General features: G+C 40.3%; 220 protein-coding genes and 1 other annotated feature (2 of these 221 cut by a window edge). Of the genes, 30 read left to right on the top strand and 190 right to left on the bottom strand.

The window, feature by feature from the left end:
* The 14 genes from MHH33_RS11305 to MHH33_RS11370 all read right to left on the bottom strand — a co-directional run.
* Window positions 1-294, bottom strand: partial view of a 2-oxoacid:ferredoxin oxidoreductase subunit beta gene (locus MHH33_RS11305; RefSeq protein ID WP_016427563.1) — the start only. Its footprint begins 573 nt before the window's first position; 294 of the gene's 867 nt are visible here — the first part of the coding sequence; it begins with the start codon at window positions 292-294; its stop codon lies beyond the left edge, outside the window.
* Complete coding sequence (locus tag MHH33_RS11310; protein ID WP_342541797.1) at window positions 281-2035, bottom strand: 2-oxoacid:acceptor oxidoreductase subunit alpha; 1755 nt, start codon at window positions 2033-2035, stop codon at window positions 281-283. The genes MHH33_RS11305 and MHH33_RS11310 overlap by 14 nt, the downstream gene beginning before the upstream one ends.
* A gap of 220 nt (window positions 2036-2255) precedes the next feature.
* Complete coding sequence (locus MHH33_RS11315; protein WP_016427565.1) at window positions 2256-2528, bottom strand: stage V sporulation protein S; 273 nt, start codon at window positions 2526-2528, stop codon at window positions 2256-2258.
* Window positions 2529-2615: 87 nt separating this feature from the next.
* On the bottom strand, window positions 2616-3413 hold the full coding sequence (locus MHH33_RS11320) for a TIGR00282 family metallophosphoesterase (protein WP_016427566.1): 798 nt from the start codon (window positions 3411-3413) through the stop codon (window positions 2616-2618).
* A 163-nt stretch (window positions 3414-3576) separates the two neighbouring features.
* Window positions 3577-5136: a ribonuclease Y gene (gene rny, locus MHH33_RS11325; protein ID WP_016427567.1), complete on the bottom strand. Its 1560-nt coding sequence runs from the start codon at window positions 5134-5136 to the stop codon at window positions 3577-3579.
* A gap of 199 nt (window positions 5137-5335) precedes the next feature.
* Window positions 5336-6394: a recombinase RecA gene (gene recA / locus MHH33_RS11330; RefSeq protein ID WP_016427568.1), complete on the bottom strand. Its 1059-nt coding sequence runs from the start codon at window positions 6392-6394 to the stop codon at window positions 5336-5338.
* A gap of 459 nt (window positions 6395-6853) precedes the next feature.
* On the bottom strand, window positions 6854-8104 hold the full coding sequence (locus tag MHH33_RS11335; protein ID WP_342541798.1) for a competence/damage-inducible protein A: 1251 nt from the start codon (window positions 8102-8104) through the stop codon (window positions 6854-6856).
* 14 nt (window positions 8105-8118) lie between these two features.
* On the bottom strand, window positions 8119-8697 hold the full coding sequence (gene pgsA / locus MHH33_RS11340; protein ID WP_016427570.1) for a CDP-diacylglycerol--glycerol-3-phosphate 3-phosphatidyltransferase: 579 nt from the start codon (window positions 8695-8697) through the stop codon (window positions 8119-8121).
* Window positions 8698-8745: 48 nt separating this feature from the next.
* Window positions 8746-9609 carry a RodZ domain-containing protein gene (locus MHH33_RS11345; RefSeq protein WP_342541799.1) on the bottom strand — a complete coding sequence of 288 codons (864 nt, stop codon included), beginning with the start codon at window positions 9607-9609 and terminating at the stop codon, window positions 8746-8748.
* Window positions 9610-9625: 16 nt separating this feature from the next.
* Window positions 9626-10423 carry a DUF3388 domain-containing protein gene (locus MHH33_RS11350; RefSeq protein WP_016427572.1) on the bottom strand — a complete coding sequence of 266 codons (798 nt, stop codon included), beginning with the start codon at window positions 10421-10423 and terminating at the stop codon, window positions 9626-9628.
* Between the two features lie 189 nt (window positions 10424-10612).
* On the bottom strand, window positions 10613-10870 hold the full coding sequence (locus tag MHH33_RS11355) for a DUF3243 domain-containing protein (RefSeq protein WP_016427573.1): 258 nt from the start codon (window positions 10868-10870) through the stop codon (window positions 10613-10615).
* Window positions 10871-10913: 43 nt separating this feature from the next.
* A complete protein-coding gene (locus MHH33_RS11360) occupies window positions 10914-11642 on the bottom strand; it encodes an SDR family oxidoreductase (protein WP_342541800.1) in 729 nt (242 codons plus the stop codon).
* Complete coding sequence (locus tag MHH33_RS11365) at window positions 11639-12943, bottom strand: pitrilysin family protein (protein ID WP_016427575.1); 1305 nt, start codon at window positions 12941-12943, stop codon at window positions 11639-11641. Before MHH33_RS11365 ends, MHH33_RS11360 begins: the two co-directional genes overlap by 4 nt.
* Window positions 12924-14216: a pitrilysin family protein gene (locus MHH33_RS11370; protein ID WP_036659389.1), complete on the bottom strand. Its 1293-nt coding sequence runs from the start codon at window positions 14214-14216 to the stop codon at window positions 12924-12926. Before MHH33_RS11370 ends, MHH33_RS11365 begins: the two co-directional genes overlap by 20 nt.
* A 260-nt stretch (window positions 14217-14476) precedes the next feature.
* Here MHH33_RS11370 and MHH33_RS11375 point away from each other — a divergent pair, with 260 nt between their 5' ends.
* Window positions 14477-14926: a PH domain-containing protein gene (locus MHH33_RS11375; RefSeq protein WP_016427577.1), complete on the top strand. Its 450-nt coding sequence runs from the start codon at window positions 14477-14479 to the stop codon at window positions 14924-14926.
* Window positions 14927-14999: 73 nt separating this feature from the next.
* Here the strand turns inward: MHH33_RS11375 and MHH33_RS11380 are convergent, their stop codons facing one another.
* From MHH33_RS11380 to fapR, 64 genes are all read right to left on the bottom strand, one after another.
* Window positions 15000-15959, bottom strand: a complete 960-nt coding sequence (locus MHH33_RS11380; RefSeq protein ID WP_016427578.1) for an ABC transporter permease — start codon at window positions 15957-15959, stop codon at window positions 15000-15002.
* Between the two features lies 1 nt (window position 15960).
* Window positions 15961-17007 carry an ABC transporter permease gene (locus MHH33_RS11385; RefSeq protein WP_016427579.1) on the bottom strand — a complete coding sequence of 349 codons (1047 nt, stop codon included), beginning with the start codon at window positions 17005-17007 and terminating at the stop codon, window positions 15961-15963.
* Window positions 17000-18556, bottom strand: a complete 1557-nt coding sequence (locus tag MHH33_RS11390; protein ID WP_016427580.1) for an ABC transporter ATP-binding protein — start codon at window positions 18554-18556, stop codon at window positions 17000-17002. The genes MHH33_RS11385 and MHH33_RS11390 overlap by 8 nt, the downstream gene beginning before the upstream one ends.
* Before the next feature lie 156 nt (window positions 18557-18712).
* Entirely contained in the window at window positions 18713-19780 is a 1068-nt protein-coding gene (locus MHH33_RS11395; RefSeq protein WP_016427581.1) for a BMP family protein, read from the bottom strand.
* 51 nt (window positions 19781-19831) lie between these two features.
* Window positions 19832-20560, bottom strand: a complete 729-nt coding sequence (locus MHH33_RS11400; RefSeq protein ID WP_016427582.1) for a GntR family transcriptional regulator — start codon at window positions 20558-20560, stop codon at window positions 19832-19834.
* Window positions 20561-20727: 167 nt separating this feature from the next.
* Window positions 20728-22971, bottom strand: a complete 2244-nt coding sequence (locus MHH33_RS11405; RefSeq protein ID WP_342543767.1) for a DNA translocase FtsK — start codon at window positions 22969-22971, stop codon at window positions 20728-20730.
* Between the two features lie 232 nt (window positions 22972-23203).
* On the bottom strand, window positions 23204-24871 hold the full coding sequence (locus MHH33_RS11410; protein WP_016427584.1) for a ribonuclease J: 1668 nt from the start codon (window positions 24869-24871) through the stop codon (window positions 23204-23206).
* Between the two features lie 111 nt (window positions 24872-24982).
* A complete protein-coding gene (gene dapA, locus MHH33_RS11415) occupies window positions 24983-25876 on the bottom strand; it encodes a 4-hydroxy-tetrahydrodipicolinate synthase (RefSeq protein WP_342541802.1) in 894 nt (297 codons plus the stop codon).
* Between the two features lie 14 nt (window positions 25877-25890).
* Window positions 25891-26931, bottom strand: coding sequence for an aspartate-semialdehyde dehydrogenase (locus tag MHH33_RS11420; RefSeq protein ID WP_342541803.1), 1041 nt, complete (start codon window positions 26929-26931; stop codon window positions 25891-25893).
* Window positions 26932-27009: 78 nt separating this feature from the next.
* Window positions 27010-27603, bottom strand: a complete 594-nt coding sequence (locus MHH33_RS11425; protein ID WP_342541804.1) for a dipicolinate synthase subunit B — start codon at window positions 27601-27603, stop codon at window positions 27010-27012.
* Window positions 27604-27614: 11 nt separating this feature from the next.
* A complete protein-coding gene (locus MHH33_RS11430; protein ID WP_016427588.1) occupies window positions 27615-28415 on the bottom strand; it encodes a hypothetical protein in 801 nt (266 codons plus the stop codon).
* Window positions 28412-28681 (bottom strand): YlmC/YmxH family sporulation protein, encoded by a 270-nt coding sequence (locus MHH33_RS11435; RefSeq protein WP_016427589.1) that lies wholly within the window; start codon window positions 28679-28681, stop codon window positions 28412-28414. The genes MHH33_RS11430 and MHH33_RS11435 overlap by 4 nt, the downstream gene beginning before the upstream one ends.
* 869 nt (window positions 28682-29550) lie before the next feature.
* Entirely contained in the window at window positions 29551-30102 is a 552-nt protein-coding gene (locus tag MHH33_RS11440; RefSeq protein WP_036659390.1) for a DUF402 domain-containing protein, read from the bottom strand.
* 413 nt (window positions 30103-30515) lie between these two features.
* Complete coding sequence (locus tag MHH33_RS11445) at window positions 30516-31742, bottom strand: pitrilysin family protein (RefSeq protein ID WP_016427591.1); 1227 nt, start codon at window positions 31740-31742, stop codon at window positions 30516-30518.
* A 178-nt stretch (window positions 31743-31920) separates the two neighbouring features.
* On the bottom strand, window positions 31921-34038 hold the full coding sequence (pnp, locus tag MHH33_RS11450) for a polyribonucleotide nucleotidyltransferase (protein WP_342541805.1): 2118 nt from the start codon (window positions 34036-34038) through the stop codon (window positions 31921-31923).
* 186 nt (window positions 34039-34224) lie between these two features.
* On the bottom strand, window positions 34225-34494 hold the full coding sequence (rpsO, locus tag MHH33_RS11455; protein ID WP_016427593.1) for a 30S ribosomal protein S15: 270 nt from the start codon (window positions 34492-34494) through the stop codon (window positions 34225-34227).
* Window positions 34495-34628: 134 nt separating this feature from the next.
* Window positions 34629-35579, bottom strand: coding sequence for a riboflavin biosynthesis protein RibF (gene ribF, locus MHH33_RS11460; protein ID WP_016427594.1), 951 nt, complete (start codon window positions 35577-35579; stop codon window positions 34629-34631).
* Entirely contained in the window at window positions 35576-36502 is a 927-nt protein-coding gene (gene truB, locus MHH33_RS11465; protein ID WP_016427595.1) for a tRNA pseudouridine(55) synthase TruB, read from the bottom strand. The genes ribF and truB overlap by 4 nt, the downstream gene beginning before the upstream one ends.
* A gap of 66 nt (window positions 36503-36568) precedes the next feature.
* Window positions 36569-36925, bottom strand: a complete 357-nt coding sequence (gene rbfA / locus MHH33_RS11470; protein ID WP_016427596.1) for a 30S ribosome-binding factor RbfA — start codon at window positions 36923-36925, stop codon at window positions 36569-36571.
* Between the two features lie 22 nt (window positions 36926-36947).
* The gene (locus MHH33_RS11475; protein ID WP_016427597.1) at window positions 36948-37226 is read right to left on the bottom strand and encodes a DUF503 domain-containing protein; all 279 of its coding nucleotides are present in this window, start codon (window positions 37224-37226) and stop codon (window positions 36948-36950) included.
* A complete protein-coding gene (infB, locus tag MHH33_RS11480; RefSeq protein ID WP_342541806.1) occupies window positions 37223-39736 on the bottom strand; it encodes a translation initiation factor IF-2 in 2514 nt (837 codons plus the stop codon). Before infB ends, MHH33_RS11475 begins: the two co-directional genes overlap by 4 nt.
* Before the next feature lie 4 nt (window positions 39737-39740).
* Complete coding sequence (locus MHH33_RS11485) at window positions 39741-40061, bottom strand: YlxQ family RNA-binding protein (protein WP_016427599.1); 321 nt, start codon at window positions 40059-40061, stop codon at window positions 39741-39743.
* On the bottom strand, window positions 40058-40336 hold the full coding sequence (locus tag MHH33_RS11490; RefSeq protein ID WP_016427600.1) for a YlxR family protein: 279 nt from the start codon (window positions 40334-40336) through the stop codon (window positions 40058-40060). Before MHH33_RS11490 ends, MHH33_RS11485 begins: the two co-directional genes overlap by 4 nt.
* A 19-nt stretch (window positions 40337-40355) precedes the next feature.
* Window positions 40356-41501, bottom strand: coding sequence for a transcription termination factor NusA (nusA, locus tag MHH33_RS11495; RefSeq protein WP_342541807.1), 1146 nt, complete (start codon window positions 41499-41501; stop codon window positions 40356-40358).
* A gap of 23 nt (window positions 41502-41524) precedes the next feature.
* Complete coding sequence (gene rimP / locus MHH33_RS11500; protein ID WP_342541808.1) at window positions 41525-42007, bottom strand: ribosome maturation factor RimP; 483 nt, start codon at window positions 42005-42007, stop codon at window positions 41525-41527.
* Between the two features lie 134 nt (window positions 42008-42141).
* Window positions 42142-46470 (bottom strand): PolC-type DNA polymerase III, encoded by a 4329-nt coding sequence (locus tag MHH33_RS11505; protein ID WP_016427603.1) that lies wholly within the window; start codon window positions 46468-46470, stop codon window positions 42142-42144.
* Window positions 46471-46536: 66 nt separating this feature from the next.
* Complete coding sequence (locus tag MHH33_RS11510; protein WP_342541810.1) at window positions 46537-48249, bottom strand: proline--tRNA ligase; 1713 nt, start codon at window positions 48247-48249, stop codon at window positions 46537-46539.
* A gap of 37 nt (window positions 48250-48286) precedes the next feature.
* Window positions 48287-49546, bottom strand: a complete 1260-nt coding sequence (rseP, locus tag MHH33_RS11515) for an RIP metalloprotease RseP (RefSeq protein ID WP_016427605.1) — start codon at window positions 49544-49546, stop codon at window positions 48287-48289.
* Between the two features lie 45 nt (window positions 49547-49591).
* A complete protein-coding gene (gene dxr / locus MHH33_RS11520) occupies window positions 49592-50740 on the bottom strand; it encodes a 1-deoxy-D-xylulose-5-phosphate reductoisomerase (protein ID WP_016427606.1) in 1149 nt (382 codons plus the stop codon).
* Between the two features lie 15 nt (window positions 50741-50755).
* Window positions 50756-51550, bottom strand: coding sequence for a phosphatidate cytidylyltransferase (locus MHH33_RS11525; RefSeq protein ID WP_342541811.1), 795 nt, complete (start codon window positions 51548-51550; stop codon window positions 50756-50758).
* Window positions 51547-52341 (bottom strand): isoprenyl transferase, encoded by a 795-nt coding sequence (locus MHH33_RS11530; RefSeq protein WP_016427608.1) that lies wholly within the window; start codon window positions 52339-52341, stop codon window positions 51547-51549. The genes MHH33_RS11525 and MHH33_RS11530 overlap by 4 nt, the downstream gene beginning before the upstream one ends.
* 138 nt (window positions 52342-52479) lie before the next feature.
* Window positions 52480-53037 (bottom strand): ribosome recycling factor, encoded by a 558-nt coding sequence (gene frr, locus MHH33_RS11535; RefSeq protein ID WP_016427609.1) that lies wholly within the window; start codon window positions 53035-53037, stop codon window positions 52480-52482.
* Entirely contained in the window at window positions 53037-53762 is a 726-nt protein-coding gene (gene pyrH, locus MHH33_RS11540) for a UMP kinase (protein WP_016427610.1), read from the bottom strand. Before pyrH ends, frr begins: the two co-directional genes overlap by 1 nt.
* 83 nt (window positions 53763-53845) lie before the next feature.
* On the bottom strand, window positions 53846-54730 hold the full coding sequence (gene tsf, locus MHH33_RS11545) for a translation elongation factor Ts (RefSeq protein ID WP_016427611.1): 885 nt from the start codon (window positions 54728-54730) through the stop codon (window positions 53846-53848).
* A 96-nt stretch (window positions 54731-54826) separates the two neighbouring features.
* Window positions 54827-55540, bottom strand: coding sequence for a 30S ribosomal protein S2 (gene rpsB / locus MHH33_RS11550; RefSeq protein WP_016427612.1), 714 nt, complete (start codon window positions 55538-55540; stop codon window positions 54827-54829).
* A 391-nt stretch (window positions 55541-55931) separates the two neighbouring features.
* Window positions 55932-56711: a GTP-sensing pleiotropic transcriptional regulator CodY gene (codY, locus tag MHH33_RS11555; protein WP_016427613.1), complete on the bottom strand. Its 780-nt coding sequence runs from the start codon at window positions 56709-56711 to the stop codon at window positions 55932-55934.
* An 84-nt stretch (window positions 56712-56795) separates the two neighbouring features.
* Entirely contained in the window at window positions 56796-58190 is a 1395-nt protein-coding gene (gene hslU, locus MHH33_RS11560; RefSeq protein ID WP_016427614.1) for an HslU--HslV peptidase ATPase subunit, read from the bottom strand.
* Window positions 58187-58735: an ATP-dependent protease subunit HslV gene (hslV, locus tag MHH33_RS11565; protein WP_016427615.1), complete on the bottom strand. Its 549-nt coding sequence runs from the start codon at window positions 58733-58735 to the stop codon at window positions 58187-58189. The genes hslU and hslV overlap by 4 nt, the downstream gene beginning before the upstream one ends.
* 31 nt (window positions 58736-58766) lie before the next feature.
* On the bottom strand, window positions 58767-59660 hold the full coding sequence (gene xerC / locus MHH33_RS11570) for a tyrosine recombinase XerC (protein ID WP_016427616.1): 894 nt from the start codon (window positions 59658-59660) through the stop codon (window positions 58767-58769).
* A gap of 166 nt (window positions 59661-59826) precedes the next feature.
* Complete coding sequence (gene trmFO / locus MHH33_RS11575) at window positions 59827-61134, bottom strand: FADH(2)-oxidizing methylenetetrahydrofolate--tRNA-(uracil(54)-C(5))-methyltransferase TrmFO (RefSeq protein ID WP_016427617.1); 1308 nt, start codon at window positions 61132-61134, stop codon at window positions 59827-59829.
* A 145-nt stretch (window positions 61135-61279) separates the two neighbouring features.
* The gene (gene topA / locus MHH33_RS11580; protein ID WP_342541816.1) at window positions 61280-63355 is read right to left on the bottom strand and encodes a type I DNA topoisomerase; all 2076 of its coding nucleotides are present in this window, start codon (window positions 63353-63355) and stop codon (window positions 61280-61282) included.
* A 105-nt stretch (window positions 63356-63460) separates the two neighbouring features.
* Complete coding sequence (gene dprA, locus MHH33_RS11585) at window positions 63461-64357, bottom strand: DNA-processing protein DprA (protein WP_016427696.1); 897 nt, start codon at window positions 64355-64357, stop codon at window positions 63461-63463.
* Between the two features lie 239 nt (window positions 64358-64596).
* Complete coding sequence (gene sucD / locus MHH33_RS11590; protein ID WP_016427697.1) at window positions 64597-65499, bottom strand: succinate--CoA ligase subunit alpha; 903 nt, start codon at window positions 65497-65499, stop codon at window positions 64597-64599.
* Between the two features lie 18 nt (window positions 65500-65517).
* Entirely contained in the window at window positions 65518-66678 is a 1161-nt protein-coding gene (gene sucC, locus MHH33_RS11595; RefSeq protein WP_016427698.1) for an ADP-forming succinate--CoA ligase subunit beta, read from the bottom strand.
* Between the two features lie 142 nt (window positions 66679-66820).
* The gene (locus MHH33_RS11600; protein WP_016427699.1) at window positions 66821-67105 is read right to left on the bottom strand and encodes an EscU/YscU/HrcU family type III secretion system export apparatus switch protein; all 285 of its coding nucleotides are present in this window, start codon (window positions 67103-67105) and stop codon (window positions 66821-66823) included.
* On the bottom strand, window positions 67102-68976 hold the full coding sequence (locus MHH33_RS11605) for a hypothetical protein (protein WP_342541818.1): 1875 nt from the start codon (window positions 68974-68976) through the stop codon (window positions 67102-67104). Before MHH33_RS11605 ends, MHH33_RS11600 begins: the two co-directional genes overlap by 4 nt.
* A gap of 13 nt (window positions 68977-68989) precedes the next feature.
* A complete protein-coding gene (locus MHH33_RS11610) occupies window positions 68990-69754 on the bottom strand; it encodes a ribonuclease HII (protein WP_342541819.1) in 765 nt (254 codons plus the stop codon).
* A 185-nt stretch (window positions 69755-69939) separates the two neighbouring features.
* Complete coding sequence (gene ylqF / locus MHH33_RS11615) at window positions 69940-70809, bottom strand: ribosome biogenesis GTPase YlqF (protein WP_016427702.1); 870 nt, start codon at window positions 70807-70809, stop codon at window positions 69940-69942.
* Between the two features lie 19 nt (window positions 70810-70828).
* Entirely contained in the window at window positions 70829-71389 is a 561-nt protein-coding gene (gene lepB / locus MHH33_RS11620) for a signal peptidase I (protein WP_016427703.1), read from the bottom strand.
* Between the two features lie 103 nt (window positions 71390-71492).
* Window positions 71493-71837: a 50S ribosomal protein L19 gene (rplS, locus tag MHH33_RS11625; protein ID WP_016427704.1), complete on the bottom strand. Its 345-nt coding sequence runs from the start codon at window positions 71835-71837 to the stop codon at window positions 71493-71495.
* Between the two features lie 126 nt (window positions 71838-71963).
* Window positions 71964-72701 (bottom strand): tRNA (guanosine(37)-N1)-methyltransferase TrmD, encoded by a 738-nt coding sequence (trmD, locus tag MHH33_RS11630; RefSeq protein WP_342543768.1) that lies wholly within the window; start codon window positions 72699-72701, stop codon window positions 71964-71966.
* Window positions 72701-73213, bottom strand: coding sequence for a ribosome maturation factor RimM (gene rimM, locus MHH33_RS11635; protein ID WP_342541820.1), 513 nt, complete (start codon window positions 73211-73213; stop codon window positions 72701-72703). The genes trmD and rimM overlap by 1 nt, the downstream gene beginning before the upstream one ends.
* A gap of 62 nt (window positions 73214-73275) precedes the next feature.
* Window positions 73276-73509, bottom strand: coding sequence for a KH domain-containing protein (locus MHH33_RS11640; RefSeq protein ID WP_016427707.1), 234 nt, complete (start codon window positions 73507-73509; stop codon window positions 73276-73278).
* A gap of 14 nt (window positions 73510-73523) precedes the next feature.
* A complete protein-coding gene (rpsP, locus tag MHH33_RS11645; protein WP_016427708.1) occupies window positions 73524-73796 on the bottom strand; it encodes a 30S ribosomal protein S16 in 273 nt (90 codons plus the stop codon).
* A 104-nt stretch (window positions 73797-73900) separates the two neighbouring features.
* Window positions 73901-75259 (bottom strand): signal recognition particle protein, encoded by a 1359-nt coding sequence (gene ffh / locus MHH33_RS11650; RefSeq protein ID WP_016427709.1) that lies wholly within the window; start codon window positions 75257-75259, stop codon window positions 73901-73903.
* Between the two features lie 12 nt (window positions 75260-75271).
* Window positions 75272-75607, bottom strand: a complete 336-nt coding sequence (locus MHH33_RS11655; protein ID WP_016427710.1) for a putative DNA-binding protein — start codon at window positions 75605-75607, stop codon at window positions 75272-75274.
* 76 nt (window positions 75608-75683) lie between these two features.
* Window positions 75684-76673 carry a signal recognition particle-docking protein FtsY gene (gene ftsY / locus MHH33_RS11660; RefSeq protein WP_342541821.1) on the bottom strand — a complete coding sequence of 330 codons (990 nt, stop codon included), beginning with the start codon at window positions 76671-76673 and terminating at the stop codon, window positions 75684-75686.
* 14 nt (window positions 76674-76687) lie between these two features.
* Window positions 76688-80272, bottom strand: coding sequence for a chromosome segregation protein SMC (gene smc / locus MHH33_RS11665; protein ID WP_342541822.1), 3585 nt, complete (start codon window positions 80270-80272; stop codon window positions 76688-76690).
* A 2-nt stretch (window positions 80273-80274) separates the two neighbouring features.
* Window positions 80275-81042: a ribonuclease III gene (gene rnc, locus MHH33_RS11670; RefSeq protein ID WP_016427713.1), complete on the bottom strand. Its 768-nt coding sequence runs from the start codon at window positions 81040-81042 to the stop codon at window positions 80275-80277.
* Between the two features lie 131 nt (window positions 81043-81173).
* Entirely contained in the window at window positions 81174-81410 is a 237-nt protein-coding gene (acpP, locus tag MHH33_RS11675) for an acyl carrier protein (RefSeq protein ID WP_016427714.1), read from the bottom strand.
* A gap of 58 nt (window positions 81411-81468) precedes the next feature.
* Window positions 81469-82215, bottom strand: a complete 747-nt coding sequence (gene fabG / locus MHH33_RS11680) for a 3-oxoacyl-[acyl-carrier-protein] reductase (RefSeq protein ID WP_016427715.1) — start codon at window positions 82213-82215, stop codon at window positions 81469-81471.
* Window positions 82215-83159 (bottom strand): ACP S-malonyltransferase, encoded by a 945-nt coding sequence (gene fabD, locus MHH33_RS11685; protein WP_016427716.1) that lies wholly within the window; start codon window positions 83157-83159, stop codon window positions 82215-82217. The genes fabG and fabD overlap by 1 nt, the downstream gene beginning before the upstream one ends.
* On the bottom strand, window positions 83156-84148 hold the full coding sequence (gene plsX / locus MHH33_RS11690; protein ID WP_016427717.1) for a phosphate acyltransferase PlsX: 993 nt from the start codon (window positions 84146-84148) through the stop codon (window positions 83156-83158). Before plsX ends, fabD begins: the two co-directional genes overlap by 4 nt.
* A complete protein-coding gene (fapR, locus tag MHH33_RS11695) occupies window positions 84145-84729 on the bottom strand; it encodes a transcription factor FapR (protein WP_016427718.1) in 585 nt (194 codons plus the stop codon). Before fapR ends, plsX begins: the two co-directional genes overlap by 4 nt.
* A gap of 320 nt (window positions 84730-85049) precedes the next feature.
* Here fapR and MHH33_RS11700 point away from each other — a divergent pair, with 320 nt between their 5' ends.
* Entirely contained in the window at window positions 85050-86489 is a 1440-nt protein-coding gene (locus MHH33_RS11700) for a PLP-dependent aminotransferase family protein (protein ID WP_016427719.1), read from the top strand.
* Window positions 86490-87414: 925 nt separating this feature from the next.
* Here MHH33_RS11700 and recG read toward each other — a convergent pair.
* The 5 genes from recG to MHH33_RS11725 all read right to left on the bottom strand — a co-directional run bounded on the left by recG (window position 87415) and on the right by MHH33_RS11725 (window position 93700).
* A complete protein-coding gene (gene recG / locus MHH33_RS11705) occupies window positions 87415-89463 on the bottom strand; it encodes an ATP-dependent DNA helicase RecG (RefSeq protein ID WP_342541823.1) in 2049 nt (682 codons plus the stop codon).
* On the bottom strand, window positions 89456-90352 hold the full coding sequence (gene sdaAA, locus MHH33_RS11710) for an L-serine ammonia-lyase, iron-sulfur-dependent, subunit alpha (RefSeq protein ID WP_016427722.1): 897 nt from the start codon (window positions 90350-90352) through the stop codon (window positions 89456-89458). The genes recG and sdaAA overlap by 8 nt, the downstream gene beginning before the upstream one ends.
* A gap of 13 nt (window positions 90353-90365) precedes the next feature.
* A complete protein-coding gene (sdaAB, locus tag MHH33_RS11715) occupies window positions 90366-91028 on the bottom strand; it encodes an L-serine ammonia-lyase, iron-sulfur-dependent subunit beta (protein WP_016427723.1) in 663 nt (220 codons plus the stop codon).
* A 625-nt stretch (window positions 91029-91653) separates the two neighbouring features.
* Complete coding sequence (locus MHH33_RS11720; RefSeq protein WP_342541824.1) at window positions 91654-93321, bottom strand: DAK2 domain-containing protein; 1668 nt, start codon at window positions 93319-93321, stop codon at window positions 91654-91656.
* A gap of 16 nt (window positions 93322-93337) precedes the next feature.
* Window positions 93338-93700, bottom strand: a complete 363-nt coding sequence (locus MHH33_RS11725) for an Asp23/Gls24 family envelope stress response protein (protein WP_016427725.1) — start codon at window positions 93698-93700, stop codon at window positions 93338-93340.
* 229 nt (window positions 93701-93929) lie between these two features.
* On the opposite strand from MHH33_RS11725, the gene rpmB reads away from it, so the two are divergent.
* A complete protein-coding gene (rpmB, locus tag MHH33_RS11730) occupies window positions 93930-94118 on the top strand; it encodes a 50S ribosomal protein L28 (RefSeq protein ID WP_016427726.1) in 189 nt (62 codons plus the stop codon).
* 36 nt (window positions 94119-94154) lie between these two features.
* Here rpmB and spoVM read toward each other — a convergent pair whose 3' ends face one another.
* The 14 genes from spoVM to MHH33_RS11800 all read right to left on the bottom strand — a co-directional run bounded on the left by spoVM (window position 94155) and on the right by MHH33_RS11800 (window position 106999).
* Complete coding sequence (gene spoVM / locus MHH33_RS11735) at window positions 94155-94271, bottom strand: stage V sporulation protein SpoVM (RefSeq protein ID WP_016427727.1); 117 nt, start codon at window positions 94269-94271, stop codon at window positions 94155-94157.
* A 14-nt stretch (window positions 94272-94285) separates the two neighbouring features.
* The gene (locus tag MHH33_RS11740; RefSeq protein ID WP_016427728.1) at window positions 94286-94942 is read right to left on the bottom strand and encodes a thiamine diphosphokinase; all 657 of its coding nucleotides are present in this window, start codon (window positions 94940-94942) and stop codon (window positions 94286-94288) included.
* Window positions 94939-95607: a ribulose-phosphate 3-epimerase gene (gene rpe / locus MHH33_RS11745; RefSeq protein WP_016427729.1), complete on the bottom strand. Its 669-nt coding sequence runs from the start codon at window positions 95605-95607 to the stop codon at window positions 94939-94941. Before rpe ends, MHH33_RS11740 begins: the two co-directional genes overlap by 4 nt.
* A 1-nt stretch (window position 95608) precedes the next feature.
* Window positions 95609-96490, bottom strand: a complete 882-nt coding sequence (rsgA, locus tag MHH33_RS11750; protein ID WP_016427730.1) for a ribosome small subunit-dependent GTPase A — start codon at window positions 96488-96490, stop codon at window positions 95609-95611.
* 11 nt (window positions 96491-96501) lie between these two features.
* Window positions 96502-98454, bottom strand: coding sequence for a Stk1 family PASTA domain-containing Ser/Thr kinase (gene pknB, locus MHH33_RS11755; protein WP_342541825.1), 1953 nt, complete (start codon window positions 98452-98454; stop codon window positions 96502-96504).
* 2 nt (window positions 98455-98456) lie between these two features.
* Entirely contained in the window at window positions 98457-99206 is a 750-nt protein-coding gene (locus MHH33_RS11760) for a Stp1/IreP family PP2C-type Ser/Thr phosphatase (RefSeq protein WP_016427732.1), read from the bottom strand.
* Between the two features lie 156 nt (window positions 99207-99362).
* Window positions 99363-100736: a 16S rRNA (cytosine(967)-C(5))-methyltransferase RsmB gene (gene rsmB, locus MHH33_RS11765; protein WP_342541826.1), complete on the bottom strand. Its 1374-nt coding sequence runs from the start codon at window positions 100734-100736 to the stop codon at window positions 99363-99365.
* On the bottom strand, window positions 100733-101674 hold the full coding sequence (fmt, locus tag MHH33_RS11770; protein ID WP_016427734.1) for a methionyl-tRNA formyltransferase: 942 nt from the start codon (window positions 101672-101674) through the stop codon (window positions 100733-100735). Before fmt ends, rsmB begins: the two co-directional genes overlap by 4 nt.
* Window positions 101671-102162 carry a peptide deformylase gene (def, locus tag MHH33_RS11775; RefSeq protein WP_016427735.1) on the bottom strand — a complete coding sequence of 164 codons (492 nt, stop codon included), beginning with the start codon at window positions 102160-102162 and terminating at the stop codon, window positions 101671-101673. The genes fmt and def (MHH33_RS11775) overlap by 4 nt, the downstream gene beginning before the upstream one ends.
* A gap of 25 nt (window positions 102163-102187) precedes the next feature.
* Window positions 102188-104602: a primosomal protein N' gene (priA, locus tag MHH33_RS11780; RefSeq protein WP_016427736.1), complete on the bottom strand. Its 2415-nt coding sequence runs from the start codon at window positions 104600-104602 to the stop codon at window positions 102188-102190.
* On the bottom strand, window positions 104592-105806 hold the full coding sequence (gene coaBC, locus MHH33_RS11785; RefSeq protein ID WP_016427737.1) for a bifunctional phosphopantothenoylcysteine decarboxylase/phosphopantothenate--cysteine ligase CoaBC: 1215 nt from the start codon (window positions 105804-105806) through the stop codon (window positions 104592-104594). The genes priA and coaBC overlap by 11 nt, the downstream gene beginning before the upstream one ends.
* Before the next feature lie 79 nt (window positions 105807-105885).
* Window positions 105886-106110 carry a DNA-directed RNA polymerase subunit omega gene (gene rpoZ / locus MHH33_RS11790; RefSeq protein ID WP_016427738.1) on the bottom strand — a complete coding sequence of 75 codons (225 nt, stop codon included), beginning with the start codon at window positions 106108-106110 and terminating at the stop codon, window positions 105886-105888.
* Window positions 106110-106730: a guanylate kinase gene (gene gmk / locus MHH33_RS11795; RefSeq protein WP_016427739.1), complete on the bottom strand. Its 621-nt coding sequence runs from the start codon at window positions 106728-106730 to the stop codon at window positions 106110-106112. Before gmk ends, rpoZ begins: the two co-directional genes overlap by 1 nt.
* 17 nt (window positions 106731-106747) lie before the next feature.
* Window positions 106748-106999 (bottom strand): DUF370 domain-containing protein, encoded by a 252-nt coding sequence (locus tag MHH33_RS11800; RefSeq protein ID WP_016427740.1) that lies wholly within the window; start codon window positions 106997-106999, stop codon window positions 106748-106750.
* 113 nt (window positions 107000-107112) lie between these two features.
* Here MHH33_RS11800 and MHH33_RS11805 point away from each other — a divergent pair, with 113 nt between their 5' ends.
* Together MHH33_RS11805 and MHH33_RS11810 are read left to right on the top strand one after the other, a co-directional pair.
* The gene (locus tag MHH33_RS11805; RefSeq protein WP_342541827.1) at window positions 107113-108804 is read left to right on the top strand and encodes an NFACT RNA binding domain-containing protein; all 1692 of its coding nucleotides are present in this window, start codon (window positions 107113-107115) and stop codon (window positions 108802-108804) included.
* A gap of 126 nt (window positions 108805-108930) precedes the next feature.
* A complete protein-coding gene (locus tag MHH33_RS11810) occupies window positions 108931-109263 on the top strand; it encodes a hypothetical protein (RefSeq protein ID WP_342541828.1) in 333 nt (110 codons plus the stop codon).
* Between the two features lie 92 nt (window positions 109264-109355).
* Here the strand turns inward: MHH33_RS11810 and pyrE are convergent, their stop codons facing one another.
* The 46 genes from pyrE to MHH33_RS12040 all read right to left on the bottom strand — a co-directional run bounded on the left by pyrE (window position 109356) and on the right by MHH33_RS12040 (window position 156626).
* Window positions 109356-109988, bottom strand: coding sequence for an orotate phosphoribosyltransferase (gene pyrE / locus MHH33_RS11815; RefSeq protein WP_342541829.1), 633 nt, complete (start codon window positions 109986-109988; stop codon window positions 109356-109358).
* Window positions 109985-110698: an orotidine-5'-phosphate decarboxylase gene (pyrF, locus tag MHH33_RS11820; RefSeq protein WP_016427744.1), complete on the bottom strand. Its 714-nt coding sequence runs from the start codon at window positions 110696-110698 to the stop codon at window positions 109985-109987. Before pyrF ends, pyrE begins: the two co-directional genes overlap by 4 nt.
* Window positions 110695-111606 carry a dihydroorotate dehydrogenase gene (locus tag MHH33_RS11825; RefSeq protein WP_016427745.1) on the bottom strand — a complete coding sequence of 304 codons (912 nt, stop codon included), beginning with the start codon at window positions 111604-111606 and terminating at the stop codon, window positions 110695-110697. The genes pyrF and MHH33_RS11825 overlap by 4 nt, the downstream gene beginning before the upstream one ends.
* Window positions 111603-112379 carry a dihydroorotate dehydrogenase electron transfer subunit gene (locus tag MHH33_RS11830; RefSeq protein ID WP_016427746.1) on the bottom strand — a complete coding sequence of 259 codons (777 nt, stop codon included), beginning with the start codon at window positions 112377-112379 and terminating at the stop codon, window positions 111603-111605. The genes MHH33_RS11825 and MHH33_RS11830 overlap by 4 nt, the downstream gene beginning before the upstream one ends.
* Window positions 112376-115573 carry a carbamoyl-phosphate synthase large subunit gene (carB, locus tag MHH33_RS11835; RefSeq protein WP_342541830.1) on the bottom strand — a complete coding sequence of 1066 codons (3198 nt, stop codon included), beginning with the start codon at window positions 115571-115573 and terminating at the stop codon, window positions 112376-112378. Before carB ends, MHH33_RS11830 begins: the two co-directional genes overlap by 4 nt.
* Window positions 115566-116666: a carbamoyl phosphate synthase small subunit gene (locus MHH33_RS11840; RefSeq protein ID WP_342541831.1), complete on the bottom strand. Its 1101-nt coding sequence runs from the start codon at window positions 116664-116666 to the stop codon at window positions 115566-115568. Before MHH33_RS11840 ends, carB begins: the two co-directional genes overlap by 8 nt.
* The gene (locus MHH33_RS11845) at window positions 116666-117943 is read right to left on the bottom strand and encodes a dihydroorotase (protein ID WP_342543769.1); all 1278 of its coding nucleotides are present in this window, start codon (window positions 117941-117943) and stop codon (window positions 116666-116668) included. Before MHH33_RS11845 ends, MHH33_RS11840 begins: the two co-directional genes overlap by 1 nt.
* On the bottom strand, window positions 117943-118821 hold the full coding sequence (locus MHH33_RS11850) for an aspartate carbamoyltransferase catalytic subunit (RefSeq protein WP_342541832.1): 879 nt from the start codon (window positions 118819-118821) through the stop codon (window positions 117943-117945). The genes MHH33_RS11845 and MHH33_RS11850 overlap by 1 nt, the downstream gene beginning before the upstream one ends.
* 139 nt (window positions 118822-118960) lie before the next feature.
* Window positions 118961-120280: a solute carrier family 23 protein gene (locus MHH33_RS11855; protein ID WP_342541833.1), complete on the bottom strand. Its 1320-nt coding sequence runs from the start codon at window positions 120278-120280 to the stop codon at window positions 118961-118963.
* A 19-nt stretch (window positions 120281-120299) separates the two neighbouring features.
* Window positions 120300-120839, bottom strand: a complete 540-nt coding sequence (gene pyrR, locus MHH33_RS11860) for a bifunctional pyr operon transcriptional regulator/uracil phosphoribosyltransferase PyrR (protein WP_016427752.1) — start codon at window positions 120837-120839, stop codon at window positions 120300-120302.
* Between the two features lie 288 nt (window positions 120840-121127).
* Complete coding sequence (locus tag MHH33_RS11865) at window positions 121128-122054, bottom strand: RluA family pseudouridine synthase (protein ID WP_342541834.1); 927 nt, start codon at window positions 122052-122054, stop codon at window positions 121128-121130.
* Window positions 122055-122540, bottom strand: a complete 486-nt coding sequence (gene lspA / locus MHH33_RS11870; RefSeq protein ID WP_342541835.1) for a signal peptidase II — start codon at window positions 122538-122540, stop codon at window positions 122055-122057.
* 663 nt (window positions 122541-123203) lie between these two features.
* On the bottom strand, window positions 123204-125966 hold the full coding sequence (gene ileS / locus MHH33_RS11875; RefSeq protein ID WP_342541836.1) for an isoleucine--tRNA ligase: 2763 nt from the start codon (window positions 125964-125966) through the stop codon (window positions 123204-123206).
* Between the two features lie 84 nt (window positions 125967-126050).
* Window positions 126051-126274 (bottom strand) — a binding site (T-box leader).
* A gap of 121 nt (window positions 126275-126395) precedes the next feature.
* Window positions 126396-126905, bottom strand: coding sequence for a DivIVA domain-containing protein (locus MHH33_RS11880; RefSeq protein ID WP_016427756.1), 510 nt, complete (start codon window positions 126903-126905; stop codon window positions 126396-126398).
* 97 nt (window positions 126906-127002) lie between these two features.
* Complete coding sequence (locus MHH33_RS11885) at window positions 127003-127791, bottom strand: RNA-binding protein (protein ID WP_016427757.1); 789 nt, start codon at window positions 127789-127791, stop codon at window positions 127003-127005.
* Window positions 127792-127845: 54 nt separating this feature from the next.
* On the bottom strand, window positions 127846-128106 hold the full coding sequence (locus MHH33_RS11890) for a YggT family protein (RefSeq protein WP_016427758.1): 261 nt from the start codon (window positions 128104-128106) through the stop codon (window positions 127846-127848).
* A gap of 20 nt (window positions 128107-128126) precedes the next feature.
* Entirely contained in the window at window positions 128127-128588 is a 462-nt protein-coding gene (locus MHH33_RS11895) for a cell division protein SepF (RefSeq protein ID WP_016427759.1), read from the bottom strand.
* Complete coding sequence (locus tag MHH33_RS11900) at window positions 128585-129274, bottom strand: YggS family pyridoxal phosphate-dependent enzyme (protein WP_342541837.1); 690 nt, start codon at window positions 129272-129274, stop codon at window positions 128585-128587. Before MHH33_RS11900 ends, MHH33_RS11895 begins: the two co-directional genes overlap by 4 nt.
* Window positions 129275-129348: 74 nt before the next feature.
* Window positions 129349-129597 carry a YlmC/YmxH family sporulation protein gene (locus MHH33_RS11905; protein WP_016427761.1) on the bottom strand — a complete coding sequence of 83 codons (249 nt, stop codon included), beginning with the start codon at window positions 129595-129597 and terminating at the stop codon, window positions 129349-129351.
* 84 nt (window positions 129598-129681) lie between these two features.
* Entirely contained in the window at window positions 129682-130470 is a 789-nt protein-coding gene (sigG, locus tag MHH33_RS11910; protein WP_036659758.1) for an RNA polymerase sporulation sigma factor SigG, read from the bottom strand.
* 95 nt (window positions 130471-130565) lie between these two features.
* Complete coding sequence (sigE, locus tag MHH33_RS11915) at window positions 130566-131273, bottom strand: RNA polymerase sporulation sigma factor SigE (RefSeq protein WP_016427763.1); 708 nt, start codon at window positions 131271-131273, stop codon at window positions 130566-130568.
* A gap of 19 nt (window positions 131274-131292) precedes the next feature.
* Window positions 131293-132123, bottom strand: a complete 831-nt coding sequence (locus tag MHH33_RS11920; protein ID WP_342541838.1) for a sigma-E processing peptidase SpoIIGA — start codon at window positions 132121-132123, stop codon at window positions 131293-131295.
* 321 nt (window positions 132124-132444) lie between these two features.
* Complete coding sequence (ftsZ, locus tag MHH33_RS11925; protein WP_016427765.1) at window positions 132445-133620, bottom strand: cell division protein FtsZ; 1176 nt, start codon at window positions 133618-133620, stop codon at window positions 132445-132447.
* Between the two features lie 39 nt (window positions 133621-133659).
* A complete protein-coding gene (gene ftsA / locus MHH33_RS11930) occupies window positions 133660-134952 on the bottom strand; it encodes a cell division protein FtsA (RefSeq protein WP_016427766.1) in 1293 nt (430 codons plus the stop codon).
* A gap of 111 nt (window positions 134953-135063) precedes the next feature.
* Window positions 135064-135420: a small basic family protein gene (locus MHH33_RS11935; RefSeq protein ID WP_016427767.1), complete on the bottom strand. Its 357-nt coding sequence runs from the start codon at window positions 135418-135420 to the stop codon at window positions 135064-135066.
* 3 nt (window positions 135421-135423) lie between these two features.
* A complete protein-coding gene (locus MHH33_RS11940) occupies window positions 135424-136143 on the bottom strand; it encodes a DUF881 domain-containing protein (RefSeq protein WP_342541839.1) in 720 nt (239 codons plus the stop codon).
* Between the two features lie 219 nt (window positions 136144-136362).
* Window positions 136363-137079, bottom strand: coding sequence for a DUF881 domain-containing protein (locus tag MHH33_RS11945; protein ID WP_342541840.1), 717 nt, complete (start codon window positions 137077-137079; stop codon window positions 136363-136365).
* The gene (locus MHH33_RS11950) at window positions 137060-137851 is read right to left on the bottom strand and encodes a cell division protein FtsQ/DivIB (RefSeq protein WP_342541841.1); all 792 of its coding nucleotides are present in this window, start codon (window positions 137849-137851) and stop codon (window positions 137060-137062) included. Before MHH33_RS11950 ends, MHH33_RS11945 begins: the two co-directional genes overlap by 20 nt.
* 22 nt (window positions 137852-137873) lie before the next feature.
* Window positions 137874-138956 carry a putative lipid II flippase FtsW gene (gene ftsW, locus MHH33_RS11955; protein ID WP_016427771.1) on the bottom strand — a complete coding sequence of 361 codons (1083 nt, stop codon included), beginning with the start codon at window positions 138954-138956 and terminating at the stop codon, window positions 137874-137876.
* A 20-nt stretch (window positions 138957-138976) separates the two neighbouring features.
* On the bottom strand, window positions 138977-140329 hold the full coding sequence (murD, locus tag MHH33_RS11960; RefSeq protein WP_342541842.1) for a UDP-N-acetylmuramoyl-L-alanine--D-glutamate ligase: 1353 nt from the start codon (window positions 140327-140329) through the stop codon (window positions 138977-138979).
* Window positions 140330-141301 (bottom strand): phospho-N-acetylmuramoyl-pentapeptide-transferase, encoded by a 972-nt coding sequence (gene mraY, locus MHH33_RS11965; protein ID WP_016427773.1) that lies wholly within the window; start codon window positions 141299-141301, stop codon window positions 140330-140332. It lies immediately after the preceding gene.
* A gap of 42 nt (window positions 141302-141343) precedes the next feature.
* Entirely contained in the window at window positions 141344-143266 is a 1923-nt protein-coding gene (locus MHH33_RS11970) for a penicillin-binding transpeptidase domain-containing protein (RefSeq protein WP_342541843.1), read from the bottom strand.
* Window positions 143267-143324: 58 nt separating this feature from the next.
* Entirely contained in the window at window positions 143325-145487 is a 2163-nt protein-coding gene (locus tag MHH33_RS11975) for a penicillin-binding transpeptidase domain-containing protein (protein WP_342543770.1), read from the bottom strand.
* Between the two features lie 35 nt (window positions 145488-145522).
* Window positions 145523-145891: a cell division protein FtsL gene (gene ftsL / locus MHH33_RS11980; protein ID WP_016427776.1), complete on the bottom strand. Its 369-nt coding sequence runs from the start codon at window positions 145889-145891 to the stop codon at window positions 145523-145525.
* The gene (gene rsmH, locus MHH33_RS11985) at window positions 145892-146842 is read right to left on the bottom strand and encodes a 16S rRNA (cytosine(1402)-N(4))-methyltransferase RsmH (protein ID WP_016427777.1); all 951 of its coding nucleotides are present in this window, start codon (window positions 146840-146842) and stop codon (window positions 145892-145894) included.
* 140 nt (window positions 146843-146982) lie between these two features.
* Complete coding sequence (gene mraZ / locus MHH33_RS11990; protein ID WP_036659407.1) at window positions 146983-147414, bottom strand: division/cell wall cluster transcriptional repressor MraZ; 432 nt, start codon at window positions 147412-147414, stop codon at window positions 146983-146985.
* 493 nt (window positions 147415-147907) lie between these two features.
* Window positions 147908-149530, bottom strand: a complete 1623-nt coding sequence (gene bshC, locus MHH33_RS11995) for a bacillithiol biosynthesis cysteine-adding enzyme BshC (RefSeq protein WP_342541844.1) — start codon at window positions 149528-149530, stop codon at window positions 147908-147910.
* A gap of 82 nt (window positions 149531-149612) precedes the next feature.
* Entirely contained in the window at window positions 149613-150002 is a 390-nt protein-coding gene (locus tag MHH33_RS12000; RefSeq protein ID WP_016427780.1) for a DUF3397 domain-containing protein, read from the bottom strand.
* The gene (locus tag MHH33_RS12005) at window positions 149995-150915 is read right to left on the bottom strand and encodes a 2-dehydropantoate 2-reductase (protein WP_342541845.1); all 921 of its coding nucleotides are present in this window, start codon (window positions 150913-150915) and stop codon (window positions 149995-149997) included. Before MHH33_RS12005 ends, MHH33_RS12000 begins: the two co-directional genes overlap by 8 nt.
* A 95-nt stretch (window positions 150916-151010) precedes the next feature.
* Window positions 151011-152552: an acyl-CoA carboxylase subunit beta gene (locus tag MHH33_RS12010; RefSeq protein WP_016427782.1), complete on the bottom strand. Its 1542-nt coding sequence runs from the start codon at window positions 152550-152552 to the stop codon at window positions 151011-151013.
* A 45-nt stretch (window positions 152553-152597) separates the two neighbouring features.
* A complete protein-coding gene (locus MHH33_RS12015) occupies window positions 152598-152810 on the bottom strand; it encodes an acetyl-CoA carboxylase biotin carboxyl carrier protein subunit (RefSeq protein WP_016427783.1) in 213 nt (70 codons plus the stop codon).
* 1 nt (window position 152811) lies between these two features.
* Window positions 152812-154167 carry a biotin carboxylase N-terminal domain-containing protein gene (locus MHH33_RS12020; protein WP_016427784.1) on the bottom strand — a complete coding sequence of 452 codons (1356 nt, stop codon included), beginning with the start codon at window positions 154165-154167 and terminating at the stop codon, window positions 152812-152814.
* 171 nt (window positions 154168-154338) lie between these two features.
* Window positions 154339-154719 carry an RsfA family transcription factor gene (locus MHH33_RS12025; RefSeq protein WP_016427785.1) on the bottom strand — a complete coding sequence of 127 codons (381 nt, stop codon included), beginning with the start codon at window positions 154717-154719 and terminating at the stop codon, window positions 154339-154341.
* A 335-nt stretch (window positions 154720-155054) separates the two neighbouring features.
* A complete protein-coding gene (locus MHH33_RS12030; protein ID WP_016427786.1) occupies window positions 155055-155816 on the bottom strand; it encodes an enoyl-CoA hydratase/isomerase family protein in 762 nt (253 codons plus the stop codon).
* A gap of 81 nt (window positions 155817-155897) precedes the next feature.
* Complete coding sequence (gene rpmF, locus MHH33_RS12035; protein ID WP_016427787.1) at window positions 155898-156071, bottom strand: 50S ribosomal protein L32; 174 nt, start codon at window positions 156069-156071, stop codon at window positions 155898-155900.
* A 24-nt stretch (window positions 156072-156095) separates the two neighbouring features.
* The gene (locus MHH33_RS12040; protein WP_016427788.1) at window positions 156096-156626 is read right to left on the bottom strand and encodes a YceD family protein; all 531 of its coding nucleotides are present in this window, start codon (window positions 156624-156626) and stop codon (window positions 156096-156098) included.
* A 127-nt stretch (window positions 156627-156753) separates the two neighbouring features.
* Here MHH33_RS12040 and MHH33_RS12045 point away from each other — a divergent pair, with 127 nt between their 5' ends.
* Window positions 156754-157965, top strand: a complete 1212-nt coding sequence (locus MHH33_RS12045; RefSeq protein ID WP_342541846.1) for a nucleotidyltransferase — start codon at window positions 156754-156756, stop codon at window positions 157963-157965.
* A gap of 199 nt (window positions 157966-158164) precedes the next feature.
* Here MHH33_RS12045 and MHH33_RS12050 read toward each other — a convergent pair whose 3' ends face one another.
* Window positions 158165-159214, bottom strand: a complete 1050-nt coding sequence (locus tag MHH33_RS12050) for a SepM family pheromone-processing serine protease (RefSeq protein ID WP_342541847.1) — start codon at window positions 159212-159214, stop codon at window positions 158165-158167.
* 100 nt (window positions 159215-159314) lie between these two features.
* Here MHH33_RS12050 and MHH33_RS12055 point away from each other — a divergent pair, with 100 nt between their 5' ends.
* The gene (locus MHH33_RS12055; RefSeq protein WP_016427791.1) at window positions 159315-160205 is read left to right on the top strand and encodes a hypothetical protein; all 891 of its coding nucleotides are present in this window, start codon (window positions 159315-159317) and stop codon (window positions 160203-160205) included.
* Window positions 160206-160320: 115 nt separating this feature from the next.
* Here the strand turns inward: MHH33_RS12055 and coaD are convergent, their stop codons facing one another.
* Both coaD and rsmD read right to left on the bottom strand, forming a co-directional pair.
* On the bottom strand, window positions 160321-160806 hold the full coding sequence (gene coaD / locus MHH33_RS12060) for a pantetheine-phosphate adenylyltransferase (protein ID WP_016427792.1): 486 nt from the start codon (window positions 160804-160806) through the stop codon (window positions 160321-160323).
* Complete coding sequence (gene rsmD / locus MHH33_RS12065; RefSeq protein ID WP_342541848.1) at window positions 160799-161368, bottom strand: 16S rRNA (guanine(966)-N(2))-methyltransferase RsmD; 570 nt, start codon at window positions 161366-161368, stop codon at window positions 160799-160801. Before rsmD ends, coaD begins: the two co-directional genes overlap by 8 nt.
* 117 nt (window positions 161369-161485) lie before the next feature.
* Here rsmD and MHH33_RS12070 point away from each other — a divergent pair, with 117 nt between their 5' ends.
* Window positions 161486-161875, top strand: coding sequence for a hypothetical protein (locus MHH33_RS12070; protein ID WP_016427794.1), 390 nt, complete (start codon window positions 161486-161488; stop codon window positions 161873-161875).
* A gap of 1 nt (window position 161876) precedes the next feature.
* Here the strand turns inward: MHH33_RS12070 and MHH33_RS12075 are convergent, their stop codons facing one another.
* Complete coding sequence (locus tag MHH33_RS12075) at window positions 161877-162149, bottom strand: YlbG family protein (RefSeq protein WP_016427795.1); 273 nt, start codon at window positions 162147-162149, stop codon at window positions 161877-161879.
* A 130-nt stretch (window positions 162150-162279) separates the two neighbouring features.
* Here MHH33_RS12075 and MHH33_RS12080 point away from each other — a divergent pair, with 130 nt between their 5' ends.
* The gene (locus tag MHH33_RS12080) at window positions 162280-163188 is read left to right on the top strand and encodes a glycerophosphodiester phosphodiesterase (protein ID WP_016427796.1); all 909 of its coding nucleotides are present in this window, start codon (window positions 162280-162282) and stop codon (window positions 163186-163188) included.
* 121 nt (window positions 163189-163309) lie between these two features.
* On the opposite strand, the gene MHH33_RS12085 is transcribed toward MHH33_RS12080, so the two are convergent.
* Window positions 163310-163762, bottom strand: a complete 453-nt coding sequence (locus MHH33_RS12085; protein WP_016427797.1) for a YlbF family regulator — start codon at window positions 163760-163762, stop codon at window positions 163310-163312.
* A gap of 87 nt (window positions 163763-163849) precedes the next feature.
* Here MHH33_RS12085 and MHH33_RS12090 point away from each other — a divergent pair, with 87 nt between their 5' ends.
* Entirely contained in the window at window positions 163850-164338 is a 489-nt protein-coding gene (locus MHH33_RS12090) for a PaaI family thioesterase (protein WP_016427798.1), read from the top strand.
* Here MHH33_RS12090 and MHH33_RS12095 read toward each other — a convergent pair.
* Entirely contained in the window at window positions 164309-165784 is a 1476-nt protein-coding gene (locus tag MHH33_RS12095) for a UDP-N-acetylmuramoyl-L-alanyl-D-glutamate--2,6-diaminopimelate ligase (protein ID WP_342541849.1), read from the bottom strand. The genes MHH33_RS12090 and MHH33_RS12095 overlap by 30 nt on opposite strands.
* 112 nt (window positions 165785-165896) lie before the next feature.
* Between MHH33_RS12095 and MHH33_RS12100 the strand changes: the two genes are divergently transcribed.
* Complete coding sequence (locus tag MHH33_RS12100; RefSeq protein WP_016427800.1) at window positions 165897-166640, top strand: aspartate kinase; 744 nt, start codon at window positions 165897-165899, stop codon at window positions 166638-166640.
* On the opposite strand, the gene MHH33_RS12105 is transcribed toward MHH33_RS12100, so the two are convergent.
* Window positions 166634-167710, bottom strand: coding sequence for a CAP domain-containing protein (locus MHH33_RS12105; RefSeq protein ID WP_016427801.1), 1077 nt, complete (start codon window positions 167708-167710; stop codon window positions 166634-166636). The two genes, MHH33_RS12100 and MHH33_RS12105, sit on opposite strands and share 7 nt — an antisense overlap.
* Before the next feature lie 151 nt (window positions 167711-167861).
* Here MHH33_RS12105 and MHH33_RS12110 point away from each other — a divergent pair, with 151 nt between their 5' ends.
* Together MHH33_RS12110 and ytvI are read left to right on the top strand one after the other, a co-directional pair.
* Complete coding sequence (locus MHH33_RS12110; RefSeq protein ID WP_016427802.1) at window positions 167862-168227, top strand: YugN family protein; 366 nt, start codon at window positions 167862-167864, stop codon at window positions 168225-168227.
* A 104-nt stretch (window positions 168228-168331) separates the two neighbouring features.
* A complete protein-coding gene (gene ytvI / locus MHH33_RS12115) occupies window positions 168332-169390 on the top strand; it encodes a sporulation integral membrane protein YtvI (protein ID WP_342541850.1) in 1059 nt (352 codons plus the stop codon).
* Between the two features lie 118 nt (window positions 169391-169508).
* Here ytvI and MHH33_RS12120 read toward each other — a convergent pair whose 3' ends face one another.
* The 7 genes from MHH33_RS12120 to cyoE all read right to left on the bottom strand — a co-directional run bounded on the left by MHH33_RS12120 (window position 169509) and on the right by cyoE (window position 176196).
* Complete coding sequence (locus MHH33_RS12120) at window positions 169509-169970, bottom strand: DUF420 domain-containing protein (RefSeq protein WP_016427804.1); 462 nt, start codon at window positions 169968-169970, stop codon at window positions 169509-169511.
* 39 nt (window positions 169971-170009) lie between these two features.
* The gene (ctaG, locus tag MHH33_RS12125) at window positions 170010-170924 is read right to left on the bottom strand and encodes a cytochrome c oxidase assembly factor CtaG (protein WP_342541851.1); all 915 of its coding nucleotides are present in this window, start codon (window positions 170922-170924) and stop codon (window positions 170010-170012) included.
* Between the two features lie 297 nt (window positions 170925-171221).
* Window positions 171222-171557 carry a cytochrome c oxidase subunit IVB gene (ctaF, locus tag MHH33_RS12130; RefSeq protein ID WP_016427806.1) on the bottom strand — a complete coding sequence of 112 codons (336 nt, stop codon included), beginning with the start codon at window positions 171555-171557 and terminating at the stop codon, window positions 171222-171224.
* A 1-nt stretch (window position 171558) separates the two neighbouring features.
* The gene (locus MHH33_RS12135) at window positions 171559-172185 is read right to left on the bottom strand and encodes a cytochrome (ubi)quinol oxidase subunit III (protein ID WP_342541852.1); all 627 of its coding nucleotides are present in this window, start codon (window positions 172183-172185) and stop codon (window positions 171559-171561) included.
* Window positions 172185-174050: a cytochrome c oxidase subunit I gene (gene ctaD, locus MHH33_RS12140; RefSeq protein ID WP_016427808.1), complete on the bottom strand. Its 1866-nt coding sequence runs from the start codon at window positions 174048-174050 to the stop codon at window positions 172185-172187. Before ctaD ends, MHH33_RS12135 begins: the two co-directional genes overlap by 1 nt.
* A 34-nt stretch (window positions 174051-174084) precedes the next feature.
* Window positions 174085-175179: a cytochrome c oxidase subunit II gene (coxB, locus tag MHH33_RS12145; RefSeq protein WP_342541853.1), complete on the bottom strand. Its 1095-nt coding sequence runs from the start codon at window positions 175177-175179 to the stop codon at window positions 174085-174087.
* Window positions 175180-175278: 99 nt separating this feature from the next.
* The gene (cyoE, locus tag MHH33_RS12150) at window positions 175279-176196 is read right to left on the bottom strand and encodes a heme o synthase (RefSeq protein ID WP_342541854.1); all 918 of its coding nucleotides are present in this window, start codon (window positions 176194-176196) and stop codon (window positions 175279-175281) included.
* Between the two features lie 322 nt (window positions 176197-176518).
* Here cyoE and MHH33_RS12155 point away from each other — a divergent pair, with 322 nt between their 5' ends.
* Complete coding sequence (locus MHH33_RS12155; RefSeq protein ID WP_342541855.1) at window positions 176519-177439, top strand: heme A synthase; 921 nt, start codon at window positions 176519-176521, stop codon at window positions 177437-177439.
* A gap of 175 nt (window positions 177440-177614) precedes the next feature.
* On the opposite strand, the gene pyc is transcribed toward MHH33_RS12155, so the two are convergent.
* The 3 genes from pyc to MHH33_RS12170 all read right to left on the bottom strand — a co-directional run bounded on the left by pyc (window position 177615) and on the right by MHH33_RS12170 (window position 182584).
* A complete protein-coding gene (gene pyc, locus MHH33_RS12160) occupies window positions 177615-181055 on the bottom strand; it encodes a pyruvate carboxylase (RefSeq protein WP_342541856.1) in 3441 nt (1146 codons plus the stop codon).
* Between the two features lie 16 nt (window positions 181056-181071).
* Complete coding sequence (locus MHH33_RS12165; RefSeq protein WP_016427813.1) at window positions 181072-182235, bottom strand: FtsW/RodA/SpoVE family cell cycle protein; 1164 nt, start codon at window positions 182233-182235, stop codon at window positions 181072-181074.
* A 67-nt stretch (window positions 182236-182302) separates the two neighbouring features.
* A complete protein-coding gene (locus MHH33_RS12170; RefSeq protein WP_016427814.1) occupies window positions 182303-182584 on the bottom strand; it encodes a YlaN family protein in 282 nt (93 codons plus the stop codon).
* Between the two features lie 168 nt (window positions 182585-182752).
* On the opposite strand from MHH33_RS12170, the gene MHH33_RS12175 reads away from it, so the two are divergent.
* Genes MHH33_RS12175 through MHH33_RS12185 form a run of 3 tightly spaced genes read left to right on the top strand, consistent with a single transcriptional unit; the run spans window position 182753 to window position 183929 of the window.
* Window positions 182753-183253 carry a peptidyl-prolyl cis-trans isomerase gene (locus MHH33_RS12175; protein ID WP_342541857.1) on the top strand — a complete coding sequence of 167 codons (501 nt, stop codon included), beginning with the start codon at window positions 182753-182755 and terminating at the stop codon, window positions 183251-183253.
* A gap of 12 nt (window positions 183254-183265) precedes the next feature.
* Window positions 183266-183469 (top strand): YlaI family protein, encoded by a 204-nt coding sequence (locus MHH33_RS12180; protein WP_016427816.1) that lies wholly within the window; start codon window positions 183266-183268, stop codon window positions 183467-183469.
* Window positions 183453-183929, top strand: a complete 477-nt coding sequence (locus MHH33_RS12185; RefSeq protein ID WP_342541858.1) for a hypothetical protein — start codon at window positions 183453-183455, stop codon at window positions 183927-183929. The genes MHH33_RS12180 and MHH33_RS12185 overlap by 17 nt, the downstream gene beginning before the upstream one ends.
* Here the strand turns inward: MHH33_RS12185 and MHH33_RS12190 are convergent.
* Entirely contained in the window at window positions 183916-184245 is a 330-nt protein-coding gene (locus MHH33_RS12190) for a YlaH-like family protein (RefSeq protein WP_016427818.1), read from the bottom strand. The two genes, MHH33_RS12185 and MHH33_RS12190, sit on opposite strands and share 14 nt — an antisense overlap.
* Window positions 184246-184270: 25 nt before the next feature.
* Entirely contained in the window at window positions 184271-186118 is a 1848-nt protein-coding gene (typA, locus tag MHH33_RS12195) for a translational GTPase TypA (RefSeq protein ID WP_016427819.1), read from the bottom strand.
* Window positions 186119-186233: 115 nt separating this feature from the next.
* Between typA and MHH33_RS12200 the strand changes: the two genes are divergently transcribed.
* Window positions 186234-186419, top strand: coding sequence for a YlaF family protein (locus MHH33_RS12200; protein WP_016427820.1), 186 nt, complete (start codon window positions 186234-186236; stop codon window positions 186417-186419).
* A gap of 115 nt (window positions 186420-186534) precedes the next feature.
* Here the strand turns inward: MHH33_RS12200 and MHH33_RS12205 are convergent, their stop codons facing one another.
* Window positions 186535-187326, bottom strand: coding sequence for an inositol monophosphatase family protein (locus tag MHH33_RS12205; RefSeq protein WP_016427821.1), 792 nt, complete (start codon window positions 187324-187326; stop codon window positions 186535-186537).
* A gap of 108 nt (window positions 187327-187434) precedes the next feature.
* Window positions 187435-187632: a hypothetical protein gene (locus tag MHH33_RS12210; RefSeq protein WP_342541859.1), complete on the bottom strand. Its 198-nt coding sequence runs from the start codon at window positions 187630-187632 to the stop codon at window positions 187435-187437.
* A 156-nt stretch (window positions 187633-187788) separates the two neighbouring features.
* Between MHH33_RS12210 and MHH33_RS12215 the strand changes: the two genes are divergently transcribed.
* Window positions 187789-188412: a DUF1054 domain-containing protein gene (locus MHH33_RS12215; protein WP_016427823.1), complete on the top strand. Its 624-nt coding sequence runs from the start codon at window positions 187789-187791 to the stop codon at window positions 188410-188412.
* 211 nt (window positions 188413-188623) lie between these two features.
* Here MHH33_RS12215 and MHH33_RS12220 read toward each other — a convergent pair whose 3' ends face one another.
* Window positions 188624-188902: a UPF0223 family protein gene (locus MHH33_RS12220; RefSeq protein WP_016427824.1), complete on the bottom strand. Its 279-nt coding sequence runs from the start codon at window positions 188900-188902 to the stop codon at window positions 188624-188626.
* Between the two features lie 18 nt (window positions 188903-188920).
* The gene (locus tag MHH33_RS12225) at window positions 188921-189877 is read right to left on the bottom strand and encodes a nitronate monooxygenase family protein (RefSeq protein WP_342541860.1); all 957 of its coding nucleotides are present in this window, start codon (window positions 189875-189877) and stop codon (window positions 188921-188923) included.
* Between the two features lie 175 nt (window positions 189878-190052).
* Here MHH33_RS12225 and MHH33_RS12230 point away from each other — a divergent pair, with 175 nt between their 5' ends.
* Complete coding sequence (locus MHH33_RS12230) at window positions 190053-191522, top strand: aminotransferase class I/II-fold pyridoxal phosphate-dependent enzyme (RefSeq protein WP_036659763.1); 1470 nt, start codon at window positions 190053-190055, stop codon at window positions 191520-191522.
* A 60-nt stretch (window positions 191523-191582) separates the two neighbouring features.
* Here MHH33_RS12230 and MHH33_RS12235 read toward each other — a convergent pair whose 3' ends face one another.
* From MHH33_RS12235 to MHH33_RS12260, 6 genes are all read right to left on the bottom strand, one after another.
* Window positions 191583-192419 carry a polysaccharide deacetylase family protein gene (locus MHH33_RS12235; protein WP_342541861.1) on the bottom strand — a complete coding sequence of 279 codons (837 nt, stop codon included), beginning with the start codon at window positions 192417-192419 and terminating at the stop codon, window positions 191583-191585.
* A 110-nt stretch (window positions 192420-192529) separates the two neighbouring features.
* Window positions 192530-193942, bottom strand: coding sequence for a dihydrolipoyl dehydrogenase (lpdA, locus tag MHH33_RS12240; protein ID WP_016427828.1), 1413 nt, complete (start codon window positions 193940-193942; stop codon window positions 192530-192532).
* Window positions 193943-193946: 4 nt separating this feature from the next.
* Window positions 193947-195317 carry a dihydrolipoamide acetyltransferase family protein gene (locus tag MHH33_RS12245; RefSeq protein WP_342541862.1) on the bottom strand — a complete coding sequence of 457 codons (1371 nt, stop codon included), beginning with the start codon at window positions 195315-195317 and terminating at the stop codon, window positions 193947-193949.
* A 99-nt stretch (window positions 195318-195416) separates the two neighbouring features.
* Window positions 195417-196394, bottom strand: coding sequence for an alpha-ketoacid dehydrogenase subunit beta (locus MHH33_RS12250; RefSeq protein ID WP_016427830.1), 978 nt, complete (start codon window positions 196392-196394; stop codon window positions 195417-195419).
* A 3-nt stretch (window positions 196395-196397) separates the two neighbouring features.
* A complete protein-coding gene (gene pdhA, locus MHH33_RS12255) occupies window positions 196398-197519 on the bottom strand; it encodes a pyruvate dehydrogenase (acetyl-transferring) E1 component subunit alpha (protein WP_342541863.1) in 1122 nt (373 codons plus the stop codon).
* 256 nt (window positions 197520-197775) lie between these two features.
* Window positions 197776-198420, bottom strand: coding sequence for a YkyA family protein (locus tag MHH33_RS12260; RefSeq protein ID WP_342541864.1), 645 nt, complete (start codon window positions 198418-198420; stop codon window positions 197776-197778).
* A gap of 140 nt (window positions 198421-198560) precedes the next feature.
* On the opposite strand from MHH33_RS12260, the gene def (MHH33_RS12265) reads away from it, so the two are divergent.
* Window positions 198561-199109 (top strand): peptide deformylase, encoded by a 549-nt coding sequence (def, locus tag MHH33_RS12265; protein ID WP_342541865.1) that lies wholly within the window; start codon window positions 198561-198563, stop codon window positions 199107-199109.
* A gap of 46 nt (window positions 199110-199155) precedes the next feature.
* Here def (MHH33_RS12265) and MHH33_RS12270 read toward each other — a convergent pair whose 3' ends face one another.
* A complete protein-coding gene (locus MHH33_RS12270; RefSeq protein ID WP_342543771.1) occupies window positions 199156-199926 on the bottom strand; it encodes a Cof-type HAD-IIB family hydrolase in 771 nt (256 codons plus the stop codon).
* 277 nt (window positions 199927-200203) lie between these two features.
* Here MHH33_RS12270 and MHH33_RS12275 point away from each other — a divergent pair, with 277 nt between their 5' ends.
* Together MHH33_RS12275 and rnjA are read left to right on the top strand one after the other, a co-directional pair.
* Window positions 200204-200413, top strand: coding sequence for a DNA-directed RNA polymerase subunit epsilon (locus MHH33_RS12275; protein WP_016427835.1), 210 nt, complete (start codon window positions 200204-200206; stop codon window positions 200411-200413).
* A 5-nt stretch (window positions 200414-200418) separates the two neighbouring features.
* Window positions 200419-202086, top strand: coding sequence for a ribonuclease J1 (rnjA, locus tag MHH33_RS12280; protein ID WP_016427836.1), 1668 nt, complete (start codon window positions 200419-200421; stop codon window positions 202084-202086).
* Between the two features lie 214 nt (window positions 202087-202300).
* On the opposite strand, the gene MHH33_RS12285 is transcribed toward rnjA, so the two are convergent.
* From MHH33_RS12285 to MHH33_RS12310, 6 genes are all read right to left on the bottom strand, one after another.
* Window positions 202301-202960, bottom strand: coding sequence for a TrkA family potassium uptake protein (locus MHH33_RS12285; protein ID WP_016427837.1), 660 nt, complete (start codon window positions 202958-202960; stop codon window positions 202301-202303).
* A 68-nt stretch (window positions 202961-203028) separates the two neighbouring features.
* Window positions 203029-204837, bottom strand: coding sequence for an ABC transporter ATP-binding protein (locus MHH33_RS12290; RefSeq protein ID WP_342541866.1), 1809 nt, complete (start codon window positions 204835-204837; stop codon window positions 203029-203031).
* Window positions 204838-204852: 15 nt separating this feature from the next.
* Window positions 204853-206598, bottom strand: a complete 1746-nt coding sequence (locus tag MHH33_RS12295; RefSeq protein ID WP_342541867.1) for an ABC transporter ATP-binding protein — start codon at window positions 206596-206598, stop codon at window positions 204853-204855.
* 249 nt (window positions 206599-206847) lie between these two features.
* Window positions 206848-207300: a TlpA disulfide reductase family protein gene (locus MHH33_RS12300; RefSeq protein WP_342541868.1), complete on the bottom strand. Its 453-nt coding sequence runs from the start codon at window positions 207298-207300 to the stop codon at window positions 206848-206850.
* Window positions 207301-207425: 125 nt separating this feature from the next.
* A complete protein-coding gene (locus MHH33_RS12305) occupies window positions 207426-207968 on the bottom strand; it encodes a peroxiredoxin (RefSeq protein WP_016427841.1) in 543 nt (180 codons plus the stop codon).
* A gap of 348 nt (window positions 207969-208316) precedes the next feature.
* A complete protein-coding gene (locus tag MHH33_RS12310; protein ID WP_016427842.1) occupies window positions 208317-208589 on the bottom strand; it encodes a hypothetical protein in 273 nt (90 codons plus the stop codon).
* Between the two features lie 69 nt (window positions 208590-208658).
* Between MHH33_RS12310 and MHH33_RS12315 the strand changes: the two genes are divergently transcribed.
* The 7 genes from MHH33_RS12315 to MHH33_RS12345 all read left to right on the top strand — a co-directional run bounded on the left by MHH33_RS12315 (window position 208659) and on the right by MHH33_RS12345 (window position 215948).
* Window positions 208659-210110 carry a hypothetical protein gene (locus tag MHH33_RS12315; RefSeq protein ID WP_342541869.1) on the top strand — a complete coding sequence of 484 codons (1452 nt, stop codon included), beginning with the start codon at window positions 208659-208661 and terminating at the stop codon, window positions 210108-210110.
* A gap of 171 nt (window positions 210111-210281) precedes the next feature.
* Window positions 210282-210821 (top strand): XRE family transcriptional regulator, encoded by a 540-nt coding sequence (locus tag MHH33_RS12320; RefSeq protein WP_342541870.1) that lies wholly within the window; start codon window positions 210282-210284, stop codon window positions 210819-210821.
* A gap of 15 nt (window positions 210822-210836) precedes the next feature.
* A complete protein-coding gene (locus MHH33_RS12325) occupies window positions 210837-211943 on the top strand; it encodes an ABC transporter ATP-binding protein (RefSeq protein ID WP_016427845.1) in 1107 nt (368 codons plus the stop codon).
* The gene (locus MHH33_RS12330) at window positions 211933-212757 is read left to right on the top strand and encodes an ABC transporter permease (protein WP_016427846.1); all 825 of its coding nucleotides are present in this window, start codon (window positions 211933-211935) and stop codon (window positions 212755-212757) included. The genes MHH33_RS12325 and MHH33_RS12330 overlap by 11 nt, the downstream gene beginning before the upstream one ends.
* Window positions 212741-213544: an ABC transporter permease gene (locus MHH33_RS12335; RefSeq protein WP_016427847.1), complete on the top strand. Its 804-nt coding sequence runs from the start codon at window positions 212741-212743 to the stop codon at window positions 213542-213544. The genes MHH33_RS12330 and MHH33_RS12335 overlap by 17 nt, the downstream gene beginning before the upstream one ends.
* The gene (locus MHH33_RS12340; RefSeq protein ID WP_342541871.1) at window positions 213541-214614 is read left to right on the top strand and encodes an ABC transporter substrate-binding protein; all 1074 of its coding nucleotides are present in this window, start codon (window positions 213541-213543) and stop codon (window positions 214612-214614) included. Before MHH33_RS12335 ends, MHH33_RS12340 begins: the two co-directional genes overlap by 4 nt.
* A gap of 155 nt (window positions 214615-214769) precedes the next feature.
* Window positions 214770-215948: an MFS transporter gene (locus tag MHH33_RS12345; protein WP_342541872.1), complete on the top strand. Its 1179-nt coding sequence runs from the start codon at window positions 214770-214772 to the stop codon at window positions 215946-215948.
* Window positions 215949-216452: 504 nt separating this feature from the next.
* Here the strand turns inward: MHH33_RS12345 and MHH33_RS12350 are convergent.
* The 11 genes from MHH33_RS12350 to dapD all read right to left on the bottom strand — a co-directional run.
* Window positions 216453-216968 (bottom strand): GNAT family N-acetyltransferase, encoded by a 516-nt coding sequence (locus MHH33_RS12350; RefSeq protein WP_342541873.1) that lies wholly within the window; start codon window positions 216966-216968, stop codon window positions 216453-216455.
* A gap of 21 nt (window positions 216969-216989) precedes the next feature.
* Entirely contained in the window at window positions 216990-219593 is a 2604-nt protein-coding gene (locus MHH33_RS12355; RefSeq protein ID WP_342541874.1) for a VWA domain-containing protein, read from the bottom strand.
* Entirely contained in the window at window positions 219577-221346 is a 1770-nt protein-coding gene (locus tag MHH33_RS12360; RefSeq protein ID WP_342541875.1) for a BatA and WFA domain-containing protein, read from the bottom strand. The genes MHH33_RS12355 and MHH33_RS12360 overlap by 17 nt, the downstream gene beginning before the upstream one ends.
* A gap of 12 nt (window positions 221347-221358) precedes the next feature.
* On the bottom strand, window positions 221359-222234 hold the full coding sequence (locus MHH33_RS12365; RefSeq protein ID WP_342541876.1) for a DUF58 domain-containing protein: 876 nt from the start codon (window positions 222232-222234) through the stop codon (window positions 221359-221361).
* Window positions 222231-223223, bottom strand: a complete 993-nt coding sequence (locus MHH33_RS12370; protein ID WP_342541877.1) for a MoxR family ATPase — start codon at window positions 223221-223223, stop codon at window positions 222231-222233. Before MHH33_RS12370 ends, MHH33_RS12365 begins: the two co-directional genes overlap by 4 nt.
* A 12-nt stretch (window positions 223224-223235) precedes the next feature.
* Window positions 223236-224687 (bottom strand): hypothetical protein, encoded by a 1452-nt coding sequence (locus tag MHH33_RS12375; protein WP_342541878.1) that lies wholly within the window; start codon window positions 224685-224687, stop codon window positions 223236-223238.
* A gap of 13 nt (window positions 224688-224700) precedes the next feature.
* Entirely contained in the window at window positions 224701-225546 is an 846-nt protein-coding gene (locus MHH33_RS12380; RefSeq protein WP_016427856.1) for an ABC transporter permease, read from the bottom strand.
* A complete protein-coding gene (locus MHH33_RS12385) occupies window positions 225543-226478 on the bottom strand; it encodes an ABC transporter ATP-binding protein (protein ID WP_016427857.1) in 936 nt (311 codons plus the stop codon). Before MHH33_RS12385 ends, MHH33_RS12380 begins: the two co-directional genes overlap by 4 nt.
* Window positions 226475-228886 carry a hypothetical protein gene (locus MHH33_RS12390; RefSeq protein WP_016427858.1) on the bottom strand — a complete coding sequence of 804 codons (2412 nt, stop codon included), beginning with the start codon at window positions 228884-228886 and terminating at the stop codon, window positions 226475-226477. The genes MHH33_RS12385 and MHH33_RS12390 overlap by 4 nt, the downstream gene beginning before the upstream one ends.
* Window positions 228887-229029: 143 nt before the next feature.
* Entirely contained in the window at window positions 229030-230166 is a 1137-nt protein-coding gene (locus MHH33_RS12395; RefSeq protein ID WP_342543772.1) for an N-acetyldiaminopimelate deacetylase, read from the bottom strand.
* A 9-nt stretch (window positions 230167-230175) separates the two neighbouring features.
* Window positions 230176-230686, bottom strand: partial view of a 2,3,4,5-tetrahydropyridine-2,6-dicarboxylate N-acetyltransferase gene (dapD, locus tag MHH33_RS12400; protein ID WP_016427860.1) — the 3' portion only. 203 nt of this gene lie beyond the right edge of the window; only the last 511 of its 714 coding nucleotides appear in the window; its start codon lies beyond the right edge, outside the window — the gene reads right to left on this strand; its stop codon occupies window positions 230176-230178.

Here is a 230686-nt window from a genome sequence, read left to right on the forward strand (position 1 = left end):
GATCGCAAAACCATCTCCATCTCCACCTGAAGCAATTACGTTCAAATCACGATTAGCCATTTTCAAACCTTGAGCAATCGGAAGTGCACGACCGTGAATCCCGTGGAATCCGTATGAATGTATATATCCAGAAATTCGACCTGAGCAACCAATTCCGGAAATAACCGCTAAATCTGTTGGTTCGATCCCTACATTAGCTGCTGCACGTTGAATAGCTGCCTGTACGGAAAAGTCGCCACAGCCTGGACACCAGTTGGGTTTTACATTATTGCGAAAATCTTTAAATGTTACCATCTGAGAGCAACTCCTTTACGCGATTCGTTAATTCTCTTGGCAAGAAAGGTGTTCCATCATATTTTAATACGTTCACGATTTTGTCATGAGCGCCAACATTCATTTTAATAATATTTGCCAGTTGACCAGTTGCATTATTTTCAACGACCAGTACTTTTTTCGCAGCCACAATAAGTGGTGAAACATGTGCAGTCGGGAAAGGCTGGATTAAACGGATATGTGCATGATTAGCACGAATACCTTGTGCATTTAAATTCGCCTGAACTTCTTCTAGTACCCCTCGAGTCGAATTGAAGCCCACTAACAGGACATCCGCTTCTTCATGAGGTGCATATACATGAACAGGGTTCGGGAAATTGACATGCTCCATTTTTCTCATACGCTTGTCCATTTGCAGTTGACGATTTGCAGCCGATTCAGAAGGCTTGCCAGTTTCGTCGTGTTCAACACCAGTAACGTGGTGAATTCCATTTTTCATTCCAGGAATGACACGAGGAGACACACCATCTTCCGTCACTTCGTAGCGTTTAAAGTATGATTTATCTTCGGCAGCTACTAATTCTTCTTCCACTTTTAGACGGCCTCTGCGAAGTGCCACTTTGCTGTAATCAAATGGTTCCACCGTTTGTTTACCTAACGATAGCTGTAAATCGGATAAAATAATAACAGGCAGTTGTAATTCTTCCGCAATATTAAACGCTTCAATTGTATCGAAAAATGCTTCTTTGCCCGTACTTGGAGCGATGACCACTTTTGGGATCTCCCCGTGTGTACCATAAATCATCTGCATTAAATCGGATTGTTCTTGTTTCGTCGGCAAACCTGTTGATGGGCCACCACGTTGTGTATCAACAATGACGAGCGGTTGCTCGGTCATACCTGACAAACCGATTGCTTCCATCATTAAAGATAAACCAGGACCCGCAGAAGCAGTAAATGAACGAACCCCACCGTAGTTTGCGCCAATCGCCATGGTTGCAGCGGCAATTTCATCCTCAGTTTGAATTACAGCCCCACCAAATTTCGGCAATTTCTTAATCAAGTATTCCATTATTTCAGATGCAGGAGTAATAGGATAGGCTGCCATAAATCTAACACCAGCTGCAAGTGCACCTAAAGCGATAGCATCGTTTCCAATCATAAACAAACGATGTTTCCCATCTGCAGGCTCAAGTTCCCACTCACCAATCCGATCGCCCAAATGTTGCGCCATCACTTCATAACCTTGTTGGATCGCTTGCATGTTTTTTTCAACAATTGTCTCGCCTTTGCGGCCGAAAATTTCATCGACTACGCTTTGGAAAACAGTTTTATCCAAATTTAACAAAGCGGATGTAGCACCAATTGCCACCATGTTTTTCATTAAAGACGTGCCGAGTTCAGATGCAATTTCCGTAAACGGAACGCTGTACATGGTCGCAACACAATCTTCTGGGTGTTCGGGATTAAATTTCGTATCAGCCAAAATGACGCTTGAAGCTGTCAGTTCTTTATAGTTTACATCAATTGTTTCTTGGTCAAATGCAACTAAAATATCTAAATCATCTGGTATTGTGCGAACTTCTGTCGTTCGTACACAGATTTTATTATTCGTGTGTCCACCTTTAATACGTGAAGAAAAGTGACGATAGCCGTACAAGAAATACCCTAAGCGATTCATCGCCATTGAGAAAATTTCTCCGGTACTTTCGATTCCTTCCCCTTGTTGCCCACCGACTTTCCATGAAAGCTGATGTAACATATGCAAACAACTCCTTAACAGATCAGGTAATAACCTCTATTTTCCTACATAAGTTTATCACTTAATTGCTTCATTCACTATAAAATAGCGGTAGTTTTTTGAAATTCAGACCTTTGGAGGAAGCCAAATTAGTAATTTGTGCTGAAAATACGTAAAAACCCAACCTCTTTTGAGATTGGGTTAGTTTACAATTAAGTAAGAATAGCGCTTTACGCTTTTCTTATTGTGCTCTTGTACGTTTTTCAACTAAAAGCTTAATAGCTGTCCGGTCTTCCCCAGAGATCACAATATCTGTAAATGCCGGAGAACAAATTAAATCGGTGCCACTCGGCGCGACAAAGCCACGTGCAATTGCAACTGCTTTTACCGCTTGATTAAGTGCTCCTGCTCCAACTGCTTGCATTTCTGCATACCCTTTTTCACGGATGACTGCAACTAATGCACCTGCAACTGAGTTTGGATTAGATCTTGAAGATACTTTTAATGATTCCACTACGATTCCTCCTTGTCCTTGCTGACCGTTGGACGATTAAGATGTCCTTAAGTCACTGTATGCAAGATAAGAGAAAGATAGAAGAAATTATCCTCTGAAAGGATAATCTTCGTTGATATAAATACGTTCAAACGAAGTGGCTTTTCCTGTTTGGTTATCCAACTCTACGAAAAATGCGCTGAGTACAGATCTTCCTGACTTTGGTACCTCAAAACGAGCGGGCATATTCGTCTGGAAACGATACAGTACATCTTCTTTCTTCATCCCAAGTACGCCGTCGTAAGGACCTGTCATCCCGACGTCCGTGATGTACGCTGTTCCATTTGGATAAATGCGGGCATCTGCTGTCTGGACATGTGTATGCGTACCAACAACGGCGGATACTTCCCCATCTAAATGCCAACCCATCGCTATTTTTTCACTCGTTGCTTCTGCATGAAAATCAACAAAAATCAGTGGAGATATTTGCTTTGCTTCATTTACAAGCTCAGTCGCTTTTTTGAATGGATCATCATGTGGCGGTAAAAATGTACGGCCATGCAAATTAATCACGGATAACGTATGACCGTTTTTTGTAATAGTCGTCATGCCCTTACCCGGTGCTTCATCTGAAAAGTTTGCCGGACGAATTAAATAATCAGTATCATCAATGAAATCAAAAATTTCTTTTTGATCCCATGTATGGTTCCCCATCGTCACAACGTCGACTCCCATATAAAGCAAATCTTGAAATATCTTTTGAGTTATGCCTCGACCTGCTGCAGCATTTTCGCCATTTGCAATGACCACGTCTGGTTGATATTTTCTTTTCAATCTTGGTAAATAATCTTCTACTGCATCGCGACCAATCGATCCAACGATGTCTCCAATAAATAATACTTTCATTTTCATTCCTTCTTTCATTTCCGTTGGCTCTGCTGTTGGTTGTTGATATTCCGCAAAACGGCTATCACCTTATTGGTGAATATTTCTTTAATGTAAGAATATCCTAAAAAACTTTTACTATCATAAAAAGTAAAAAAAGGCCTCAGATCGAAGCCCTTTTTACTTATTTAGCGTATTCAACGGCGCGAGTTTCTCGAATGACCGTTACTTTAATATGACCAGGGTAATCCAGTTCTTCTTCAATTCGTTTACGGATATCACGTGCCAAACGATGTGCTGTAATATCATCAATTTGTTCCGGACGAACCATAATGCGAATTTCGCGACCTGCTTGAATGGCAAATGATTTCTCAACACCATCATATGACTCTGAAATTTCTTCCAGCTTCTCAAGACGACGAATGTAATTTTCTAACGTTTCACTACGTGCACCAGGACGTGCTGCTGACAATGCATCGGCTGCGGCTACTAACACTGCAATAACAGATGTTGCTTCTGTATCCCCATGATGGGAAGCGATACTGTTAATGACGACTGGATGCTCTTTATACTTCGTAGCAAGTTCCACACCAATTTCAACGTGGCTACCTTCCACTTCGTGGTCGATTGCTTTCCCGATATCGTGTAGAAGTCCTGCACGACGTGCAAGTGTTACATCCTCGCCAAGTTCAGCTGCAAGCAATCCAGCTAAAAATGCCACTTCTTTTGAGTGCTTCAGGACGTTTTGACCATAACTCGTGCGGTAACGCATCCGACCCATGATTTTAATTAAATCTGGATGTAAATTATGAATGCCAATATCAAATGTCGTTTGTTCACCGATTTCACGAATTTGTTCATCAACTTCTCGTCTTGATTTTTCGACCATTTCTTCAATACGTGCCGGGTGAATACGTCCATCTTGCACTAATTTTTCAAGTGCGAGACGTGCTGTTTCACGACGAATCGGATCAAAACCAGAAAGAATAACTGCTTCAGGTGTGTCATCGATTATTAAATCGATACCTGTCAATGTTTCGAGAGTTCGAATATTTCGACCTTCTCGTCCAATGATGCGGCCTTTCATTTCATCATTTGGCAAGTTTACTACTGATACAGTCGTTTCTGCTACATGGTCTGCCGCGAAGCGTTGTAGAGCTATTGACAAGATTTCACGTGCTTTCTTGTCTGACTCTTCTTTCGCACGCGTTTCGGATTCTTTCGTCATAACTGCGATGTCCGTTGCTAATTCATTTTCTACTTGCTGTAGAATGATGCCTTTCGCTTCTTCACGTGTTAATGCAGAAATGCGTTCAAGTTCTGTTTGTTGTTTGGCAACTAATTCTGCCACTCTGCTTTCCATCTGCTCGATATGCTGTTGTCTCTCAGTCAGAGCGTCATCTTTACGCTCTAGACCCGCTTCTCTTTTGTTAAGAGCATCATCCTTACGGTCAAGGTTTTCTTCTCTTTGCAAGTACCGATTTTCCTGTTTTTGCAGTTCAGATCGGCGTTCACGGATGTCAGATTCTGCTTCAGATCTCAATTTGTGAGTTTCATCTTTTGCTTCTAGTAATGCTTCTTTTTTAAGAGCTTCCGCTTCTCGCTTCGCTTCGTCTACGATAAGCACCGCAGACTGCTTCGCACCAGTCACTTTTGAATCGTTCACATTTTTAATTAAAATATAGCTAACAACGGCACCGACGATAAGACCAAGCAAAGCGGAGATGAGTACTGTTTCAATCATTTGAACACCTCCTCTTGCTATTTCATTTTCATGTTCAGTCGGCTCATATATGGAGTCATCCACAATACTGCCAAATGGTTTCATTTAAGAGATTATACAAGTTTAATTGTATAGATGTAAAAATACTCTGTCAAGGATTCACGAGTGTCCTTAAAGGAAAATAGCCTGCCGATTTTTACGGCAGGCTACTACTTAAATCTTATTTTTCATCTAGTAATAACTCAAACTCTTCATCTTCTTCTTCCTCATGAGCTGCAATTGTGTAAGCTGTGGCCATCATGCCATAAGCTGCACGGATTTTTTGAGCAATCTCATTACGTGTTGAAGGATTATCTTTAAGGAATTGTTTTGCATTTTCGCGTCCTTGGCCTAAACGATCATCGTTATATGCATACCAAGAACCGCTCTTGTTCACGATGTCCATTTCGACTCCTAAATCAACGATTTCACCTTCACGTGAAATCCCTTGTCCATACATAACATCGACTTCCGCAGTACGGAATGGAGGTGCTACTTTGTTTTTAACGACTTTAATTTTCGTTTTGTTCCCCATGAAATCGTTACCCGACTTGATGGCTTCTGCACGACGGACTTCTAGACGCACTGAACTATAGAATTTAAGTGCGCGCCCACCAGGTGTTACCTCCGGGTTACCGAACATAACGCCGACTTTTTCACGAATTTGGTTGATGAAGATTGCCGTAGTTTTTGACTTGCTGATTGCACCAGACAATTTACGTAAAGCTTGTGACATCAAGCGCGCTTGAAGACCTACGTGAGAGTCACCCATATCGCCTTCAATTTCAGCTTTAGGTACAAGTGCAGCAACTGAGTCAATAACAACGATATCAACTGCACCACTACGTACAAGTGCTTCACAAATTTCTAATGCCTGTTCACCTGTATCTGGTTGTGATAATAATAATTCATCTATGTTTACGCCTAAATTTTGTGCATAAATTGGATCAAGCGCATGTTCAGCATCGATGAAAGCTGCTTGTCCACCAGCTGCTTGTGCTTCTGCAATCGCATGAAGTGCCACAGTTGTTTTACCTGAGCTTTCAGGTCCATAAATTTCAATAATACGTCCTCTTGGATATCCGCCCACACCAAGTGCCACGTCAAGTGCAAGAGATCCGCTGGAAGTAGTCAATACTTCACGATCAGTTTTTTCGCCAAGTTTCATAATAGAACCTTTACCGAATTGTTTCTCAATTTGTTTTAACGCCATGTCTAACGCTGCTTTACGATCGCTCAAGAATGGTTCCTCCTTTGATTTAAACACTAATTTAACTTCTGTCTCTACTATACTTGGTTTATGAGAAATATACAAGAAAAAAGCGAACGTTTATTCGGTTTATTTTTTTATCATATTTAATGACAAGCTCATCATTATTCAAAAGGCTCTATAAAACTATTATTGTAGATTATTAAAAAATATAGAAGGAATCGGTTCCCTTTCCGTGTACGAGCAGATTGGTTAGTTGCTCCCAAATCGCGAAAGTTGATTTCAAATTTGAAAAAGTTGCTCCAAAACCAGTGAGAGTTAATCCCCTTTTCGAAAAGTAGAACAGTCCACAATGCCGCAATCGCATGAAGCTGGAGACCCACAAGTATGTGGTGTTCATTCTTGTTGGCTAGTGAGGAACATTCTTTTTACAGTGCCTATCAAAAAAGGAGCAATCTTTATGAGAATGATTGCTCCTTTACAAATCTATTATTGTGCTTGATTGTTTGATAGCAATTGAATCAAATAATGGAACGTCCTCATCACTGCTCTCAGACGATTGGTATTACGCATATCGCTTAAATGCAGTTCGTGAGTCACCACATCATCATTAGGAAGGCTGATTGCGATCCACACAGTGCCTGCTGGCTTATTATCATGAGAGTTAGGACCAGCTGCACCTGTCAGTCCGACGCCTATATCCGTTTGGAACATTGCTTTCACCCTACTGGCCATGGCAGTCGCACATTCAGCACTCACAACTCCATATTGGTCGATGATGTCTTTTGAGACTCCGAGCTGATTCATTTTCGACTCCGCTGTGTATGTAACCACACCACCAACCAATGTTTGACTTACACCAGGGATGGCAGCCAGTTCTGATTGGAATAATCCAGCAGTCAAACTTTCAGCTGCCGATATCGTCAATCCTTGCTCTATTAATAATTTGCTTGCACTTGATGCAAGCGAGTCATCGTTGTAACCGTATAAATAATCTCCTACGCGTGAAAGTAATACTTGTTCAGTTTCTTGAATCAATTTTAGGGCTTCTTCTTCTGTAGAAGTTTTGGCGGTAATCCGCAAAGTGACTTCCCCATCGGAAGCTAGTGGCGCAATAGTTGGATTAGTTTGGGCATCCAGTAAATCCATAATCCGTGTTTCAAGCTCCGCTTCACCGATTCCATAAAAACGAAGGACGTGTGAAATAATCACTTCTCCTTGATTCAGCCATTTCGCCAAAACGGGCTTTGCTTCTAATTGAAACATTGGTTCCATTTCTTTAGGAGGTCCAGGCAGAAGGATATACACATGGTTTCCTTTTGAATAGAACATCCCCGGAGCCATACCGTTATGATTAGCCAACACTTCACAGCCATCAAGTACAAGAGCCTGCTTCTTGTTATTTTCAGTCATCGGACGGTTTATACGGTTAAAGAATGCTTCAATGGAAATCAGTGCGGTCTCGTCCATAACAAGGTCCGTTCCTACGTGCCTTGCAATAGTTTCTTTCGTCAAGTCGTCCTTGGTTGGACCAAGTCCACCAGAGAATACAATTAGATCCGCTCGTGTTTCAGCCAATTCAATCGCTTGTTTTAAACGCTCCGCGTTATCACCAACTACCGTATGATAATAGACATTGACACCCAGTTCAGCCAGTTGACTCGAAATATAGCGTGCATTTGTATTTGTGATTTGTCCAAGCAACAGTTCAGATCCTACTGCAATAATTTCAGCATTCATCTACATTCACGCCCCTATTTTGAGTCGAGTAACACACGGCGGTTTGCATAGAAGTAATCCCATCCAGACCAAACCGTAAAGAACAATGACACATACAACATGATTGAAGCGAATGGAATAGAGAACATTTCAAAAATAATATTGTGAAGTAGCAATGCGGAAATCGCGACAATTTGAGTCCACATCTTGATTTTCCCCAATTGTTTCGCTGCCACAACTTCACCTTCTTCTGCAAGAATTAAACGAAGTCCCGTAACAGCAAATTCGCGGCTGATTATTATGATAACAATCCAAGCAGGTGCGAATCCAAGTTCTACAAGGATGATCAAGGCTGCTGAAACCAATAATTTATCAGCTAGTGGATCCAGAAACTTACCCATATTCGTTACCAGGTTATGTTTACGCGCATAATATCCATCAATAAAGTCCGTTACTGATGCAAAAATAAAAATGATTGCGCCAATTAAATGTTCAACTGGTATAGTTGATCCTAAAAATGTAACATCACCCCAGCCAAAATCAACTAACATGAAAACAACAAATATAGGGATCATGATGATTCTTGAAACCGTAATTTGATTTGGTATATTCATTTTTGTCTCCTCTCGATTCAAAGAAAATAGCCATCTTGTTAGAGATGACTATTGCTGTTTTGAAAATTGAATCATCATATTTTGAACAACTTTTTCTGCTGGTGAAATTCCATACTCCACTTTTTCGTCATTGACAAAGACATCTATTTGCGATGCTGATCCAACTCGAATACGCGCCGAAGGTAAATCACTTAGATCTAGGTTAACCGTTTCTCCCACGGCTAATTCACGACCCAGCATTTCTACACCGGATGGATTTTTAACACCAACCCATGTTCTGCCTCGTGCAACAATTTTCACTGAAAATGTTTCGGCTCCTGTAACCGTATAATTAGTTGTTTCACCATCTATTGCACCCATTTCAATTTTCTGAGTCGGTACTGGCTCCACATCTTCTGGTACTTCCGGCTCTTCTTCAACCGGAGGTTCATCTTCGGTCGGAGTTTCATCTCCGGTCGGAGGTTCAATAGACACTTCGTCCTCGACAGCGTCCTCAGATGGGTCATCATTTTTCGCTAAATTTTGATAGGAAAACCAAAAAATCACGATACCAATAATAATGAATAGTGCCACTACGATCATCGGGATCATCTCGTTCATACTATTCGATGATCTTCCAATCGGTCGGCGTCTAGAAGGCGCAGACGTCATCGTTTGACGCACTTCTTCACTCGTGGAAGAAGGTACTTCCTGCTTATACGACTCTAGCAATTCATCAGAATTCAATCCAACTGCATCAGCATATTGCTTAATAAATGCTCGAACATAAAACGGACCCGGCATCATGCTGTAGTTGCCTTCTTCGATACCGGCAAGATAACGTTTTTGTATTTTCGTCATTTCCTGCAAGTCATCCAAACTATATCCTTTTGCCGTTCTCGCCTCTTTAAGACGAGTTCCTAATTCAGTCAACTAAAACACCTGCCTGTTAAAAGTTAAAACCACCGAAGCCGTCCAAGTTACCTCTTTCAGACATCATCTGGTTTTTTTCCATCATTTCGTATGTTATTTCTTCATCTGGTTCGTGTCGCAATTCAATAATGTAATCAAAGTCTTCAATCGTGTAATCTGATTGTTGAACGAACATATCAGGATGTTCAACTACTTTAATTGACGGGAGGCGCATCATTTCACGCACCAACTGTAAATGACGTTCATCTGTAGATTGTCTCGTCACGATTCCGTCCAGGATAAAAATATTGTTATCACTGAATTCGTCTCCTGCCAATTGGCTACGGACGGTTTGTTTAATCATGGTTGAAGATAAAAATACCCATTTTTTATTTGCACTGACGCTAGCAGCAACAACTGATTCGGTTTTTCCTACTCGAGGCATTCCACGAATCCCGATTAATTTATGTCCTTCTTGCTTAAACAATTCTGCCATAAAATCGACGAGTAGACCTAATTCATCCCGAACAAAACGAAATGTTTTTCGATCATCCGCATCTCGTTGTATGTATCGACCGTGTCTGACTGCTAAAATGTCACGTAGTTTCGGTTCCCGGAACTTTGTAACTTTTATCGTTTCCATCGTTGAAACAATCAATTCAAAACGTTCAATTTGCTCATCATTCTCTGCACGAAGCAACAACCCTCGTCTGCCCTGGTCTACACCGTTAATTGTCACAATGTTAACACGAAGCATACCGAGTAAAGAGGCAATATCCCCGAGCAATCCTGGACGGTTTATTTGTATTTCATATTCAAAATACCATTCGCGCATAATGTAACGACCTTTCCGCCTAACTTATTGAAGGAGCAAGTATTTTTTAACAAAAATCCTCCTAATGCGACACCTTTCAAGTCTTTCTCAATAGATGACGTTTCCAAACTACTCTAGGTTCTATCATAGCTGATTTATGTACGTAAGAAAAGGAAAAAAGAAAAGAAGGAACAATGTCCTTCTTTTCTTTTACTGTACAGTTTTTTGTTGAACTAATTTGACGACCATGTTCGCCAATGCATGTTGTTCATCTTCAGTAGCAACTGACCATAAATCCGACAAAACACGCTCTTGTTCGTTCTTAGGATCCACATTTTTGGCTAAGTAATCGCCGATTTCATAAGCTGTTGATTGGATGGCTTTTTTAGTCATCCCAGTTGATTCGGCGTTCATTACATTTACACCCAGAAAGTGTGTCCATTTTTGCCAGTTTTCAAGTAAGGCCATGTCCATTCCTCCTTTTCACAAACAGTATGTGCAAAAAAAGAAATTATATGTACCAACCGCCATTTACCCGGAGCACTTGACCCGTTATATAATCCGCATTTCCACTGGTTAAAAAAGTTACAAGATTGGCTACGTCCTGCGGTTTACCGAAAGTTTGAAGAGGAATCTCATCTTCTAGCGCTATTCTTTCTCCCGCATCGAATGCTTCATTCATTTTCGTATCAATGATTCCTGGGGCAATGACATTGACTCGAACTCCAGACGACCCTGATTCCTTTGCATAAGCTTTTACGAAAGCATGCTGCGCACCTTTGACGGCTGAATAAACAGTTTCTCCAGCCGCTCCAGTTTCTCCCCATATCGATCCGATAAAGTTGATATAAGACCGGTCGTGCCGTCTTAATTTAGGAGCTAGCTGACCGATGATTGTCATAGGTGCTTGCACATGCGTTCGCCACACCATTTCCATTTCTTGAGGTGTGGTCTCTTCAAGTAATTTATACAAAGCCTGACCAGATGCAAAGACAATCGTTTGAACTTCAAAAAGTTGTGTACAAATTAAATGGATTACTTTATTGTCAGCAAGGTCTCCTTGAATGACATGAAATTCTTGGTTCGGATAAAGATCCTGTAAATGTGATATTAATTGATCAATGGACTGTTTGTTTTCATTGAAATGTAAATACAAACTCCAGCCATGTTTGGACATGTCATATGCAATGGCTTGCCCTATTTCACCCGATGCCCCAAAAATGCAGGCAAATTTCTTCATGATGCCGATTGCTCTTTCTTCGGAAGAACAGAAAATACAGTCTGTTGTTCTTCACCTTGTATGGATTTGAAAGCTTGTTGCAAGTCCTCAACAGTCATCTTCTCAAGAGAAGGAACAGCATCAAATAAATCCATATCATTAAATGCGTAACGAGTAAATTGGTTCGCAATAAATTCCACTGAATTTAAGGCACGAAGGAAGTATCCAATTTTTTTCTTGCGGACACGGTCTAAATCGCTTTGTCCAAATGGCCATTTCTCTTCAACTTTTTTCAGTTCTTTTTTAATTGCTTCAATTAATTCTTTCGGCATTGAAGTGTCAGAACCAATCAAAGCAAAGCCATAGCCTTTTTCCAATGTGAAATCAAAAGCATACGATTCATCGATCCAGCCTTTTTCATAGGCTTCCACATAGAAGTCCGAAGATCGGCCAAAAATCAATTCCAATGCAAGTTGAATTCCCAGCTCGTGTTTCATCATGGCATCGCCTTGCAGAGAAGTTTCTTTCGCTTTTAGTCCAATATATACTTTTGGTTTCTGAACATCCATTAACAATTTATTTTCATGTTTTGCAACTTCCAATGGTTCTTCAGGAAAAGCGCGTTGGATCGGTTGTGGTTCGGCAAATTCTTTTTTAGACTGATTTTCTCGGATATAAGTCATCATTTTTTCCGGATCTACTGCGCCAACAACGAACAATAACATATTTGACGGATGGTAGAACGTTTCATAACAAGTATATAAATGCTCAGCAGTAATTTTATCAATCGAATCGATTGTTCCTGCAATATCGATTTTCACGGGATGATCTCTGTACATATTTTCAATAGTGCCAAAATACAATCGCCAGTCAGGTTGATCATCATACATCGTGATTTCTTGACCGATAATCCCTTTTTCTTTTTCAACAGTTGCTTGTGTGAAGTAAGGCTCCTGCACAAAATTCAAGAGCGTTTCCGTGTTTTCATACAAGTGATCCGTTGAGGAAAATAAATACGCTGTACGGGTAAAGGAAGTAAATGCATTGGCAGATGCCCCATATCCACTAAATTTCTGAAATACGTCGCCGTCTTCTTTTTCAAACATTTTATGTTCCAGGAAATGAGCAATTCCATCCGGGACAGTAATTTGCTCTGACTCACCTAACGGCACGAAAGTACGATCAATTGCCCCATACTTTGTTGTAAAGGTCACAAATGTTTTCGAGAAGCCTTTTTTAGGCAAGATATATACTTCCAGACCATTATTCATTTTTTCATGGTACATTTTTTCATCCAATTGTTTAAAGTGAAGCTCCTTCATGCGACAGCTCCTCCTTTCCAGACAAGAAATAAACAAGTTCTTTATTAATTGATTTTGCCATTTCCTGAATATCTTCTTTCGTGACTGATGTCCACTTTTCAACCCATGAATCAACTGAGAATTTTTCATCAAGGTCTTTGTATTGATCATAAATCTCGATTTGTCCTCGAGCAGAATCAAGCGCTTCTTTTAATTGATTCTTCAACATGGCAACAGTTTGATCGATTTCATTTTTTGAAATCTCCCCATTTTTCATTGCCTCCAATTGTTCATCAATTAAACGCACTGCTTTTTCTTGTTTACTCGCATCAATTCCAGCAAGAACAAATACTAATCCATATGCTGAAGAGAATGAACTTGACACATAATAAGCCATGCTTTCTTTTTCACGAACGTTCAGGAACAACTTCGCATGAGGATATCCACCGAAAATGCCATTCGTAATTTGCATTTTTGGAAAATCAGGATGCGTAAACGTAACGGGTGTATTGTACCCAATATGCAATTTCCCTTGCTTCATTTCTTGTTGTTCGTTAACTTTATTTTTCTCAGCGGTTTTATGCTCAATATTTTCATGAACATTTTTTTGCTTTTTCGATCGTGCTTTGAAAGGAAATGCTTGTTTCAGCTTGGCAGTCATTTCTTCTACATCCACGTCACCCACAACATAAATATCCAACTCATCTTCTTCTAGCATTTTCTTGTAGGCTTTAAATAAGGATTCCTTGGTAATCGCATTAACATCTTTGATGGTCCCGTTTGCACCAATAGAAGCTGGGTTATTTGGTCGCATTAATTCAACCAGTCGCTGTTGTGCATATCGGGTTTTATCATCGTATATTGACTCAATACGTTGAATGACTGTATCTTTTTCACGTTTTACAATCGATTCTTTGAATGTTCCCTGCTCCAGATTTGGGCTGAAAAGAACCGTTTGCATAAGATTAATTACTTGATCCAACACTCCACCAGTAGACAAATATTGATCATTGACAGACTCAGCAAGCAAAGTGACAGAATGATCACTCCCCTTTTTGCTTGAGTCTAAATACATAATCGTCCCGTAAAGCTCATCTAAATGGCTCCGGAAAGCTGAATTGGATGGGAAAAGCTCATTACTATGCAACAATACATTTGAAAGTACTGAACGTTCTGAAGCAGATTGATTAGTCAATAATTGTTTGAATTTAAATGAAAAGTTTACAGTTTTAAATTGATCTGTAGGCCTAATATGTAGATGGATGCCTGGTTGTAACTCGATTGTTTGAAACATCGAAATCCCTCCTATTTCATTAATATGCCATACCATATCTTTCACTATACATTGTGCTGGTAAATGATTGCAAATAGCTCGTGAAAAAATATAAGTCTTACGTCCCATAAATACCTCTTGCTAGGGATCCAAATATCTGTTGTCAATTAATTCCTGAATCTTAATCACCGGTGAACAAAAGAATTGTTCATTGAAAAAAATGTAAATCCAGTGAAACTTTCCTATTAGCTATTCGTAGTTAAATTAGGAGGTGATATTTTTTGGAGTTTAGTTCAAAAATAGATAAATTTTTCGTTGGAATCATATCAATCACAGTATTTATTATCCTTGGCGTATTTTTGTTTCCTCTGCTTTTAGATTATGATAGAACGAGTATTGATACCATTACTGTACTTTCCTTATGTGTGTTATCAATTGGGGTACTATTGTGGTCTGCTTTTTCTATTAAATACGTCCTATATAATGACCACTTGTTTGTAAAAGGTGGGTTATTTAAAAGTCGAATCCCATATGAAGATATAACAAGGATTTCTCCCACAACTGAAATCTTTACTGGTTACCGCTTGTTATCATCAAAACAAGGTATTGAATTATTTTATAAATCAGCAACTTTAGGAAGTGTGAAGATTTCACCTAAAGACATTGACCTTTTCATTTTCGAATTAGAGAAACGTGCGCCAAATGTACAAATTGATAAAACAACTCAGTAAATTACCATTAACTAAATGTGTAAACAAAAAATGAAAGGACCAGGCAAAATGCCCGGTCCTTTTAAGATCGATTTTATCGTTTCCCTTTTATATAAGGTGTTCCTATAGCCTTTGGTGCATTTGCTTTACCAATGAATCCTGCTAAGGCAAGGATTGTTAAGACATAAGGTAAAATCAGTAAGAAAACACTTGGAATTTCGCTGATTATCGGCAATGATCCACCGACAATACTTAACGCTTGAGCAAACCCAAAGAACAAAGCTGCCCCCATCGCACCCAGGGGATGCCACTTACCAAAGATCATTGCAGCAAGTGCCATAAATCCTTGTCCATTGATTGTTGAATGACTGAAGTCCAATGAAATCGACTGTGAATAAATCGCGCCACCGATACCGGCTAAACCACCTGAAATCATGACAGCAATATAACGCATACGTGTTACATTTATTCCCATTGTATCAGCGGCCATTGGATGTTCGCCTACAGCACGAAGACGCAGACCGAATGGAGTGTAATACAGGACAACCCATGCTAGAATAGCAATCCCAATTGCTAAAACAGAAGTCCAATAGACGTTCTGGAAAAACATCGGGCCTAAAATTGGAATATCTTTTAAGAACGGAATATCGTCACGCAAGAATCGTTCTTGAACAAAGTCTGTTTGTCCTTTTCCGTAAATCATTTTTACTAGGAACAAACAAAGCGCCACTGCCAATAAGTTAATTGCTACACCAGAAACGACTTGATCCGCACGGAATGATACAGAAGCCACGGCATGCAGTAATGAAAATAATGAAGCGACAACCATAGCAGCAAGAAGAGCCATCCACTCTGTACCTTGTCCAAATATATGAACGAAAGATAAGTTAAATAGAATACCAATGAAAGCACCCATGACCATGAGTCCTTCCAATCCAATGTTTACTACACCAGAACGCTCAGAGAAAACCCCACCGATAGCGGTTAAAATTAGAGGCGCTGCATAAGCAATGGCTGCAGGGATTAGAAAATATAATACTTCCAAGAAACTCATGTTACTTCGCCTCCTTTTTCTTGCTGAAGCGTTCAACAAATAATCGAATGACGTAGCCTGAAGCTACGAAGAAAATGATAATCGCAATGACAATAGATACGATTTCGGTAGGAATACCCGCTTCATTTGGCATATTTAAAGCTCCATATTTTAATGAACCAAATAATGCTGCCCCGAAAATAACACCAAGTGGCGTGTTAGCACCAAGTAGTGCAACCGCAATACCATCAAAACCAATACCTGTAAAGCCGCCTTTAACAGAAGCATATTCAAACGTACCCAATGCTTCCATCGCTCCACCTAGACCAGCAAAGGCACCAGAAATGACCATTGCTAGAATGATATTTTTATTGACGTTCATTCCCGCATATTCTGAAGCATTTTGGTTTAAACCAACTGCTTTCAATTCAAATCCGCGAGTTGTTTTCTCTAAAATTAACCACATTACTAAAACCATGGCAAGTGCTATTAGAATTCCGTAATGAAGACGTGAGAAATCTGTCATGTTTTCAAGGAATTCTGAACGAAGTGACGCCGTTGGGTGAATTGCCCCCGTATTGTCTCCTCCATTAGAAAACGTTTTCACTAATGCGTTTGTTGTGTGAAGTGCTATATAGTTCATCATGATTGTGACAATTACTTCATGGACTTTAAAGCGAGCTTTAAGAAGTCCAGGAATGAAGCCCCATAACGCTCCCGCTCCAGCTGCCGCAATTAACGCAAGTGGCAAGTGAATGTATTTTGGAAAATCAAAGGCAACTCCTACATACGCCGCTGCAAACCAGCCAACGATTAATTGTCCTTCAACACCAATGTTAAATAGTCCTGTACGGAATGCAAATGCAACCGCTAAACCAGCAAGAATGTATGGTGTAATTTGTCGGACGGTTTCACCCATCGTATAAACATCACCAAAAATTCCGTTCCATAATGCTGCATAGCCAGCGACTGGATCGTATCCACTAACTAACATAACAATTGCCCCTACAAGTAATCCCAGAATAACGGAAATGACAGGAACAAGAATATTAACTAAACGATTAGACATGGGAGCTGCCCTCCTCTTTCACTTGATTTGTCATAGCGCCTTTTTTCGATTGACCCGCCATTAACAATCCAAGTTCTTGTTCGTTTGTTTGAAGAGGATCCAAAGTATCCACGATTTGCCCATCATATATGACCGCAATACGATCAGATACGTTCATGACTTCATCTAATTCAAATGAAATTAACAAGACAGCTTTTCCTTTATCGCGTTGTTCGATTAAACGCTGATGAATAAATTCAATCGCACCGACGTCCAATCCGCGGGTAGGCAGAGCGGCAATCAGTAAATCCGGATCCCTATCAATTTCACGGCCGATAATGGCTTTTTGTTGATTACCACCTGATAATGCACGTGCAGGTTCATGATCTCCCTGAGTACGCACATCGTATTTTTGAATGATTTCATTCGCTTTTTTCGAAATGGTCGAATAATTCATAAAGCCATTTTTTGAATTTGGGCTTGTATAATACGTTTGTAAAGCAATGTTATGACCTATTGGGAAATCAAGGACAAGACCATGTTTATGACGATCTTGAGGAATATGACCAACACCAGATTCCGTAATCTTGCGTGGTCGTTTACCTGTAATATCTTGACCATTCATGAAAACTTGTCCGCTTTTCACTTTACGCAGACCAGTAATTGCTTCAATCAATTCCGATTGACCATTTCCGTCAATACCGGCAATTCCGACAATTTCACCTTTACGAACATTTAGGTTAAGGCCTCTTACTTTTTCAATCCCCCGGTAATCAGTAACCACTAAATCTTTCACGTCCAGAACATCTGTCGTAGGGTTAGCAGGACCTTTGACTGTTTTAAATTCCACTTGACGTCCAACCATCAAGGAAGCAAGTTCATTGGGGTTTGTCTCAGCAGTCACCACTGTACCGATGCCTTGCCCTTTTCGAATAACCGTCACACGGTCCGAAACATCCATAATCTCTTTTAATTTATGAGTAATTAAGATAATAGATTTTCCTTCTTCAATTAAGCGACGCATAATCTGAATTAATTCCGTAATTTCTTGTGGAGTCAGAGATGCAGTCGGTTCATCAAAAATTAATATTTCAGCGCCACGATACAATGTTTTCAAAATCTCAACACGTTGTTGCATACCAACTGAAATGTCTTCAATTTTTGCATACGGGTCGACGTCTAATCCATAAAGTTCAGACAGCTCTTGTACTTTTTTAGCAGCAGTTTTCACAGAAATCATACCAAACTTAGTTGGCTCACTACCTAAAATGATGTTTTCTGTAACAGAAAAATCTTCAACTAACATGAAATGTTGGTGAACCATCCCGATTCCGAGGTTATTCGCAACATTTGGATCCGTAATCTTAACTTCTTGACCACGAACACGGATTTCTCCGCCTTCTGGCTGGTAAAGGCCGAAGAGTACGTTCATCAACGTCGATTTCCCTGCACCATTCTCACCGAGAAGGGCATGAATTTCGCCTTGTTTAAGTTGAAGGGTAATGTTGTCATTTGCAACGAAATTTCCGAACTCTTTTCGGATATTCAGCATTTCAATAACGTGTTCCAATATATTCACTCCCTTAGGCACTTTTTAAATGAAAATTAAATTAACACAGGAAAGGCTTTATCTATAAAACCTTTCATCTATTAATTTATTAAGGGCAATAAAAACATCATAAAGACCGGAAATCCGGTCTTTATGATGACTTATTCAAGTGTTAAATTACTCTACAGTTTCAGGAACTGTTACTTCGCCATCAGCGATTTTCTTAGCATACTCATCGATTTGAGCTAAAACATCATCTGGAATTGCTCCACGAGAATCCGCTAAGCCAACGCCATCTTCAGCTAAACCGTAAACTGTTGTTTCGCCACCTGGGAATTTATCTTCTGCAGCCAATTTAGAAATGTTTTGTACAGCTACGTCAACGCGTTTTAACATTGAAGTTAATGTTATGTTATCGTCGCCAACAGCACCTTCGTCATATTGGTCAGAGTCAACACCAATTACCCAAACGTAAGCATCTGGATCTTTAGTTTTCAATTCTTTAGCTTCCGCGAATACACCGTTACCAGTACCACCTGCAGCGTGGAAAATAATATCTACGCCTGAAGAATACATGCGGTTAGCAGTTGTTTTACCAAGTTCAGCTTTGTCAAATGCACCTGTGTACTGAACATCAACTTCGATGCTTGGATCGACAGCTTTTACGCCTTCAAGGAATCCAGCTTCAAAACGTTCGATTACAGGGATATCCATACCACCAACGAAACCGATTTTTTTCGATTTAGTCATTAATGCTGCAGCAACACCTGCAAGGTAAGAACCTTCTTGCTCTTTGAATAATACTGAAGCAACATTTGGTTGATCTACTACTGCATCAATAATAGCAAGATGATTATCAGGTTTTTGAGTTGCGATTTCATTTACTGATTTCTCCATTAAGAAACCAATTCCGAATACTAAATCAAAGTTACGACGTACTAAGAGATTTAAGTTTGTGTTGTAGTCAGCGTCCGATTGTGATTGTAAGTAATCAATTCCACCATCGCCTTTTTCAAGACCATTGTCTGCACCAAATGCTTCTAAACCTTCCCAAGCAGATTGGTTGAATGATTTATCGTCTACTCCACCAACGTCAGTTACCATTGCTACTGAGAAATCAATTGCTTCTTTTTCTCCAGCAGAACCGTTACCTTCATTCTTATCTTTGTCAGTACCACATGCTCCTAGAATTGTACTAGCAGCTAATACCATCGATAAAGCTAAACCAAATTTACGCTTTGTCAATTTGAGACCCCCCAAAAAATGTTTTTTCTTATTAGCAGGAAGTTTGATGTTTTACACCCTTTTACGGACTACATGGAAACTGAATTTGTCAGCTCTAAAATAGTTTTTTGAATATAATACTACTTGATCTTTGTCATTATAATGTAATTGCTTCAGAACTAGTAACGCCGTTTCAGGTTCACACTCTAAAATCGGAGATGCCACTTCGTGGTAGCCTGTTGGGTCGATAAAAGTAACAGCATAAGTTACCCGGATTTCCCCGGATTCTTCAATTGCTGTGAAAATCGATCCTTCTTGCCTACTTAAAAAATCAGAAGGCAAATACTTTGCGGGAACTTTGTCCACACAATACACAACTGGTTCACCATTTGCTGTCCTTACACGTTCAATTGTAATGACTGATTCGTCAATTTCGCAATGAAAGCGTTTTATATCATCTTCAGACGGAAGCGCTTCCATAGAACTCAAATAAATAGTACCTGGTTCCATGCCCACTTTCCGTATCATAGAGGAGATACTTGTTAAATGTTCGATACCAGAAGTGAAAACTGGTTTCGAATTAACAAATGTACCTACACCATGACGTCTTACGATAACATTTTCTTCTTCCAACAGTCTAAGTGCTTCACGAAGTGTCGCACGACTGATTCCAAGTGATTTGGCCAGTTCAAATTCTGAAGGCAATTTTTCCTTCTCTTCGAATACACCGTTTGCAATATCGTCTTTAAGACGATCGATCACTTGAAGATACAAATGACGATGATCTGTTTTTATTGACATACATATCACCACCAACAGCAGAGATCAGACATCTGATGTAAAACTTTCCTACTAATCAGACATACTATACCACTTTTATTTGTGTAAATAAATAGATTTTTGGGTATTTACGAAAAGTTTCGTAAAAAACTTAATTTTTTTGTAATGCTTTTGTCATATAAAAGATCTTATGTTATGTCATCTTGCTTGGATTGAAGAACTTGTCTTGGCTTGCTACCTTCATAAGGTCCAATCACTCCGCGCATTTCCATCTGATCGATAATTCGTGCCGCTCTTGAATAGCCGACTCGGAATCTTCGTTGCAATAAAGAAACCGATGCTGTTTGCATATCCGTAACGAGTTGCACAGCTTCATCATATAAATCATCCGTCTGTTCATCCACTGATACTTCTTCAATTTCGGTTGGAATCATTTCTTCTTGATATTGTGCTTTTTGCTGAGCAATTGCAAAATCAACTACTTTTTCTACTTCCTGATCCGATAAGAAAGCTCCCTGTACGCGGACTGGTTTCGATGCACCGGCTGCTAAAAATAACATATCTCCACGGCCAAGTAGTTTCTCTGCTCCCCCCATATCCAAAATCGTACGGGAATCAATGGAAGAAGAAACAGCAAACGCAATTCGTGAAGGAATATTCGCTTTAATTACCCCTGTAATAACATCCACACTTGGACGTTGCGTCGCAATAATTAAATGTATCCCTGCCGCCCGAGCCATTTGTGCAAGTCTTGTAATTGAATCTTCCACGTCATTGGATGCGACCATCATCAAATCTGCCAATTCGTCGACAATGACAACAATATAAGGTAACTGGGGATGTTTTTCATCGTTCTCTTCATTCCACTTACGAATGTGATCGTTATATCCTTCTATATTGCGTGTACCTGTATGAGAAAATAGATCATATCGACGTTCCATTTCTGACACCACTTTTTTAAGTGCCTGAGATGCTTTTCGAGGATCTGTTACGACAGGTGCCAACAAATGAGGAATTCCGTTATAAACATTCAACTCGACCATTTTCGGATCAATCATCATCATTTTCACTTCGTGAGGTTTCGCACGCATAATGATACTAACAATAATGCCGTTAATACATACACTTTTCCCGCTTCCGGTCGAACCGGCAACAAGTAGATGAGGCATTTTATTTAATTCCGCAAGAACAGCTTGTCCGGTAATATCACGACCAAGTCCGATCATCAATTTCGCATCTGGTTTATTGTTTTCTTTTGCTTCCAGCACTTCACGTAAACTTACGATGGCTACTTCCTGATTCGGTACTTCTATTCCGATTGCGGATTTCCCAGGAATCGGGGCCTCAATTCGGATATCCCGAGCTGCAAGAGCTAATGCCAGGTCATCACTGAGACTGACAATCTTACTTACTTTCACACCAGTGTCAGGCAAAACTTCATATTTTGTAACTGCAGGACCTAAATGCACTTGCGTCACACGAGCTTTGACACCAAAGCTGTTAAACGTCTTCTCCAGTTTTTTTGCATTGGCTTGAATGATTGAATATTCACCGCTTTGATCACTATGTGGTGGTGCATTTAAAAGAGAAGCAGCAGGAAGTTGGTAATCTTTATTTTCCATCACTGCTTCTGATACGGAATCGAATACTTTTTCATTTAATTCTTCATTTTTCTCTATTTCTGGCTCCGGCTTTATTTCAACAACTTTCTCTGCACGTTCGGAAAAGGCAGATATAATTGGCGAAGTATGAACGGGTTCAGGTTCTCTGAGGGTTGTAGCGACTTCTAGATCTTGTGCAACTGGAGGCGAACTCTCGGATTTTTTCCGTTTGTCACTTCTTCGTTGCACTTTTGGAGCAGCAGCTTTTGTTTTTCTCTTTTGTGTCATCATGGCCGACCAATTCTTTTTCCAAATCGGTGCCTGGCTGGCTAAATAAGGAACGAGTGCTTTACCAGACAGCAGAATAAAGCCAATCATAACTAGCAGCCATGCGGCAATAGTCGCCCCGCCAGAATCAAACAGGACATGGAATGTGGCAAAAAGAAATGCCCCCAATATCCCGCCCCCCAACGATTGGTCACGGTTAACAATTCCTTCGCTTTCAATCAATATTCGCCATGTTTCACGAAGAACAGAATCGCTTATAAGTGCGCCACCTTGAAACAATTGTTCAAATAATGCTAAGTGGCTGAAAAGTGTCAAGCTGCCTAAGATACTGAATAGTCCTAAAACAATTCGATTTCTCATTCCTGGTACGGCTCGATTAATCATCATCATGAGTGCAATGACAATACATAATAATGGGACTGCAAAATGCCAATTTCCAAAGAGAAACCTGGCGATTGACGAAAAAATGAAGCCAACAGCTCCTAATTCAAAAAAAGTAATGATGCCGAGTCCGATTATCAGTAAGCCAGCAATTTCATACATGAGTGGATGTATAGAAGTGGGCTTTTTCTTTTTAACAACCTTTTTCTTTCTTCTTGTCACTTCGATCACCTTCTTTGGTTAGTTAATTAGTGAAAAGCATTTAAAGCGATATACATATGAAGACTACTCCACTGTTCAAAGCTCGGTCGTCTTTAGTGCTTTCATCTTTATGTGAAAGAAAAAGGATTTCCTGCCGCTACAAATAGCGAGGAAATCCTTCCGTTTTTTCACCTTAATATTCCATAATAATCGGGATGATCATCGGACGTCTTTTCGTTTTTTGGTATAAGTACGAATTTAAGGTATCACGTATTTCTTGTTTTATGTTTGTCCATTCGAACGTTTCTTTGCTGACATATTTCTCAACGATTTTCTTCACTAACTCAGCTGATTCATCCATAAGCTGTTCAGACTCACGCACGTAGACAAATCCACGGGATAAGATTTCTGGACCAGATGCAATTTTCTTTTGTGCGCGGTTTAAGGTAACGACTACGATAAAGATACCGTCTTGTGACAGAAGTTTTCGGTCACGTAGAACAATGTTCCCAACGTCTCCTATACCAATACCATCGATTAACACGTTACCTGCCTGAACGCGGCCGCTCATACGCATTTTACCAGCTTTATATTCGACAATATCCCCTTTATCTGCAATAAAGATTTGTGACTTGGCCAAACCAGTAGCCTGGGCAAGTTTTGAGTGAGCCATCAACATGCGGTATTCACCTTGAATCGGGATAAAGAATTTAGGTTTCATCAAGTTCAGCATCATTTTTAAATCTTCTTGGCTGCCATGTCCGGAAACATGCACTTTTTTACTGGCGGTTAAAACTTTTGCACCAGTTTTTGCTAAGTGATTCATTGTTTTAAACATCGCAACTTCCATACCTGGTGACGGAGTGAATGTAATTAACACTGTGTCTGTATCTTTGATTTTCACATCTTTATGATGTTTTCTAACCATTTTTTCAAGCGCTTCAAGGGGTTCCCCTTGGTTACCCGAAACGATAATAACTACTTCATCATCTGCATAATTGCCGATTTCTTTGATTGAAATTAATGTTTCTTCATCAATTTTCAAGTATTCGAGACGTTTTCCAACATCAAAGACGTTTTCCAATGTTTTACCTACAACCGCTACTTTGCGTTTTGACTCAATTGCTGTGTCAAACACTTGTTGGATACGAATGAAGTTAGAAGAATACAAGGAAACTAGAATACGGCCTTTTGCACCGTGGAAAGTTTCCGAAAGTTGTTCTTCAATCACTGATTCAGGAGTTGTGTATCCAGGTCGCTCCGCTTCAGTAGAATCAGACATTAAAATAAATACCCCTTCTTCACCAAGACCAGCCATTTTAGCGATGTCTGGACGGTAACTCCCTTTAGCAGATTGGTCGAATTTAAATTCTCCCGTATGCACAATCGCGCCCTCAGATGTATGGAAGACAATCCCTAAAGAATCGGGAATACTATGTGTTGTATGGAAAAATGTAACATGAGTCGATTTGAAGTTCATGCGGCTTTTGTTAGTCACTTCAAAGAATTTTACAGGCTGTGCAGCCGGCAATTCTTTCAGATGCTCTTTTGCTAAGGCAATCGTCAAACGAGAACCGTAGACTGGTGCATGGATCTTGTTTAACAAATACGAAATTGAGCCGATTGCATCTTCATGCCCGTGTGTTAAAAAGATTCCTTTTACGCGCGCTTTATTTTCTTCTAAGTATGTTACGTCCGGAATGACAATATCAATTCCAAGCATTTCGTCTTCAGGGAACATGAGTCCACTGTCTACGACAAAGATTTCTTCATCTATTTCTACTACGTACATTGCTTTTCCGATTTCCCCAACTCCACCGAGGGGGATAATACGGATGGTTTCATTTATTGTTTTAGTCACTTGCTTTCCTCCTAAAAATTACCCGATCAACATCCACTAGTAATCATTATACGGGACGTATGACAACAGTACAAACAAAAAAAGGTCAGCTGAACACTGACCTTTCAAAATTTATTTAAAACTTTTTCTTTTTGCCTCATATTTCGCCCAAGCTTGATCGAAATCTTGCTTCTCATCACTCGTCATATCAACAAGCGGAAGTCGAACTGATCCAACATCTAAACCCAGTTTAGATAATGCATATTTCACTGGCACGGGATTCGGTTTTGCAAAGAGTGCACGAATGAGTGGTAACATCGCATGGTGTATTTCCGCTGCATCAGTGTGTCTACCTTCTTCAAAAGCACGAATTAACTTTTGCATATCTTCGCCTACAATATGAGAAGCTACAGACACTACACCTGCACCTCCGATTGAAAGCAATGGCAATGTTAATCCATCATCCCCACTATAAACTGCGAAATCTGCCTGGCATTCTGAAATAATATCAGACATTTGCTCCAAATTCCCGCCAGCCTCTTTGATTGCTTGGATGTTTGAAATCTTACTTAATGCCAGAACCGTCTCTGGCAACATATTAACTACTGAACGACCCGGTATATTATAAAGAAGTACAGGCAATTTCGTTTCATTCGCGATCGTTTTAAAATGCTCATACATCCCTCGTTGATCCGGCTTATTGTAATACGGAGTAACGAGCATAATGCCATCCACTCCAGCTTCTTCAGCTATTTTGGTCAGTTCGATTGATGCTCTCGTGCTATTGCTACCAGTACCTGCATAGACTGGGATTCGTTTGTTAACTGATTCTACAGTAAAACGGATTAAGTCTGCTTTTTCTTGATTCGTTAATGTAGGAGATTCTCCCGTTGTTCCACAGACCACAATCGAGTCTGTGCCAGTTGCGATTAAATGTTCGATAAGTTTTGCGACCATTTCAAAATGTATGGAGCCATCTGGTAAGAATGGTGTGACCATCGCAGTAGATACGCGACCGATATTCATTAGAATCTCCCCTTTTAAATAATTCCGTCTTCAATCATTGCTTCAGCTATTTGGATTGAGTTCAATGCTGCACCTTTTAATAAATTATCTGCAACAATCCACATGTGGAACCCTTTGTCATTTGACAGATCTTTTCGTATGCGACCAACAAAAACTGCATCTTGACCTTCTGCAAACAAAGGCATAGGGTATTGTTGTTTCGCAGGATTATCAAGTACTTCAATCCCTTTTGCCGCTTCTAAAATGGACCTTATTTCAGCAACGCTTACGCCCTCTTTATCGACTTCAATAAAGACAGACTCAGAGTGGCCAGATACAACCGGCAATCGTACACATGTAGCTGCAACTGATAAATCCGGAGCATGCATGATTTTCTTCGTTTCATTAATCATTTTCATTTCTTCCAGCGTAAAGCCATTATCATCAAATGTATCAATTTGAGGAATAGCATTGAACGCGATTGGATAATGTGTCTCAGCACTTTTAACTGGCAATACTTGAGCCACTGCATTTTTAGTTTCCCCAAATGTAGCACTTTGGGCTTCGAGCTCATTAATTGCAACAGCTCCAGCACCTGAAACTGCTTGATACGTGGAGACGATCACATTATTCAAACCAAACGCTTCTTTAATTGGTTGCAATGCACAAACCATTTGAATCGTCGAACAGTTTGGGTTGGCTATGATGCCATTGTGCAATTTAAGATCTTGACGATTTACTTCAGGCACGACGAGTGGAATATCTTTATCCATTCGGAATGCACTTGTGTTGTCGATAACGACTGCCCCACGTTTAGCCGCTTCTGGCGCAAGGACTTTCGAAACTGATCCTCCTGCGCTGAATAATGCAATATCAACACCCTCAAACGCCTCAGGTGTCGCTTCTTCAATCGTATAAGATTTCCCTTTGAATTCAATGTTTTTTCCGGCTGAACGTTTTGAAGCCAGGAACTTTATATGTTGAATCGGAAAATTTCGTTTTACGAGTTGTTCCATCATTTTCTCTCCAACTGCACCGGTTGCACCGACAACAGCTACTGTGTAGCTTTTAGCCATGACACTCACTCCCTCTAGCCAACTAATTGGTCATAATGACGGTATTGTATCATAAACTTGCGTGATTGTGCATGAAAATTAATCCGATTGCCCGTGTTGGATTAATAAGGGTTGAAGTTGTTGATGTTCTAGAGCTTTGACAATCGTTGGTAGAATCTGATTGAAGTCGGAGATGAGGGAGTTTGGTTTATTATATGGATCATCCTGACCGAATGGAATGAAGTAAATGTGTTTGGCATTTATTAATCTCATGACGTTTACGCCATTTAATCCAAGTGCATCATTAGTTGAAATGCCAAGGACGACAGGTCGACCGATTCGCATGGTTGCTTTGGCAGCCATCAAAACAGGTGAATCCGTTATTGCATTAGCTAAGCGACTGATTGAATTGCCCGTTATTGGTGCAATGACCATGCAATCAAGTGGCGCTTTTGGTCCGAGTGGTTCTGCATCGGCAATAGTGGAAATTACTTTTGCCCCAGCAGCATCCTCTATTTTTCTTACCCATTCATCCCCTGTGCCAAAGCGAGTGGCAGCTACTAGCACGGAATGTGAAACGACTGGTACAACCACTGCACCCTGTTCTCTCAAAATAGTGATTTTCGGAACTACTTCTTCATACGTACAATGTGATGCTGTTATACCGAACCCTATTCGTTTACCTGTTAGCACACCGTTCCTCCTTAGATATCTTTAGCTGATTCTGTCAAACATTTAAACAATATTTTTGATGCATCTTCTTTCAAAAATTGCCCTGGCAAAGAAGTACAGAGGCGATAGCATTCAGCATAATCGCCCTCCAATTCTAAGCAGCCAGGAGCGGAAGCAATATCATAAAACCGTTTGCTGGTTTTTAGTAACGATTGATAATCTTCTGTTAACCATTTCGCAGGAATTGTGTTGATGAATATTGCCTGATCACACGAAATTCCTTTTTCTAATTTTTTCACTTCGTAGCCCATCGCCTGAGCTTCAGCCAATTGGACTGGTGAGCGTACGACTATCAGTGGATGTGCATCCATCCGTTTAAGCTGTGTCGCCAGCAATTTTGCTACTCGCCCGAAACCGGATATCATAAATTGTTTGCCTGCAACGGTTTCATGTTCTTCTAGATAATAGGCAGCAATAAATCCTTCTGCCGTTAACTTTGCATTCAACCAAATAAATTGTTCATCTTCAAGGTAGGCTACTGTATTCAGTTCACTTGCTTCAAAAAAGCGTGTCCACTCTGGAGATAATTTTCCGATGAAACATTTTTTTACATTTTGAAAAAATTCCATTCCAATTGTATCGGTTACAATTTCAAGTGGCTGAATAGGTAAGACCATGATTTCTGGTTGAAAAGACAACAAATCCCGTTCCACTTGATAACTCCATGCTTTGGATGGGATATATAATACTTGCTCGTCAATGTTTTTCAACAAAGTAGCAAGCTTTTCCATGCGAGGATCCGTACCTATGACACACCATTTTCGGTTCGTCATATGGATTGATCCGCATGTAGATGAGACGTCTTAGTGAAGAGTATCCGATGTTCACCGATAAGGACGATATCTTCCCAAGCAATGTAGACATTTTGACTGGTTGATTTCGATTTAAAGGGCCGATTGCCTTGTTCTTTTAATACGAGAAATCCAATGATTTTTCCACTCGTTGGCTCAAATAGTAATTCAGTATCAGCAAGCAATCCAAATCGTTTGCCGTCTTCAACTTGGATTAATTCTTTTACCGCCAATTCTGATAGCAACATATGACTCCTCCTCCATGTTCATCTCCTTAAATATATGCAAAAAAAGACCACATGTTCACACGAAAAGCAGAAAGCGCTACTTTAGCTCGACTCCGACGGTGGAAGAAACGAATCGGAAACCCGTTTCCGAATGAGGTTCTGAAGCGGAGGTGCGAGCTGGCGCTTGGAGCTAGACATCACGAAATGTGAAGATGGCCAATTTAGACCGACGCCGGCGCTGGAAGGGCCGATTCGAAAGCTTGCTTTCGAAAGAGGGCCTGAAGCTTAGGTGCGGTCTGGCCTTCGGAACTAGACATCAAGAATAAGTACGAAGGCTAAATTCCCGACATCGTGTCGGAACGCCTTCATGATCCACATCCTGTGGACCCAAGCGCTACTTTAGCTCGACTCCGACGGTGGAAGCAAGGTTTCCTTTGCGACGAGTAACCGCAGGAGCAATCGAATCGGAAATCCGTTTCCGAATGAGGTTTAGGAAGGAAGGCGAAAGCGCGACATCGTGTCGCTACGCCTTCATGACCCACATCCTGTGGACCCAAGCGGAGGTGAGAGCTGGCGCTTGGAGCTAAACATCACGAAATGTGAAGATGGCCTATTTAGACCGACTCCGACTTTGAAACTAGCGAATCGAAAACTTGTTTTCGAATGAGGGAGTGAAACGGAGGTGCGGTCTGGCCTTCGGAGCTAGACATCACGAAATGTGAAGAAGGTCATGTTAAACCAACTTCTACCGTGGAAGGTGTTAAGGACAAAGAGGGGTGGACTGTGACTAAGTCACTTCGTCCACCCCTCAACAATTGTTGATATTTCAGTCTTAAATAGAGCCTAAATTTTAATGTCAGTTTTTTGATACGCACCCTTAGTTTTTTAAGTCAAACTGGTTTGCTACTTTTCTCAAGAAGTAATGCTCTATGTTCTTTTGCCAGGGTCATCAACACAAATTTATTGGACTTAATCAAATTATTAATTCTATCTGCTTCGTAACATGCACTATTGTATAAAGTGTTATCAATTATTCCGACAGCTAACGCATCTTCGAGTTCATCAGCATCTAACTGAATAATTTCTCCTGATGGTAGTACAACAATATCTAGAAATAAGTCGTCCAACCAAGGTATATCATTTTCACAACCATTGCTTTGACAGATATCAATATACCACTGAACAACCTCGCCTTTAGAATCGAACATCGTTGTTAATGAATGGCTTTTTCCACTTGGGAAATGTTGTAGCCAACTATAACCGTCATTAACAATACAAACATTTCTTTCACCGTATTTAACAAATAACGGCTCTGAAACACGATGAACTTTTAGTAAAGTAACATATCCTTGAAACTCTTCGGTATCAAGAAAAGATTGTATATATTCTCTTTTTGTTACTCTCTTCCATCCTGAACGGTCACCATATTTCCTTTTTAACAAGTTCTCAACCCCTAAAAGAAAATACACTCTCATATTCCTTGTTAAACTAACTGGTTTTAGTAATTTAAGAAGGTAGTGTAAATATGGATACGTACTTAATGAATGATAAGTTTCAATGATTGGCAATCAGTCAATTGTATCAGCATCTCTAAAGGGAATTGTGACACTCCCGCCGAAAAACTGACTTTCGAGACCCTGGAGAGCTTAAGCTCGAAGCGGCTCGGGAGTTAGTCTGCAGGAAAGATTAGGACCAAAGGTTGATTGGGTCTAATCTTTCCTACGAAGCAGTGCAGCAATGTAGAGCACGGGTTTTAGTAAATTCCCTACATATTTCATATCTAAATCAAATTAAAAAGACTGCAAACAAACTCAAAAATAAGAGTTTGTCTACAGTCTGAGACAATTACAAAGGATTAGTCTTTTGGTGTAATGATTGAGATGGCTGGTTGAATGGTAAAAATATCCGTTACGAGTTTCTGTACTTGATGGATATGCACTTCATCAATCGACTCCAATACTTCATCATACGTTTTATGTTCATTGAAAATTAATTCATTTTTCCCATTGCGATTCATTCGAGCGTTCGTGCTCTCTAAACCGAGCATTAAATTTCCTTTTAATTGCTCTTTTGCATTGTTCACTTCTGTATCGGTAACCCCTTCATCCACCACTTTTTGAATGGTTTCATAAATGGTTTCTTGGAGTTTCTGCAATTGATTGCTGGAAGTGCCTCCATAAATAGCAACGGATCCTGCATCTTCATATGAAGAATGATACGAATAGATGGAGTAGGCCAACGCTTTTTCTTCACGGACTTCCTGGAACAATCGAGAAGACATATTTCCACCCAAAATATTATTCAATACAACAAGATCATAAATATGCTTATCTTTCACGCTTAGTCCAGGATAGCCAAGACATATATGCCCTTGTTCCGTTTCGCGTGATTTACGTGATTCACCCGGTTGGAAAACTGGTGTGTCAAACGATGGACGAGCAGACATTGCAGTACTTGATCTGAATTGGCCGAATAAGGAATCAGTGTAATCGATCAAGCCATCCGGAATATTCCCCGCGATAGAAATCACAATATGTTCAGGTCGATAATGATGATCCATAAATTGATGGATGGAATCTTTGTTGAACGTTTCGAGTGATTCTTTAGTTCCCAAAATCGATGCACCTAGCGTCTGGTTCGGATACATCACATTCCATAATTGTTCATGGACATCATCATCAGGTGTATCTTCTACCATCAGTATTTCTTCCAATACCACTTGGCGTTCTTTCTCTAATTCCTGTTCATCAAACTGAGAATGGAAAAACATATCTGCCAATACCGAGATGGCATGCTTCGCATGATGGTCTAATACTTTTGCATAATAGCAGGTTTGTTCTTTTGATGTAAATGCATTGACATGACCACCAATACGATCGAACTCTTCAGCAATCTGACGAGCAGACCGAGTAGCAGTTCCTTTAAAAAGCATATGTTCGATAAAATGAGTTAAGCCATTTTCTTCAGGTTTTTCATGTCTAGATCCAACATCAACCCATACTCCGACAGCAACTGATCGGACATGTGGGATGTGTTCATAGACAATACGCACACCGTTTTGACTTGTTCTTTTTTGTAACACACTAAAAGCCCCCAAACTTTAGAAAAAAGGTTGCCATACACTGATTGGCAACCTTTTTTCTTTGTTTACTATTAAGAAAGAATAAACTTTTTTTCAGTTGTTTTCTTTTTTCAAGTTTAGCTATATCTAAGCTCCAAACGCCTGTCAGGATTACGTGACGTTTCTCGCTTTTCTTATATTATGCTTGCTCTTTTTCTGCCGCTTCTTTTTCTTCTTTTACGACAATTTTACGCGACAAGTTCACGCGACCTTGGTTATCAATTTCAATAACTTTGACGAACATTTCATCACCAAGTTTTAAAACATCTTCAACTGCTTTCGTACGTTCTTCCTGGATTTCTGAAATATGAAGTAGTCCATCTTTACCAGGGAAGATTTCTAGGAATGCACCGAATTTTTCAATACGTTTCACTTTAGCCATATAGTATTCACCAACAGCTGCTTCGCGCACGATATTTTCAATGATTTCTTTTGCACGTGCATTCATTTCTTGGTCAATTGAAGAAATGTAAATCGTACCATCTTGCTCTGTATCGATTTTCACGCCAGTTTCATCGATGATTTTGTTGATTTGCTTACCACCCGGTCCAATAACGTCACGGATCTTATCAGGATTGATTTTAATCATGATAATTTTCGGAGCATATTGAGACAAATTCGTGCGTGGTTCAGAAATTGTTGCCATCATGCTATCTAAAATATGCATACGGCCGATTTTTGCTTGTGTCAAAGCCTCTTCTAAAATGCTGCGAGACAAGCCATCAATCTTAATATCCATTTGAAGTGCCGTAACACCTTTAGCAGTACCGGCTACTTTGAAGTCCATATCACCTAAGTGATCTTCCATTCCTTGAATATCCGAAAGAACAGAATAATGCTCACCGCGCTTGATCAGACCCATAGCAATACCTGCAACTGGTGCTTTAATTGGAACACCCGCATCCATCATGGCAAGAGTTGATGCACAAATACTTGCTTGAGAAGTAGAACCGTTTGATTCCAATACCTCAGAAACTAAACGAATTGTGTATGGGAAATCTTTTTCATCAGGAATAACAGCAACAAGTGCACGCTCACCTAAAGCACCATGACCGATTTCGCGACGACCTGGTCCACGGATAGGTCCTGTTTCCCCAACACTGAATTGTGGGAAATTATAATGATGCATGAAACGTTTCGATTCTTCGATTCCTAAACCGTCGATGATTTGAACATCGCCTAATGCACCTAAAGTAGCAATACTAAGTGCTTGCGTTTGCCCACGAGTAAACAATCCAGAACCATGAGTACGAGGCAAAATCCCTGTCTCAGATGATAATGGACGGATCTCATCTAATTTACGGCCATCAGGACGAACTTTATCTTCTGTAATTAAACGGCGAACTTCTTCTTTCACCATTTTATCTAAAATTTGGCGAACTTGTTTTAGTGTTGCTTCATCAGCTTCACGTTCAACGTAGATCGCTACAACTTCTTCTTTAACTTCAGTGATTGCTAATTCGCGAGCATGTTTTTCATACACTTGAATGGCACTGTTTAATTTTGTTTCGCACATTTCACTAATTTCGGCAGAAAGTTCAGCATCAAGCTCGTAAAGTTTGATGTCTGTTTTCTCTTTACCCATAACCGCGACTACTTCTTCTTGGAACGCGATTAATTTTTTGATTTCTTCATGACCGAACATAATCGCTTCCAACATTACTTCCTCAGGAACTTCAAGTGCCCCTGCCTCAACCATGTTGATTGCCTCTTTTGTACCAGCAACAATTAAATCAATTGTACTAACTGCCAATTGTGCTTGATTAGGGTTAATGATAAATTGACCCTCAATCAATCCTACTTGTACGCCTGCAATCGGGCCATCGAAAGGAATATCAGAAACAGATAATGCTAAAGAAGATCCTAACATCGCAGCCATTTCAGTCGTGCAATCTTGATCTTTAGACATAACGATTGAAATAACTTGAACTTCATTACGGAATCCATCAGGGAATAACGGACGGATTGGACGGTCAATTAGGCGACTCGTCAATACTGCGTTTTCTGATGGGCGTCCTTCACGTTTAATGAAACCACCTGGAATTTTCCCTGCTGCGTAAAGACGCTCTTCATAGTTACATGTAAGTGGGAAGAAATCTAATGGCTTAGGATGTTTTGAAGCAGTAGCTGTTGAAAGAACTGTAGAATCTCCGTAACGGACCATAACAGCACCGTTAGCTTGTTTTGCATATTTGCCTACTTCTACTTGCAATGGACGACCTGCCCATTCGAAATTAAAAATTTGTTTTTCTGTCATTGAATGAACTCCTCTCGTACTAAAAATCCTATTAAATTTAGTTGTATGTATCATTAGTAGTGTATCAAAAAAGCGTTTATCATGCGATAAATTATAAAATTGTCATTGAGAGTTGGTTCTATACAAAGAAATCTTTTTGAACATAAAGAAAAAGCGGGACGAATCCCGCTTTCACTAAAATGCATCTTATCGACGTAAACCAAGTTTAGCGATCAAGTCACGGTAACGTGATACTTCGTTTTCACGTAAGTATTTTAACAAGTTACGACGACGTCCTACCATTTTGAATAGGCCACGACGTGAGTGGTGATCTTTCTTGTGTGTACGCAAATGCTCGTTCAAGTTATTAATCTCTTCTGTTAACACAGCGATTTGAATGTCTGCAGAACCAGTGTCGCTTTCATGAGTACGATACTCAGCGATAAGTTCATTTTTACGTTCTTGTGTAATTGCCATCCGGTTCACCTCCAATACTCTCATAATATCCCCAATTACCGAGCAAGCGTTGGTGAATCGCCTTGCCAAGCAACGGTTAAGCATATCTCTATGCACTTAAAAATAGTAGCACAGTTTAGATGGATATGCAACTGTTACTTCAACTCTTGAAAAAACGAAATGGCCGTTTGTTTATCCTTTTCAATTTGTTGTTTCAAGGAGTCGATACCATCAAATTTGCGTTCATCCCGGATATGATGATACCAATCCAAGGATACTTCTTCTCCATAGATGTTCTTATCAAAATTAAACAAATGGACTTCAATCGTTAATTTTTTTTCATCCGGGTTTTTAAAAGTCGGTTTATATCCTACATTACAAACGCCATCCACCCATTCGTCTTGAATGAACATGCGCACGGCGTAAACACCCGTTGCTGGAATGTACGACCCTTCTTTTGCCTGTATATTCGCTGTTGGAAAACCGATTGTACGACCTCGTTTATCCCCATGAACAACGACACCTGGAATTTGGAATGGTCTGCCAAGTAATTCATGGACTTTTTCCATATCTCCCTCGGTCAAGGCTTGGCGAATTCGTGTGGAACTGATTTTTTCCTGTTCATCCGATTTTTTCTCCACAACCGAAACGTCAAAATCATCATTCGCCAATTGAGTCATCACATTCATATCACCTTTTCCGAATGCACCGAATGTAAAATCAAAACCTGCGGTGACGTGTTTTATATGCAATTGACGAATGAACGTTTGAACGAATTTTTCTGGAGTCAGCTGAGCGAAATCTGAAGTGAAACGAACAACGAATGCTGTATCGACCCCCATGGATTCAAGCAATTCCATTTTTTGATCCAAGGGCGTTATATAAAATACTTTCTCATTACGCTTACCTAGAACAATGGAAGGATGCGGGTCGAACGTCATGACCGCTAATTTAAGTCCCCGTTCAGTTGCGATTTTCTGAGCATGTCCAATCACTTCTCGATGACCTAAATGAACGCCATCAAAAAAGCCAATCGCTAAAGAAAAAGGACCAGATATTACTGAATCATTGAGGTGATGTGGATATGATAAGTGCACAATGTTCATTCTGTATCTCCTCCTAATCGATTAAACATTTTTTCTGGTTTCATCTTGCCTTCTTTGGTCGGATGGTTGACATAAACAGCAACAGCCTTTTCCTCCACGGTAAAGACAATACGGTCATGATTCTTCAGTGCATCAATGGCATCCAATACCTGACCATTCTGAACCGATTTCATCAAAAACGGTGGTACTTCAAATTTCGGCATATCTTGAAGTGCATAATCCAAGTCATACAATTTCTCAGTCAATATGTTATTTTCGACCAGTTCCTGTACTTGATTCAGCGTCAGACAATCTTCAGCGGTGAATGTACCAGAAGCCGTGCGAACTAGTTTTGACATATGTGCTGGATAGCCTAGTTTTTCACCGATTTGTACAGCCAGCGTTCGTATATACGTACCTTTGCTGCATGATACGCGAATATTGAAGGTAACAAGTTCTCCAGAAAAAATATCCTCTTCACTAAGCAGAGATAGTTCATAAATCTTTACTTGTCTGCTAGGTCGTTCAACGGATTGGCCGGCTCTAGCATATTCATATAGTTTCTTTCCATTCACTTTTACTGCCGAGTACATCGGTGGCGTTTGCTCAATCGTACCAGTCAAGGAAAGTAAAGAATCAAGGATTTGCTGTCGTGAGAAATGCTTGTTGGATTCATCCGCCTCTACCACTTCACCGTCTGCATCCTCTGTGGTTGTTGCAGTACCAATTGTCACTTCTGCTTCGTATATTTTCCCTGCATTTGTTAGATACTCCGCTACTTTGGTTGATTCCCCTAAACAAATGGGCAAGACTCCTTCCACACTTGGATCGAGAGTTCCTGTATGACCGATGCGTTTCATTTTTAAAATTTTTCGTAACTTAAAGACGCAATCGTGTGACGTCATCCCTTGTTCTTTCCATAGCGGAAGAATGCCGTTTTGCATTCGTTCCCACTCCTTTAATTATGTAATTTAGAAAAAGCCTGCTTATAAAAAGCAGACTTCTTTTTGTTACTCAGTTTCTTCAGTTGTATCATTAATCTGTTTAAGTAAAGTGTCAATTTTGTTTCCGTAAGCAGATGACTCGTCAAATTCAAACATAAGTTCAGGTGTCTTACGTAATCGAATTCGTTGGCCAATTTCAGTACGGATAAATCCTTTAGCTTTAGCTAAACCTTTTAATGTTTCTTGACGTTTTCTATCGTCACCTAGAACAGTAATATAGACCGTCGCTTGTTGTAAATCACCAGTAACTTCTACATCAGTTACAGTGACAAACCCAATGCGGGGATCCTTAAGTCTACGAGCAATAATTTCGCCTAATTCTTTCTTCATTTGTTCTGCTACTCGATTTGAGCGATTCGCCATGATGGCTTCACCTCTGTTCTATCTATAAATGTTCACGGATGGTTTCCGTTCGTTCCCATTCTGGATTTGACTCCAAGTAATGTATGGCGTGGGTCAACTCACGGTCGCTTGCATCAATTGATGAAGCTACACAAACAATCGCAATACGCGTTCTTTGCCATTTATCTTGATGATCTACTTCAGAAATAGATACGTTAAACTTTTGCTTCGTTCGAGTAAGCATGCGCTGTAGAACAGCGCGCTTCTCTTTTAACGAGTGCGACGTCGGAATGATGAACTCGCATTCCGCGTAGGCAATCATTTGCGTTTAATTTCTTCCATTACGAATGCTTCAATAATGTCGCCTTCTTTAACATCATTGTAGTTTTTCACAGTGATCCCACATTCATACCCACGAGCGACTTCTTTTACATCATCTTTGAAGCGTTTTAGTGACTCTAACTCACCTTCAAATACAACGATGCTGTCACGAATGACACGAACGCCACTATCTCGGCTGATTTTACCTTCTGTTACATAACTTCCGGCAATCGTACCGATTTTCGTAACTTTGAACGTTTCACGAACTTCAGCCTGACCGATAATTTTTTCTTGGAATTCAGGATCAAGTAAGCCAGTCATTGCTGCTTCAATTTCCTCAATTACTTTATAAATTACACGGTGCAGACGAATGTCTACGCCTTCAGCCTCAGCTGCACGTTTTGCATTGGTATCAGGTCGTACGTTGAAACCAATAACAATTGCATTGGAAGCTGCAGCAAGTGAAATATCTGATTCAGTAATTGCACCAGCACCAGTATGGATGATGCGAACATTAACGCCTTCAACGTCAAGCTTCATCAGAGATGCGGCCATTGCTTCAACAGATCCTTGTACGTCTGCTTTCACAATCAGATTTAATTCTTTCATTTCACCTTGTTTCATTTGGTCAAATAAGTTATCAAGCGTCACACGTGTTTTTTCAGAGCGTTGAGCTTGAAGCGCAGTGGATGCACGTGATTCCCCTACTTGACGTGCTGTTTTCTCATCTTCGAATACTACAAAACGGTCACCAGCTTGAGGCACATCATTCAATCCTGTAATTTCAACAGGTGTACTTGGACCTGCTTCTTTCACACGACGACCTAAATCATTGACCATTGCACGTACGCGACCGAAAGTATGACCGACTACGATTGGGTCTCCAACTTTAAGCGTTCCATCTTGCACTAGAAGTGTAGCAACTGAACCGCGACCTTTATCAAGTTGAGCTTCAATTACTGTTCCAATTGCACGACGTTTAGAATCCGCTTTTAGTTCTGCAACTTCTGAAACTAATAAAACCATTTCAAGCAAGTTGTCAATTCCCTCACCTTTTAGTGCTGAGATTGGTGCGAAAATTGTATCGCCGCCCCATTCTTCAGATACTAAACCATGTTCAGTCAATTCTTGCATTACACGTTCAGGATTAGCAGATGGTTTATCCATTTTATTCACAGCAACGATAATTGGCACTTCAGCCGCCTTGGCATGATTGATTGCTTCAATCGTTTGAGGCATTACACCGTCATCTGCTGCAACTACTAAAATGGTAATATCGGTTACTTTGGCACCACGAGCACGCATTGTTGTGAAAGCCGCGTGACCAGGAGTATCCAGGAAAGTGATTTTCTTGCCGTTTTCAACAACTTGGTATGCACCAATATGTTGTGTAATCCCGCCAGCTTCGCCAGCTGTAACTTTTGTATTACGGATAGAATCTAGAAGTGTTGTTTTACCATGGTCAACGTGACCCATAATTGTTACAACTGGTGGACGTTCTTTTTGAACGCCTTGTTCTTCTGCTTCACCTTCGAAATAGCCTTCTAAATCCGAAATATCAACGCGGATTTCTTCTTCTACTTCAACACCATAATCGGTACAGATCAATTCAATTGCATCTTTATCCAATTCTTGGTTGATTGTTGCCATCACGCCAAGCAAGAATAATTTTTTGATAATTTCAGATGGCTCTCTGCCTAATTTTTTTGCCAGTTCAGCCACTGTCAATGATTCATAGAATGTGATTTTTTCAGGTAATTCTTTTTCTTTTCTTGGTACTGGAGGAGCAACAGGTTGACGGTTTTGTTTCCCTTTGTTTCTTCCAGCGCGATTACCAGTGCCTGGACGGTGATTTCCGCCGCCACCTGGACGTCCACCAAATCCTGAACCTGCAGGACGGTTTTGTCCGAAGACTTTCTTTTCTTTTGATTGTGCACCTTGATCTTGTTTACGGCTGTCCCCTGTAGCAGTTGCTGCAGGTTTTTGCTTGTCACGAGAAGGTGTATTCGTCATCCCACGGCTTTGACCAGATGATGGTTTAGCTGGTGTACTTGGTTTATTTCCTTGATAACCACTTCCTGCAGGACGATCCCCTTGTGGACGATTTCCTTGATATCCACTACCTTGTGGGCGGCTGCCTTGTGAACCAGACCCTTGTGGACGATTGCCTTGAGGACGGTCACTTTGTGGACGGTTGCCTTGAGAACCTGAACCCTGTGGACGGCTACCTTGTGAACCTGAACCCTGTGGGCGATTTCCTTGATAACCAGAACTTTGGGGACGGCTGTTTTGAGAACCTGACCCCTGTGGACGATTGTTGCTTTGTGGTGCAGTTTTGGTAGCAGGAGCAGACGGTTTCTTGTAGACAGAGTCCAACTTCGAAACTGCGTCGCCTTCTAATGTCGACATATGATTCGTCACTTGTACGTTCAACTTACTTAATTGCTCAATAACTTCTTTACTCGTTTTATTTATTTGCTTTGCATATTCATGGACGCGTAATTTGGTCATTTGGTCACCCCCGGTTAAATTCGTTGAGAAGTCCGGACAGTTTTTTAGCGAAACCGTCGTCAGTAATTGCGAGTACCACGCGGGCCTCTTTTCCTGTAGCATGTCCGAGATCAGAACGATCACCGAAAACATGTAACTCAACGTTGTATGTGTTGCATTTATCTTGAATTTTTTTCATCGTATTGTCTGATGCATCTGAAGAGATGATAACGAGTTTCGCACGGTTAGTACGAATATCTTTGACTACAAGCTCTTCTCCAGATATCAACATTCTTGCACGCACTGCCAGACCAATCAATTGTAAGATTCGTTGCTGTGTATTCATATAATTTGCTCTCTTTCAATCACAGTTAACAATTCTTCAAAAATGCTTTCTGGTATTTTTGCTTCCAATTGACTATCCAGCACTTTGCGTTTTTTAGCGATTTCTACTGCCTGCTTGGTTTTGGAGACATACGCTCCACGACCAGACTTTTTGCCAGTTAGATCGACTGAAACTTCGCCTTCTTTTGATCGTACAACTCGAATCATTTCTTTTTTAGGAAACATTTCGCCTGTTGCCACGCATTTTCGTAAAGGTATTTTCTTTTGACTAGACATCAAAATTCACCCTCTTCGCTTATTCTTCGTCATCTTTATATAAATCAAAATTGTCATCGATATTTTCTTCATACTCTTCATCTTCAAGGTCGAGGTTTTCAGAAGCATGGGCAGATGGGTAAATACCTAATTCGCGAGCATCTGTTTCACTCTTGATATCGATTTTCCATCCTGTCAATTTAGCTGCTAGACGTGCATTTTGTCCACGTTTACCAATGGCTAAAGATAATTGATAGTCAGGTACTACCACTGTTGTAGATTTCTCTTCTTCATGGACTTGAACATCTAATACTTTAGATGGGCTAAGTGCATTGGCAACAAATACCACTGGATCTTCAGACCATTCCACAATATCAATCTTCTCACCATTCAACTCATTAACAATTGTTTGAACGCGAGAACCTTTTGCACCTACGCAAGAACCTACTGGATCAACATCATCATTATGGGCAACAACTGATATTTTCGATCGATCGCCAGCTTCACGAGCGATTGATTTTATTTCTACGATGCCATCGTATATTTCAGGAACTTCCATTTCAAATAGACGACGAAGTAATCCAGGGTGTGTACGAGATACAAATACTTGTGGTCCACGAGTTGTACGTTCTACTTTCGTGATATACACTTTAATGCGCTCATGCGGACGGTATGTTTCAGTTTGAATTTGTTCATTCACCGGTAATACCGCTTCAACTTTACCAAGTCCTACATAAATATTACGAGCATCCAGACGCTCAACAACACCATTTACGATATCTTCTTCGCGATCAACATACTCTTCATAAATCAATCCACGTTCTGCTTCACGAACACGTTGTGTAACCACTTGTTTAGCAGTCTGTGCCGCGATACGTCCGAAGTTTCTAGGTGTTACTTCTTGTTCCACAATATCTCCCAGTTCAAACGCAGGATTTACTTGTTTCGCGTCTTCTAATGAAATATGTAGACGGTCATCCAACACTTCTTCCATTACATCCTTGCGTGAGTAAACCTTCATCGAACCATTATCCAGATTCAAATCAACACGTACGTTTTGTGCTTGATTAAAATTGCGTTTATACGCTGTAACAAGCGCCGCTTCAATCGCTTCAATTAGTACATCTCGTGAAATTCCTTTTTGTTTTTCAAGAGCTATTAAAGCATCCAGCAACTCATTTGCCATTATTTTTCACTCCTACATTCACATTATGCAGAGAAATTAATCGCTAAACGCGCGAATGCAATTTTCTCTTTTGTAAGTTGAACTTTAATTTTTCTAGTTTTAATTCGAACTTCCATTTCTAAGCCTTGTTCGCTATAAGCAGTCAAAAAGCCTTCAAACTCTTTTTCTTTCAGGCCATTCACCAGTTCATATGTTTTCACATGAATGAATTGACCAACTGCACGTTCGAAGTCACTCTCTTTTTTCAATGGACGTTCTGCCCCAGGTGAAGAAACTTCTAAAAAGTAGTTTTGCTCAATTGGATCCTTTGCATCCAACACTTCGCTGATACGCTCGCTTACAAGCGCACAATGCTCAATGTCAATGCCACCTTGAGGAGTATCTACATAAATACGTAAAAACCAATTACGACCTTCTTTTACGAACTCCGTATCAACGAGCTCCAAATTCAACTCTTCAACAATGGGCGTCACAAGCTTTTCTACTTCGGTTAATATTTTGCTCATATATGCCTCCCGCTGCAACTTATTTTCGACATAACAAACAGAAAAGAGCGGGAAATCCCACTCTTTTGCCGTAAATCTATCAACAACTTGTTATACAAATGATACCATACGAATGCTCGCAGTGCAAATCAGGCCTAGAATAGCGACAATTGATTCGCATCTGGCATGCCTTCGAGACAACCAAGTTGATCCATGTATTCAATCAATGTTTTGGAAACACGTCCACGTTGTCCTAAATCTTCTTTCGATAGGAACTCGCCATTTTTCCGTGCTTCCACAATCGTTTTGGCTACGTTTGTTCCGAGTCCAGGAATCGCATCGAAAGGTGGAATCAATCCTTTGCCATCAATGACAAATTCAGCCGCCTTTGATTCGTAGAGATCCACTTTTTTAAAGTGGTAACCACGTTCACACATCTCCAAGGCAATTTCCAGAACCGTCAACAAGCTTTTTTCTTTCGGAGCGGCATCCAATCCTTTGGCATTAATCTCATCAATTTTTGCACGGATCGATGCAGAACCTTTCGTCATAGCGTGCAAGTCAAAATCTGCTGCGCGTACTGTGAAATATGCTGCGTAGTAAAGGATCGGGAAATGTACTTTGAAATATGCAATTCGAACAGCCATTAATACATAAGCGGCTGCATGGGCTTTCGGGAACATGTACTTAATCTTTTTACACGCTTCGATATACCATGCAGGAACGCCATTTGCCTTCATGTCTTCTTCAAATTCCGGAGTTAACCCTTTCCCTTTACGCACAGATTCCATAATTTTAAATGCCAGAGACGGTTCAAGACCCTGGTAAATTAAATACACCATGATATCATCCCGGCAACCAATTACATCCGAAAGCTGACAAGTCCCATTTTGAATAAGTTCCTGTGCATTTCCAAGCCACACGTCAGTACCATGAGATAGTCCTGAGATTTGAACAAGTTCAGAGAAAGTGGATGGTTTCGTTTCTTCCAACATTTGACGAACAAAACGTGTACCAAACTCAGGAATCCCGAGTGTACCCGTCTTACAGCCAATTTGTTCCTGTGTTACTCCAAGTGACTCCGTTCCACTGAAAATCTTCATTACTTCAGGGTCATCCGTTGGAATCGTTTTTGGATCGATGCCAGACAAGTCCTGTAACATCCGGATAGCTGTCGGATCATCGTGTCCCAGGATATCAAGTTTCAATAAGTTATCATGGATGGAATGGAAGTCAAAGTGAGTTGTTTTCCACTCGGAGTCCTGTGCATCAGCAGGGAACTGAATCGGTGAAAAATCGAAAATATCCATGTAATCCGGGACAACAATGATTCCCCCTGGATGTTGTCCTGTCGAACGTTTAACTCCAGTACACCCTTGAACAAGTCGGTCGATTTCAGCGCCACGTATTGTTAAGTTGTGATCATTCGCATAACCACGTACGTAGCCGTATGCTGTTTTCTCAGCAACCGTTCCAATCGTACCTGCACGATAAACATTGTCTTCACCAAAAAGTACTTTCGTGTAGTTATGTGCAATCGGCTGATATTCTCCACTAAAGTTCAAATCGATATCGGGTACTTTATCCCCTTTAAATCCAAGAAACGTTTCGAAAGGAATATCTTGACCATCTTTTTTGTAAGGTATTTCACAATGCGGGCAGACTTTGTTTGGCAAATCAAAGCCTGAACTGACGGAACCATCATCAAAGAATTCAGCATGCTGGCATGAAGGACATACATAATGTGGCGGCAATGGATTCACTTCCGTAATTTCCATTAACGTCGCTACAAGAGAAGATCCAACGGAACCACGGGAACCTACTAAGTAGCCGTCATCCAAAGATTTCTTTACTAGCTTATGAGAAATCAAATAAATAACTGCAAATCCGTGTCCAATAATGGAAGTAAGTTCTTTTTCAATACGGGCTTCCACAATTTCCGGCAATGAATCTCCGTAAATCTGTCTTGCCATCGCATAGCTCAATTCTCGAACTTCTTCATCAGAACCTTCGATTTTCGGCGTATACAAATCATCTTTAATCGGTTTGATGTCTCCGATTCTCTCCGAAATTTTATGGCTGTTCTCCACAACAATTTGTTTCGCGGTTTCTTCACCCAGGAAGGCGAAAGCGTCCAACATTTCATTTGTAGTACGGAAATGAACTTTCGGTAACTTGTGGCGGTTCAGTGGATTGGCTCCACCTTGCCCTCCAATTAGAATCTGTCTAAAAATCGCATCGTTCTCGTTTACATAATGGACATTTCCAGTTGCGACTACCGGACGTGCAATTTTTTTGCCCAGTTTAATCATTTTTCGAATGATGTCTTCAAGATTCCATTCATCTCTCACAAGCTCGAGTTCAATTAAATGTGCGTAAACTTCTTTCGGATGGACTTCCAAGTAATCATAGAATTTTGCAATTCCCTCGACTTCTTCAGGAGATTTCTGCATTAACCCTTCGAATACTTCCCCTTTATCACACCCGGAACCAATCAACAGCCCTTTACGATGCTTGACTAGAACGGAACGCGGGATCCTCGGAACCCGGAAAAATGTGTTCATATGGGAATACGAGACTAGTTTAAACAAGTTTTTCAATCCGTCTTCATCCGTGGCAAGAAGCGTGCAGTGAGATGGACGCGCTCTCTTGTACGACTCTCCATTACCTGTTTGATGGTTGAACTCGTCGTGATAGTGAATCCCTTTTTGTTCAGCTTCTTTCAACAAGTTCAACAGTAAGTAGCCCGTGGCTTCCGTATCATAGATTGCCCGATGATGCTGGGTGAGCTCGATATTGAACTTTTTGGCCATCGTGTTTAATCGATGGTTTTTCATTTCCGGATGAAGGAAACGTGATAATTCCAACGTATCGATGACAGGATGGACCGTTTGTTCCAGACCGACTTTCTTATAGCCTACGTACAGGAAACCCATATCGAATGACGCATTATGTGCAACCATGATGCTATCGCCGATCCAATCGTGGAAGCGCTTGATGACGTCTTCAATATCCGGTGCATCACGCACCATATCATCGGTGATACCCGTCAAATCGATGGTAGTAGCAGACAATGGATGATGCGGATTTGCAAAGCTTTCGAATTTGTCGATGACTTGACCATCTTTGATTTTCACAGCTGCAAGCTCAATAATGGTATCGTATACCGCAGAAAGGCCTGTCGTTTCAACGTCGAATACGACATAGGTTGCATCCGCTAGTGCTCGATGCTCCTCTTCATAGGCAATGTTTACTCCGTCATTGACCATGTAGATTTCCAATCCATAAATGATTTTAATACCATGTTTTTTTCCGGCTGCATAAGCATCCGGGAAGGATTGAACAACAGCATGATCCGTAATTGCGACAGCGGGGTGTCCCCATTTGGCTGCCTGACTTACCAAGGCATCTACAGAAGAGACCGCGTCCATCTGACTCATTGGTGTGTGTAAATGAAGTTCAATCCTTTTTTCATCTTCTGGAGCAGTATCTTTTCTGGAATCCACTTTAATTTCCATAATATCCTGTGCCATTATGATCAAGTCTCGAACGAATGTATCGTTCTGTACTGAACCACGGACTTTTAGCCATGTCCCTTTTTTCAGCAGACCCATAAGCTCTGCATCTTCTTTGTCCCGGGAAAACATTTTAACAAGAATCGAGTCTGTGTAATCTGTAACTTTGACTGTTAATAATGAGCGGCCGCTTCGAAGTTCTTTTACCTCAACATCAAAAACAAAGCCTTCAATCGTGATGCGTCTTTCTTCATCCTGAATTTGCTTGATTTCCATAATTGGCTCGTCCGCTTTAATCGGGGTACCCAGTTGGAAGGGGCCATTCAAGGTTACCCCAGGATTTGATGCACGATCTTTTTCACGTTTCTGCATATCAGCCAATGCTTTCTTGCCCAGCTCTTCTTCTTCGATTCTTCGTTGCTCCATAAACGCTTGCTGTGCTTCTGCCAGTTCTGCCTCTTGTTCGATAAATTTAAAATCAATCGGTAAGATTGGGAAACCATACGAAGCATAGACATCAGCTATTTTAGACGCATATTTGCCTTTCAGTGTACGGAATTCAATTTCCTGTGCACACGTAAAATGGACGGTCTGACCATTGAAAGATGGAATTTGTGCATGTAGAAGATTTCGTAGAGGAGGCGACATATCATCAATTTCCTGCAATACAAACGGCCAGTAAGAAGCGATTAACTCAGCATCGACATGAGGTGATTCACAAGTAAGTGATAATTTTATATCCGCAATGCCAGCAAACTTTTCACGTAACCGCATATTGAATAGTTGAAACATGTTATAAGGCAATAGTTTCTCAACTTCTATAGTAAAACGCCATACACGCTCTTTTTTATGTACCGTCATACGACTTAGGGAAGCCGATTCAAAATGAGTCATGTATTCATCAGCGGTAAGTTCCAATTGTTGTAATAATAGTTGTAACCTTTTTTTGGCATCTTGTTCGTTACTCATACTCTATGCCTCCTTTCTTTCATAAGAAAAAGAAAGGAAGACCCGATTTCAAGGTCTTCCTTTTGATTAATCGTTTAATGACGAAAAGAAAGCTTGAAGATGGTCAACTACCTCTTCTTTTTTCCATTCAAATGCTTCGCCAGTTTTTCTTATTTTCACTTCGACTAAACCTTCGGCTGCTTTTTTACCGACTGTTATTCGGATCGGTAAACCGATTAAATCTGAATCGGCAAATTTCACACCCGCACGTTCAGCACGGTCATCATATAACACATCGTAGCGATATGATTTCATTAAATTATATAATTCATCAGAAAGAGCAACTTGTGCTTCGTCCTTTGTATTTACAGGCACTAAATGTACATTATATGGCGCGATTGCACTTGGCCAGATAAATCCTTTATCATCTTGGAACTGTTCCGCAACAGCAGCCATGACACGGGAAACCCCAATACCGTAACACCCCATAATATAAGGCTGTGAACGGCCATTATCATCAAGGAAAGTTCCGTTCATCGGTTCAGAGTAGGTTGTACCAAGTTTAAAGACGTGTCCTACTTCAATTCCTTTAGCGAAAACGATTGTTCCATTGCCGTCAGGAGAAGCGTCGCCTTCCATGATGAAACGTAAATCTTCATACTGGTCTACTGCAAAATCACGTTCTGGATTAACATTCGTTAAATGGAATCCAGCAACATTTGCTCCACATACGCCATTACGAATCGACGCTACAGCATGATCAGCAATGACTTTTACACCTAATGGAATTTTTACAGGACCTAGAGACCCAACTTCACATTGAAGCAAGTTTTGCACCTCTTCTTCAGATGCAAACTCTACCACTTTTGCCTGCAATGCATTTTTAACTTTTATATCATTGATTTCGTGATCTCCGCGAGCGAGAACCAATACTAATTCCCCATCCACGTTAAACACCAACGTTTTGATACATTGTTGAGCATCTAGATTCAGGAAGCTCGCTACTTGCTCAATCGTTTTTTGGTCAGGAGTAGCTACTTTCTCGACCTCTTTTAGCTCTTCTGTTGATGCTTCATATGAAACTTTAACTTCAGCCATTTCAATATTAGCAGCAAAGTCAGATGCGTCAGAATATGCAATCGTATCTTCCCCGATTTCAGAAAGGACCATGAATTCATGCGTATCTTTTCCACCGATTGCTCCTGAATCCGCAATAACCGCACGGAAATTCAATCCTAATCTAGAGAAAATATTTGAATAAGCTTTGACCATGTCTTCATAAGTCTGATCTAAACTCTCACGTGTAGCATGGAAAGAGTAAGCATCTTTCATAAGAAACTCACGGCCACGAAGCAAGCCAAAACGAGGGCGTTTTTCGTCACGGAATTTCGTTTGAATCTGGTAAAGAGTTAAAGGTAATTTTTTATATGACTTGATTTCGTCACGAAGCAAAGAAGTAATGACTTCTTCATGTGTTGCCCCCAAAGCGAAATCACGATTGTGTCGATCTTTTAAACGCATTAATTCCGGACCATATGAATACCAACGTCCAGTTTCTTGCCATAGTTCAGCTTGTTGCATCGCAGGCATTAATACTTCAACACCATTGATAGCATCCATTTCTTCCCGAACAATGCTCTCTACTTTTTGAAGAACACGTTTTCCAAGAGGTAAGAAAGAATAAATGCCACTTGTATTTTGACGAATAAACCCTGCACGAAGTAGCAGCTGATGCGACTTAACGTCGGCATCAGCTGGAGTTTCACGAAGTGTAGGGATGAATGTAAGACTTTGTTTCATAAGTTAAAAGCTCCTCATACCATCCGTAGATTAAATTTTAAAAGAAAAATCTTTGTATATCATTCCATGTAACAACAACCATCAGCACCATCAATAACATTATGCCGACAAAATGGATCATTCCTTCTTTTTGTCGGTCCAATGGTTTCCCTCGAATCGCTTCAAATAAGAAGAATAATAATCGTCCACCATCCAATGCCGGAAGTGGTAGTAAATTCATGATACCTAAGTTAATGCTTAGAATAGCTGCCCAATTCATTAGATTGAAAACACCATATTGTGCCACTGCTTCGGTTGCTTTATAAATTCCTACTGGTCCTGACAAAGCATCAATTGTAAACTGTCCAGTTACCAACATGCCAAGGAGTTCAAAAATTTTCGCAATCCAAGTGATGGTTTGATCAGCACCGAAAGCTAATGCTTTCAAAGGATTTTTTTCAACTGGACTTTCATATATAACTCCAATTTGTCCATACTTTTCGCCGTCTTTTTCTACGGTTTTTGGTGTGATAGTTGAAGAAATGGTTTCACCATCTCGTACGTATTCAAACGTTAATTCTTCTCCTGCACTAGCTTGTACCTTTGCAGCGAGATCTTGCCATTTATTAATGGGCTGACCATCAATTTTAGTAACTAAATCTCCGTCCTGCATACCGGCTGCAAGGGCAGGGCTATCATCAGAGACTCCCGAAATAACAGGCTCGTAAGTCGGAACCCCTTGCAACAAGCCAATTGCCAAGAAGATGAAGAAAGATAAAATAAAGTTAAATAAAGGACCAGCAAAAATGGTCATAGCACGCTTGCCAAGTGATTTCGAACCAAATTGGCGATCATAAGGTGCTATTAATGTTTCTTTGCCATTCTCTACGATTACGGCTTTGCGTGAAACATTATATCGTACTAAACGTTCATCTTCATCGTATCCTTCAATCCAGAGTTCTTTTTCCAAATCGGAACGTTCAGTTTCCAAAAACAACATGTCTTGTTGTTGTTTATTATGATTGAGGACGATTTTACGAACTTCTTCTTTTGAGTTTAACATGAGTCCGACACGGAATCCTGGCTGTAATTCAACCGAATCCATATCTTCTCCAGCCATTCGCACATATCCACCAAGAGGCAGAAGACGAATGGTATAAAGAGTTTCCCCTTTTGTGATTCCAAGTATTTTTGGACCAAAGCCAATTGCAAATTCACGTACCATGATTCCGGCACGTTTGGCAAAAATAAAGTGACCTAGTTCATGAAAAAATACTAGTGAACCAAATATCAGGATAAAAGCAATGGTTGTCTCCATAAAGTCCCACCTTTTTTACAGCATTTCGCCGTCATCATTCTTTCATCATTTTATCATGTTTCGAACATCTTTTCTCGTAATTGCATCCACATGCAATATCGTTTCCAAATCCGGAGTACTAATAAGCGTATGTTTGTCCATAACTCGTTCAATGCATTCTTCTATTTGGAGGAATCGAATCTCTCCATTTAAAAACAAGGCAACGGCTGCTTCATTTGCAGCATTCAAAACTGTGGTCATTGTACCACCCGCCCGACCTGCATCGTATGCAAGTTTTAATGCATGAAAACGTTCCATATTCATTTCTTCAAAATGAAGTTTGCCTATTTCAACAAGATTTAAACGTTTTGCACTTTTTCTTGGAAGCCTGTCCGGATAAGAAAGAGCATATTGAATGGGAACACGCATATCTGGTGTCCCAAGTTGTGCCATTACACTTGTGTCATGGAATTCCACCATTGAATGAATGATACTCTCCCTATGCAAGACAACTTCAATATCATCATAAGGCATGTCGAAAAGCACTTGTGCTTCAATCACTTCTAAACCTTTGTTCATCATTGTTGCAGAATCAATCGTAATTTTTGCGCCCATGGACCAGTTAGGATGACTCAACGCATCCTGTACTGTTACGTTCTCCAATTCTTTCCGCGTACGGTCACGGAAGCTACCTCCGGATGCCGTTAAAATCAACCTGCTTACTTGGCTTCTCTTTTCACCATTCATCGATTGGAAAAGAGCTGAATGCTCGCTATCAACCGGTAAAATAGTTGCTTTGTATTTCTCTGCCGCAGTCATCACCAAATGCCCCGCTGTAACCAGCGTTTCTTTGTTTGCGAGAGCAATTGTCTTTCGTTGTTTTATTGCCTCTAACGTCGCTTCAAGACCAACACTACCCAAAACAGCATTTACTAAAATGGACGCATCTGGGTGAGTCGCAACGTCGATCAATCCATTGCTACCATATGCAAGTTCAATGCTCGGAAATTCCTTCTTAAGTGAAATTGCATCAACTTCTTCTTGAACAGATACAAGTGTAGGATTAAATTCACGAATTATTTCTCTAGTCTTTTCAAGATTGCGTCCAGCAGAAAAAGCCACTAGTTTAAATTGATGTGGATGTTCTCTTATGATGTCAATCGTTTGAATACCGATAGAGCCTGTTGCTCCCAATAAACTAATCAGCTTTGTCATAAACGTCAAATCCCCTTAACCAGCAAAATGCAAGAAATGTAAAAGTGGTAACACAAATAATAAGCTATCGAATCTGTCTAAAATTCCTCCGTGTCCAGGTAAGATATCACCTGAATCCTTAACGTTGTAGTGGCGCTTAAGTGCCGATTCAACCAAATCGCCCATTTGACCAAAAATGGAAGCTAGTATCGTCACAATGACCAGAATCGTATAGGACGAACTGATTGGGTAAATCCATTGGAAAAGTAAAGCAAAAATAATAGCCGTCAAGATTCCTCCGATAAATCCTTCAATGGTTTTATTAGGAGAAATATCAGGCCACAATTTCTTTTTACCAAATTTTTTCCCAGTAAAATAAGCTCCTGAATCGGTTGTCCAAATAACCAGCAAGGCATAAATGACATATTCAATGCCATCCATACGCGTTTCAATGAAATAGAAAAATCCGATTCCAATATATAATACGCCCATAATAGAAAATGCAGCATCTTCAAATGTGTAGCGATTCTTCACGACAACGGTGTAGATAAGTAATAAAAGTACAGCAATAAGTGCTAAATCTATTTTGGTATACCCCGTTGTTTCCATTAATGGTATCGACCATTGATTAGGCATTAGAAAAACAAATAATGCAAGAAGAGCGATTGCTCCATGAACTGAAAAAATGGTATGACCTTTCATACGTAATAATTCAAATAATCCGATTGCCGCCATAGCGTAAACGAGAAGTGTAAAAGGAAGACCTCCTAGCCAAACAATCGGAATGAATAATGCAGCTCCAATTACTGCAGTGATGATGCGTTGTTTCAATTTGTTTCTTCTCCCTTCAATCCTCCATAACGGCGATTTCGGTTTTGGTAACTATCCACTGCGTCGAGCAAGCAGCTTTCGTCAAAATCTGGCCACAGCGTATCCGTAAACCAGAACTCTGTATAGGCCAATTGCCAAAGCATAAAGTTGCTGAGACGAACTTCTCCGCTTGTGCGGATAAGTAAATCAGGTTCGGGTAACTCACAGGTCATTAAATGCTGTGAAATTAAATCTTCCGTTACGTCGCTATAGCTAAGCGAACCCTCTTCAACAAGTTGTGCAATTTTTTGCATCGCTTGTGCAATCTCTGCACGACTTCCATAATTCAATGCAAAATTCAATATTAGTCCCGTATTATCTTTAGTTGCTTCCATTGCTTTGCGAACAGCATTATGTGTATGTCGAGGTAATGTTTCACTTTCACCCATCATGACCACACGCACATTTTGTTCGATCAGCTCGGGTAGATAAGTACCTAAAAACTCTTCGGGTAATCGCATAATAAAATCAACTTCAAGTTTTGGTCGTTTCCAATTCTCGGTCGAAAATGCATATACGGTTAAAACGCCTACACCTAAATCATTGGCAAGTCGAGTAATTTTCCGAACCGTTTTCATACCTTCATGATGACCGGCTACTCGTGGAAGAGCCCGTTTCTTCGCCCATCTCCCATTGCCATCCATAATAATCGCAATGTGTTCAGGTATTTGTTCTTTTTTAGAATGCGAAATACGCTCCGCCAGCGATTGATTTTGTCGTTCGGGTTTTCTCCGAATGAGTTTATGTAACATGCTGAATCCTCCACTTTACTCGCTTATCGGAATGTCGTCTTTCCTATCATATCAAAAATCGATGGAATTTACTTCTTTCCCATAAAAAAAGACGTCCTATGAAATAGGAACGTCTTAATTGAAAAAAAGTTCAAAAGCTTAAACTTCCAAAATTTCTTTCTCTTTATCTTTGGCAACTTGATCAATTTGAACAATATAATCATCAGTTAGTTTTTGAACATTTTCAGAAAATCCGCGTAAATCGTCTTCTGTGATTTCGCTTTTCTTCTCTAATTTTTTCAATTCATCATTCGCATCACGGCGGATGTTACGAATGCCGACTTTTGCTTCTTCTGCTTCTTTTTTGACTAATTTCACTAAGTCTTTACGACGTTCTTCTGTCAAAGCTGGTATAGCAATACGGATTAATGTACCATCATTTGATGGGGAAATCCCTAAATCTGATTTTTGAATTGCTTTTTCGATGTCACCAAGAGCAGTCTTGTCATAAGGTTGAATTGTCAGTAAACGTGCTTCAGGTGTCGCGATTCCGGCAATCTGGTTGATTGGCGTCGGTGCACCATAATAATCAACAAAGATTTTATCCAATAAAGAAGCACTCGCACGACCCGCACGAATTGTTGAAAGTTCACGACTTAAAGCTTGAATCGCTTTTGTCATTCTTTCTTTTGTTTGATCAATCACTTGTTTTGACATTACGTATTCCTCCTAACGATCGTACCAATTGTTTCACCTAAAACGGCACGTTTAATATTTCCATTCTCCATAATTGAGAATACTATGAGAGGGATATCATTGTCCATACATAGTGTTGAAGCAGTCGAATCCATTACTTGCAAGCCTTGTTGAATGACATCGAGGAATGAAAGAGTGTCATACTTAATGGCATCGCTATTTGTTTTTGGATCAGCTGAGTAGACGCCATCCACATTGTTTTTGCCCATTAAAATAACATCTGCCTCAATTTCTGCAGCACGCAGCGCAGCTGTCGTATCAGTAGAGAAGTAAGGATTCCCTGTTCCAGCAGCAAAAATAACGACTCTTTTCTTCTCTAAATGGCGGATTGCTTTTCTACGAATATAAGGTTCAGCTACTTGACGCATTTCAATTGATGATTGAACGCGTGTTTCAATGCCTGATTTTTCAAGTGAATCTTGCAGTGCTAAAGAATTCATAACAGTAGCTAACATGCCCATATAGTCCGCAGTTGCACGGTCCATACCCATTTCACTACCTACTTTACCGCGCCAGATATTTCCGCCGCCAACTACAACAGCAACTTCAACACCTAACTCTACAACTTCTTTCACTTGATCAGCTACGGATTTAATGATTTGAGGAGAAAGTCCAAAACCTTGTTCTCCTGCTAAAGCTTCTCCGCTTAATTTTAACACGACTCGATTGTATTTAGTCTCGCTCATGGGTAGCCTCCATTACACTTTTTTCTCGAAAAATAGGGAACACAAAATCGTGCTCCCCGGAGTAATAATATATTCGTTTAGTATTAACCTTTGTTAACTTGGCTCATTACTTCTTCAGCAAAGTTATCTTGGCGTTTTTCGATTCCTTCACCAACAGCGTAACGTACGAATTCAGTAACAGTACCGCCCGTAGATTTCACGAACTCACGAACTTTTTGATCTGAATTTTTAACGAATGATTGGTCAAGCAAACAAACGTCTTCGAAATATTTACCAAGGCGGCCTTCAACCATTTTAGCTACGATGTTTTCTGGTTTGCCTTCGTTTAGAGCTTGCTCAGTCAAGATTTTACGCTCGCGGTCAACTTCTTCTTCAGACACTTCGTCACGAGAAATATAAGTTGGGTTTAAAGCTGCAACGTGCATTGCAACATCTTTAGCTGCTTGAGCATCAGTAGATCCTTCAAGAGTTACAAGTACGCCAATGCGGCCACCCATGTGTAGGTAAGGACCAAAAGCATCGTTGTCTGTTTTTGTGCGAACAACAAAACGACGTAATGTAATTTTTTCACCGATTTTTGCAATCGCATTTGAAATGTGATCTGCAACAGTTAAACCGTTAGACATTGTAGAAGCATTTGCTACTTCAACTGTTTCTGGTTTAGTAGCAAGCAAGTGCTCAGCCAATTCTTTAACTAATGTTTGGAAACCTTCGTTTTTAGCAACGAAATCTGTTTCAGCATTAACTTCAAGAAGAACAGCGTCATTACCTTGCTCTAAAATGTAAGTAGTACCTTCTGCAGCGATACGATCAGCTTTTTTAGCTGCGCTAGAAAGACCTTTTTCACGTAAAAAGTCTACTGCTGCATCGATATCTCCGTTTACTTCTACTAACGCTTTTTTACAGTCCATCATACCTGCGCCTGTTTTTTCGCGTAATTCTTTAACCATTTGTGCTGTAACTGCCATTGTTGTTTCCTCCTATTCAAGTATCAACTCTGTGTTATTTCTCAAAAAAAGGTGATAAGGGGTTTAGCCGCTTATCACCTGTAACATACGTGGGGATTACTCAGCAGCTTCAGCTGGAGTTAGATCTTCACCTTGTTTTGACTCAAGTAACGCATCAGCCATTTTACCAGTTAATAATTTAACGGCACGAATAGCATCGTCGTTTGCAGGAATTACATAGTCGATTTCATCTGGGTCACAGTTTGTATCAACGATTCCAACTAGAGGGATGTTTAATTTAATAGCTTCTGCAACAGCAATACGCTCTTTACGAGGGTCTACTACGAACATTACGTCCGGTACACCTTTCATGTCGCGAATACCGCCTAAGAATTTAACAAGACGTTCGTGTTCTTTTTTAAGTTGAACAACTTCTTTTTTAGGAAGCACAGTGAAAGTACCGTCTTCTTCCATTTTTTCGATCGCTTTCAAACGGTTTACACGTTTTTGGATCGTACCGAAGTTTGTTAATGTACCACCTAACCAACGTTGGTTAACATAGTACATACCTGAGCGTTCTGCTTCTTCTTTGATAGCTTCTTGTGCTTGTTTTTTCGTACCAACGAAAAGAACTTTACCACCGTCTGCTCCAACTTGGCGCATGAAGTCATATGCTTCTTCTAACTTCTTAACCGTTTTTTGTAGATCGATGATGTAGATTCCGTTACGTTCCACAAAAATGTATTTCTTCATTTTCGGGTTCCAACGGCGAGTTTGGTGACCAAAGTGTACACCAGCTTCAAGTAATTGTTTCATAGAAATTACTGACATGTTTTGTTTCCTCCTGATATGGTTTTTTTCCTCCGCATTCTTCAACTAGAGCTCAAGACCTTAACTTTGTTAAGGACCACTTGTCACTATCCAAATGCGTGTGTGATAACACCATTTGATAATATACCATATCTAGACTAACCTCGCAAGTGTTTCTAACAAAAATCTACAAACAATAATAGTTCGGCTTACTAATCGCAGTTTTTTTGAATACAGTTAGAGTCTGACGTAGGCTCGATTTTATCGTTTTCCAACTAAGGTTGCTATTTTCCCAATTAAACTTTCATATTTTCCATCTAAGCCTTCAATTATTCCAACTAAACTTCTACTCACCTTTAAAGCTAGAAAAAACGACCACAAAGGCTGAGCCTTTGTGGTCGTTTGGTTTTACTTATTTTAATTTTAATTGAGCTAATTCGTTCAAGAATTTATCGTTCAATACTTTGATGTATGTTCCTTTCATTCCTAAAGAACGAGATTCGATAACACCAGCACTTTCCAATTTACGTAAAGCATTAACGATTACAGAACGAGTAATACCGACGCGGTCAGCAATTTTTGATGCTACAAGCAAACCTTCATTTCCGTCAAGTTCTTCGAAAATATGTTCAATAGCTTCTAATTCACTGTATGACAAAGAGTTAATCGCCATTTGTACGACTGCTTTGCTGCGAGCTTCTACTTCAATTTGTTCTGATTTTTCACGTAGGATTTCCATCCCAACAACAGTTGCACCGTATTCACCAAGAATTAAATCATCATCATGGAATTCAGCTTTCAAACGTCCAAGAATTAATGTTCCAAGACGTTCCCCACCACCGATGATTGGAACGATTGTAGTTAAACCTTCTTTGAATAACTCACGATTCTCAACAGGGAAAACTGTATGTTCGCTGTACACATCCAAGTTAGAAGATGTTTCATTTACGTTAAAAAGGTTTTTCGTATATTCTTCAGGGAATTGACGCTCTTCCATCATTTTGATCATGCGCTCGTTCTCAATTTGTTGATTGATGTCGAATCCTAGGAGCTTTCCTTTACGGCTAACGATAAACACGTTACATTCGATTACATTGCTAAGAGTTGTTGCCATTTCTTTAAAGTTTACTGGCTTCCCAGCAGACGCTTGAAGCATCGAGTTAATTTTTCTTGTTTTTCCTAATAAATTCATTAATGTGGCCTCCTATATTGGGTACTGCTATTTATTAAATATTCTAAAGGTTTTTAATTGTTTTGGGAATAGATATAACTTACATTACAAAATAAATTGTGACAAATCTTTGTTTTTTACGATATTTCCAAGTTTTTGGTCGACATATGCAGGAGTTATGTCGATATGCGCGGGAGCAATGTCAGAAGCCTCATAAGAAAGCTCTTCAAGTAACTTCTCCAAAATCGTATGCAATCGACGTGCACCTATATTATCGGACTCTTGATTCACTTCTGTTGCAATTTCAGCAATTCGCTCAATTGCACTGTCAGTAAATTCAAGCGTTACCCCTTCAGTTTCCAGCAAAGATTTGTACTGGCGTATCAATGAATGATCTGGTTCTTTCAAAATACGAACAAAATCATCTTTTGATAATTTTTCAAGTTCCACACGGACGGGGAAGCGTCCTTGTAGTTCCGGTATTAAATCCGAAGGCTTTGCTGTGTGAAATGCTCCAGCAGCTACGAAAAGCATGTAGTCAGTTTTGACTGCACCATACTTCGTCTGAACGGTCGATCCTTCTACAATCGGTAATATATCACGTTGTACACCTTCACGCGAAACATCCGCAGATGAACCGTTGCCCCCCTTGCTCGCAATCTTATCGATTTCATCAATAAAAATGATTCCCGTTTGCTCGGCACGTTCGATGGATTTTTGAGCTACTTCCTCTGAGTCGATAAGCTTGTGAGCTTCTTCTAGAGTTAAGACTCGTCGTGCATCTTTCACTTGCAAGCGGCGCTTTTTCTTTTTCTTCGGCATCAGGTTAGATAATGCATCTTGCATATTCTGCCCCATACTTTCCATCCCAGAGCCTTGGAAGGCATCAAACATGGAAGGAGCCTGTTCTGTAACTTCTACGTTTACCCATTCATCTTCCAATTTCCCGTCTCTTAAGTCTTCGGCAATTTGGGAGCGTTTTAAACGAATGTCTGTATCGTCATTTGCAGGTTCTTCCTGTTCTGCTTTTTGACCAAATAACATTTCAAATGGATTTTGCGTATTATGTTTCTTTTTCAAGGATGGTACGAGAAGACGGACGATGGCATCATTCGCCAATCGCTCAGCTTGTGCTTTTACGCCTTCAGTCATTTCTTCTTTGACTATACGTACAGCCGCTTCTGTTAAATCACGAACCATTGATTCCACGTCACGGCCAACATAGCCAACTTCTGTAAACTTGGTGGCTTCTACTTTGATAAACGGTGCGTTCGTAAGTTTAGCTATTCTTCTCGCAATTTCCGTTTTACCGACACCAGTAGGACCAATCATCAGTATATTTTTCGGTATAACTTCATTTTTCATCTCATCAGACAACAAACTTCTACGATAGCGATTTCGCAACGCTACAGCTACTGATTTTTTAGCTTCTTTTTGTCCGACAATAAAACGGTCTAAGTGCTCGGTTATTTGTTTTGGTGTTAACTGTTGTTTAATCATTCACTTAACGCCTCCACAATAATTTGATGATTGGTAAATACACAAATATCAGCTGCAGTTGTAAGTGCTGCTTTGGCAATTTCGGTGGCATTCAATGTTTCACCAGCATATTGTTTCAGTGCACGTCCTGCTGCCAATGCAAAATTCCCACCAGAACCGATTGCTAAAATGCCATCATCGGGTTCAATTACTTCACCAGTACCTGAAACCAATAAAAGTGTTTCTTTATTCATCACGAGCAACATCGCTTCAAGTCTTCGTAACATTTTGTCGCCTCTCCATTGTTGGGCAAGTTCGACTGCAGCTCTTTGTAAGTTGCCATCGTATTCCATCAATTTCGCTTCAAACATTTCAAATAACGTAAAAGCGTCTGCCACTGATCCAGCAAAACCTGCAAGCACTCGACCGTTGTATAAGCGTCTTACTTTTTTTGCTGTATGCTTCATGACAACTTGATTTCCTAAAGTAACTTGACCATCGCCAGACATTGCAGATTTTCCTTTATGCTGAATCGCAAAAATCGTGGTTGCATGTATTTCTCCCATGAAGTTCACCTCTCGTTTAGCTCATCCTTCATTATGCTCTAGGATGTGCATTCATATAAGTTCTTCGCAAATGTTCTTTCGTTACGTGTGTATAAACTTGTGTCGAAGACAAATGACTATGCCCAAGTAATTCTTGGACAGTACGCAAGTCGGCTCCATTGTTCAGTAAATGTGTTGCAAATGTATGCCGCAACATATGCGGATAGATTTTAGTATGCAATGCTGCTTTTTCCACTAAGTCGCTCAGTATATATCTAACACCACGCGGAGTCAAAGGCTGACCACGCATATTTGTAAATACAAAATTGTGTTTAGCTTGTTTCATTAATTTAGGACGCGCTTCGTCCATATAGAGTTCCAACGCATCTTGAGCAAACTGACCAAACGGTACATATCTCTCTTTTCTGCCTTTACCCATTACTCTCATGATGCCGAGACGCTTATCAATATCGCGTTCTTCCAAAGATGTTAACTCGCTTACCCGAATTCCGGTTGCATACAACATTTCAAGGATTGCCCGATTACGAAGCACCATGGGTTCTTCGCCTTCAGTTGCCTGGAATAGTTGTTGTAACTCTTCTTCATAAAAAAAATGAGGAAGTCGTTCCTCTTTTTTGGGATGATATAACGAGCGAAATGCATCTTCTTTTAAACCGAATTCCCGGTTGCCAAACTTGAAGAAAGAACGGATCGCAGATATTTTTCTGGAAATCGAAGTACGTGAAAGTGATTCATCGTACAGTTTTGTCACATACAGTCTAGCGTGAATATATTCGACATCATGTAAGCTTGTAATACCTTCTGATTGTAAAAAATCAAAAAAGTACAGTAAGTCTGATTCGTATTCTCGAACAGTGTGTTCTGAATAGTTCTTTTCAAGCTGGATATAGCTTTTAAATTGAGACAAAGCTTCTAACGGAGTCATAGGTGTCTGCACCTCCAAATAGTTAAAGCGCCAGGAACCGTCCCGTCTTGAAACAGCCGGAGCAGCTGGATGGCAAAACACGTGAAAAATGAATTGTATACGAATTTATAAATATGACAAAGTAAAAAGCCTCTAAATTATAACAATAATTAGAGGCTTTCAGCAATTAAATCGAATATGAATTCATAAAATTTTGAATTGTGCCGAGTGCACGTTCAGCTTGCTTCTCTCCACGCTTTTCTTTCGTTTTGTACCGTTGCGGCAAAGCAGGGAATAAACCAAAGTTGACGTTCATCGGTTGGAAGTTTTTCGGATCAGCTTCTGTAATATAGCGAGCCATACTGCCTAGTGCGGTAGCTTCAGGGAACACAAGCAATTCTTCCCCCAAAGCTAATCTTGCAGCGTTTATCCCTGCTATCAAGCCACTTCCGGCTGATTCAACATATCCTTCAACACCTGTCATTTGTCCCGCAAAGAACAATTGATCATTTGTCTTTAGTTGATATGTAGGTTTCAAAACTCTTGGTGAATTGATGAACGTATTACGGTGCATCACGCCGTAGCGGACGATTTCCACATCTTCCAAACCTGGAATTAACTGCAAAACTTGTTTTTGTGGACCCCATTTTAAATGTGTCTGAAATCCGACAATGTTGTACAAAGTGCCTGCTGCATCATCTTGTCTCAACTGTACAACGGCAAAAGGAACCTTACCAGTTTTCGGATCTTCCAGTCCAACTGGCTTCATTGGACCGAATAATAAAGTCTTTTTCCCACGTTCAGCCATCACTTCGAACGGCATACAACCTTCGAAATAAATTTCTTTTTCGAATTCTTTCAAAGGCACTACTTCAGCAGAAATCAGAGCTTCATAAAAACGGTCAAACTCTTCTTCCGTCATCGGACAATTGATGTATGCTGCTTCCCCTTTATCATAACGGGATTTCACATAAACCTTGTCCATGTTAATACTGTCTTTTTCAACTATTGGGGCAGCTGCATCATAAAAGTATAAATAATCCTGACCAGTCAGTTGTTGTATCTTTTCAGCCAAAGCCTGAGAAGTTAATGGTCCTGTAGCAATAATGGTAATGCCTTCAGGAATTTCAGTTACTTCCTCATTGATGACTTCAACAAGAGGATGATTTTTCACTTTTTCTGTTACATACCCCGCAAATTCATGACGATCTACCGCAAGAGCGCCGCCCGCAGGGACAGCACATTGATCTGCAGCACCCATTATAACGGAGTCCAGCATTCTCATTTCTTCTTTAATGACGCCGACAGCATTAGTTAATGTGTTCGCACGTAAAGAATTTGAACATACTAACTCTGCGAATTTATCCGTGTGATGAGCAGCTGTTTGTTTAACCGGGCGCATTTCGTACAATCGAACCCGTACACCTCTTTTGGCGATTTGCCACGCAGCTTCACTTCCTGCAAGACCTGCTCCAATTACATTGACGATTGTCAATTCCTACACCAACCTTTTCTATACAATCTGAGAAAAATAGAAACTTTCACAGATTTTTATTTCTTTTTTTCTATGTACAGCTCCAAACATCAGTCCAGTTAGCCCACTAAGGACCAACTGGACTGACACTTGTTGCTTATCTTTTTTATGCTTGTGTATCTTCCTTGTAATCACAAGAAGTACACTGGATTTGAATACCTTTTTTCAGTTTTTTCTCTACTAGCAATTCGCTACATTTCGGACATGGGCGGCTGATTGGCTTGTCCCATGAAACGAATTCACAAGTTGGATAGCGATCGCATCCATAAAAAATACGTTTCGATTTACTTTTACGTTCAACGACTTCGCCTTCCTTACAGCTTGGACACGTCACTCCGATATTTTTAACGATTGCTTTTGTATTACGGCAATCCGGGAAGTTGCTACATGCCATGAATTTTCCATATCTGCCTAATTTAAAGACCATTGGAGATTCACATTTTTCGCAATCTTCTCCTGCCGGCTCATCCTTGATTACGACTTTCTCCATCTCTTTGTCTGCGTGTGTTACATGCTTTTCAAAGTCTCTGTAGAACTTATCAATGATGTGAACCCATTTTTCCTGTCCTTCTTCGACACTGTCCAAATCTTTTTCCATCTGGGCAGTAAACTCGATGTCAATAATGTCCGGGAAAAACTCCAACACGAGCTGATGGACAATGCCACCAAGTTCAGTTGGCACAAAACGCTTTGCATCGAGTGATACATATCCGCGCTTTTGTATTGTATCAAGCGTAGGTGCATATGTCGAAGGACGGCCTATCCCAAGCTCTTCAAGCGTTTTAACAAGTCGGGCCTCCGAATAACGTGGTGGTGGTTGTGTGAAATGTTGCTTCGGCTCAATTTCAAGCTTCTTCACAAAATCGCCTTTTTCCATTTCCGGTAATATACGATCTTTTTCTTCTACTTGATCATCGTTGCCTTCTACATATAATTTCATGAAACCAGGGAATTTCACTTGTGAACCATTCGCACGGAATACAACATTTTCATTTGTTAAATCAACCGTCACAGTATCTAATACTGCTGAAGACATCTGGCTCGCCAAGAAACGTTCCCAAATCAACTTGTAGAGACGGAATAAATCTTTTGAAAGAATTGATTTCAGCTGATCAGGAGATCTCAATACGCTCGTAGGACGAATCGCTTCATGGGCATCCTGAGATTTGCTCGATTGTTTAGTCGGTCCTGTTGAAGTGGTGACATATTCCTTGCCATATTCCCCTTCTATAAAACTGTGTGCATCTTTCTTCGCTGTATCGGAAATTCGGGTAGAATCTGTACGCATATACGTAATCAAACCGACAGTACCTTCTTTTCCAACATTCAAACCTTCATATAGCTGTTGAGCAAGCATCATTGTTTTTCGTGCTCGGAAGTTTAACTTGCGTGCCGCTTCCTGTTGAAGGGATGATGTAGTAAACGATGGCGCTGGGTTACGTTTACGTTCTTTTTTAACAACGCTCGTGACTTCGAACTTGTCGCCTTTAAGTTGTTTCAAGATTTCTTTTACTTGGCCTTCGTTTGTCAACTTGACCTTTTCATTTCCATTGCCGAAGTACATCGCGTCAAATGATTTTTTGCCTTTTTCAAAGCTACCTTCGATTGACCAGTATTCTTCAGGCTGGAAATTCTTAATCTCATTCTCACGGTCAATGATTAGTCTTAACGCAACGGATTGCACGCGACCTGCAGATAGACCTTTTTTGACTTTCTTCCATAGAATCGGACTGATGTTATAACCAACCAACCTATCCAAAATACGACGGGCTTGTTGTGCATCTACCAAGTCCATATCAATGGGACGGGGGTTTTTAAACGATTCTTTAATTGCGTCTTTTGTAATTTCATTAAAAACGACGCGACAATCTGATTCAATATCAATGTTCAATGAATTCGCTAGATGCCAAGCAATTGCTTCGCCTTCGCGATCGGGGTCAGCCGCGAGATAAATTTTCTTCGCTTTTTTGGCTGCTGATTTCAGATCCTGCATAACTGGGCCTTTACCACGAATCGTGATGTACTTTGGTGTGTATTCATTTTCTACGTCTACACCCATTTGACTACGTGGCAAATCACGAACATGACCAAGTGATGCTTTTACTTTGTACTTTTTGCCAAGATAACGTTCAATCGTTTTCGCTTTGGCTGGCGATTCCACAATCACTAAAAAATCCGACATGTATGTGCCTCCTCATAGAGGTTCCTAATAAATCAATAAAAGAAATACCTGTTGCAAAATGTATAACAGATTTTACTATAATGCAACCATTTTTCATTACATTGTTCAATTTTGAATAGACAATCCTTGAAAATCTTCTACAATTTGATAGCCATTCCAGATTGGTTTAGCCCCATCTAATAGCGACCGGTTGGGTCCGAGTGACAGCATTGAGGTGATGGGACCAGGGACACAATAGACATCTTTTCCATTGTCCAAAGCATGTTGGAGGGTACTGACTGTTCCACTTTTTTCTTTTGCCTCTGTTACAACCAGTGCTTGAGAAATACCGCTGATTAGCCGGTTTCGCATAGGAAAATACCATTTTTGCGGGGTGACGTACGGTGGATACTCCGTCAAAGTTAAATGATGCTTTTCCATGATCGTATATAACTGGTCATTCTCTTTGGGATAGCGGGTGAAGTGACCATGACCAAGGATTCCGATGGTTTTTCCACCAAGATTATGAGTTGCCTGATGAGCCATTGCATCAGCACCTTTCGCCATGCCACTGACAATGACCATATCATACTCAATAAGTGGAGGAAGAATCAATGACATCGAAGCTCTCGAATAGTCCGTTGCGTCTCTCGCACCAACGACGGACACGTAATATTTCATCGTTAAATAATCAATATTGCCTTTCGCGTAAAGAATTGTTGGCGGGTCATAAAGTGTTCTTAATTGTTTGGGATAATTAGGATGGTTAAATGGGATTGGGGTAATGTTATTCGAGTTATATGCTTGTATAAGGGGGGTTTCAAGCACTTTTGCATATGCATCTTTAAATTTCCTGGCACGTTCAGGAGTCAGTCTCAATAATTTCGAAAGCTGATTGATATCCATTGCCTCGCATGATGCTAATTCAGAATCTACTTGAAGTAGGGGCTCCAAGCGATTTAGAGGGATTGGCAAAACGTAGTGAAGCGCCAATAAACGATGATGAAATGATAGATTGATCATGCATTTCCTCCTTTTTTATAGATAAAGAAGCGAAACATCCGACGATGCGTCGCTTTCTTTTATATTAATCTGTTATTTATAAATTGACCAGTTTTCGACTACTTTCGACTTCTACTTTTCTGAGTTTCTTCTATATAAATTAGATGTTAGAACCGCTTGTTATAAAGAATTATATTATTAGACAAAATCAAAAAAGCCCGAAACGTTGATTTAACAACGTTTCGAGCATTTATTTTAGATTAATGTGTTTTACATTGATCGTACAAGCCTTTTTCTTTAATCACTTTGATTAAAGTTTCACCAATAACAGATGGAGTAGCTGCAACTTCCATGCCAGCTTCATTCATCGCTTTGATTTTGTCAGCAGCTGTACCTTTACCACCAGAGATAATCGCACCGGCATGGCCCATACGTTTACCTTCAGGAGCTGTTTGTCCACCAATGAATCCTACTACAGGTTTAGTCATGTTAGTTTTGATCCACTCAGCAGCTTCTTCTTCAGCTGTTCCGCCGATCTCACCAATCATTACTACTGCATACGTATCTGGATCTTCATTGAATGCAGATAATGCATCGATGAAGTCAGTTCCGTTTACTGGGTCTCCACCAATACCTACAGCTGTACTTTGTCCAATACCTTCTTGAGAAAGTTGGTGTACTGCTTCATAAGTTAGTGTACCAGAACGAGAAACTACGCCTACATGGCCTTTTTTGTGAATGTATCCTGGCATAATACCAATTTTACATTCTTCAGGTGTAATAACACCTGGGCAGTTCGGTCCGACTAAACGAGTTTTCTTGCCTTCCATATAGCGTTTAACTTTTACCATATCAAGAACAGGAATGTGTTCAGTAATACAAATCGCCATATCCAAGTCAGCATCTACTGCTTCAAGAATAGCATCTGCAGCGAATGGAGCTGGAACATAAATAACGGACACGTTAGCGCCAGTTGCTTTCACAGCTTCTTCTACTGTATTGAAAACGGGTACGCCTTCAGCTTCAGTTCCGCCTTTACCTGGAGTTACACCAGCGACGATTTTTGTACCATATTCAAGCATTTGCTTTGTATGGAAAAGAGCTGTTGATCCCGTAATACCTTGCACGAGTACTTTCGTATCTTTGTTAATATAAACGCTCATCTTTTGTCCCTGCCTTTCTTAGCCTACAAGTTCAACAATTTTTTGCGCGCCATCAGCCATAGAGCCAGCCGCAATAATGTTTAAGCCAGATTCATTCAATAATTTCTTCCCAAGTTCTACGTTTGTACCTTCCAAACGAACAACTAAAGGTACTTGCAATCCAACTTCTTTCGCAGCTGTGATTACGCCTTCAGCGATAACGTCACACTTCATGATTCCGCCAAAGATGTTAACGAAGATCCCTTTAACATTTTTGTCTGAAAGAATGATTTTGAATGCTTCCGTTACTTTCTCAGCTGTCGCACCGCCCCCAACGTCAAGGAAGTTAGCGGGTGATCCGCCGTAGTAGCTGATTGTATCCATTGTTGCCATAGCTAGTCCAGCACCGTTAACCATACATCCGATGTTGCCATCCAATGAGATATAGCTTAAGTCATATTTAGAAGCTTCGATTTCTTTTGCATCTTCTTCGTCATAGTCGCGTAATTCCAAAATGTCTTTATGACGGTATAAAGCATTAGCGTCGAAGTTAAACTTCGCGTCAAGTGCCATAACGTCTCCACCACCTGTTACAACTAGTGGATTGATTTCAACGATTGCCGCATCTTTTTCAACAAACACTTGGTAAAGACCAAGCATGAATTTCACAGCTTTGTTTACTAGCTTAGCTGGAATGTTCATGTTGAAAGCCATACGACGAGCTTGGAAGCCTGTTAATCCAATAACTGGATCGATTACTTCTTTGAAGATTTTTTCAGGAGTTGCTTCAGCAACTTCTTCAATGTCCATTCCGCCCTCTTCAGAACCCATAAGAGTTACACGTGAAGTTGCACGGTCAAGTACTAAACCTAAGTAGTACTCTTTCTTAATGTCGCAGCCTTCTTCAACTAGAAGACGCTTGATTTCTTTTCCTTCAGGACCTGTCTGATGAGTGACAAGGACTTTACCAAGAAGTTCCTTCGCGTATGTACGAACTTCATCCAAGTTCTTCGCGATTTTAACACCGCCAGCTTTACCACGACCACCTGCGTGGATTTGAGCTTTCACCACGACAACTTCAGTGCCTAGTTCTTTTGCAGCTTTTACTGCTTCTTCAGGAGAAAAAGCAACTAAACCGTTCGACACTGCGACACCATATTGTCTGAGGAGTTGTTTACCTTGATATTCATGGATATTCATTTTACATCCTCCAATCAAACTTCTGTCAAGTAATTTACTACCTTAACCATTGTATAAAACCTGTCATACAATGTCCACACTTGTCCTTAATATTACTGAAACATCGAATATTCTGTACTTTTTTGTCGAAAAAAGAGTTTTTCTATTTATTCATGCCATGCGACTTGTCAATCCGGTAAATAAATGCAAACACTTCTGCAACCGCTTGATACAACTCTTCAGGAATCGATTCATTAATATCCAATTGGCCAAGCAGCGACACTAAACTAGGATCTTCTTGTATGGGAATTTTATGTTCATGTGCTTTTTTTATTAGATTTTCAGCAATTACACCTTTGCCTTTAGCTATGACTGTCGGGGCATTTTCTACATTCTGTTTATATGTCAATGCGACAGCTTCTTTGATGGTCTTGTTTTCTTCCCTCATATTAGAACATCCACTCCCCACTTGCTTACTTGCGCCTCTGTCAATATTGGATGGGGCTCCGGTTGCTTTATATAACTTTTCATAAATACGCCTGATAATTGATAATTTAACGAGCTAAGACCTGTTTTAAGCGCTTCTCTGAACTGTTCTGCATAAGGCATTAATGCATCACTTTCGTTAAAAATATTAATTGTGATAACACGATTTTGTATTTGCATATCAATTACAGTCTCTTTCAAAGAAGCTAAGTCCAGATAAAACATGACACGGGCATAATTGGAATCGATTTTCCCATCCTCTTTCATTTGACCATTCCATTGCAGTGAGGCATCCATGCGTTTTCCGAGAAAATCCAGTGGAACTTGCATAAGAAACTGATGTTGAGGACCATTTTCACCCGATAATATTTGCATCCCATTCAACCGGGAAACAATCATTTCTGCTGTTTCTTTCAACGTGGTTGCAATCGCTTGATTTTGTAGTAATGCCAGCAATTGGGGTTTAAGCGAATCACTTAATTGGCTCAGATTCGCTCCTTTCGCTAATTTTGCTTCGTAAGCAAATCCGATATTGCCAAGTATTTGTTTCATTGCTTGTTCGATCGCTATGCTGTTTATTCCAGATTGAATTGTAGCTTCTGCTGTAATAAAAGCTTGCTGAACGGGTAGTTGATTGGATTTACTAGATAGCAGTGTTAATTGTTCAAATACCTTTGCGTCCAACTCTTTACCGTTCAAGGAAGTTAATATGGACAACACATAATCCTTTGGTGTAAACAATTTCTGGTCAGTGTGAAATGGTTGGGATTGACTTGCTTCGGCAAATGCCTTTAATACTTCATTTATTAAAGACTTTATAGCCGTATTCCATTCTCGCGTTTGAGGTGCTATCTGCACTACTTTTTGAATCAGTTGTTGGATTTCATCTTTTCCTTCAGCTGATAGAAGTTGATTCTGTTGAATCATGTTTTGAAGAAATTTCAATAGTTCCTGAGCTCGAACTGGGTTTTGCAATTGAAGAAGTAGTTGTCCAACTTGCAAACCTTGCCCATCAGCTGGTGATTCAATGGATGTTACTTGTGAACTTAACCAGTTGGCAAGTGTTGCTTGTTTTGGGACAAGTCCAACGTCTTTCAACAAATTCAACAATGCCAGCTTGTCACTTTCGCTTGTTTTCTGTGATTGTAATCGTTCAATCACTTGTCCGAGTATTGCCCCGCCAAGTTCATTTGAGAAAGGCTGAGATATTTGCGCTAATGCTTTATCAAGGTTTCCCTTTTGGCTGGATGGAATGGACGTATCATTTTGTAACGCTATATTAAATGCATCCAATAGCTGATGTAAGCCATTCTTATCTTGTCCGCTGATTAACGTGCGAAAGTTTTCATTCGTAAATAATAAATTGAGCTCACTCAGTTTCTGAATCGCCAACAAACCTTCTTCCATTTTAACCTGTGGTGGGATTTCTTTCAGCCATTGTTCTGCCAATAGTAACTGTTCTTTAGATAGAGGTATTTTCTCTTTGACCATCTGTTGCACAATACTCTGCATTTCGGTTGTTTTCGGCAACTGAAGAGAGTCCATTAACTGCTTCGTTTGACTGGATGTGGCTTTGGAAGAGTTTAGAGCGTCTGTCACTACCTTTAATTGCAAAGTTGCTTTATCACCTACTATTTGAAAGTAATGAGCATCTCCGGCTTTTAAAGGAACTTCTAATATCGCCATCATTTTTTGATTTCCCACTTGAACTTCGGCTCTTTGGTCAGGAAATAATTTTTTCACACTCCCATGAACCACTTGACCGTGTTTTAACAAGAAAACCTGTTCACTTGTGACTGCGGTTCGAATGGATTGCTGTATTGTGGATGACATGCTCAAACCGCCTTTATGAAATCATGGATTTTATAGGTTCAAATGATTTTCTATGAATGGGCGTTGGACCAAACTCACTCAAAGCTTCCAAATGTAAAGCTGTCCCGTATCCGGCATTTTTCGAAAAATGATATTCTGGATAGATTTTATCAAACTCATCCATTATTTCATCACGCGTTGTTTTTGCTAATATCGATGCTGCAGCGATGGCCAGACTCTTGGCATCCCCTTTGATGATCGAGTGTTGTGATGTTGTTGTAGGCAGCTTCATGGCGTCAACCAGTAAGACATGCGGTTCTATCGACAAGTTGTCAACTGCTTTCATCATGGATAACCGTGTCGCTTCGTAGATATTTAAGGTATCAATTTGTTCAACTTCTTGAATATGTATGGAATAACAATGTGCATGTTTTTTAATGACTTCTGCGAAACTCTGCCTTTTACTGCGTGACAGCTGTTTGGAGTCATTTATCCCAAAAAGTTCGCTCGGGTAATCCTTGAAAATGACAGCCGCAGTTACGACAGGACCAGCAAGAGGGCCTCTCCCTGCTTCATCTATGCCAGCTACCAAATCATTCATCGTAAGCTTGTGACTATTGTCAAAATGAATCTTTTCTTCATGTTCAAGTTGAACTTTTTTCTGCATTTCCAGTCTCTTTAGCCAGGACGCAACCAGCTTTTGAACACCCGTCCGTTGATCGTTCATGAGTTCATTCGTCCAGTCATTAGGTTTTGATGTGTTCCTAAGTTGTTCTGAAATTGCCTTTATTGTTAGCATTCCGCTTCACCTCTTTGTCTGTGTTTTGCTATATATGTATGAATGTTGATGATATTGAATATAAAACGAGAGCGTGCATTTACACCTTGCTCTAATAAGAACCCAATTTGAAGGTTGCCGTTGATATTCCACAAAAAACGTCTTGTGTTTATAAAAAAACCTTTCTTACCCGAAGGTAAAAAAGGTTACTGTTCAGGTTCTGATACCAATTCATCCACAATATCAAACGTCAATTTACCGAGATGTTGCCCACGGATATCACGTACAATAAGTTGCGCAACTTGATCATAATCGATTTCCCCACCACCTGCGTAGGCACGTCTAAGTTTCCCGATATGGTCAAATGTGACAACTAAGTCCTCATCTACTTCAGATAATTTGTAGCGTTCTTCCATACGTTTTGGATAATGTGCAGCTAAGAACTTCAGACCATATACAGCCAAGTCTTCCATATTGGTTATGGTGTCTTTGATTGCACCTGTCAATGCCAGTTTGTAACCTACAGCCTGGTCTTCAAACTTCGGCCACAGGATACCTGGTGTATCCAAAAGCTCTAGTTCTTTCCCAACTTTTATCCACTGTTGGGCTTTTGTGATACCAGGCGTATTGCCCGTTTTAGCTAGATTCTTCTTCGCCAGACGGTTGATTAACGTTGATTTACCAACGTTAGGAATCCCGACGATCATCGCACGAATAGCTCGTGGTTTGATTCCACGAAGGCGCATACGCTCCCACTTTTCGAACAACAGCTCACTTGCTGCTTTGGTCACAACTTGTAACCCTTTGCCTTCAAGCGAATTGATGGCAACAGCACGGTGCCCACGTTCTTCAAAATATTGAATCCACTTTTTCGTTTGAAAATCATCAGCCATGTCCATTTTATTTAAAATCAAAAGACGTGTCTTCTGCCCGATCACTTCATCAATCATCGGATTTCGTGAAGACAGCGGCAATCTTGCATCAATCAATTCAAATATAATATCGACTAATTTTAATTTTTCCGTAACTTCACGACGAGCTTTCGCCATATGACCCGGAAACCATTGAATGGTCATTTTCTAATCTCCTCCTGTGTTACTCAACAAGTCCCATTTCAGTTGGTGGCCAGAAAATAACTTTCGTACTGCCTATTATTTCTTCCATTGGCACCACACCGATAATTCGGCTGTCTTTACTGTATCTTCGGTTGTCCCCCATGACAAATACATGCCCTTCAGGAACAACTTCCATTTGAATCAGTTCTTCAAGTGTAAAATCTTCTGTTAATGTACCTTCAATAATATCTTTTTTATATGCGTCCAAGTATGGTTCCGGTTGAGGTTTCCCATTGATATAAAGCTGATCATTTTTATAAGCGATATGATCTCCTGGTACACCGATGACACGTTTAATGTAATCCTTCTTCTCAGGTGCATGGAACACGACGATATCGAAACGGTCTGGTTCCCCCACTTCATAGCCGATTTTGTTGACAATCATCCGATCTCCGTCTTCAAGAGTCGGCATCATCGATTCCCCATCAACTACGATTGGTGTAAATAAAAAATATCGAATAAGCCAGGCTAGTCCAAATGCGATAAGCAAAGCTTTTGACCATTCCCATAACTCATTTTTCTCTTTTTTCGTCTGTTCCATTTTGTTGCCCCCTTGCGTCAATTACTTATATTGTACAAGTATTTATAAAGACAAGCAAAAAGAAAGAGAGCTTGTTAGCCAAGCTCCCTTTCTGATTTGATAATTATCGAATTTCTTTAATACGAGCTGCTTTACCACGTAATTCACGTAGGTAGTACAATTTCGCACGACGTACTTTACCACGACGAAGAACTTCTAAACGAGCAATTTTTGGTGTGTGTACAGGGAATGTACGTTCAACACCTACACCGTAAGAAATTTTACGAACTGTGAAAGTCGAGCTTACACCGCCACCGCGACGTTTAATAACAATACCTTCATACATTTGAATACGTTCGCGAGTTCCCTCAACGACCTTAACGTGTACACGTACAGTGTCACCAGGACGGAATTCAGGAAGATCCGTACGAAGTTGTTCTTTAGTGATTTCAGTAATAATGTTTTGCATGGTTTTCTCTCCTTAGACAGATGCTCATGCCAGCGACAATGGCTGCAGCGGAACACCGTAATTCAGCACTTCACATAGAAGTACAGAATAGATGATACCACAATTCATCGAAGCTAGCAAGGCAAATTAGTTGGTTTTTTCATTCTCCCACCGTGCGATGAGCTTTTTCTCAGCTGCTGTCAATTCATGATTGGACAACAAATCTGGTCGTCTGCTCCACGTACGATATAAAGACTGTTCACTGCGCCATTGATCAATGTGTGCATGATTTCCTGAAAGTAATACGTCTGGCACTTTCAGCCCTCTGAAATCGGCAGGACGTGTATATTGTGGATGTTCAAGCAATCCAGTTGAAAATGAATCCTGTACGGGTGACTCTCCATTTCCAAGTACGCCAGGTAACAATCGTACGACACTATCGATGACAGTCATTGCACCAAGTTCTCCACCAGTCAATACAAAATCCCCAATCGAGATTTCATCCGTCACCAAGTGTTCGCGGATTCGTTCATCATAACCCTCATAATGTCCACACAAAAACACTAACTCTTCTTCAAGCGCCAATTCTTCAGCTTTCGCTTGAGTAAAGCGCTCCCCTTGAGGACACATCAAAATGATGCGAGGTTTCTTGGAGCTAGCGGTAATTGCCTCCACGGCTTGAAATAAAGGCTCTGGCTTTAACACCATGCCTGCACCGCCACCATATGGATAATCGTCCACCTGGTTATGTTTATTGCCCGAATACGTACGGAAATCGGTTACTGCCAGTGAGACTGCCTGCTTTTCCTGTGCTTTTTTTAAAATCGAAGATCCGAAGACACCATTAAACATGTCTGGGAATAACGACAACACATGAATACGCATCATGACAATAAGCCGTCCAATACATCAATGACGATTTTCTTTTCATCGACATCAATTTCTTTTACTACATCTTCAATATAAGGAATGTAATGAGCTTTCCCTTTTGCAGGCGTTACGGTCCAAACATCATTTGCTCCCGTTTGCAAAATATCCGTCACCACTCCAATTTCCTGTCCATCCTGGCCAAACACAGTACAACCTAGGATTTCATGGAAATAGTACTCGTCCCCTTCTAAATCGGACAACTGATTTTCAGACACTTTTAAAATGCCGTCGCGGAACTCTTGCACCATTTCAATCGTCAAATAGCCTTCGAATGTCAATAAATCAAAGTTCTTATGTTGACGGTGACTTGCAACAGTTAACACTAGAGGCGATTTTCCATCTTTGAACAAAGACAGCTTATTACCTACTGCATAACGCTCTTCAGGAAAATCTGTACTTGAAATGACGCGCACTTCTCCACGAATTCCATGTGTATTAACAATTTTACCTACGTTATACCAATTCATTAAAATCACTCCCGATTTAAAGTGCAAAAAAGGAAGGAACCATAAGCTCCCTCCTTTGCGTCTTAATCTAAAATGTCGACATACGTCTTCTTTTTGTGGTGACTGCTTGCTGCTGAATAAACAATGGTACGGATTGCTTTCGCAACACGACCTTGCTTACCAATAACTTTCCCCATATCTTCAGCATGGACAGAAAGTTTGTAGACAATACGGTTTGCATTTTCGTCTAATTCAACACGAACTTCTTCCGGATAATCAACTAATGGTTTAACAATTGTTTCAATCAGCTGCTTCATTATGCTGCCCCCGATTATTTAGCGTTTTTTGCGTTATGGAATTTCTCCATGATGCCTTGTTCAGAGAACAAGTTACGTACTGTATCAGATGGTTTAGCACCAGTTGATAACCATTTCAACGCTAATTCTTCGTTGATTTTAACTTCAGCTGGTTTTGTTAATGGGTTGTAAGTACCAACTGTTTCGATTTGACGGCCGTCACGTGGAGCGCGAGCGTCAGCAACAACAATACGATAGAAAGGAGATTTTTTAGCTCCCATACGTTTTAAGCGAATTTTAACTGCCATGTTTAATAGCACCTCCGAATAGTTTCACACAAGATAGTATATTATCAAGGATTTATTTGTTTGTAAAGTGTTTTTTCTTAACACCTAATATTTTGCCTGAAAAATCACTTGAAAAGGGAATCCAAGCCAGGCATTTTCATCTTTTTCTTACCTTTTTGTTGTTGCATGTTCGACATTTGCTTCATCATTTTCTTCATGTCTTCGAATTGCTTAAGCAAACGGTTCACGTCTTGAATAGACGTTCCAGATCCTTTTGCAATTCGTTTTTTCCGACTGGAGTTAATGATATCCGGTGTCGTTTTTTCTTGAGGTGTCATAGCGTAAATAATCGCTTCTACACGCCCCATTTGTTTTTCATCAACTTTGGCATTTTCTAGCCCTTTGATTTTACCTGCCCCAGGAAGCATTTTAATGATGTCCTCAAGAGGACCCATTTTCTTCACTTGGTTCAGTTGTTCAACAAAATCATCTAACGTAAAGCTTTGAGTTCTGAATTTCTCTTCCAACTCTTTCGCTTTTTCTTCATCTACGTTAGCTTGAGCTTTTTCAATCAACGACAACATGTCACCCATCCCTAAAATACGGGAAGCCATACGCTCAGGGTGGAAAGGTTCAAGGGCATCCATTTTTTCACCCATCCCGACAAATTTAATCGGTTTTTGAGCTACTGAACGAATGGAAAGTGCTGCACCACCACGTGTGTCCCCATCAAGTTTCGTTAGGACAACACCTGTAATGCCGATGCTTTCGTTGAAGCTTTGAGCAACGTTGACAGCATCTTGACCTGTCATTGAATCTACCACTAGGAACACTTCATCCGGTTCCTTCAATGCACGAATGTCTTTCAATTCTTGCATAAGGTCCTCGTCGATGTGTAAACGTCCCGCAGTATCAATGATAATGACATCGTTGTGATCTTCTTTTGATTTCTCAAGAGCTTGACGGACGATTTCAACAGGAGAAACTTCTGTCCCTAATGAAAATACAGGCAACGATAACTGCTTACCAATTGTTTGCAATTGTTGGATGGCTGCTGGACGATAAATATCCGCTGCTACCAATAAAGGATTACGGTTATATTTTTTACGCAAAATATTCGCCAATTTCCCGGTAGTGGTTGTTTTACCAGCACCTTGCAAACCGACCATCATTATAACGGTTGGTGGTTTTTTCGCAAACTGAATCGGACTTTGTTCCCCACCCATCAATTCAGTCAATTCATCTTTTACGATTTTGATGACTTGTTGACCTGGAGTCAAACTCTTCATGACATCCACGCCAACTGCACGCTCACTTACTTTTTTGACGAATTCTTTGACTACTTTTAAGTTTACGTCTGCTTCGATTAAAGCAAAACGGACTTCTCTCATCATTTCTTTGACGTCTGCTTCGGAAACTTTACCTTTACCTTTAATACGTTGGATGGTTCCTTGCAGCCGCTCGGCTAATCCTTCAAATGCCATGCATGCCGCCTCCTAATCCGATTCTTTTAGCATCTCAATCAATTCAGAAGCTAGTTCTTTATTGACTGATTCCGCTTGAATTACTTGTTGTAATTGATTCATTACAAGTTGGCGTTGCTGAAATTTTTCCAGTAATTTAAGTTTTTCTTCGTATTCTTCTAACATCGCTTCTGTGCGACGAATATTATCATAGACAGCTTGTCTTGAGATTTCGTATTCGTCAGCTATTTCACCCAGTGAGTGATCATCCAGATAATAAAGATGCATATAGCTTCGTTGTTTATCGGTCAGCAAAGACTGATAAAAATCATATAGAAAGTTCATACGTGTCGTTTTTTCAAGTAGCATTGTGATCTCTCCCACCTACAACTTCCTACATGTATCATATCGAGCATTACTTTGAGCGTCAAGTATTTTTACTTGTCTACTTAGTATCTTCCGCTTCTTCCTGCTCCAGACCTTCTGCAAATAAACCGTATACATATTTCTCCGTATCGAAAGGCTGTAAATCGTCCATTTTTTCTCCGAGCCCTACAAATTTAACCGGGATGTGCAATTTGTTACGGATTGCCAGAACAATTCCGCCTTTTGCTGTTCCATCTAATTTTGTCAGAACAATTCCTGTTACATTTGTTGCATCTTTGAATGCTTGTGCTTGGACTAATGCATTTTGACCTGTTGTCGCATCAAGTGCAAGCAACACTTCGTGTGGAGCACCTGGTACTTCACGTTCGATTACGCGATGAACTTTTTGCAATTCATTCATCAAGTTCACTTTGTTTTGCAATCGACCAGCCGTATCACAAATCAATACGTCAATCCCTTTGCTTTTCGCTGAACGTACCGCATCGTACATAACCGCTGCAGGATCTGACCCTTCGGATTGTTTAATTACTTCAACTCCTACGCGGTCTCCCCAAACTTGCAGTTGATCAATTGCACCCGCACGGAAAGTATCTCCAGCTGCCAGCATGACAGTTTTTCCTTGTTGTTTCAGGCGATGTGCAAGTTTACCAATGGTTGTTGTTTTTCCAACGCCGTTTACCCCTACAAACAAAATAACCGTTAAGCCATCTTCCTGAATAAGGAGTTCGTTTGATTCTTCTTCACCAGATTCGTATATTTCTACTAACTTCTCAGAAATCACAGATTGAATACCAGCAGTGTCTTTCATGTTTTTACGTTGAACCTCAAATCTCAACGCATCCATCAATTCCATTACCGTTTCAACCCCAACATCGGCTTGAAGCAATAAATCTTCCAGTTCCTCAAAGAAATCCTCATCCACTTTACGGTACTTCGCCACTAAATCATTCACTTTGGAAGTAAATTGATTGCGTGTTTTAGATAATCCATCCTTGAATTTTTCGGATATAGAAACCGATTCACTGGTTCCTGTTAATTTTTCTTTCATTTTTTTAAAGAAACTCAAGCTCTTTCGCTCCCTTGTGCGACAAGTGTCGGTTGATCTTCTTGCATTTTGACAGATACCAATTTAGAAATACCTGATTCCTGCATGGTAATTCCATATAGAACATCTGCACCTTCCATCGTACCTTTGCGATGGGTGATAACGATAAACTGTGTATCTTGACTAAATTTTTTCAAGTATTGACTGTAACGAATTACATTTGATTCATCCAGTGCCGCTTCTACTTCATCCAGAATACAGAACGGTACAGGACGAATGTTTAGAATGGCAAACAATAAGGCAATGGCTGTGAGCGCACGCTCTCCACCTGAAAGCAAACTTAAATTTTGTCGCTTTTTCCCAGGAGGCTGGGCAACGATTTCGATGCCAGTTTCCAGCATATCTGAAGGATCGGTCAATACTAAATCCGCTTGGCCACCACCAAACAATTCTCGGAAGACGCGGCCGAATTGCGCCCGAATGGCGTAGAATGTATCACTGAAACGCAACGTCATTTCTTCATCCATTTCTTTAATAGCTTCATGCAATGTTTCTTTTGCATCCAATAAATCCTGACGTTGATCGGTCAGGAAAGCATGACGCTCAGAAACTCGTTCGAATTCTTCAATGGAGGCTACATTCACAGGACCCAACTCTTCAATGGATTGCTTCAGCAGTTTCACTTTTTTTCGTGAAACGTCTTCTTCAAATGTATCCATATCTGGCAGTTCCAATTCATCCAATGTCAGATGATAGTTTTCTTCCAGCTGGGTATGCAGCGTATGCTGTTCAACGTCAAAACGATTCAGCTTCACTTCAGCGGCTCTCAAAGCGTCCAACTGTTGTTTATGCAAATGTTGATTTTTCTTCAGTTGCAGTTCAACCTGTTGTAGTTGGACATGAATTTGTCCACGTTTTTCTTTGCCTACGGTAATACGATCAACAAGTGTTTGCTTTTTCTCTTTCCACTCAATCAGTTGCTGGTCAATTTCTTCCGGAGTTGGACCCATTTGATTGTCACCAGATTCATACCATTGCATTTCCTGTTTGGCGTGATCAAGCTTTTGCGAAACTTTTTGTTGTTTTTCCTGCAAATCGACAACTACATCGTTGGAAACATTCAATTGCTCGGTTAAAACCGCCTGTTTCGAACGAAGTTCAGCCATTTGTTCTGTTAATTGATCCCGTTCATTCAGCGTCTGTGATTTGAGATTGGTTAACCGATTGATTGTATCATTCAGTGTTTCCAGTTCATTCTTTAATTCATGAAGACGTTGCTGAGCTTGATTTTTCTTTTCTTTTGCTTGTTCATGTCGACTTGAAACATCTTTTGTTTCCGAATTGGAAATAAATGCTCGTTCATTAAGACGCTTGAAAGCGGTTTCGAGTTCACGAAGATTAGAACTTAGTTCCAATTCCTGCGCTCTGCGTTGTTCCCCTTCGGTACGCATACTTTCAAGTAACTCAACTTGTTGGTCAATAGACTTTTTCAGTGTGGCCACTTGAGATTCAGCTATAAGAATGGACTGATCCATCGCTTTTAATTTCATTGAAAGTTCATCCAGCTCGGCTTTCCTTGAGAAGACAGAGGACTGTTGCTTAGTGAATCCTCCGGTCAATGAACCGCCTGCATTGACGATATCTCCATCCAGTGTAACAACTCGGTAGCGATATTGAATGGATTTGGCAATTTGGGAAGCCCCTTGCAAATCTTTGACCACAATGACATTTCCAAGTAAATTTTCGACAATGGATTTTGACGATGGATCAAAGGAAACGAGTTCATCCGCTGTTTGAACGAAAGAAGGATGACCTCCAATGCTTCTCAATGTATCCGCTTGTATTTTTCTCGACTTCATGACCGTCTTCGGAAGGAATGTAGCACGGCCAGAGCGTTTGTTTTTCAAAAACGCAATAGCTTTTCGCGCATCTTGATCCGACTCGGTAACAATATGTTGCATAGCTCCACCAAGCGCTGTCTCGAGCGCTTTTGTATATTCAGGCTTTACTTGAATAAGCTCTGCTACCGCACCTGTAATGCCGGACAGTTCGCCCTTTTCACGCGCAACCAATACTTCTTTGACCCCTTGGAAGAAACCAGAGAAATCCGCTTCCAGTGCTTCTAACGATTCTTTTCTTGCTTTCAACTGTTGTTGGTGTTGATAAGCTTGATATAGCATCGATTGCTTGGAATCAAGTTTCTCTTTTTCTTTTGAGAAAGCCTCTTGACGTTTTTTGTAATCAGTCAGGTTTTTGTCCAGTTCACTTCGAATTTGTGATAACTGCTTATCCACTTGCTTCTTTTGTATCTCGACAGTTGATAAGTCTGAAGTAATCTGTTCATATTCATTCGTCATTTTATCTTTGAATTCATGTTGTTGAAGAAGCTGTTGCTCCAAATGTTTCAGTTCATTTTTGACAGTCGCTTCTTCATTTAACAAATCAATATATGTTGACTTATGATCTTCGATTTCCACTTCAATCTCTGCACTGGATTGTTTCAATAAATGATCCAACTGTTTGACTTCCTGTTGGACATTTCGCAATTCCGTTCTTGCTTTCGAGGTAGCGGCTTGCTTTAGTTCCAACTGGGTCGTTAACTGGTTTTTCTCTTCTTCAAGTTCATCAATGGTTAAGCGAAGTTTATCGATTTGCTGATCCATATTTTGACGCTTTTCAGCCATCAATTGTTTACGCCCATCCCAGCGCTCAAGCTCAGAACTGGCTTCAACAAGTGATTCCTGTGAATCATCAATTAATCGGTCCTGCTCTGTCAATTGCTCACGAACCGTATGTAACTCAGTTTCCATTTTAGCTATGAGGTCTTCCAGTTCCTTTTCTTGCTTTTCGAAGACTTCTACTTCCTGCTTAACTTCACCTAAGCGTTTTTCGACTCGTACCAAATCAAAAGCAATTAACCCTAAGTCAACGCCCTTTAATTCTTCGGACATGCGTAAATAATCGGTGGCTGCTGACGCTTGCATTTGAAGCGGCTCCATCCGACTATCCAGTTCGTGTAAAATATCCAGCACTCTGTGTAAATTGTCATCGGTTTCAAACAATTTGTTCTCGGCTTTCTTTTTACGCAATTTATATTTTAGAACACCCGCAGCTTCTTCAAAAATAGAACGGCGGTCTTCTGGACGACTGTTGAGAATTTCATCCACTCGTCCTTGTGAAATAATCGAAAAGGCTTCTTTACCTAGCCCGGAATCCATAAATAAATCATTAATATCTTTTAATCTACAAGTTTGTTTATTTAATAAGTATTCACTATCGCCCGAACGAAACACGCGTCTCGTGACACTGATCTCGTTGTAATCCAATGGCAAGCGCTCATCTGAGTTATCAAGTATAAGAGTAACTTCTGCAAAATTAAGCGCTTTTCGTGAGTCGCTTCCTGCAAAAATGACATCTTCCATTTTGGCGCCGCGAAGTGATTTTGCGGACTGTTCTCCCAAAACCCATCGAATAGCATCCGTTACATTACTTTTCCCACTTCCATTTGGACCGACCACTGCGGTCACGCCTGGTACAAAATCAATGCCAATTCGATCCGCAAACGATTTAAATCCAATGACTTCAAGTCGCTTTAGGAACAAATTTAGCCCTCCTGTCTGCTTGCAACTTGGCCTTGTATGCGAATAATCGCTACTTGGGCCGCTTTTTGTTCAGCTTCTTTTTTAGACTTGCCTTTACCTTCACCCAACTCGGTGTTGCCTAATCTCACACTGGAGACAAACGTTCGATTGTGGGCAGGTCCCTTTTCTTCTACAATTTCATAGTTCAATGCACCATTGTTCATTTGTTGAACCATTTCTTGTAACTGACTCTTGTAATCCATCACATGCGAAAAAGCACCGATTTCGACTTTTGGAAACACAACTTGTTCCAAAAACTTCACAACAGGTTGTAAGCCTTGATCTAAATATAGTGCGCCGACAAATGACTCAAACACATCTGCAAGAAGTGCTGGTCTTTCGCGTCCACCTGTAATCTCTTCTCCCTTACCTAAAAGCACATACTTCCCAAAGTTTAATTCATTCGCAAATAAAACGAGTGACGGTTCGCAAACGATCGCCGCACGTAATTTGGTCAATTCACCTTCGCTCATGGCAGTAAACTTTTGAAATAAGTATTGAGAGACAGAGAGTTCAAGAACAGCGTCACCTAGAAATTCAAGTCGCTCATTGTCCGTGTAAAATTTCCGTCGATGCTCATTCACATAGGATGAATGGGTAAATGATTGATAAAGAAGTTCAGGGTTTTGAAATTGAACTCCTAATTCTTGCTGTAATACCGCAAATGATTGCTTGACTGTTTCGGAAAATGTTCCGTTTTTTTGAGGAGTTCCTCTACGTTTACCCGTCATCTATATAATCTGCCTTCCTTTAGTTTCTACGGTCTAGTTTACCCGTTTGTCCTGTAATGTGCAAAAAGAAATAGAGACGCGATAGACCATTCTTAAAGAATGTCTATCGCGTCTCGCAAGTGAATAATTGCTTATCCTTGTTTGCTTTCGATATAAGTAACTGCATTTCCTACAGTACTGATCTGTTCAGCATCTTCATCTGAAATCTCCATGTCGAACTCATCTTCCAATTCCATTACAAGTTCAACTACATCTAGAGAATCAGCACCTAAATCATCACGGAAAGAAGCTTCCATTTTCACTTCGCTCTCGTCTACACCTAAACGATCTACGATTACTTTTGTTACGCGCTCTACTACTGTTGCCACTAAAGTCACCTCCCCTCAATGATTATACAAAAAACCACGCTTACTTCATAGAGGATAATTACATTATCATTCCGCCATCGACATGAAGCGTTTGACCTGTAATGTAGTTCGAATCATCGGAAGCCAAAAATACAACCGCTTTTGCTACATCTTCAGGATTGCCTAGCTTCGCCAACGGAATTTGAGTCAGCATTTGCGATTTCATTTCTTCGGACAGTTCGTCTGTCATATCAGTAGTGATGAATCCTGGTGCAATAGCGTTGACATTAATGTTACGACTAGCCAATTCTTTCGCAGTTGTTTTCGTCAATCCAATAACACCCGCTTTAGCTGCTACATAGTTAGCTTGACCCGCATTACCTGAAACGCCGACAATCGATGCAATATTGACGATTCTGCCAGCACGTTGCTTCATCATTTGGCGAGTAACGGCTTTCGTACACAAAAATACACCTTTTAGATTTGTGTTGATCACGTCGTCCCACTCATTTTCTTTCATACGCATTAAGAGATTGTCGCGTGTAATCCCAGCATTGTTGACTAAAATATCGATACTGCCGTAACGGCTCATTGTTTCAGCAATCATTGCAGATACACTTTCTGCATCGCTGACACTTGCCTGAATGGCGAAAGCTTCTCCACCATTTGCAAGTATGTCATTCACAACTTCTTCAGCTTTTGCTTGGCTGCCGCTGTAGTTCACAGCAATGCGTGCCCCTTCTTTAGCTAAATACTTTGCGATTTCAGCACCAATTCCTCGTGAAGCTCCAGTGACGATTGCCGTTTTCCCCATTAATTTCCCCATTACGCCCACTCCTTTGCTGCCTCAATTACTTGCTCAACAGTTTCGTTATCATAAGCTGCATAAACGACTGCCGATCGATCAATTTTTTTCACTAATCCACTCAGAACTTTACCAGGTCCACATTCAATGAATGTGTTTACGCCTAAGTCCAATAATGCACGGATTGATTCTTCGAAACGCACAGGTGAATAAAGTTGTTCAACCAGTAGCTGTTTCATTTCCTCAGCCGATGTTACAGGTCCGGCAGTAACATTTGAAATGACAGGAACATCTGTATTATGCATGTCCAGTTCATTTAATGCATTCTCCAGTTTCGATGCTGCAGGTCTCATAAGCTCAGAGTGGAACGGTCCGCTGACAACCAGTGGGATCGCTCGTTTAGCTCCAGCTTCTTTTGCTTGCAGACAGGCTTTTTCAACGCCGGCTTTTGTTCCTGATATGACGATTTGGCCAGGACAATTCAAGTTTGCGAGTTGGACAACTTCACCCTCAGCTGTCACTTGATCCGTTACCATTTTTAGAGCATCAGCTTCCATACCGAGAATGGCAGCCATAGCCCCTAGTCCAGCAGGTACCGCTTCATTCATAAATAACCCACGTTGATGGACAATTTTCACACCGTCTTCAAAAGACATAACGCCTGATGCAACAAGTGCTGAATATTCTCCAAGACTGTGACCTATTGTATAATCTGGTTTTAAACCAGCAGCTTGCAGAAGTTCAGATACCATTGTGCTTGTTGTCAAAAGTGCGGGCTGTGCATTATAAGTGTACGTCAATTCTTCAACCGGTCCTTCCAACATCAGCGTTGAAAGGGAGAATCCCAATTGCTCATCGGCTTTATCATAAAACGCCTTGTTACCTGTATTGCTCTGAACCAATTCATTCCCCATGCCAATCGCTTGAGATCCTTGTCCTGGAAAAATAAATGCAATTTTTGTCATTTAGTTTTACCTCCTTCAATAGTTGAATGGATTGTGCCACACACATCAAATTCAACCATTGTACGTGCCTGGCGGATTGCGTTCATTACGGCATTGGCATTGGAAGACCCATGTGCTTTGATGACAGGTGCTTTCAGACCAAATAATGCAGCGCCTCCGTATTCGGTATAATCCATTTTGTTTTTTAGACCACGTAAATCATCTTTGACTAGATAAGCGGATATTTTTGATTTCGTAGAAGCGCCAAATACTCCTTTTAACATACTGAAAAAGCTAGCTGCAGTTCCTTCTATTGACTTCAATACCATGTTGCCTGTAAAACCATCCGTCACAACAACATCAGCGACATTCATCAGTAAATCTCGTGATTCCACGTTCCCAACGAAGTTAATCGGTGCTTGTTGTAATTGACTAAAAGCAGCCTTCGTTAATTCATTTCCTTTTGTTTCTTCCGTCCCGATGTTCAGCAATCCAACTCGTGGTGATTCGATCCCACGTACTTTTGCCGCATAAATACTCCCCATAATACCGAACTGAACCAAATGCTCAGGCTTCGCATCAGAATTTGCTCCCAAATCGAGCATAACAAATCCTTGTCCATCGATTGTCGGCAATGTTGGAGCAAGTGCAGGGCGCTCAATTCCTTCAATTCGACCTACGATGAAAAGTCCAGCAGCCATTAATGCTCCCGTGTTACCAGCAGATACACACGCATTGGCTTCTCCGTTTTTCACGGCTTCCGCCATGCGAACCATCGAAGCATCTTTTTTCCGACGAATCGCTCTTACAGGTTCATCGTCTGCTTCTATTTTTTCTTCTGTATGTATAAGTGTTAACCGTTCATGAGTTGAAAGAAACGGTTTCACCTTTTCTTCATGACCGTATAAAAGAATATGGATATCTTCGAATTGCTCCAGTGCTTTTAAAACACCTTCCACGATTTCTTTAGGTGCGTGGTCTCCACCCATTGCGTCTACTGCGATTCTCATGATACATCACCTTTACCATGCTCATTTGTGCGATACATTTCAAAATGTCCTTCAAAAACAATTTCATTTTCGACAGTTGAAGTGACTTCGACAAATGTGCGATTTTTATCTTGATCTTTTTTTGTCACTGCTGCTTTTGCAATAACGCGATCTCCAAGTTTGACTGGTTTAACAAAAGACAAATTCGATTTCACAGTCAACGCTAACTCATCATTAATGACAGCCACTGCCAACGAATTGGCCTGAGCGAATAAATGATGCCCACGTGCGATTCGATTTCGTTTGAATACATGTTCCGTTTTAACGTCAAACAATGAAATTGCTCGGACATCCAACTCAATGTCTACCATTTCACCGATTACTTCATTTAACGGCAATGAACGTACCTCATCTTCAAAAGATTTCGAAGCGACATGTTTTATGCGCTCGCGTAACTCGGGAATTGATAATTCCAATCGATCCAATCGTATTGTCTGGACACTTACGCTAAACTGGCCTGCCAGCTCTTCATCCGTGATGAAGGGATTATTTTTTATCGTATCTATTAACAGTTGTTGACGTTCTTTTTTTGAGCGTTTCATATGGTCACCATCCGATATTAGCACTTGGTACTAATATCAGTATATTAATACAACAAAAAGAATGCAAGGATTCTATGAAAGTTCATACTTCAAATGGAGCATCAAAAGAGTGCATTTTTCAAAGGCGAGCAATTTTTTCGGGCCATCTAAGAAAAGAAGAAGTTAAAGAATATTTCATACAGACTAATTGATGCATAGCGTTTAATTTTTCTCTTGGTGGCATTGGTGCCATAATAGAGACAAGCAAAAGAAATCGTAACTAAACCAATAAAACACACGATCAACTGCATTGATAAACGTACTAAAGGGGAATGTGAAAAATGAACTGGATGCCGGATAGAAATGCCAAAAAAGCAATCTATAAACAGCTTGCGGAATATATCGAAGCCGGAATTGCGGATGGAACTTTTCCGCATGATGAACCACTTCCGTCGGAAAGGTTCTTGGCTAAGGAATATAACATTAACCGCAGTACAGTTGTGTCTGCATACGACGAATTGGAATCCAATGGGCTTATCCAAAGAAAAAGAGGAAGCGGTACAACAATAAATAAAGACATATGGGGGATTACGAAGAAACGGATTCCGAGTTGGAATCGATATATTGAGGCTGGCTCTATATTGCCTAATTTAGCCGTAACCCAAAAAATCCGAAAAGAAGTGGCTGATCATAAATTGATCAATTTAGCGAGTGGAGAATTGTCGGAAGACCTCTTCCCACAGGCCACACTGAGAAGCATTGCATCAAACAGATCATTTTTCGGAAGCTTGGGCTATGATCACCCTCAAGGGAATGTGATATTAAGAAATACAATTGCAAAACATGTGATTCATCAAAGGAAAATGGAGGGAACAGATCCGTCCTCAATCCTTATTACCTCTGGTGCACAGCAAGCTTTGCATTTAGTCATCCAATGCCTGTTAAAGCCAGGTGATGCAGTAGCTATAGAGAATCCATCGTATTCTTACAGTCTCCCTATATTCAAATCTGCAGGTATCAGGACCTATTATTTACCCATGGACACGGAAGGAATTAATCCGGATGACTTAGTATCCTTATATAAAAAGCATAAAATCAGAATGATTTTCTTGAATCCCGCTTTCCAAAATCCAACTGGAACATTTCTATCCCAGAGTAGAAGAAAAGCTGTTTTGGACATATCATCTAAGTACGGAATTCCTATTGTGGAAGATGATCCATACAGTTTATCTTCCTTTAGGGGTGATGAAGTCACCACCTTAAAGTCGATGGACACCCAAGGGAATGTCCTGTATATAAGTTCATTATCAAAAATCGTGGCTTCCGGATTGAGGATTGGCTGGATCATAGGTCCAAAAGCGGTGATTGAACGATTAACAGATGCGAAGCAGCAGATTGATTTTGGACATTCGAGTTTCACTCAATGGATTGCAAATGATTTCCTGGAATCAGAAGACTTTCCTGCACATATAAAAAGGTTAAACATGCAGTTGAAAAAGCGAAGAGATCAAATAGCCAAAAGCCTTGAATTTTTTCTTGGGAAACAAGTCGATTTTCATGCTCCCGAAGGAGGCATTCATATCTGGTGCAAGCTGAATATAGAATTTAATGAAATGAAACTGCTGGAAGAATCCATAAAAAGAGGGATTATATTTGTTCCTGGAACAACAATGGGTTCAGAAAAAGGATATGTCCGTTTTACATTTGCTAGAGAAAATGAAGGAAATATACATGAAGGAATAAAACGATTTGCAGAAGCCTTGCAAGTGGTTCAAGAGTAATTTATTTTTGAAAATAGCACAAAAGTGGATGGTATAATTAATACCGAAATGGATGGTCATAAATTTAGTAAATCCTTTATAATTATATGCGATAGGGCAGTAGGAAAAGTAGAAATACATTTTTTATCTCATATGTAATCATTTCAATGTTTGAATGTAAGGATATATTCTAAACAAGGTTTACGATAAAGATGACATTCAAGGAGGAAATATGAACATTCTCATTTTATTAATTATCGTTTCCATAATTTTGGTGATCGCTCTGGTAAGTACACTTTTAGTTACAAAAGAAAGAGACGCTGTTTATAGTAGTGAAAAAAGTATAACTAAACTTGGATTGATGTATAGCGCCTTACTTCCACTAATAATTATTGTAGCGTTGATTTTTTGGTTTTAAAATAAATACCATTTGAATGGTTCGACTATTCAACATGGAGAAATCGCACAGGAAAATGCTCCTGTGCGATTTTTTGCGTACAATGAAGTTCGCCTCGAGTCACCACGCTAATAATTAATGGCTTTTGCGCATAGCAAGCCGCAAGAATGAAAATGGTCAAAGGTAGTTTGACCTGCAGCTTGTTGACAAAAGAATAATAATTAATCTAAAAGTATAAAAATTGAGTTCTTATTTTTTGCACTCTATCGAAATAGATTGTGGTCGGCTATATCTTTCGCTTTCCGCGGACGAAACGCTAGCCTCCTCGGTTCAACTGTCTATGACAGCTGAGCCTGTGGGGTCTAACTTGTTTCGTTTTTCCGCAGGAGTCTTCAGAAATAGCCAACCACCTTCCAACTTATATATTTTACAGAGACACGATTACAGAAGCAATTTCTTTTGATTGGAGTGGAGGCGACTTGTTGGCATGCGGTACGTGCGGCATGCGCAAATGGACGATAAACAACCATACCATTTAACAGAGCTTAATTAATCAATCCGTTCTCCATCCATGGCACCAGATTTTTCCAAGTAGTTCCGCAAACACTTTGTCTCATCACTTGTCCAAAATTCATCTGAGGAAATAAATCTTTCAGCGTCTTGTCTTGCAGTTTCTAGTGCACGGTAGTCATGGACGAGGTCTGCCATCTTGAACTCTGGCATCCCGCTTTGTTTCCGACCGAAAAAATCACCTGCTCCACGAAGTTCCAGATCTTTTTCAGCAAGTTTGAATCCATCATTGGTTTCTGTCATTGACGTCATTCGTTCTTTACCTTCCTCGGATTTCGGATCAGCCAATAAAATACAATAGGACTGTTCAGAGCCACGCCCTACACGACCGCGAAGCTGATGAAGTTGGGCCAAACCAAAACGTTCTGCATCATAAATAACCATAAACGTGGCATTCGGAACATTCACCCCTACTTCTACTACTGTAGTGGATACGAGAACTTGAACTTCCCCATCACTGAATGCCCTCATCACTTCATCTTTTTCACTCGAATGCAAACGGCCATGCATCAGACCTACCTTATATTTCTGATGGAAAATGGAAGACAATTGTTCGTAAACTTCCACTGCATTCTGCACATCCAGTTTATCCGATTCTTCAATGAGTGGACAAATGACGTAGGCTTGTCTACCAGCTTGAAGTTCTACCACCATGCGTTTAATGATTTGATCAAAAAGCTCCTTTTTAACCCAATGCGTTTCAATCTCTTTTCGCCCAGCTGGCATTTCATCAATAATGGATACATCCATTTCACCAAAAGCTGTAATCGCCAGTGTGCGGGGAATCGGTGTTGCCGTCATGAATAATACATCCGGGTTCATTCCTTTGTCCCGCAGCACCCTACGCTGTTCCACACCGAATCTATGTTGTTCATCGGTAATGACGAGACCAAGTTTCTTAAATTCTACGTCCGGCTGAATAAGTGCGTGTGTTCCTATGAGCAAGTCAATCTCCCCATTTTGAAGTTGCTCCAGTAAAATTCTTCTTGCTTTTGTTTTGGTGGAACCGGTTAATAGTGCCATACGTATCCCCAGAGGTGACAACCAATCATGGAGTGACGCGGCATGTTGCTCTGCCAAAATTTCCGTTGGAGCCATCATGGCGCCCTGGTAGCCTGCGGTAATCACTGCATACAAACCAATCGCAGCAACAACCGTTTTACCCGAACCAACATCACCTTGAAGCAAGCGGTTCATACGGTGTGGCTCTTTTAAATCTTTACATATTTCATTGACTACCCGCTTTTGAGCATTCGTCAGTTCGTATGGAAGTGTAGCAATTAAGTCTTTTAATTTCTGGACATCATAGGCAATGGAGAGCCCTTTATTTTGTTCTTTACGCGCTTTTTTTATCGCTTGCATTTTCAATTGGAACTGCAATAATTCTTCATAAACAAATCGTCTGCGTGCCTGTTTCACATGTTCGGCAGATTTCGGGAAGTGTATCCCTTCCAGCGCTTCATGCACTGGTAAAAGTTTATAAGTTTCTCTTAAGCTATGTGGCAGACATTCTTCTAAATCGTTTGCCACTTCCTGCAAAGCCTGATGCATAAATTTACGGAAAGTTTTTTGATGAAGAGATCCTTTCAGGCTATACATGGGCTCAAAATCCACATTGTCCGTTTTGGGTCCTGGCGAAAAATTGGATACGCTGATCGCCTGACGACCTCGATCCCATTTACCTGTTACCGTTATGATTTGACCGCTGGTTATTTTATTCTTCAAGTATGCCTGATTAAAAAAGACCACTTTAATTAAATGTGGTCCTACGAGAAGTCTAATTTGCATACGAGATTTGTTTTTCCCTAAAAAAAGAACGGAAGGTTCACTTTCGACCCTTCCCTCCACTGTTATCCGTTCATTATGTGGTGTTTCTGAGATGTTTTTTAAACGAAAATCTTCATGACGATATGGAAATGTCATGACTAAATCCAGTAAAGTAACAATGCCCATGTCATTCAGTGTTTTTTCTGTTTCGCCACCAATACCTTTTAAACTACTGACTGCCTGAAGTGCTTTATCAGACACCTTTTACAAATTCAGCACCAAAGATTCTTTCTGCTAGTGCTCTTCCTGTAGGTGTCGCAGCTAAACCGCCCTGCGCAGTTTCTTTTAATGCAGTTGGCATTGTTTGACCAATTTTAAACATGGCATCAATAACTTCATCACAAGGTATACGGCTAGTCACGCCTGCTAGAGCCATATCTGCAGCAACCAATGCGTTTGCAGCTCCCATCGCATTGCGTTTAACACATGGAACTTCTACTAATCCCGCAACAGGATCACAGACTAGACCCAGCATATTCTTCATCGTTATCGCAAAAGCTTCCGAACATTGCTGTGGAGTACCGCCGGACATTTCAACAATCGCTGCCGCTGCCATCGCCGCTGCTGATCCTACTTCCGCCTGACATCCTCCAGCAGCTCCTGAAATGGATGCATTGTTAGCTACCACGAATCCAAAAGCTCCTGAAGTGAACAAGTAACGTATCATTTCTTCACGTGTAGGATTCAATTGATTTTGCACAGCGAATAAAGTACCAGGCACTACGCCTGCTGAACCTGCAGTCGGTGTTGCACAAATCGTCCCCATAGCCGCATTTACTTCGTTAGTTGCTACAGCTTTACTAACTGCATCAATCAACAATGTGCCAGAAAGCGTTTTGCCTTTTTTCATGTAATTTTGAAGTAGCACTGCGTCTCCTCCAGTTAAACCTGAAGTGGATTGAACGCCTTTCAATCCTTTTTCAACTGCTTCTTCCATGACCGTCAAGTTGCGGTCCATTTGATTCATGATGTCTTCACGGCTTCTTCGTGTAACCAACATTTCCTGCTCAATCATCAACTCAGAAATCAATTTATTTTCACTGTTAGCCAAAGCGACCAATTCTTTTACATTACGAAATAGAACATTCATTTATATAACTCCTTTAATCTGCAATTTTCGTTACTTGTGTGATATAAGGCAATTGTGAGATTTGCAATAACACATGATCTTCGATTGGCTCATCCACTTCAATAACCATTAACGCCCTCTGACCTTGCTCTTTTCTAGACACTTCCATATGTCCAATATTGATATTTTGTTCCGCCAGACAGCTTGCTACTTTTGCAATACTCCCTGGTTTATCATCATGTACAACTAAAATTGCAGAATGATTTCCTGATAAGCGAAGCGGGAAACCATTTAATTCACTGATTTCGATTTTTCCGCCACCAATGGAAATGCCGATTAGTTCCATTTCGCCTGAATCGTCGCCAATGACAATACGTGCTGTATTGGGATGCTCAGTGTGACCGCTTTCTGGGATGAATTCAAATGTCATGCCAATATCTTTTGCCAGCTCAAACGAAGTTTTGATGCGTTCATCAAACGTGTCAAAACCAAGTAATCCCCCAACAATGGCAATGTCTGTCCCGTGCCCTTTGTATGTTTCGGCAAAAGAGCCATATAAATAAATTTTTGCCCACTTTGGCTGTCTGCCAAATAATTCGCGGGTCACCAGACCAATTCTTGCTGCACCTGCTGTATGTGAAGATGAAGGGCCAATCATGACTGGACCAATAATATCAAAGACTGATTTAAACTTCATTTTAATAACCCCTTTGTTTCGAATTTCTACTAACAGTTTACAATATAAGTGCACATTAAACAAAAGTAATAGAATCCGCTTACATTTATGTGTCAAGCCATGTTAAATATTGCTGTTGAGATTCCGCAAAATAGCTACGCTTTCTTAGGGCGAGCGTCAAGACTCCTCAGGCCAACAGGATGTTGGTCACGAAGGCGTTGCCACACGAAGTGCGTACTTAGTCTTCGTTCTTATGTTCGCTTCTGCGGGGTCTCGACTGTTTCGCTATCCCTCAGGAGTCTTCGCTGTTTTGGATCCTGTAGTTACTCGTCGGAAAGATATTGGCCATTCGTCCAATATCTTTCCTGCGGGTTAAGCATGTCCAAGTGAGAATCCACAGAGAACGAATTGTGCAAAATTGCTTTTGTACAATTCGTTTGCGACGAAGATAGCGTACCTATGCAACGCACTTTCATGTTTCGAAGCTAGTAGAGCGATGTAGAAACAGGAGCACAGATTTTTTCGCGTGAGGAGGCTCACGAACTGCACGCAGAATGCGTCCGCTCGTAACGGAAATCAATAGTCTAGTTTAACAGAGCTTTGTATAAAAAAGCAGTGAACCGAATTGATTCACTGCTTTTGTGTATTATTCTACTGAGATGATGTATGGATATAACGGTTGTTTCCCATTATAAACTTCCACATCTGCATGAGAGAATTTCTCTTCTACAAATGCAGCCAACTCGTTGGCATCGACTTCCGTAACGTCTTCGCCGTAAATGATGGTAATGATTTCTGCATCTTCATCAACCATATCCTTGAGAAGTGTTTGAGAAACTTCTTCGAGTGAAGGTGTGGCAAGAATAATCTTCCCTTCTGAAATCGCCATGAAGTCATCCTTCTGGATTTCAACACCATCGATGGAAGTATCACGAACCGCAAACGTTACTTGGCCAGTTTTGACGTGTGCAAAAGCTTCAGTCATTGTTGCTTTGTTGTCTTCAACAGAAGCTTCCGGATTGAATGCTAACAATGCCGCCATTCCTTGAGGAACAGATTTTGTTGGTACTACTGCCGCTTCAATACCCATCACTTCTGCAGCTTGCTCAGCTGCCATGATTATATTTTTGTTGTTCGGCAAAATAAGAACTCTTTCAGCGCCAACCGCTTCAATCGCTTTGACGATATCTTCCGTAGAAGGGTTCATTGTTTGACCGCCCTCAATGACTGCACTTGCACCTACACTTTTCAGAAGTTCGGAAATTCCTTCACCCATCGCAACGGTAACCACTGCATACGGATGTTTTTTTGCAGGAGCGGCAGTCGGTTGATCTTTTTTGTAATCATCTCCAACAATTTCAGCATGCTGCTGACGCATGTTTTCAATCTTGATTTTGATAAGATCGCCATATTTCTGACCATAGCTTAAACAATTACCAGGTTGTTCAGAGTGGATATGTACCTTTGCAATCTCGTCATCCGAAATAACCAGCAATGAATCACCGAATTGACTCAAACCTTCGCGGAAGTCATTTTCATTGAAAGGATGTTCTGCTACTTTTTCTGGCATGAATTTCACCATGAACTCCGTACAGTATCCAAATTCAATGTCCGATGTATCCATGAAGCCCTGAACATTTTTATGATGTTCCGCACTTACAAGATCATCCATTGAATAAGCAGAGGTCTTCTCAGGTAATTTCTCGCCTTTCATCGAAGCAATGAAACCTTCATAAACGAACACAAGACCTTGTCCACCAGAATCAACTACACCAACTTCCTTTAATACCGGAAGTAAATCAGGCGTACGTGCCAAAGACGCTTTTGCTTCTTTAAGCAACTCATCCATCACAACAATGACATCGTCTTCATGTTCTGCAACTTCAACCGCTTTTTTAGCAGAATCTTTTGCTACGGTCAAAATAGTTCCTTCCACTGGTTTCATGACTGCTTTATAAGCCATATCCACACCATGTTGGAATGCGTGGGCAAACTCTTTTGCCGTCAAAGATGATTTAGTTTCAACATCTTTTCCGAATCCACGGAAAAGTTGGGATAAAATAACGCCCGAGTTCCCACGGGCACCCATCAACAATCCTTTTGATAGTGCTTGTGCTGTTTTTCCAATATGAGCAACTGCATGTGCTTCTGTTTCTTTTGCTCCAGAAGACATGGATAAGTTCATGTTCGTTCCCGTGTCACCATCGGGAACAGGAAAGACGTTTAGCGCATCCACATAATCTGCATTCTGAAATAGATGATGGGCACCCATTTTCACCATTTCTGCAAATTGAATTCCGTCTAAAGACTTCATATCCTACTTCCTCCTCTTATGGGTTCGTAACACGAACTCCTTGAACGTAAATATTTACTGATTTCACTGCTAGTCCTAATGTCTTATTTAATGTGTATTTAACTTTCGATTGAACTTGATAAGCTACTTCTGACACTTTAGTGCCGTAGCTGATGATGATGTACATATCTATGTGAAGATCCTCGCCATTTTGGCGTACAAGTACACCCTTAGCAAAATTTTCTTTACGTAAAATATCCGTTAAACCATCTCGAATTTGGTGTTTAGTAGCCATTCCTACAATTCCATAACACTCAATAGCTGCTCCACCTGCAATTTGGGCAACGACGTCATTTGAAATATCAATTTGACCGAATTCGTTTTTTAACTCAATTGACATAGAGTATGCCTCCTTATAAGTCCTTTTTGACTACCCATTATTGTACTACACAAAGTCCTTTAATAAAAGAAAACGTTAACATCTCCTGCATTTGTCTGTAAAGGCTTTTTTCTTGAAAGAGGGGTTAAAACTTGTTGCAAAGAAATTTACTATATGTTAAATTATTAAAGTATGTGAAATATCGAACTGAAAAAAATCTTTCAGCTTCTTTTTTGAGGAGGAAAATAGTATGCCAAAAGTATGTGTAATTTCAGGGCGCAAAGCTCGTGCTGGTAACGCTCGTTCTCACGCAATGAACTCAACAAAACGTACTTGGGGAGCTAACCTACAAAAAGTTCGTATTCTTGTAGACGGCAAACCAAAACGTGTATGGGTTTCTGCGAGAGCATTGAAATCTGGAAAAGTTGAGCGCGTTTAATCTTCGCGCCCATAAGTAATGCCAGACTGACATAAGTCAGTCTGGCATTTTTTCGTTCCTCTTCTTCGGTTTATCCTCGGTATTCATCCAACCTAAACACATTCTTACAAACCCACTTACAAATTTCGGTAATCTAAACGTATAAACACGCATGCTTTCACTCCTTCTTATTGATCTGAGCTACGTATTAATAAACATATGCCAGATGTAAAGGAGATAGACCCTTGTTCGTCCAATACTTCATTACTTGTAAACCGGGAAATGCCCATTTCAATCGTCTCATCGCTGACATTATATTTCATACCTGCTAATGTCACGTGTTCCACGCTTCCTTGAAAGGCAAAAAAAGATACAAATGGAAACTGTTGATCCTTCGTTAACTTGGTTACACCAGGAGTCAGCAGCTTCATTTCATTCCATTTGTTGCGTATTGTAAATTGAATGGAGGCATTGTCCGTTTGAAAACGATAAACACTGTTAAGTACAGCCATAAAGTGATCTAATCGACCACCCGTCACACCTGTCAGTACAATATGATCAGGTTCGAAAGTCAATGACTCGTCGATTGCTAAATCGGTATCCGTTTCATTCTTTTCTGCAGGTGCAACTTTCACTGACGCTACTTGGTTTTTCAATTTCGAAAATTCTTCCGGTGACAATGAATCAAAATCACCTATAGCCACGTCCGGAAGAATTCCACTTTCGATTAAATAAATAGCACCTTTGTCTGCACCGATAAAAATAATTTCATCGTTATTTTTTAGGGTCGCAAAATCAGCTAATTCATCAGCTGGTCCACCTGCGCAAATTACGGCCGTCTTCATCCGCGGATTGCTCGTTCGCCTGCTTCTTTAATTTCCTGTAATGCAGCAGTACGATCCGTTTTACTGTAAATTGCTGAACCGGCTACAAAAATGGTCGCGCCTGCCTCTGCACAAGGAATAATGGTCTCAGCATTAATACCACCATCAATTTCAATTTCAATATTCAATCCTTTTTCTTTAATTATGTCAGAAAGTTGTTGAACTTTCGGAACGACCGAATGAATGAACTTCTGTCCACCGAAACCTGGATTGACCGTCATGAACAACACCATATCGATGTCGTCAAGAATATGTTGGATGCTTTCAACCGGCGTATGTGGATTTAATACCACACCTGGTTTCACTCCAAACGAACGGATTAATTGAATGGTACGGTGAAGGTGAGTACACGCTTCAACATGAACCGTAATGTAATCGGCACCAGCTTTTGCAAATGACTCAATATACAAATCCGGATTTTCAATCATTAAATGAACGTCTAAAGGAAGATCCGTTACAGGTCTTAAAGCTTCCACCACAATTGGACCCATCGTAATGTTAGGCACGAAATGTCCGTCCATTACATCGATATGGATTAATTCCGCACCAGCTTTTTCGACTTCTATTACTTCTTCAGCCAATTTCGAAAAATTAGCAGCAAGGATAGATGGAGCAATTTTTATCATATTAATACCTCGGCTTTCGATCGTTTATTTCATCTAAAAACTTCATGTAATGTTTGTATCGATAATCTTTGATTTCTCCGGTTTCCAGTGCAGCAAGAACTGCACATTTCGGTTCACTTATGTGTAGGCACCCTCTGAATTTACATCGTTCTGACGCCTCGCGGAATTCAGGAAAACAATCGGATAACTGCTCTTTTTCAATCTCATCGAAATCAAAGGAACTGAATCCCGGAGTATCCGCTAGTAACCCCTCACATACTTCTAAAAGTTCTACATGGCGAGTCGTATGTTTCCCCCGTCCAAGGGCTTCCGAAATAATACCTGTCTTTAAATTCAACGATGGCAGCACTGTATTTAACAGTGTAGATTTTCCTACACCGGATTGTCCTGCCAAAACGCTGATTTTTCCTTTCAGGATCGGAGCGATATTGGACACCAGATCATCATCATCCTTATAGGTTTCAAGCATTTCATATCCAATCGCACGATAATCATCCAAATAAGGCTGGATTTTACTCATCTCTTCTTCAGAAAGTAAATCTGTTTTTGTCAGACAAATAATTGGCTCTACATTAAATGACTCCACGACAACAAGAAAGCGATCCAGCAATAATGGATTGAAATCGGGTTCAGTCAGGGAAAACACCAGTAAGGCTTGGTCAATATTGGCAATAGGTGGGCGTACGAGTGCATTTTTACGTTCATGCACCACTGTTATCGTGCCGTCTGAACCGCTTTCCACTTCATAATCGACAAAGTCCCCAACTAGCGGGTTGACACCACGATTTCTGAATACACCGCGTCCACGGCATTGTATAAATTGTTCTCCGTCCTGAACATAGTAAAATCCACTAAGTGCTTTTCGTATTTGTCCTGTTGGCATTGTATACCTCCCTATTCGAAGCTGTCATACTCGATTATTTCATCTACGATGACTTTCGAGTCGACCATTATTCGATATGCTCCTTTTTGTCCTTCTTCAATTTTCAATTGAATTTGTTGCTTTTTGTTTTCAGTGAGTACATATTCCTCTACTGGTTCTGTCAGTGAGTGTGTTTGATCTTGCAGATAAATTCGTACGATCTGCTCAGTGCCCGGATCATCTGGTTCATATGGGATTTCTACTGTTGTCACAAACGTTTTAATTTGTTTGGCGGCAGGACCTTTTGATAAAACGATTTCAATCGAACTGCCTAGTTCAAGTTTTGTGCCCGCAACTGGATTTTGTGAAATGACAAATCCTTCCGGTACATCTTCAGAATACTCTTCTTTAATGATGCGAATATCAAACCCGGATGATCGAGCATAGTCATTCAACGTTTTCTCGTTGTATTGTCTTCTCAAATCAATCACACTTTGCAACTCCGGTCCTTTACTCACAGTGAAAACAAGATCGGTCTCATCCGGAATGACTTCGGAGAACTCAGATGGACTTTGAGAGATAATGCGCCCCTCAGGCTCATCCGAGAATACTTCGTCTGCTTTGATGGACTTGAATTTTTGCGAAGCCAGTAATTCTTTCACTACGTTGTATTCACGTCCGGCATAGTCTGCAAGCGTCACTGACTCTTTCCCACTTGAAATAATGAATTCAATTTCAGTTGCTTCTTCCCGGATTTTTCCTGCTTGTGGGATTGTCCGAATAACTTGGCCTTCCTCAACTTCTTCCGACGATTCCTGTTTTTCATTTCCTGCAATGAATCCAACTTCTTCCACCTTATCGATTGCTTCACTTAATGGCAAATTCGCTACGTCCGGAACTTCGATTTTTTTGGGACCAAATATCCCTGGAAATGCCACAACAATCACTAAACCTGCAAGCAATAAAAATGCAAGAATGCCCACTATCCATGGCCATTTTTTCTTCTTCTTTTTTTCTTCCACAACGGGAGGTACTACCACCGGTTCTTTTTTAAGATGTTTTGTCTTTGCTAATGAATCGTAACTAGCATCTTTGATGACCGGCATTGTTTTTGTAGCCCCATCATCATCTAAAGGAATCTCAAAAGCTTTCTCATTTGCGCGCTCTTCCGATAAAACATTTTGCAAATCTCGCTGCATTTCTTCTACATTCTGATAACGGTTACGTGGATCTTTCGCCGTCGCTTTCATGACAACATTTTCAAGGCTTTGTGGAATGCTTGGTACTGCTGCCCGAACCGATGGTGTATCGGTTTGTAAATGTTTCAACGCAATGGATACCGCTGACTCTCCTGAAAAAGGAAGCTTGCCGATAAGTAATTCATACAACACAATTCCAAGCGCATAAATATCCGATTTTTTTGTTGCTGTACCACCACGAGCTTGTTCAGGTGATAAATAATGGACAGTGCCTAACACGGAATTGGTCTGGGTAAATGAAGTTGCACTCAAAGCCATCGCAATTCCAAAGTCCGTGATTTTAACATGATGGGTACCATCCATCAAAATATTTTGGGGCTTGATATCACGATGAATGATTTGATTTTGATGAGCATGTGCAATCGCAGACGTTAATTGCTTCATGATAGTTACAGCTTCATTCGGTGACAGAGGTGCTGCATCAGTAATATATTGTTTCAAGGTCTTCCCTTCAACAAATTCCATGACCAAATAGTGAATGTCCCCATCTTCACCTACATCGAAAATATTGACGATGTTCGGATGAGTCAAACTGGTAGCTGAAAGTGCTTCACGCTGGAATCTACGATGTAAATCATCTTCATTAGAGAAGTCGTATCGTAAGACTTTTATTGCGACATCCCGATCGAGAATCATGTCGTGTGCGAGGTAAACATTGGACATGCCCCCTCCACCGATCATTTCGAGAACTTTATATCGACCGCTGATTCTTTTGCCTAAGAGCACGACTACACCTCCTCTTTCGTATTTGTGATTAAAACGAGAGAGATGTTATCTTCTCCACCTTTTTCATTGGCAAGATTCACTAAACGGGATCCTTTTTCACCAACTGAAAGATTGGTCTTTAAAATATTCGTCATGTCATCCATTGATAATTTGTTACTTAATCCATCAGAACATAATAATAAGTAAGAATATGTAGGAATCTGAATTGAAATAAAGTCCGGCTCGATGCTTTTTTGCGTTCCTAATGATTTCGTAATCAAATTTTTCTTCGGATGACTTTCTGCTTCTTCTTCGCTGATTTCTCCACTTTCCACTAAGACATTAACAAAAGAATGGTCTCTTGTTAATTGCTTCATTTTCCCCTCATGCCATTCATAGGCCCGACTATCTCCGATATGACAAAGAATTTTTTCGGCATCTGTTAATATAACTGCCAGGAAAGTAGTACCCATCCCTTGGCAATCCTCGTGTCTTAGGGAATAATCAAAAATGCTACTATTGATTTTCTTTACGGCCTGTAAAAACCACTCTTTGATGGATTCCTCAGTAGAAAATTGATTCAAGGCAGCGCTTTCAAAACTTTCTCCGATTTTTGTGATAGCCATCTCACTTGCGATATCACCAGCATTGTGTCCGCCCATGCCATCAGCAATGACGCCTAAACGGACAAAATCCGATCGCACGAAAACTGCCGCGCGATCTTCATTCACCGATCTTTTTTTACCAATATCACTTAATACCGTGTATTTCATCAATGGTCACTCCGTTTCTTGTTGATGCTTCTCGCAAGAAGTAGTCTGCAAGCTGCATCAATATCAGAGCCGTGTTCACGACGGTTTGTAACTGAAAGCCGTTGGTGCATACGATTCATACTATAAAAATATGTTGGTATGCATCACTTTACTTCTTTATTTCACTTCTTTTGAAGATAACTCTTTTTTCCGAAAAGCGGCAACAAAGAAACCATCGCTATTGAAATCCTGAGGGAAAATATGAATCATACCATTGCTTGTCAGGTGATGATAGGCTTCTGGTAATACATTCAGTTCATCCAGCATCATGTCTGTATGGTTTGCAAGAAATTCTTGAACAGTTCCATTATTTTCAACCTCATCAATGGTACATGTACTGTAGACGATCAGTCCGTTTGGTTTGATTAACTTGTACGCTTCATCAAGTAATCGAATCTGGATATTATGCAATGAAGCAAAATCTTCCTGCTTCTTTGTATACTTAATATCGGGTTTTCGACGGATGACACCCAAGCCACTGCACGGAGCATCGACAAGTATTCGGTCAAACGATTGTTCTTCATATTCATTTGTCAGTTCACGGCTGTCCCATGTACGGGTTTCAACGTTTTCAAAACCTAGTCTTGTAGCTTGATCGGCTATAAGTTTTACTTTATGTGGATGCAAATCCACAGATACCAGAGATCCTTGACCGTTCAACTTTTCAGCGATATGCATTGATTTTCCACCAGGAGCCGCACACATATCCAAAACTCTTTGCCCTGGTTCAATCTGAAGTGCATAAGTAGGGATCATGGAACTTTCATCTTGAATTGAAACAGCACCATATTGATAAGCTTTCGTTTTGGCAACTTGCCCTTTTTCAATGTGCAAGCATTCAGGTATCACTTCGCTTTGGTGTGCTACAATTCCTTCGTCAAGCAACATATCAATTGCCTCATCCACTGAAATGCGTGTGGTGTTGACGCGAACGGTAAGTGCAGGAGGAATATTGTTTTCAAAAGCCATTGTCTCAGCTTGTTCGAAACCAAATTGTTTCACCCATCGTTCAATGAGCCATAATGGATGACTTGCTTCAATTGATAGTCGTTCAATTGGATCCGCAATATCCTCAGTCGAGCGAACTCCTTGTCGTAGAATGCCTCTTAAAATGCCATTAACCAATCCAGCTGTCCCTTTGTGACTGCGTTTCTTGGCAATTTCAACAGCTTCATTGACAGCAGCATGATTCGGAATTCGGTCCAAATAATGAATTTGATAAAGTGAAAGTCTTAATAACTGGCGAACCCAATCATCCAGCTTTCCTTTGATGAACGGTTGTAGATAGTAATCAAGCGTCATCTTGTGTTGCAGCGTACCATAAGTAATTTCCGTTAATAACCCACGGTCTTTTGGTTCAATATCATATTTTTCTATGGTCTGATGAAGTAACAAATTACTGTACGCTTGATTTTTTTCAATTGCCATCAAGATTGATAATGCGGCATCGCGTACATTTCCGTTCCACATTCTATAACTTTTTGAGCTCATTCAAACTGATCCCCAATCTGTAATTTAGAACCAGTGCCTCGTAGAAATTCTTCTGCAGACATTTTTTTCTTTCCTGCTGGTTGTAATTCGGTAATTTCAAAAGCTAGTTTATCGCCTGTTTGCACAATCACTCGATCAACTTTCAATTCAACGACTGTACCTACAGGTTGCGAGTAAGTTTGTTGACTCGGTTGACCCCACCATATTTTCACGTTTTCCTGTTTCAACGTGGTATAGGCAACTGGCCAAGGATTAAGACCACGTACCAAATTATAAATGTCCTGTGCCGACTGTTTCCAATCAATTCGTTCTTGTTCTCTTGAAATATTGCGGGCAAATGTCACAAGGCTTTCATCCTGAACCAATCTTGCATTTGAGCCATTAATAATGGTCGGTAATGTTTCTTTTAACAAGTCACGTCCAACGACACTCAATTTTTCAAAAAGAACTCCTGTTGTATCGGATTGTTCAATCGGTATCGATTTTTGTGAAATAATATCACCAGCGTCCAATTTTTGCGCCATATACATGATGGTCACACCTGTTTCTGTCTGACCATCAATCACAGCTTGATGTATCGGAGCACCCCCACGATATGCAGGAAGCAAAGAAGCATGTACATTCAGACAGCCATATTTAGGTGCTTCCAGAATTTCTTTAGGAAGTAACTGACCAAACGCAGCCGTTACCACAATATCCGGTTGTAAAGAAAGAATTTCATCTAGTTGTGGTGAACCTTTTAGTTTTTCAGGCTGAATGACAGGTAATCCAAGACGTAACGCTTCTTTTTTAACAGGAGTTGGTGTCAATACTTTTTTACGCCCTACAGGACGGTCTGGCTGAGTTACAACAGCTAAAATGGAATAGCCTTCTTCATGTAGCATGGTTAGAATCGGTACTGAGAACTCTGGAGTCCCCATAAATACTAAAGAGGTCAAATCAATTCCTCCTCCTCAGTTTCAAGCTCAGATGGATCGACGACGCGAATTATTTTCGAATCAAACAATACGCCATCCAAATGATCGATTTCATGTAGAATGGCTCTTGCTTCATAATCTTCAGCCTCGAGTTCATACCACGTGCCGTCTCTTTCCTGTGCTTTTATCTGTACGAAATATGGACGTTCAACTTCGCCATAAAGTTCTGGGAAACTGAGGCAACCTTCCACTTCTATGGCTTCCCCTTCCGTATCAACTACCAAAGGATTGATCATCTCAATGATGTCTTCCCCTTCTCCTAAGTCTACAATTGCAACGCGAAGCAACTCTCCCACTTGTGGGGCTGCTATTCCTATGCCATCTGACTCAAGCATGGTCTCATACATATCATCAAGTAACGTTGCAAGTTTCTGATCGAACTCTGTCACTTCTTTTGTTGGAGTTGTTAATATTTCATTTGGATGTAATACGATTTTTCGAATCGTCAAAGATTATTCCTCATTTCATTTCCGCTCACATGATGGATGAAGGGTTTAAGTCAATGGACATTAAAATCCCTTTTTTTATCCAGTCCGTCCGGTAAATACGCGTTAATTGCTGCAATACTTCCGGGAGCGTCGGTTCTTTTTTGTATTTTATCAAACATTGATAGCGATATCTATTTTGCAAACGACTAATAGACGATGCCGTCGGGCCAATAATTTCAGATTGCGGAGATAAATTATCACGGAGCCAGTTTGCTGTTTTATGTGCATATTCCGCAGTCATCAAAACATCTTCATGCGTGATTTGAATCAGCACGACATATGTGAATGGAGGATATAAAAATTGTTTCCGGTTCATCATTTCCTGATTGTAAAATGGGACAAAGTCGTGCTGTTGTGCGAATTGAATAGCATAGTGTTCGGGGGTGTAGGTTTGCACGATGACTTCCCCTGCTTTATCATGCCTTCCAGCTCTTCCACTGACTTGGGTTAATAATTGGAACGTTTTTTCGGCAGCTCTGAAATCCGCTAAATGAAGCGTTGTATCAGCTGACAAGACCCCTACTAATGTGATATTTGGGAAATCAAGACCTTTGGCAATCATTTGCGTGCCAAGCAGAATATCGGCTTTTCCTTCTCCGAACAGATTCAGAATGTGTTCATGTGATCCTTTTTTTCGAGTGGTATCCACGTCCATACGCAGTACCCTTGCAGTTGGAAACAATCGGGCAATTTCTTCTTCTACTTTTTGAGTACCTGTTCCAAAGAATCGGATATGCTCACTGCTGCATTCTGGACAAGTAGTAGGCACTTGGGACTCTTCACCACAATAGTGACATTTAATCTTTTCCTGATGGCGATGATAGGTCATGGAAATATCACAGTTTGGACATTCTACCACGGTACCACAATCCCGACAGAGAACAAATGACGAGTGACCACGACGATTCAGGAACAACACCATCTGTTCCTGCTTGTCCAGTCTCACATTGATCGCTTCTGCCAGTTCCAGAGAAAACATGGAGCGGTTGCCGTTTTTCAATTGCTCTCGCATATCGACGACAGACACTTCAGGTAATGCCTGTTCTTTTGGTCTGTTGGCCAACGTCAACAAAGCATAATTCCCTTTTTTGGCACGTGCAAATGACTCAAGTGACGGCGTGGCACTTCCTAAAATAACTGGACATTTGTGATATTCACTTCGCCAGATTGCAACATCTCGTGCATGATAACGAGGTGAATCGTCCTGCTTATAAGTTCCTTCATGTTCCTCGTCCAAAATGATGATGCCAACATTTTGAAATGGAGCAAATATGGCTGAACGGGCACCCACGACCACTTTTACTTCGCCGCGTTTGATTTTTCGCCATTCATCGTATTTTTCCCCAGTCGATAATCCACTATGCAATACAGCCACAAGTGAACCAAAACGTTCTTTAAAGCGATTGGTCATTTGTGGCGTAAGTGAAATCTCAGGTACCAGAACGATGGCTTCTTTATCGTCCATCAATGAACGCTCAATCGCCTGTAAATAGACTTCTGTCTTGCCACTGCCCGTAATGCCATGAAGAAGAAAAGTTCTAGCATCCTGTTCGTCATATGAATGGATGATTTCACTCAGTGCGAGGTGTTGTTCATTTGTTAAAGCAAGTTTTGTTGTTACATTTATCGTTCTGTCCGCATACGGATCCCGGTAGATTTCTTCCATTTGCATTGATGCTGCGCCTTTTTCTAAAACCGCTTGTAAGACCGCATTTGTCGTACTGAGACGTTTCAATAAATCTGCTGAGACAATTCGTTCTCCTGCATGATCCATCATCCATTTGACAACATCTTTTTGCTTCTTGGCTTGGTTGGAAATGCTGTCATAAATCAGGTTCAAACGTTCCATATCAGATTCGATGTGAATCATTCTTACTTTTTTTACGGCAGTTTTTTGTTTGACCGATGTTTCCAGTGCCAAAATGTCTTCCTTCACCAATTTTTTGATGAGTGCAAGCAATTCTTTCGGTTCATCTACTTTTAACTCTACTTGGTCTTTTTGCTGAAACAAGGCTTGTACACTTTGCGGAAGCTCCGCATGATGATCAACAATTCGCACTATCTTTTCATACTTCGCACGTAACGCCGAAGGCAACATGACTTGAAGGGCATCAATTTCGTAACATAAAGTATGTCGTTTCAACCATTTTGTCATTTCGAGCATTTCCTGCGTCAATATCGGTTCAATATCGAGCAGTTCACCAATCGGTTTTTGTTTTTCAGCAGGGACATCCGTGTCACTTTTTAGTGCCGTAACAAATCCAAGAACTTGCCGATTGCCAAAAGGAACTTTAACCCGACTGCCACTTTCAATCAGGTCTTGAAACTTTTCAGGGACCACGTAATCAAATGGTCGATCAATGGGATAAGCCGCTACGTCAACAATGACTTCAGCGTACATAATGTAAATCTTTCTCACGGGCCAAAACGGTCTCGAACAATTTATTAGCCAATTGTTTTTTCGTCATATTGTCAAAATGCTGGACATAATTTTCTTTGCCAATCAGCACAACAGTATTGGTGTCTGTCCCAAAACCGCTATCCTCTTTTGTAACATCATTAGCTACAATATAATCCGCATTTTTCTTTGAAAGTTTTCCTTGTGCATACATCTCGACATCGTTTGTTTCAGCAGCGAAACCGATCAACAGTTGATGCGTTTTCTTTTGCCCAAGTGTCATGAGGATATCGGTAGTGCGTTCAAGTTCTAAGGTAGAGTCACCAGCTTGTTTCTTCATTTTTTGCCCAAATACGAACTTTGGACGATAATCTGCGACAGCTGCCGTTTTCACGACAATATCAGCATCATCAAAATGCTGTAACACGGCTTGCAGCATTTCTTCTGCACTTTCCACATTCTCAACAGTTACCCCTGAAGGAATTGGCAATGAAACGGGACCAGAGACAAGAACCGTTTCCGCTCCAAGTTTTGTCGCCGCTTCAGCCAGCGCATAGCCCATTTTCCCTGAGGAAAAGTTAGTCAAAAATCGTACTGGATCTATTCGCTCACGTGTTGGACCTGCAGTAATCACAACTTTTTTGCCTATCAACGGCAATTCTTTCGGCTGAAAAAATGCGTCGACCAATGCCACGATTTTTTCTGGTTCTTCCAATCTTCCTTTTCCTACATACCCACAAGCCAAAAAACCTTCTGACGGTTCAATGAATTCATAACCATCTGCTGCTAGAGTGGAAATATTTCGTTTCACTGCGGGGTGATCGTACATATGTACATTCATAGCTGGTGCAATCCAAACCTTGGCGGTGGTAGCTAACAGGGTCGTCGTCAGCATATCGTCACCAAGTCCATTGGCAAGTTTGCCGATGACGTTCGCTGTTGCAGGTGCCACGATAACTAAATCTGCCCAATCTGCCAGGTTGATATGTGCGATGACATTTGAATCTTTTTCATCAAATGTATCTGTATAAACATCATTACGAGACATTACTTGAAAGCTCAGTGGCTGCACAAACTTTGTGGCAGATTCGGTCATGATGACTTTGACATCCGCTCCTGCTTGCGACAATTTACTAACAAGGGCAACAGCTTTATAAACTGCAATACCACCAGCTACGCACAATAAGATTTTTTTGTTTGCTAGCATGAACAATCTTCCTTTCTCAAACAACAAACTCCCAAAGCATCTGACTGTCTTAGGGAGTTTTTTGGGTAAATACTATTTTTTAAATTTCGTCTTCGTAAATAGTTGCTTCGTCTTGAACTTCTTTTGTTAAAGCGCCTGATGCCACTTCTTCCAATGCTCTGCCTACATACTTCAAGGACACATACGACTCAAGACGCTCTCCGCCTTCTTCTTGTAATTGGCGAGCACGTTTTGAAGCCAAACTCACTAGTGAGTATTTTGAATCGATTTTGCTTTTTAATGAATCAACTGATGGATATAACATTAATATTCCCCTTCCAGCATAGCTAGGTATCTTTTTTCAACGCGTTCCCGACGGCAATGTTCGGCAGTGACAATGGCATTTACACGATCGCAAGCCAATTGCACTTCGTCATTTTCGACGACATAATCGTACAAGTTCATCATTTCAAGTTCTTGTCGTGCTGCTAAAATTCGTGAAGCAATCACATCTTCTGTTTCTGTTCCACGACCTACCAGACGTTGTTGCAGTTCCGTTAAACTTGGTGGAGCCAGGAAAATAAATAAGCCGTCTGGTACTTTATCGCGAACTTGCGATGCACCTTGCACTTCAATTTCCAGAAATACATCCCGACCGGCATCCAATGTCTCGTTTACATAATCTAACGGAGTTCCATAATAGTTCCCAACATAAGAAGCGTATTCTAATAAACGGCCTTCTCCGATTAGTTGTTCAAAATCCTCGTGGGATTTAAAAAAATAATCGACACCATCGACTTCGCCTTCACGCGGCTTTCTTGTCGTCATTGAAATCGAATATTCATAATTTGTGTCAGGCTGTGAAAACAATTCTTTTCGCACAGTACCTTTCCCAACACCTGATGGCCCTGAAAGGACGATTAATAATCCACGTTCTTTTCGCATTCAATCCCTCTTTTTATCTATTCGGCTTGATCTATCACACGTGTCACCATGGTTTCAGCATGGACTGCAGATAAAACCACATGTTCACTATCCATAACAAATATCGCGCGGGTTTTTTTACCATAAGTTGCGTCAATCAAAAACCCTTTGTCCCTTGCCTCTTGAACGAGACGCTTAATCGGCGCAGATTCAGGCTGCAAGATGGAGATGATTCGTTCAACTGCGACCACACTACCGTTTCCGATATTAATAAACTTAAGAGTTGGCACAGTCGTTCCTCCTAAAGAGCTTCAACTTTCTTTGTTACACACTTAGGCAATTATATCACATTTCCCTTGTAAAATGATAAGATAGAGCAAAACGTTTTGAAAGAGGAATACTTATGGCATTTGATGGCTTATTTACAAAAGCAATGACGCACGAACTTCAACAATTGGTATCCGGAAGAATTTCGAAAATACACCAACCTAACTCACAAGAAATTGTGTTGCATATCCGTGCGGCCGGAAAAAACAGCCGCTTACTTATTTCCATCCACCCTTCCTACTCACGCATTCATGTTACGAATGAAGCGATTGATAACCCTTCAGAACCACCAATGTTTTGCATGTTATTACGAAAACATCTGGAAGGTGGATTCATTTCATCCATTTCCCAACTTGAAATGGATCGCGTGATTATTTTGCGTGTAGAAAGTAAAAATGAAATTGGGGACGACATGGTACGGGAACTCCATATCGAAATCATGGGCCGACACAGCAATGTCATTTTGGTGGATCCTGAACGAAATCTAATTTTGGACAGTTTAAAACATCTATCGCCTTCTGTGAACAGCTATAGAACGATTTTGCCAGGTCAACCACATATCGCACCACCGAAACAAGATAAAGTGAACCCATATGAAGTGGACGAATCATTGTTGAACGAATTGCTGGATACAGACGATGTTTCCAAAGCCGTTCTGTCTCAGCTTGCTGGCTTTTCTCCACTGCAGGCAAAAGAACTTGCTTATCGTCTAGCTGACAGCAACGAATCCAAATATGAAGTGTATCGCAAATTCCTCGATGAATTTGATAATGCTCAACCTAAAGGTACGTATGTGGAAAGTGGCAATAAAGCCATTTTCTCAAGTGTTGATCTTTCACACATCGAAGGCAACCAAGTACACTATGATTCGCTTGGTTTATTGCTAGATAAAGTGTACTTTGCACGCGCAGAACGTGATCGAGTAAAACAGCAAGCAGGCGATTTGGAACGCTGGTTGCAAAATGAACTCGACAAGTTGAAATTAAAAATGAAGAAACTCGCGAAAGAAAAATCAAACGCAGAAAAACTGGAAACGTTCCAACTCCATGGCGAACTTTTGATGGCCAACCTCTATACGTTCGAAAAAGGAATGACCGAAGCTCAAGTGATAAATTATTACGATGAAGAGAATGCCGTCATCACCATCCCATTGAGCCTTAGAAAAACGCCGGTTGAAAATGCACAAAGTTTTTTCACAAAATACAACAAAGCCAAAACCGCTTTATTGAAAACGCAACAACAAATGGATAAAACCAAAGACGATATCGATTATTTGGAAATGCTGCAACAACAAGTCATGCAAGCATCTCCACAGGATATTGAAGAGATTCGCGAAGAACTTGCCGAACAAGGCTGGATGAAAGCCCGCATTTCGAAAAAGAAAAAGAAAGTCGTGAAACCAACACCTGAAAATTTCGTATCCTCTACAGGATTGCCAATTTCGGTAGGAAAAAATAACAAGCAAAATGATTATTTAACATTTAAAATCGCTAATAAATCACAAACTTGGTTCCATACAAAAGATATTCCTGGATCCCATGTCGTCATTCATGACAATGAACCGGATGAAACGTCGATTTTGGAAGCAGCGAGACTGGCAGCTTATTTCAGTAAAGCACGTGACTCTTCTTCCGTGCCGGTGGATTATACAGAAGTACGCCATGTAAAAAAACCGAATGGCTCAAAACCCGGATTCGTTATTTATTTTGAACAAAAGACGGTTTTTGTGACACCAAGTGAAGATTTAGTGAGGAACCTTCGAAAATAAGCTACACGAAAGCCATCCAACAAATTGTTGGATGGCTTTTTCTGATAACTTTTAAAAGCAAAAAACACCATTCTATAGTGTATGATAAGAACGGTAAATTGGAACCAGTGAAAGTGGGAAGTACTCATGTTTCTAACAATATTTTTTTATACAATGGCCCCCTTGCTTGCTATTAACTTTGCAAGAACAGGGATTCATATGATAAATGGTAAATTTGTTGAGGAACTAGAACAAACTTTAGAGAAGAATAGTAAACTTCGTTTTCTCAATACAATTTTCATTTTCGGGTTTTTTGTCATTCTTCTCAAAATGATTTTCCCTCTGAAAGTGGCCAATGTTTTAATAAAAATTGTTTATTTTACTTTGGGGATCTTATTCGTCATATTAGCGTTATTAATGATGTATATAATCATTACTGATGGGAATTCAATTATTTCAGAAGTCAGAAAAGATATGTAAGATTAAAAATAGGATGCCTGTGTGCAACAAGTGCACTGGCATCCTATTTTTTGGATGGATTTATTTATATGTAACTGAAATTCAGTCCGTCTTTATAGCTTCCCATATTTCAGTTTTTCGTGCCACTCCATCAGCTTAGGTTTGTCATCGTCAGCGATTTGCTTCGCAAGTGTTGCCTCTTCGATTAATGCATCAAAGTTTGTTAAGCTGACATATGGAATTCCTGCTTCATCAAATAATTCGTCCGCTCGTTTTAAATGATAAGTAAAAATACACACCACACCCAGAACTTCGCAACCTTGCTGTTCCAGCGCACGAACGGCCTCGATGCTGCTACCACCTGTCGAAATCAAATCTTCAACGACAATCACTTTTTGGCCAGGTACAATTTTTCCTTCAATTTGATTGCCACGTCCATGCTCTTTTGCTTTTGAACGAACATAGACCATAGGCAAATTAAGGGCATCACTTACCCACGCAGCGTGTGGAATGCCCGCTGTCGCCGTCCCAGCTACTACTTCTGTTTGTGGGAAAAACTCACGGATATTTGCCGCTAAAGCTTCGGCAATTTGTTTACGTACAGTTGGACTCGACATGGTCAAACGGTTGTCACAATAAATCGGTGAAGATATTCCAGAAGTCCATGTAAATGGATCTTGAGGTCGTAATTCCACAGCACCTATCGACAATAATGCTCCTGCTATTTCATGTTGCTGACTTTTCATTGTAAAACCTCCCATTGTTGTTTCACCAAATGATATGTCTCTACTGGATTTTCCGATTGAGTGATGGCTCGGCCTACTACAATCAAGGAAGAACCTTCTTTACATGCCACATCAGGTGTCGCGATACGAATTTGGTCATGTTCTGAACCATCCGTCAATCGTATTCCCGGTGTTACTCGCAAGAAGTCATCCCCGCAAACTCGTTTAATGTCTGCCGCTTCCAATACCGAACAAACGACTCCATCGAGACCTGCCTGTTTTGAAAGGCTTGCATAATGCCGAACAGATTCCTGTAAAGTTAAATTGATTTTCTGTTCATTTATCATTTGCTGTTCGCTTGTTGAGGTCAATTGTGTAACCCCGATAAGTAATGGTCGTTGTTTTCCTGTTGCAGTTCCCGCTTCTAGTCCTTCTAATGCACTCTCCATCATTTGCAACCCACCTGCTGCATGGACGTTCACCATATCTGCACCAAGCTTAGCAAGACCGCGCATGGCGGATTTGACTGTATTCGGAATATCGTGCAGTTTCAAATCCAGGAAAACGTCGTGTCCCATTCCTTTTAAGTCCGTTACGATCGATGGTCCTTCTTGTAAATAAAGTTCCATGCCAACTTTGACAAACAGTTTATCATCGAACGGCTTCAAAAAGTGGATGACCTCATTTTTTGTTGAAAAATCAAGCGCTATTATAGGGTTTTGATTGTTCATCGGTGACTCCTCCCCACTAATTCTGAGATATGATTCAGACCTAACCAATCGAGTTTCTCAGGTAATTGATCAATGATCGTCGGACAAACAAATGGATCAACGAAGTTTGCTGTTCCTACAGCTACGGCACTTGCGCCTGCCGACATGAAATCAATGACATCGTCAACCGTCGCAACGCCCCCCATTCCGATGATCGGAATAGACACTTGTTTGGCAACTTCATACACCATACGCAAAGCTACCGGTTTGACTGCAGGACCCGATAAGCCTCCAGTCCCGTTGGCAATGACAGGTCTCCCTGTTCTTGTATCCAGTCGCATTCCAATGAGCGTATTAATCATCGTTATGCCATCAGCCCCTCCAGCTTCAACTGCTCGAGCAATTTCACCTATATCGGTTACGTTCGGGGATAATTTTACATAAACAGGAACTTCCGAAACTTCTTTTACGGCGGCAGTCAGTTCTGCAGCAACCGACGGATCGGTTCCAAATGTAATGCCTCCGCATTTTACGTTCGGACAAGAAATATTCAATTCCAAAGCATGGACATTTTTTGCTTTTGATATATGTTTCGCAACTTCCACATAATCTTCCGTCAACGTGCCGGCAACATTTGCAATGATCGGCACATCATATTGCTCCAGCCACTTCAGCTCTTCAGCAATCACTTTTTCCAGACCTGGATTTTGAAGTCCAATTGCATTCAGCATTCCAGATGAAGTTTCTGCAACACGTGGTGTAGGATTTCCTAAACGCGTCTCAAGTGTCGTTGCTTTGATCATAATCGATCCAAGTTTTGATAAGTCATACAACCGAGCATATTCTTTGCCAAATCCGAAACACCCGGAAGCTGGCATAATTGGATTTTTCAATGATAATCCTGGTAATTCTATCGCTAATCGATTCATACGGACACCACCCCTGCAGGAAATACTGGACCATCCGAGCACACTTTTACATAGTCCACTTCTGTTTGATCAGTGGTTTTGCAGACACAAGCGAAACAAGCTCCAAGTCCGCAACCCATGCGTTCTTCAAACGATAGAAACCCTTTTCGATCCGGATACATATTCTGAATTGCCGCAAGCATTCCAGTTGGACCACACGTGAAGTATGATGAAAATTCGGGTTGTAATTCAGATAGCACCGTCGTGACAAATCCTTGTTGACCGTGTGATCCATCTACTGTAACAATATGCGTTTCACCAAGTTCTCGGAAGAAATCTTCGTAAAAGACAGCTTCTTTTGACTGGAAGCCAAGTACATGAATCGGTTTGACACCTTTATCAACAAGTCTTTTAGATAGTTCATATAAAGGAGGAACACCGATTCCCCCTCCAATCAACACAACTGTTTCACCGGGTGTTGCTTCCTCAACGGGAAAGCCGTTGCCAAGAGGTCCCAAAACATCTATTTCTTCTCCAACCATTTTAAGCGCGAGCAATGAAGTTCCTCGGCCTTCAGCACGATAAATCATTGTGAACTCCGACACATCTCGGTCAATTGACGCAATGCTGATTGGTCTGCGGAGCAAAGGCTCATAGCTATCCGAAACACGGATGTGAACAAATTGACCCGGACTTGTCATGTCCTGTACAAGTTGGCCACTCACCGTCATTTCGAAAATATTTTGAGCGATCTCTTTATGTTTGACGATGCGCATGCGCTCTTGTTTAATCATCCAAAAACCCCCTGTGTCGGCATCTCCTCGGCTTGGAATGTCATCGATTCAATGACTCGTAACATCGCTTCTGCTGTGTCCAGCGACGTTAAGCAAGGAATTCCATTTTCTACAGACTCACGTCGGATTCGGAACCCATCACTCTCTGGCAATTTACCTTTTGTTAACGTGTTAATGACGAACTGGGCATCTCCTTTTTGGATGTAGTCCAGTAAAGTTGGACCTTCACTGCCAATTTTATTAACTGTTGTAACCGGTATTCCCGCTTCTTTTAAGGCATTTGCCGTTCCTTCAGTAGCAAGAATTCTGTAACCGATCGACGTGAAGCGATTCGCAATCGATACTGCTTCTTCTTTATCCTTGTCGGCGATTGTCATCAATACTGAACCGTGATCTTTGATTTCCATTCCTGCAGCCACTAAGCCTTTATAAAGTGCTTTTTCAAGCGTGATATCTTTCCCCATGACTTCCCCGGTCGATTTCATTTCAGGTCCCAATGTAATATCCACTCGGCGCAGTTTCGCAAAGCTGAATACTGGCACTTTCACGAAAACACCTCTAGGTGAAGGCGCAAGTCCATTTGCAATTCCTTGAGAAGGGAGCGATTGTCCCAAAATTGCTTTTGTCGCAATCTTCGCCATTGGAATATTCGTAATCTTACTTAGGAAAGGAACCGTTCGGCTTGAACGTGGATTCACTTCAATCACATAAACTTCGCCTTTAGAGATAACATATTGGATATTCAGTAAACCAATGATGTTCAGGCCTTTTGCAAGTCGAGTCGTGTAATCCACGAGCGTATTCACTTGTTCGCACGTTAAATTCTGTGGTGGATAGACTGCAATCGAGTCACCCGAGTGAACACCCGCTCGTTCGATATGTTCCATAATTCCTGGAATGCATACATTTTCTCCGTCTGAGATGGCATCGACTTCAATTTCGGTACCAGTTAAATAACGGTCGACCAATACTGGATGTTCCGGACTTGCCTGAACTGCATGCTCCATGTAATGAGCAAGTTCTTCTTGATTGTAAACAATTTGCATAGCACGTCCGCCTAAGACGTATGAAGGACGAACTAGTACCGGATAGCCGATTTCATTGCCGATTGCCACTGCTTGTTCTGATGAAACAGCTGTCTTGCCCATTGGTTGTGGGATACCGATTTCATGCAGTGCACGTTCAAATTTATCGCGATTTTCTGCACGGTCCAGATCTTCCAAAGAAGTTCCCAGGATTTGAACACCACGTTCCTGCAGTTTATCCGCTAAGTTGATGGCTGTTTGTCCTCCGAACTGAACGACAACGCCTTTTGGTTGTTCCAGATCCACTATGTGCATGACATCTTCAATTGTTAAAGGTTCAAAATAAAGCTTGTCCGAGATGGAGAAATCCGTTGATACTGTTTCTGGGTTGCTATTGATAATGATGGCTTCATAACCTGCTTCTTTGATTGCCCATACAGAATGTACGGTTGCATAGTCAAACTCGACACCTTGACCGATTCGGATTGGTCCTGAACCAAGCACGATGACACTTTCTTTATCTGTCTTGATTGATTCATTTTCATCTTCGTATGTTCCGTAGAAATAAGGTGTTTCCGATTCAAATTCTGCCGCACATGTATCCACCATTTTAAAGACTGGAATCAAGTTCAGTTCTTTTCTCCAGTTGTAGATAGTCAATTCATCGCTATTCCATAATGCTGCTAGCGTCGCATCTGCAAACCCCATGCGCTTCGCCTTTTTCGCCACTTCGAAATCAAACGGATGGCTAGAAACCACTTCTTCGTACTTCACGATATTTTGAAATTTATTGAGGAAGAATAAATCGATTTGACTCCACTCATGTATGGTGTCAATCGTGACTCCTCGTCTTAAAGCTTCCCCGATGAAGAACAGTCGTTCATCACCTGCACGTCGGATACGTTTTTCAATCCATTCATCTGACATGGCATCCGCGTTTTTCAGATCTAAATGGAATTGACCTGTCTCAAGTGAACGCACGGCTTTCAGAATAGATTCCTCGAACGTTCTTCCCATCGCCATTACTTCTCCTGTTGCTTTCATTTGTGTACCTAAATTTCGTTTAGCCGATTCGAATTTATCAAATGGCCAGCGCGGAATTTTAGTAACGACATAATCGAGCGCAGGCTCAAAGCATGCATAAGTTTTGCCGGTAACCGGATTCATCATTTCATCCAGTGTCAAACCGACAGCAATTTTAGCAGCCAGTTTGGCGATTGGGTAACCTGTCGCTTTTGAAGCCAGTGCAGACGAACGGCTTACCCTTGGATTCACTTCAATGATGTAGTAGTTGAAGCTGTATGGATCCAGTGCTAATTGAACATTACAGCCACCTTCGATTTTTAATGCGCGGATAATTTTAAGGGAGACATTGCGCAACATTTGATACTCACGGTCTGATAAAGTCTGACTTGGCGCAACGACGATGGAATCTCCTGTATGAATACCTACCGGGTCAACGTTTTCCATGTTACAGACTACGATGGCATTGTCATTGGAGTCTCTCATAACCTCGTATTCTACTTCTTTGAAGCCAGCGATTGATTTTTCAAGTAGACACTGAGTAACAGGACTGTATTTCAGACCACTCGTCACTGTTTCAAGAAGCTCTTCGTCGTTGTGGCATATTCCTCCACCAGTTCCCCCAAGCGTAAATGCAGGACGGACGATGACAGGGTAACCGATTCGTTTAACGAATGCCTCGGCTTCCTGCATGTTATGAATGATGTCACTTTCTGGAACGGGTTCGTTCAAGTCGTTCATCAGTGTACGGAATAAATCACGATCTTCCGCTTTATGAATAGCTTCCAATTTCGTGCCTAGTATTTCAATGTTCAACTCTTGCAGAATTCCTGATTCGTCCAATTCAATCGCCATGTTCAAGCCAGTTTGTCCACCTAAAGTAGGCAGAAGGGCATCTGGACGTTCTTTGCGTAAAATTCGACTTACGAAATCCAATGTAATCGGTTCGATATAGACTTTGTCCGCAATTTCAGTATCGGTCATGATAGTTGCCGGATTTGAGTTGATGAGAATGACCCGATAGCCTTCTTCTTTTAAAGCTAGACAAGCTTGTGTTCCAGCATAGTCAAATTCAGCTGCTTGACCGATTACAATCGGACCGGATCCGATGACGAGAATGGTTTCTATATCTTTACGTTTAGGCATGTTTTTTTTCCCCTTTCACATTGGCGTTCATTAATTCGATGAATCGATCAAATAAGTGATTGGAATCTTCTGGTCCAGGTGATGCTTCCGGATGGTATTGCACTGTAAAAGCGGCAGCATCCAAATGTTTTAAGCCTTCCACTGTGCCGTCATTCAAGGCAGTGTGCGTAACTTTCAAACGCGTTTCTTTCAGTGATTCAGGATCCACTGCATAGCCATGGTTTTGGGAAGTCATTTCCGTTTTGCCAGACTCCAAATCTTTTACTGGATGATTTGCTCCACGGTGTCCAAATTTCAGTTTGAATGTATCTCCGCCACTTGCAAGGGCAAAGAGTTGATGACCGAGGCAAATTCCGAATATCGGAATCTTCCCGATTAAATTCTGTATCATCGTGATTGCTTCTGGAACGTCTTTTGGATCTCCAGGGCCGTTTGAAAGCATAATGCCATCGGGATAAATCGCCATGATTTCTTCAGCAGTTGTGTTATACGGTACAACGATCACATCACAGTCACGCTTGTTAAGCTCACGCAAAATCCCATGTTTCATTCCGAAATCGACGAGTACTACACGCTTACCTCGTCCTGGGCTTGGATAAGGACGTTTCGTTGACACTTGTTTCACTTGATCCGTCGGGAATGATATATTATTTAATCGTGCGACTACTTCTTCTACATGTACATCAGCACCCGCTTTACTGATATGGCCTTTTACCGAACCAAACTCACGAATTATTCGTGTCAGTTTACGTGTATCCACTCCTTCAATGCCGGGAATGTTTTTCACTACGAACAAGTCATTGAGTGTCGCATCGCTTCTGAAGTTGGATGGTGTGTTTGCCAGTTCACGGACAACCATTCCTTTGATTGCCGGTTCGATTGATTCAAAATCATCTCGATTTATTCCGTAATTGCCGATCAATGGATAAGTCATCGTAACAATTTGACCGCAGTAAGATGGGTCCGATAGAGTCTCCTGGTAGCCTGTCATACCCGTCGTGAAAACGACTTCTCCTTCACTGGCATTCAAACTTCCGAATGCAGTTCCATTAAACACATCTCCAGTTTCTAAAATGAGGCTTCTTTTCATCATTATTTCTCCTCCTGCCAAATTACATTACCTTCAAACATCGTCATAACCGGCCAACCGGTACATGTCCAATTTTGGAACGGTGTATTTTTTCCTTTTGACACAAACGTTGCAGTTTCAATATCTTGTTCTCTCGACAAGTCAATGAATACTAAGTCCGCTGATTCGCCCATATGCAGACGACCATAAGGCAGTCCAAAAACATCGGCCGGTTTTCTCGTCATCCATTCAACCAATTGAGCTAACGTCCATTTTCCACTTTTCACAAAATGGGTATACAGCAGTGGGAAAGCTGTTTCCAATCCGACGATTCCAAATGGTGCTTGTTCCATGCCATTGCCTTTTTCCTGTTCTGTATGAGGGGCATGATCTGTGGCGATAAAATCAAGTGTCCCATCTTCCAATCCTTCGATTAAAGCTTGCAAATCTTCTTTAGCTCGCAGTGGTGGATTCATTTTCCAGTTCCCATCGTTTCCTGGAATGTCGTCTTCACATAATAGTAGGTGGTGTGGACTGACTTCAGCAGTTACTCGAACCCCAGCCTTTTTGGCATCTCTGATTACTCGGACAGATTCTTTCGTACTTACGTGGCAAACATGATAGTGTGCCCCTGCTGCTTCAGCTAGTAAAATATCTCTCGCAATATGCACAGATTCCGCGATGGATGGAATCCCTTTAAGACCCAATTCTTTATTTTTCGTCCCTTCGTGCATGACGCCTGCGTAAATGAGTGTATTGTCTTCGCAATGGGCAACAATCGGCATATTCAGCTTCGCTGCGTCCTTCATTGCTTCAAACATCATGCCAGCCTGTTGTACACCTACTCCATCATCCGTAAAAGCAAATGCACCATGTTCTTTCAAGGCAGCCAAATCTGTTCGTTCTTTCCCGGCTTCTCGAATCGTAATCGAGGCATAAGGCAGTACGCGAATCACTGCATTCTCTTCAATCAGACGGTTGACATGACTCAGATTTTCTACCGTATCCGGTACTGGTCTAGTATTTGGCATTGCGCAAATGGTAGTGAAACCGCCTTTTGCCGCGGCATGTGTACCCGTTTGAATCGTTTCTTTTTGCTCGCCACCCGGCTCGCGTAAGTGGACATGGACATCGATGAATCCTGCAGAAACGAAATGTCCTTTGCCGTCTATGATTTCATCGGCTTCTGGTGTTGCTTTCGGATTCACTTCTATAATGCGTCCATTGTCGATCAGGATGGATCCCTCCATCAATTCGTTATTGTCATTGAGCAATTTAATGTTTTGTATGAATTTTTTCATCATGATCTCCCCTTCAAAACGGATTCCAGTATCGCCATGCGTATGAACACACCGTTATGCATTTGTTTAAATATGCGTGATTTTTCACTTTCCACTAGCTCGTCTGCTATTTCCACATCCCGGTTAATTGGCGCAGGATGCATGATGATGGCAGTCGGCTTCAATTTTTCATAACGTGATTGAGTCAAACCATAAGTTTGATGATATCTTTCTTTTGAAAAATCAGACTGGGTATCGTGCCGCTCATGTTGCACCCGTAAAAGCATCACCACATCTGCACTCGGTAGTATGTTGTCCCAAGTGTTTGCTGCATCGAAGTTGCCTTGCCATTCAGGGGGACAAAGGAACGTGACATGAGCACCTAATCTTGTCAGCGCTTCTGCATTCGATTTGGCTACCCGACTATGTCCAATATCCCCAACGATTGCTACTTGCAACCCTTCAAACTTTCCAAACTCTTGTTGGATGGTAAAAAGATCAAGCAAACATTGAGTAGGGTGCTGACCCGAGCCATCTCCACCATTGATGATCGCTACGTTTACTCCCGCTAGTAGTCCTTCATAGAAACCATCTTGTTCATGCCTTATGACCACAGCATCCACACCTATTGCTTCTAATGTTTTTACTGTGTCGTATAAAGTTTCACCTTTTAGCGTGCTCGATGTTCCTGCTTCGAATGGAAGTACGTTCAGTCCAAGTTTCCGCTCTGCCATCTCAAAACTCATTTTTGTTCGTGTACTCGGTTCAAAAAATAAATTCGCTACTGTGTATTGTTTAGTCCAATCAGCGGAAACTTGCTGTTGAAATTGTGATGCACGACTTAATATCGTTTGTATGTCTGTATTGTTTAGGTCTTTCATGCTTAATAGATGCTTCACTTTTATAGCCTCCCGTATTTCTAAAAGAAAACCTCTCAACAAGTGTTGAGAGGCTGTAGGGGTACCTTCAAGCAAAGATCCATGTTGTCACGGAGCTCTACCAGTTGGTTTCCCTTTTCCTGCCTCTCTGGACTAGGTATTAAAAGGATGTTGTATTTGATTTATCTTCCAATGAATCGATGGCTTCTTGCGGTTTACCTGGTAGCACTAAATTTAGTAGAACACCCACCAAGGCAGCCAATGCCATTCCACCGACTTCAAACGTTTCGGTGAAGTGTAATTTCGCTCCTCCAATCCCGATTACCAGGATGATGGATGAAATGACCAAGTTACGCTTGTCTCCAAAATCAATCTTGTTATCAACCAACATACGCAGGCCTGAGGACGCAATAATCCCGAAGAGCAAAATCGAAATTCCGCCAAGCACTGGAGTTGGAATCGTTGCAATGAGTGCCATGACTTTGCCGAAGAATGAAAAGACGATAGCAAGAATAGCCGCTCCCCCAATGACATACACGCTGTATACTCGGGTAATCGCTAGCACTCCGATGTTTTCACCGTAGGTTGTTTTCGGAGGTCCTCCCAACAGACCGCTGATGAAAGTACCAAGACCGTCACCGAGCAATGAACGATGAAGTCCTGGCTCTTTTATGTAATTGCGGTTTACGATTTTCCCTAAAACCAATTGATGACCGATATGTTCTGAAATGGTCACAATCGCGATTGGTACCATCAACCAAAGCAATGTCGGTGTGATGATAAATTCATAGTGTACTCCGGGAATCAGGAATTCAGGAGCTGACAACCAGTTTGCTTTTGTTACTGGTTCGAAGTTGACAATACCGATAATCAAGGAGTACACGTATCCAACGATGATTCCGATTAGAACCGGCATTAAGCTGATGATTCCTCTGAAGAACAATGTCGCGACAACGGCTGCAGCCAATGTCACCAAAGCAGCAGAGAAGTGCAACATGCTGTATTCTTTTATTCCGTCCAAATCCGGATCTATGTTCATCGCCATATCGATGGCAACAGGAGATAATGCCAAGCCGATAACTATGATCACGGGCGCAACCACGATTGGCGGTAAAATTTTCATAATCCATTTATAGCCTGTTTTCCAAATTATCAAAGACACGATAAAGTAGACGATTGCGACGAATAGACTGCCAACCATGGCACTTCCGATTCCACCTTCCTTTGTAGCCATTTGAATCGGTAAGATGAAGGCAAATGAAGAACCTAGATAAGCTGGAACTTGAAATTTCGTTACAAACATAAAGATCAGTGTCGCAATACCGCTAGTCAATAACGCAATCGCTGGACTTAGACCAACCAATTGTGGAACCAGTATTGTCGCCCCAAACATGGCGAACATATGTTGGATACTTAGTGTTGTCAACTTACCTGCTGAAGGCCTATCATGTATGTCCAAAACTGTTTGTGTGTTTGCCATCCCATTCTCCTCCAATCATCTATTCGTAAATTGTTACACTGTCTTCATGATCTGTTTCCTGCAAACGGACCACGATTCTTTCCAAGCTTGCCGTCGGGATATTTTTCCCGACATAGTCTGCGCGTACTGGCAATTCCCGATGACCCCGATCGATTAAGACTGCCAATTGAATTTGTGATGGTCTTCCCAAATCCATGACCGCATCCATTGCGGCTCTTACTGTTCGGCCAGTATACAAAACGTCATCAACCAAAATCACTTTCTGGTTGGTCACAACATGTTGAATATCCACTTGTTGAACGAGTGGCTCTTTGTTTTCAGTTTTCATGGATAGGTCGTCTCTGTATAAGGTAATATCCAGCTCGCCTGCTTTGATTGACTTTCCTTCAATTTTTTCAATTTTGGCAGCCAGCCGATTCGCTAAATAAGCGCCTCTAGTTTTGATTCCGACGAGAATGCAATTCTCTATACCTTTGTTGCGTTCAATAATTTCATGAGCAATCCGTGTCAATGCACGGTTAATTGCTTGTTCATCCAAAATATTCGCTTTTTCAACCATTGCAGATTCTCCTTTAATTAGAAAAGCGTAAAGCGTCATTCTCGGGCTGCCGCTTGTAGCTAGTCATTATTTTTCGCAAAATAAAAACCCTCTCGTCCGAAAATGGATGAGAGGGTGTGAATGCAGAAAATTAGGCGTATAATAACACACAGCATGTGTTTTTATACGTTCACTGTTACCTTCTCAGCCTCTCTGGACTGTTTTTAAAGGTGTTCTATTAAATTTTGTATTGTTTAGGAATTTCGAGTATGAGCTTTGAATTGCGCTCTATCTTTTATAAGTATAGATTTACTTTTCTTTGCTGTCAACATCTGATTTCATTTCTTCTAGCAAAGCCTGGAACTCTGCAGGCAACGGCGCTTCAAATTCCAAGTACTCTTCCGTACGAGGATGAATGAAACCTAGAACCCCGGCATGCAACGCTTGACCGTCAAAATCAATCGTTTTTTTCGGTCCATACTTAGGGTCACCTGCAAGCGGGAAACCAATGTATTTCATATGCACACGAATCTGATGTGTACGGCCTGTTTCCAGACGACACTCAACCAATGTGAAGTTGCCAAAGCGTTCCAAAACACGGAAATGCGTTACGGCATGTTTACCTTTATCAATGACAGCCATGCTTTGACGATCACGTGCATCACGTCCGATTGGTGCATCAACAGTTCCTTTGTCATGTGGAATATGCCCATGGACTAAAGCTGTGTATTTTCGAGTAACTGTCTTTTTCACCAATTGATCTACTAATGATTCATGCGCTTTATCATTTTTTGCAACCATTAATAAGCCTGAAGTATCTTTGTCGATACGGTGTACAATACCTGGACGCATAACACCATTAATACCCGACAAATCCTTCACTTGATACATCAAACCATTTACAAGTGTCCCCGAAGTATGGCCAGGAGCAGGATGTACGACCATGCCGCGTGGTTTATTCACCACTAAAACATCTTCATCTTCATAAACGATTTCAAGGTTTAAGTCTTCTGCTTCGATATCCAGAATTTCTGCATCCGGTACAGTAACATTAATAACATCATTTGGTTTTACTTTGTAATTCGATTTTGCTGATTCGCCGTTGACCAAAACCGCTCCATCTTTCAGCCAAATTTGAATTTGACTGCGAGACCAATCCGCTTCAAGTGTTGCCAATGCTTTATCGATTCGTTCACCTTTTTGTTGTTCTGAAATCTTATACGTAAAATCTTCCATCTATTCACCTTTTCTCTTTGCAGCTTTTTCTGCTTTTTCTTCAAAATACATTACGATGATGAGCATAATCACGCCGATGGTTAATGCTGCATCAGCAACGTTAAAAATCGGGAATTCATAATTTATGACCGGGATAAGAACGTCTGCAAAATCCACTACTTCACCACGGAACACACGATCAATAAAATTCCCAAGAGTACCACCAAGTAAAACCATCAAACTTAATTGAAAGTATGGCTTTCCTTTTGCTTCTTTATGAAAGTAATACAAAATACCAATGACCACGACGATGGTGACGATTGTAAATAGCCACATCTGCCCTTCCAACATTCCCCACGCCGCTCCACGATTGCGATGGGAAAGTAAAGCAAATGTAGGGTCCACTAAGACAATTCGTTCACCTAGCTCCATATTTTTTACAACTAACCATTTTGTCCATTGATCAATCGCCACAACGGCAATTGCTACTAAATAAAAAATGTACACGTATGTTCCTCCGTTACGCAAGTATCTTAGCTAGTTTAACACATAACATGAACAGACAGAAAGAGCTGCCCGAAAAGGGCAGCTCTTAGCTTGTTGACAAAAGAATAATAATTAATATAAAAGTATAAAAATTGAGTTCTTATTTTTTGCACTCTATCGAAATAGATTGTGGTCGGCTATTTCTTTCGCTTTCCGCGGACGAAACGCTAGCCTCCTCGGCTCAGCTGTCTATGACAGCTGAGCCTGTGGGGTCTAACTTGTTTCGTTTTTCCGCAGGAGTCTTCAGAAATAGCCAACCACTTTCCAAACTTATATATTTTGCAGAGACACGCTTACAGAAGCAATTTCTTTTGATTGGAGTGGAGGCGGCGGAAAACAACTGCTCCTGCGGTTACTCGTCGCAAAGATTAGGACCAAATCCCAATCTTTTCAGCGGGAACAGCACGAGCTGAAGACCCCGCAGGAACGTAGTGACGAGGAGACTGAAGCCGTGCCCGCGAAACGCGTCCGCCGCAATGGAAATCAACATTTTCTTGCATAGGCTCTATTTCAATAGTATACAGTTTTATTCACTACAGTCTGAGAGCTGCCCGAAAAGGGCAGCTCTTTCAAATGGAGGATTACTTTGTCCGGCTATGTTCGAAAGCCAGCTCCTCCTATATTTTATACGTAATATTTTTCTACTACACCTGCACATCGTGGACATAATGTTGGATGTTTTTCGTTTTCTCCCACATTGGAAGAAATCGTCCAGCATCGTTCACATTTTTCACCTTGTGCTTTAGTAACGACAACAGAAGAAACTTCAAGGTTTAAAGCATCCGCTGGTGCATCTTCTTTTGAACCTGCAAGTGTAAAGTCCGACACGATAAAGAATTGTGCAAAGTCCACTTTGCTTGCATCAAATGCTTCCACTAATTCTTTTTTCACATAAAGCGTAACTTTTGCTTCAAGTGACTTACCGATAACTTTAGCATTACGCGCTTCTTCCAAAGCTTTCAATACATCGTCACGAACCAGCATCAATTGTTGATACTTCGTACGTAAACCTGCAAATGAATCATGAGTTGTCGCTTCAGGGAAGTCAGTCAGTTGTACACTTTCTTCTGTTTCTTGTGTCATGAAGACCCATAGCTCATCCGTCGTATGCGGTAAAATTGGTGTTGTCACTTTCAACAATGCGATCAAAGTATCGTACATGACAGTTTGCATCGCACGTCGATGTGAATTGTCTTCACCTTCGATATAAACAACATCTTTTGCAATATCCAAGTAGAATGAGCTCAAATCAGACGATACAAAATTGTTTACAGCATGGTAAACGCTTGGGAAGTCATACTTGTCATAAGCTTTGCGAACTGTTTCGATCAAATCTTGCAGTTTCATGAACATGTATTGATCTACTTCACGTAAATCTTCATAAGCAACGCGATCGGTCTGTGGATTGAAGTCCGATACATTCCCATGAAGGAAACGGAAGGTATTACGGATTTTACGGTAAACTTCAGCAACTTGCTTGAAATTCGAGTCCGTTACGCGAACGTCTGCAGTGTAATCGACAGATGCTACCCATAGACGAAGAATGTCAGCACCAAGTTGATTCATGACTTTAGCAGGGTCGATTACGTTTCCGATCGACTTACTCATCTTGCGTCCTTCTCCATCAAGTGTGAAACCATGACTCAATAATCCTTTGTACGGGGCGTGGCCGTTGATGGCAACACTTGTCGTTAACGAGGAATTAAACCATCCACGATATTGATCCGATCCCTCCAAATATAAGTCAGCTGGATATGAAAGATCTTCACGCTCATCAAGTACAGCTTGGTGAGAAGATCCTGAATCAAACCAAACATCCATAATATCCGTTTCTTTTGTGAAGCGACCGTTTGGACTATTTGGGTGTGTGAATCCTTCTGGTAGCAAGTCTTTCGCTTCACGTTCGAACCACACCGTTGAACCGTGTTCACGGAACAATTTTGAAACATGGGCAATCGTTTCTTCCGTTAAAATTGGTTCTCCATCTTCCGCATAAAAGACAGGGATTGGAACACCCCATACACGTTGTCGTGAGATACACCAGTCTCCACGGTCACGGACCATGTTGAAGAGACGAGTCTCACCCCATGCTGGTGTGAATGATGTATCCTTAATTGCTTTTAATAATTGGTCGCGGAATGCTTCAACTGAAGCAAACCATTGAGCTGTTGCCCGGAAAATAACCGGCTTTTTAGTGCGCCAGTCATGAGGTGCAGAGTGTGTAAAGAATGTTAGTTTTTCTAATGCACCAACAGCATCTAAAGCTTCTGTGATAACTTTATTGGCTTTATCATAGAATAACCCTTCGAAGCCAGGTGCTTCAGCAGTCAATACGCCACGGTCATCGATCGGTGAAAGTACTTCAAGTCCATACGCTTTACCAACTTGGAAGTCTTCTTCTCCGTGTCCAGGAGCTGTATGAACACATCCAGTACCGCCCTCGTCCGTTACATGGTCCCCGAGCATTACAAGCGAATCACGATCATATAAAGGGTGTTTGGCTACCATGCGATCCATTTGTTCACCTTTTAATGTCTGAACAATCTCATAAGAATCCCATTCAAGAGCAGTTACCACCGTCTCCAGTAATGCTTTTGCTACAAGGTAGCGCGTTGATTCAACTTCCACAATTACATAGTCGAATTCCGGATTGACTGAAATTCCAAGATTAGCTGGAATTGTCCAAGGTGTAGTCGTCCAAATAATAATTTTAGTACCTTCAGCAACTACGCCTTTACCATCTGTCACTTCAAAACTTACGTAGATAGAAGGAGATTTTTTGTCCTGGTATTCGATTTCAGCTTCTGCTAAAGCAGATTCACTTGATGGAGACCAATAAACTGGTTTTAAACCTTTATAGATATAGCCTTTACGTGCCATTTCACCGAACACTTCAATTTGACGGGATTCATACGCTGGTTTCAATGTCACATATGGATTTTCCCAATCACCTTGCACACCAAGACGTTTAAATTGTTCACGTTGACGGTCAATTTGTTCATAAGCATATGTTTCACACAAGTTCCGGAATTCTGCTACAGTCATTTCTTTGCGATTGACACCTTTATTCGTTAAAGCTTGCTCAATCGGAAGACCGTGCGTATCCCAACCAGGAACATACGGTGCATAATAACCAGTCATAGATTTGTGTCGTACAATCATGTCTTTAAGCACTTTGTTCATAGCATGACCCATGTGAATATCGCCGTTCGCATATGGAGGACCGTCATGTAAAATGAAACTCGGGCGGTCTTTGGTACGCTCCAGTACTTTTTCATAAAGTTTCATTTCATTCCATTTTTCTTGCATCGCCGGTTCACGTGTAGGTAAACCACCGCGCATTGGGAACTCAGTTTTTGGCATCAATAACGTATTTTTATATTCCAATTAAAAAACCTCCTTTTAATATGACAAGCGCAATGCTTGCAGGGACAATCAACTTAAACTAAACAAAAAAACTCCTCATCCCAATGAAGGGACGAGAAGTTATAACTCGCGGTACCACCCTAATTGCAACATGAAGAAGTTGCCAGCTTAGATCACGTTAACGGTGTGAATCCGAAATCACTTACAAAATCAAGTTCAGCGATTTTACTCAAGAGTGATTTTCATTTGATTGCCGCCTGTCCGGGCTTCCACCATCCCCGGATCGCTTTTCTGTGCTTTCAAACTACTGTCTCTTTCAGCGTATTAATATAAAATAATGTGTATAGTTTCACTATGTCTAGCTACAAACGCCTGCTATATAGACGTTCTTCGCTTTTCTTATAATATGTAGATATTATAGGGAATGATTCCATAATCGTCAAGCTGTGCTTAGTCTTCTTTTGAATCCATTCTTTCCAGCTGAGTTGTGTCCACTTCATATTGCATCAAGTGATCCCAATCATCAGTGTTAATTAAATCAAGTTGTGCTTCCACCAACATTTTGAAACGGTTACGGAAAACTTTTGATTGCTTTTTCAAATCTTCGATCTCGAGGGCAATGCGGCGAGCTTTCGTCAACGCTTCATTTACGATACGGTCCGCATTTTTCTCAGCTTCTTTAACAATTAACTTTGCTTCTTTTTGAGAGTTTCGACGTACTTCTTCTGCAGCTTCTTGTGCAACCACGATTGACTTCTGAAGTGTCATTTCAATAGTTGTGAAATGGCCAACTCGCTCACTTGACGACTTCAATTTCTCTTCCAATTCTTTTTTATCTTTGATTAGAAGTTCGAAATCTTTAATCACTTGGTCCAAAAATTCGTTGACTTCATCTTCATTATAGCCTCGGAACCCCCGACCAAACTCTTTGTTATGAATATCTAGTGGTGATAGCGGCATTTCAAAAATCTCCCCTTTACTTACTGCATCATTTCCCACTATTATACCGTTCATTGTGGTTGATGACATCAATAATTCGAATTTTCTTGAATATATTTCACGAATTTTGTTCGATTCGCCCTATTTGTAGTCGTATTTTGTCTTTCTTTGTACGTCCTTCAATCATGCCAATCCGAATTCTCCCATAGCCCCTAATAGATAGCAAATCGGATTCATGCAGTTCAAATGATGGTTGTTCGCGAACAGTCCAGTTCACTTTCACTTTTCCGCCATGAACCAACAGCGATGCTTTCTGTCTGGAAACATTAAATAGAGAAGCGATTATGGTATCAATTCGCATTGAGCTTACCGTATGCGTTTCCTCCACCCAAACATCCTGGTTTTCTAAATAGGAATGATCAGGTTGTAGTTCTTCAACATGAACTTTGGCTTTGCCAATGGAGGTAAGATGCATCCGCACAAAATCTGCAACTTCCGAAGCTACCGCAAATTCAATTCGATTGTCGTCAACGCGAATATCTCCGAATTTTGATCGATCCAATCCTAATGACATAAGGGAGCCTAAAACATCGGGGTGCTCAATGTTGATGAATTTCGAAGGGTATTTAATCGAAAACATTGTGATGTCATAGTCATCATCAGTCGCAGCGAAATATGAAGGGGAAATAAGCATACGTTTTCTTTCAGCTTCCGGAAATTCACCAAAAGCCGTCGTTAACACATCTCCATTCTGACCGATAAGGGCATGTACGATAAATTGCTGTCTTGGATCTAAAAAATCAGTCAACTTTGGCGCATAGCGATCCTGTGTCTCCCTAAGCCATCCGCTGACTTGTTCGATAAATGATTGTTCGTCTTTACGGAAATGTTGCAAAACTTGTTCCATCTTTGCTCTTCCTTTCAATGGTCAAAAAAAGCCCCACGAAAGTGAGGCAATCTGTTAGACAAGTCCACTTAAAGTTGCCAATCCTCCACGTGCGAGGTTTAAAACAAGTATAGCCACAATTGGCGATACATCAATCATTCCAAAAGGCGGGATAAAGCGTCTGAACACTTCTAAGTACGGTTCGCATATTTTTTCAAACATCCGACCGATACTCGATTCTTTCACACTTGGTACCCAAGACATGAAAATATAGATGATCAGTAAAATTGAATACACATAAATTGCTTCATTAAGTATATAAATTACAAAATCCATAAGAACTAATTACACCTCAATTATTGTATGTCATCATAAAAGTAGTCGGAAATGGCTCCAGCCACTTCAACGGTATCGGGTGCACACAAGAAAATATCGGTGCCAATTCGCTGAATATCTCCGCCTAAAGCATACACGGTTCCACTTAAAAAATCCACAATCCGAATTCCCTGATCTTTATCGATACGTTGTAAATTGACCACAACTGCACGTTTGTTTTTCAAATGCTCCGAAATATCTTGTGCTTCAGCATACACCCGTGGTTCCACCAAGATTACTTTTGAAGATTTTTGTAAGTTTTGGAGGCTCACAATGTTTGGCGTTGTATTTGACTCTGCTTGCACAACTCTTCTTTCCTTTGTCGTTTTGCGAACAGTCGGTTGAGGCATTGGCTGAGACTCTTTTCTGCGTTCATTCGTTGTTGGAATTTCTTCTTCTTCATCTAAGTAAAAAAAGTTTTTGAATTTATTTTTCATACTCATGTAAGATCCTCACTTTCATCTCCGACTAGTGCTGTACCGATTCGGACGTATGTGGCGCCTTCTTCTATTGCGATTTCAAAATCATTCGACATGCCCATAGATAATTCTGTACAAGGTGCATGTACATAGCCTTTGCTGGCTATATTCATTTGCATGTCCTTGAGAGATTTAAAGACATTGCGAATCACTTGTTCATCAGACGTATTTGGTGCCATAGTCATTAATCCAATGATGCGTATTTGATGATGGTCACTTAAAGATTCAATGAATGAATGAACATCCTTCAATTCAATTCCATGCTTAGCTTGTTCACCGGAAACATTGACCTGAACAAAGCAATCAATCTTTTGGGTTACCCTTTTTTGAATTTCGTCAGCTAGGCTCATTCGATCCAATGAGTGCAAAACCTGAACATTGTTTATGACTTGCTTAACTTTGCGTGTTTGTAATGAGCCGATATAATGCCAGATTGCGGGCGTGTCAATTCCAGCTTGTTTTGCCAGCAAACCCTCCGGACGATTTTCTCCAAGATGAGTAAGTCCTGCATATAGGGCTTCCTGCGTTCTCTCTACAGTAACAGATTTAGTGACTGCTATAATATGAACATCGTTGATAGAACGATTGGCACGAGCACATGCCTGACTGATTTGCTGTTGTATTTGTTGAAGTTTACGCTGTATTGGCATTTTTAGAAGTTCCTAACTTTTTGATATGGGTATTGTCTATATATTGTACCAATCAAGCGTTGAATATTCAATGCTTATCCCTGTTCAGAACCTCTGGACTGAACGATGACAACATCTTTACCAATGACTTTAATATCTGATAATCTGATAACAATTGTTGGACGATTGCCTGAAAACAATTCTAGCATCTTTTTCGGTTCTGCCAGGAAAAAAGATTCAATCGTTCCATTTTCTTTTGAAATTCTGGCGTCATTAACGAAGCCGAGCATGCGGCCATCACTTGCCTCAATAAATTCCTTCTGTTGGATATCAGTAAATTTCAACGGTCATTCCCCCTTTCTACAGTTTATGTTCATAAACAAAAAATAAAGCTTTTATTCCAGAAAAGGAATAAAAGCTTTATTGATTCATCTGTAATCAATGTTGTACTCTTCTTTTATGACACGGATGGCGTGTTTCTCCAACCTTGAAATCTGAGCCTGGGAAATTCCCAATTCTTTAGCGATTTCAGTTTGGGTTTCACCATAATAATAACGTTTAGCTAATATTTTTTGCTCCCGAATGTCTAGCTTGCTTATGCTTTCTTTCATAAAAACATAAGTGGACCAGGATTCTTCTGACACTTGCTCATCTTTTAACTGATCGAGCATGAATACCGGGTCTCCCCCGTCGTGATAAATTGGCTCCTGCAACGAAATGGGTTCTTGAATGGCATCCAAAGCAAATAGAATATCTTCATGAGGAATATCAATCATCTCTGACAACTGCTGTAAAGTGGGTTCATGTAAATGTTCTGCGATATACTGCTCTTTGGCTTTCATTGACTTATATGCAATATCTCGCAAAGACCTTGATACACGTACCGGATGATGATCACGCAAATGTCTTCTGATTTCTCCAATTATCATAGGCACTGCATACGTTGAAAAACGCACATTGTGTTTTAAATCAAAGTTTTCAATTGATTTGATCAGGCCAATACAGCCCACTTGAAACAAGTCATCAGCTTGTTCTCCTCTGTAGGCAAAACGCTGGACTAAACTGAGGACCAATCGTAAGTTACCCATCACAAGCTCTTCTCTTGCTAATTCATCTCCACTTTGAAACCTTATAAAAGTTTGTGTCATCACTTCGTTTGATAAAACAGGTAGCTTTGACGTATCTACACCACATAATTCGACTTTTGTACGTACCATCGCTTTTTCCTCCGAACTGTTTAACACTGTGATACATATCAGTGTGTCCGCCTCGAAAGAAACTATGCGTTTTGCAATACGTCCAATTTCATCCATTAAGCTGTTGGTTGATTTAATTCTTCTCTCAAATCATGAATAATTTTCTTTTCCAATCGGGAAATATAAGACTGAGATATCCCAAGCATATCTGCAACTTCTTTTTGAGTCATTTCTTCTTGACCATTTAATCCGAAACGACATTCCATAATATATTTTTCCCTCTTTTCTAATAAATCAATTGCAGAAAACATAAATTGACGTTCAATCTTTTTCTCAACGTCTTCTGCAATAATATGTTCGTCAGTGCCTAAAATATCCGAAAGTAACAATTCGTTGCCATCAGCATCCGAGTTTAATGGTTCGTCAAAAGAAACTTCAGATTTTAATCTGCTCGTTTTTCGAAGATGCATCAGAATTTCATTTTCAATACAACGTGAAGCATATGTGGCAAGTTTAATTTTCTTTTCTGTATTGAATGTTTCAATCGCTTTAATAAGTCCAATCGAACCAATGCTGATTAAATCTTCAATATGTGTACCAGTATTTTCGAAACGTCGTGCAATATAGACAACAAGCCTCAAATTACGCTCAATCAACGTGTCACGAGCAGAAAGACTGCCATTCATAAACGCATCAATCGTTTTTGCTTCTTCTTCACGATTCATTGGATGTGGCAATGACTCACTACCGCCAATATAGTATGTTCCTTTACTACGCCATCGACTCCATAGCTCGATCAGTCTGTTCCAAATTTTCATTAACATAGCATTCGCCCTCCCATGATTAGCTGAATAATGTTGAAGCATGCAAAATAACATCTGTTTGACGTGGAAAATGTTTGCTGTTTTTAGTCAGAACGATATAACACGGCGCCAATGATTGCTCAGTTTTTGCTTTCAAACGGATATGATCAACTTTAATGCCAATTGCCCATGTCGATTCATTTTGAACAGTCTGGAGACGAATCAATCGCAATTGAGAGCGAAATGATAAGGGAACATTTTTAAAATTTTCAGATGAACTTCCTTCAAAATCGTAAAGATACTGCCACAAATCCATTGGGAGGTATGATTTCATTTTTTCTGCAGAAATAAAATGAACAGGATTGCCTGACAACGGTTCTATGCATTGGTTGCCAGTGTCTGAATATGAGGTGAGTTGAAATTCTTGTTGAAACAAGCGAATGGTCACTTGACCGACATACGAATCTTTCAAGGCCGTCAGATTGACACGGAACCAATTTTTTCTGACACCCATTAAACTAAACACCAACACACTACCTGCAACCATCAAGACTACATACCAGCTGGCATTGGCTAAAAGTGGCTGTATGAATGTCAGTAGACCACCGGCAAACAAAGCCCCAATTAAAGTATTTGTTGCTGCCAGTATCCAATTGGTGCGATTCATTCCAAAAGCAATTGTCGTCATAACTACAAAGGTTGCAACGATTGAAAGGAAACTACCACCAAACAGAACAACACTTACACCACCAATAAATGCACTGAGCCATAATCGCCAAGACTTTTGATGAAACGAACCCATTTTGTTTGAAAAGGAAAGTAATGAAAAATTAATGAGTGTATTAATCGAGATCAAGACTTCAGCATACATTTTCTCACCTCCTACAAATAAGGTATCACTTGTCCGTCGCAAAACATGTCAGTTCTTGTATCTCTATTAAAAAAATCTACGACAAAAAAAGCCCAACTTAAGTAGCAATTTAAGCTACTTAAGTTGGGCTTCTTTTGTTATGTCTAGTTACAAGCGCCAGCTCGCACTTCCGCTTGGGCCAACAGGATGTGGGTCAGGAAGGCGTCCCGACACGATGTCGGGCCATTAGCCTTCCTACCTAAAATCATGCGAAAACAGGTTTTCGATTCGGACTTTCCACCGTCAGCGTCGAGCTAGATTAGCGCTTTTCACTTTTCTAACTTAGTTTCTCTTTTGACGGTTGCGCAAGAACGTAGGAATATCTAACGTATCTTCTTGATGTGAAGTTTGTTGCTCTCTTCTTGGTGCTTCTTGTTGGTAAGAAGGTGCTTCCTCACGTCTAGATTCACGAGTTGGAACATGTTGTGGTTGTTGAGGAGCTTGAGCTTGTTGAGCACGCCCTGCACCAAATCCACCGCTTCTTGTTGTACGATGAGTAATTTGTTCTTCGTTAAATCCAGTAGCAATTACTGTTACGATAATTTCATCTTTCAAATTATCATTGATTACAGAACCGAAAATCATATTAACATCTTCATCAGACGCAGATGCAACGATATCAGCCGCTTCTTGAACTTCAAATAAGCTTAAGTTTGAACCGCCAGTGATGTTCATTAAAACACCCTTAGCTCCGTCAATTGATGTTTCAAGAAGAGGACTTGAAATGGCCTTCTTCGCAGCTTCAGCAGCACGGTTTTCACCAGAAGAAATACCGATACCCATAAGCGCAGAACCTTTGTTTGACATTATAGTTTTAACGTCAGCAAAGTCCAAGTTAATTAAACCAGGTACGGCAATCAAATCCGAAATACCTTGTACACCTTGACGAAGAACGTTATCCGCTTCACGGAATGCTTCCAACATCGGTGTGTTTTTATCAACAATTTCAAGTAATCGGTCATTAGGAATTACGATTAATGTATCAACCGCTTCCTTCATCGATCCGATACCGCCAATTGCCTGAGTAGAACGCTTACGACCTTCAAATGTGAATGGACGAGTTACAACACCTACCGTCAAAGCACCAATTTCACGTGCAATTTGTGCAATTACAGGTGCAGCACCTGTTCCAGTTCCGCCACCCATACCAGCAGTAACGAAAACCATATCAGCACCACGTAAAGCTTCTTCGATTTGTTCTTTGCTTTCTTCAGCAGCTTTTTTACCTACTTCAGGGTTCGCTCCTGCACCAAGTCCACGCGTCAATTTCGCGCCGATTTGTAACTTCACTTCTGCTTTTGATAAATTCAATGCTTGTGCATCTGTATTGACTGCAATAAATTCTACACCTTTAACTCCGTGTTCAATCATACGGTTTACAGCGTTATTTCCGCCACCACCGACACCAATGACTTTGATGACGGCAAGTTGGTCTACACTTGTATCAAACTCCAACATCACATTTCCTCCTTCAATTACAAATAGTCTCTAAGTTTATTATTCGAAAAATTTATCGAGGAATTTGCGAGCTTTCCCCATCACGCCTTCTTTGTCTTCTTCTTTTGTCTGTGTTTGCTGTTTTTGTTTTTTGGGAGCTGGTGAATGTTGTTCAGGTTTTTTTGGTTGCCCTAACGCACTGTTTCCACCGAATCGGTTAAAGAATTGATCTTCCATATAAGCGTAGCGTATTAACCCGACTGCTGTAGCGTAACCCGGTTCACGTACTCCGATATACTCAGGTGTATAAAGTCTGACGCGAGTTTGCAAAATATGGCGAGCCAATTGGGAAAGCCCTTCTAATTTTGCAACCCCACCCGTAATGACCACTCCACCAGGTAAATCTTGAAGACCCATACGATAGAATTCTTCTAAGACTAATTCAAATAACTCTTCTAAACGAACGCCAATAATCTCAGATATGTATCTTTGACTATATTGTTCTTTCATTTCTGCACCAATCACAGGAACTTCAAACAATTCATCGTCAGATGCATCATCATAAAAGGCATGTCCATATTGATGTTTAATTTTTTCCGCTTGTTCAGTTGGTGTTTTCAAGACAATAGATAAATCTTTAGTTAAATGATCCCCACCGACCGGCAATACGGATGTGTGTGTTAAATGACCATCTTGGAAGACAGCAATCGTAGTTGAACCGCCACCAATATCAATGAATGCGGTTCCATGATTTTTTTCATCTTCTGATAATGCAAAATAGCCAGAAGCGAGTGGTTGCAAATATATTTCACGGATTTGAAGACCCGCACGCTCCACACAACGTAAAACATTATGTAAAATCGTTTTTGATGTCGTCATCATTGTTCCATCCATTTCTAGACGAATACCAATCATGCCGCGAGGATCTTTAATTTCATCCAGATGATCCACAATAAATTGTTTGGGTACTAAATTGACTAATTCTCTTTCAGGCGGAATCGACATAACTTGGGCCGAGTCTATCACGCGATCTAAATCATCATCGGTAATTTCACGATTCTCACTATTAACTGCCACCACGCCTTTAACTTGATGCAACATGGCTTGATTTGCAGGAATTCCTAACACGACTTCGTTTATAGACATTCCGATCATTCGTTCAGCTTGGTCGATTGCTTTTTTAATGGACTGCACGGTCGCATCAATATCGACAATTGCACCTTTTCTAATTCCGTTTGATTTTACATTCCCAACGCCAATAACGTTTAGGGAACCGTTCGTCATCTCTCCGATAAGGACCTTAATTGATGAAGAACCAATATCGAGAGAAACATATAATTCTGTCTGATTCAATCCGTGGCACCTCCTTCAACAACTCTTTACTCATCATTCTATTGCATTCTATCAAGCTTGTCTAAGTAAAATCGTCAAAAGTTGTAAATTTTCCTTCTATTCGACTGTTTTTTAGTCAATAGTCCCTTTTCTTTCCGTCCATCTTGTCAATAATATCCGTCGAATCACTGCTATATTTTGGAATAGTCTTACTCCAAAAGCGAAAATAGCTGCCAAATACAAGTCAACGCCTAAATGTACGCCAAGAAAAGCTAGTCCCGCAGCTAGCGCAATATTGAAGAAAAATCCAGATACGAACACTTTGTCATCATATACATGTTGAAGTTGTGCTCGAATACCTCCAAACAATGTATCAAGCGCTGCTAAAACTGCTATTGATAAATAGTTTTCATACACCGAAGGGATTTGAATATCAGTTAGTAATCCGAGAGATATACCCAAGATTAATCCTAGTAATGGTAGCCACATATGTTAGTCCCCTTTCGATGTATTTTTCAAGTAGTCATTTTCAATGGGCTGGTCATAAGCTGGAATACTTATTTGCTCTTTTGGTTCGCCTATCTTTAAAGTCAGATTATCGATAAAGAAGTCGTCCGCAATCATAGAAGATTGTAGATGGTTGTATAGCTTTTCAGCATCTTCCATGGTCTCCGTTCCAATTCTAATTTTAAATGGCGGAGTTCTGACATTTAAACTATTAACTGTCGTCTGCCCATTAATATCCCTGATTGGTGAGGAATGAATAATGCGTTTCCCATCGATTGAAACAGCATGCCCGTTAAAACGGTTAATTTCATTTAGCAAGCGAGCGAGTAAATCTGGTGAGATACCCGTTACATTGTCACCAAGTGCAATTCCTTCCAAAGAAGGTTCAATCACCAGTTCCAATCCAGGTCCTGTCACTACAGTCAAACCAGCTTTTGCTCTTAACGTTTCAAGCGTTTCGTTCAATGCTTGCGCAGGGCTCTCGGACTGCAAATTTTCATACTTTGTGATGGTTTCATTAACATCTCTAATTTCTGACAAAAGCTCTGAATGCAGTTGTTTTTCTGCCGACAGCTCTTGCCTGATTTCCCAAATATCACGTGTATCCCGTGATTCTGGTTTTTGTACCGTATTGTATTGTACCGCAACCATAAAACCTACAATTAATAAGATAAACGTGAAGCGGACATAAACACCTTGTTTCATTGAACCGCTCCTTCCTTTCATGTAAAGAGGTTGTCCATACTTGCTTGTCCATGCCATTCTAAAAGTAGCGGTGGTGTACTAGAGTGGCGCTTTCCGCTTTTCTAGGTCTAGCTCCAAACGCCAGCCTGCTCCTAAGCTTCAGACCCTCATGCGAAAGCAAGCTTTCGAATCGGGTCTTCCAGCGCCGGAGTCAGGCTAGAGTGGCGCTTTCCGCTTTTCTTATAACGCTGGCATTTGTATTTTTGATTTTTCTTCGATTGTTACCACAATATTATCATTAAGCAATTGATCCAGCACACCACCAGTGAGTTTCAATGATGGCATTAATACAGTTGGATCACCTATTGCCTCAATAACGAATGGAGCAGGGAACTGTTTTCCATCAATCGTTATGACCGGACCGTTGCATTTTATGTACGAATTGGCTTGCAATCTTTGTCCATTGATAGCTATTGCTTGTGCTCCAGATATTTTCAGTTCATTCAGCACCTGGAATACATGACTTTCGTGAACAATATAGTCATTTGGATTGACTGAAGCTGGATCGTACTCGGCATCTTCAAGTTGAACTATTACTCCTTCACCTGTGGAAGGAAGAATTCCTAGAAGTAATCGTAAATCTTCCGCTTCATTTATCAGACTCTCGTACTGCTCTTCACTTCCTGACAGTGATTTTTCAATCTCGCGAACTTGTTGTTGTCTAGCCACTAATTCTGTTTCCAACTCTTTATTTCGTTCTTTTTGCTGAATAAGGTCTTCCCTGTAGCGTTCCTCATGTTCAAAATACTTGCTACTGGTAGGATCTCCGCTCATCTTTTTACTGCTCGATAGACTATAGGAATAGGATAAAATAAAGCCTAGCACTAGACACACTAAAGAAAAAATAATGCGTTTGTTCACAACCGAACGATTAGGCTTATTCTGGAGTTTTTTCAACTTCCTCCTCCTCCTTTGGCTGTGGATTATACATATCTACATATGTCTGGAAGAAGGATCCCACTTCTATGTCAATGACACCTTTTTCAGATTCACCGATTTGTGCAATGATTGATGGATAATAATTCATTTTTTCGGCAAATGACGGAATTACGGCCCTAACTTCAAATCCGTCATTCATAAATAATCGAATGCGGTAAGGGTCTGCCTTAGATGGAACAGATTCTATCTGTGAAATCATAGACAAAACTTCACCGTTTAATTTGGCAAGTTCCTTCACCATACGAGTCAATGCTTTTGGATTATCAAACGCACTTAATACAGGTGCATCGACCGGCGCCATGTTTTCAGAGGTATGATACACAGTTCCATTTTCAAGTACCAAATCAAAGCCATCTTCAGTTTGTAAATAGGCTGCTTTTTTCCACTCTTTTAATTCAATTGTTACCGCCGTTAAACCGCTTCGCTTAACTGTGACATCTTGAATCCATTCATTTTTTTGTAAAATTTCTTCGGCATTACTTGTCCGGATTTCCCACATAGATTGTCCTTTTTGAATACCACTTCGATCAATATATTCGTCACTTGTCGCTAAATTAGACCCTTTCACGACAATGGTTTGAACGTGACTATACGGAGATTGAAAATAGAGGAGACCAAGTAAAGTTAATAGGAAAAAGACGAGCAATAACGTGAACTTGCGATTTGTTCTCTTTTTTCTGCGCTCTCTCAGCGTCGGTATACGGTCTTCAATGTCGATAATTTTATCCACGTTATTCACTCCTTCCTATCTATCAGTCTTTTGAAAATCGTAGAATTAGCCCGACAATGAGCCAGGTTGAAAGTAAAGATGAGCCACCGTAACTAATAAATGGTAATGTTACACCTGTTACTGGGAATAAGCCAATGACCACCCCAATATTTAAAAATATTTGGAAACCAATCATCGATTGAATTCCTGCAATCGCATAAAAACCTACTTTGGTTGGCGCCAATACGGCTAGTCTATATCCTGTGTACAAGAACAGGCAGAACAACCCAATTAACAAGAAAGCACCGATAAAGCCCATTTCCTCCACAATGATCGAGAAAATGAAATCATTTTGTGGTTCGGGCAAATAAAGGAACTTCTGTCGACTTTGGCCGAAGCCGTGACCAAACAATCCCGATGGTCCGATCGCCATTAAAGATTGGGTACCTTGAAAACCGCTATTCAATGCATCTTCCCATGGATCGAGGAAGGCATATATACGCTTTAATCTGTAAGGTGCAGAAATGATCAAGCCAACGAGAGCCAATACGCCAATGGACCCAATACCAACGAAGAAGCGCACCGGAAACCCCGCGATGAACAACAGGGAAAATCCACCCACAATTAACAGAAAAGCTGAACCAAAATCCGGCTGGACCAATATGATTCCAGCGGGAACCAAACAAATCAGTATGGGCTGAACATAGCGTCTTTTGAGTCCAGTAGACTTTTGTGCCAGCATGCAAGCTAGAAATCCAATGACTGAAATCTTGACGAATTCAGCAGGTTGCAAGCTGAAACCGGCGATTTGAATCCAGCTTTGGGATCCATTCCTTACAATCCCTAGACCGGGGATGTACACCGAAAAAAGCAGAAGAATGGATAAAATATAAGCAATCTTCCAGAATTTCCGATTGCTCAGGAACGTCATTTTCGACATAACAAGTGCACATAACATCCCCAAGGTGCCGAACATTGCCTGTTTCCAGAAGAATGGCAAACTGTCTTGGTAATGCACTTTCCCCCAGTAAGAGCCGGCAGAGTAAACAAAAAAATAGCCAATGACAGTTAATAGTAAACTAGTAAACAGAAAAACATTTGTCGGTCTTTTCTGCAGTTTTGGCATCCCTTCGTCTGTTATTCTTATTAGTTGATTTGAAAGACTGCTTGGATGAAATCGTCTCCACGCAACTCAAAGTTTGCATATTGATCCCAACTCGCACAAGCTGGTGAAAGCAGAATGACATCATGTGGTTTTGATAACTCAGTTGCGACATGAACGGCTTGTTGAATATTCTCGACTTTTTCCAAACCTTTAACTCCACATGATTCGGCAAATTCAATAAGACGCTCAGCAGTTTCTCCAAATGTCACGATAACTTTCACGTTCCCCATATACTCACGCATTTCCTCAAATGAATGGCCGCGATCTAATCCACCAGCAATTAATATGATAGGTTCCTTGAAGGCTGCGAGCGCACTCTTGGTTGCTAAAGTATTCGTTGCTTTCGAATCATTGAAGAACCTACGTTGCTTCCATTCGCGTACGAATTGTGTGCGATGTTTTACTCCAGTAAAGGACGTTAAGACATGCTCAATTGTTTCTTTTGGACAAGACATTAAAATGGATGTAGCAACTGCAGCTAAAATGTTTTCTAGATTGTGTTCTCCAGGCAAAGCAATTGATTTTCTTTCAAGGAATGGTTCGCCGAGCCAATAGATACGTTCAGCATCCGCACTGATTCCATCTTGACGACGTCCTTTAGTTGAAAACGGCAAAAGTTTTGCTTTAGTTTTGCTTGCATAATTAACCACTGCTGATTGATCTGCATTGTAAATGAAAATATCTTCAGACGTTTGATTTTTGGTGACTGCAAATTTTGCTTCGCCATATTCTTCGAAAGATCCGTGATAATCCAAATGGGCTTCATATAAATTAGTCAAAATCGAGATTTTCGGTTTGAATTGATCAATACCCATCAATTGGAATGATGATAATTCTGTTACGATGATTTGGTCCGTCTGTGCCTCTTGCGCAACTGAACAAGCTACCGTACCGATATTGCCGGCGATTAATGGCTTTTGACCACCTTGATTCAATATATGGAAAAGTAAGGTAGTAGTGGTTGTTTTACCATTCGAACCTGTAATGCCGATAAACGGAGCCTCGCTTATTAAATAGGCAAGTTCTATTTCTGTCCAAACCGGTATTCCCCGGGAAATAGCGTCACTGACAATCGGGTTGTGATAAGGAATACCAGGATTTTTAATTACATATTCGAATCCTTCGTCCAGCAAATCCTCAGGATGTCTTCCGCAAATGACGGTAATTCCTTTACTCAATAAATTCTGTGCATCTTGACTTTCCTCAAATGGTTTCGCGTCATTGACGGTAACAAAAGCACCTAATTTGTGGAGCAGCTCCGCAGCTGCGACGCCGCTTTTTGCAAGTCCCAGTACCAGTACTTTTTTAGATGTAAATTGTGTAATGCTTTTCATTTATAATACCTCCATCATAACGACAATAAAGGCTGCAAGGAATGCCGTTGACCAAAAGACGACGACAACTTTCCATTCAGACCATCCGGATAATTCAAAATGGTGATGAAGAGGACTCATTTTAAATATTCGTTTTCCAGTCGTTTTAAAACTGATGACTTGTAAAATTACGGACAGCGTTTCTGCAACGAATATGATCCCAACAAGCAGCAACAAAAGCTCTTGCTTAACTAAAATCGAAACCATCGCCAGAGCTCCACCCAGTGCGAGCGAACCAGTATCCCCCATAAATAATTTAGCAGGATTTGCATTGAAAATTAAGAAACCAAGAAGTGCGCCTGTTACGGCAAACGCGAAAATCGCTATATCTTGTTGATTGTAATACATGGCCAATACGCCAAATGTCGTAAAAGCAATGGAGGCTGTTCCTGAAACTAAGCCGTCCAGTCCATCTGTCAAATTGACTGCATTCGAGAATCCTACCAGCCAAAACACCATGAATAATACATAGGCAAAGCCAAGATCAACTGACCAGTCCGTGAACGGTATACCTACTGTAGTTTCAAATGGACCTTGCTTTAACAAGAAGAAAGAGGCTACGGCAATAACGATTTGCCCTATCAATTTTTGTAAGGATGTTAATCCTAAATTTCTTTTTAATACAACTTTAATAAAGTCATCCAAAAAGCCAATGACGCCAAAACCGACAAACACGATGACTAAAACAATCGTTTGTGTGGTTAACATTTCCAAATAAAAAGCAACGCCTAGAGTCGTGAGGACAATGGAAACAATAAAAACAAGCCCTCCCATCGTAGGGGTGCCGGCTTTTTTCATATGGGATTGAGGACCTTCCTCACGGATACTTTGACCAAACTTCATTCGCTTTAATGCCGGAATGAAAAGTGGAGTTAACAGTATCGTAAGGAAAAAGCCAATCCCTACAATCATAAGTGTTGTTGCGAGTGTCATATGTATTCTCCTTCAAATAAACGATGGTTGTCGTTATTACTATTATTCACCTAAGTATAAATGAACCGTACCGTCTACAGACATTAAACTGTCTGCTTTTGGAAGCTGGGAGATGATTTTATTTCCCGTCCCGTGCCATTCAATTCTGAAAGGCTCTTCCATTTTAATCACTTTATTTTTCTCGAGACCTACTAGTTCAGGTACTCGCAATTGCATTGCATCTCCCCAACGATACTCTTTTTCAAGTTGATCTTTGGCAGAATTCTTGAATCCAATAAAAGGAGCACTATCTTCAATGATTTGTCCTACAATCGGTGCAGCAATAACTCCACCGAACTGCAACACGTGTTTTGGATTATCTATGGCGATATATACCACGATTTCAGGGTCGTTAGCCGGTGCAAAGCCAATAAACGAAACAATGTATTGCCCTTCTACATAGCGACCGTTAACAGCCTTTTGAGCAGTCCCTGTTTTCCCTCCAATGCGCATCGTATCGCGGAATGCATTTCGGCCTGAGCCGTTCGCCACAACTGATTCCAATGCTTCACGAACTTGTTTGGATGTTTCTTCAGAAATAACCTGTCTTACTTTCGTTGGTTTGTTTTCCTTTATCACTTCGTTCGTTTGTTCATTGTAAATTCGATTTACAACATAGGGTTGAAACAAAGTACCGCCATTGACAGCAGCTGATACTGCCTGAACTTGTTGAATGGGTGTTGTTGATATTCCTTGGCCGAACGATGTAGTCGCATGTTCGACTGGTCCATAACTTCCTTTAGAAAACAGAATTCCTGAGGATTCACCAGCAATGGATGATCCTGTTTTTTGCCCAAAACCAAAATCACGTATGTATTGCGACAGCTTGTCACGTCCAACACGTTGACCTAGTTCAATAAAGCCTGGGTTACAAGAGTTTTCAACCACTTCCAAAAAAGTCTGATGCTTATGACCTTCCCTTTTCCAGCATCGCAACCTTGCGCCTTCGACAATCGCATACCCCGGATCATAAAAAGCTTCTTTTTTTAAATCCACTTTTCCTTCTTCAAGAGCAGCTGCAAGCGTGATTATTTTGAAAGTTGAACCAGGTTCAAATGTCATCGACACCGGCAAGTTCTGATTATAAACGCTAGGACTCACTTTGTCATATTGTAAAGGATGGAAAGTCGGGAACGAAGCTAATCCCAGAATCGCTCCTGTTTTTGGATTCATGGCAATTCCCATCGCCTGATCAGCATCATATTTCTTCATTGCCTGGGATAATTCTCTTTCTATCACTTCTTGGACATCTAAATCAATCGTCAAATCGATCGTCGAACCATCCTTTCCTTTCCCCCATTCGTCATTTACATGGGGCAAGGAAGTGCCTTTTGCATCTGTAAATAATCTGAGCGTTGATTCTGTCGATGTCAAAAATTCGTTGTATTGATATTCAATACCGGCTAGACCTTCATGATCGTATCCAGTGAACCCCAATAACCGAGACAATATTTCATCATGGGGATAATCTCGAACATAGTCAACCCCTGTATATAAACCAGGAATTTTTAAGGATTGGATTTCAATCGCTTTACCGAGCTCTATATTCTTTCCTGCAGGCGCCAATTTTATTAGGAAAGTTTTTTTACTCATCTGCTCAACCAGTTTATTTTCGTCAATATTAAGAGCTTTGCTTAGTTTTGCAGCAGCACTCTCAACATCTTCATTTTGAGCAGGCATAAAATACAGCGTCGGTGAGAGCTTGCTTCCTACAATTAATTCACCGTCACGATCGCGAATGTTGCCTCTTGTCTGTGAAAATGGAATTTCACGATCCCAATTCTCTTCTGCTTTCTCAGTAAGCCATTCATATTGAAAAAATTGCATGTAAATCAATTTCCCCAATGATGCAATACTTAAGCAAAAAAAGAGGAGAACCATTGTCCGAACTCTGATTTTCAATTGCTGAGGCACTCCTGCCTTCATTTTAACCACACCTTGTTTTTTAACAACGTATGATAGGAATGGAGTGCCTATTCAATATTTAATCTTGCGGAAGTGTTTCTTCTCCATCTTTAACCGGCGGTGGTTCTATTTTTTTATTGGTTTCTTCCGGTGTTTCCAATTTAATAACGATCGGGGTCTGTTCGTTTGCGACCGACCCTTTGGAAACACTTTGACTTACGACATATCCTTCTCCGACGACTTCAATGTTTAATCCGGAAAGCTTTTGGTATACCCAAATATGACGTTTAGACCAATTCGTAAAGTCCGGTATCGTGATAGGACCTTGTGTTTTCAACAGGACCAGACTCCCTGGAAGAATTTCAGTACCAGCAGCTGGAAACTGCTCTTGAACTTTGCCACTCTCTCCGATAGTCACTGCATTCATTTTATGTTCAAGCATGGTACTTTGAGCCATCGCCAAATCTTTATCTTTCACATCCGGCAGTGTCACTGATGGAATGGATTTTACTTGCTGTGGTTTGATGTTCATGTATTTCAAACTATTTTCAGTCACGGATTTGAATATTTCCGAAACAGGAATGGACCCCACTTCACCATCTTTTAATTTCGGTTTGGAAACCGCTACATATACCACCAACTGTGGATCTTCTGCGGGAGCCATGCCAAGGAATGAATACAAATAGTTTTCATACCCTTTCTGATAGCGTCCAAACTCATCCGGAATTTCCGCAGTTCCCGTTTTTCCGGCCACCGTATAATCCGTCAGTTCAAATCTTTTAGCCGTCCCGTGTTCAGCCGTAACCGTAGAGGCCAATAACTCCCGCATTTTTTTTGCAGTTTCCGCAGAAATAGGTTTACCTGCTTGTTCCGGTTTTGAGTCATGCATGACCTCATTGGTAGAGGGGTTTACTATTTTTTCGATAACATACGGTTTCATCATGACTCCATCATTAGCAATGGCTGTTTCGGCTTGAATCAGTTGCATAGGGGTCACAGTGGATCCTTGACCAAACGTAGAAACCAGACGGTCGATCGGCCACTTACTGATAATTTCCCCGCTTGCTTCATTTGGCAGGTCAATGCCTGTTTTCTTGCCGAAGCCAAATTTGTCCAAGTATTCAAGGAAGACGGTGTCACCCAGTCTCTCTAGTAAATAAGCCATGGCAACGTTTGAGGATCGTTGGAATCCTTCTTCAAACGTAATCGTACCCCATCCGGTACGATTGTGGTCACGGATTGTTCGGTCGAGTAATGTATATTGTCCCGATTGGTACCAAGCGTTCGGATCCCATTTGCCTTCTTCCATGGCAGCAGCAACCGTAAACGTCTTCATCGTGGAACCTGGTTCTATCGTATTTTCAATAGTTTCATTCAACCAGTTTGTTGTCAGTCCTTCACGTGTTTCCGGATCGAAAGAGGGACGCTGGCTCATGGCCAGAATTTTACCCGTCTTCGGGTCTGCGACCATCGCTACTATTTTCTCAGGATTATACTGTTCCTCAACACGACTCATGGCATCTTCAAGGAAATTCTGGACTGTTTTATCCAGCGTCAGATGAATGTTATGCCCATCCTGTGCAGGCGTCACCATTTCTTCAGAATTCGGTAGTAGATACCCCCATAAATCACTTTCGTATTGCACTTTCCCATTTTTCCCAGTTAATTGCTTGTTATAAATCGATTCAAGACCCATTTTACCTACTGTCTGGAAAGTGCCATCTTCCTGTTCTTCTTTCACGGCAAAACCAATTAAATGAGACGCAAATGTCCCATTTGGGTAAAAACGTTTTAAATCTTTGACAAAAACGAGACCAGGCAATTTATGCTCCGAAATTTTCGTCATGACTTCATGACTGATATCTCTGCCAGCAGAACCAAATTCAACTTGATAAACGCCTTCTTTCGATAAACGTTCCATTATTTTCTCTTTTGATAATGGAATGTATTCAGCAAGTACAGTTGCCGTTTTCTCCACATCATTTACATGTTGTGGATTTTTAGCATCTGCCGTTGCTTCTGGACTGAGCACCGCTACTAATCGGTAGCTCAATGTATCTTCCGCAATAATTTCACCGTTTTTATCGAGAATTTTACCTCGACTCGAAGTAATCACTTGTTCTCTTTCATATTTAGCGGCTGCTTTTGCTGCAAGCGCTTGCCCATCCGCTTCTCCCGTGACCTGAATAAATATCATCCTTGACAACAATAGAAAAAAGAGCCCTCCGTAGAACAATAACATCAGAAAGGCTCCCCATTGAAATCGAAATTTCTTCTTCATTGTCCCGGTACGACCTTCACATTTTGCTCGTTCAGTTTCAAGCCAAGTGCTTTAGCTTTTTCCCAAACTCGCTCATACTTTGAGAGCTCACTAACTTGAATGGACAAATCTGTATTCTGTTTTTTTGTTTCATCGATTTGCTGTTCAATTGATCGAATGTCTTGAGCAGATGTGTGAATGCTTGCTTGTGTCTGTAAAATCATCACACAAAACAATGCAACGATGGATACGAAGACTGCAAATAATATTTTCTCACCTTTAGTAAAAATTTTCCGTTCCGGCTTAGTGGACGGATGGATGGCAGGCTGTGGATTAACGACAGGCTGCTTTATGTAAGTTGTTTGTGTTTTTGCGTGCATTGCCATTTAGACACGTCCTTCATCCTTTATTTTTTCTGCGATTCGTAGCTTCGCTGATCGAGAGCGATTATTGTGAAGTAATTCTTCTTCACTTGGTAATATCGGTTTTCTTGTTACTAATTTCAACATAGGTTCCATGCCTTCTGGGATGACCGGTAAATTTGGTGGTAGATCCGGGTATGAGGCTGCTTCTTTGAAAATGGTTTTCGTAATGCGGTCCTCCAGTGAGTGGAAAGTGATAACGCTGATACGTCCATTTAATGCAAGCAAATCGAGTGCATCTTGGAGTGATTGTTCAGCAGCTCCTAGTTCATCATTCACTGCAATCCGAATTGCTTGGAATACGCGTTTCGCAGGATGTCCGCCTTTTCTTCTGGCAGGTGCAGGGATCCCATCTTTAATTAATTCTACAAGTTGTCCTGTTGTTTCGATTGGTGCATGTTTTCTGGCTTCTTCAATCTTGCGAGCGATCTGTTTTGAGAATTTCTCTTCACCATAGCGATAGAAAATGCGAACCAAATCATTGAATTCCCATTCGTTGACCACGTGATAGGCCGAAAGTGGCGCAGAAGTATCCATACGCATGTCCAAAGGTGCATCATGGTTGTAACTAAATCCACGTTCCGGCGTATCGAGTTGTGGTGATGAAACACCTAGGTCATACAGGATCCCATCCACTTTTTCGATGCCAAGTTCGTGAAGCTTTTCTTTTATGAAGCGGAAATTCGCATGTACAAAGATTACTTTGTGCAAATGATCCGACAGACGAATTTTCGCATTTTCGATTGCGATTGTGTCTTGATCAAAGCAAATCAATCTTCCTTGATCGTTTAACTGTTGTACTAAATATTCACTATGTCCCGCTCCACCAAGGGTGCAGTCAACATATGTACCGTCTGGACGAATGTTCAATCCGTCAACGGTTTCTTGAAGCAATACGGTTGTATGGTTGAACAACTGTTCGTCCTCCTAAATTTTGTTTTGTCTAACTTCGAATCTCAACTCACTCCTAAGCTTCAGTCTCTCATGCGAAAGCAGGCTTTCGCATCGAGCTTTCGATCGCTGGAGTTGAGCTTACATGGGCATATCTGTTTTCCTTAGATATCAAAGCCAATCATATTTTCAGCTAAATCGTTAAATGAGTCCTCGGATTCATCAAAATAGGATGTCCAAGAATCTTTTGCCCAAATCTCAATTCGATTTGAAACGCCAAGAACGATACATTCTTTTTCCACATTTGCATGGGATAGTAATGTACTTGGGATATTGATGCGACCTTGCTTATCGATTTCAACTTCTGTTGCTCCTGAAAAGAAGAATCGCGTAAATGCACGGGCATCTTTTTTAGTTACAGGCAAAGCCTTTAATTTTTCTTCAAGTTTTCGCCATTCATTCATAGGATAGCCGAATAAGCAGTTATCAAGACCTCTTGTAATTACAAACGTCTCTTCAAGGTGCTCACGAAATTTTGCCGGTATAATAAGACGGCCCTTCGCATCAACACTATGTTGATATTCTCCCATGAACATCCTACTCACCCCACTTATTGTCATTAATGTACCACATCCCCCCACTTTCCTCCACCATTTTTATATTTTTTTTTCATTACACGATGAAATGTGTAAATAGTACTTGCTGAAACAACCTAAAAGCCTTTTACCCCATAGAAAAAAGCCGTCTCTTTAACCGAGACGGCTTCAGCTTGTTGACAAAAGAATATTAATCAATATAAAAGTATAAAAATCCGCATTCTTATCTTTTACACTCTATCAAAAAATATTATGGTCGGCTATTTCTTTCGCTTTCCGCGGACGAAACGCTAGCCTCCTCGGCTCAGCTGTCTATGACAGCTGAACCTGCGGGGTCTAGCTTATTTCGTTTTTCCGCAGGAGTCTTCAGAAATAGCCGACCATCTTAGTAATGAAATAATATGAAGAGATACGCAAACAGAAGCGAAATCCGTTGATTGGAGTAACAATAATTCTTATACATATCAACATTAATAGTTAACAGACTTAAGAATTAATACGAAATAACTTTATGCTTTCCGTTAAATTCAAACGGTTGAGATAAAAGATCATCAATTAACGTAGGGCCCACTTCATTTAAGAACAATAATGGACTAAACCAACGTTCCTGTAACTTATATTCCGGGAAAAGAAACCCTTCAATATGATTGTACTTACGAAGCTTCACTTCATGACGCAACAAATTGGCATCTTCTATTTTACGGCTCAAGTAACTAAATTGGTTGTTATGAATCGCCAAATTTTTCTCCGTCAGAACGGAAAGCGAAGTAGATGCTTGTGTTGTGGCTAAATGATTTGTTAGTTTTTCGTAATGCTCAACCAGTGTCTGCTGGATTTCCCGAATTATTTCTTCCGCCACATCATCTTTAACATCATCCATAAAGTCCTGTTTATGCATTTGCATTTGTCCGTTGAAAACACTTTCCAGTGGTAAATCAAGCTCATTCAAATACTGTTTGGACTTTCTGTCAATAATGGTCATAGATAAGCGAGGCACGATGACAGGTAATTCCATATCAAAATGTTCGAACATGGTTTTGAAAGTTGCCCAATACGCCAGTTCACCCGGGCCACCAATGAATGCTAAGACAGGGAATACCATTTCCTGCATTAACGGACGTGTCACTACATTGTTGCTCAAGCGTTCTGGATAATTTTTTGCAATGTCCAATAATTCATGTTTAGTGAAAGAGAGACCCGCAGCTTCATTTTTAAACGTCCCATCGAAGTGCTTTAATAAAAATCGTTCTCCATTTTCTACGATGAATAAGTTACCACTGTCTTCGGAAGCTTGAATAGGTTGACCGTATCCCGCTTGCTGAAAACGATTTTCCTGTTCGACAACAAGTGATGCAATTTCTTGCGCTTGGTCTATCATCTTCTCAAAATAAGGAGATTCATAGCGTCGAAGGGGTTCGAATGCTGCATCAATCAGCAACAAGCCTTCATTGGCAAAAAAGTCATGCATCATTACGGTGAAAAATTGACTATAGGTTGAAGTTTGTTCGGCAACTTTCAAATACTTTTGAAGCAATACTTTCGTATAAGCCGTTTCCGTGAATTGTTTAAAGACGTCACGAATAAAAGACTGTAATTTCCCGGTCTCAAGCATACTCTCAGACGCCATTTGTTTACGATTAGGTCGAACATTATAGGTTTGTTTTTGTAAAGTCCCCCGTAATGGCGTGAAAGTAGAGTTTATTTCGTCTAAGTCATGGTCTTCTCCCGCAATCCAAAAAATAGGTACGACTGGAACACCTAAAGCTTCCCGTTGCTGTTTGGCCAACAGGACAATTGATATCGCTTTATGTACAGAATAAAGTGGTCCAGTAAGTAATCCCGCTTGTTGTCCTCCAATAACGACAAGGGCATTTTCTTCCAACTCTTTCAAATGAAAATCCACTTTTTCGCTATGAAGCAAATTCGCCATATAGTCACGGATTACTTTTGTCAGTTGTGTTCGGTCTATACGGTGCGATTTTAATGTCATTGCACGATTCACAAAAGATGTTTGGTTCGGTAAATTATGAAAATAAGCAGAAAGCTCTTCCTTTTGAGCATAAAAATCAGTCATGAAAGAACTGCTATTCGGTTGATCAATTTGGTCAAATTTCATCGTGGTAACTCCTTTTGTTTCTAAATACAAATCGAGTATAGCATTTGACGGCACGCCTGGAAAAACAAACGACTTATCAGCATTAATTCATGTATTCTATTACTTTTATCACAAGTCCTCCACACCAGATAATAAAATAAGAAAAGCTGAGAACTAAAAACAAAATTCTCCAAATTTTACGGAGCAAGGTCAATAATTCTATTTCCTTCTTCGACTTCCATTCCAGTATTGTCAGCAAGACACTCGTGATTAAGGCCAAACCAACTATAATACCCATCGTTTCTATATGAAACAAAGATTTGAGTGCTACAGGAATTGACATGAACAGAAGAAAGGTTGTTATATCTGCTGCATGGCCAAAAGCTCTAGACATTTTCTTTGTCAATTTCAATGAAATGATATAAACCACAATGAACATGAATAGAGGCATAACGATAAGGAAACTGACCATTGCTTGAATAATATTAGTCATGAGATTGACCAATTTCATCAATCGCCAATACTAAATGGTATAGCGTTCGCAACACCGGCAAATCTCTATCTCTAGTTGCAGCCATTTGAAGTAGTGCCCCTACGATTGGTTCAATTTCAGTTGTTCGATGATTAAGTCGATCTTGTAACATGGAAGAATTATTTTTGGCTGTTTTTATACAAAGTGCTTTTACTTCCTCAAAAGTCAGCAGTTGCGATATCTCTGCAAAAACACTTTCAATTTCATAAAATATTGTTTTCATCAGGAAATAGGCATGAGAGTTTGTAAGCAGTTCACCATTCGTTATTTGTAAAACCGCAGTGATTGGGTTAATACAGGCGTTTAATATTGCTTTGCGTAATACAATTCCATAAGCATCTTCTGCTAGCTCAATGTGAAATAAAGGACTTTCAAATAAGGTAAAGTCCAAATGGTTTGTTTTCTTTATGTATGGAGCAATCTTTGTGACACCGATTCCTTTATGGACGACTATCGACGAATCCTCTTTCATGGCGCCGTGTTCAATGGTCGCTATATAAACCGGGTGATTGTTAAATTGGTTAACCCACTGTAAGTGAGCAAGTCCATTTTGAGTAAATAACAAAGCCGTTGACTCAGGCAAAGACTTCAAATGGGGTTCAATTGAAGATAAATGGTGATATTTAACCGCAATGATCCATAAAGCATCTGTAGGAGCTTGGTTGAACTCTGTACTGGCAAACACTTTTGTATGCACAGTTTCACCATCAGGTTGAATGCGAGTAATTCCTTTGGTACAAAGAGTAACTGCTTGTTCATGAGTTCTTGTTATGTAGGTAATTTCATGTTTTTGTTCACTCAAGTATGAGCCAATCAGCAAACCGATTGCACCCGCTCCAACAATGACCACTTTCAATGCACATTCAACTCCCAAATGAAAAGCGCAATGCGCCATTCTAGCTAGTCTATTTCTATTATCTATCAGAAAAGGCCTACCGACAAACGGCAGACCTTTCGTCTTTCTCATGATTATACTGGATAAACTGGATGTTTACGAGGTGGTTGTGGAATATGTTTCGTACTATAGGCACGGTAACGCATCGCCAGCACTTCACGTAAATTACTAGGCGCCACAATTTCATCAATAATCATTTCTGAAGCTAATTTGTAAATATCAATTTGCTCTTTATATTCCTGATGTTTTTCCTGAACAAATTTCAAACGCTCTTTCGGATCTTCAATGGCTTCTATCTTGTTTGAAAATACAGCATTCACTGCAGCCTCGGGACCCATTACTGCAATTTGAGCAGTTGGCAGTGCTATACACACATCCGGCTCAAATGCAGGGCCTGCCATTGCATAGAGACCAGCTCCATATGCTTTACGAACGATAACAGAAATTTTAGGCACTGTTGCTGAGCTCATGGCCATAATCAGTTTCGCACCATGTCGAATAATGCCTGCACGCTCAACTTTTGTACCAATCATAAATCCTGGTACGTCTGCCAGGAACAACAATGGAATACCAAACGCATCACACAAATTGATGAATTTTGCTGCTTTGTCAGCCGAGTCCACGAATAATACGCCGCCTTTGGCTTTCGGTTGATTAGCGATAATCCCAACAGCTTGACCCTCAATTCGTGCTAGTCCAGTGATGATTTCAGTCGCAAACAATTTCTTGATATCAAATAATGAACCTTCGTCAATTAATTGATCAATCGCTTCGTACATATCAAATGGTGCATTTTGATTTTCAGGGATTATTGCTTCCAGCGTACGGCCATCTTTTACCGCTTTTGGTTCAACCACTTTTGGCATTTCCGTAAAATTCGCTGGGAAGTATGCTAAATAACGACGAGCTTCAGAAATGGCTTCTTGTTCTGATGATGCCAAAACGTCTCCGCATCCGCTAACTGAACAGTGCATGCGTGCGCCGCCCATTTCCTCCAATGTCACTTTTTCCCCAATTACTTTTTCAGCCATACGCGGCGAACCTAAATACATGGATGCATTTCCTTCAACCATGATGACGATATCGCAAAACGCCGGGATGTACGCACCACCTGCAGCTGATGGACCGAATAGCAAACAAATTTGAGGTACAAAACCAGACATACGAACTTGATTGTGGAAGATCTTACCTGCTCCACGACGATTTGGGAACATATCTAGTTGATCAGTAATTCGCGCTCCAGCAGAATCGACCAAATATAGCATCGGTACACGGTTTTTCTCTGCAATTTCCTGAATTCGAATGATTTTCTCAACTGTACGTGATCCCCATGAACCCGCTTTTACTGTCGAATCATTGGCCATTACACAAACTTGTTGACCTCCGACCTTACCTGTCGCCGTTACGACGCCATCTGCAGGCAAGTCACCTGCTTCACAATTTGCAAAGCGACCATCTTCTAAATACTCACCATCATCAAAAAGCAATGCTAAACGTTCACGAACAAATAATTTATTTTGCTCTTTCATTTTTTCATGATATTTTGAATGGCCTCCCGCAAAAATACCAGTCAGTTTTTCTTCTAAGCGTTCGTTATAAGTTGTCTTAACCGTCATGTATGTTACCCCCTTTGTTTCAATCCCACTTGCCCCATGTAATTTTTATTCGAATGTTACTAGTACATCGCCTTCATTAACGAAATCGCCAATTTGCGCATCAATTTTCGCAATTTTACCAGCTGTTTCTGCTTCAACTGGAATTTCCATTTTCATTGATTCTAAAATCATAACCGTTTGTCCTGCAGTTACTTCTTCGCCTACTGCTACAGTAATATTGAAAACTGTACCGGCCATTGTTGATTGAATTTGTTTCATGTTATTTTTCCTCCTTTTGTTGTTCAAGCCATTGTGGTAATACCGCTGTTGTATATGTGCCGTTCATAAACGCTTCCGCTCCTAAAAATTCCTGGAACAATGCAACATTCGTTTTTACTCCTTCAATCGTAACCGATGAAAAGAATGTTTGCGCTTTTTTTACTGCCTGTTCACGAGATTCTGATTGAATGATGACTTTAGCAATCATTGGATCGTAAAAAGGAGTTACTGTGTTTCCTTCTTCATAACCTGCATCAATACGAATGTCTTCTTTAGTTCCCCAATCCAGCTTGTTGATTTTTCCTGGTGAAGGGAAGAACGTTTTTGGGTCTTCTGCGTAAATCCGGAATTCTAAAGCATGCCCGGAGGAATGAATGTCTGCTTGATTGGGAATCGGTAAAGCCTCCCCTTGTGCCACTTGCAATTGCCATTCCACTAAATCAAGTCCAGTAACGGCTTCCGTCACCGGATGCTCCACTTGAAGTCGAGTGTTCATTTCCAAGAAGTAGAATTCATTGTTTTCATCCACGATGAATTCCACAGTTCCAGCATTGCGATAATTCACCGCTTTTGCCGCATCAACTGCAGCTTTAAGCAACCGTTCACGTGCAGGCTGTGGGAAATTCGGTGATGGTGATTCTTCAATTACTTTCTGATTACGTCGTTGTACTGAACAATTGCGTTCAAACAAATGAACAATATTACCATGAGTGTCACCAAAAATCTGCACTTCAATGTGACGCCCGCCGGAAATGTATTTTTCCAAAAAGACCACGTCATCTCCGAAGTAAGCCTTCGCACGAGTTTTCACAGAAACGAAATTCTGACTGAGCGCTTGCTCATCATCACAGCGAATCATGCCAATTCCGCCACCACCACTGCTTGCTTTAAGCATAATCGGATAGCCAATTCTTTGCGCTTCTTCCAACGCCGCTTCCAACGTAAGTACTCCTTCATCCGTCCCTGGTACCACTGGCACTCCTGCAGCTTGCATCGTTTGACGTGAGCCAATTTTATCGCCCATTTTATCGATAGTTTCTGGCTCGGGACCAATGAAAATCATGCCCTCTTCTTCAATCTTCCTTGCAAAACTTGCATTCTCTGAAAGCAGACCATAGCCTGGATGAATGGCGTCAACCCCTTCACGCTTAGCCAAGGCTAAAATATCATCCACTTTCAAGTAAGATTGTTGAACTTGGCTTGGACCTATCAAGAATGCTGAATCAGCTTCTTTTACATAAGGTAATTCCGCGTCCGCTTCTGCATAAATTGCCACTGTTTCAATATGTAACTTCTTACATGTTTCGATAATTCGTCGTGCAATTTCTCCCCTGTTTGCAATTAAAATTTTCTTCATATGTTGTCCCCCTATGCTGTTTGAACATGAAACCCCATCTTCAATAGTCTATACGAAAAATGAAAACGATTTCAACCTTTGAATGAAGAAATATTCAAACTAGACAAACAAATTTAAAAAGACCGCCCCTTTAAAGATACAATCTTCAAAGAAACGGTCGATATTTTATTATCAATTCTTTTGACTAATAAATGGACTTTCCAGACAAACACGCTGAATTTGCTGGACGAATGTTTTCAGTTGCGCATGTTCCTTTTGTAGCCTATCATGCGCTTCCAGCAGTTCATCATAACTGGTCATCGCTTGTTTTAAGTGTGTATGCATTGGATGTTGATATTTTTGTTTTGCATGGTTCAAGTCCTGTCCATAAGTATGTCTCAGCGTTTTATTCCACCTGAAGCCGCAAGCCTGTTTCGTACGAGATAGTTTTTCAGCAGCCACTTCAAATGCATGAATTTGCGTGCCTCCGTTTTTAACTATTTCCAAAACAGTGGATGCTAATTTATGGTCATCCTCAGCAGTCCATTGATCTTTTCTTTTAACTTGAGTCATAGATTCTTCACCTCGCGTTTTTTTCTACTATATGCGCAAATAGAAAGAATAGAAGTTGAGGTTTAAAAAGTACAAAAAATGTGTCTTTAAAGTAACTTTGATGATCGCAACAATGCAACGCACTTTCATGTTTCGAAGCTAGCGTAGCGATGCAGAAACAGAAACAGAAGCACAGGCTTTTAGGTTTTTCCGCAGGAAAGAAGCGGGCCAAAGGTTTTGATTTGGACCGCTTCTAAACGACGAGTAACCGCAGGAGCACAGGTGTTTGTCGCAGTTTCCCTTACTATCAACACCATCGTATAACAGAGCCTATGTATAAAAATCTAAGTAATACGTTATTTTTTCCGCGATAAGAATTTTTGAACAGCCACGTGATGCTCCTGCGCTTCCCAAAGTAGTGAACAGTTTTTAACTTCTTCATTAATTTGGCTCAGTAGATTTTGACCAATCCATTTACGGATTAACATTTGTTTATAAGCACGGTGAACAGAAGCCTCTACTTTTTTCATCTCGGATAGAAATCTCTCCATAGCTTGTTCCTTATCACCTTCATAAACTTGTGTAGCCCACCCATTAGCAAGTAACACAGCTGCTGAGTAAGGTTTTGATTCACACAGCATATGCATAGCTACATCTTGTCTTGCTAATTTTTCAAATAAATAGGTTCCTCCGCCCCAGCCGCTTGTAATAGCTAGAGAGCCTTGAATAAACCCTGCTTTGGCTTTTGACGAGACTAGCCGGAAATCACATGCGGTAGCAATCTCGCAACCACCTCCTACAGCGTGCCCATTGACAAGTGCTATGACAGGCACAGGAAGAGTGGCAACTCGATAAAGAACATTAGCCATCCGATCAAGCATTGGGAAGGCTTCTTGCGCCGTCTGGAGACCGTGAAAGACGGATAAATCTCCACCAGAACAAAACGCTTCATCCCCTTCACCGGTAATAACAACAAATTGTATAGTTGAATCATTATGTACATTTGAAACTAGTTTCTCAAGACCATCTATGACTTCATGATTGATTGCATTTCGAATTTCAGGGCGTTTAATAGTAAAACGTAGAATATTATCTTCTCGATTAATTGCAAATGTCATGTAAGCTCCTCCTTGAAAATAGAGAAAAAGGCCACCGGAGAGCCATGGTCTCTCTGGTAGCCTTATAGAACAAATACTGAATTATTTGCTCAATACTTCTTTCCCTTTGTATTGTCCGCATGATTTACAAACATGGTGAGCCAATTTTGATTCACCACAGTTTGGGCAAGCTACCATTCCTGGTAGAGATAATTTGAAATGCGTACGACGTTTTCTTTTTACTGTTTTAGAAGTCTTTCTAAACGGTACAGCCATTGGTGGCACCTCCTTACAGATCGTTTATTCGTCTGTTTGATCAAAATACTTTGCTAAATCAGCAAGTCTAGGATCCAATTTTTTATGTTCATTCTCTTCTTTAGCAGACAATTCCTCATCAGTTAAGTATGACCAGCTTTTTCCGCCCGGAATCGGTTGATGCTCTGCATCTTCCTTAAACACTTGTATCGGAATTTCGACAAGAATCAATTCTTCAAATACAGGGTCGACATTAACAACATCGCCTTCTACATAATGAATTTCTCCATCGTCTTCCTTATGTGTTTCCGACCAGCTGAAAATCTCATCTGTTTGAATATCAAACGGATACTCAACATCTTCCCACGTGCGAGCACATGGTAAGGTAAGGGTGCCTGTCAGTTGAAAATGACAAGTCATTTGCGCTGCACCAAATGTGCAGTGCCCTTTTACATGAACGGGTGAAATTTTCCGGATGTCCGGGTTACGTTCCATCACTTCATCCAATTGAATCGTTTCATCAATTGGCATCCCGTCATGGCGATATTTAGATAGTTGATGAATTGCCCATTTCATTCGTTTATCACCTCAAGACAACAAAGTTGATTATATAATGCAGAAAATTGGATGTCAAGATAATTTCTTGTCACTCCTTTTTTTGACCCGTATAATCTAGAGTAAATGATATAAGGGGGTCACAAGCTTGAAAGCAACTGGTGTAGTCGTCGAACATAATCCGTTTCATAACGGACACTTCTATCATATCAAAGAATCTCGCAAGAAGACAGCCGCAGATATTATTATTGCTGTTATGAGCGGGAATTTTTTGCAACGAGGAGAACCTGCCCTGGTGGATAAATGGTCCAGGACAGAAATGGCTCTAAAAGCTGGCGTAGATATCGTAATCGAGCTCCCTTACGTTTTTGCAACTGCACAAGCCAGTGACTTTGCACGTGGTTCAATTACACTGCTGGAAGCCCTTGAATGCGAAGCATTTTGTTTTGGAAGTGAGGAAGGGACAATTGAGCCTTTTACACGCTCATATGATGTCCTTACTACACAACAAGAGGCTTACCAAAATTCGATTAAACAATACATGCAACTTGGATTAAGTTATCCAAAAGCATTAAACGAAGCTTATTCAGACATCACAACACACTTAAACTTGCCATTAGTTGACTTATCAAAACCAAATAATATTCTCGGTTATCACTATATTGAAACAGCCTGTCAGATGCAGGCACATATCAAGCCTGTAACCATTCAACGAATCGTGGCGAATTATCATGATAATGTTGATCAAGACCAATCCATTGCAAGCGCTACAGGTATCCGTAAGGCTCTATTCGACGATGGCTCGATTGAAGCATTGGGAAAATTCATGCCACACACCTCATTGGAACAACTATTGAAGTGGAAAGACTCTATAGGGGTATTTGGCAGTTGGCAACAGTTCTGGCCCCTTCTACGACATACGATTATCCGTTCATCAACAAAAAACCTTGCTTCATATGCTGAAGTAACAGAAGGTATCGAGCATCTAATTCATGAAGCGGCAAGGGAATGCGAAACATTTGAAGATTTTATGAGCCGGGTAAAATCGAAGCGTTATACGTGGACACGCATACAACGAATGCTTACTCATATTTATACAGGCTTTACGTGGGAATCATTGAAAGAACATCAAAAGCCTACGTATTTACGGGTTCTTGGCATGACTCAAAATGGACAAAAGTATTTGAGTGAAAAGAAAAAGAATCTTTCATTGCCACTCGTCAGTCGAGTTGCTGCAACAAAAGATTCTTTATTGGATTTAGACATTCATGCATCTGATTTATATCAATTGGGATTGCAATCACCAAAAATCAAACAACCGGTTGGAATGGATTATCGCAAACCACCGATTATATTATAGTTTATTAATTTTCATAAACATTCGTAATATATAACCGGGTGCGTTGGACTTTAACCAACTGCATCATAGCCCTACGAAAAAAACTTGGCGAAGTGACTTTGTCACTTTGCCAAGTTTTTAATTGTTCGGTTATGGTAATGCTACGTACAGACTTATAGAACAGTCGGAACCTATTCAACTTCACATTAGTGGAACTAGATTACTTTTTCTGTTCTAGCTTATCTAAATAAGCGAGTGCATCATCAACTGTTTTCACAGGCACGATTTTCATCGTCGAGCCTATTTTTTCTGCTGATTCTTTTGCATCCAAATAATTTGATCTCAGTGTAGGATTATTTTTCAATACTTCCTCTGGTAACTCATCGTCAGGTGCAAAGAAAATCTCGATATCTTCTTTATCGGCAGCAATGACTTTCAAGTCAATTCCACCGATCCGTCCCACCTCACCGTTTTCCTGCATGGTTCCGGTTCCCGCGATTTTATAACCTTTTGTTAGATCCTCATCCAGTAACTGGTTCAAAATTTCCAATGTAAACATTAGTCCTGCAGATGGTCCTCCGATTTCGTCTGCCTTAATATTTACTTTCGGTGTAGTCGTGATTTCTTTATCATCAGTAAAAGTGATTCCTAGACCAGCTCGGCTCTCATCAGTAGGAATCGGCTTCAATTCAACTTCAACTGAATCTTTTTCTCCGTCACGTTCAATATGCAGTGTGACAATATCGCCTAATTTTTTCTGTTTTAAATAATCGATAATCCCTTGTTGATTATCACTCTTGACGTCATCGATTTGCAAGATTCGATCTCCAGGACTAAGTAAGCCGTCAGCCGCACCTTTCGGCAAGACATTTAAAACAAAGACACCTTTGGTTGTAATTTCATAAGGTTTACCGGCTTTTTTGAATGCCACTTCTATCGCATTAAATTGTGATTGCGACATAAGATGGAGTTGACGAACATTATATTCTTCGTCATCCTCGTCAGGATTTCTAACTTGATTGGTTTGTAATATCTCTTGTTGGTCGGACACTTTCGCCCATGCATAAGTAAGAGGCGTTGCTTTCGATAAAGCGATGGTCATTAAACTCATCGACCCAGTATCATCCTCATCTCCACTTTCTACATCTACAAGCGGTTCAAGTGGATACGCCCCTCCGGGTTTTGTGATGTAAGCATCGACGGGATAAACTGTCCCGCTTATAAGTAAAATACAAACGATGAAAAAGCCAATTGTACTTTTCTTTGACATGTACCCTCACCTCCATGATGACAAGCTTTCTTTTTGCATATACATAGTGTAGCACTTTCACTTTACTTCTGACAAAACGGTTGAAACGGGGAAATTTCACATGCTACATAAGACCAATTTATTCATTTGTTGGTTTCTCATGATTTTGTTTATCTTCATGCCTGGGATAGCTCATCAAGGTTCACAGCTCGGACTTCAGGTTTTTCTTAAACGTCTTTTACCATATTTATTACCTTACTTAGTCGTTTCTCAATGGCTACTGTATGAACTCTACAAAAAAAATAAATGGCAATCCCACGTTGGCAACAGCATCAAAGTATATGCGATAGGAGCGTTTGGTGGATTCCCTACCGGTGCGGCAACTATTTCGACCTTGTCGCAGGCAAGCATGATCAGTAAGCGTCATGCAAGTCACTTACTTGGAATTTGCCATGCGCCTAGCCCCATGTTTGTGGTAGGCGTGGTTGGGAGTCAATTTCTGTTATCCGCCAACACAGGTATTCTATTAATGGTACTTTTACATACGATCAATTTGTTATTTTTAGTTTTCCTTCATTTATTCATTCCACTACCAAGCATCTCAAAAAATGATAACATAGCCAAGCCAGTTACTTCCCCTTTAAGCGAAGGGATTCACCAAGCTGCCTCCATTTTGCTTTTGGTAGCTACTACGGTAGTCTTCTTCACTACTATCAGTACAGTTATCAGGGAAATAATGGGGGTCGTGTTCAATGGTATCCCTCATCAGGTAACAGTTTTCATTTATTCACTATTTGAGATGACTGCAGGGCTCGAAGTTGCACATCAATTATTTAATATGGCACCCTTTTTTCCTCTTCTGGCAGTAATCATTCTATCTTTCAATGGTTTAAGCATACATATGCAAATCATGGTGTTGGCGAAATCAGCCAAACTTTCGTTAAAACCTTATGTCGTATATCGACTGATTCATTTTCTTCTATTTGTTGGGTGTTGTTATTTAATACTTTAAAAGAAAGGGCATTGGATGCAGATGCTCAAGAGCTTCTCCTGAAATCTAAGCTTTATTGAAAAAAGGTGCTTGCAACAGGACATATGAAAAGAATCACGCAAAATCATTGCGTGATTCATTCTAATCCAAATTTCATTTTCAAGGCTTCTTCTACAGGTTTAGGTACAAGTTCAGAAATATCGCCACCATATTTCGCCACTTCTTTAACAATGCTCGAACTTAAAAATGAATATTGATTATTCGTCATGATGAAAAATGTTTCGATATTGTCATTTAATACACGGTTCATGGACGTAATCTGCATTTCGTATTCGAAATCGGATACCGCCCTTAATCCACGTACAATGGCATGTGCATTGACACTTTTAGCGTACTCGACAAGTAAGCCAGAAAAAGAATCCACACGGACATTAGGCAAAGTTGCTGTCACTTCACTAATTAATGCCATACGTTCTTCAATCGTAAAAAGTGGTTTTTTAGAGGAGTTATTTAGTACGACCACGTGTATTTCGTCAAATACGGAAGCACCTCGTTTGATGATATCTAAATGACCGAATGTAACAGGATCAAAACTCCCTGGTACGACTGCAATTTTAGTCATGGTGTTCTCCTTCTTCCTGTCGATAAATCGAAATTATGGTACTGCCATAAAGTTCTTGTCTTGTTAGAGTAAATGACCCATATGTATTTGGCAAATCTACACCTTTTTCGTGTTCACAAAAAATGATTGCATCATCAGTCAATAAGTTTTTTTCCACAAACTGCTCGATCAATTCATAATACCCAACTTTTTGATAAGGTGGATCTAAAAACAGCAAGTCCACTCGTACTTGTCTTTTCTCCAAAGCTTTAATTGCACGTGTAGCATCTGCTTTGTATACTTCCGAGCGATTATCTAGTTTGCATTTCTTTAGATTCTCATGAATCGTTTGTATAGCACGCGGATCTTTTTCGATAAAAATGCACGTATCTATGCCCCTACTGAGCGATTCGATACCGAGCCCCCCACTTCCTGCGAATAAATCCACAGCAAGCCCTCCTTCAAAGTATGGACCGATCATATTGAAAATTGATTCTTTCACTTTATCAGTTGTTGGTCGTGTACCCGCACCAGGCACCGCTTTTAATGGGAGTCCTTTTTGTTCTCCGGAAATTACTCTCATGACGTTCCTCCTTGTCCGATTCATCGGTTATTGAAAAGCCATTTCTGACTTTATTTTCATATGCTTCATGCTACAAGCCATGATAAGATGGCTATTGAAAGGATGTGTTATTTTCTCATGATTCAACGCTTTATTGAACTAGGAGAAGGTTATAGCGATATTTATGAATGGATTGAATTATTAAAAACCAACGAGCACCGTTTTCATCGTGTATGTATTTTGACATCCGTATCGAAAGACGTCAAAAAATTGAGCATCGCTCTTATATTAAAACCTGTAGATGATAGTAAATTCACGCCGATTTACTTCTGTCGCGAAGGGATTGAATACTCGGAAGAAAAACCGAGCAAACGCATCCAACTAATTGAAAAAACGCTGCAGGAAAGAAATTATTCCCCACACCGTCTCGAAGTTAAGCATTCATCTTATTTTGCTGAGCCCGCTTTGTACCATCAATATTTAATCGGGTTGTTTAGATTGCATCACATTTTGCCGCCTTTAAGCTAAGTTATAAGCCCGTTTTATAGTCATATTCTTTTGCTTTGTCCGGTTTAGAATTTTCATATTCAGTTTTGACAAACGGACGGTAGGAAGGACTGACTTCTTTTACAAACGGGAGTTTTTGTAATTTCGTTGAAATCGCTTCAATTTGATCGAGGTCGCAATACATTACGACATACTTTAATTTTCGGGAAATATATTGAACATGTCCATATTTCCTCAGCGACTTCGCTTGTTTTAAATGATGTACATATACAATTAATCCTTGTCGTTCATTCATGCGAGTTCCCTCTTTTCTTACTTAAAAGAATACCATATGAAAGAAAACGTTCGCAACCGCTTGAAGCTGACAGTTTGCTATACTTTCCTTTATAATGGGGAAAGCAAGTTTGCATGAGGAGGAATTAGACATGGGAAAGAAAACGAAAGTAGCATTCGCAATCGCCGCAGCTGGTGCTGCTGCCTGGGCAGGCTCTAAAGCCATCTCAAAACCTCAAAAACGCCCTGATAAAGAAGCACTTCAATATGAACATCCGATTATCTTAGCTCATCGTGGAGGTTCTCTGATTGCTCCAGAAAACTCCATGATAGCTTTCAAAAAAGCAGCTGAACTTGGAGTTCATGGATTTGAAATCGATATTCGCTTGACAAAAGATGAAGAAATCGTGGTTTTCCATGACGAATATGTAGATCGTACCACTGACGGTGCAGGACGTGTTGCAGATATGACACTTTCTGAACTTAAGGCTTTTGATCTGGGTTATCAGTTTATTAATGAGCAGCAAGAATATGAATATCGTGGACAAGGCTTAACTGCTATCACGCTACGTGAGCTATTTGAAGCATTCCCACAAATGTTGATTAACATCGATATGAAGGATTCTCCTGAAACGTATGAAGGTAGCTTGATTCCTTCAAAATTATGGCGTTTGATAGAAGAACTTGGTGCTCAAAACCGTGTGGTTGTCACGAGCTTCCATGACGAGCAAATCGATCGTTTCAACCTGTATGCTCAAAATTCGGTGGCACTTGGTGCAGGAGAAAACGAAGTGCGTAAAGCGTATTCTGCCTACACAAGTCAGTTCGGACATTTGTATCATCCTCGTGTAGACGTCTTTCAAATTCCAGTGAAATCCGGTGTTTTCCCACTTGATGGAGAAGGTTTTATCAACTTCCTGAGCAAACTGAATGTTCCCGTTCACTACTGGACAATCAATGATCCTCAAGTAATGCAGCGTTTGTTGCAATCAGGTGCAAAAGGAATTGTTACAGATCGTCCAGATTTAGCCGTTGCGTTACTGGCAGAACATATTGCATAAGAAAATGTGTATAAGCTAAAACTTTCTTTAAGAATAAGAAAAAGGATGTGCACATTACGCGCACATCCTTTTGTTATGTCCGGCTCAAGAGCAGTTACGCACCCAAGCTACAATCTTTTATTTAAGCTGAACAGCCACAAGAACCACCAGTTCCACAGCTTCCTGTACTACAAGAAGAGGCAGCTGAAGCGAAGAACGGATTGCTGACAGGGACCTTGACAGATTCAGATACAGTTTTTCCTATTAATAAGCTGACTTCATCCAACAAATCTTGCAATTCGTTTTCAGCCAGTCTTAAATTAGCGACACGTTCATTCATATCAAGTGCGCGTTTTTGTACTCGAATAGACTTCATCACGTGCTGATAGTCCGGATGATACTTTCCGAAGCGTTGAACATCTTCATACTGCTCTTTTAAACGAGAAAAAGAAGCAATCTGTCTATTTAATAATTCGTCTGTATAAACGGCGAAATATGCTTCTTTGAAGCGTTCTACTTGCTCGGAGGATAAAATCATCTGTGTTAAACTATCTCCTTCATCCATGATGTTTGCCCATTCTGATGTCATCATCATCGGACATTCCTCCAATCTATTTTAATCATAACAGATTGGACTCATAAAATAAAAGACCTGCATTTGCTAAAAGTTAGGAGAAACAACATGAAAAAATCAGTACGTAATCAACTCGAAAACATATTAATTCATGCATCAACCGAAGATGTCTCTACGTTATCAAAATGGTTGGAAGGCTTTGAGAAGAAACAAAGTGGTGATCTTTCCACTTATTTAGGCGCTACTTTGCATATGGAGAAGAAATTAAGCGATGATTCTTGCACGATATCCATCCCAATAACTCCTTATATTCATAACACTCTTCATATCCCTCACGGTGGTATTCTGGCCGTTATGCTTGATACCGCGATGGGTGTCCTCGCAAATCATTCACTATCTGAAGAATTTGCCGCTGTAACCATGAACTTATCCATTAACTATTTGGCGACGGCCACGGAAGGTCATTTACATGCACGTGCTACTTTTTCACATAAAGGACGCCAGACGATGGTGGTTACCGGTGAAATTACGGACGACAATGGCAAGAAGCTTGCGGTTGGCAATGGATCATTTTTCGTGGTTCCCCGCCATCGGTAACGTCGATAATATTAGCAGAACGGTTTGTTCGTCTGAAAAAGGGATAACTTGATCGCCAATATGTTGAGTGGACTCATGACCCTTCCCTGCTATACAGAGTAAATCTCCAGGTTTGCAATACCGAAGCGCTTGTTGAATCGCAGCTGCTCGATCGACTTCGATATGGATCTTGGAAGTCTCCGGCAAATTTCCAACGATTTGCTGGCAGATTTTCAGAGGATCCTCTAATCGGGGGTTATCTGATGTCACCCACATGCTATGTGAGTAAAATGCTGCAATCTCTCCCATAGCACTTCGCTTCGCTTGGTCGCGATTTCCTCCGCATCCGAATACAACAAGTAATCGTCCTTCAGTAATTCTTGATGCTGAAGAAAGTAGATGTTGCAGAGCTTCTGGTGTATGCGCATAATCTATGACTACTTGAAAAGGTTTTTTTAAGATGAATTGAAATCTGCCAGGGGGTAAAGTAATGTTGGGGAGTAGCGGAATAATTGATGACATCGGAATATCCAATTGTCGTATAGTCGCAATTGCAGCCGCTATATTTGAGATATTATAGAGTCCTGTAAAACCAACTTCCACGTCATAACCATCACAATCTCCTTCATCGAATATTGTCACATTCGTTGATACTGGCTTTATTTCTTTCAGCTGGATGAATTCTTCGCCAAACCAATTCAGTTCTTTCGTGCATTCTTTTCCTTTTTCCAACCAAAAAGAATCGTCTTTATTCACAACAACTTTTCGGCTTATATCCATTAATTTGCATTTTGCTTTTTTATAGGACTCAATGCCTTCATGATCTTCAAGATGATCATGTCCTAGATTTAGAAATACCCCTTGTTGGATTGAACAATGGTCCAGTCGGTGCTGTGCTAATCCCATCGATGAAGCTTCAATTATGACATGTGTAATGTTCATTTTTAACAGTCGGGCAAAGGTTTGATGGAGATGTGAAGCAGACCATGTAGTGAGTGATGGAAAATTCTCATCAACTTTTTTTCCATTTATAAAAAGTCCTAATGTACCGATTACTGCTGTTTGGTAGCCAAGCAACGTGAGCATTTGACCTATCATATGGCTTACCGTTGTTTTACCATTGGTTCCAGTCACCGCCACCACGTGCAATTGTTTTGATGGATTCCCATGAACACGGGCACAAGCATGAGAAAGAAAGGTCCTAGTGTTTGGCACGATGCCAAACGCCACCTCTCTACACATTTTTTCATGTTCTCGATCTTCCGCAATAATACAGACCGCCCCGTTTTCGATTGCCTCATTTATATAAGTAGCACCATTGGCATTTTTCCCTTTAATAACTACAAAGACATCACCGGCTTGAATTTCCTTGGAATTTTCTTTGACCCCACATATGATTTCATTAAAGGATCCGTGTAACCACGTACACGGCCAGTCTTTTAATAAATCGGCAATGACCAAAGTCATTGTACCCCTCCTACACAAAATGAAATTGACCGAATACATTACAGTCAAGGTACGTTCATCGTATGTAAGCATGCGGGAAAATGTCACTCATGATTAATAAGGAGCGGGTTTGATGATTGTGCAAAAATTCGGAGGCATAGCGGTGAGAGATGCAGCATCGCGGGCAGTATGTATTCAACATATTAAAGAAGGTTTAGCCAAATATAAATCGGTTCTGGTGGTTGTTTCAGCAATGGGGCGTCATGGGGATCCTTATTCCACCGATACACTGATTCGAATAACGGACGCATTTCAAATTGCACCAGAATCAAAAGATGTTGCCGCTATTTGCGGAGAGCTCCTGGCCTCTTCCGTTCTATCAGCAGAATGTTTAAAGCAACAGATTCCGTGTCAATTAGCGTATGGCATACAGGCTGGTATCTACACGGATGACCATTTTGGAGATGCTTCAATTATTAAAACATCTAAAAAAGTCATTAAAGAATTGCTCCAGCATGTACCATGTGTAATTGTACCAGGGTTTCAAGGAATTACGACAGATCATCGCTTTACGACACTTGGACGCGGTGGCAGTGATTTAACTGCAATCGTGATGGCCAATTTATTCGATGCCGAGGCGGTTGAATTTTATAAAGATGTACCAGGTGTCATGTCCGGTGATCCAAAAAACTCGGAAAATGTATATAAATTACCGAAAGTTTCGTATGAAAAGCTTCAGCAGCTTTGTGAAACTGAGACACACCCACTGATACAAAAAAAAGCAGTGGACATGGCGGCTAAGCACCAAATTCCACTGCATATTCGTCCTTTCGGTTCTTCAGAAGAAGGAACATGGATAAACTCCGCTGCTCATTGACCTTTTCTGACATTCATCTCGCGTTTTACAAAGTTTTGCGTATAATATTTGCCAAATGTTCCTACGCCCAGGTGGGTAAAATCTTCTTTTAGCAAAACTTCTCTATGATCTGAAGAATTTAACCAACCATTTACAACTTCTGCTGAATCATAATAATTCGCTGCAAGGTTTTCAGCTGCACTGTCATAAACAATAAGCGACTCTTCCAAACGGTTTTCCAAATCCCCAAAATCCGGTGACTCATGAGAAAAATAATTTTGCATCGCCATATCTTCACTATGTTTGCTTGCAACAAGTCCAAGAGCATCATCTTCAATAACTGTATTTACGGAATGACGTGAACGATACACGTTCGTCAATTCAAATAATTGGCGTTCATTTGATGCATCAATAGATTTTTGCAATGTCGTTGAAGGTACTTTAGGTGCTAAGTAGTCACCTTTGTAAGTCATTTCATAAGGCTGATGGAGAACAAGTGTCTTTGGATCAGTAAAACGAATGGCTTCCACTTCTTGGTCTTCTTCATCCATATAAATTTGGGCAAAAAGCCCATCGAATTTAATTAATAATCGGTTCGTCATATCTTGGTCGTTGATGGTGAATGTATAAACATTCGAATCGATTTGCACGGTAATTTCCGACTCGATTATAGTAAAGCGGTATAAATCATCAATGGATTGCCCAACTTGATAGGGTGAGGCATCAAGGCTTTCTCCTGCAATATATATTTGAGTTATGGTGTCCCCGTTAACGCCTACCATCATATAAGAATCGAGTGACCTATTGTACACCCACCATTCATATCCGTAAGCTGAAGGCTCGATTCGGTTAGGTTCCCCAAATGATTCCACCACTTTTTTAGTATGTTGTCCAATAAGCGTAGATAGTCCTTTTTCTGGTCTTGGGACTGATTCTTCCCCAGATGGGGGTAATAAGTTTTCCTGTGGCAAAGCTTGCCCTGTTGGACCGGGCGCTTCCAATAAATCATTTTCTTGAACAGTTTGGTCGGAATAAAAAATGACAGTCATGATAATAGCTAATAAAATTAAGATTCTAACCAATACTTTCAATAAGACAACTCCTCATAAGGAAAATGATGAGTCTATTATATCAGTGTAAAGCGTATTGACACAATGTTGTCATTGCAACAGATGCAAAATTGCACTATTATAAAATGGAACGCGTTACTTAGGGTAAAGCATGTATAAGGAGGACGATTTTATGTATTTTGAAAACACAGGTATTGAAAATACAGCAGCTGATTTACAATTATTAGATGATATTATGTTAAACCACGGTCTTGTACGTGAAGGTCAATGGGATTACGAACGTGTTACTTATGACAAAAAATACGAAATTAAAGAAGGCACATTCTATTTACGTATTTTCGGCTTCACAAAAGATGGCGATGTTGGCGCTCACGATGCAATCATTACCTTGATGAAACCAGTTGTAGGTAAACATTATTTCCCTCATGGTGTTGAATATGGAGACCAAGAAGTCTTCCCGGCACATTTGGTTAAATCATGTCAGCAAACATTGGCTGCTGTTAAAGCAGATATCAATGCATTTGAAATTCGTGCATAATGGAAACGCCGAGGAATAATATTCCTTCGGCGTTTTTTCTATTGCTTTTCAAAAGTGACAATGTTGTCTATACTTATACAATATGGAAAAATGAGGTGATGCTGATGCCAAAGTGGATTACCAAGAAATTTTTAATACTAGCTTTATTGATTGTATTGCTCATCCTTTTTTTAACCTTTGTACTCCCTCTCGCAGTTCCAATTCTTCTAGCTTTAATTACTGCTTTTTTCCTTGAACCGATTGTTAAATGGTGTAAAGAAAAGTTTAAATGGAATCGAAAGACTGCCGTTATTACCGTTTTTATATTATTTTTATTACTCATTACCGCTACCTTATATTTCACTATCACCCAATTAGTTGGTCAGATTATTCAATTGACTAAAATTGCACCCGATTATTTTAATACACTGTCATTATCATGGATGAATGTCCAAAGCAAATTATTCAGTTTTACGCAAGGCATGCCCATTGAAGTGGTAACTTCGATTAAAAATGAGTTAGATGAGTTTTTAAACACTATGCAAAAAGCCATTTTGGGGATTGTAAGCTACAATAGTATCAGCAAACTGCTGACAGGCATACCAAATTTTTTAGTCAGTTTTATCGTTTACATTATCACGTTATTCCTGTTTATGTTGGACTTAACAGAACTGAAGAAAATGGTATTTCGTCATCTGACGCCTGCAACTGCTGAAAAAGTTCGTTTTATGACTTCCCGATTAAATTCTGTCATTTTTGGTTTTTTGAAAGCCCAATTGCTTGCCAGTTTATTTATTTTAGTAGGAAGCTTTATTGGATTATTATTCATTGCCCCAAAATATGCAATTATAATGTCTATAGTTATTTGGATCATCGATATTATTCCTATACTTGGTTCGATTGCCATTGTCGGACCATGGTCATTGTACCAATTTCTCATTGGGGACATTGCCATGGGAACAAAGCTTGCCATTCTGGCGTTAGTGTTGCTGGTCATTCGCCGTGCTGTAGAACCCAAATTAATGGGCTCTCAGATTGGTTTATCACCTCTTGCCACATTAATTGCCATGTTTATCGGATTACAAATTTTCGGTTTCCTCGGATTAATCATCGGTCCATTTGTCGTCATCATTTTCACTACAGCAAAAGAAGCCGGTATTATCAAAACCAATTTCAAACTATAAAAAATGCCAATTACCTCAATAACAAGGTGATTGGCATTTTTTATTATCTTTGATTTTGATAAAAATTAGAGGGAATCGCTCCCTTTATATTAAAGACATTGTTTAACTGGGTCTTTAATTAAAATCCTAATATCGCTTTAAAAACAGAAGTGGTTTCTCCACCTTCATAGATGATATAAAGCAATAAGTAGACCATTACGCCTGTAATGGCAGTGAAAAACCAAATGATACTTGTAATTGGACCTAGTTTACGGTGTCTTTTCAAATTGTCTTTATAGCCAGACCAAATGGTAAAGAGACCAAATACCGCACCTGTCGTAGCCAATATAATATGAAAGACTAAAAAAGTAGTATAAAAGATTTTATATTCATCGGGTCCGCCAAAAGCTGTGTTTCCGATAAACAACGTTCGTGAAACATAAATAATAAAGAATGTCAGTGCTGCAATTGCAGCAGCAAACATGGTTTTCTTATGTGCTTCAATTTTTCTTTGTTTAATTAAAGCCCAACCAATCGCAACAAGGACGGCGCTTAACGCAATAAAAAACGTACTGATAGTCGGCAATACAAGTGGATTCATCTCTTTTTCTCCTAACACTCACCAATTTATGAAGGTTGATTATTTGTTTGCTGCATAAGCTTGTCGATCTTGTAATGCCTTTTGGGTAATCTCTTCTGCATTATCTTGTTCTGAACGATACCATTGGAAGAACACGATAGCCAATACAACTCCATAAATGATTTCTTGAATAATTTTCATAATGACACCACCTAATTGCTGGTCTTCCATTACTGGCATATTCGTAAACAGTTCTGGACCGGACAAAGTTAATCCGGACAATGTAGATGTAGGCACACAGAGTTCCATAGCTTTTAACCAAGCGTCACCATTTGAATAAGTCGCATACATTGGCTGACTTGCAAAGATAATCAGTGCACAGGCAGGCGTAATCAAAATGGCGCTCCCAATAATATAACCAATTTTACTTAATCCGTGTACTTGGTGTTCACCTTTTAATTTATTCATGATTGGCCACCAAAGAAGTACGGCAGATATGAACAAAAAGAGATTGAATACAGAATGGTAAAGCTCGTTTTGTTTAATATTATCCAAAATAAGTGGGATATGATATATAGAGAACAAGCCACTGAACACGATTAAAGCCAACAAAGGTTTGGTAAGGAATCTGAAGATGGGTTTAATAAATCGATTGTTGATGATTTTATGCCATACCCATGTTGGAATTCCAACGATTAGCAATGGCGGAACTAACATTAACAATAAAGCCATTTGCGTCATGTGCATCGAAAATAAAATATGACTCATTAAATCGATAGGTGATCCTTTCACTGCGTAAAGCAAAAGCATGGCACTGACAAAAGCTGTAATTTCTTTTTTAGTTACAGGTTGAGTCTCTTCAAACCAATGCTGTTTTTTTGAAGTTATATAAAAATAAAGCCCTATAACTACTAGCGTCAATAATAGGAAAAACGGACTCCATAACGCTTGAAATCCAAATATACTTAAAGGCATCGTTACTCGCTCCTTTTTTCTTCAGTACCCCCATTATAAATCCCATCTGCCATAACATCAATGAACGAACTATGAACAATGCGATTAAATAGACTGAAATAGAGTAGAATTCGGTTCACTTCGAAATCTATCTTCGTATTTCTACTTAAAAATAGGCTTAAATAAATTTTGATTTTGTAAAACAATTACATGGCTTTTCTAAAGTTTGTAAACGCTCTGATTAGAATCTCCGACAAAAAATTGCCATAAAAAAAAGCAAGCAAGGAAAAACAAAACTTTCCTTGCTCGCTTCGATCGTTAATTCCACCAAATAATTGTAACAAATGTCAATACGGTAATGAAACCTACAATTACCCCACTGTATAAAAACATGGATGCAGTTTCATGACCTTTATGGCTCATATGCATGAAGTAATACAATTGTAAAACAACCTGAATCGCTGCCAATAACAAAATGATTGGCGCAACTAAATTTGGAGAGAAATCAGCATAGACTGCCGTGAATGCGATCAAAGTTAAGAAAATCATAATCGCAAACGTTGTCAATTGTCCACGCATCTCATTTGCAGAACGTCGACGTTTATACTCATATTCGGTTTGAGATTTTACATGATTGTGTACATCGTGTGCCATCTTAACCCATCACTCCCATCAAGTATACTACCGTGAAGATAAATACCCACACTACGTCAATAAAGTGCCAATAAAGAGAAGCTAAATAGAATTTAGGCGCGTTATAAAGATTCAAGCCACGCTTCGAATTTCGAACCATAAGAAGGGTAATCCATACTAGTCCAACCAAAACGTGAGCTCCGTGTGTTCCAACTAGTGTAAAGAAAGATGAACTGAAAGCACTTTGACCGTAAGTAAATCCTTCATGTACATAATGTGAAAACTCATAAATTTCAAAACATAGGAATGCAGCACCCAGTAATACTGTTACCATTAACCAAGCTTGCATTGCTTTGAAGTTATAGTTTTTCATGTGATACATCGCATAAACACTTGTTAAAGATGAAGTCAAAAGTAACATTGTCATGATGAATACTAAAGGTAATTCAAACAAACCTTGTGTCGTGAATTCCATTCCACTTGGACCTTTGTTTTTCAAAGCCAAGTAAGTAGCAAACAAACTAGCGAATGTTACAGTTTCTCCACCAAGGAAAAGCCAAAATCCAACAAATTTATTTTTACCTTCCAAAGTGGAATTTTCCGGATGATCCGGCCAAGATTGTGGGGTGTACTTAGTATTTAAGTCCATTAGTGTTTACCCCCTTTTTCATTCAATAAATCTTCTTTATGAACATGATATCCATGGTCATCTTTCAATGAACGAACGATCATTGAACCGAATGTGATAGCTAATCCCAAGAACATCACAGGCACTGCCCAAGATTTTTCTCCATTGTATAAAGCACCAAATGCTCCTACGAATAGACCAAATGAAATAACAACAGGAATAAATGAATTGTTAGGCATATGGATATCGCCTACTGGCTCTGCGTAAGTCATTCCTTCTTTATTTCCTTCTTGTTTTTCAATCCAGAATGTATCCAGACCACGAACAAGTGGTGTTTGTTTAAAGTTGTAGAAAGGTACAGGTTGTGGAACAGCCCATTCTAAAGTACGACCATCACCCCATGGATCACGACCAACTTTTTCGTTTTTCACGATCGTCATGATGATGTTCACCACTAGAACAATAACTCCGGCTGCCATGAAAATAGCACCTAATGAACTGATGAGATTGTAAGTGTCCCATCCTTGGTTTGCACCATACGTGAACACACGACGTGGCATCCCAAGTAAACCTAGGAAATGTTGGATAAAGAATGTTAAGTGGAAACCAATGAAGAATAACCAGAAAGTTACTTTTCCAAGTGTTTCATTTAACATCGTGTTGAACATTAATGGCCAGTAGAAATGTAAACCAGCTAATAATCCAAGTACTACCCCACCAACAATAACATAGTGGAAATGAGCAACAATAAAGTATGAATCGTGCAATTGATAATCAAGAGGTGCAGCAGCTTGCATGATCCCCGTTACACCACCAGCAACGAAAGATGGGATAAACCCAATCGCGTAAAGCATAGGTGTTGTAAAGATGATACTTCCGCCCCACATTGTAAGCAACCAGTTAAAGATTTTTACTCCGGTAGGAACCGCGATTGCCATTGTCGCAACAGCAAAGATTGCGTTAGCAGTTGGTCCCATACCTACTGTAAACATATGATGTGCCCAAACCATGAATCCTAAGAAACCGATTAATACAGTTGCGAAGACCATAGCTGAATAACCAAACAAACGTTTACGTGAGAACGTAGGGAATATTTCTGAGAAGATACCGAAAGCAGGTAAAATCAAGATATATACTTCAGGATGTCCGAAGATCCAGAATAAATGCTCCCAAATAATAGTATTACCACCCATTGTATGATCAAAGAAGTTTCCTCCGAACATACGGTCAACGATCATGAAAATGATCCCAATCGTCAATGGTGGGAAAGCGAATAGAATTAATGCTGATGCAACAAAAGTTGTCCAAGTGAACAATGGCATACGCATGTAAGTCATACCTGGTGCACGCATGTTGATAATTGTAACTAGGAAGTTAATACCTCCGATTAATGTACCAAAACCGGAAATGAATAGACCTAAAGCATAAAAGTCAATCCCATGACCCGGTGAAGCTAATGAAAGCGATGCATATGAAGTCCATCCTGCATCAGGTGCTCCTCCCAAGAACCAAGATAAGTTAAGGAATACTCCTCCGAAGAAGAATAACCAGAAACCTAAAGAGTTTAAGAATGGGAAAGCAACGTCACGCGCACCGATTTGAAGTGGCATAACGGCATTCATAAAGCCTAATAACAATGGCATGGCAGCCAGGAAAATCATGGTTGTACCATGCATCGTGATAATTTGATTGAAAAGACCAGCACTCACAAAATCATTGTCAGGTTGTGCTAGTTGTATACGTATAAGCATAGCCTCGATACCGCCGACGATAAAGAAGAATCCACCGGTAATGAGGTAAAGGATGGCAATTTTCTTATGATCGACTGTTGTTAAATAGTCCCAAAGAGTGGCACCAAAGCCTTTTTTCTGTGCGATTGAACTCACAACTTTAACCTCCTTCTTGTCATTCTGTAGAAGATTAATCTTCTACAGATAGTCCCATTAAGTATTCTGTCAGAGCTGTGAGCTCTTGATCTGTTAATTCTTTACCATTTCTATTAGGTAAATCTTCAGGTTGAGGCATCAAGTTACCTGGTTTATGCTCTTCAGGATCATTAATCCATGCCTTAACGTTTTCATCTGTTTTTTCCATGAATCCAGCCACTCGGTTACGATCTCCGAAGGTCGCTAAGTTAGGACCTACACCACCAGTTGTGCCTGCACCTGATACAGCATGACAAGCAATACAGCTAGTGTTGAAGATTTCCTGACCTTGCTGAGCAACGTCACCTTCTGGTGTTTCTTCTGCTTTTGATGCTTTCATGTCTGCTACCCAAGCATCAAAATCATCACGGTCTAAAGATCTTACTTTAAAGTCCATTAGTGCATGTGAAGGACCACAAAGTTCCGCACATTTACCATAAAACACTCCATCTTCAAGACTATCTGAAGGATTGTCGAATGTTAAATAGAATGTGTTTAGGTTCTCAACGTTTGTATCCATTTTACCGCCCGCTGCAGGAATCCAGAATGAGTGTTTTACATCTGCTGCTTTAAGGTTAAAGTAAACTTTCTCTTGCGTCGGTACTACTAATTCTTGAGCTGTAACGATTCCCAAATCCGGATACTCAAATTCCCACCAGTAAAGATTTGCTTTAACGTTAACCGTTACTGCTGTCTTATTGCCTTTTGCATCGACTGCATCCATACCACTGACATCCGCCAATTTATATGTAGAGACTACAGTAGGAACTGTCAAAATCAATAGTAAAATAATCGGAACGATAGTCCAGATAAGTTCTAATTTGTGACTTCCTTCTACTTGCTTAGGAATTACATGTTCGCCCACTTTAGAACGACGGAACTTGACGATTGCAAGAATGTAAACAATCATTACTACAATAATAACAAGTACCATGATTCCTGTTGAAAGCAACATTAAATCCAATTGATCTCTACCGACTTGTCCTGCTGGAGTAAGTGTAGATAAGTGTTCTTCACCGCATCCAGACAAAAAGACCGTTAGAGCTGTCAGCAGAGAAAAGAGACGCCACTTTTTGAGCCCTTTCATCATAGCTTAATCAAACCCCTCTTTCGTAGTTGTATTCATGTGTAAATCGGACTGTGGTTCCATTCTATATGAATTCTAAATTCAAAGAAAGAATCCCAAAAGTTAGCTGAAAATCGAGAAAATAATCATCGAGACAAAAATGATGGTCATGTAATTTAAGGAATAGATAAACATGCCTTTTGCCCATTTTAAATCATCTTCCGCTTTAAAGCCTCTTAGTGCAAGTACGAGCCATCCAATATTAAGCACAGTAGCGAGGACGAGGAACCATGTTCCTAATTCCATGAGTAAGAATGGAAGTGGGAAAAGAACTAAAATCCACAGAAGCATGGAGCGCTTCGTATGTGCAAATCCTTTAATAACCGGCAACATCGGAATGCCTGCCGCCCGGTATTCTTCCGTTCGTTTCATAGCAAGTGCATAAAAGTGTGGAGGCTGCCATGCGAACATGATGAGGAATAATGCAAGTGCACCCCATCCAAGTGTAGGTTCAACTGCTGCCCATCCGATTACTGGAGGAATAGCCCCTGATATACTCCCAACGATTGTATTGCTCACATGCCTTCTTTTTGACCACATGGTATAAAGGACAACGTAACTGATAATACCAGCAAGTCCCCATATACCAGCTGAAAACGATGCCATAAATAACAAAATCTCACCGACAACCATGAAGGACAGAGCAACGGACAATACGGCAGTTGGTTTGAATCGTCCCGTCACAGTCGGTCTGGATTTTGTTCTCGCCATAATTGGATCTATATCCTGATCGATGTAGTTGTTCATTGCGGCTGAACCGGCAATAATCAACGCTGCACCGACAAGAGTATAAAACATGAGGTCCATCTCATCTAAGAAGTGACGGTTTGAAAATTGAAATGCCAACCATAATCCCGTAAACGTAGTCACAAGGTTTGAGTTTACAATTCCAATCTTAATCAATGCAAGAAAGTCTTTAACAAATGATGTTGTTTCAAGATCCGCATCAGTTCTTGCATTGATCGCGCGACCGTTTGACATGATAACTCCCCCTTTCAAAGTTGTAAGCATATTCCGCTACACTTACTATATCGAAAAACTTATGCTAATTCTATATTTAAGTTCAAATTCGATAAAAAGCCATAGCGGTTTCCTGTCAATTTGACACAACATATCTATAGTAAAGCATTTTCTAAAAAGTTTTGTGAATGGAAAGAGAATATTTTATGAACAATTTGTGAATTGGGTATCCTTACTGTTGTTGTTTCTCTGTTAAACATTGTTTTTTGTCATATTCTTAGCTATTATCAAACATGCAGGTATCGCATTTTCGCGATCAGTATAGACAAAGTAGGTGTCATTCATGCAACAAAGTAAATACTTAAAGTGGTTTGCTGTTGCTTCTACAATCGGCATGTTGCTCATAATTCTTGGTGGAGCACTTGTTACGAAAACAGAAAGTGGAATGGGTTGCGGCAGACACTGGCCGGGATGCAATGGAGAACTAATTCCCGACAAAATCACTACTGAAGTTTTAATTGAATTTTCTCACCGTCTCGTAACTGGTTCGGTAGGTTTTCTCATCTTGATCTTATCCGTTTGGTCATGGAAAGCAATGGGACATATACGCGAAACAAAATTTTTAGCTTTTATGGCAATGTTTTTCTTGATTTTACAAGCGCTAATTGGTGCAGCTCAAGTTCTATGGGGACAAGGTGACTTTATATTAGCCCTCCATTTTGGTATTTCCTTAATATCATTCGCCTCAGTTTTATTGTTAACGCTTCTGATTTTTGAAGTCGATCGCAAATTTGATGCGGATAAGTTACAGATTGGAAAAAAATTGAAATGGCATACAATAGGAGTTGCCCTTTACTCCTATATAGTCGTTTACACAGGTGCCCTCGTTCGCCATACAGATTCAGGCTTAATCTGTGCGGATTGGCCAATGTGTCGTAACGGAGATTTCTCTTTACCAGCCAACCTTTATGAATGGGTGCAAATGGGACATCGTACAGCGGCCGGACTAATTTTCCTCTGGATTGGTTTCATAGCATGGCATGCATTCAAGAATTATAGAGACCAACGAGTTTTATCTTATGGGTGGATTATTGCGTTTGTTATCGTCTCACTTCAAGTCATATCAGGTATGCTAGTAGTGTTGACAAGGCTGAACTTATTCTTCGCTTTACTACATTCTCTACTCATCACACTACTATTTGGATTGCTATGTTATATGATTTTGCTCCTATCTCGTAGCCGTTCTAAAAAAACATCACTTTAAAAGCAGTTCCGCGTACATGCGGAACTGCTTTTTTCGATAGAAATGGAATTAGTATAGGTGGATAAAAGAAAAGGCATCAACTTCGACCGTTAACGGTTTCAGCTGATGCCCTTTTAATGTTGATTTTTATCAATGCTAGTGCAAATGTACGACAGTCAACAGTATCGTGTTAAATCTACTCTTTTTCCATTTCAATCAACAAGTCACCCGTTGTAATAGAAGAGCCGGTAGTGACATGAATTTCTTTCACAACACCATCATACGGAGCCTGGACAGTTGTTTCCATTTTCATCGCTTCAGTAATAAGCAAATGATCTCCACGCTTTACTCGACTACCCTTATCTATTACTACTTTTAATACAGTTCCTGGCATCGTAGCACCAATATGATCAGGGTTACCGACGTCCGCTATCGGTTTTTGTGTAATATCCGATTCAATCGTCAAGTCCTGGATGATTACTTCCCTTGGCTGTCCATTCAATTCGAAATAAAGGACGCGATTTCCGTCCGATTGAGGTTGGCTAATCGATACTAGTTTTACGAGTAACGTTTTACCTTTCTCAATTTCCACTTGGATTTCTTCACCTAAGCGCATACCGTACAAGAAGGTTGGAGTATCCAATACGGAAACATCCCCAAATTTCTTCACAATATCCGAGTATTCATCGAACACTTTTGGATACAACGCATATGCCAGTACTTCATGACTTGTAACCGGACGACTCAATTTATGGAAAAGCTCTTCTTTCAGCTTATCGAAATTGACTGGTTCCAACAATTCACCTGGGCGCACAGTAATAGCTTCGCGTCCTTTTAAGATTACCTGTTGCAGTTCTTTCGGGAACCCGCCGTAAGGCTGCCCAATATATCCTTGGAAGAACTCGATTACTGAATCAGGGAAATCAATTGTTTGTCCTCGGGTAAGTACCGTTTCTTCCGTTAAATCATTTTGAACCATGAAGAGCGCCATATCACCGACAACTTTTGATGAAGGCGTAACTTTGACAACATCACCAAACATTAAGTTAACGGTTGAATACATATCTTTTACTTCTTCAAAACGCTCACCCAAGCCAACTGCTTTCGCTTGTTGTTGCAAATTGGAATACTGACCACCCGGCATTTCATGGACATAAATTTCAGAATGTGGACTCATCATGCCAGACTCGAAATCCTGGTAGTATTTGCGTACATCTTCCCAGTAGTGAGAAAGTTTCTCCAAAGCTTTAATATCAGTTCGCACTTCGCGCTTACTGCCTTTTAATGCATACGCAAGCGTATTTGTGCTCGGTTGGGATGTCAGTCCTGCCATCGTTCCTAACGCTGTGTCAACGATGTCTACGCCAGCATCAATCGCTCTACCGTACAAGTAAATTCCGTTGCCACTCGTATCATGTGTATGCAAATGAACCGGAAGTGAAACTGTGTCTTTTAATTCTGAAATTAATCGGTATGCCGCTTCGGGTTTCAGTAAACCAGCCATATCTTTAATGGCTAAAATATGTGCACCTGCTGCTTCCAATTCTTTTGCCATTTCTTTGTAATAAGCGACCGTATATTTGTCACGACTGTCATCTAAAATATCACCCGTATAACAAATTGCCGCCTCCGCTATTTTGCCTGATTGTCGAGCTGCATCAATGGCCACTTCCATCCCTTTGATCCAGTTTAAACTATCAAATACGCGGAAAACATCGATTCCCGCTTCTGCTGATGTCTGTACAAATTCACGGATAACATTGTCAGGGTAGTTTTTATAACCCACAGCATTTGCCCCACGAATCAGCATCTGCAACAACACATTTGGAATCATTTCACGCATTTTAATGAGTCGATCCCATGGATTTTCCTTAAGGAATCGATATGCAACGTCAAATGTGGCGCCACCCCACATTTCAAATGAAAACGCATCATGCATGGCTCTTGCCGACTGCTCTGCAATTTCATACATATCATGAGAACGGACGCGTGTTGCAAGCAATGATTGGTGTGCATCACGGAACGTAGTGTCTGTCACCAAAACATCTTTTTGTTCATGTATCCACTTGACTAGTCCCTCTGCTCCACGTTCATTAAGAATTTGTTTAGTACCCTCAGTAGGCGGAACAAGCAAATCTATTTGTGGTTTTCTTGGCAAGCCAAACACAGGTTTTGATGCTTTTTCGATACCGGGGAAACCATTCACTGTCACATTACCGATATAATTCAGTAGCTTTGTCCCTCTATCTTTTCGGGTTGCGAAGAGGAACAATTCCGGTGTGGAATCAATAAAGCTGGTATTGAAATTTCCTGTTAAGAAGTTTTTATGTTTTACTACATTTTCTAAAAAAGGAATATTCGTTTTTATACCTCTGATACGGAATTCCTGTAAGTTCCGATCCATTTTAGCGGCTGCTTCTTTAAACGTTTTTCCCCATGTCGATACTTTGACAAGTAGCGAGTCATAATATGGAGAAATCACAGCCCCTTGGTAACCATTCCCTGCATCTAGACGCACCCCAAATCCACCACCAGATCGGTATACCATCAATTTCCCGGTGTCGGGCATAAACTGATTTAAAGGATCTTCGGTTGTCACACGGGATTGAATAGCGAATCCGAAAAGTGGAATGTCTTGTTGCAACGGCATGCCAATTTCTTCTTCATATAAAGCTGATCCATCTGCTATGTGAATTTGGGTATGAACGATATCGATACCGGTAATCATTTCGGTAATCGTATGTTCTACTTGAATTCTCGGATTCACTTCGATGAAGTAAAACTCATCACCTGCAACTAAAAATTCAACTGTGCCTGCATTTATGTACTGAACATTATTCATTAATTGAACCGCGGAATCACAAATGCGGTCGCGCAATTCTTTTGTTATGGAATTGGATGGGGCGATTTCCACTACTTTTTGATGTCTTCGCTGAATCGAACAATCACGTTCATACAAGTGAACCAAATTGCCATGCTTATCCCCAAGAATTTGAACTTCTATGTGTTTCGGTTTATCAACAAATTTCTCTACATAGACTTCATCCGACCCAAACGCGGCTTTTGCTTCTGATTTTGCGCGTTCGTAAGCCGACTCCAAGTCTTGTGCAGTGGGAACAACACGCATACCTCGACCGCCGCCACCTAAGGATGCTTTGATCATTAATGGATAGCCATTTGCTTCACCGAAATCTTTTACTTCCTGAACGGATTGAACAGGTCCGTCACTTCCTGGTATTACTGGGATGCCAGCAAGAACAGCTTGTTCTCGTGCTTTGACTTTGTCGCCAAACATGTCCAAATGAGCTGAAGTAGGACCGATAAAAATAATCCCTTCTTCTTCACAACGTCTCGCAAATTCCACGTTCTCAGATAAAAATCCATATCCAGGATGAATCGCATCTGCTCCACTTGTTTTTGCAATCTGTAAAATGCCTTCGATGTCCAGATAGGCATCGATTGGTTTCTTTCCATCTCCTACTAAATACGATTCGTCTGCTTTGTATCGATGAAAAGAAACACTATCTTCTCTTGAATAAATCGATACGGTACGCAAGTTTAATTCGGTACAAGCACGGAAAATGCGAATGGCAATTTCTCCGCGGTTAGCTACTAATATCTTCTGAATCGTTTTCATAATGAGACGACACCCCTTAGCTTCGCGTTTTTTCGTATTTGACAAACATAGACACATTTAACAGTATGCCCATAGCTAACGATAACAAAATAACAGAAGTTCCGCCATAACTTATAAATGGTAATGGCACGCCTGTTAATGGAATGAGACCAAGCAAGCCACCTAAATTGATAAAAGTCTGGAATCCTATGATACTCGCAAAACCTGCGGCAATCATACGCGCGTGCGGATCCTCTGCTCTTAAAGCAATAACCAATGCACGCAATACAATAAACCCAAGACCACCGATAACAATTAACACGCCAACTAATCCAAGTTCCTCTGCAATGATGGCCATTATGAAGTCTGTCTGGGGCTCCGGTAAATAACCCAGTTTCTGTACCGACTGTCCAAGGCCGAGACCTTTCAGCCCCCCTGCACCGATGGCCAAATAACCATTTACTACTTGGTATCCAAAGCCTTGTTCATATTCAAAAGGATTCAGGAAAGCCTCAATACGTCCAAGTCGACGTTCAGTAATAAACTTATCACGGGCTAAATACAAAACTGGTGTAATCAAAGCAAGTGCGCCAACGATTATGCCACTAATTTTCACAAATGTCCGGATTCGAATACCACTTGCGGCCATGACAGAAATTGCCGTAAAAAAGATAATCATAGCTGAACCCATATCTACTTCACTCAATACCAAGGCAACGGCCATAACAAGTACTGTCACTGGCGGGGCAATAGATTGGTTAAAACTATCTATGGGACCTTTTCTCGCTTTATTTGCAAATACACCGGCAAAATATAGCACCATAATTATTTTTGCAAACTCGGAAGGCTGAATGTTCCCAAATCCAAGATCAATCCAGCTCTTAGAACCACCGGCAGCATAGCCGACAAAATGAACCGCCACCAATAAGGTGAACATAACAACCAGCATGGCAATCATCATCGGCTTCTTGCGGTAATGCTTGTATGGAAATAAAGCCCCTACTAAAAATGCTGGGACCGATAAAACTAAGTTTAGTATTTGTTTTTTGTAAAAGTGATCCGGCTCGAAACCGTATCGATTGACGGACCAAACCATGCTCGCGCTATATATCATCACGAGACCGAAAAGACATAAAAACATATATGTAATAAATAATGAATAATCGAAGTTTTTGGCATATCGCTTGATGTATGGGATCATTTTGAAACCTCTTTTTCTTTTTTTCTAGCAAAAAAACTCAAACACATGTTGAGTTTGAGTTTTTTACTTATTTCTCTGTATAAGCATCGTGCAATACAGATAATTCTTTTTCAAGTGTCGAAAGAAGCAACTTTCCTTCTTCACGCTCAATAAGCCCTAATTTTACAGCGAAATCAATTTCTTTAGATAGACCATACATTTGGGTATCCAAGACTTCTTCGTAAAGTGGGCATTGCGGCATCGTCAAATGGTCCATTTGAACCTTAATTAATTTTGCTATTTTTTCTGCATCAGCTTTTAATAAATCCATAGCTTTCTGCTGGTACGATTGCTGAGATTTAGTATCCATGAGGACGCCCCCATCACCTAATATAGTCTTAATAAAGTGTATCTTTCTAGTGACAAAAATGCAAGTATCGCTTCCACAGTGAATCTTTCCGAACTTAATTCTTTTTTACCTATAGTCAAAGCGTTATACTAGTAGAAGAAACGCAGCTTGCAAGGGGGCACCAATAGAATGGAAACGATAATACCTATTAAAGGGAATGTGAAATTCAAAATAACTTTAGACCCAGGTGTATGGATTTTTGATGATCGACGCATTGACTTAAAAACGTTTTTTACGGAACAGCAACTCGAAAAAAACGAGTTGGATGAATACACAAAAAAAATGTCAGCTCATTGGTCACGTGAAATCATGGAAGGTGCAACCTATCCTCCAACGTTGAAAACCGAGAAGAAATACGAGAAGACAAAAATCCTGACAGGAACTTTTGGTATTTACTTAAAACATTTTCTAAAAAATGCTGAAGTAAATAAAAACGCAAAATCAGTAGTTATTGAAACTGAGAGTGGTGAAGAACATTCTTTCACCTTAGAACAAGCAGATTCACTGATTTTCAAGTATAGCCAGGATGGCAAGCCTTTAAATGAGGATGGCCCTGTTTATGTCCTTCTTGCAGATGGATCCAACTTGGAAAATCCCATCAAGCATGTTCAAGCAGTACGAGTAGATTAGGAGGTCGTTTCGATGCGTGTAAAATGTGTCATTTGTGATACCATCAACCAATTGCCTGATGATTCACCACAAGCAAAAAAATTGCGCAATCGACCGATTCATACGTATATGTGTGATCCCTGCCACGAGCGTATAGAAGAAAAAACGCAAGCTAGATTGGCAACTGGTGACTTTGTTTTTTATAAAAGCTCACGCAGAATTGAAGAAGATTTCTAATGATCACCGTCCCCCCCGTTTCGTCAATTCTCTTTACATTGGCATATTTAGCGGGATATTATTGGGACTTTTAATGAAGTTCATTCAATCAGTAACGAATATAAATGTCTATACTTTATTACTGAATGTTGACTTCATTCCATTTATCGGTGAAGTACATTTGCCTGAAACGATTGAATTCTTGTTTCATGTACTCATCTCTATTGTCATAGCGTTTGTCTTTGTTGGACTTGCGGATCGGTTGCATGTAGAAGATAGTCTTCCAAAACTATGGTTACTCAGTTTTTTCCTTTGTTTACCGACCTTTGGCTTATATTTTCTGCTAAGTGAACTTGCTATTAAAGACGTCCCTGAATGGGATGATTGGCATTCTTTTGCGTATTGGACTCTCGGACATTTGTTTTATGTTTGGATACTTCCCATGTTATATAAAAAAAAGAGAAGCACTAGCTTGCGCTAGCGCTTCTCTTTTTTTCATTATGCAAACGAATTTTATACAAAATTAATATCATTGCGGCGATAACTAATCCTTCTACTATTGGCAGGAAGAAAGCTAAAAAAGTAAGCATGATACATCCGATTAACAAGAATAAGTAAATCACGATGTTTTGACCAACTCTTAATTTTTTGGCAAATCCTAATTTGTATACTACCGCGGATAGCAAGAAGATGACAAGGTACAAAGCGTACCCTGCCACATCGTAGTTGGGAAGGATTTCATAAAGGAAACGCGCAACTGGGTACATATTGTCATAGACAAATTGCTGTTCTTCCAAGATTTCTCAACCTCTTTCCATACGATTAATTATTTTCTGCCGTTTTAGCTTTTTTCGTTACACGTTCACGTTCGTTTTTATCAAGAACTTTTTTACGTAAACGAATTGATTGAGGTGTGATTTCACAGTACTCATCATCGTTTAGGTATTCAAGTGATTCTTCCAACGTCATGATACGTGGTTTTTTACGTGTAGTTGTCGCTTCTTTGTTTGCAGAACGGATGTTATTGGCAGCTTTCATTTTCGTAATATTAACAGTTAAGTCATTATCACGAGTATGTTCTCCAACAATCATACCCTCATAAATATCAGTACCTGGTTCAACGAAAATTGTACCGCGGTCTTCAATTCCTAGAATTCCGTACTCAGATGCTTGTCCTGTAGCCATTGCAACAAGAACACCTTTACTACGTCCACCTACGCGACCTTTTTGCATTGGTTGGTAGCTATCGAATGTGTGGTTGATGATTCCGTATCCACGAGTTAACGTCATGAATTCAGTTGTGTAACCAATTAATCCGCGAGCAGGAACCATAAAGATCAAGCGTACTTGACCAGAACCATTGTTGACCATATCAAGCATTTCGCCTTTACGTTCACCCATTGATTCAATAATTGAACCAACATGCTCTTCTGGGACATCAATTTGTACGCGTTCAACCGGCTCACAACGAACACCATCGATAACACGAACGATAACTTCTGGTTTAGAAACTTGTAATTCGAAACCTTCACGACGCATGTTTTCAATCAGGATTGATAAATGTAATTCCCCACGACCAGATACAACCCATGCATCAGGAGAGTCAGTTGGATCTACGCGAAGAGATACGTCTGTTTCAAGTTGAGATTGAAGACGCTCATCAATTTTACGAGATGTTACCCATTTACCTTCACGTCCAGCAAATGGACTGTTGTTCACTAGGAACGTCATTTGAAGAGTTGGCTCATCAATACGTAAAATTGGCAATGCTTCAGGATGCTCAGTAGGACAAACCGTCTCACCAACGTTAATGTCTTCCATACCAGAAACGGCAATCAGATCACCAGCAGAAGCCTTTTGGATTTCCACACGTTTCAGACCCATGAAACCAAACATTTTAGTAACACGGAAGTTTTTCATTTTACCGTCAAGCTTCATTAGTGAAACTTGTTGTCCAACTTCCATCGTTCCACGGAATACACGACCGATACCGATACGGCCAACATAATCGTTGTAGTCAAGAAGAGATACTTGGAATTGAAGAGGCTCTTCTTTGTTATCTACTGGAGATGGGATGTGTTCGATGATTGCATCATAAAGTACTTGCATGTTTTCATCTTGCTCTGCAGCAACTGAAGAAAGACTTGCAGTACCGTTCATACCTGATGCGAAAATAACAGGGAATTCCAATTGATCGTCGTTTGCTTCCAATTCAATGAAAAGTTCAAGAACTTCGTCCACTACTTCTTCAGGACGAGCAAAGTCACGGTCAATTTTGTTTACAACTACGATTGGTTGCAAGTTTTGTTCCAAAGCTTTTTTCAATACGAAACGAGTTTGTGGCATACAACCTTCATAAGCATCCACAACAAGTAGAACACCGTCTACCATTTTCATGATACGTTCAACTTCTCCACCAAAGTCAGCGTGTCCAGGTGTATCAAGAATGTTGATTTTCACATCTTTATATTGAATCGCTGTGTTTTTAGCAAGAATCGTAATACCGCGTTCGCGCTCGATATCACCTGAATCCATTGCACGCTCGTCCACATGTTCATTTGAACGGAAAGTACCGGATTGTTTTAATAATTGGTCAACTAAAGTTGTTTTACCATGGTCAACGTGGGCAATAATTGCAATGTTTCTTAAGTCTTGACGTAAATTAGTCATTGTTTCACTCCATATTCTTTTTTCGAGTCCTTAACTGTGTTATTATAGCACATGTTGTAACTATTTGTCTGATTTAGAATTGTAAGAATATTATCGCTTTTGTGGAGGGTACTTTGTGAAAAATATTAAATGGGTATTTGTACTATATTCCCTATTAGCTTTATTATCGATGTTTGCAATTGGAATATCTGTTGGTTTACGCAGTGTAATCGGTATATTCGCCAGTATTGCAATATTGATCTTTGTTATGGGATTCGGTTTTAAGACCAAAAAGAAAATGCGTGACGAAGGAACATTATAAAAACACTACGTTGCAAATAATATTTAAAGGAAGGAAGGAATGGATTTACACCTTTCCTTCCTTTTTATTTGGCTATTTTAAGCAATGCTCCTAAATGCATTTTATTAAATAACCTTTATTTAAGCGTAATATAATTCTCAATTAATGAATCGTGCAAACTTTGTCGTGCAACAATAAATGTATCTTGTCCTAAAAACTTTAACGGTTGTCCTTTTAAATTAGTGGCAATCGCGCCAACTTCTTCGGCAATGACAACCCCTCCCGCAACATCCCACGGTGAAAGTCTCATGGACATGTAAGCATCAATACGTCCCGTGGAAACATATGCAAGTTCCAGCGCTGCAGACCCATATGAACGGATTCCGCGTACATCTTTGACCAATCGTATAAGACCTTCATTGTCAACATGACGATTCGGTACTACCCAACTAGCATTCATTCCAATAATTGCTTTGGAAATCGTAGTGGCTTCCAACATTGGAATCGGTTCATCATTTAAATAAGCTCCATGTCCTTTTTGTGCACTGTATAATTCGTCATGCATGACATCATATATGTAACCGAAAAGTCCGATGCCATCTTTATAAATCCCTAATGATATGGCAAAATTCCGTTGTTGATGAATAAAATTCATCGTTCCGTCTATAGGATCCAACATCCATACGTAGCCTTCCAATGATTGAAGGGCATCACCGAAACCTTCTTCCCCTAAAATAGAGTGGCCTGCGTAATCTTTTCGGATATGCTGAATGAAAAATTGTTCGATTTCTTTATCCATATTGGTTACCAAATCATTGGCATCCACTTTAGATTCTATAACCAATTCATTGGTCAATGAGTGGCGAATCTTTCTGCCTGCTTCTTTTATTAATGCTTTTGCATAGCGATCGAGTTGTTGAAGTTCCAATGGATTAGCCGCCTTTCCAAATCATTCTCTTTCAATTATAAACAAAAAAAGACCTGATGTCAGAAATAGACGATCAGGTCTGCTTACGTATAAGGACTGGTTATTTCACTAATGTAAAGCATGGAGAGCCTTCAGTTGCTTATGAATTTCGCCAAGCCTTACTTTGCTCTTGTCGATTTCCGCATGATTTTTTTCTTGCATCGCATCGTACAAAGAGGCAAGTTCATAGTCAAGCTCTAATTTTAATCCGAGAATCATTTTTTTCTCAACATCCTCTTTACGAATGATGTGGACAACTTGTTTCATGTCTTACACCCCTTTTCTTTTATCTAAATATTCAGAATGTTTTTTATACAATATGGCACGAAGTTGGTTTTGTCAACTTCAAAAAGCTTACTTACAAGATTTTTTCCCATTTTTTGATTAAACTAAACATACGAAGTACGAAAGGTGGAAAAAAAGATGAAATATAAGTGGGAAAGTGAAGATTTTGAGGTCTTTCAGATAGAAGGATTAGAACATCGTATGCAAGCTTTAATTGAAAAAGTCCGACCAAAGTTCGAAGCATTCGGTCATACATATGCATCATTCTTTTCAAGTAAAACGGGCGATGAATTCTATCCGCATGTCGCTAAACACGCCAGACGATCCGTTAATCCGCCCAAGGATTCATGGGTGGCATTCGCACCATATAAACGCGGTTATAAAGCTCTTCCCCATTTTCAAATCGGTTTATGGGGGACCCATGCATTCATTATCTTGGCTGTCATTTATGAAGCACCCGATAAAGTACAAATAGCCGAGAGATTATTGAAAAAGAAAAGTTTATTTAAAAAACTACCTCAGGACTTTATCATTTCCGGCGACCACATGTCGCCAGAAGCAATACAACTCAAAGGTGCTCATAAAGAACAATTGCCCTCACTGTTGACGAGGTTGCATGATGTCAAAAAAGCTGAGTTTTTAGTCGGCCGCCATCTGCCTAGCGAAAAGGCAATTGAAATGTCAGCAGAAGAATTTGCTTCATTTGCAGAAGAAACGTTCGAAGCATTACTACCAATTTATCATGTGATGGTTAAAAAATAACTTAACATATTTACAAGTGTCCTTATGCGGCTAGCTCGTATAGATAATAATCAATAGGATGATAGTTTAACAGAGCCTATAATAAATGAGGGAATCGGTTCCCTTTCCGCGGACGAACAGACAAGCCTCCTCGGACCAACAGGATGTTGGCCACAAAGGCGTTGCGTACGATAAACAACAGAATACTACGAGTAAATAAAGGAATAGGGGATTATTTCCCTGTTCCTTTTATAATGGCGCCTTTAGTTGTCTCTTTCATTTTTTTGATGATTGGATAACAAATATATCCGCTTTCTTTTTCGAATTCTCTAAAGTAGGTTTTCTCTTCTGCCATTGAAGGAACCACGTCTTTGAATCGTCTATATTTTTCCATCAATACTTCTCGGTTTACACCTTGTTCATATGCGTATTCTATGACTTCAAAAAATTGAACAACGGCAATAATCTCTTCCGTCGACCAATCTTTTGAAAATGGATATGAAAAACTCATGTTTTTTTCACCCTTTCTTTAATTCCATTTTACGCGGAAGTCTTCCGCTTGTGAAATCATTCTAGAAATTAGTTGTTCCACAGATGGGACATCATCAATTAATCCGGCTACTTGTCCAGCCCAACCAAACCCATGTGAAGCATCACCTTTATAAATATATTGTTTGTTTGCTTCGCCACTAATATACTCTCTTAAAGCCTCGTAAGTAGGAGTCACAGCTTCGATGTCACGAATTTTTTCCGTCCACGGATTGATCAATGCGCGTGCAGGAGCGCCTATCGAGCGTTTGATAACAGTCGTGCCAGTTTCAGAACTATTTACTAATGCTTGCTTATAAACGTCTGAGGCATGTACGCATTCTTTGGTCGCAATGAACCGAGTACCCATTTCGATTCCTTCAGCTCCTAGAGCAAGTGCAGCCATTAAACCTCTGCCATCCCCTATTCCACCTGAGGCGATGACAGGAATGGACACAGCATCCACAACACGCGGTACAAGCACCATTGTTCCAACGTCATCGCGGCCCAAATGCCCTCCACCTTCCTGGCCCACAACCATTACAGCATCAGCACCGAGTTCTTCTGCTTTTTGTGCTTGTCTTGTAGCAGCAACTAGCACGAGTTTTTTTATATCAGTTCCTTTTAGTTGATCAAAAATCGGTGTCGGATTCCCTCCAGTCATTGACACGACAGGTACCTTCTCCTCTATGGCAACTTCAAGCATATGCGAAAACGGTCGTCCCTGATCACCAATTGCAAAGTTTACACCGAATGGCTGATCGGTCATTGTTCGTACTTTATGTATTTCTTTTCTAAGTGCCTCTGGTGATTCCAGGCTCATTGCCGTTATCTGACCAAGGCCGCCAGCATTCGAAACAGCTGCTGCCAAATCTGCATAGGCAAGGTAGGCAAGTCCACCTTGAATGATTGGATATTTAATATGTAATAAGTCCGTAATCCGTGTTTGCCAGTTCATTTTTCAATTCCCCCTAAATAATTAATTGTATTATATTCGATTTTATTGTCGAAATTCCTCTAATATTTATGGTCATCTGCAGTTCTAAATGCTATAATTCACTTGTTTTTCATTTTCAATCGGTGTTCAGGACTTCTTGGATGCTGTCATTAAGAAAGTTGAGGTGGTACGACCATTGTCTCAGTTAGAAACCCCTTTATTTGATGCCTTGCTGAAGCATCGCAACCGACATCCTATTCAATTTCACATTCCCGGTCATAAAAAAGGAAATGGTGTTGATCCTGCTTTTCGTGAATTCGTAGGCGATAATATTCTTTCCATAGACTTAATTAATATTGCTCCACTTGATGATTTGCATTCACCAAAAGGTGCGATTAAAAAAGCTCAGGAATTAGCTTCCGAAGCTTTTGGTGCCGACTTTACATTTTTCTCTGTGCAAGGAACCAGTGGTGCCATCATGACGATGATTTTAAGTGTTGTCGGTCCTGGCGATAAAATTCTGGTACCACGCAATGTTCACAAATCCATCATGTCTGCAATTGTCTTTGCAGGTGCAATTCCAGTATTCATCCACCCAGAAGTGGATCCAGAACTTGGCATTTCACACGGAATATCTGCTGAATCGGTTGAAAAAGCTTTGGGTGCTCATCCAGATGCAAAAGCTGTACTTGTGATCAACCCAACTTATTTCGGCATTGCTGCTGATTTGGCACGCATTGTAGAAATATCCCACAGTCGTAATATTCCGGTATTGGTGGATGAAGCACATGGTGTCCACATCCATTTCCATGAATCTTTGCCCGTCTCAGCGATGGCTGCCGGTGCGGATATGGCAGCTACTTCCGTACACAAACTGGGCGGTTCTATGACACAAAGCTCAGTCTTGAATGTTCGGGAAGGTTTAGTTTCACCTAAGCGTGTTCAATCCATTTTGTCCATGCTAACTACAACTTCTACATCGTATCCGATCTTGGCTTCTCTTGATACTGCTAGACGCCAATTAGCTATTCATGGTCATGACTTATTAACAACGACTATTCGATTGGCAAAAGATACACGAAAGCGAATCAATCAAATTCCAAACCTACGATGTGTGGGCGAAGAAATTTTGCGCACTTCTGCAACATACGATATGGATCCTACTAAATTATTAATCAGTGTCAAAAATTTAGGGATTACAGGTCATCAAGCCGAAGAATGGTTGCGAGAGAAAGCAAACATTGAAGTTGAATTATCCGATTTATATAATATACTCTGCATCGTGACGATTGCAGATTCCAAAAAAGAAGTGAACTTGCTTGTCAATGCTCTTCAGCGCATGTCCCAATCATTCGAAGATGAAGCTGAAATCGTGGAAGCTTTTGTAACCATGCCAGATATTCCACGTTTAGCCATGACGCCTCGAGATGCCTTTTATGCAACAACTGAAGTTGTACCGTTTGCAGAATCTGTAGGACGTATTTCCGCTGAATTTATTATGGTATATCCACCTGGTATCCCTATTTTCATTCCAGGGGAAATTATTACGGAAGATAATATCGCCTATATTCATATGAATATCGAAGCGGGCTTACCAGTTCAAGGTCCTGAAGACGACGAATTGAAGTTGATTCGTGTCATTAAAGAACATAAAGCTTTCTATTAATGCAACAAGGCTGAGACTCCTCTGAATAGGAGCGCTCAGCCTTTTCTTAATTGAAGGTCATTATTGCCCTGTTACACCTTGAATTGTCGCAGGATCAATCATGCCGTATCCTTTTGCACGTAAACCTTCCACAATCCCACCAAGGGCTTCTGCGGTCCATACTCGATCGTGCATTAATAAGTTCGCACCGTTCGTCAAATACTCCGTGTTGACCATTATATCTTTCAAAGCATTGGCATCCTGATATTTTGATTCCCAGTCGTAGCCGTATGTCCAATTCATCAAAAGCATGCCTTGTTCTTTTACCAAAGCTTTACTGAAATCAGTGTTTGATCCGAATGGGGCCCTGAAGAACTTAGGTTTCTCCCCGATAATAGCTTCGATAGTTTCACTTACTTGCATGATTTCTGCACGCTGTTCTTCTTCAGTGAGTTTTTTCAAATCTGCATGCGTTTGCGTATGATTTCCAATAGCAAAGCCCATGTTATGTATTTCTTTTAATACCGCTTTCTTTTCATCACTATCCAAAAAGTGTCCATTCACAAAGAAAATGGCAGGTGCATTCAAAGATTTCAATGTTTTTGCCATTTCAAGTGAACGCTTGTCTGGTGCGTCATCAATGGTCAAAAGTACAACTTTGGAAGGCGCATTAGCAATTGGTTTGAACGACCAATTGGCTTCATTCAATGTATAGAGCGGTTTTGCTGGTGCAGTTTCTTCCTCAGAAACTTCTGCTTCATTTGCTTCATTAACTTCTTCAGTACCTTTATCATCATCAACTTCTTCATCGACTTCCTGTTGTGTCGGCGCTGAGGTAGGTGTCTTCGTTTCTACGTCACCACATGCTGCCAACATTAATACTAATAAACTCATACTCATTAATTTTGTGTATTTCATGATGTATCACCGTGACCCTTTCAATTGTAATTTTAGCATGTTTTCCCACTATCTTTCCATAAACGACAAAAAAAGCCGTACAGGTTGCCCTGTACGACTCTAGTATTACCTTATTTCGTAATGATATGAATTGGGTGACCCATTACTACTTCAGCAGCTTCCATTGAGATTTCGCCCAATGTTGGATGTGCATGAATAGTCATAGCAATGTCTTCTACCGTCATACCGGCTTCAATTGCCAAACCAAGTTCAGCAATCATATCAGAAGCGCCCTGTCCGACAATTTGAGCACCTAACAACAAGCCATCAGATTTACGTGAAACAAGCTTCACGAAACCGTCTGTTGCGTTCAATGCCAAAGCACGACCGTTAGCACCGAATGGGAATTTCCCAGCCGTTACTTCAAAGCCTTCTTTTTTAGCTTGTTCTTCATTTAAACCAACTGTTGCAAGTTCAGGATCTGTGAAACATACAGCAGGGATTGCTAAATAATCCACTACAGAAGTTTGCCCAGCGATAACTTCAGCTGCCACTTTACCTTCATAAGAAGCTTTGTGTGCAAGTTGAGGTCCTGAAACTACGTCTCCAATTGCAAAAATGTTTTCGATGTTTGTACGAACTTGCTTGTCAACTTCGATCAAGCCGCGTTCGCCCATTTTAAGGCCGATTTCTTCAAGACCCATTTCATCCGTGTTTGGACGACGGCCAACTGTTACCAATACATAATCAGCTTCGACTTTTTTCTCTTCTCCGCCCGCTTCGTACGTAACTGTTACGCCTGAATCTGATTCTTCAACGCCTTTTGCTGATGCTTTTACAACAACATTGACACCTTTTTTCTTCAAGCCTTTTTTAACGATTTGAGTCATTTGTTTTTCGAAACCAGCTAAAATATCGCCGCCACCTTCAATGATTGTTACTTCAGAACCTAGGTTTGCAAAAGCAGTTCCTAATTCAGTTCCGATATAACCGCCACCGATAACGACTAATTTACCAGGGATCTCTTCAAGAGCTAAAGCGCTTGTTGAACTTAATACACGTTTAGAGAACTTGAATGATGGAATCTCAACTGGACGTGAGCCAGTTGCAATAATCGCATGTTTAAATTTATAAGTTTGTGCTGAGTTTTCGTCCATTACACGAACTGTGTTTGTATCAACAAAGTAAGCTTCGCCGCGAACGATTTCAACTTTATTACCTTTTAATAAACCTTCAACGCCACCAGTTAATTTCTTAACGACACTGTCTTTGAAAGCTTGCGCTTTAGAAAAGTCTATTGTTACTTCAGAAGCCGTAATACCCATGTCATCTGAATGTTTTGCTTGTTCAAAACGGTGACCGACTGAAATTAACGCCTTAGATGGGATACAACCAACGTTTAAACAAACGCCGCCTAAGTGTTCTTTTTCAACGATCGTTACTTTTTGACCAGTTTGTGCAGCACGGATGGCTGCAACATATCCGCCAGGGCCTGAGCCGATGACGAGCGTATCTGTTTCGATTGGGAAATCTCCTACTACCATGTTTTTACGCCTCCATTAATAAAAGTTCTGGATTGCTAAGCAAACGCTTAATGTTATTTAATGCGTGCTGAGCAGTCGCACCGTCGATCATGCGATGATCAAAGCTCAATGATAATGCTAACACAGGAGCGGCTACAATTTCACCATTTTTTATGACAGGTTTCTCTGCAATACGACCAATTCCTAGAATTGCAACTTCAGGATGATTGATAACTGGCGTGAACCATTGTCCACCAGCAGAGCCAATATTCGTGATTGAACAAGAAGCACCTTTCATTTCAGAAGGTGATAATTTTCCATCGCGAGCTTTACCTGCAAGTGTGTTGATTTCATCTGAAATCGCAAATACTGATTTACGGTCTGCATGTTTGATGACTGGTACTAACAAGCCTTTTTCAGTATCCGCTGCAATTCCGATATTGAAGTAATGTTTTTGAATGATTTCGCCAGCTTCGTCATCAAGTGAACGATTGAAGTCTGGGAACTCACGCAATGTGCTTACCAACGCTTTAACTACGTATGGTAAATACGTTAATTTCACATTCTTCTCAGCCGCTAAATCTTTGAATTTCTTACGATGTGCAACAAGTTCAGTTACATCTACTTCATCCATTAATGTAACGTGTGGAGCAGTATGTTTCGAGTGAACCATTGCTTTAGCAATTGCTTTACGGATTCCTGACATCTTCTCACGTGTTTCAGGGAATTCGCCTTCTAAAGCTGGAGCTGCAGGTTTCGCTACTTTTTCAGTGCTTGTTGTTTCTTCATTTGCAACAACTTCATCTTGTGGAGTTGCTTCAGAAGTTTGCCCACCATTCATATATGCTTCAATATCTTCTTTCATCACACGGCCGTTTTTACCTGAACCGTTGACTTGAGAAATTTCAACATCGTTATCTCGTGCAAATTTACGTACTGATGGCATCGCAATTACACGACCATTTGGATCTTTTTCAGCCTTAGGAGCTGCTTCTGTTTTAGGTGCAGCTTTCGTTGGTTCTGCAGATGCTTTTTCAGAAGCTCGATCTTTCGCTACAGCTTGTCCAGCTTCAGCAGTTGCTTGAACCTGAGATTCTGTTTTTTCTTCTGCTTTCGGTTCGTCTTCGTGATCACCTTTAAACTGAAGATCTTCATAGCCAGGTGCGTCGATGCGAATCAAGACTTGGCCTACAGTCGCTACTGTACTCTCTTCAATCAGCACTTCCTCCACTTTTCCTGCTACAGGAGAAGGGATTTCAACGACTGCTTTATCGTTTTGAACTTCACATAAAATATCATCTTCGCCAATGGTGTCGCCTGCTTTGACAAACCATTTCACTATTTCGCCTTCGTGTATACCTTCACCGATATCCGGTAATCGAAATTCAAATGCCACAAAATTCACCCTTTCAGTTGTGAGTGTCTATCATCTTCAATTCAAAAGACGGTCAAGAAATTCTATGTGCTAACTTGTACCGACTTTTTGAACTTCTTATTAGAATGTAAGTACTTTTTTTGCTGTTAGTACAATATCCTTCGAGTTTGGTAACCAAACTGATTCCGCTTGAGCGAATGGGAAGATTGTATCAGGTGCAAATACTCGTAATACTGGCGCTTCTAGACTTAAGATTGCACGTTCGTTAATTTCAGCTACAACGTTAGCAGCAATACCTGCTTGTTTTTGTGCTTCTTGAACGACAACCGCTCGACCTGTTTTTTCAACAGATGCAATGATTGTTTCAATATCCAAAGGTTGCACAGTACGTAAATCGATGACTTCTACTGAGTAGTTTTCTTTTTCAAGTTCTTCTGCAGCTTTCAAGCTATCGTGTACCATTGCACCATAAGCAATAATTGTTAAGTCTGTACCTTCACGTTTTACTTCCGCTTTACCCAAAGGAATTGTGTATTCTTCTTCAGGTACTTCTTCACGGAATGAACGGTATAATTTCATGTGCTCCAAGAAAATAACTGGGTCATTATCACGGATTGCAGAAATTAATAATCCTTTTGCATCGTAAGGAGAAGATGGAATAACTACTTTCAAACCAGGTTGAGAAGCAACTAGACCCTCTAAGCTGTCAGCATGCATTTCAGGAGTATGAACGCCTCCACCAAATGGAGATCGGATAGTTACCGGCGCATTGTATTTGCCTCCACTGCGGAAACGCATACGAGCCAATTGACCACTGATTGAATCCATTACTTCATAAACGAAACCGAAGAATTGGATTTCCGGTACTGGACGGAAGCCTTCAAGTGAAAGACCAACCGCTAAGCCACCGATTCCTGATTCAGCAAGAGGTGTATCAAATACACGGTCTTCACCGAATTCTTTTTGTAAACCTTCAGTTGCACGGAATACACCGCCGTTATTTCCAACGTCTTCACCGAAGACGAGGACGTTTTCATCATTCTTTAGCTCTGTACGGAGTGCATCCGTAATTGCTTGAATCATCGTCATTTGTGCCATCGGTTACTTCGACTCCTTCTCTTTGTAAAGTTCATATTGTTCTTTTAAGTGATATGGCATTTCTACGTTTGGATCATACATAATTTCCATTAGATCCGTCACTTTTTGTTTCGGAGCAGCATCAGCTGTTTTAATGGCATCTTTGATTTCTTCTTTAGCTTGTTCGATCACTTCATTTTCTTTTTCTTCATTCCAAAGATCTTTTGCTTCTAAATAAGCACGGAATCGAACTAATGGATCTTTCTTTTCCCACTCTGAATCCGTATCAGATGTACGGTAACGTGTCGGGTCATCCCCAGCCATCGTATGTGGTCCATAACGGTAACATAATGTTTCAATTAATGTTGGGCCTTCACCATTTACTGCACGTTCACGAGCGTCGCGTGTTGCAACATAAACTGCCAATGGATCCATTCCATCAACTAGGATACTTGGAATACCTGCTGCAATCCCTTTTTGAGCGATTGTTTTAGCAGCAGTTTGCAATTCACGTGGAGTTGAGATTGCATATTGGTTATTTTGAACAATGAATATAGCTGGAGAGCGGAAAGCACCTGCAAAGTTAATACCTTCGTAGAAGTCACCTTGCGAAGAACCACCGTCACCTGTATAAGTCACAGCAACTGATTTTTTCCCGCGTTTTTGCATACCAAGAGCAACACCTGCAGCTTGGATGATTTGAGCACCAATAATGATTTGTGGTGGGAATACTTTCACGTTTTCAGGAATCTGATTCCCCATGAAGTGTCCTCTTGAGAATAGGAACGCTTGTGAAAGTGGCAATCCGTGCCAGATCATTTGAGGTACATCGCGGTACCCTGGTAGGATGAAATCTTCTTTTTCAAGAGCATAATGAGAAGCTAATTGAGAAGCTTCTTGTCCAGCTGTTGGTGCATAGAAACCTAAACGACCTTGTCTGTTTAAAGAAATAGAACGTTGGTCAAGAATACGTGTATACACCATGCGGCGCATTAACTCGACTAATTCATCATCTGATAAATTTGGATCTGCGTCTTTGTTAACAATTTCGCCTTCTTCATTCAAAATCTGAAACATTTCAAATTTTTCTTCGATCGCTTGAAGTGTTTCTACTGGTCCTAATTGCTTGGCATTTTTTGCAGCCATGTTAACACCTCTCCTTAAGTAACTGTATTAAAGCAAGTATAAAAATTGAGTGATACAATGTTCATTCTTTCCTAGTATACTCAACTTTATTTTCGTGGTCAATCATTGGAAACTCTAGTGAAATATGAACTTACCAATGACGGACTATTCACATTCCTTAAATCTGTACTAGTACAAATGAAACTCTGTATTATAAAACTGAATCAACTGTAAACCTCTATATCGCACAAAAAAACGACCTCAGCTCGAGGTCGTTTTACTTTTCTTCTTGTAATGAGTCATATACAGACTCTTTCTGTTCATTTATTTTTTTTGTTGCATCATTGAAAGCATTAATCGCTGATTGAACAAGTTCGTTTTGCACATTGACTTTCGTTACATGTTCCTGAAGTTCTTCTTGTTGAGTTTCTTCATTCGCTAGCATTTCATATAAATCACTTTGTAAGTCAGTTAATTTTTGATATTCATCACTTACGACATCATGTGCTTCATATCGCGCATCCATTGTAGCTTGTAATTCAGATACCGAAGATTTGATTTGATCTTCTTTTGCCTCTTCTACTATTTTATCTAATGAAGAAAGTGATTCTTGGGCGCCTTTAATCGAATCATTCTCTTCTTTTAATAGAGTTAATCTTTCAGTTAATGATAATTTCATCTCTTCAACTTTTGCACCGACTTTTTCTTTCTGTTCTTGAGTAAGTTCCATCGTTTGGTTAAAAGTCAGTTGTTCTTTCTTTTCTAATTCAGCCAATTTTGCTTGTGCGTCACGATATCCTTGTTCTTCTTCATATATTTTAGTTAATGAATCGGATAATTGCTGCTCAACAGATGTTCCGATTGAACATGCAGAGAGTAATAGTGAAGTAGACAAAACGGTACCAATTACAATTTTTTTCATTTCATAACCTCCCAAATCTTTTTTTACTATAGACCTTCAAGTGAAAAATTTCAACTTCACTAAATTCGTCATTTTCGTTTGCACAAGGGCTAACCTTCGCTATACTAATTAAAGACTGAAAGTAGGAAAGGAAGACCACGATGTTTGTAATGAAAGATATTATCCGCGAAGGACATCCAACTTTGCGAAAAAAAGCGCAGGAAGTAGATTTCCCTCTATGCACTGAAGATGCCAAATTGGCACAGGACTTATTGGACTATGTGAAAAACAGTCAAGATTCGGAAATGGTGGGACGATATGACTTGCGTCCTGGAATCGGAATAGCTGCACCCCAAGTCAATGTATCAAAGCGTATGTTTGCACTTCACTTACCGGACGATGAACTAAGTCTAGTTGCCATAAATCCAAAAATAATTAGTCACTCAGTTGAAAAAACGTATATTACTGTTGGAGAAGGTTGTTTATCTGTTGACCGTGCAATAGAAGGTTATGTTCCTAGATATGCACGCATAACCGCCAAAGGTATTTATCCAGATGGAAAAGAATTTAAACTGCGTTTAAAAGGCTTACCAGCGATCGCTTTTCAACACGAGTTGGATCACTTGAACGGGATTATGTTTTTCGATCACATCAACAAGAAAAATCCATTTGAAGAAATCCCTGATGCTGTTCCTTATGAACGAAAATAATAAAGGTTCCCAATAATTTTGGGAACCTTTTTGCTGTTTATTTGAATTAAATAAGCTTTAAATATCTCATGGCATTTACTAAACCATCTTCGTCAACATGGGTGGTAACATATTTAGCACGTTTCAACGCTTCTTCATGTCCATTCCCCATACAAACGCCAAAACCTACCGCCTCCAACATTTCGATATCATTCAGCCCGTCTCCAAAAGCAATCGTGTCTTCAACTGCGATTTGAAGTTTTTCACATAAAAAATATACAGCATTGGCTTTTGAAGCCCCATTTGGCAAAATATCAGTAGATACACGATGCCATCTGACGAATTTCAAAAGCGGGAAATTTTCTTTGTATGCCTTTTCTTCTTCTAAAGAGCAAAATAAAAGCGCTTGATAAATTTTTTGATTAAGATAAAAATCTTTTTCGAAAGCAGGATGAGGAAACTTCAGGGTACTGATGCTTTCTTCCACATGAGGATGATATGTACTAGAGGCAATCATTTTTTCAGCATTCATATATACCATCGGATGATTTTTGATTTCCGCGTAGGCCGATACTGACTTGAGTAGTTCAAGATCAATTTGTGTTTTGGACACCACTTCACCTTTATAGACAATATATTGACCGTTAAAACATATGTACGAGTCAATCTCTAATTCTTTTAGAACATCCTGAATCATAAAAGGTGCTCGTCCAGTAGCGATAAAAACTTCATGCCCGTTTTTTCGAGCTTCGAATACTGCTTCTTTCGCTTTGATTGGTAACTTTTTATCGGAATTATATAAGGTTCCGTCAATATCAAAAAACAATACTTTTCTCAAAACTTTCATCCTTTCTTTTGTCCTCCAGTCTACTAAAGACGGGAACCCTTTACAAAAGTTGCAATTTTCTGTATAATGATGTACAAGGAGTGATTTGCCATGTTAAAGCGTCTAAAAAAGAAATTATTGAGACGGTTGGGCGGCATACTCGGGAAAAAATCGATCGCTTAATTTTTTGCCCTGCTATTTATAGTAGGGCTTTTCTTTATTTTAAAAGGCGCTCGTGATAATATAAAGAGAATGTAATTATTTTGAACGTGAAAAAGGAGAGCAAAACATGATTTACAAAGTTTATTATCAAGAAAACGTGCTTGAAGTGCCAGTTCGCGAAAACACAAAAAGCCTTTATATCGAAGCATCCTCTGAACGTGAAGTTCGTTACGCTTTAAAGGATCGCAAGTATAATATCGAATTCGTTCAGCTACTAGAAGGTAATCATTTATCTTACGAACAAGCTAGCGAAAACTACAAAGTGGAGAAACTTTAATCCACATGAAATTTGTTAAGAATGATCAAACAGCGGTTTTCGCACTCGGCGGACTGGGCGAAATCGGTAAAAACACTTATGGTGTTCAATTCCAAGATGAAATAATTTTAATTGATGCAGGTATTAAATTCCCTGAAGATGATTTACTCGGGATTGATTACGTTATTCCTGATTACACGTACCTTGTGAAAAATGTAGACAAGATTAAAGGTCTATTTATTACACACGGTCACGAAGATCACATCGGTGGTATTCCCTATTTGCTGAAACAATTAAATATCCCTGTTTACGGAGGCAAACTTGCACTAGGTTTATTGCGAAATAAATTAGAAGAACATGGTTTATTGCGTACAACTAAAATGCATGTAATCGCTGAAGAAGACGTGATTAAATTCAGAAAAACTTCAGTGAGTTTCTTCCGTACAACGCACAGTATTCCGGATGCATACGGCATCGTAGTTAAAACACCACCCGGCAATGTTGTACATACAGGAGATTTTAAATTCGATTTCACACCCGTTGGTGAACCAGCTAACTTAACCAAAATGGCTGAAATTGGCCGAGACGGCGTGCTGTGTTTGCTTTCTGATAGTACAAATGCAGAAGTACCAAATTTCACAATGTCAGAGCGTAAAGTTGGCGAAAGCTTGTCGGAAATTTTCCGTAAAGTTGATGGTCGCATCATTTTCGCAACTTTTGCGTCAAACATTCATCGCTTACAACAAGTAACGGAAGCGGCTGTCCATCACGGACGTAAAATTGCTGTTTTTGGACGTAGTATGGATAACGCCATTACAATCGGACGTGAACTTGGCTATATTACTGCACCGAAAGAAACATTCGTCGATGCGCAATCATTGAATCGTTTGCCTGCGAATGAAGTTATGATTTTATGTACAGGTAGCCAAGGTGAACCGATGGCAGCGTTATCGAGAATTGCAAACGGTACACACCGACAAATTCAAATTCAACCAGCGGATACGGTAATTTTCTCTTCTTCACCGATTCCTGGTAATCGTACAAGCGTCAATCGAACAATCAACTTATTGTTCCGTGCAGGAGCAGATGTTATTCATGGTTCATTGAATAACATTCACACTTCAGGTCATGGTTCTCAAGAAGAACAGAAATTGATGTTACGTTTAATGAAACCTAAATTCTTTATGCCGATTCATGGTGAGTATCGTATGTTGAAAATGCATACGGAACTTGCTGTTGATTGTGACGTGGAGCCGGAAAATACTTTCATCATGGAAAACGGTGATGTATTGGCACTTAGCCAAAACCAAGCAGCAGTCGCTGGTCGCATTCCTTCAGGTGATGTTTATATCGATGGTAGCGGCATTGGTGATATCGGTAATATTGTTTTACGCGATCGCCGAATTCTTTCAGAAGAAGGCTTAGTCATTGTTGTTGTAAGCACAGACCAAGAACGTCAGAAGATTGTTTCTGGTCCAGATATTATTTCTCGTGGTTTTGTTTACATGCGTGAATCAGGTGCGATGATCAATGAAGCACAACATATGTTAAATCGCCATTTACAAAAAACAATTCAATCCAAGGCAACCCCTTGGTCAGAATTGAAAAATGAAATAACCGACGTATTAGGACCGTATTTATACGAAAAAACAAAACGTCGTCCAATGATTCTACCAATTATAATGGAAGTTTAATACTATTCAAAAAGCTGTGCCACCAACACATAATGTGTTAGTGGCACAGCTTTTGTTTTAGAAGGCTATTTTCTTCCAGCGCTTTCCGCTTTTCGTCATGTCAAGCTCCAAAGCCCAGCTCGCTCCTTAGCTTCAGTCTCTCAAGCGAAAGCAAGCTTTCGTTTCGAGCCTTCCAGCACCGGAGTCGAGCTAGCACAGGCTTCTCCGCTTTTCTTTAATGCATTGCTTTCTTTTCAAAGCGGATAATATCTGCGTCTGCACCGATTACGATCAGTACATCATTGATTTTGATTTCTTCATCTGCTTGCGGAGAAACGAGAATATCAGCTCCCCGTTTAATCGCAACAATATTTATTCCATATTTCGCACGGATATCTAGATCAATTAAAGTAGAGCCAGCCAATATTTCATTCGCTTTTATCTCCATAATTGAATGTTCTTCCGATAACTCCAAATAATCAAGTACATTATTTGTCATTATGTTGTTGGCAATTCGAATACCCATATCGCGTTCAGGATGGACCACTTGATCGGCACCGATTTTACGTAATACTTTTTCATGATAGTCATTTTGAGCTTTTACCGTGATTTTATTGACACCAATTTCCTTCAACATCAACGTTGTTAAAATACTGGATTGAATGTCCTCTCCAATCGCAACGATTACATGTTCAAAATTACGTATCCCAAGTGATTTCAAGACAGATTCATCTGTCGTATCTGCAACAATAGCTTGTGTCGCGATTGATGCAAATTCATCGACACGGTCTGAAAACTTATCGATGGCCATAACATCTGCACCTTGTTCAATCAGCTCACGAACTATACTTCCACCAAATCGACCTAACCCAATAACTACGAATTCTTTCTTCATCTTTCAACCTCCGTTGCGGAACGAATGGTCATAGTGTATCACAACTTTAATAGACGCTCAAAATGTTTTTACGCTTCTCCAAATTGGGACATCACCAACTGGTGATAATGACCACGATCTTTCATTAAAGAATCATGATTCCCCGATTCCAAAACACGTCCATTTTCCAAAACAATAATCTGATTTGCTTCACGGATGGTAGAAAGTCGATGAGCAATCATGATCGCTGTCCGGTTTTTCAACAGCGTTCTTAACGCTTGTTGAATTTGAAGTTCTGTTTCCGTATCAATGGAAGCTGTTGCCTCATCCAGAATGATAATTCTTGGATTTGCAAGAAGTGCCCGTGCAAAAGATAACAGTTGTCGTTCACCAACGGATAAAATATTCCCTCGCTCTTCCACTTCGGTATCATACCCATTCGATAAACGCTCGATGAAACGGTTTGCACCAACAGCTTCGGCTGCATTGATTACTTCTTCATCCGTAGCATGTGGATTGCCGAATCGAATATTATCCATGATGGAGCCTGAGAAAATAAACGTTTCCTGAAGTACAATGCTGATTTGTTCACGCAATGCACTCAGTGATAAATCACGGATATCCATTCCATCCATTTTCACCACACCAGAAGTTGGATCGTAAAAACGTGAAACCAGATTGGCAATTGTCGTTTTACCAGATCCCGTATGACCAACCAGGGCAACCGTCTCCCCTGCATTCATTTCAAGAGAGATTCCTTTTAAAGCTAAACGGTCTTTTTCATAACCGAATTGAACATTTTCAAATTCGATATGACCTTGTAATTGATTAATTTTAGTTGGATTTGCTTTTTCATGTACCAAAGGCTGCTCATCCAAGAATTCGAAAATTCTTTCAGAGGACGCCATCCCCATCAGTAATTGGTTATATATCTGGCCTAAACGTGAAATTGGCTCCCAGAACATGCCGAGGTAAAAGGCAAATGCGACGAATGCACCAAGGTCAAGCTGGTCATTTTGGATTAAATATGCACCGTACAAAATCAGAACAACCGAACCAACGGCATTCGTCATTTCTACGAACGGTCGGAACATAGAATTCTTTTTAGTGGCTACACGCCAAGACTCAAAACTTTCTTCATTAATTCCATTAAAGAACGCCATGTTTTCATTTTCCTGTGTGAATGATTGAGTAATTCGCATTCCTTGAATACTTTCATTCAGATGGGAGTTGATTTTCGCTTGTTTCATCCGCACATCCTGCCATGAGCGACGGATGTTTTTACGCAGCGTCGTCGAGATGAAAAACATCAGGGGCAAGATGACCAGAACTGCTAAAGCAAGTGGTGGACTGAGCGTAAACAGGATGATAAGTACCCCTATAAGAAGTAGCAAATCCATCAATAGATTGATAACACCATTTGTAAACAACTCTTGCAGCGAGTTTATATCGTTCATAATCCTGACGAGTATTGAGCCGGCTGAACGTTGATCGAAGAAACGATGCGATAGCCATTGAACATGCGTAAACAAATGTTTACGCAAATCGTATATTACATTTTGACCGAGTTCATTCATCCACCTTATTCTGAAACGATTCGCAACAGTGTTGACAATATATAATCCTGCAATAGTACCAACCACCACCCATAGCATTTGAGCATCTTTGTTTTCCAATGCTTGGTCAATGGCATACTCACCTATCAAAATAGGGATGATAAGCCGAATCAGCGTGGTAATTGTTACAGCAATAAAAGCCTTTGGCAATAATGTTTTTGCATAAGGTTTCACATACGTAAAGAGTCGAGCGAGTTGGTACCAGTTAAACGGTGCATCAATTACATCATCCGAAGAGTAGCGGAATCGTTTTAATACACTAGGATTGATTTGTTTAGTCATTGTGATTCCGCCTTTCTATGCATAAATATTTTCAAGTTGGTCTTTGTATTGAATTTCATAAATCCGCTTATACAAACCTTGTTGTTTTATCAATTGATCATGCGTACCTCTTTGAACAATCTTCCCATGCTCAAATACAATCAACTCATCTGCATGTTTCACAGATGAAATCCTGTGAGCAATAATAAACGTTGTACGGCCTTTCATCACTTCTTCCAAAGCCTTTTGAATGTGAAGTTCCGTTTTCATGTCTACAGCACTTGTTGCATCATCTAGCACCAAAATTGCAGGATTCTGGCATAATGCCCGAGCGATTGCAATTCTTTGTTTTTGCCCGCCTGATAAACCGAGTCCCCGCTCCCCTAACATCGTGTCATAGGTTTCAGGTAGCTCCATTATAAAATCATGGGCATTGGCACGTTTAGCTGCATCGATAATTTCATCCATCGTTGCATCAGGACGACCATATGAAATATTGGCTTTAATCGAAGATGAAAATAAAAATGATTCTTGAAGAACAAAGCCAATGTTAGAGCGTAGTGAGGTAAGCGAATATTCATCGACAGCAATGCCATCAATTTTAACTGTTCCCGTTGTCGGTTCGTAAAAACGCGTTAACAGTTGTGTTAAACTCGTTTTACCTGAACCCGTTGCACCTATTAACCCAACCCGTTTTCCAGCTTCCACTTTCAAATTCACTTCTTCAAGAGCTAATTGATCTTCTTCACGATATTGAAGAGTGACATTTTCAAACGCTACATGTCCTTTCATTCTTGAACCATCGATTGCATTTTCTTTGGATGTAATCGGTTCGGGTGCTTCCAGCACTTCCAGTAAACGCTCTCCGGATGCTTTTGATTGAGAGAAAAGATTGACCGTGAAACCTAAGTTCATAATCGGAAAAATAATGTAACCCAATAAGCTGTAGAATGCCACTAAGCGCCCAACACTTAATTGACCTTCCATAACTAGGAAGCCCCCGTAGCCGAATAAGAAGACCACGCTGATATTTCCGAGGAACTCCATCACAGGAAAGTACTTTGCCCAGATTTCAGTTGTAAATAAATATCGATCTTTATAGTCACCGTTTGAATTGTTAAATTTGTTAATTTGGAACGATTCACGGGAAAGTGATTTCACTGTATGAATCCCGCTAATGTTTTCTTGAACATTCGTATTTAATTTACCGAATGATTTACGGATGTCCCTGAAAGCCGGATGCACCAATTTATCGAATCGCAGCACTGCTACAACTAATAAAGGCATGGCGGCCATCGACACAAATGTTAATGAAACTGAATAATAAAACATAACGCAAAGCGAAACGGATACTAAAAACACCAAACGGAACAACTCAACGAATCCGAACGATAAGAAGAACCTGAATCCTTCTACGTCAGCTGTCAGTCGGGACATTAAGTCTCCCGTTTTTGCATTATCGTAATACGAGAATGGCAAACGTTGCAATTTAGCATATAACGCATTTCGCAATTCATAGACCGAGCGAATTCCGAACATATCCCCCGTGTATTGCCCAATGTACGTGGCAATTCCTTTGATAATCATAAGACCCATGAAAATCCCAGCAAGTTTCCATGCCAAATCATATTCTTGCCCCTTAATTACACGGTCAATGGTTTGTTGCAAGATGATTGGATAGGCAACTGTAATTAACAAGGTGACCAAGAGCATGAACAAGGACCAAAAGAATAAATGTTTATTTGGCAAGTAATACTCTTTCAATTTTTTGAAAATTCCCAAGTTGTTTCCCCCTAATTCAAAAGACATAGTATTTAATATATCGGATTCCGAAATAAATGACCACCCCCTTTTGACTGATATTTTATAAAACTTTAAATTTTCTTTTTTATTGTCCGGATTATTATCATCAAATCTTCGGAATAGGACATCCTTCCCAATAAAAAAAGTGCTCAACATAAAAGAATTACCAGGATCTTTACATCCCTGAATTCGATTATGCTGAGCACTTATTCATTCAATTAAAATGGATTATGAATTACGCATTTCATCTAACACGCGGTTGACACGTTTTTCAAGCATTTTCATTCCACTACCACCCGCTTGGAAATGACGCAGTTGACCAGCTTTATCAAATACGTAGTATGCAGGTACATATTGATTATCAAAAGCATCGGTTAATTTCATGTCACTATCGACAAAAATTGGTTGTGTGATATCGTGTTCTGCAGCATTCCTCTTGATATCTTCCAGGTCCATATCTTTCTCTGAACGTGGCATATGGACTGCTAGTACATTCAATTCATCTTTATATTGATCACGGAAAGCATTTACTTCTGGCATTGCCTCTTTACATAGTCCACAGCTTACAGACCAGAAATGAATAAGTGTTGGCTTGTCGCCAATCAATTGTTTTTTAGCAACTTTTCCATTGAGCCATGCAGTTGCGCCTGTTAAGTCAGGCATTGGTGAACGTAATTTCATTGTATTTCCTCCTCAATGATACATGTAAAAATTCCCCACTGCGTATCGTATGCGTGGGGAATCGTGGGTGTCTAATTAATCTAGTGCATTGATAAAGGCAAAATTCATGAGCCCCATTCAATCAATTAAAGAGTTTTTTGTCCTGGACGCCAGTTTGCTGGGCAAAGACCACCAGTTTGAAGAGCTTGTAATACGCGAAGAGTTTCATCCACGTCGCGACCAATGTTATTGTGGAACACTGTTTGATATTGCATTTCACCTTCAGGGTTTACGATGAATAATCCACGAAGAGCAATACCTTCTTCTTCAATCAATACACCATATTCACGTGATACCACATGGTTAGTGTCTGCAGCCAATGGATATTTCAATTCGCCTAAGCCGTTGTCTTGACGAGCTGTGTTAATCCAAGCTAAATGAGTGTGGATAGTATCTGTAGAAACACCGATAATTTCAGCGTCTAAATCTTCAAATTCATCATAGCGGTCTGACATTGCTGTGATTTCAGTTGGACATACAAAAGTGAAATCCATTGGATAAAAGAACAAAACTGTCCATTTGTCTTGCTTCATGTTTTCTTCCAAGCTTACTTTACCGAAAGACTTATCTGCTAGCACTGCGTCCATTGTAAAATGGGGTGCTTGTTTACCTACCATACGTTCAGTCATGTGAAAACCTCCAAGAAATATTTATCTGCTAACGAATTGTATTCGTTATTAGCACAATTTAAAGGATAACAAAGTCCCTGCTGCAAATCAATTTATCGGCTTTCAACTAGCACTAGGAAAAATTTTTTTCGTCTAATTCGTGTCGAATGCTTAGTATGTTCACCTTGAGATAATCTATTCAAAGAAGAAAGTAGAAACCTTTAATATCTTTATCTTAAATTAAGGATCTATCCTTCTTTATAGCATATACGGTTGTTTATCCTATATTTGCGCTAGGTGCAAATGCACACTGCGTTTTTCATTCAAAGTATCAACAGGTTTAGTCAAAAAAAAAGACCCTCAGCAACCTTATGTTAAAGGTCGTTTAGGTCGCAATTCACAATATTCACAAGTTGGATCTGTGCATGCTTCTTCTCTCCATGCATTGCAAGATTCGCAGTAACAAGCATCATATTCATCATGATAGGACAACGGTTCAAAACAATCATTACAATAATCCACGATTTCATCATTGGCAATAACACGGTTTTTCACCAATAGAAAGGTGCCTTCAATTTGTTTTTGTGATTTTTTATTTTGTCTTGCTTTAGGATCCAAAAATAACATCATGGTTCTTCCCATAAACGTCACTCCTTCCGTGTTTCATGTTAACATATATATATGAAAGAAAAAATAGTGGAGGTCTTGAAAATGGATTCAACTGCCAAAATACAGCCTCTAACTTTGAAGCAGGCTTACATGTCTTTTCTTTTTCCCTTTTCATTCCATGAAAAAGAGCGGGAAAATCTTGCGGATCATTTACGAAAAAACCATTTCACCTTCTTTTCATTAAATCAAAAAGACTTACAGAGTGGGTTTTATGGTGAAGGTATTGAAGTAAAACATGAAGAACTGGATCAATATTTTTTACCGTTTCTTGAACGAAAACTATTTCCCAAACGCACTGATCAACAAGGATTTCTTCGATTCTCGAAGAAAGTCAATGAATCGTTCAATTTGGATGTTCATGACACATCGTTTTCTTTTTTGGTGAACAGTATTGATGTCATGATTTGCCCTTTTGGTATAGGTCTCATAACCATTCGGACAGAGATGAATAAAGAACTAGAAGAATTATGTGAAGTGCTAGATTATATGAATCATTTTCGAGTGTTGGAACCGAAGCTCGATGAAGAAAAAGGGGCTACAATTCGAAAAGGTGATCGTGAATTCAACACGACAAATGAATTTGTATTTAGCTACCTCTGTCCTTCCCTTAAAGCCTACATCATTCATGACGATAAACGTGCAGGTTACTTCGGAAGCCTTCCCTTCTTTGAAGATGAACGAATGCTTTCTTCAGGTTTTTTCATTACGGACGGTGAAGATCCGATAAGTGGGGACCACTTATTTCGAATGGGGCAGTTGGATGGTAAAAATCCGGAAGGGCGTCCCTTCATGTCGAGTACAAATGCCGAGTATATCGAGCGTTACGTACAAAATCATGTGCACGACCGTTGGGCACCCGATTCTTATACGGTTACTTCAGATCATGCCCAAATCACGGTTTCAAATAAATCACGAGAACAACTGGCGAGACCACTATCCCAATTCATGGGAACGCATCACTATAATTTACTACTTCATTATTTTTACAAAATCATGTTGTTGCGTATGTCATTTGAGTATAGTGAGATACAGTGGGAACAGGACGGAGATTATGTGGAAGAGTTGATTGAACTGATATCAAAGTTCTCCTCTAGGTATTATTTTGGAGAAGTTTCTGCACGTACAGAAGGAAAAGAATTAACCAGGACATACCGTGATACGTTTCATTTGAATTCTTTATATGAAGAAGTTAAACAAACATTGCACGAGCTTTATCGTGCCCAAGAAAATCAATCAAATAAACGCCATAATATGTTGTTATTCATGCTTACCGTCTTTACAGTAGTTTCCGGTATTTACGGAATGAACTTGGTCATCGAAGATTGGAAAGGAAAAACAGATTGGTCGAAGGTCCCTGGCTACTCATTTTTCGAATGGATCTCACTCATTACCGCTTTGGCTGGTATTTCACTATCAGCAATCTTATTGGCTACAACAGGCGGAAAAGGTCTTTGGAAGAAATTCAGAAAATGGAAACGCGATCAATACAGATAACGCATTAATTCACTTCTCATCTTATGATGGGAAGTTTTTTTATAAATAGACTTGAAAAAATTGGTGGATTTTGTATAATAAAAGACGTTTATAGTAAACTTAAAGTATTGTGATAGTAAACTTACATAAACATTGGTTGCTATTAATCACACCTGCGAGGAGCATCTCTTTATGCAAATTGGAAACAAAATTAAGAGTTTGCGCATCAAGAAAAGGTTAACTCAGGAAGAATTAGGTGAACGTACCGATTTGAGTAAAGGCTACATTTCACAACTGGAGCGAAATTTAAATTCCCCATCAATTGAAACGCTTTTTACTTTACTGGAAGTGCTCGGAACTAAACCGAAAGATTTCTTTGATGATGAAAAAAATCAACGCGTTGTGTATTTGGACGAAGACCAAACCGTTTATTGCGATGAAGACAAGAAGTATCAAATTCGGTGGCTTGTCCCTGAATCAAACGACAAAGAAATGGAACCGGTTCTCGTGAAATTTTTTGAAGCAGGGGAATATAAGCAATTCGAACCTTCTTTATCAGAAACTTTTATGTATGTCTTAACAGGCAATGTACGTCTCGTTCTTGGATCGCATGAATTTTACGCAAAAGAAGGACAATCCCTATACTTTGAAGCTTCAGATCATCATCAATTATCCAATCACCACAACGGGGAATCAGAAATATTAATTGTTGTTACACATTCTTACTTATAAATCAGGAGGTCAATCATGACAGACACTACGATTATCCGCTTTGACAACGTCACAAAATCATACGACAGCGCGACACCTGTGTTAAACAATGTGAGCTTTGAGATTGAACGCGGAAAATTTTATACATTACTCGGTCCTTCCGGCTGTGGAAAAACGACGATATTGCGATTGATTGCCGGATTCATGGAACCGACCAGCGGCGAAATATATTTCAATGGCAAAAAAATCAACCATGTGCCCGCAAATGAACGACAAGTCAACACGGTTTTCCAAGACTATGCCCTCTTCCCTCACTTAAATGTATTTGAGAATGTGGCATTTGGATTACGTATCAAGAAGTTAAAAAAAGACGAGATTAATCGTCGAGTATTAGAAGCTCTTAAGTTTGTTAATTTAGTAGGATATGAGAACCGTGAAATTATCGAAATGTCTGGCGGACAAAAACAACGTGTCGCAATCGCACGCGCTATTGTAAATGATCCGGAAGTTATCTTACTCGACGAACCATTGTCTGCACTTGATTTGAAGTTGAGAACGGAAATGCAATATGAACTTCGTGAATTGCAACAGCGACTCGGCAAGACCTTTATATTTGTTACACATGATCAGGAAGAAGCCTTGGCTATGTCAGATGAAATTTTTGTTATGAATGCAGGAGTCATTCAACAAAGCGGTACACCCATGGATATTTATGATGAACCTATCAACAGATTCGTGGCAGATTTCATTGGAGAATCCAATATCGTTCCAGGAGTGATGATTTCCGATTACCATGTACAATTTGGCGGAAAAGAATTTGAATGTGCGGACAAAGGTTTGTCGTCGAACGAGAAAGTAGATATCGTCATCCGTCCGGAAGACTTGGAAATTACTACTGTTGATCGAGGAAAAATGACCGTTAAAGTAGACACACAATTATTCCGGGGAGTTCACTATGAATTATCTACCTTCGATAAAGAAGGCAACGAATGGCTCGTCCATTCGACTAAAAAGGCAGCAGTAGGGGAAGAAATCGGCTTGGATTTCGAACCGGAAGCGATTCATGTCATGCGTTTGAACGAAACAGAAGAAGAATTCGACAAGCGTCTAGAATCGTATGGAGAAGAGCACCATGCAAAATAACACAAATCGTTCCTTTTATTTAGTTCCTTATATTGGCTGGATGCTGCTCTTTGTCATTGCACCAATTGTACTTGTTGTTTATTTTTCGTTGTTTGATTTACATGGGAATTTTTCATTCGTAAATTATCAGAATTTCTTTACTTCTGTATATTTGAAAATGACCTTAAGCTCGTTTTGGTATGCTTTTCTTATTACTGCTTTCACCTTAGTCATTGCATATCCCACTGCTTACTGGTTGACCAAAACAAAACATAAACAATTATGGTTACTGCTTATCATTATTCCTTCATGGATTAATCTGTTGTTAAAAACATATGCCTTTATTGGTATTTTTGGTGTAATTGGCCCTATAAATCAACTGTTCGATACATTGGGGATTGGCACAAAACAAATTCTCTATACTGATTTCAGTTTCATTTTCGTTTCAGTCTATATTTTTATTCCATTCATGATTTTACCGATTTTTAACTCTCTCGATAAAATGAATCATTCGCTGATAGATGCCGCCCGCGACCTAGGCTCATCTACATGGACAACATTTACGAAAGTGATTTTCCCATTAACAATCAATGGTGTGAAATCTGGAATTCAGGCTGTATTTATTCCTTCCCTATCGTTATTTATGATTACCAGACTGATAGCTGGTAACAAGGTCATTACGCTTGGCACAGCGATCGAACAACAATTTTTAGTGACTCAAAATTGGGGAATGGGTTCGACCATTGCCGTATTCTTGATTTTATTTATGGTTATCATCATGATTTTAACTGGTCAAAAAGAGAAGGGGGCGCTTTCAAATGGACAGATCAAGTAAATTATCAAAAGTTTATTTAGCACTTGTTTTTGTCATTCTGTATACGCCTATCTTTTACTTGATCTTTTACTCATTTAATAGTGGTGGTACCATGTCAAGTTTTAAATCCTTTACCTTTGAACACTATAAGGCAGTTTTTGCCGATACACGACTCATCATGATTCTGATTAATACGGTTATTGTTGCATTATTATCTGCACTCCTTTCCACTGCAATTGGGGTAATCGGTGCTATCGGTATAATATTTTTAAAAAACCGTAAATCCCGTAATGCACTGTTGTCCCTTAACAATGTGCTGGTTGTCAGCCCTGACGTAATCATAGGGGCATCATTCTTGATCTTATTTACAATGGTCGGAGTGAAATTGGGCTTTGCTTCGGTATTGATATCACATATCGCGTTTAGTGTCCCAATTGTGGTCATTATGGTCTTGCCAAAATTACAGGAAATGAGCAGCACTTTGATTGATGCAGCACTCGATCTTGGCGCTTCAAAACGTGATGTATTGAGCCGTGTAATCATTCCATATATTAAACCCGGGATATTTGCGGGATTCTTTTTGGCCCTGACATATTCACTGGATGATTTTGCCGTGACCTTCTTTGTAACGGGGAATGGTTTTTCCACCCTGTCCGTTGAAATATATTCCATGGCACGTGCAGGCATCACATTAACGATTAATGCATTATCGGGTCTTTTGTTTATCGTTACACTACTATTGGTACTAGGTTATTACTTCGTGACGAATCGCACAAAAAACCCGCTTAGAACGGGGGTTTCTAAATGAAAGATATCATTCGTGCAGTTATAGCGATACTCATCATTTGCACAGTTTTATTTTATGTCAATAACCAACTGAACAAATCCACAGGAAGAGCTGGAAGCGATACAATCAGCGTTTACAACTGGGGAGAATATATTGACCCTGAACTCATCAAACGATTTGAAAAAGAAACAGGTATCACAGTTGTTTATGAAACATTTGAATCGAACGAAGCGATGATGACCAAAATCGAACAAGGTGGTACTTCTTATGATGTGGCCATGCCTTCCGAATATACGATTGAAAAAATGAAAGAAAACGATTTATTAATTCCGATAGATCATAGTAAAATACCTAATTTATCAAACATAGACCCTTACTTCCTTGACTTACCTTTTGATCCTGGCAATGAATATTCCATTCCTTATTTTTGGGGAACAGTTGGAATCGCCTTCAATCCAAAACTGTTGGATGGTCAAACATTTGAAAGTTGGGAAGATCTGTGGGATCCATCTTTAAAGCAAGAAGTCATTTTAGTTGACGGTGCACGTGAAGTAATGGGTATGGGTTTGAATACTTTGGGATATTCACTCAATACAAAAGATGAGCACCAACTTCAAGAAGCTACGGATAAATTAAAAACCCTATCCCCCAATATTAAAGCCATTCTTGGTGATGAAATTGTGGAAACGATGCGACGTAGTGAAGCAGCTGTAGCTCTGGTGTGGTCAGGACAGGCTGCTGACATTATGTATGTCAATGAAGATATTGACTATGCTGTTCCTAAAGAAGGATCAAACTTATGGTTTGATAATATGGTTATTCCGAAAACGGCAGCGAACGTAGAAGGTGCTCATAAATTTATCAATTTCATGCTTGATCCAGAAGTAGCTGCGCAAAATGCAGATTATGTAGGATACTCGACACCTAATGAAAATGCCATTCCACTGATGGATCCTGAAGTAACAGCGGATGAGCGTTTTTATCCAACTAAAGAGATGCGGGAGCGTTTGGAAGTCTATAAAAACCTGGGATTGGAAACTCTCGGTAGGTACAATGAGTTGTTCTTGGAATTTAAGATGGATGCCCAGTAATCATTAAATCAACTCCCTTTTATAGAGATAAAACCTCAACTTGCGGATACGAAACCTGCTCATACACTGGGCAGGTTTTTGTAATGGATTTTTATTAATTATGTGTTAAAATTTTAGATACTCGAAACAGTTTGAGCAAGAAAGTAGGATGTATAATGGCGGGTAAATCAAATCGCTTTGCACTTTTTGTGCTGATGTTTAATATGTTCATTGCCATGTCAGGAATTGGCTTAATTATTCCAATAATGCCAGATTACTTGGAAACCTTTGGTGTGGCTGGTCAGGCACTTGGATTTTTGATCGCCATGTTTGCCTTTTCCCAATTTTTATTTTCTCCTTTAGCCGGAGACTTATCAGATAAATATGGTCGTAAATATTTAATTATTATTGGACTTGTCATTTTCGGTTTGTCTCAACTGATGTTCGGATTAGCGTCAGATTTATGGATTTTGTATTTGGCAAGGTTCTTTAGCGGTGTCGGTTCGGCGTTTATCGTTCCGCCAATGATGGCATTCGTCGCGGATATTACGACTGAAGAAGAGCGTGGAAAAGGAATGGGATTGCTTGGTGCTTCGATGTCCCTTGGCTTTATGATTGGGCCAGCAATCGGTGGCTTATTGGCAGAAGTAAGCCTTCGTTTTCCTTTTTATGTGGCAACGAGCGCAGCATTAGTGGCAGCAGTCATATCAATGTTTGTGTTACCTAAAACAGCACCAGTTGTTCAAACTGGTAAGCCAACTAAACGAGAGAACTTATTCAAACAAATGAAACATTCAACGACCACACCATATTTTGTCATGTTAATCGTAATGTTTGTATTTTCATTTGGTCTAGCAAATTTCCAGTCAACGATTGCTTTATATGTGGATAAAAAATATGCATTTACCCCAGGTGAAATTGCCGTATTAATTACAGCAGGCGGCTTTGTAGGTGTTATTGTTCAGACATTTGTCATCAATAAACTATTCGTGAAGTATGGCGAATTGAAAGTGATTCTAGTGAATCTACTTGTGTCTGCTCTTGCTATGATTTCCGTGCTATTTGTTGATGGTTTCTGGCCGATTTTGATTGTGTCGAGTGTATTCTTTACAGCCGCTTCATTGTTGAGACCTGCATTGAATACACTGATTTCGAAACAGGCTGGAACTGAACAAGGTTTTGCAGCAGGTATGAATAATGCTTATATGAGCTTAGGAAATATGGTCGGTCCGGCCTTGGCTGGAATTTTGTTCGACATCAACATGAACTTCCCTTATATGGCTGGCACGCTTATATTGATTGTTTGCTTCTTCATCGCTTCTCTTACGCAGCGAAAATCGGCAGTTGTCATTTAATAAATTGGTTCTGTTTAACGATATTGTTAATCAGTAAGGAAATCAGCTATAAACATCTGCTCCTGCATCGCTGCGCTAGCTTCGAAACATGAAAGTGCGTTGCATCGCTGCGCCAGCTTCGTCGCAAAGACTAGACCAATGCTCCTGCATCGCTGCGCTAGCTTCGTCGCAAAGATTAGGCCAATGCTCCTGCATCGCTGCGCTAGCTTCGTCGCAAAGATTAGACCAATGCTCCTGCATCGCTGCGCTAGCTTCGTCGCAAAGATTAGACCAATGCTCCTGTTTCTGCATCGCTGCGCTAACATCGTCGCAAAGGCTAGTGCCAAACTATTTTTGGCCCTATCCTTCCTGCGGAAAAATGGATTGCCAAGACCCCACAGCGAGGAGGCTTGGTAGTTTGTTCGCGGAAAGGGAGCAGATTCCCTCTTTTTATAGAACAGAGTCAGAATAATAAATAAGAAAAAGGTTGTTCCAGGAAGGCTTACCTTCCGAGAACAACCTTTTTCATTTATCATCTTGTAAAATTTGATATTCGAAGTAGGGTTCTTCTTGATTAGTGTCATCAAACCACTTCATTTCGATAAACTGAAATCCTGCTTTTTCGAGAATTTTAGTGGAACTGACATTGTGAGGGTCGGCAGAGGCAAAAATCGTTTCCACTCCATCGGTTTGCTTCGCAATTTCGGTGCATGCTACTGCTGCTTCTGTCGCATACCCCTTCCCCCAGCTGTCTTTAGAAAGATGATAAATCAATTCAACTTTTTCCAAGCCGCTCGCTACATTGAAACCAGCTGCTCCAATCACTTCACTGGTCTCTTTCTCGACCACCGCATAAACAGAGAGCCCCTTTTTTTCATGACATGCTTGATAGGACATTAGAACTTTTCCTAACATTTCATGTGGTGTTGGCCCCCCACAATGCACCATCACTTCGGCATTCCCCCAAAAATTCTTTGCCGCCTCTTCATCTTCAACCGAAAAAACCTTTAATGCCAATCGATCACTTTCATGGACGATCATTTTGTATTCCCCACTTTACCTTTAACGTTTCTTTTTCCCTTTCAGCAGTTGAGCAACATTCGTATCATTAGCTCGTGTAACGTTTTCAACTGTCGATTTTTTCAAATGAGAAGTCACTCCAGAAATCGTACGCCAACCAAATCTTCTTAATGTGATATCAATGAAAAATAATAACATTGCGATTAGGACTAACCACTTTTGAATACTTTTACTTTCTGAGCTTTCAAATTGTATATCCCGCATCGCTTGTTCAGGACTGGTAATCACTTTTCCGCCTGTACGCTTGGCGATTTCCTCCATCAGCCCTTTATTAGGCGGCTGAATTTTGTATTCTTCACTGTAAGGAATTGAAATACCCGCCTGATACATGCTGTTTTGTTCATTTGAAATTCTAAGGAAAATCAGCCCTGGATCCGCATCGAATGAAACACGGCTTTTGCCAGGTGAAATCGGTTCAGACAGACTTTCGATTTCTTCACCCGCTTCGTTCACCGCTACAATATCCAGAAAGGACGATTGACCGGATGGATCCGTAACCGAATAAGATCCATCTTGGGATTTTCGGATATCGAATGGAACTTCACTATAAGATGGTAGCAATCTTGATACCGCAGTGTTCCAGAAATTTCCCCACTCGCTGAAGCGTGCAAAGTCCCCACTCCAAGCACCGGTTGAATCGGATGTGTACGTAATTGTTCTACCTAATCCATACATCCATTCCGCAATAACAGGATCTTCTTTCGTACTTTCAGCGACAACGGTCGCAGTTTGTTTCGCAGTCGTTGCAATATATGCATTTAGTTGTGGAACTCCATCCGAAAATAAACTAGTCCAGGCCGCATCGCCTCGGATAATCGGATAAAAGGGATTGTCTTCAATATATGTCCTTGAAATCATCACGGTTTCCCGTGATAAAATGGCCGGGATCGTACTTTCATCACTGACATCATAGAAACGGCCTGTACCGAATTGTGCCAATTCTTCTAGCAACGCTCGGTCTGCATCTTGCCCTATGGCTACTGTTGATAAAGTAATGTTTTTATCCCCAAGACCTTCTGTAATCAGTTCTTCATAGTCATTTTGAGTAGCAGATTGTCCATCCGTCAACAAAATGATATGTTTGCGCTGCAATTTCAAATCGGATAGTCGTTCGTAAGCCAGTTCGAGGCCAGGGTAAATCTCGGTACCCCCGCCTACAGAAACGGACAAGATTTTTTCAAGAGCTTCTTTTTTATCAGTCAGGGTTTTCGCTTCAATGATTTCCCACGGTCGATCATCAAAAGCAATAAAGCCTAGTGTGTCGTCATCCCGCAATAATTCAACTGAACGTGCTGCTGCTTCTTTTGCCAGTTCGAATTTATTGCCAGCCATACTACCCGAGCGGTCCATGACAATAATCAGTCCTAGGGAAGGCAATTGTTGCTTACCTTTCACTTCCATTTCAACGGGAAGCAATTTTTCTATCGGTGTCTTAAAATAGCCTCCCAGTCCAAAACTATTATCTCCTCCGACCATCATAAAGCCGACACCGAAATTTTTTACCGCTTGTTCAATTACGGTCATTTTGGCTTCGCCTACTTGATAACCTGGAACATTGTCAAAAATAATAGCATCATACGCTAAATAATTCGACAAGTCGAATGGCAAGTCTGAAGCTTGAATTGCATCAACTTTTACCACTTGATCATCGATATAGGATGGTATGGGGGAAGTCAATTTATCACTACTCACTACCAGTAAATGCGGTGCGCTTTCAACCATCGTTACACTTGTTAACTGATTATTCTCAAGTAAAGCATCACCTGTGACATTTAATTGAACCTGATATTTCAACAATCCTTCTCCAACTGATGCATGGCGGAGTGTGAAAGTATTAGAACCAGGCTCGATTTGGACAGATTGTTTTGATAGAAACTGGTCATTTTGAGAAAGAATCAGTTCACCTTTTACGGCTTTCGTTGATTCCACTTGAACAAGCAGTTGTTGCTGTTCTCCTTCAAACGCTACAGGAGGCGTTTCAAAACTAGTGATGGCAACATCTTCCGATTCAGGACGATTTAATATATACGTATCTATTTCCACATTACCGCCTGTCATCCTCGATAGTTGATCGGATACAGATCCTTCATTTTCCAGTCCATCGGATAACAAAACGATGCGCGTCGCTTTTTGTTGATCCGCAAGATTGGTTGCAAGTTGTATACTTTCAGAAATATTGGTTTTACTATCATTTTCAGAACCGATAAATTCTGGTACATCTTCTGTTAATAGAGATAAAGGTACCTGGGTTTGAAATTTACCGTCAAACGAATAGAGGCCGACCGCTTGATGATCTTTCTTTTCAGCAAGAGCTTTAACGAGAAACTCTGTGTACTGCTTATCAGTCCCTTTGGTCGAGGCCGACCGGTCTACCACAAACAGTAGTTGCTCTTCTTTAATCGGTAATAGTAAAGAAGGCATTGCCAATGCAAAAATCAGTAAACTTACTGCTACTACTCGGATGACAAAAATAAACTTATGCTCCCGAGTCATTCGGTTTTTAGTTTTCCACCATGCAAACGCAAAATAGACAGCTGGCAATAGGAATAACAAAAGCCAGGCAGGCGATTCAATTCGTAATCCCACGACGTCGTTGCACCTCCCATTCAATCATTAGCAATAATACAATGAGAAGTAGGAACCACGGAACTAATGAAGTCTTGACGGTCTCCTGTATGTCTTCTTGCGAAGCCGAGCCGATTGCAAAAGAAGTTCCTTTTTCAAGGTGTTTCTCTTGTTGTTCCAGTGCGACGGCAAAGTGCTTTTCAATATTTCCTGATGTCAAAACATAAAGTCCTGGTCGACTTGGCGCAGAAAATTGCCCGCCATTTTGTATTGTTTTGATATACTCATTGGAATTTGAAAAAACTTCCCATTCATTCTTCTCTTCATCCGCCACCAACGATAGTGATTTTCGTTCATTTGGTGAAAAAGTTCCGATTTCATTATCGTTCGTTACCATTTGTTCCCGTGCACTCCATAAGAACAATGGGAATGATGGATGTAGTGGCCAATCGGTCATCTGTATGTCTGCTAATATGATTAAATCTCCCCTGTCCGATCGTTGGATGAACGGCTGCTCTTCTACTTGGGCGATTGTCTCATATTCAGGAAACGGAGGGTACAAGCTGCTGACGAATATATCCGACATATCCGCATAGGCAAACACATCATCTCGCTCCGTCGCAATCGTGCCATTTACTTCTTTGGCATTTTCATCATTCCGTCCTATTAACAGGACAGGTGATTCAGAAATAGAGAGTTGGGACGTTTGATTGGTCACCACAACTGCTTCCCCAGGCAAGTCACTTAATTGTTCAGTGGGAACAGAACTTACGGGAATATCCATGGCTTGAAAGGCTGCTGAAACGAGTTCATGGAGATTCCCATCCACGTAAGTTTGAGCCGATTGTTTCTGCAATAAAACGGATGACTCGTTATCAACTGTGTAATCATCATCTACTAGCAGATTAGCTGTAAACCCTTCTGCATCAGGTAATTCTTTGAATGATAGAGACAGTGTGTCTTTTGCCGGAATTACAACTGCTCTTTTGAGTAAAACTTCTCCATTTTCCAGTGAGCTGATTTCCAATGTTCCCTTTTTATCATCTGCAGTTTCATTTTCTAGCTGAATTAATGCTGCAACACCTTTATCGGAAGCGGTTGCACCAAAACGTAAGATGGAGACATTCTCCAAATTCTCTGGTGCTCCTTTTACAAACCACGTAAGGTTTTCGTTCTCCAAGGGGAGTTCGTTTCTTTCAACGTGATCCGTGAACAAGTATATTGCTGTTTCTTTCCCATTCAGAAGTGATTTTGTGAAATCCAGCATTTTAGGTAAGTTCTCTTGTTCATATTGCACTTCCAATTTATCAATCGTCGATTTGATTACATTTACATTCGTTTCGTCACGCAATAAAATAGTCGGCTCTTCACCCGTCGTGATCAACGTTAAAGGTTTACCGGCCAATTGTTCAGACAGCGCATTCATTTCTTTTTTATGTTGTTCAAAGACCGTCTCCCCATTTGCTGTTGCAAGCATGGTGGCGGAAGTATCCACCACCCAAATAATGTGTTCCCCCGCAATCGCCTGTGATTTGAGATATGGCTGAAGTAATGCGAACATAAGTAATAACAGGGTAAGCATTTGCAAGTAAAATAAGGCATTACGTTGCAAATATTGAAGATAGGGAGAAACTTTTGTTTCTTTCATGACGGTTTCCCAGAACATTGTAGAAGAAATCTTTTTTTCTATATATTTTTTTCGGAAGAAATAATAGAGAAGTACAGTGATCGGGATGATCGCCGTCCATAAAAATACTAGTTGTCCAAAGCCCATAGACGGCTCACCTCAATTTATCCAGTTTGACCGAATCATTTGATGGAAAAGAATATGACTGATATCGTCCTTTGTCTCCACTTTTAAAGTGTGAATACCAAATCGGCGACACAGAATATCAAGTTCCTGAAAATGCTGATGTCTTTTCTTTTCATAATCTTCCACTATTCTCGTAGAAACGGACACATTCAATCGTTCCTCTGTTTCGCGATCGACCAATTGTAAGTCCCCTGAGAATTGTGGCGCCACTTCATCACTAGATTGTACGAGAATCAACCGTATATCCTGAGAAAATCTTGGCATCGAACGTAAGCATCTTTCCCAGTCAGCAATTGGTTCGAGTCCATCCGTGATGATAAATAATACCGTGCAATCTTTAGCACTGTATTGCGCGGCCTGATTAGTGAAAGAGGTGTTCATTGCAGGTTCGGAAAGATTGGTTATGTATGATGTAAAAGCCTTTCTGTACACGGCACCCTTTCGTCTGAAAGGGGCTAGCTTCTCTTCAGTAGGCGTCGCAAACGATAACCGATCGTCTCTCCCCAATACAAGTTGTCCAAGTGAAATGGTCAGTTGTTTAGCCAGAAGCCACTTTTTTTCTTCTTGCATCGACTTTGTACTATCCAACATAATATGCACACGCATTTCTTGCTCATCTAAAAACCGTTTGATGAAATATTTGTCTGTCCTTGCAAAGACATTCCAATCAATTTGCCTTACATCGTCACCCGGGTGATATTCCCTGAAGTCTGAAAAGTCGAGTGAAGAACCAAAACGCATCGAGCGATGGGACCCTTTATGCTGACCACGCAATTTAGACTTCGTTGAAATTTGTAAGCGTCCAATTTTAGAGGACCAGTCCTCTGGTAAAATGGAATCTTTTTTCATGAAGTTTGTCCTTGTTTGATGGATTGAAGTAAATCACTGAGAATGGAATCGGCTGTTTTCCCTTCCGCTTCTCCTTCGTAATTTAAAAGCATGCGATGTCGAAGGGCGGGTATGGCAACTGATTTAATATCAGCAATCGACACGTGGTAGCGTCCAGCAACGAGCGCCCGGGCTTTAGCCAATCGAATCAAACTTTGAAGGCCACGTGGTCCACTTCCATATTGAACATATTGTTTAACCTCATCTGTTGCCTCTTCATTTGGGTGTGTTGCAGAAGTCAAATCAATTGCGTATGCAAGCATATCGTCAGCGATCAACACTTCTCTGACCATATGTTGAGCAATCATTAATTCTTCGGCATTCATCACTTTTTGAAGTTGTATATTCTTCGCACCCGTTGTTCTTATAACAATCTCTTTTAATTCTTCTTTTGAAGGATACGGAATTACTATTTTGCATAAAAATCGGTCCATTTGAGCTTCTGGCAGTGGATAGGTCCCTTCCATTTCAATTGGATTTTGTGTGGCCAGGACAAAAAACGGTTTAGCCATTTGTTTCGTATCGCCAAGTACTGTGACTGTTTTTTCACCCATCGCTTCAAGCAAAGCACTCTGTGTTTTCGGTGTAGCGCGGTTTATTTCATCTGCTAAAACGAGTTGGCTAAAAATAGGTCCTTGTTTAAATGAAAATGTTTGCTTGCCATCTTCCGATCGTTCGATTATGCTCGTTCCGGTAATATCTGAAGGCATCAAATCAGGAGTAAACTGGATTCTTGAGAATGATAAATCCAATACTTCAGAAATGGTTCTTATCAACATCGTTTTTCCGAGACCTGGCAAACCCTCCAGGAGGGCATGCCCATCTGCCAAGACCGAGTAAAGAGTAAAATCGACAGCCTCTTGCTGGCCAACGATATATTGACCGATTTCCTGTTTTACTTCGTTTAAACGCTGACTCATTTCTTCATAGTTTGTAGGTGTAAATGACATGGGAAACCTCCATTATTCGCTTGTTTCTAGTGATGAAAAGTAATCCTGTACAATTCGTTGTAAATCTGGTGGTAATTGAAGCCTTTCGGAACTCTTTAAGTACGAATTTCTGTATGAACCAACTACCGCATCATAAGGTTTGACTGTTCCTTTCTTTACTGGAACAGCACTATCTTGTTCTTCCGCTGAAGAACCTTCTCCAATTTTCCCACTATCGACAGTTGACTGGCTCGAACCACCTATTCTTGACGGAACCGACAATAAATTTCGACTTCCCGATCCGGATCCGCCTTTCAAACCACCTTGACCCGAACCTTGCCCAGTCCCTTGACCTTGTCCTTGACCCTGTCCTTGCCCCTGACCTTGCCCTTGTCCTTGCCCTTGTCCTTGTCCTTGTCCTTGTCCTTGGCCTTGGCCTTGGCCTTGTCCTTGTCCCTGACCTTGTCCCTGACCTTGTCCTTGTCCTTGACCTTGATTTGAACTTTGACCAGGTGAGCCTTGAGTACCCGATGATGTTTGACCCTGTCCAGTTCCTTGGGTACCTGTCTGGCCGTTACTTGAATTGGAATTTGATGGATTTGTTTGCCCTGAAGCAGTTTGAGCAGGAGTTCCACTCGGTTTCCCTAATTTACTTAAAGCAGTTTGTGTCTTACCTGCCTGTTCAGCAAGATTTTTTGTGGCTTTTTTCAGTGCAGCCAATTCCTCTTTTTCGGCAGACGTCAGTCCATCTTTCAGATCCTCACTTAATTTGGCAGCCTGTTGTTTGTCAGTAAGTTGTTGCTCACGTAACTGAAGTTCTTTTTGCTTTTTAATTAACTCACGCAACGCTTCTTCCGATGTTTCTGTTTTCTTTAAATCATTTTCTAATTTCTGAAGTTCTTTTTTAAGAGATTCAGGTGTTTTTTTCTTTATTGTTTTAGCTACTTCTTTCTTGATTTGTTTCACTAACTCTTTTTCAAGCTCAACGTCTTTCGCTTGAAGCTGTGTTGCAGATGGAAAGGCAATGAGGAAGAGCAATACCATTGACGCAATCCCAATGCCAATCAATGGCTTCATACGCCATAAATCCTTTTTTCTCAGCTTGAATAAATCAAAAGCTGTTTTTGTCATATTTGCTGTTTTTTCACGAAGAGATTGCAGTAACCCGGATTCATTCTCGTTGGAATGTAATGCGGTTATCAGTAAATTCTCCGGAAAATATTGATCAAACTGAAGGAGTGAGGACGAATAAGTTGGCTTTCTATAAACGCCCCAAGCCAACGCAATAGCAAAGCAAATACCTCCAGCCGCCATAGCCCACGATACGTAATAAGGAAATACAAATAACCGAGAAGCTAGAAACACAACCGCGACAACAAAGAGACCAAAACATAATGCAGTTTGTGTAACTCGAAATAAATGTTCGCTTATCAATCTTCTATGAACTTTTTTTACAAAGGCTAATAGTTGATCCCGGCTATTCATGGTGTGCATCTCCTCATTTTTGTTTCTTCATATTGACACGTAATTTCTTGATTGAGACGGTAATCGCAAGTGCAGCTAACAAGACATAAAAAATGGTGTATCCTGCCCAAACCGGGAAATCAACTTTCGTCGCTTCATTGACAAAGTCTTCCGTCATGGGATTTAACAAAGAGAAAATTAATATTCCTGGATTGATGCTCGCCCAGAAGTGAGCAAAAGGTGATGGACTTGGGGTAGCTCCCGAACCCAACATGTTTACTTGTATAGTAATCATGAAGAAAAAGGCTGTAACTCCTGCCAGGAAAATCATCGTCCCATATGTTGCAATCATGGAGACAATTGTCTTTTTGGTGATGGTTGAAAACATAACACCAATGCTCCCTACAGTTATCATGGTTAAAAAGAAGAAAAGGAAAATCAAACCTAATTGCCCCGGTGATATGCCACCGAATAAGAACACCAAACTATAAATTGGCAGTCCTGCAATAAGCATCAACACCAAAAATGCGATGGATGAAGATAATTTACCTAGAATGATCTGTAGGGAACTTTGTGATGTGGTCAACAAAATATTAAGCGTTTGTTTTTCACGTTCCGTACTAATGGTTCCTGCCGTTAAGCCCGGTGTAATAAACAAGATCAACCCTAACTGGATGAATGTCAGTAAGCCAAACAGGAAGAAACTCTCTTCTGGTCTGAAAAAGCCGGTACCAGTAAAAGCTGTCGTCAAAAAGATGAAACCAAATACAAAAATACTCATGGCAATCAAATAAAACAAAATACCAGTGAAACTTTTCAGCGATCGGAAGCGGAGCTTCACTTCTTTAACGAGAACCGGATTATTCACATTGAGTCTCATACTGTCTCCACTCCTTTCGTTATTTCCATAAAGACATCCTCTAAATCTGTTTCTTGCTCAGCAAATGACAAAATAGACAAATTCTCTTCTATTGCATGCTTCAGTAAGCGCATCTGATCATCTTCTGACCCGCGATATTTAAACGTAATTGTGTGTTCCTCAGGCAGTTGTTCAATTCCTGTAACAAATGGATCTTCTTCAAAGAACTTTGTTGCACGATCAGGTAACCCTTTAAGTTTTACCGTAATGAGACGTTCTCCTTTTAATTGAGCCTGAATATCGGAGACGGAGCCATGAGCAATCAGTTTGCCTCCATCAATCACACCGATTTCATCACACATTTCAGCAAGCTCAGGCAAGATATGTGAAGAAATAAGGATAGTCTTCCCCATTCCTTTCAGTTGCCTTAAGATATCGCGCATTTCAACACGCGCCCTTGGATCCAATCCAGAGGCAGGTTCATCCAAAATCAATACTTTCGGATCATGAATTAATGCCCGTGCCAGACATAAACGTTGCTTCATTCCCCGTGAAAGCAAATCAACGTATTCATATCGTTTATGTGACAAATTCACAAGTTCCAATAACTGAGGAATAAGCTGCGCTCTCTCAGTTTCAGGAATTCCGTAACTTGCTCCATAAAAATCAAGATACTCGTCTGCTTTTAATTGGTCATATACACCGAAAAAGTCTGGCATATAACCAATCTGCTTTCGAACTTCATGCGGTTCAGTTTTCACACTCTTCCCATTAATAAATGCATCCCCGGCAGTCGGTTGCAGAAGTGTAGCTAATATAGAAAATGTGGTGGATTTCCCTGCCCCATTGGCTCCAACAAATCCAAATACAGTACCTTCACTTAAAGTTAAATTTAAGTCGTTCAATGCATAAAATGAGCCGTATTTTTTGGTAAGCCCTTTAATTTCAATCATTTTTGGACCTCCCCTTTTAAGCGTAATTCTGGCAAACGAGTATAATCGTCACCGTTTGAAGCTTGTTTATTCACTTTGAACTTAATTTTCCCATCAGCTGAAATATATTGGTCTATATTTTCTTTGATAGAAAATCGTCCGCTTGTAACTTCTTCAAATGCCTTTGTAGCTACATTATAAATTTCCACTGAAATCGAAGAAGTGTCAGTATTTGCCAATTGAAGTTCTTTCCATTTTACGTCTTTCACCGGAACGTTACTTGGAATCGTCCATTCATATGAATACGAACCATTTGACATAAACCATTCGAACTTACTTTCACTCATTTGATTATAATAACCGGACGTTTCTTCTGTGTTCACAGCAATATCGAAAGCTGAAGACGGTAAAGTAAATTCACCAGAAAAGATGGTTTTTGGTGAGAATGTCTGGTAAATCATATTGATTGCTGACATTTCTGCACGCGCATCCTTCAAGGATACAGGTACAATTGCATCTTCTGTATGTGCAACTATTGCAGGTTGTGTTTTTTGTTCACCTGTCATTTGCGACATGCGAATCAAACTATTTTTACGTTCTTTAGGTAGGTCAGCCGCTTTCATTGCTGAACCAAATCCCATGTATTGTTGTGAACCGTTGCTCATAGCAATTGGTACCAATAATGCCGATCCTACTGGTTCATTCACCTCAATGGACTCATTTGATTCTAAATCTCCGAGGTTAATCATTTTTGTTCCTGACCAAATGGCAACATCCTTCAGAGCAAATGGGAATTCATTTTTCACAGTTCCCCGAACATTTCCACCCTCAACCGTCAAATCAATAGCAAATTGGCCCACTTCTTGTATATTGGATTCTCCAAGGACGGATGAAACGGACCAATACCCAACATCTCGTACGGTCAATTGATCCTTATCTGCCTGTTCATTTAAAATCGACATTGCTTGCACATTGCCGGAGTTATCTGCGAATGGATTCATTCGTTTTGAAGCAACCATGGTCGTTCCGTTTTCAGCCTCAAAAGTGAAGTTTCCACTGCGATTGGAAAGCAGGGACTCGACGTAATATCCAGAGAGACTGCCATCGGCTTGAACTTCATAAAAACTTGATTGTTGAATTTGAGGACGCACAAGGCGATCTTTAGCACCGTAAGCAAAAATGGCTAAAGAAGCCAAAATGGAGATTGCCGGGATAATCCACCATGCGTGTTCCCGCTTATCTTTTCTTTTTAATAGGAAATACAATAATGGTCCGACCAGAATAATGTAAATGATGACAATGGTAATCATTAAGGGCGTAGATACTTGGAATGAAGGAAACAGTTCGTTCATCTGTCCCACTTCGTTTGTCATTTGTTCTTTTATATTTTGACCACCATAATTTTGATAAATTTGATTAACATTGGCTTTTTTGATTAGCTCTGTCAATAGGAATGAGTAATTGGCTTGTTTGGAAAGAGGTTCATCACCAAGTGAAAAAGCCGTCTGAATGATTGCACCTTTTCCGATGGAATTTATAGCAGCGATTGGTTCGTTATCAGACTTCATAACGACACGAGATCCCTCATTTGCTTTTGCTCCAAAAATTGCTATGTCTTCTGTAAACTCCTTATTATTGGCGAATACAGTTAATTTTTCTGCTTTTAGTGTTTTTCGTTCATCGGTCAAAGTTAGTGGCAGCTTTTCAGATAATAAACCAAGTTCAGCACTTGTATTATCTGATGCCCCAACAAGAACAACCCCTCCAGTTTGAACCCAGTCAAGAATCGCTTGTTGCTGTTCCTGTTCCAAATCTCCCAATACGTACTCATCAATCACTAAATAATTGGCAAGGTCATACGCAGCATTGTCCGTCGGGAATTGGAAATCTTTCATCTGTCCTAAGTGGATAATTTGTGAGCCTCCCATACCCACCATTTTTACAGTGGATAAGGCACGCAAACGGTCTGCGCTCTCAGTTAACGTAAGGAAGAAAGTTGTGTCTTGACCAAAAGAATTGGGACGGATACTTTTATTCCCTTTATATGGAATTTCCTTTCCGTTCTCCCAGTCACCATCGTAAAAATAAAACATTTGATAGTCAGAGTTATAGGCCATATCTTCTGATAATCCTGGTAAAGCCAGATTTAGTGTCTTGGTTTCACCTTTACCAATCGTAAATGGAATAGCTTTGGCTGAACCTATTCCGTAGGATTCGGAATAATCAATCACCAAATCACCTGAAAATTCATCTCCTGAATTAACTACGGTGACAGTCAGAGGCAATCCTTCTCCATATTTGATTTTATTTTGAAAGCCTGCAGTAGCTTTTACTTCCAGTTGCGGTGCTGCGTATGCTTCTGTAATCGGCATAAGACTAAGCAAAAATAATATGCTTAATGCAAAACACCACCGAATAGTTTGCTTCATTTTCTTTCCCCCTTATCTCTATATTGATTAGTACGAATTGTCTATCTATAAGTTCCTTAAAAAACTAGAAAAATACATTTTTATCAACAAATGACCATAAAATGGTTATCCTCATGATTTGAGACTTAAAAAAATCATGATAACTAATCGTTATCATGATTCGAAAGCGTACGTATATAAGATTCTGTAAATGGAACGAGATAATCCACTACTGTTTCATTAGGATTCAACTTGGCATTGTGCAGACCATACGATGAATCAACGCCAGCCCAAAATAGGAAGCCAGGAATTTCTTGAAGGAAATAGCCGAAGTCTTCACCAGTCATGGCTGGGTCACAATGGATTGCATTTGTTGTATCATCATGATTGGCAAATGATAAAAAGTTTTGGGTAATTTCTTCTGAATTAAATACTTGATAGTAAGATGAGCCATAATCAATATGCACTTTACAATCAAAAGCAATTTCAGTCGATTTACAAAGTGCTTCAATTCGTTCTTTAACTGTTTGCATCGTTACTGCATCCATCGTACGGATTGTACCTTCTAAACGTGCATGACCCGAAATGATGTTTTGAACAGTACCGGATGTCATTTTCCCAATTGTCACCACTGCAGATTCCAACGGATTGATTGCTCGACTGACAATCGTCTGCAGTTGGAGCAATAGACTGGCTGCGGCAATCGTCATGTCTTTCGTACGATGTGGATACGCCGCATGTCCTTCGACACCATGTAAATCAATGAATAACTCTGATGTATTCGCAAACAGTAGACCTGGACGAGTCGCAATCGTGCCGACAGGATACTCCGGGGCAATATGAAAAGCTAAGATCACATCAGGTAGAAATTCTGGATGTTTCTCTTTTAACCATTCCCGCATTGGCAGTGCTCCACCAGGACCTTCTTCTGCTGGCTGGAATAGGAATACCATATCATCATTTATAGGCGTTTGATTAAGCTGTCTTAACAGCCCAAGCGCGACCGTCATATGGATATCATGACCACATGCATGCATATAACCCGTATGAGTTGATTGATAGGAAAACCCCGTTTGTTCATTGATTGGGAGTCCATCTATATCAGTTCTCCAACCTATTGTCTTTTTGGGATCAATCCCTTTAACATGGACAACAATCCCTGTTTTCCACTTCACGACAGTTAACCGTTCTTGATTCAGCAATTGAATTTCCTCTAATAAATAGGCTTGTGTTTTATATTCTTGAAAACCGATTTCAGGAATTTGATGTAAATCACGTCGTATTTGTTGAAGAGTTTTCATCATCGCTTCCTACAATTGGCGAAGTTCGTGCATGATTTCTGTTTTTGATTTTGTTTTATCATCGATTTCTTTGATTACTTTCGCTGGCGTTCCCGCAACTACTGTATATGGAGGAACATCTTTTGTAACAATGGCTCCTGCTGCAACAACTGCACCTTTTCCAATTTTCACGCCTTCTAGTACAACTGCGTTTGCTCCAACAAGTACATCGTCTTCCACAATTACTGGCATTGCTGAAGGTGGCTCAATGACGCCTGCCAGCACAGCTCCTGCCCCAATGTGACAGTTTTTGCCGACAGTTGCACGCCCCCCAAGAATGGCACCCATATCAATCATAGAACCATCACCAATTACCGCTCCAATATTAATAACTGCCCCCATCATAATGATACAGTTATTGCCGATATCCACTTGATCGCGAATAAACGCGCCAGGTTCAATACGGGAATTGATCCCCTTTAGATCCACTAATGGAATTGCTGAATTACGTCGATCATTTTCAACGACCACATCTGAAATT

It is taken from the genome of Paenisporosarcina sp. FSL H8-0542, from assembly GCF_038632915.1.
Taxonomy (GTDB): domain Bacteria; phylum Bacillota; class Bacilli; order Bacillales_A; family Planococcaceae; genus Paenisporosarcina.

Coding starts and splice junctions, on each gene's coding strand:
- MHH33_RS11310 (WP_342541797.1), bottom strand. CDS start 2,035: ATGTTACATCAGCTTTCATGGAAAGTCGGTGGGCAACAAGGGGAAGGA.
- MHH33_RS11320 (WP_016427566.1), bottom strand. CDS start 3,413: ATGAAAGTATTATTTATTGGAGACATCGTTGGATCGATTGGTCGCGAT.
- rny (WP_016427567.1), bottom strand. CDS start 5,136: ATGATTGAAACAGTACTCATCTCCGCTTTGCTTGGTCTTATCGTCGGT.
- MHH33_RS11335 (WP_342541798.1), bottom strand. CDS start 8,104: ATGAATGCTGAAATTATTGCAGTAGGATCTGAACTGTTGCTTGGACAA.
- pgsA (WP_016427570.1), bottom strand. CDS start 8,697: ATGAATATACCAAATCAAATTACGGTTTCAAGAATCATCATGATCCCT.
- MHH33_RS11350 (WP_016427572.1), bottom strand. CDS start 10,423: ATGCGCGAATGGTATTTTGAATATGAAATACAAATAAACCGTCCAGGA.
- MHH33_RS11355 (WP_016427573.1), bottom strand. CDS start 10,870: ATGGCCTTACTTGAAAACTGGCAAAAATGGACACACTTTCTGGGTGTA.
- MHH33_RS11360 (WP_342541800.1), bottom strand. CDS start 11,642: ATGAAGAAATTTGCCTGCATTTTTGGGGCATCGGGTGAAATAGGGCAA.
- MHH33_RS11365 (WP_016427575.1), bottom strand. CDS start 12,943: ATGAAGGAGCTTCACTTTAAACAATTGGATGAAAAAATGTACCATGAA.
- MHH33_RS11370 (WP_036659389.1), bottom strand. CDS start 14,216: ATGTTTCAAACAATCGAGTTACAACCAGGCATCCATCTACATATTAGG.
- MHH33_RS11380 (WP_016427578.1), bottom strand. CDS start 15,959: ATGAGTTTCTTGGAAGTATTATATTTTCTAATCCCTGCAGCCATTGCT.
- MHH33_RS11385 (WP_016427579.1), bottom strand. CDS start 17,007: ATGTCTAATCGTTTAGTTAATATTCTTGTTCCTGTCATTTCCGTTATT.
- MHH33_RS11400 (WP_016427582.1), bottom strand. CDS start 20,560: ATGTCAATAAAAACAGATCATCGTCATTTGTATCTTCAAGTGATCGAT.
- MHH33_RS11405 (WP_342543767.1), bottom strand. CDS start 22,971: ATGTATGAAATTGCTGGCTTACTGATAATCGGACTCGGCATCATTACT.
- dapA (WP_342541802.1), bottom strand. CDS start 25,876: ATGAATATCGGTCGCGTATCTACTGCGATGGTCACACCATTCTTACCA.
- MHH33_RS11420 (WP_342541803.1), bottom strand. CDS start 26,931: ATGGCTAAAAGCTACACAGTAGCTGTTGTCGGTGCAACCGGTGCAGTT.
- MHH33_RS11430 (WP_016427588.1), bottom strand. CDS start 28,415: ATGACGAACCGAAAATGGTGTGTCATAGGTACGGATCCTCGCATGGAA.
- MHH33_RS11435 (WP_016427589.1), bottom strand. CDS start 28,681: ATGTTGCTATCAGAATTGGCGGTAAAAGAATTAATCCAAGTTGAAGAC.
- pnp (WP_342541805.1), bottom strand. CDS start 34,038: ATGACAGAAAAACAAATTTTTAATTTCGAATGGGCAGGTCGTCCATTG.
- rpsO (WP_016427593.1), bottom strand. CDS start 34,494: ATGGCAATTACACAAGAACGTAAAAATGAACTTATCGCTGAGTATCGT.
- ribF (WP_016427594.1), bottom strand. CDS start 35,579: ATGAACATTGTGCACTTATCATATCCACATCACCTCAATGATTCAGTA.
- truB (WP_016427595.1), bottom strand. CDS start 36,502: ATGCAAAACGGCATTCTTCCGCTATGGAAAGAACAAGGGATGACGTCA.
- rbfA (WP_016427596.1), bottom strand. CDS start 36,925: ATGGCGAATCGCTCAAATCGAGTAGCAGAACAAATGAAGAAAGAATTA.
- MHH33_RS11475 (WP_016427597.1), bottom strand. CDS start 37,226: ATGATTGCCTACGCGGAATGCGAGTTCATCATTCCGACGTCGCACTCG.
- infB (WP_342541806.1), bottom strand. CDS start 39,736: ATGACCAAATTACGCGTCCATGAATATGCAAAGCAAATAAATAAAACG.
- MHH33_RS11485 (WP_016427599.1), bottom strand. CDS start 40,061: ATGAATACACAGCAACGAATCTTACAATTGATTGGTCTGGCAGTGCGT.
- MHH33_RS11490 (WP_016427600.1), bottom strand. CDS start 40,336: ATGTCTAGTCAAAAGAAAATACCTTTACGAAAATGCGTGGCAACAGGC.
- nusA (WP_342541807.1), bottom strand. CDS start 41,501: ATGGCAAATGAGTTGCTGGATGCTTTAATAGCTCTTGAAAAACAAAAA.
- rimP (WP_342541808.1), bottom strand. CDS start 42,007: ATGAGCAAAATATTAACCGAAGTAGAAAAGCTTGTGACGCCCATTGTT.
- MHH33_RS11505 (WP_016427603.1), bottom strand. CDS start 46,470: ATGAGTAACGAACAAGATGCCAAAAAAAGGTTACAACTATTATTACAA.
- MHH33_RS11510 (WP_342541810.1), bottom strand. CDS start 48,249: ATGAAACAAAGTCTTACATTCATCCCTACACTTCGTGAAACTCCAGCT.
- rseP (WP_016427605.1), bottom strand. CDS start 49,546: ATGGAGACAACCATTGCTTTTATCCTGATATTTGGTTCACTAGTATTT.
- dxr (WP_016427606.1), bottom strand. CDS start 50,740: ATGACAAAGCTGATTAGTTTATTGGGAGCAACAGGCTCTATCGGTATT.
- MHH33_RS11530 (WP_016427608.1), bottom strand. CDS start 52,341: ATGTTACATAAACTCATTCGGAGAAAACCCGAACGACAAAATCAATCG.
- frr (WP_016427609.1), bottom strand. CDS start 53,037: ATGTCAAAACAAGTGATTGATCAAACAAAAGAAAGAATGACAAAAGCG.
- pyrH (WP_016427610.1), bottom strand. CDS start 53,762: ATGAGCGAGACTAAATACAATCGAGTCGTGTTAAAATTAAGCGGAGAA.
- tsf (WP_016427611.1), bottom strand. CDS start 54,730: ATGGCAGTTACAGCACAAATGGTTAAAGAATTACGCGAAAAAACAGGC.
- rpsB (WP_016427612.1), bottom strand. CDS start 55,540: ATGTCAGTAATTTCTATGAAACAATTACTTGAAGCTGGTGTACACTTT.
- codY (WP_016427613.1), bottom strand. CDS start 56,711: ATGAATTTATTAGGAAAAACAAGAAAAATTAACTCGATGCTTCAAGCG.
- hslU (WP_016427614.1), bottom strand. CDS start 58,190: ATGATTAAACAACAGTTAACACCAAAACAAATAACCGAGCACTTAGAC.
- hslV (WP_016427615.1), bottom strand. CDS start 58,735: ATGGGAGAAATACATGCAACCACGATTTTTGCGATTCAGCATAAAGGA.
- xerC (WP_016427616.1), bottom strand. CDS start 59,660: ATGACTCCGTTAGAAGCTTTGTCTCAATTTAAAAGCTATATCCAGCTT.
- topA (WP_342541816.1), bottom strand. CDS start 63,355: ATGTCGGATTTTTTAGTGATTGTGGAATCGCCAGCCAAAGCGAAAACG.
- dprA (WP_016427696.1), bottom strand. CDS start 64,357: ATGATCAATCTATCATTTCATCATCGTTTATTGGCGCTTCACTACGTT.
- sucD (WP_016427697.1), bottom strand. CDS start 65,499: ATGAGCGTTTATATTAACAAAGATACGAAAGTACTCGTGCAAGGTATT.
- sucC (WP_016427698.1), bottom strand. CDS start 66,678: ATGAATATCCATGAATATCAAGGTAAACAACTCCTCAGACAATATGGT.
- MHH33_RS11600 (WP_016427699.1), bottom strand. CDS start 67,105: ATGAGGGAAGAAAACAAGACCATCAAAGAAGCTGTCGCATTGACATAT.
- MHH33_RS11605 (WP_342541818.1), bottom strand. CDS start 68,976: ATGTCATCCACAATACAGCAATCCATTCGAACCGCAGTCACAAGTGAA.
- MHH33_RS11610 (WP_342541819.1), bottom strand. CDS start 69,754: ATGCTAACAATAAAGGCAATTTCAGAACAACTTAGGAACACATCAAAA.
- ylqF (WP_016427702.1), bottom strand. CDS start 70,809: ATGACCATTCAATGGTTTCCGGGTCATATGGCGAAAGCTCGTCGTGAA.
- lepB (WP_016427703.1), bottom strand. CDS start 71,389: ATGGAACAGACGAAAAAAGAGAAAAATGAGTTATGGGAATGGTCAAAA.
- rplS (WP_016427704.1), bottom strand. CDS start 71,837: ATGCAAAACATTATTACTGAAATCACTAAAGAACAACTTCGTACGGAT.
- trmD (WP_342543768.1), bottom strand. CDS start 72,701: ATGCGTATTCATGTGTTGTCGTTATTCCCAGACATGTTTAATGGTGTC.
- rimM (WP_342541820.1), bottom strand. CDS start 73,213: ATGAATTGGTATAACGTAGGTAAAATTGTTAATACACATGGAATTCGT.
- MHH33_RS11640 (WP_016427707.1), bottom strand. CDS start 73,509: ATGAAGCAGCTGATTGAAACAATTGTTAAACCATTAGTTGATTATCCG.
- rpsP (WP_016427708.1), bottom strand. CDS start 73,796: ATGGCAGTTAAAATTCGCTTAAAACGTATGGGAGCTAAAAAATCTCCT.
- ffh (WP_016427709.1), bottom strand. CDS start 75,259: ATGGCATTTGAAGGATTAGCCGAGCGGCTGCAAGGAACCATCCAACGT.
- MHH33_RS11655 (WP_016427710.1), bottom strand. CDS start 75,607: ATGCTACTTGAAAAAACGACACGTATGAACTTTCTATATGATTTTTAT.
- ftsY (WP_342541821.1), bottom strand. CDS start 76,673: ATGAAAGAAAAATTAACAGGAACCAGTGAATCGGTTTCTATATCCGAA.
- rnc (WP_016427713.1), bottom strand. CDS start 81,042: ATGACGGGTAAACGTAGAGGAACTCCTCAAAAAAACGGAACATTTTCC.
- fabG (WP_016427715.1), bottom strand. CDS start 82,215: ATGGGGAAATTAATGGGGAAAACGGCAATCGTCACTGGAGCTTCACGA.
- fabD (WP_016427716.1), bottom strand. CDS start 83,159: ATGACAAAAATTGCATTTATTTTTCCAGGACAAGGATCTCAAGCGATT.
- plsX (WP_016427717.1), bottom strand. CDS start 84,148: ATGAGAATCGCAGTAGACGCAATGGGTGGAGACCACGCACCTAAAGAA.
- fapR (WP_016427718.1), bottom strand. CDS start 84,729: ATGAAACGCTCAAAAAAAGAACGTCAACAACTGTTAATAGATACGATA.
- MHH33_RS11700 (WP_016427719.1), top strand. CDS start 85,050: ATGAACTGGATGCCGGATAGAAATGCCAAAAAAGCAATCTATAAACAG.
- sdaAA (WP_016427722.1), bottom strand. CDS start 90,352: ATGAATGTTCTATTTCGTAATGTAAAAGAATTGGTCGCTTTGGCTAAC.
- sdaAB (WP_016427723.1), bottom strand. CDS start 91,028: ATGAAGTTTAAATCAGTCTTTGATATTATTGGTCCAGTCATGATTGGC.
- MHH33_RS11720 (WP_342541824.1), bottom strand. CDS start 93,321: ATGAAGTCTTTAGACGGAATTCAATTTGCAGAAATGGTGAAAATGGGT.
- MHH33_RS11725 (WP_016427725.1), bottom strand. CDS start 93,700: ATGTCAATTGAGTTAAAAAACGAATTCGGTCAAATTGATATTTCAAAT.
- rpmB (WP_016427726.1), top strand. CDS start 93,930: ATGCCAAAAGTATGTGTAATTTCAGGGCGCAAAGCTCGTGCTGGTAAC.
- spoVM (WP_016427727.1), bottom strand. CDS start 94,271: ATGCGTGTTTATACGTTTAGATTACCGAAATTTGTAAGTGGGTTTGTA.
- MHH33_RS11740 (WP_016427728.1), bottom strand. CDS start 94,942: ATGAAGACGGCCGTAATTTGCGCAGGTGGACCAGCTGATGAATTAGCT.
- rpe (WP_016427729.1), bottom strand. CDS start 95,607: ATGATAAAAATTGCTCCATCTATCCTTGCTGCTAATTTTTCGAAATTG.
- rsgA (WP_016427730.1), bottom strand. CDS start 96,490: ATGCCAACAGGACAAATACGAAAAGCACTTAGTGGATTTTACTATGTT.
- MHH33_RS11760 (WP_016427732.1), bottom strand. CDS start 99,206: ATGAAATACACGGTATTAAGTGATATTGGTAAAAAAAGATCGGTGAAT.
- rsmB (WP_342541826.1), bottom strand. CDS start 100,736: ATGAGCTCAAAAAGTTATAGAATGTGGAACGGAAATGTACGCGATGCC.
- priA (WP_016427736.1), bottom strand. CDS start 104,602: ATGTACGCTGAAGTCATTGTTGACGTAGCGGCTTATCCCATTGATCGA.
- coaBC (WP_016427737.1), bottom strand. CDS start 105,806: ATGCTAGCAAACAAAAAAATCTTATTGTGCGTAGCTGGTGGTATTGCA.
- rpoZ (WP_016427738.1), bottom strand. CDS start 106,110: ATGTTATATCCATCAGTTGATTCATTAAAAAGCAAAATCGATTCAAAA.
- gmk (WP_016427739.1), bottom strand. CDS start 106,730: ATGCGAAAAGAACGTGGATTATTAATCGTCCTTTCAGGGCCATCAGGT.
- MHH33_RS11805 (WP_342541827.1), top strand. CDS start 107,113: ATGGCATTTGATGGCTTATTTACAAAAGCAATGACGCACGAACTTCAA.
- MHH33_RS11810 (WP_342541828.1), top strand. CDS start 108,931: ATGTTTCTAACAATATTTTTTTATACAATGGCCCCCTTGCTTGCTATT.
- pyrE (WP_342541829.1), bottom strand. CDS start 109,988: ATGAAAAGTCAGCAACATGAAATAGCAGGAGCATTATTGTCGATAGGT.
- pyrF (WP_016427744.1), bottom strand. CDS start 110,698: ATGAACAATCAAAACCCTATAATAGCGCTTGATTTTTCAACAAAAAAT.
- MHH33_RS11825 (WP_016427745.1), bottom strand. CDS start 111,606: ATGAATCGATTAGCGATAGAATTACCAGGATTATCATTGAAAAATCCA.
- MHH33_RS11830 (WP_016427746.1), bottom strand. CDS start 112,379: ATGATTAAACAAGAGCGCATGCGCATCGTCAAACATAAAGAGATCGCT.
- carB (WP_342541830.1), bottom strand. CDS start 115,573: ATGCCTAAACGTAAAGATATAGAAACCATTCTCGTCATCGGATCCGGT.
- MHH33_RS11840 (WP_342541831.1), bottom strand. CDS start 116,666: ATGATGAAAAGAAGCCTCATTTTAGAAACTGGAGATGTGTTTAATGGA.
- MHH33_RS11845 (WP_342543769.1), bottom strand. CDS start 117,943: ATGAAAAAATTCATACAAAACATTAAATTGCTCAATGACAATAACGAA.
- MHH33_RS11855 (WP_342541833.1), bottom strand. CDS start 120,280: ATGGCAAACACACAAACAGTTTTGGACATACATGATAGGCCTTCAGCA.
- pyrR (WP_016427752.1), bottom strand. CDS start 120,839: ATGGTTGAAAAAGCGAATATTTTGGATGAACAAGCAATTAACCGTGCA.
- MHH33_RS11865 (WP_342541834.1), bottom strand. CDS start 122,054: ATGGAAGATTTTACGTATAAGATTTCAGAACAACAAAAAGGTGAACGA.
- MHH33_RS11880 (WP_016427756.1), bottom strand. CDS start 126,905: ATGCCGCTATCACCACTAGATATTCATAACAAAGAGTTTGGTCGGGGG.
- MHH33_RS11885 (WP_016427757.1), bottom strand. CDS start 127,791: ATGGAACAAGTTTTGCAACATTTCCGTAAAGACGAACAATCATTTATC.
- MHH33_RS11890 (WP_016427758.1), bottom strand. CDS start 128,106: ATGGATTTTGTAATTTATATACTTAATGAAGCAATTTATGTGTATTCA.
- MHH33_RS11895 (WP_016427759.1), bottom strand. CDS start 128,588: ATGAGTATGAAAAATAAATTCAAAAACTTTTTTTACTTAGATGAAGAA.
- MHH33_RS11900 (WP_342541837.1), bottom strand. CDS start 129,274: ATGCCAATACAGCGTAAACTTCAACAAATACAACAGCAAATCAGTCAG.
- sigG (WP_036659758.1), bottom strand. CDS start 130,470: ATGGTACGTACAAAAGTCGAATTATGTGGTGTAGATACGTCAAAGCTA.
- sigE (WP_016427763.1), bottom strand. CDS start 131,273: ATGTTAATGAAAATTTGGAACAGACTGATCGAGCTATGGAGTCGATGG.
- MHH33_RS11920 (WP_342541838.1), bottom strand. CDS start 132,123: ATGTATGCTGAAGTCTTGATCTCGATTAATACACTCATTAATTTTTCA.
- ftsZ (WP_016427765.1), bottom strand. CDS start 133,620: ATGTTGGAGTTTGATACAAGTGTAGACCAACTTGCCGTCATCAAAGTC.
- MHH33_RS11935 (WP_016427767.1), bottom strand. CDS start 135,420: ATGTGGCTACCATTACTAGGATTAATCTTGGGTATATCTCTCGGATTA.
- MHH33_RS11940 (WP_342541839.1), bottom strand. CDS start 136,143: ATGAAACAAGGTGTTTATGTCCGCTTCACGTTTATCTTATTAATTGTA.
- ftsW (WP_016427771.1), bottom strand. CDS start 138,956: ATGCCAAAACTGCAGAAAAGACCGACAAATGTTTTTCTGTTTACTAGT.
- murD (WP_342541842.1), bottom strand. CDS start 140,329: ATGAAAAGCATTACACAATTTACATCTAAAAAAGTACTGGTACTGGGA.
- mraY (WP_016427773.1), bottom strand. CDS start 141,301: ATGACACTCGCAACAACACTTATGATTGTAGGGATTGGCTTTTTCCTT.
- MHH33_RS11970 (WP_342541843.1), bottom strand. CDS start 143,266: ATGAAGGCAGGAGTGCCTCAGCAATTGAAAATCAGAGTTCGGACAATG.
- MHH33_RS11975 (WP_342543770.1), bottom strand. CDS start 145,487: ATGTTATTGTTCTACGGAGGGCTCTTTTTTCTATTGTTGTCAAGGATG.
- ftsL (WP_016427776.1), bottom strand. CDS start 145,891: ATGGCAATGCACGCAAAAACACAAACAACTTACATAAAGCAGCCTGTC.
- mraZ (WP_036659407.1), bottom strand. CDS start 147,414: ATGTTCATGGGAGAATATCAACATAGTGTTGATGCGAAGGGCCGTCTT.
- bshC (WP_342541844.1), bottom strand. CDS start 149,530: ATGAAATTTGACCAAATTGATCAACCGAATAGCAGTTCTTTCATGACT.
- MHH33_RS12000 (WP_016427780.1), bottom strand. CDS start 150,002: ATGACTAATATTATTCAAGCAATGGTCAGTTTCCTTATCGTTATGCCT.
- MHH33_RS12010 (WP_016427782.1), bottom strand. CDS start 152,552: ATGACGGTTAAGACAACTTATAACGAACGCTTAGAAGAAAAACTGACT.
- MHH33_RS12015 (WP_016427783.1), bottom strand. CDS start 152,810: ATGAAACAAATTCAATCAACAATGGCCGGTACAGTTTTCAATATTACT.
- MHH33_RS12020 (WP_016427784.1), bottom strand. CDS start 154,167: ATGAAGAAAATTTTAATTGCAAACAGGGGAGAAATTGCACGACGAATT.
- MHH33_RS12025 (WP_016427785.1), bottom strand. CDS start 154,719: ATGACTCAAGTTAAAAGAAAAGATCAATGGACTGCTGAGGATGACCAT.
- MHH33_RS12030 (WP_016427786.1), bottom strand. CDS start 155,816: ATGACATTTGCAATTAATCGAGAAGATAATATTCTACGTTTTACTATT.
- rpmF (WP_016427787.1), bottom strand. CDS start 156,071: ATGGCTGTACCGTTTAGAAAGACTTCTAAAACAGTAAAAAGAAAACGT.
- MHH33_RS12040 (WP_016427788.1), bottom strand. CDS start 156,626: ATGAAATGGGCAATTCATCAACTATCTAAATATCGCCATGACGGGATG.
- MHH33_RS12050 (WP_342541847.1), bottom strand. CDS start 159,214: ATGTCAAAGAAAAGTACAATTGGCTTTTTCATCGTTTGTATTTTACTT.
- MHH33_RS12055 (WP_016427791.1), top strand. CDS start 159,315: ATGCTACATAAGACCAATTTATTCATTTGTTGGTTTCTCATGATTTTG.
- coaD (WP_016427792.1), bottom strand. CDS start 160,806: ATGACTAAAATTGCAGTCGTACCAGGGAGTTTTGATCCTGTTACATTC.
- rsmD (WP_342541848.1), bottom strand. CDS start 161,368: ATGAGAGTAATTTCCGGAGAACAAAAAGGACTCCCATTAAAAGCGGTG.
- MHH33_RS12070 (WP_016427794.1), top strand. CDS start 161,486: ATGATTCAACGCTTTATTGAACTAGGAGAAGGTTATAGCGATATTTAT.
- MHH33_RS12075 (WP_016427795.1), bottom strand. CDS start 162,149: ATGAATGAACGACAAGGATTAATTGTATATGTACATCATTTAAAACAA.
- MHH33_RS12080 (WP_016427796.1), top strand. CDS start 162,280: ATGGGAAAGAAAACGAAAGTAGCATTCGCAATCGCCGCAGCTGGTGCT.
- MHH33_RS12085 (WP_016427797.1), bottom strand. CDS start 163,762: ATGATGATGACATCAGAATGGGCAAACATCATGGATGAAGGAGATAGT.
- MHH33_RS12090 (WP_016427798.1), top strand. CDS start 163,850: ATGAAAAAATCAGTACGTAATCAACTCGAAAACATATTAATTCATGCA.
- MHH33_RS12095 (WP_342541849.1), bottom strand. CDS start 165,784: ATGACTTTGGTCATTGCCGATTTATTAAAAGACTGGCCGTGTACGTGG.
- MHH33_RS12100 (WP_016427800.1), top strand. CDS start 165,897: ATGATTGTGCAAAAATTCGGAGGCATAGCGGTGAGAGATGCAGCATCG.
- MHH33_RS12110 (WP_016427802.1), top strand. CDS start 167,862: ATGTATTTTGAAAACACAGGTATTGAAAATACAGCAGCTGATTTACAA.
- ytvI (WP_342541850.1), top strand. CDS start 168,332: ATGCCAAAGTGGATTACCAAGAAATTTTTAATACTAGCTTTATTGATT.
- MHH33_RS12120 (WP_016427804.1), bottom strand. CDS start 169,970: ATGAATCCACTTGTATTGCCGACTATCAGTACGTTTTTTATTGCGTTA.
- ctaG (WP_342541851.1), bottom strand. CDS start 170,924: ATGCCTTTAAGTATATTTGGATTTCAAGCGTTATGGAGTCCGTTTTTC.
- ctaF (WP_016427806.1), bottom strand. CDS start 171,557: ATGGCACACGATGTACACAATCATGTAAAATCTCAAACCGAATATGAG.
- MHH33_RS12135 (WP_342541852.1), bottom strand. CDS start 172,185: ATGGACTTAAATACTAAGTACACCCCACAATCTTGGCCGGATCATCCG.
- coxB (WP_342541853.1), bottom strand. CDS start 175,179: ATGATGAAAGGGCTCAAAAAGTGGCGTCTCTTTTCTCTGCTGACAGCT.
- cyoE (WP_342541854.1), bottom strand. CDS start 176,196: ATGTCAAACGGTCGCGCGATCAATGCAAGAACTGATGCGGATCTTGAA.
- MHH33_RS12155 (WP_342541855.1), top strand. CDS start 176,519: ATGCAACAAAGTAAATACTTAAAGTGGTTTGCTGTTGCTTCTACAATC.
- pyc (WP_342541856.1), bottom strand. CDS start 181,055: ATGAAAACGATTCAGAAGATATTAGTAGCTAACCGCGGAGAAATTGCC.
- MHH33_RS12165 (WP_016427813.1), bottom strand. CDS start 182,235: ATGATCCCATACATCAAGCGATATGCCAAAAACTTCGATTATTCATTA.
- MHH33_RS12170 (WP_016427814.1), bottom strand. CDS start 182,584: ATGGATACTAAATCTCAGCAATCGTACCAGCAGAAAGCTATGGATTTA.
- MHH33_RS12175 (WP_342541857.1), top strand. CDS start 182,753: ATGGAAACGATAATACCTATTAAAGGGAATGTGAAATTCAAAATAACT.
- MHH33_RS12180 (WP_016427816.1), top strand. CDS start 183,266: ATGCGTGTAAAATGTGTCATTTGTGATACCATCAACCAATTGCCTGAT.
- typA (WP_016427819.1), bottom strand. CDS start 186,118: ATGACTAATTTACGTCAAGACTTAAGAAACATTGCAATTATTGCCCAC.
- MHH33_RS12210 (WP_342541859.1), bottom strand. CDS start 187,632: ATGAAACAAGTTGTCCACATCATTCGTAAAGAGGATGTTGAGAAAAAA.
- MHH33_RS12215 (WP_016427823.1), top strand. CDS start 187,789: ATGAAATATAAGTGGGAAAGTGAAGATTTTGAGGTCTTTCAGATAGAA.
- MHH33_RS12220 (WP_016427824.1), bottom strand. CDS start 188,902: ATGAGTTTTTCATATCCATTTTCAAAAGATTGGTCGACGGAAGAGATT.
- MHH33_RS12225 (WP_342541860.1), bottom strand. CDS start 189,877: ATGAACTGGCAAACACGGATTACGGACTTATTACATATTAAATATCCA.
- MHH33_RS12235 (WP_342541861.1), bottom strand. CDS start 192,419: ATGAAATACACAAAATTAATGAGTATGAGTTTATTAGTATTAATGTTG.
- lpdA (WP_016427828.1), bottom strand. CDS start 193,942: ATGGTAGTAGGAGATTTCCCAATCGAAACAGATACGCTCGTCATCGGC.
- MHH33_RS12250 (WP_016427830.1), bottom strand. CDS start 196,394: ATGGCACAAATGACGATGATTCAAGCAATTACGGATGCACTCCGTACA.
- pdhA (WP_342541863.1), bottom strand. CDS start 197,519: ATGGCTGCAAAAAATGCCAAGCAATTAGGACCAGTAGAAACACTTCAA.
- MHH33_RS12260 (WP_342541864.1), bottom strand. CDS start 198,420: ATGAAAAAAATTGTAATTGGTACCGTTTTGTCTACTTCACTATTACTC.
- def (WP_342541865.1), top strand. CDS start 198,561: ATGTTTGTAATGAAAGATATTATCCGCGAAGGACATCCAACTTTGCGA.
- MHH33_RS12275 (WP_016427835.1), top strand. CDS start 200,204: ATGATTTACAAAGTTTATTATCAAGAAAACGTGCTTGAAGTGCCAGTT.
- rnjA (WP_016427836.1), top strand. CDS start 200,419: ATGAAATTTGTTAAGAATGATCAAACAGCGGTTTTCGCACTCGGCGGA.
- MHH33_RS12285 (WP_016427837.1), bottom strand. CDS start 202,960: ATGAAGAAAGAATTCGTAGTTATTGGGTTAGGTCGATTTGGTGGAAGT.
- MHH33_RS12290 (WP_342541866.1), bottom strand. CDS start 204,837: ATGACTAAACAAATCAATCCTAGTGTATTAAAACGATTCCGCTACTCT.
- MHH33_RS12300 (WP_342541868.1), bottom strand. CDS start 207,300: ATGAAATTACGTTCACCAATGCCTGACTTAACAGGCGCAACTGCATGG.
- MHH33_RS12305 (WP_016427841.1), bottom strand. CDS start 207,968: ATGACTGAACGTATGGTAGGTAAACAAGCACCCCATTTTACAATGGAC.
- MHH33_RS12310 (WP_016427842.1), bottom strand. CDS start 208,589: ATGGGAAGAACCATGATGTTATTTTTGGATCCTAAAGCAAGACAAAAT.
- MHH33_RS12315 (WP_342541869.1), top strand. CDS start 208,659: ATGGATTCAACTGCCAAAATACAGCCTCTAACTTTGAAGCAGGCTTAC.
- MHH33_RS12320 (WP_342541870.1), top strand. CDS start 210,282: ATGCAAATTGGAAACAAAATTAAGAGTTTGCGCATCAAGAAAAGGTTA.
- MHH33_RS12325 (WP_016427845.1), top strand. CDS start 210,837: ATGACAGACACTACGATTATCCGCTTTGACAACGTCACAAAATCATAC.
- MHH33_RS12330 (WP_016427846.1), top strand. CDS start 211,933: ATGCAAAATAACACAAATCGTTCCTTTTATTTAGTTCCTTATATTGGC.
- MHH33_RS12335 (WP_016427847.1), top strand. CDS start 212,741: ATGGACAGATCAAGTAAATTATCAAAAGTTTATTTAGCACTTGTTTTT.
- MHH33_RS12340 (WP_342541871.1), top strand. CDS start 213,541: ATGAAAGATATCATTCGTGCAGTTATAGCGATACTCATCATTTGCACA.
- MHH33_RS12345 (WP_342541872.1), top strand. CDS start 214,770: ATGGCGGGTAAATCAAATCGCTTTGCACTTTTTGTGCTGATGTTTAAT.
- MHH33_RS12350 (WP_342541873.1), bottom strand. CDS start 216,968: ATGATCGTCCATGAAAGTGATCGATTGGCATTAAAGGTTTTTTCGGTT.
- MHH33_RS12360 (WP_342541875.1), bottom strand. CDS start 221,346: ATGGGCTTTGGACAACTAGTATTTTTATGGACGGCGATCATCCCGATC.
- MHH33_RS12365 (WP_342541876.1), bottom strand. CDS start 222,234: ATGAAAAAAGATTCCATTTTACCAGAGGACTGGTCCTCTAAAATTGGA.
- MHH33_RS12370 (WP_342541877.1), bottom strand. CDS start 223,223: ATGTCATTTACACCTACAAACTATGAAGAAATGAGTCAGCGTTTAAAC.
- MHH33_RS12375 (WP_342541878.1), bottom strand. CDS start 224,687: ATGAATAGCCGGGATCAACTATTAGCCTTTGTAAAAAAAGTTCATAGA.
- MHH33_RS12380 (WP_016427856.1), bottom strand. CDS start 225,546: ATGAGACTCAATGTGAATAATCCGGTTCTCGTTAAAGAAGTGAAGCTC.
- MHH33_RS12385 (WP_016427857.1), bottom strand. CDS start 226,478: ATGATTGAAATTAAAGGGCTTACCAAAAAATACGGCTCATTTTATGCA.
- MHH33_RS12390 (WP_016427858.1), bottom strand. CDS start 228,886: ATGAAGCAAACTATTCGGTGGTGTTTTGCATTAAGCATATTATTTTTG.
- MHH33_RS12395 (WP_342543772.1), bottom strand. CDS start 230,166: ATGAAAACTCTTCAACAAATACGACGTGATTTACATCAAATTCCTGAA.